Origin of the sequence: Psychrobacter sp. 4Bb (genome assembly GCF_002836735.1) — a bacterium.
GTDB lineage: Bacteria > Pseudomonadota > Gammaproteobacteria > Pseudomonadales > Moraxellaceae > Psychrobacter.
This window is the reverse complement of record NZ_PJAS01000072.1, coordinates 1-188,491: the sequence shown is the minus strand read 5'-3', so window position 1 is coordinate 188,491 and position 188,491 is coordinate 1. Positions and strand designations below refer to the sequence as shown.

Genomic DNA, 188,491 nt, shown 5'->3' with positions numbered 1-188,491 from the left:
TGATTCACAAATATAAATATGAGTAACTGTTATGGTTAATAAATATTTCATTTTTGTACACAGACGCTTCTTGGTAATGAGCATATTTTGCTTATTTCTAATGGGGTTGTTTAGTGGCTGTACGATCAACTCAGGACTTCAGTCAGGAAATCTTCCTGAATCTGGCACCTTTACCGCAGAAAACGGTCTTCAATTTCATATTCAGCCTTTAAGTCTGGCAACTTTACCGCGTACAGCGCCGCCTATTATTACGCAAGATCTCTCTCATTTGATCAAAACCTCTGGACGAGTCAATTACGGTATTGCGAAAGGGGATGTGCTGAATATCATCCTTACCAATTATCCAGATATTAATGCGTCAACTGCTAGCTTAACGGTAGATCAACAAGGGTATATACAGTTTCCATTGATAGGCAGAGTTCAAGCCAGTGGGCTGAGCGTGCCGCAGTTCACCGCTACGTTGCAAAGCAAACTACAGCGCTATCTCAAGTACTCAGATCCTCAAGTCAAAATCATCAATTACCGTGGCAGCAAGTTTTTCGTAGATGGTGCGGTGAAGCAGTCTGGTGAGTTTGCTATTGCTGATGTGCCGGTATCGGTATATGGCGCTATATCTATGGCAGGTGGTACTACTGAGACTGGCGATTCAAACAACATTGTGCTAAATCGTCAGGGCAACAGCTACCACTTAGGAGTGCAGTCACTACAAAGAATGGGGCTGTCTGCCAATCAAATCTATCTGCGGGATGGTGATTCTATTCACGTCAATAGCCAAAGCCGCAATAAAGTCTACGTGTTGGGTGAGTTTGGCAAAATTGAGCCAGTGGCGATTCCAGAACAAGGGCTGAGCTTAGCGCATGTATTGGGTGAGTCAAATGGACTAAATTCCAATACGGCTAATGCAGCCAAAGTATATATCGTGCGCGACAACCCTCAGTACCAGTACACCAATATTTATTACGTCGATATGCAGAGCATTACAAGCTTAGCATTAGCCAGTCGCTTTGACATGCAAGCCAATGACATTCTTTATGTGGATCCAACAGGCTTGGCTCGCTGGAATCGTGTGATTAGCGCGATACTACCATCAACCTCTGCCATCAACGTGATATCAGGGTTATAAATGATAGCTAGTGAAAATACTGGATGTGCTTCGAATTTCAATACTGAGATTAATTGAAATAAGAATAGGAAGTAGAGTGATAGATTTTATAAGGTGCGATGAGGCAGGGGGCAATCTAACTGCGGTCAAGGGCAGTCAAGGGCAGTCAAGGGCAGTTAGGGTCTTGGAGCTAAGCGAAAGCTATTAAGCGATTAACATTGAATAATGGGTATATGGTTATGAATAATATAGATTCAAAAGACCTATCGACACCTAAGGGTGACAACGACAATGACAACATCGACTTAACAGCGCTGGTTTTGGTTTTGTTGCGTGGCTGGAAAGTCATAGCGCTCATGGCAGCAATCGGACTCTTAATAGGATTTTTTTATACACGCTATATTAATCCGACCTTCAAGTCTGATGCGCTGATCCAAATTGAAGAAAATTCCCAAGGAGTCGATGCGCTTGGTGCAAACATCTCAGAGTTGGTCGGAGAAGAAGTGAGCAAGGCTGAGGCAGAAGCCGAGCTCATACGGTCTCGGATGATACTAGAGCCAGTCGTCGATATGCTACATCTAGACATCAAACTGACCGATCCTAATATTGGCTATCTCGATAAAATAACAAACGACCGCATTAACACTCAGTTGAACACAAATGATGGTGTGTCTTTGAGCACAAAAAACGGTTCGGTTAAAATCAATCAGTTCGATGTGTCACCAGCGTATTCAAACCAGTCTTTTACGCTATCACAGTCTGACACAGGATTTGTCTTAAGCAATGGACTAGATGATTTTAAAGGACAATTGGGTCAGCCGCATCAGTTTAATGGGGTAAACGGTGAGATTAACATTACGGTGACTGAGCTACCTGCAGACGGTTATCCTATTGGCATCACTCAGCAGACCTTAAAGACCACGACAGATGCAATGAATAGCGCATTGTCTGTGGAAGAAAAAGGCGATAAAACCAATATTATTCAGCTGTCGATGACAGGCACAAACCAACAGCAAATCACGACCACACTTGATCAAATAGTTCAGTCTTATATCGATCAAAACCAATCTCGTGGTACGGAAGAAACGACCAAAACATTGGCTTTTATGGAGACGCAGATTCCAGCGTTAAAAGAGAAATTAGACACCTCTGAAGCTCAGTTCAATGAGTTTCGTAAAAAACACGGCACCATCGATGTAGGTAAAGAAGCTGAGCTATTACTAAATGAAAAGTCTCGAATCGATGAGCAGCTTAATGATCTCAAATTAAAGAGAGCCGATCTAACGACTTACTATACCAATGAACACCCACTCGTCATCCAGATCAATGAGCAACTAAAAGTCCTCAACAGTCGAATAGGAGCGATAGGTAGCACCGTCGCAGGACTGCCTGAAATACAGCGAGAGTTCTTAAAGCTATCAGAAGATACAGCTATCAATAGAGAGATTTACCTCACGCTGCTCAAAAACTATGAGCAACTAAAAATCGTTAGAGCTGGTCAGGTTGGTTATGCCCGTATTCTAGACCGACCGACCAGTACCTTCGACGCCATTGCACCAAACAAATTCCAAATTATGCTGTTGGCGCTACTCGTAGGTACTGTACTTGGGGTAATGCTGGTTCTAATCAGAAACTTAATTAGAAATGTCGTGAAGGACCCAGAGCATCTAGAGTCTAAAACGGGAATTCCTGTCATTGCAACGATTCCACGTTCGACCTCGATATCTAAGCTAGGTAGGAACAAAAAAAATACTGGTCGGATGCTTGCTCACGTTGATCACAATGGCTTGAGTTATGAAGCAATTAAAAATTTACGGACAAACCTTTTATTTGGTAAGACGACGAAGACAGCAGATGAGAAATCCGCTCAGACCATATTAATCACCGGAGAAAGTCCAGGTGTCGGTAAGTCTTTTATTACGGCCAATTTATCTGAGGTGTTTGCACAGCTTGACAAAAAAGTGCTGATTATCGATGGAGATATGCGTTTAGGAGAGCTGCATAAAATGTTTGGTATGAATCCAGACAGTGGTCTCACAGATTATTTATTGCAAGATAAAGATAGCACTCTATCAGCCGATAAGCCTCGATTAGATAGTGATATGGCTAAGTTAAACCTTGAGAGCTTTATTCAGCCGACTGGTATGGAGCATATCGACCTTATATCGCGGGGGCGACCATCGCATAACCCGACTTCGTTATTGATAGGAGAGAGGTTCAATCATTTGATGACAGCGCTCAAAACGAAGTACGACTATATCGTTATTGATGCACCTCCTATATTGGCTGCATCAGACGCCATGGTATTGGCACAGCATGCAGACAAAGTACTGATCGTCACCAAATTTGATCATTCAGTAGAAGGTCAGCTGGTCTATGCCATTAAACAGATGAGTAAAGTAAACGTACAAGTCGATGGCATCATATTAAATGACATACAGCAAAGTATCTTGAACCGGTACAGCTATCACTACCATTATGCTTATGGACACAATTCGTAGTCAGCTACTGTTCATTGTCCATGGCAAACGAGCGTCATAACTTAAGTAGGTGGATCTTATGTTTATAAAAACAGAGTCTAACAATGCTTATCAAACGCCAAGTGACTTCAATCGATGGTCGAGGCGTATGACGCTGTTTTTATTAGCTTTACCACGCTTTGTTAAATGCTCTATCTTATTTGGTATCGATTTTTCAGTTGCTGTCCTTTGCTTGGTAGCGGCATTGGCATTGCGTCAGGGTTATGTCGATGATCAAATCGGCCTTACGGTATTAGCTTTTTATGCATTGATACCTGTTGTTAGCTTATATCTGATTGGCTTTTATAGAGGCGCCTCTAGAGGGTTTTTCGATGCGGCGATGGGTCGAGTTTTACAGCTGTTTTTATTACTTATTATCGTTTATCAGTTCATCATTTATGTGAATCCAGTATCAATGATGCCGCGCTCAGCGCCAATCATATTTTTGTTCTTATTCTTTATTTGGTTATGGAACAGTCGGCTAATGATTCGTGGGTTGCTGAATCGACTACAGAAACCAGACAATCAAGATCGCCTAGATAGTTGCTGCGATAACGTGATTATTTATGGTGCAGGATCGGCTGGTAGAGAGCTATTAGAGAGCTTAAGACATTCTCATAAATATAATGTAGTGGCATATATTGATGATGATCCGCAGCTGATAGGGGCTTATTTACATGGTAAAAAAATATATGCCGCTCATGCGCTACCTTGGTTAATAGAAAAATTAAATGTCGCGCAAGTGATTTTGGCAATGCCTTCTATGAGCCGTGGTCGTAAAAAACAGATTATGGATAGCCTGTCAGGCGTTTCTGTCAAATTAAAAGATTTACCAAGCTTACGAGAGCTTGCTGATGAGATCGTAACAGTTAGCCATATACGGCCAGTTGATATATTAGATGTGCTTGAAAGAGAGACTGTAGAGCCAGTTGCTGAGCTCCTCCAAAAAAACATTATGGGTAAAAACGTACTCGTGACAGGGGCAGGGGGTTCTATTGGAAGTGAGTTATGCAGACAAATCATGAAAAATAAACCTGCATGTTTGGTGTTATACGAGCAGTCTGAATATGCTTTGTACACAATCGATCAAGAGCTTAGAAGCCTTGTCGCTAGTAACGTCACTAGCAATGTCATTAGTAATATTGAATATCCAGATACTGAGATTGTCAGCATCATTGGAAGCGTGGCTAACGAAAAAAAATTAATCAATATATTCGAAAAATACCATATAAAAACGATTTATCATGCTGCAGCATACAAACATGTACCGATTGTCGAGTCCAATCCATTTGAAGGCACGATTAATAATACTAAAGGCACCTACCATTGTGCCTGTGCCGCGATAAAGGCTCACGTTGATACATTTGTATTGATCTCTACTGACAAAGCAGTGCGACCGACCAATGTCATGGGTGCCTCCAAACGCTTGGCTGAACTTGTCTGCCAAGGACTGAGCCAAAGCAACAGTCATACGTGTTTTAGTATGGTGCGTTTCGGCAACGTTTTGGGTTCATCAGGCTCCGTAGTGCCACTATTCACCAAACAAATTGAGCAGGGTGGTCCGATTACCATCACCCATCCAGACATCACGCGCTACTTTATGACCATACCAGAAGCGGCCAGTTTAGTTATTCAAGCAGGGGCTATGGCGTTCGGTGGTGAAGTATTTGTGCTTGATATGGGTGCGCCCGTCAAAATTGTGGATCTTGCAAAACGTATGATTCGTCTGACAGGGTGCGAGCTAAAAGATGCGAGGAACCCTAATGGTGATATCGAAATTGTGTTTACTGGATTGAGACCAGGTGAAAAGCTCTATGAAGAGTTAATCATTGGTGCCGACAACATAGAAACCACGTTTCATCCACTCATTATGCAAGCAATGGAGCATAGTTTTCCATTGGAAGACATCGAAGCTATCTTGTTTGAGTTTATCGAAAGATCAAAGCGGCACGATATTGAATGGTTGAAAGCACAGTTTAGGACCTTCGTTGAAGGCTACCGAGAAGGCGATGAAGCTGATGTCACAAAGACAGATGTAGAGCAGTTAGAGGTGGTCGGTTAAGTAGTAGTAATGATACTAAGTAAGGGTATTAAATAGCGGTGATAAGGTTGATATTGAAGAGATGATGAAATCACTTATTGGTAAGATTGTTTAGGATATGGTGATTTATATAAATGCTGTGACATACCAAATTGGATGATGAGTAATGGCCTCTGAAGTGTTTTTATCGATACAGAGCGTAATCAGTCGATTGAAAGCCAGTCACTTTGTACGAGATGTGGCCATGGTTGGCGGCGGTATTGCTGCTGGTCAGGCAATCGCTATGGTCTTTATGCCGTTTCTCACCAGATTATATAGTCCTGAAGATTTTGGTATCGCTGCCGCATTTGCCGCAGTCATCAGTATTATTACTCCGATTGCGACCATGGGTTATGCCAATGCCATTGTGATGCCTGACAGTGACGAGGATGCCGCTGCCATTATCAGATTGTCTGTATTGCTCAGTTTGTTTATAGCGGCTATAGCGTTCATCGCTGTCTATTTCGGCAATGTTTATTTGGCACGATGGACGGGTATGGAAAGTGCACCATATATGTTGTATCTCATACCGTTGACGCTATTGGCTGGCGCGTTTCTATCTGTTGCTGATCAGTCTGCTATCAGGGTAGGTTTGTTTAAAGCCAAAGCTCGTGCATATGTAGAGAGCAAGCTTGTGACAGATACCAGTAAGTTGATAGGGGGTATGTGGGCCCCCTCTGGTATGTTGCTTATTTTATTGACGATAGCAGGGCAGATCACGAATTTTATAATGCAAATGCTCCGTGTGCCTAGGATTGGTGTATTAAATGTCCGAAATTGGTTTGGCACGATTGGTATCCGTAACGCCGCTATATCTCAGCGTGACTTTGCCATATATCGCATGCCACAGAGTATGCTTAATGCTGCTTCAGTAGGGTTGCCAACTATCTTGTTAGCATCACTATTTAGTGCTTCTTCTGCTGGGCAGTATTCGTTGGCTATTCTTGTACTTGGTGCACCAGCGATGTTGTTAGGGCAAGCTGTTGGAGAGGTTTTTTATCCTAAAATTACGCGTGCGATCACAGCAAAGTCACCAGAAGCTTATCAATTTTTATTAAAAGTAACGGTAATTCTATTAGTAGTTGGTATTGTTCCCTTCGGTACAGTATTCGTTTTTGGCGATTATCTTTTTTCTTTAGTGTTTGGCGCAGAGTGGGCACTAGCAGGGAGTTATTCGCAGTGGCTTTCTATTTGGCTTTTGACCAGCTTGGTATCGGGTGCGAGTACTGCAGCATTGCCAGCATTGCGTTTGCAGCGTTTTCTTTTGATTAGAGAGATTTTTGCAGTGATATTTCGTGCTGCAGCGCTGTATATAGGGTTTTACGTTTTTGAGTCAGATATGGTAGCCATTGCCCTGTTCTCATCTGTTGGGGTATTGCTTAGCTTATCTATCGTTTATGTCGCTTTTCGGCGTCTGGTTCATATCTATAAAGTGCAGCAGTAGGTAAATATGTTGACTGCGTTGGATGGCACAAAGGATATGCATTAGAAGTCTCAACTCAAGAGGCTCACTATGATTTCAGTTATTATCACCGCATTTAATGCCGCTGCTACTATTGATCGTTGTATTGGTAGTATTGACGTTGCGAAAAAGAATCATGAGATTGAATTGATCATTATTGACGATGGTTCTGATGATGAAACTGCTAGGTTATTGCACAGGTGGGAAAGTGATAGGGCATGGGTTACGGTGAAATATCAAAAAAATGGGGGCGTGGCAGATGCTCGTAATACTGGGCTTGATATCGCAACCGGCGACTACATCGTTTTTATAGATGCGGACGACACTATCGATGATTGGTATTTTGACTTTGTCATTGCACAAATGGTTGATCGGAATATCGAAATGTTGGCGTTTGGTCATAAGCGCATCATGTTAGATGACTCTGTTATCGAGCGACGTAACATTACAGCAGAATATTCACGGCAAGACATTAAAATGCTACAGCTGAGAGTGACAGAGAATAGAAATATATATTGGTATGTAACTACCAAGGTTTATAGCAAAAGCCTGATAGCGGATTTACGGTTTAATTGTGACATAAAGCTTGGTGAAGACGGTATTTTTAATATTGAGTGCTTGGGGAAAGCGAACCATTTATCTGTCGTACCCGACTGTCCATATAACTACTATGAAAATGCCACTTCGATGACGAGTTTGCAATATAAGCCAGGGCTGCTCGAGTCTATTGAAGCAGACTATAACGCCAGAGTCAGGATACATGACTGGTCTATCAGTGCTACTGAGAGACAAATACTGCTATCAGATTTTGCCCGTAGTTATATCGAGCATATGCTGCCATATTTACTCAATAATTTGGCTCATATTCAGATGAGAAAACGCCATGCAGAGTTGATAAAAATACGCCAGTCTTTCGTTTATCAGAACTGTTTGCCACATTACCATCAATGGCACCCAGCACGCTGTATTCGTATTTTGATTTCATGTTTTTCACGACGTTGGTATGTGATGACATTGGCTTTTTTACAACTGTCTTGGTCTAAAGCGAAGGTAAAAAAACATGTTTAATATTGATTTGTTTCCTCAGGCATTAAAAAGTGACGAAAATGGACAGACTCGTTCTTGTTTGCTGAAACAAACAACCATGGGTGAAAGTGTCACTGAGCAAGAGTTGTGGTTTTTGTATCCTATCAATCTACCAATGCCAGAAGACGATGATTGCGACTCTTATTTGTTAGCCACATTGTTGCCTGCGATGCAACTACGTGCGGCTATTCGGGTTCATGGCAGTGTGTCCCACGAGCTATTAGCCAATCTGACAGAACTACAGTATGTCTGGAATAAATGGTTACCAGAGCGTTATTTTGTGATTGATATACAAGTTGATTGTATTAGAACGCGCGACGTACAAGTAGATGGTGCGATTGCTGCATTTTCTGGTGGCGTGGATGCTCAATTTACCGCTTATCGTCATGCGACAGGCAAAGCAGGATATGCCACACGAGATATTAAGGCAGGGGTTTTTGTACATGGCTTTGATATACCTTTAGATGATACAGAAGGTTTTGATAGTGCTGTAGAGGTAGCGACCGAAGTACTTTCTGATATTAACGTTGATCTACTGCCCGTTAAGACGAATGTTCGAGCATTGTGGTCTATCGATTGGGAAGAATATCACGCGGCGGCCATTGCTTCCGTTCTATGTGGATTGAAACGATATGCAGGAATTGGACTCATCGGTAGTGGCGATTCTTATGATGTATTACTTACTCCATGGGGATCACATCCCATAACAGATCCATTATTGAGCGGTGGCAATTTTAGAATTATTCATGATGGTGCAGGGTTTTGTCGATCTGAGAAGTTAATCATTCTTTCAAGTTGGTCTATAGGCATACGAAATTTACGTGTTTGCTGGGCTGGTAATAGGCATGATAGAAACTGCGGTCACTGTGAAAAATGTGTACGAACTCGACTGAATCTCTTACTTGCAGGTGTTGATAACCCTGCTTGTTTTGACACCCCGATAGAGTCGTCACTTTTCAGGTTCATGGTTCTGAAAAGTGACGCTGTACGCATAGACTGGTATCTAATTCGTCAAGAAATGATTGAAACGGGCAAGGGTCTTGAATGGCTTCCATACATTGAAAAAGTACTCAAACGTAAATCATCTCCAAAATTGAGTGGGTTATTACCTTTTGGGTCAAAGCGTCGCATGTGGGTAAAAAAGATGTTAATGAGAAATAAATAAGGGAGTGTCAAAAATGAATACTACCGCCATAAAAAAGCTCATACCAATTAAACTGAAAAAACACTTAGTTACTTATAGGGGCGCGCGAGATTTACCCTTGCCGAACAGTAATCGATGCTTTATTTTTCTGGCGGCTGACTATGGCAATATTGGTGATATCGCTATCTCTTATGCTCAAAAGCAATACTTGCAACATGTGATGACTGATTATGAAGTTGTCAGTGTTCCTATTAGTCAAACCAGATTGGTGCTTAATTCGATTAAACAACAAATACAACACAGAGATATTGTCACTATTATTGGGGGAGGCAATATGGGTAGCTCGTATCCTGATATTGAGGAGCTGCGCCAATTAGTTATCAATACATTTCCTAGAAATCGCGTTGTATGTTTTCCTCAGACCTTGGATTGGAGTGATTCTGCTAAGTCTAAACGAGCATTGCATCGTATCGTAAACGTCTACGCCAAGCACCCAGATATACACATTTTCGCTAGAGAGTCGATGACAGCGACCAAACTTATCAAGATTTTTGCCGAGTATAGCAATGTCCATGTTGGGCTTGTGCCAGATATCGTTATGAGTGCAAACGCAGCAATACTTGGGACGACAAATGACGTAGAGTCGTCAACTATTCTGCGATGCTTACGGAATGACAAAGAAGCTGCTCTATCCACTGAACAATACGGCTTTATAGACAAAGCCTTAGCAGATACTGGCTATTATATTGAAAAGACAGATACCCATGCTGGTGGTTCGCAACTCGATGAGGTACATTGCAAAAAATTATTGACTGACAAACTTAGCCAGTTTCGAGCTGCAAAGTTGGTCGTGACTGACCGTTTGCATGGCATGATTTTATGTTTGCTATCGGGTACGCCTTGCTTGGTATTACCGAACTCCAATCATAAGATAAGACAGACGCAGTTGGACTGGTTACGCAATCATCCAAGACTTGTATTTTTAGAACTAGATGAGATTTCTGAGATTTCGAAACATATCGACAAACTGCTATCTCTGTCTCACGGTACCATGACTGAGTCACCCGTTCATATCAATGAATACCATGATTTAGAAAAATCGGTGGTTATTATATGACTAGCGTAGCAGAGCCATTGGTGAGCATTATCGTGCCAGTATATAACGTCGCGTTATATGTCGACGCCTGCTTAGAATCTATCAAGCAGCAAACCTATAAGAATATTGAAATTATTGTCGTTGAAGATTGCTCTACTGATAATTCAAAACAAGCGCTTGCCTTACATCTCACAGATAAGCGTATAAGAGTCATTCAACATAATGAAAACAGTGGTCTTTCTGCTGCTCGCAATACTGGTATTAAATCTGCAGTAGGCGACTATATGATGTTCGTTGACTCTGATGACATTGTAGATACTCGCTTAGTAGCAGCTTGTGTAGATTGTGCTCTTACTACCAATGCAGAAGTAGTGACATATGGTTTTGCACCGTTCAAAGAGGGAGCGGCAGAGACTGAACTACCGTATCCAGCTGCTAACTTAGTATTCGAGGCAACTAAGATAGACGATTCGTATTTTAGCTTACCGCATTTTGCATGGCTAAAATTTATTAAATCCAGTGTCGTGCAAACGGCTTCTCTAAATTTTCCAGTGGGTTTGTATTACGAGGATTGGCCTTTCCATTGGCATCTTGGCTTATCTACTAAGGTTAGATATCAGTTGCCTATTGATTTTTACCTGTATAGACAGCGAGGCACGTCGATTACGGGTTCAACAGATAAAAAGCTATTAGACCTTTTCGTTATTCATTCAAAAGTCATGAATCTAGTAGAAGACTATCAAGCTAATGAAGTTAAAAAAATACTTGCCAATAAAATCAGACAAAGTCATTGGAGCATTCTCACCCGTATAGACAATGAGTATTTAGCAAGGGCATTGGCACAAGCTAAAAAAGCAGATAAAACACTACGACTAAAAGGTTATCAGAATAATTTGACGTTAAGAAATATAGTGATCAGCAATATAGCACGTATGCCAAGCCAAATCGCGCTGCCTATAATGCAGGTGCTTCGTCAAGCATTAAAGAAAGAAACAAGGTTAAAAGGAAGTAAATTGGAAATAGTTACGAGAAGCAAAGTTGGCTTTATGTTTCTTAAAAGGTAAATGATATGACTATCCGAAGAGTGCTGCACATAGTGGGGAAAATGGATCGTGCTGGGGCAGAGACCATGCTTATGAATTTATATCGTCATATAGATCATCGCCAGATTCAGTTTGATTTTGTCACTTTTACCGACGAGATCGGCGACTATGACGCTGAGATAATAGCGTTGGGCGGTAGGGTTATACCGATTTTAGCTGGTCATTCATTAACGCGCATGCTCAAACTTAAAAAATTCCTTAAACAGCAGCCTGATTATCGAATCGTTCATGCTCATATGCTATTAAACAATGCTTTTCATCTGTTGGCTGCTAAAGGTGCTGGCGTGCCGCATCGAATTTCGCACTCTCATAGCACCAGTAATGGTAAAACCAATATTATTAAAAAAATATATGAACAATGGGCATTAATTACCAATCGTACATTGGCTACTAAGAGAATCAGCTGCGGTGATCGTGCTGCAAATTACTTATTTGGTACTACAAAAGATGTTTGGCTACTGCCCAATGCTGTTGATATACAGAAGATGATATCAGTCGCTAACCAATCACGGCATTATATCGATCAGAAGTTTGGTGCTAAAAGACTTGGAGATGAAGGGTTAAAAATCATCCAAGTTGGTCGTCTCAATGAGGTGAAAAACCATCAGTTTTCTTTAGAAATCGCTGAGCAGCTGAAAAAACGTCAGATTGACTTTACCTTATATATCGTTGGACAAGGTCCATTGGAAGGTCAATTAAGACGACAAGTGAAAGAGCAAGCCTTAGGGGATAACATTAAGTTTTTGGGTATGCGTACTGATATTACTGAGTTAATGGCCAGTGCTGACTATATGATTATGCCATCCCTACATGAAGGTTTCCCAGTGGTCTTAGTAGAAAGCCAGACAGTCGGACTTATGGCATTGGTTTCTGATCAAGTATCACCTGAAGTAGATTTAGGACTTGGACTTGTATGTTTTTTACCTATACAGTCAGCCAATGTTTGGGCGGATAGTTTGCTGAGTTTTCAGCCTCCAATATCCAATGTAGCAGAAATAATGAATGCGCTAAATTTACATGGCTTTAGCGCCGCGACCAATTCGCAGAAGTTAACGCAAATGTATTTGAATATGCGATAAGGCTTTTACTTAATATTCAGCTACTTTATAGAGGGTTAGATGCTTCCTTATCTGTTGGTCCTTAGCCTTGTTGTTTTCTGGATAGTACTGGAGAAAAAATCTCTCAATCGTACGTCTTTTTGGCTGCCTTTAATTGCTTTAGCGCTGTTCGCAGGCGGTCGCAGTTATTGGGTCGGTACGGATACTGCAAGCTATACCAGAAATTTTAATAATAAATTGAGTCCTGAGTCCTTTAGATTTAATGAAGACGTTGAGTACGGCTACCAGCTATTTGAGTATTCATTACTGCATGTGACAAATAACTATTTTTGGCTACTGATTATCACCAGTTTGGTTATCGTCTATTGTTACTTAAAAGTCATTAAAAGATATAGTGTGAACTATTGGCTCTCTGTATTTCTGTTTATTACGCTAGGCGTCTATACCTTTTCATTCAATGGATTGCGTCAAGGAATCGCAATGGCTTTGTTTACTTTAGCCATTCCTTATCTGCTAGAGAAACGGCTTTTTCCTTATCTATTAATATGTGCCATTGCATCGTTTTTTCATATCACGGCTTTATTTATCATTCCATTTTATTTGATTGTAAATTTGAGAGTGAAGCCAGCTTATAAAATACTTGCGACGTTTTTCGGGTCTTTATTCGTTAGTAGGTTACTCGTATCTTATATTTCATCTACTAATGATCGATATGAAGACTATGCAAAAGTATCTGAAGAGTCAGGTGGGTTTTTGACACTTGGGTTTTACACAGTGCTTATGCTTCTCATCATTATCGCGAGCTATGTATATAAAATTAAAGATAAGAGCTTTCAACAGCTATTGATGTTTTATGCGTCAGGCGTGGTTTTTGTCATACCGCTAGCGCTGTTAGGTACTAGCGCTTCAGGCCCGCAAAGAATCATTTCGTATTTCACATGGACTTTGATTTTGTTACTGCCTGTGGTTTTGAAAAAGATAAATAACATTTATGTCTATATCATCAGTGTGTTTATCTTCCTGGTGTATTTCATATTGACGACATCAAAGTTCAGCAATCTGAGTCCTTATATTCTTAACCCTATGTTTGAGGTGTTCTGATGAAAAGTCGCGCTTATATCTCAATTGGCATTCCATTTTATAATACAGAAAACTATCTAGAAGATGCTATATGTTCAGTTTTAGCTCAAACGTATCAATATTGGGAATTGATTTTAATTGATGATGGTTCTTCCGATAAGTCATTGGAAATTGCTAGAGATTTTGAGAGTAGAGATACTAGGATCAGGGTGATATCTGATGGTTTAAATAAAAAATTACCCTATAGATTAAATCAAATTGTTCGTGAAGCCAAATATGATTATATTGCACGTATGGATGCTGATGACTTGATGAGTAACCATCGTCTTGAGAAGCAAATAAAAGTATTAGAAAGTAATAAGGAAGTTGATTTCGTTACTACAGGTTGTTTTACCATTGGTAAAAATAATGAGCTGACAGGTGTGCGATTAGGTGATAATTACCAAATGAATGCAAAAATGATTCTAGAGGGAGTGACTAATCTGTTACATGCTTCGCTATTAGCACGTAAAAGTTGGTATATAAGAAATAATTATGATGAAAGTAGAATTTTGGCAGAAGATTTCGATTTATGGTTACAAGCTGCAAAAAATAATGACTTAAATTATTTAGTTGTTGAACAACCTTTATATTGGTACAGAGTTGTTGAGAATGTAACTGTAAAAAAAATGATTCAAGGTTATGATATGCAAATGGAAATCATTAATAGTAATTATAAAGGTATAGTGTCTGTTAGTAGAAAAAATAAAATAATTAGGAGATTTAGGTTAAAAAAACTAGTGGTGAAATATTTAGGTTTTTTTAATCTCATGAGTGTTTTACTCAAAAGTAGGCATGATGATTGTAGAGACCAAGATATTAGTGATTATGATGAAAGTTATACAGAAATAAAAAGAATAGGATTATTCTAGATGATGATTATTATTATTGGTACGGTAGCTTCTAGTTTTTTGGGTTTCCGTGCTGACCTGATAAAGGTACTGATTCAGAAAAATCATATTGTTTATGCGTTCACGTCAGAATATACAAATTCGGAACTAGAAAAAATTAAGTTGTTAGGTGCCATACCAGTCACTTATGAGCAAAAGCGAGGTGGTTTAAACCCTTTGGTAGATGTAATATCAACATATCTCTTAACAAATAAAATTAAAGCTATAGCACCGGATTTAGTATTTTCTTATTTTTCTAAACCAGTAATATTTGGTACTTTGGCAGCTAGATGGGCTAAAGTACCTAGGGTAATAGGTATGCTTGAGGGACTAGGGTATACCTTTACTAAGCAGCCTAAAGGCTTGATAAAAAGAACGCAATTAATAAAGCAAATACAAATAGCGTTGTATAGAATTTCTTTACCAAAGTTAGATACTCTCATCTTTCTTAACCCAGATGATCCAAAAGACCTATTGGAAGAATACTCAATAAAAGTTAGAAAAGTAGAGGTTTTAGGGGGGATTGGTTTAAACCTTGATGACTATACTTATTCAAACAACTACCCTAAAAACCCAGTATTTATTTTCATAGCAAGATTATTAGCAGAAAAGGGTATTCATGATTATATAGCCGCTGCTAAAATTGTAAAAAATATATATCCACAGGCAAGGTTTGTTGTGTTAGGAGCAATAGATAAAGTAGCTCTAGGTGCATTGACAGAAGTAGAACTAAGACAAGTTATAAAGGCGAGTATTATAGAGTATCCAGGTCATGTTAATAATGTTTCAGACTGGATAACAAAATCTAGCGTATTTGTTCTTCCATCTTATTATCGTGAAGGTGTGCCGCGCAGCACTCAAGAAGCGATGGCAATTGGAAGACCTATTATCACTACTGATGTACCTGGTTGCCGTGAGACGGTTGTTGATGGAGTAAATGGGTTTTTAGTAGAAAAATGGGACCCAAAAGCTTTGGCAGAGAAAATGATTTACTTTATAGAACATCCTGAACAGATTAAAGAGATGGGTGATGAAAGCTACAAGCTAGCACAAGAGAAATTTGATGCAGATAAAGTCAATAAACGACTAATAAATATGTTGGGTTTATAAATGATAAAACGACTATTTGACATTGTAGGTGCAACGACAGCGTTCGTAGTGCTGTCTCCTGTCTATGCTGCAACTGCATACAAAGTGAGTAAAAATCTTGGCGCGCCTGTTCTATTTCGTCAGATTCGTCCAGGTCTGTATGGCAAGCCATTTGAGATGATAAAATTTCGTTCCATGAAAGATGATATAGACGCAGATGGCAATCCTTTAGAAGATGGCGCGCGATTGACATCGTTTGGTAAAGCGCTGCGTAACACCAGCCTTGATGAGTTGCCTGAGCTTTGGAATGTCATAAAAGGTGATATGAGTTTAGTGGGCCCGCGACCATTATTAATGGAATATTTGCCATTGTATAATGATGAACAAGCGCGCCGACACAACGTCCGCCCAGGTATTACAGGGTATGCCCAAATTAATGGTCGCAATGCTATTGGGTGGGCTGAGAGGTTTGCACTTGATACATGGTATGTGGACAATCAGTCGCTGTGGCTGGATATCAAGATTTTATTTAAAACGGTAAAAAAAGTCATTATCAAAGATGGCATTAGTGCTGAGGGTGAAGCAACTATGAGTAAATTCATGGGCAATAGTATTAATGAAGAAATACTTTAAAAAATACTCTGTGCTGATAGCAATACAGCTAATTGAAAAATTTAGGCATGAAGCAAATCATGATAGATAAAAAGGTTAATAACATAGTGAGCAGTTTATCGTAGAGCGTGACACAACATTAGACATAAGTACCATAGAGGAACATATGCTAAATACCCCTTTTTCACCTTGGCCAAAATTTACGCAACATGAGGCTGATGCTGTCAGTCGAGTACTACTATCTAACAAAGTCAATTATTGGACAGGCGAAGAATGTCGTCAGTTTGAGCGAGAGTTTGCTGACTGGGTAGGTAGTAAGTACGCAATAGCATTGGGTAATGGCACCTTAGCATTGGATGTCGCGTTACAAGCACTCGATATAGGTGCAGGTGATGAGGTCATCGTCACACCGCGTACCTTTATTGCTAGTATTTCATCAATCGTCAATGCAGGTGCGACCCCCATCTTTGCAGATGTCGATGAAGCAACTGGTAATATCACCGCTGAGACCATCACAGCTGTATTAAGCGACAAGACGAAAGGTATCGTGTGCGTCCATTTAGCTGGCTGGCCATGCGATATGGACAGCATTATGGCACTGGCAGATGAGCATGACCTATATGTCATTGAAGATTGCGCGCAAGCTCATGGCGCACGATATAAAGGGCGAAGCGTTGGCAGTATTGGTCATGTTGGGGCATGGAGTTTTTGCCAAGATAAGATTATGAGCACAGGAGGTGAGGGCGGTATGGTCACCACTGATAGCGAGCTGCTATGGCGAAAAATGTGGGCGTATAAGGATCATGGTAAGAGCTATGCTGCAGTCTATGAAACGGAACAATCACCTGGCTACAACTGGCTCCATGAGAGCTTTGGTACCAATTGGCGTATGACTGAGATGCAAGGCGTTCTGGGGCGTATTCAACTGGAAAAAATGAGTGAGTGGACAGCTAGACGGACTGTTAATGCGCAAGCCATACTAGAGTCCTGTAGCAAATGGGAGTCCAAAGGCTACCTTTGTGTGCCGAGACTAGAGCATTTAGCGCAGTTCTCAAATGCTAACCATGCTTACTATAAATTATATGTCTATGTGCAGTCCGATAATCTACCTACTGGTTGGACACGTGACCGTATTATTGAAGCAATTAACAATCAAGGTGTGCCTTGCTTCTCTGGATCTGCGTCAGAAGTCTATTTGGAGAAGGCCTTTGATAATACAGGGTTGCGTCCAAGTGTTAGATTGCCAATGGCAAAGCAGCTAGGTGAGAGTAGTCTGATGTTTCTAGTGCATCCTACGCTTACGGCGGCTGAAATTGAACTGACAATACAAGCGATCGATAGCGTGTTTGATTCGATGGTCGAATAAAATGGCAATGAATGATTATTTTTAGAAATTTACTTTGTGGTCGATGCTACTCTTACTAAAAGCATAAGGTACATTTGCCTATATATAAGCAATACTGTTTAATTGACTTATTATGAAAATTTATCAGTGCGCAGGCTTTATCTTACGCTAGGATTTTGTAGCGTACACAGGTACAATATTACTCTTAGTCAAAGATTGACGAACCAAAGGACAGGCATGCAAAGTATTTGCGCGCGCTGTCTTTATTTTTTTATATCGTACCCTCTATTGGAGTTACTATGTCTACTGCCCAAGAATCCGCTACCGTTTTGGACGGCAAAGCACTTGCCAAACAAATAGAACAGGATCTGCGCACGCGCGTAGATACGATTAAGGAAAAGACTGGCCGCACCCCAAGCTTAGCGACGATATTGGTTGGTGACGATCCAGCCTCTGCCACTTATGTTCGTATGAAAGGCAACGCTTGCAAGCGTGTTGGCATGGACTCTATACGCGTTGAGATGCCAAGTGCCACGACTACTGAGCAGCTCATGGCAAAGATAGATGAGTTAAATAGCAATCCAGATGTACATGGTATTTTGCTACAGCATCCGGTTCCTGAGCATATTGATGAGCGTGCTTGTTTTGAGCAGATTGATTTAGCAAAAGACGTCGATGGTGTGACTTGTCTTGGTTTTGGTCGTATGGCGATGCAGCAGTCAGCTTATGGCTCATGCACACCGCAGGGCATCATGCATTTGCTAGAGCATCATAATATCGAGCTATCAGGTAAAGAAGCCGTAGTCGTAGGGCGTAGTGCTATCTTAGGTAAGCCAATGGCAATGATGCTATTGAATGCTAACTGTACAGTGACTATCTGTCATTCAAGAACTCAAGATTTGGCGGCGCATATTAAGCGTGCAGATATCGTGGTTGGTGCGGTAGGTGTACCTGAGCTGATTAAAGCAGAGTGGATCAAAGCAGGCGCGGTTGTCATTGATGCAGGTTTCCATCCAACAGATGATGGCGGTGTTGGTGATATCGAAATGAAAGGCATGGAAAACATTGCCAGCGCTTATACGCCAGTACCAGGCGGCGTTGGACCGATGACTATCAACACGCTTATTCGCCAAACGGTCGATGCTGCTGAAAAATCAGCGGGTTTGAATAAAGGCTAAAAAAATAGTCATACGAATACTGATTGCCGATATATAAGGGGCCTGAGGTAACATAGACTCAGGCTAAATCAACCACATTTCAGTTGATAGGACCTAAACATGGCTAAAAAAAACGTAGGTGTTCATGAGCGACTACAAAGTATTGGTAGAGAGTTTGTCGATGTCTGTCATTACGTTATTTTATTTCTAATCAGTGTGGTTGTCGTTTGGACTGCAGGTAAAGAGTTTATTTATATTGTCCAAAAGGGTTCAGCGGATCTAAAAGACATATTGATGTTATTTATTTACCTTGAGCTATTGGCTATGATAGGTATCTACTTTAAAACCCACCGACTGCCAGTACAGTTTTTGATATTTATTGCCATAACGGCCTTGTCACGACATTTGGTGGTTGATGTGCAGGCTGTTTCAGACTATTTCCATTTATGGCTGCTAGCAACAATTTCCGTGGCCATCATGCTACTAAGCGGCTCTATTGTAATCTTGACTTGGACAGCAAAAACGTTTGGTCGCCCAGAAGACAATCTCGATAAACAACATGCAAACCTAACGGTTAAAGCATTGTTGCCTGATAATGCTCAAGCGCCTGATAGCCATACTAAGCATCGCCGTGAATAATTAGATAGCAATACAGAAAGATAGCAACATAAAAAAAGAGCGACCAGTGGTTGCTCTTTTTTTACGGATGGCATTTGGTATTACAACCATTTCAATCTTTTGAAGTTATAGTACAGATAGCTACATAAGGCGATAATAATGGCCATGATGACAAGGTAAGAGTATTTCCAATGAAGCTCAGGCATAAAATCAAAGTTCATGCCATAGATGCCAGCGATGGCTGTCGGCACTGCTAGAATACCTGCCCATGCAGCGAGCTTACGCACCACTTCATTCTGACCCATATTGACCATCGCCATATAGGTATTCATCACCACGCTCAGCATTTCATTGAGGCCATTAATAGCATCTAGTGAGTGCAACAGGTGATCGTTCACATCGCGAAAGTACGGCTTAGCGGCTTGAGAAAATCCAGAGACAATCTCACTTTTTTTATGATTGATAAAAAAGCTACAGATGTCTTGCACAGGTAAGATAATGGCGCGCATATGTACCAGTTGTGACTTTAGCTCGTAAAGGTTTTTTAGGGTGCCTTTATCAAACTCATAGGTGAAGACTTTGTGCTCCTGCTCACGCAAATAGCGACCCAATCGGTCAGTGATGGGCATGTAGTTATCAACGATAAAATCGAGGATAGCGTGCAATACAAATATAGGCCCCATGCGTAGCTTTTCGGGGCGACGATGGCAGTGCTCACGTACTGGCGCATAAGAGTTTGACGGGCCATTGCGAATCGTAATCAGGTAGTTTTTACCCATAAATATCGCAGTAGTACCATAACGGATGACATTGTCTTCGAGCTTGGCTGTACGTAGCACCACAAAGACCATATCATTATCGTAGTTTTCGACCTTAGCACGTTGATGATCAGCAAAGGCATCTTCAATCGCTAGCTCATGCAGGTCAAAGGCTTCTTTTACTTTGACCATGGTTTCTAAGCTTGGATCATATAGCCCAAGCCAAATAAATTGACCGTTGTTCCCTAGCGTACGACTCACATCGTTGAGCGCCACTCTATTAAGATTCTCACCTGTTTTACGTGAGTAAGCGTAGCAATTGACCACTTCGCCTGCGCTTGATGAGTCAATATCTTCATAGCGTTCAGAGTCAGGATCGTAGACCGTCATGGTCTCAATAGTATCTTCAGTAGTGGCGTCCACATCACCATAGATATAGCTATCATCATCGTCCAAATAGAGATGCTTGTCATTCATATTGGCGTAAATATGATTCATATTGGAATCAGGCGCAATATGCGCCGTTTTTTTAATCAATTGATTATTATCATTTTCCATATACTTTCCTGTCATATAATAAAAAAATTCAATAATCCAAATATGCTGTGAAAGCTGCTACGGTTTTATCGTGTGCCAATATTATCTATAGGGCATAGCTTTTTAGCGTATCGATATCTACCAATGCCAATAGGCTCTCGTGACACGCTTCTAGTTTAATTTGCGGTGCAATATCGAAGTCCAATGCTTCAACCCAACGTAGCGCGCAGATGCACCAGTAGTCACCAGGTTTGAGACCAGGAAAGTTGTATTCAGGTAGTGGGGTAATTAGGTCGTTACCGCGACTGGCAGAGAAGTTTAAAAACTCGCTGGTCATCTTGGCGCAGACGGTATGTTGACCGACATCATGGTTGCCAGTATGACAAAAACCATTGCGATAATAGCCAGTAATTGGATCGAAACAACAGCTGGCAAGTGCGGTGCCTAAGACATTGGTTTGGTTGATGGCAGGGTTTGGGTGGTAATCAGATGACATAAGGCTTCCGAGATAAAAATATGTGTTAGTGTATCATGAGTCTGTGTTGATGACGCTGCCGTAATCACGCTCATTATCTTATGGTTAACAAAAAATAAACCTCTCGGCTATTCGCCCAATATTGAGCCAAATACATCAATGATGACTGTTACATCTGCTAAGCTAATAAGCAGCAATTGAACTGTAATTAGATAGTGATTGTGGCTAATTGTCACTAGGCGAACCTTGAGTGCTATGCTAAACTAAAGCATAAAGTGCCTTGATTATTTGTCGCAATTTTTTAGCGCATAAAGATACTCGTCTTATCATTCTAAATTATACTTATTATTCACCCTTTTGCGGTTACCTGGTTTGTTTATAAATAATTGGGTCAATGATGTTGCGCGTTAAAAATAAACACACACAGCGTCAATACCCGGCAAATCACCCTTTAAGTACCGCATCAGTACCGCGTTTTTGGTAAGCGATACGCCAAACAAGGATTTATTGTGTCTGTTAGTTCTGATTCTGCAAAACCTGCCCAGCCAAATTCTACCAACGAAACAGTGTCTCAGCCTGCCGAAAACAGTGCTGCACCCAATCGCATGCCATATTTGAGTAACTTTGGCAGTGATGTTGCCAATAGTTGGCTATTGCCTGATGGGGTGGTTGATGTCCTGTTTGAAGATGCGCATAAGCAAGAAGTGCTTAGATATCAGTTAATCGAGCAGCTTATTACTCATGGTTATCAGCTGGTTTGCCCACCGATGATTGAGTTTACTGAGTCTTTGCTAAGTGATGCGTCAGAAGATCTGAAACGTCAAACCTTTAAGATTATCGATCAGTTGACTGGGCGTCTAATGGGCGTACGCGCTGATATTACCCCGCAGATTTTGCGTATAGATGCGCATCATGGCGGTACAGGTATTGCGCGTTATTGCTACGTTGGTGATGTGATCCATACCTTGCCATCAGGTCTGTTTGGCTCACGTACGCCGCTACAGTTAGGTGCTGAGATATTTGGCTGTGCGTCACTAGCGGCAGATATTGAGCTGATAGATGTGCTGTTTACGATGGTAAATAAACTCAATATGAGTGCAGCGCTCCATATCGATTTGGGTCACGTAGCGATATTCAAACGTTTGGCTGAATTGGCTGAGTTATCAGACAGTGATACTGAACAATTGATGTACCTATATGCCAATAAAAACCTACCAGAGCTTAAGCGTGTTTGCCGCGCTTTGCCAATGGGTGATGATTTTTATATGTTGGCACGCTTTGGTCATGATATCGCAAATCTATTAGCCAAATTATCAGATGCAGCGCAGCAAGACAGCCAAATCGCAACGGCAATCGATGAGCTACAGCGTCTGAAAAACTATCTACAAGACCAATGGCAGTGCCCAGTCAGTATTGATGTGACTGAGCTATCAGGTTATCACTATCATACTGGCATCGTCTTCAATGGTTATATCAATAGCGAAACGCAGCCACTCGTACGTGGTGGTCGTTTTGATGGTATGCAAAGCCAGACGCAAGCGTTACGCGCGGCCACGGGCTTTAGTATGGATGTTAGCCGATTGCTGGCTCATACACAGTTAGATGCGCCAACCGTTGTCTTGGTTGATTTTGCCGCTTTGTCTAATGCAAATACAGATGAGATGCAGACGCTACTGCAACAAGTAGAGAGTCTACGTCAGCAAGGCTATCGCGTCACTATGCCGTTAGATGCACAGGATAGTCCAGATGATGTTACGCATCGTTTAAGCATGGCTGACAATCAGTGGCAGCTACAAACTGTTTAATTGTCTAATAGTAGACTATTGAATGGCGCATGCGGCGCACGTAACCAAAATTATTCAGTACAGATTACGAAATCGCAAAATTATTCGTTAGATATCTCAGTGTTTCTATTTCATAAACCACTGAGATAAAAAGATATAGCTAAGAAAATCATTTTAATTTTCAGCTTTTATTGCACACACCTCAATACATAAAGGTAAGGATTGATCATGGGTAAGAATGTTGTAGTTTTGGGTAGCCAATGGGGCGACGAAGGTAAGGGTAAAATCGTTGATTTACTTACCGAAAAAGCCTCAGCAGTAGCCCGCTTCCAAGGCGGTCATAATGCTGGTCACACGTTGGTTGTCGATGGCAAAACCACTGTCTTGCATTTGATTCCATCAGGTATCTTGCGTGAAGGCGTCACTTGCTTTATCGGTAATGGCGTGGTGCTCGCACCTGACGCACTACTAAAAGAGATGAAAGAGCTAGAAGATAACAACGTACCAGTACGTGAGCGTCTACGTATCTCTCCTAATTGCCCACTTATCATGCCTTATCACGTGGCACTTGATCAAGCTCGCGAAGCAAAGCGCGGTTCTGGTAAAATCGGTACAACAGGTCGCGGTATCGGTCCTGCATACGAAGACAAAGTAGCACGTCGTGCGATTAAACTTGCTGATTTGTTCCGTGAAGATCTAGAAGAAAAACTACGTAACCTAATCGAATATCACAACTTCCAACTGACTGAATACTATAAAGTTGAAGCGATTGATTTTGATGAGACGCTTAAGCTTTGTAAAGAGTGGAAAGAAGAGATTAAAGGTATGGTTACTGATGTAACTGAAGACCTAAATCAATTACGTCTGGCTGGCAAAAACCTAATGTTTGAAGGTGCTCAAGGCACGCTGCTTGATATCGACCATGGTACTTATCCGTTTGTAACCAGCTCAAGCGTAACAGCTGGTGGTGTATCAACTGGTACAGGTATCGGTCCATTGTATTTAGACTATGTACTTGGTATCACCAAAGCGTACACTACGCGCGTTGGTAGTGGTCCATTCCCAACTGAATTGTTTGATGATGTTGGTGCTCACTTAGCCAAAGTCGGTCATGAATTTGGTGCGACGACTGGTCGTGCCCGTCGCTGTGGTTGGTTCGATGCGGAAGCATTACGCCGTGCAGTAGTACTTAACTCTATGTCAGGTATTTGCTTGACCAAGCTTGACGTATTAGATGGTCTTGAAGAGCTGCTAATCGGTGTAGGTTATAACCTACCTGAGACTGAGTGTGCAGGCGCACATGATGCTGAATTCTACGAGTCAGTCACGCCTAAGTACGAAACAATGCGAGGCTGGAGCGAGTCTACCGTTGGTATCACTAACTATGATGAGCTTCCAGAAAACGCCAAAAAATACATCAAGCGTATTGAAGCATTGATTGGTTGCCCAGTTGATATTATCTCAACTGGCCCTGATCGCGAAGAGACTATCGTATTGCGTGATCCGTATGATGCTTAGTTTTTACTATAAACTTGATTAAATAGTTTTTAGTATTAATAAAAAACCCCAATGCTGAGCGTTGGGTTTTTTTTGTGTGTTATTTCAAGAATTTGATTGATTACCTTGATCTTCAACAGTGTAAGAGTAGGGCTACTAGCTATAATGTCATCTAAAAATATCATAAATAATGAATGTACTGACATTATTTTGGTTTAATTAAGTGTAAGATATTATAGACGGATTTGGTTTTATCAACATACAAAAAGGAATTTGCTATGACAACGAATACGCTTAAATCCACGATTCGCAATACCTCTATAGCAATAGTTACATCCGCAGCTTTCATGTTGCCTATGTTTGCTTGGGGTGCAGAAAACTGTGACAAACCAAACAATGACTTTGATGGGCTATATTGCCTCACGAAAGTATATTTGGAAGCAGATAAGGAGCTTAATAACTCTTACAATAAATTGAGTAAACTCCTAAACAAACAGCAAAAAGCCACGCTTAAACGCGGACAATTAGCGTGGATGCGCGAGCGCAACGACCAATGTAGTTATAACGATGGCGATGGTTTCTTTGTCAATATGAGCTGTGCTACCAATAAGACAGCTAATCGAGTTAATTTTTTGAATGAACGTGTGCGTGAATGCAATGCAGGTAGTTGTCGAGACAGTCGCTTAGATGATTAAATGTTTTGATTGGTAGTATGTATTAGCAAAACTCTTAGCAAGGTGTGTTGAGGGTTTTCTAATCATTAATAATGATATAAATACTCTATAAAATCAGTCTGGTAGCTATAAGTGATAAATATGAGTAGCGATAAGGTAAGTAAGTCGATAGCTCATGCATCTGTTGTTGATGAGTACTTAACTTGGATGTAAGTAAGATACTGTTATAAATTTACTTTTATGCAAGGTATGGTCATAAATTAACCCTATCATTTATGGCCTTAATCATTATAATAGGCAGCAATCCGATGTTGGCGCTTATGGTTATACACTGATATACCATGAGTTGTGTAAAACAGTCCAAGTCAACATTGTGGCTAAAGCTAAAACAACGCATTAATTTTTCATATTTTATTGAATTTATCATTTATTAGGAGCTTCTCATGGCTAACGAACGTACTTTATCTATCATCAAACCTGACGCAGTTGCTGGCAACCACATCGGCGCTATCTATAGCCGTTTCGAACAAGCTGGTCTAAAAATCGTTGCAGCTAAAATGCTACAACTTGATGATGAAAAAGCAGGCGGTTTTTACGCTGAGCACGCTGAGCGTCCATTTTACAACGACCTAAAATCTTTCATGATGTCAGGTCCAGTATTGGTATCAGTATTAGAAGGCGAAAATGCTATCGCTCAACATCGTGAAATCATGGGTGCAACTAACCCAAAAGAAGCTGCTGAAGGCACTATCCGTGCAGACTTCGCTAGCAGCATCGACGAAAACGCAGTACATGGTTCAGATTCAGCTGAATCAGCAGCACGTGAAATCAGCTACTTCTTCAGCGATGATGAAGTTTGTGCACGTACACGCTAATATAGTAAATAAACTATAAGCTTTTACGGCGTTCGATTTGTTTGAGGTAACTGCTATAATAAGACAGCTACGATTTAGACTGATCTTACCTGTATGAGTTTTATACTGGATTGACTATAGACGAATTATTTACAACATTGATTGTTTATAATTGGTTTGCGAGACGGCTTATATCTTATGGGTATAGGCCGTTTTAGCTATAAATCGTTTTAGCTATTTGCCAACAGGCAACTTCGATTATAATAGCGCAATCTAGATTGAAATTGTCCGACGTTTCCCTCATTATTAGTTTTAACTAGCGTTATCAATCCCTTATCAGCATGTTTTTACTCAATATTGATTTATTGTGTTATTGATTTTATTAACTTACTAAAGACTGCGCTCATAACGGATTGCTCATGCATCCCTGCCATACGTATGTACGGCAACGCTCATCTCAATAATTGCAGCGCTCATTTAAGCGCATGCAAAAAGGTTACCTATTATGTCAACTGTTCAAGCACCAACCCAGCACGTACCTACCAAGCTTACTGATAGTATTAAGCTAGTAGACGAGGCGCACGCAAAAACCAATCTACTAGGTATGACACAAGCACAGCTGTCTGATTACTTCAAAAGTATCGGTGAAAAGCCATTTCGTGCGACTCAGGTCATCAAGTGGATTTATCAGCATGGGGTGACGGACTTTGAGCAAATGACCAATTTGAGTAAGTCGTTGCGAGACAAATTGTCACTTAATGCTTGTGTGGTACCGCCCAAAGTAATTCATCGTCAATATAGTGATGATGGTACGCGTAAATGGGTATTTGAAGTCACTGGTGGCTCATTGGTTGAGACGGTGCTTATCCCTGCAGATGATAGCAAGTTAAATGGCCGTAAGACATTATGCGTGTCTTCTCAAGTAGGCTGTGCACTAGACTGTAGCTTCTGTAGTACAGGTAAGCAAGGGTTTGAGCGTGACTTAAGTGCGGCTGAAATTATCGGTCAGTTATGGGTCGCTAATGCGTCATATATGACAGATGAAAATGAAAGTTTAGAAAACGTTGATCATAGCCTATGGGAAAATAACGTCACCAACGTGGTGATGATGGGCATGGGTGAGCCGCTATTGAACTATAAACCTGTAGTAGGTTCAATGGAGTTGATGCTAAGCGATCATGCTTATGGACTGTCAAAGCGTCGCGTCACGTTATCGACTTCTGGTGTCGTTCCGAAAATGTATCAGCTAGCACAAGACATCGATGTGGCATTGGCCATTTCACTGCATGCACCAAATGATGAGCTGCGTAACGAGCTGGTACCAATTAATAAAAAATATCCGTTAGAAGAGCTGATTGCAGCGGCAAAAAACTATGTCTATGATGTCAATCCACGTCATAAGAAGCACGTTACGATTGAATATGTGATGCTTGATGGGGTCAATGACAGTAATGAGCATGCCCATCAGTTAGTTGCTTTATTAGAAGGGTTACCAAGTAAGATTAACCTTATTCCGTTCAACCCATTCCCACATGCACCGTATGACAAATCAAGCAACAACCGTATTCATGCGTTTAGTAATATATTGAGCGAAGCGGGTTTCGTTTGTACGATTCGCCAAACACGTGGTGATGACATCGATGCCGCTTGTGGTCAGTTGGTTGGACAAGTTGCCGATCGTACTAGACGCTCAGCCGCGTGGCAGCAGAGCATCAAAGATCGTGAAAGCGTTTAGCACGTTCTCTAGAAGATAAACGTTATATTCGACTGGTATAGCGTTTTAGCTGTCTTTTGTCTGTCGCAATGGTAAGAAAATGTAGCAATGACTGTCAAGATTGCAGAACGTGGCAATTAATAACAACTAAATTGTACTTATAGGGGTTAAATCTATTAAACTGAGGCCTCGAAGATCGAACGCATTGAATCCCAGTTTTATGATGGCGGCTATGATGACTTCTAAAAATTCTTGTCAGTTCAAATATCAAAAATCATTTTCTAAATTTTATAAGCAGTCGAGTATCAATGCTGCCCAAACCGCTTTGCCAAAGCGTGCAGTGCTGTCGGCAGTATTTGGCGTCCTTGTATTAAGTGGCTGTCAGACCACCCCGACTAATGATTTGCTAGGTAACTCTCCTTATCAAACATCTACGCGCGCTAGCAACGATCGAAATTTAGATCAGCAGGAAATCGCCCGTGTACGTACCTCACTTGCCGCGCAATACATCCGAAAAAATGAGCTAGATACCGCGCAGCAGCAGCTCGAAAAAGCCTTTGCTGCCGATAGCCGTTATGCGCCAGCCTATGATATGATGGGCGTTTTGTTGCAGCAAGAAGGCAGCCGTATCAATCTAGCCAAAGCTGATGAGTACTTCAAAAAAGCAATCGCGCTAGATAAAGACTTTGTACAAGCACACAATAATTATGGCGTGTATCTGTCACAGACAAAGCGCTACCGTGAAGCAGCAGAACAGTTTGAGATTGCAGGGGCGACGCTAGGCTATGAAGGCCGTATTGGCGCGCTAGAAAACCTAGGTCGTACTTATCTACAGTTAGGTGATAATAGTGCTGCTTCAAAAGCATTTTTACGGGCACTTGATGGCAATCGTAACAGCATCATTGCTCATATCGAACTGGTAGATTTATTGCTGGCACAACAGCGTGTACCGCAGGCACAGAGACTGTATGATGAGACGCTGATATTGGTGCAGGGGCAGGGTGTTAGCCCGCGCTTGCTCTTACAAGGTATCAAGCTTGCAGCAGCACAAAATAATATAACAACGCGCCAGCAATTGGCACAGCAGCTTTTATCCGCTTATCCGCTAAGTGATGAAGCAAAACAACTTAAGACTTGGCTTAACAATCCAGAGGCACCATGGAAATGATCACCCCATCATCTAACACTCAATCTAACGCTCAGGGATCATTTGGTGCCGTGTTGCAGCAAGCCCGTAAAAATAAGCAAGTAACTTTAGACGCAGCCGCGGCTGAGCTGTTTATTCTAAAGCGTCATCTAGAAGCGCTAGAAAGCGAAAACTTCGCTGAGCTACCACAGGCTGCGTTTGCTCGTGGTTTTGCGATTAACTATGCCAAATATCTGGGCTTAGATTCAGCAAAAATCGCTAGTAGCTTCGATGCCGCTTATCCCAATGAGCTAAAGGCCAAATCAGCCAGCAATATCGATACGCCACTGCGCCCAATGGGGACTTTGCAGCGTGATACTCACAACCGCATCCGCTTTAACCCGCTATTGATCATAGGCGTTATCGGATTGATTATCTTGGCGGTGTTCCTATTCCGTATGGTGAGTAACGCTAGCAAAGAAAACACCCAAGAGCCTGTATCAGCTGTTGAAGACATGTCAGCGATAGAGCAAGCCCAAGGTGCCGCCATCAATAGTGACGCGAGTGGCGTTGGTGCTTCTGGCTCTGCATTGAATCTAGGTGATGCTGCAGCAACGGCTAACCTAAACCTTGTATTGACAAGCGACGCTGTGGTTAGTATCACGGATGCTTCTGGAAACAGTCTGATAAATGGTTCTCAGTCTGCAGGTAACTATGACTTGTCAGGTATGCCACCGTTTAATGTGCAAATTGATAATATCGATAATGTTAGCTTGATGCTCAATCAACAACCAGTTGCGTTAGATACGTATGCAACAGATAAGCAAGCTACTTTTGAATTGACACCATAGTCAGTTGCATAAGCACCAAATTTGAATAAAGCACTCATATGTTTGGATGAAGCAGCCATGTGTTTGAATAAAGCGAATATGTGTTTGTCGATTTAGCTGGTTTATATTATATGTACAAAGGCCTAGGGCTTTTCTATTTTTGATTCAAGGATTTATGTATGTCAATGCCATCGCCTATTAATCGTCGTCTGACCAAAAAAATCTATGTCGGTGATGTCGCGGTTGGTGGTGATGCACCAATTAGCGTACAGAGCATGACCAACACTGACACCTGTGATGTAGCAGCGACTGTTGCCCAAATCGAGCGTTGTGTCGAAGCAGGTGCTGATTTGATGCGCGTATCAACGCCAACAATGGATACTGTCAAAGCTTTTGGCGAAATTCGTAAATTGGTAAACGTGCCTTTGATCGCTGATGTGCATTTTGATCATAAAATCGCTTTGGCCGTTGCTGAAGCAGGCGCTGACTGTTTACGTATCAATCCCGGTAACATTGGTAGCGATGCCAAAGTACGTGAAGTGGTCGCTTGTGCCAAGTATCATAATATTCCGATTCGTATTGGCGTCAACGCTGGCTCTTTAGAAAAAGACATACAGCGCAAGTATACTGAGCCAACTGGCGAGGCAATGCTAGAGTCGGCAATGCGCCATATTGATATTTTAGAGCGTCTTAATTTTGACCAGTACAAAGTATCTGTCAAAGCCAGTAACGTGTTTCTAACATTAGATGCCTATCGCTTAATATCAGCGCAAATTGATAACCCATTACATTTGGGCGTGACGGAAGCGGGTGTCTATCGTACGGGCGCTGTCAAATCTGCTATTGCGCTAGGTGGATTATTGCTAGACGGTATTGGCGATACTATTCGTATCTCATTAGCCGCTGAGCCTGAAGAAGAGATTAAGATTGGTTTTGATATCTTAAAGTCGCTTAATATTCGTTCGAACGGTGTAAACTTTATCGCCTGTCCAAGCTGTTCGCGTCAAGAGTTTGACGTGATTAAAGTAATGACAGCGTTAGAGTCTCGCTTAGAAGATATTCGTGAACCGATGAATCTATCTGTGATCGGCTGTAAGGTAAACGGTCCAGGAGAAGCAAAAGAGGCCGATATCGGTATCGTTGGTGCTGCCCCTAGATCACTGGTCTATCGTATGGGTGAAAAAAGCCACCTTATCGATACAGGCAATCTGGTCGATGAAATAGAAGGTATGGTTCGCGCCCATGCAGAAGACTTGGCAAAAAAACGTGAAAATGAAATCATTCGCGTAAAATAAGCCATAGAATAGATTGATACGTTGGGCTATACCGTCACAGTATCAATTAGATAATACGCTTATTTGAATATATAGAAAACAATAATAGAATACCTGTTAAACATTTAAGGATACGACCGTACCATGATCAAAGCTATCAAAGGTTTTAATGATATTTTGCCTGACCAATCAGCAAAGTGGCTGCATTTAGAAGCGATATTGGCTGATGTACTTGGTAGGTACGGTTACGAGCATATTCGCTTGCCTATCGTTGAACAGACGGATCTATTTGCCCGTGCTATTGGCGGCGCGACTGACATCGTCGAAAAAGAAATGTACAGCTTTACTGATAAATCTGAGCCACCAACGCCATTAGCGTTGCGTCCTGAAGGCACAGCTGGAGCAGTACGTGCAGTTATCGAGCACAACTTGCTACGTGGTGATACGCCCAAGCTTTGGTATATCGGTCCAATGTTCCGCTACGAGCGCCCGCAAAAAGGCCGCTATCGTCAGTTTCATCAGTTAGGTGTCGAGAGCTTCGGTAGCGCACTACCGGATGCTGATGCTGAGCTGATTGCGATGACTCATTTGATGTGGCAAGAGCTAGGTCTCAATAATGAGATGCGTTTGCAACTAAACAGTTTGGGTGAGTTGGATGAACGTTATGCTTATCGCGAAGCATTGGTTGCCTATTTAACTGATAAAAAAGACCAGCTAGACGAAGACAGTAAGCGCCGTCTAACGACTAACCCTTTACGTATCTTGGATAGTAAAGAGGCGAGCACGCAAGCAGTATTGGCAAATGCGCCAAAGCTTGCTGACTTCTTGGGTGAAGAGAGTGTGGCGCATTTTGAGCAGGTCAAAGCCTATCTGACTGCGCTTAATATCGATTTTGAAATCAATCCGCACTTAGTACGTGGCCTTGATTATTACAATAAAACGGTATTTGAGTGGGTAACAGATAAGCTTGGAAGTCAAGCTACCGTTTGTGCGGGTGGTCGTTATGATGGGCTAGTCGGGCAATTAAAATCAATCGGTACAGATGGTAGTAAACCAGTAAAATCTGAGCCTGGTGTTGGTTTTGCGATGGGGCTTGAGCGTCTATTGTTATTGATAGAAGCGGTTGCGCCGATTTCTGATATACCTGCTTGTGATGTATTCGTTGTGGCCCATCCTGAGGTATATAGTGCTGGTATAAGCTATGCACAGAACTTGCGTCACAGTCGTCCAGATGTACGAGTAAAGATGGCCAGTGCCACGAGTCTAAAAGCGCAAATGAAGAAGGCGGACAAGTCAGGCGCGGCATTGACAGTCATCATCGCCCAGCAAGAGCTGGATGATAATACGATTAGTATTAAAGATATGCAGACAGGTGAGCAAAAGACGGTCGCACAAGATTGGTTATCAAATAAAGATAACTTTTCTCGTCGCTAGTCAGTTTTTAACTAATCAGCTTTATTTGTCGTCCCAGCAATTTAATGTAAATTTTATCAGGTAAATATATATGGCTCTGACACCTAATTCGCCAAATGCAGATAACTCCATGCAAGCGCTAAAGCAATATGGTAGTTATATCGTTACTGCGATTTTGTTAGCACTGGCCGCCTACTTTGGTTGGACATACTGGCAAAACAATCATGCGCGAGTAGATACTGTTGCCGCCGATCAATATGCTGATATTCAGCAGCTAAATGAAGAGGTCAAACTGGCCTCGCAAAACCCAGATTTAGAAGCAGAGGCTCAAGAAGCACTTACCCAAAGTCGTAGCCAGCTAGACAAAAATATTGATACTTTGGTCAGCACGCACGGTGAGTCAGTTTATGCATGGCAAGCGCTAATGATAAAAGCACGTCAACAAGTAGACAATGATGACTTTGCAGCAGCGACTGAGACATTCAAAAAAGCATTGGCCATCGATTTGGGTGATGCCGGTCTAGAAGCGATTACTCGTTTACGCTATGCAAAAACGTTATTGGCCGCAGGTGATACAGATACTGCACTGTCAGAAGCAAACAATGACATGCCAAGCTCGTTTGAAGCAAGTCAGCAGGAGCTACTGGGTGATATTTACTTAGCGCAAGACAATAAAGACTCAGCGATTAAATCTTATAGCAATGCGTGGGAGCTATTACGTAGCCGTCAAGAAACGCGTGCAGTATTGGCATTAAAGATGGAAAGCTTAGGTATCACGGCTGAGCCGATTGCTGAGCAAACCAGTCTTATTCAAGAGCCATCGCTAGTGATGGATACCTCGAATGAAGTCACTGTCGAAGCAGGGCAGTAAGTCAGTAGGCTAGATATTAAGTCAGTAGTATAGTATTGAGAGTTGGTAATCAGCCAAAGCTCTTTTTTAATATAACCTAATGATTACTAATTTGCGGTTGGCCAATTTACTAATTAATAATAATTTATCTGTAGTGAGAACATACAATGACTCAATCTATTCGCTCTAGCAAAATATTAAACACCAAGACTATCAAAAAGACAGTTATGCATGTGGCCGTACTGGCAGTAATGAGCACGGCAGTGATTGGATGTAATCGCGGTATTAAGCCTGTGGTTAATGATCCGGTAAAATTGGTACAAATCGCTCAGCCGATTAGCGTACTACAGCCTGTTTTCAGTACCGATGTTGGCAATAAAAAAGCCAGCAAAAAAGATCCGTTAGATTTGCAAGTTGGCTATGCCAATGGTCAAATCGTTACTGCATCACGCGGTGGTGAGCTGTCAGGGTTTAATAGTGCAGGCGAGCGCGTATGGTCAATCAATGTTGACGACCAAATCACCGGCGGTGTTGCAGTAGATGCATTGAGCCAGACAGCTATCGTTAGTACTCGTGGTGGCAAGGTCATGGCATTTGATAGCACGACTGGTGCAAAACGCTGGCAGCAGCAGTTATCAGGTTCGGTTTTGACGCCAGCACTGATTACCAATAATCGTGTGGTATTATCAGCAAATGATGGTTTCTTACATGGTCTGTCACTACAAACCGGACAATCAGTATGGCAGTTCGCAACTCAAGTACCTGCTATCAGCGTTCGCGGTAGCGCTGCGCCAACTTTATTAGACAATGAGACAGCGCTTTTAGCAACAGCTGATGGTCGCCTGCATGCAATTACTGTCGATAATGGTCTTCCGCTATGGTCAAGACGTGTTGGCGTAGGTGCTGGTAGTAGTGAAGTTGAGCGCATGAGCGATGTCGATGGCAAACCTATCTTAGATAAAAATCAGTTATTTGCGATCAGCTATAGTGGTCAGCTATTAGGTATTGATTTGGCCTCGCGTCAGGTAATGTTCGTCAATGAAATTGCGAGTCTCAAATCACTGGCGGTAAACACTCAGCAAGTTATCGCTACCAGTTTAGATGGCAAAGTAGTTGCTTATGATCGCAACAGTGGCGAGACACTTTGGGAAAGTGACGAATTGGCTTATCGAGATCTTACCAATCCTGTGATGATTGGCAACTATATTGCCATTGGTGATTTCGATGGTGTAGTGCATTTGTTTGACCCTGCTACGGGTAGCATCGTTAGTCGCGTAGAGACAAAAGGTGCGTTGACCAACTTGCAAGTCCAAGGTGGTCGTTTAATGACTCAAAGTACGTCAGGACAAGTTGCTATCTGGCAGTTAGTGCGCTAATAACTATATAGATAGGTGCTTATAGATAATTAACGAAGTGTAATATTTCACTATAGCCCTTAAGCCTATTCTTGATTATCATTTATAAAACACAAACGCTGCTTAGTCAGCGTTTAGTGCCTTGTGTAAATTGCTTGTTTAAACACAGGCTTTCGCGTACTCTATGCGACCGATGTGCTATCCATATATACTACTTATTTATGTATAATAGGTATAATGAAGCCATCCTATATACTATTTTTAATCGTAAAATAGCCATCTATTATTTTTGCTATTGTTCTATCATTCATTTTAATTCACGGTCAATTGCAGCATATCTATTACTATTGTTATGTCACTGGTTATAAGAATAACTGTACTGCCCGTCATTGTGCCTTTCACTGAGAGTAACCCATGAGTATCAAGCCTGTGGTCGCCTTAATTGGTCGTCCAAACGTCGGTAAATCCACCTTATTTAATCAGTTCACAAAAAGTCGGCAGGCATTGGTCGCTGACCTTTCAGGATTGACTCGTGACCGTCAGTACGGTGATGCAACTTATGAAGATAAATCTTTTATCGTTGTAGATACGGGTGGTATCGGTGAAGCTGATGACGGTAGCGGTAATATTGATGACTATATGTCTGAGCAGTCGCATACAGCAATCCATGAAGCAGATATCATCGTATTCGTCGTTGACGCTCGTGCCGGTATGATTGGCGCTGATGCTGAAATTGGCAAGTTTTTGCATACATTAGGCAAGCCTGTCTATGTTGTTGCCAATAAAGTCGACGGTGTACATGATGCAGCACCTGCTGAGTTCTATGCATTAGGATTGGGCGAGCCATATCCGATGGCAGCCAGTCATGGTCGCGGTGTGGGCAATTTGCTTGAAGTACTAACGGCTGATATGCCTGAGCAAGAAAACATAGTAGAGCCAAGAGGCTTAAAGCTTGCTATTATCGGTCGCCCAAACGTGGGTAAATCGACGCTCGTCAACCGCCTGCTTGGCGAAGACCGAGTAGTGGTATTCGATATGCCAGGCACGACGCGTGATAGTATTTATATTCCTTATCAGCGTGAAGGTCGTGATTATGTTTTGATCGACACTGCTGGTGTACGTCGCCGCGGTAAAATCGATGAAAAAGTAGAAAAATTCTCTGTCATCAAGACCTTGCAAGCGATTGAAGATTCTAACGTAACTGTGATTGTTATTGATGCTCATGAAGGTATCGTGGATCAAGATTTGCATATGATTGGTTATGCACTTGACGCTGGACGAGCGTTAGTCGTTGCGATCAATAAATGGGATGGCCTAACGCAAGACCAAAGAGACTATATCAAGCTTGAAATGGATCGCCGCTTTAGCTTTATTCCTTATGTAAAAATACATTTGATCTCAGCACTGCATGGTACAGGTGTCGGTAATTTATATCCGTCTATCTTACGTGCGTACAAATCTTCAATGTTCGAAGTATCGACCAACCGTTTGACTCAGATTCTGCAAGATGCGGTAACGGCCAATCCGCCACCAACCGTTGCTGGTCGTCGTATCAAGTTACGTTATGCGCATATTGGTGGCCACAATCCACCCGTTATTGTTATTCATGGTAACCAAACCAGTGCGCTTCCTAAGAGCTATCAGCGCTATCTAGAGAATCAATTCCGTCAAGTGTTTAAGCTAGAAGGCACACCGCTTAACGTTATCTTGAAGCAAAATGACAACCCATATGCTAATAAGAGCGACACGCCGACTAAGGCAAAAGCTCAGCAATTGCGTCAGCGTGAGCGTAATAGATCACAGAAATTTACTACCAAAGATAAAAAGCCTCGTTAATTCTCGTATTTTAGGCTTTAGCTTGATGATTAATGTCATCGCGTTCGATAGCGCGATGACATTTTTCTATTAATACGCTGTAGTTTAAGCTCATCAATAGCTACTTCAATGCTTCAAAAATACTCAAATGTTTTACTTATCACATCTTTAAAATACCTGTACTATAAATGAAAGCTGCCCGCGACTCAGTAGAGTGATATGAACAACCGTTCGTTTCAAACCATCCCCGTACTTATCTGGCGTTCTGTCATACAAGCTGTCATATTGGCAGTGCTGGCAGGTTTTCTGTTGCCTTTTATTTATGGCTTAGTACATTACTATCAAGAGAAAAACCACCATATCCAACAATTGGCATCGCTACTAACGACTAGCGCATCGACTGCAGATGGGGCAGATGTCGTGGCTGAGCAAGTGAATATCTTGTTAGAAAATGAGCCGATGATTCAAAGTATTGTTTTCTATTCAACCTCTGAGCCAATTGAGGATATAGACCAGTCGCTTGCTGATTGGAAAAATGCTTTATTTGCGCATACGGTCAGTTTCAACTATCCAGTGATTAGTAAAGACTTCGATGCCAGTATTATGGCGTCCAATAAGTCCGATTCCAATCAACAGTTAGCACTGACTTTATCAAATATTATGAGCGAATCGTCAGCGCCAGATGAGACGACTGATATAGCTACCGAAAATAGCACATTGATTGGTTATATTAATATTACGATGGACGTAGAGTTGCTACGTTTACATTGGTTCCAAAATATCCTGTGGTTATGGCTAACAACAGTGGTACTGATTGTTATGTTTGCCTTATATATTTTTAGAAAGCTTAATTGGCCAGTTAAAGATATTGAAGTGTTAACTGATGTTTGTGCCATTGTCATGAACAACGCAAATCTAGAGCAACTGCCAGTCATTCCGCAGCAATTCAATTTTCAAGAACTAACCCAAATCAAAAAAGCATTAATTGTGTTATTCAACCGTTTACAAGAAGCAAGGCAAGGTTATGAAACCCTTGCGGCTTTTGAACAGCAATTACACAATAAAGATGTATCGTTAGATGTGCAGTTGCACAATTTTCAAAGCATGATTTCTCACGAGTTAAAAACGTCATTGAATGCAATTGTAGGCGGTTTACAACTGTTAGATTATGAGACTCTCAGCAGAGAGCAAAAAGACGCAGTAGAGATTATCAGTAGTGGCAGTGATAAATTGGTATTGTCTTTAGATCATATTATACAGTTGAACCAGATCCAAAAAGGTCAGATAAGAATTCATAAAAATGAGTTTAATCCATTACAGTTAATCGCTGATCTATTAGCCAAGTTTGAAAATATGGCTACGCAAAAAGGGCTAGAGTTAATCAGTAATATTCATCATATAGACTATAGCCTATATGGTGATTCAGAAAAAATATATCAGATACTATCGATACTGCTCAATAATGCGATTAAGTTCACGCCTGTCGGGAAAGTTACGATTACGTCGCAACTGACACATTTTAATAAAAGTAATCGTTGGCAGATTAGCGTGAAAGATACGGGTATTGGTATCAATAATGAGCACCTAGACGATATATTTAATCCGTTCTTTCAGGTAGATTCGTCGCAAACTCGCCAGTACGAAGGCTCAGGGGTTGGCTTACCGATTGTTAGACAAATGGCGCAGCTTATGGGTGCTACGATTGATGTTGATAGTGTGCTTGGTGTAGGTACACAGTTTACGCTGACCATAGCGATGCCCAATCAACAGCAATCAAAACAGCAGCGCTTATTGTCTGGCCTAACGATTATTTATTATTACTATCATGAGACAGGCTCTTTATTAAATGAACTGGAATATCTAGGTGCTACGATCATTTGTCGCCAAGGTAACCAACTCGTCATAGAGGAGATGCGTAAGCAGAAAGTTGACATGGTGATGTTTGGTGAAGATGTTTTCCCGGAAAAAGCTGCGATGCTAGCCAAACGTATCCGTAAGCATGAAAGCGATGAGGGCAGTAAGAGCGAGCATCGTGCGTTATTGGTATATTGGTATCCACAGCATCGGGCGCGCTATGTAGGCAGCTTTGAGTATGGTTTAAAAGCAGCTGGTATTGACTATTGTCATATTGCTACTTATAAGGACAAAGCGTTAAGCGACTTATTAAAACAATGGTTGGTTTGGACGTAGAGCTGTTCTACCAAATCCGTGTTCCTAGTTAGGTTCATTTTATTAGGTAGCATTTTTTATATTTTCTACTTTTCAATATCGAAGCACCTTTAAAATAAAGTAGGCATAAAAACAAAAAAGACGCCCATTTTGAGGCGTCTTTTTTTAAACAGTTTTTAGCTAAAACTACTTTTTAAAAGTTTCTCTTAGAAAAGATTCTTTACCCAGCGTACGATATGTTCCCACGTACGGCTCATAAAGCCTGACTGTTCGATATCATTGGTTGCGATGATAGGAACTGAGGCTACTGCTTTACCATCGATTACAGCCATCATTTTACCAACTTCCTGACCTTTTTTGATTGGTGCTTCTAAGCTCTCAGGAATATCCACCACTGTGGTGATTTTATTTTTCTGGGTTTTGCTGGTTAGAATTTGCAAGTTGTCGCCAGTTGCCAGTTCTACCTCGTCAGCTTCTCCAAACCATACTGGAAGCTTGCTAACGAACTGTCCAGCAGGCGCCTTGGTAACCGTTGTAAAGTGACCGAAACCCCAGTTAAGTAGTTCGCGTGACTGATCGGCGCGAGCTTGTTGGCTCTTGGTACCCATAATGACAGAGATTAGACGCATGCCTTCACGGTTGCTTGATGCAACCAAGCAGTAGCCTGCCGCATCAGTGTGGCCAGTTTTTAGGCCATCAACGGTTGGGTCAGTAATCAGCAGAGCATTACGATTACCTTGGGTAATACCATTATAAGTGAACTCTTTTTCTGCGTAGATACTATAGTAGTCGCCGCTGTTTTTGATAATAGCGCGCGCAAGTTTAGACAAATCCAAAGCAGATGCTAAATGACCTTCATCAGGCATACCCGTAGCATTGACAAAGTTAGAGTTCTCCATGCCAATCTTTTGTGCTTGTTCGTTCATCAATATTGCAAATGAGGCTTCGCTACCAGCAATATGTTCAGCCATGGCTTTCGATGCATCATTACCTGATTGAATAATAATACCGCGTAGCATATCGATGACGCTGGCGGTTTTGTTCACAGGCACATACATACAAGATTGGCTGCTGCTACCACGGCACCATGCGTTTGGACTCATCAATACCTGTTCATCTTCTTTCAGGTCGCCTGATGCTAAGCGTTGCTCAATGATATAACTGGTCATCATCTTAGTCAGAGATGCTGGCGGCAGCGCCTCATTGGCGTTCTTTTGAGCCAAAATTTCGCCAGTGTTATAGTCCATCAACACATAGGCAGTATTGTCCATTTCAGGTGGTTGAATGGCTGCGTTTGCCACTACTGCACTCATCGAGATACTTACACCAACTACCAGCTGTATCAGCTGATTTTTTACACGCTTTACTGTCATATATCATTACACCGCATCATGGAACCAAATGTATCTATCGCTTATGTTTTGTACCTATTTCCATACATTATTTTAAGCAGCATGTCTTAAATGCAGTGTTTAAAATAATGTATCGATGAAAATAGTAACGCCTACACAATAGACATAAAATTAACGCCTTATCTTAGCAAAATGACTACCGATGGGGAATCGATAAATGCAAAAATAAGGCAAGTTTGAAAAGAAAAATGAAGGCCTATCATATATTTGTTGTGTCTATCATCTGACCAGTCTCTGTAATAAAAATTTAACGCTCACAAAAAAGCCTGCTGCACTGCTTGTGAATAACAAGTAAAGTGACAGCAAGCTTTGATGCTACAGATATCTAGACAATCAGTTGATAAACTTTGCTTAATTGATGTTATAAAGAGTACATAGCTTTTATTTTATTATCATTGATACCAATATTATTAACACATTAAGCAGAGGACGCTAGTTATTGAATTAAACTAGCTAGTTGTCTAATAATCCGCGTTTGCCAAATCTTCACATAGTGCTTTGTTTTCTTGCTTTGAGAATCCCATCGTCCAACTACGAATACCTTGTAGTATCTGGCGGTAGTCTTGCTGTGTAGATAGGTATTGAATAGCCGCTTTTGGATCTTCTAGAGAAGGCATTAGCTCATGCAGCTGTACAGTGTACGACTTATAGAACCGCTGTTTTTGCTTACCATTTAGCATTGGTGGGCATATCTCTGATAGTACCTGCATCACCGCAATTTCGTGCTTAGTGATATTGATGCCAGACATGTCTAGCGGAATGGTAGTGCCAGAGTTATTCGCAGCATTAGAAGCTTGAGACAGCATAGCAACAGACGTTATCAGTCCTGCAATCCCAACTTTTGAGGCAGTATTTGCTATCACAGAAGCTATAGATAATATCGATTGTTTATTCATTCAGTATTACACTCGCTCGTCTTTATTTAATGGTCATATGTTAATCGGTAAAAAAACAAAAGTCACATAAAATATTGATTTATGTGTAGATATCTTGTGAGCCAACACCATTTTTTAGCAACATATCAGTAGCATACCCTAATGAAGTTACTTCAGTATCAGTACATCGGTTTGTATTGTTGTGGGGTGTTTCGTATTGTAACGCGATGCTTAATCTATTGGTTGTTATTCGTTTGATACAGATCTTGTTACGCTATTTTCATCGTATAATTATCAGCATAAGAAGAACACGATACTTTGCTAAACACAGGGTTCGTGTCTTTATATTATTCAGTTATAATCGCCCATGCTATCAAAATGAATATTTTTCTCTAGACTGTGACGTCATGTCATTGAAGAATTAGAGTATCATGTTTTCATTTTAAATATGATCATCGTATTTTTATGCCATATCTTGAACAGACATGGCGCGATAGTAGAATTACCAAATAGAGATGTAGAAAGACAGCTAATAAAACATTAACCACATACTGAGTAGAAATGAGATTTTTAATTAGTAATGATGACGGTGTGTATGCGCCAGGATTATTGGCACTATCTCAAGTATTATCGACTATCGGTGAAGTTGTCGTCGTCGCCCCGAACGATGAACAAAGCGGTTATGCCAGTGCATTAAGTGTTTCAAGACCACTGCATACGCATCAGCTGCCTTCTGGATTTGTAGCGGTAAGTGGCTCACCAGCTGACTGTGTTTATTTGGCACTGCATGAATTGTATCGTGGTAGTGACTTTGACTGCGTGATTACAGGTATCAACTCAGGGGCTAACTTGGGACAAGATGTGATGTTCTCTGGTACGTTCGGTGCTGCATTGACCGCGCAACTATCTGGTATCCCTGCTATAGCAACGTCTTTGGTAGGCGGGGGTGTCAAAAACGGCGGGCAAGAATCAGCCAGTGATTATCAAGTGGCTGCACATGAAATCGTCAAGCTGCTTACTGAAACTTCGGTTTTAGAGATGCTCAAAAATTTGCCCTATCATGTATTAAACGTTAATATTCCTGATGTGCAGCATGCCGATGATATCAAGGGTCGAAAAATAACCTCGCTAGGCCATAAGCAGGCTGCTCAGCCAGTACGCCATATGATAGACCCACGCGGTCGAGATGCGTATTGGTTGTCTCTACGAAAAGGTAAAAATGAGCGACCATCAGAGACGTCAATCGATGCGATACAAGCAAAGCAGGATGTGATGACAGATTATCAGGCTGTAGCGGCAGGGTATGTCAGTTTATCACCAGTACGCCTACATCATACGCCAACGGCAGCGCTGGAGAGATTATCAACACTCGCGCTATAAATTCTATAAGATATAGTCCATACCGGCTTATTAAACACTGACGTGTTATGAGAATATCAGAAGACTCTTGTATGATATCAAGCGCTTTTGAATGATTAAACAATGAATGAGCAACACAAAGAATAGGAACCTTGTATGAAAAAAATCATAGCTGGATCGCACCTTGTTAAAGCCGCGTTGATTGGTACTATGGCAGTCGCTACTCTATCTGTCGTTGGCTGTGCAACGAAGCCTACCTATCAATCAGCAAACCAAGCAGGTCCTAAGATTATTACTAACGCGCAAGGCGTCCCTAACTATCACCGTGTACAACGCGGCGATACGGTCAGCCAGATTGCAGCGCGCTATCGTCTGAACTACCGCCAAATCGGAGCGATGAACAATCTAGATAGTAAATACACCATCTATAGTGGCCAATGGCTCAAACTATGGCAAGGCAATGTGGCAACCACTGCAAGTAACAATAGCTACAGTGCTCCAGTTCAAACGCAACCAACTTATACGCCACCTGTGACCCAATCTCAAACACCAGCTTATGAGGCCACTGCCAACTCGACCTCTGGTTATGATTATCCTACGCGTAACCCAGTGACTCGTAATATTGACCCTGCTACGGGCAATATGGGAATGTGGTTTGCGGGCAAAGTTGGTGATCCAGTACTTGCCAGCCAATCAGGAACTGTGCTTTACTCAGGCAACGGTCTGCCAGAGTATGGCAATCTAATTATGATTCGTCATAGTGATAACTACATCACAGCCTACGCCCACAATAGCCAATTATTGGTGCAAGAGGGCGATACAGTACAGCGTGGCCAACGTATTGCTAGTATGGGTAGCAGTGGTCAGACCAATGAGGTAGGCTTAGAGTTTCAAGTTCGCTTAAATGGTAATCCTATTGACCCACGTAGCGTACTTGGGCGTTAGACTTAAATAATAGCTACGGATAGCTTGGCCACTGTGAGCCATTTTATTTATTCATGTTTGAGATTTTTTATGAGATTAAAAAAGCAATACCTCACCCTTATGCCAGCATTAGTGATGGTCGGGTGTACAAGCCAGCAGGCAATGCAAAGTAAGCCTGTTCGTCAAGGCGGCGTTGAGATTACTCAAACCCAAACCGTTCAGGTCAAACCAACACCTGCACCAGTCGTAAAACCGCAGCCTGCGCCCAAGCCTAGCTATAGTAGCTTTTCTGATTGGAAGTCAGACTTTTCTATGCGTGCCATATCGTCAGGCTATGATGCCCAAGTTATTGGTCGATTGCTTGATTCTGCTTATCTAAACCAGCAAGTCATCTCATTAGATTCAGGTCAGCCCGAGTTTTCCAAGATGCCGTGGGAATACGTAGATTCTGCGGTATCAAGTGGACGCGTCAGTGTAGGGAAGCGTAAATTTGCCGAGCAGCGTGCTTATTTGTCTCAGCTAGAGTCTCAGTATGGGGTCAATGCAGAGATTATCGCTGCGATATGGGGCATGGAGTCATCGTATGGCGCTGTGACCGGTAATAGTGATTTGCCAAGTTCGCTTGCCAGCCTTGCCTATGATGGTCGTCGTCAAGAGTTTGCTGAAACGCAGTTGCTATCGTTAGCGACACTGCTACAACGCGGTGATGTATCATGGTCACAGTTGGACGGTTCTTGGGCAGGTGGTATGGGACAAACCCAGTTTATCCCTGAGACTTGGCTCAAACAAGGGGTCGATGGTGATGGCAATGGGCATCGCAATCCTTGGGCGACTGGTGATGCACTAGCCTCGACGGCCAACTATCTTAGCAATTCAGGTTGGGTTCGTGGCTTAGCACCGTTTTATGAGGCAACGGTGCCAGCATCGTTTGATTACTCAGTGGTTGGTAGTAAACAACCTGCTGCTAGATGGGCTGCGATGGGTGTCGATACGATAGCGGACGTTTACTTAGACGCCAATACTCAGATGGAGCTATGGTTACCCGCTGGTAAAGACGGTCCCGTATTATTGCTGAGCCCAAACTTTGATGTGATTAAAGTCTATAACAACTCATCAAGTTATGCGTTGGGCGTTAGTCTACTAGGCAAAACGATTAATGGACAAAGCGGGTTGCAAAAATCTTGGCCTCGTTATGAGCGTCCATTATCGACCACGCAAGTGACTAACTTACAACGTCGGTTGACTAGTATGGGTTACGATACCAAAGGCGCTGATGGTATTGTGGGTACCAATACTCGTATGGCATTCCAGCGCTGGCAAGCAGATAATGGCCAAACGCCAGATGGATTTATTACTCAAAACAGTGCGTCCTCACTGGCTGGATGGTGAGGTAGGCTGAGGGTATTTATACATTGTATAAAAGTGGCTCTTTTTAATCGTGCTTAGCCATTATTAATTAGCCACTAGCCAACAAACGATAATTTACTTTGTTCTACAAAAAGCACCTTGCCAAGGTGCTTTTTTTGTCTCAATCTATGTCTGATTTTGCTGACACCTTTAACACCATGGACAATGCAATAAATATCAAATATTAAGACCAGTGTAATCTGGCTTTATTCAAAACTTATCAGGACAAGGTTAATACAAGAAAGTTGATACTTTGAATGATAGACTCTAGATAATGTGTTTTTTGACGATGACTTTTACTCATAGTTTTTAGTGACAGTTTTCAATGACCATTTTTAATAACAGTTTCGATTACGAATAATTAGAACGACAGTAATTAGAACGACAGAAAGAGCGTGACCTTATGATTACCATGGAAGAATTACAAGCTGCGATACAGCAACGGATAGATAGTTATCATATTACTGACTTTCCGCTACAAAAAAGAGCCGTTAACACTCTAGAGTTACTGGGCAGCCTAAACCATATACTGACTCAAGATATTGCTTCACCCTTTGATGTGCCGCGACAAAACCTATCTGCGATGGATGGTTATGCGATTGCCAAAGGTAGTGAGTTATCAGAAAACAGTACTATCGAAATCATTGGCGAGTCGCAAGCTGGTAGTGCTTATACTGGTGAGACAGCGGCAGGGCAAGGGGTACGTATTTTTACGGGTGCAGTTGTGCCAGATTGCTGTGATACGGTCATTATGCAAGAGAATACAAATTTTGCAGATATCAAAGCGACCGTTGATAAATCTCGCCCTTATAATATCACGCTCACGCAAACCGCCAAAGTTAACAATAATATCCGCTCACAAGGCGAAGAGATTGAGTCTGGCGAAGCCGTACTAAAAATTGGTAAACGCCTTAATCCTGCAGATATTAGCTTACTTGCCAACCTAGGTATTAGCCAAGTGAACGTGTTCCAGCCGCTCGTCGTAGGTGTGCTGGCAACAGGTGATGAGCTCGTGGCTATTGGCAATGAGCTACAAAGTCTAGCTCAAATATATAACTCGAATACCCCAACGCTCAAAAGCTTGCTATCAGATCTGCCTATCACTATTCGTGATTATGGCATTATTCCTGATAACCTAGAGCAGACAACTATCGCAGTCAATGAGGCCATGCAGGACTGTGATGTACTGATATCTACTGCAGGGGTCTCGGTTGGTGACTATGATTTTTTGACCACTGTGATTGAAACGTTAGGTCAAATTAACCATTATAAAGTGGCGATGAAACCTGGTAAGCCTTTTGTATTTGGCGAATTGAATAAAAATCTCGATAAGCCAGTATTGTATTTTGGCCTACCCGGCAATCCGCTCTCTACGGTCGTGGGTGCGCTACAGTTTGTAATACCTGCATTGTGGCAAATGTCAGGTGCTAGCGTATCAGAGCAGCCAATGCCGCTAACTATCAAAGCCAAACTCATCAGTGATATCAGAAAATCTCCCGGCCGCAAAGACTTTCAGCGTGGCGTATTGTCACGAGACGATATAGGTCATTATCAAGTTGAGTGCTTTTCAAGACAGCAGTCACATAGAATCAAACAGCTGAGCCGCGCTAATTGCTTCATTGTGTTGGATAAAGATAGTGGGAACGTAGCAGCTGGTAATGACGTCGTTGTACAACCGTTTCCTTGGCTACATCGCTAATTCATCGTTTGCCAATTTATTGTAAGGTGGTCGCACAGAGCTGAAGAGCAACCCTATAACCTTACACTGGTATGCTAAACACGAATAACAAAGTAGTGCTTATAGTAAGTAGTACTGATGGCAGTAACATATGATTGATGACAACATAGATGACAAACACAAAATAGACAGCCCGCAACTGTATTCACCGAGCTTGGCACCGGCATTATCTGATGGCTACATGGGGTCTTCCTTGGTCGTGCCCACTGAGCAGATGAGTGACTATCACCAGCCGCTAACCGATGGGTTTGCACGGCGTCTGACTTATTTGCGTCTGTCTATTACTGACTTCTGTAATTTTCGCTGTGAGTATTGCCTGCCAAATGGTTATCAAGGTAAGCGCCCTGATGATGAGCTGAGTATCTCTGAAATTGCAACCTTGGTGCGCGGCTTTGCTCAAGTAGGTACCAAAAAAGTTAGAATTACAGGTGGTGAGCCATCTATCCGTCGTGATGTTGTCGAAATTATCGAAACGATTAAGCAGACTGACGGTATCGAGACGGTCGCGATGACCAGTAACGGCTATAAATTGGGTAAACATATAGCCAACTGGCAAGCTGCTGGACTTGACCAGCTCAATATCAGTATGGACAGTTTTGATGCCGCTACTTTTCATAAAATGACAGGCTTTGATACCTTGCCGCAGATATTGGCTGACATGGATACATTGTTAGAAACGACTGATATCAAACTGAAAATAAATAGTGTCTTGATGGCAGAGACTGCTTTTGAGAATTTAATCACGGCGATCGACTATGTCAAAGACAGACAAGTGACCTATCGCTTTATTGAATTTATGCAGACCAGTGATAATAGCGATTTGTTTTTTGCGCAGCATGCTCAGTCTGATATTATCACTGATTACTTGTTAGAAAACGGCTGGCAGCCGCACGAGCGCGGTAGTGCCGATGGTCCAGCAGTAGAGTACAGTCACCCTGAGTATATCGGTCGTATCGGTATGATTGCCCCATATGCGGCGCATTTCTGTGATACCTGTAATCGCCTGCGTGTAAGCAGCCAAGGCAAGGTGCATTTGTGTCTGTTTGATCAAGGCAACTATGATATCCGTCCATACTTACAGCAAGACGATATCCAAGGACTGGTAAACACTTTACATAGCTTTATGCCAATCAAGCCTGAGCATCATCATCTGCATGACTCTAACAGTGGCATCATGCACAATCTATCGATAATTGGTGGTTAAGATATTTTGAGTCTGCAATCATTTTCTAACATAGCTTTTTTGATACAACTATAAAGGATTATTTATGAGTAAGCCTGCTACACAATTTACACCACTTAATATTGCTGTATTGACCGTTTCTGATAGCCGTACGCTGGCAGAAGATACGTCAGGCCAGTACTTAGTAGACAGATTGACCGAAGCAGGGCATCATTTAGCAGATCGTCAATTAATCACCGACGATATTTACCAGATTCGCGCAGTCATCAGTGGTTGGATTGCTAGTCCAGACGTTCATGCGGTTATCACAACTGGCGGCACAGGGTTCTTCATCAGAGATAGCATGCCAGAAGCGGTGAGTGTACTGTTTGATAAATCAATCGATGGTTTTGGTGAAATGTTCCGTCTAATCTCAAAAGATGAGATCGGTATGTCTACCGTACAATCGCGAGCAGTTGCTGGCATGGCCAATGGTACGGGTATATTCTGTCTACCAGGATCGTCTGGTGCTTGCCGTACGGGTTGGGAAAATATCTTAAAGGATCAGTTTGATAGCCGTACTCGTCCGTGCAATTTTGTGCCGCATTTTTTGGCACAAAATCCTAGCCATGATTGAGTTATAAATAATTGAGCTATGAGTGATATACAATCAAGCCTGACAGGTAAATGGTAAATGAAAAACTGCTCAAATAATCTGGATGGTTTGGCAGGTGTGATTATCTTGGCAGGCGGCGCATCTAGACGTATGGGAACGGCTAAGGCGATGCTGACGCTACCGTCAGGTGAGCAGCTGCTAGACTATCATGTTCGTCATGCGAGCAAGTTACAGATTCCTATATTGGTTGCAGATAATGGTCGCGGCTTTCAAACTGGTTTAGATGTCCATTTAGAAAAAACCAATTCGCCTATTATTCATATTGCTGATTATGGTGCTGATGTTGACTCTAATGAGCATGATGCGCGGGTCAAAACTGGCGGCGCATTTGTGGCTATCGAATCAGCCTTACAAACATTGAACGGTTTGAGCAGCTTGAATGATTCAGGCGTATCAAAAAACGTACAAGCATCGTGGTTACTGGTTATTAGCTGTGATAGCTTAATACCAGCAACTGACTTGTGGCAGAAATTACAATGTGAAATAAGCCTTGCTGCTGATAAAAAAGTAATTTGCTTAAAAGATGACGGTCACTTATATCCACTATTAGGACTGTATCAGCTAAGCATCGAGCCTGATTTGAAGGCCTATATAGATAGCGGACAGCGTAGAGTAATGCGGTTTATTCAGCCATTGGTGCAAGCTGTACCATTTAGCAAAGAGTGGCAAAATCTAACCAACTTCAATACGCCTGAAGATTTTAAGCGGGCATGTGCTGATCTACCAAAATAATAAAAATATCACATAAGAAAGGTTATATAAATGAATGACAGCGTTCAGATAAATCAGCAATCTACTTTATCTCACTTGGATAGTGATGGTGATATTACCATGGTCGATGTCAGTGGTAAGACAGCAACGACGCGAGAAGCCAATGCCACTGGGCAAGTTCGTTTTCCCAGTGAGATTTATGCGCAGATTAAAGCGGCTGATGGGATGACCAAAAAAGGCAGTATCACGCAAACGGCTCACATCGCTGGTATCATGGCAGCCAAACGCACTCATGATCTTATACCGCTTTGCCATCCACTACCGTTAGACAAGATAGGTTTGAGCTTTGAGTACAATGACGCGCTCAGCAGCCTCACGGTCAGTGCGGTGGTCAAGGTTACGCATAAGACAGGGGTGGAGATGGAAGCGTTAACAGCGGTTAGTGTTGCCTGCTTAACTATCTATGATATGACTAAAGCACTATCGCATGACATCGTTATAGATGATATTCATCTGGTCAAAAAGACAGGTGGTAAATCAGACTACAGTCATGCTTAAAATAACAAAATTGCAGAGTGCGTCATCAATTAATTAATCAATAACAATGTGCTAAGTGTCAAGCAAGGAAGCTTGCGCAAGAGGGAGAGGTTTATGAGTGCTATCGATATGACAACTAATATCGAATCAACGATGAATATTAATGTCATGTATTTTGCCAGTTTGGCTGACGAGGCCAATTGCCAGCAAGAGACAGTAAGCGTACAGCAGGATATATCATTGACTGAACTATACGAACAGCTTAGTCAAAAGCATCGCTTTAGCCGTCCACAGTCAGAGCTACGCGTTGCAGTAAATGACTACTTTGCTAAATGGACTGACCAGATAAATGATGGTGATAGCGTAGTTTTCATTACGCCAGTCGCTGGTGGTTAGACAAGCGTTTATTAGTGTCCATTTTGTCAGTAGCTATTCAGTGGTTACAAAGAGAAAATAATAAATAGAGAAGAAAAATGACCGACAACGTCCACGATCATTCAATGAGCATCAAACGTAGTGTTGACGAAGCTTACCTTATCGCTGAGCGTGATGGTTTCGCGCTACTAGATATTGTGATTGACGAAGATAGGCTAAAAAGTACGTTAGATAATGACAGCTGCGGCGCGTTTGTTTGCTTTGAAGGGCGAGTGCGCAATCATAATAACGCTACGAGCGTCGATCGCCTTACCTATTATGGTTATGAAGATTTGGCCATCAATCAAGGTCGCGCCATTATAGAAGAAGCCAAAAAGCGTTTTGAAATTACGCATGCTATTGCGATACATCGTATCGGTGCGTTAGAGATTGGCGATGTTGCTGTGTGGGTTGGGGTAGTGTCAGCGCACCGTTATCCAGCATTTGATGCGTGTCGCTGGATATTAGATACCATCAAAGCAGACATTCCTGTGTGGAAGCAAGAGTACTACGAAGACGACTCGTCTAAATGGCTCAGCAATAATGGTTAAGTCATTAGCTACTGTCTGTGTATCTGCTTGTCTGCTACTGGCATTAAATGCTTGTACAGCAGATAACAGTACGAATGCAGAATCGGCGACTGCTACAACTGAGCACCAAACACTACGTATCGCTGCGGCAGCTAACTTATCTGATGTCCTGCCTAATATCATTGATAGCTATCAAACAGATAGCAATATGTCGAATCAAGGTAACTTAGATATCGAAGTCACTTACGCGTCTTCTGGCAAGCTATATGCTCAAATCAAGGCAGGAGCCCCCTATGATATATTCTTGTCTGCCAATCAAGAGTTTCCGGCAAAGCTGTCTGATGACAAGCGTGATAAATCTGTACAACCGTTTACCTATACCAGAGGTCAGCTTGCACTCTATAGTGTCACCAAACCTTTAAACGATTTTACGCCAACATCGCTAGGTGATGTGTTTACCAGCGTTGACTTTACTCAGGACAGCAAGGTAGCTATTGCGAACCCTGACCTTGCTCCTTATGGTGCCTCTGCAAAAGCCTATCTGCAATCACAAAATATGTATGATAAGTTGAATGCTCAAAAAAGCTTGATACAGTCAGAGAATATCGGTCAGGCATTTCAATATGCGTATACGGGCAGTGTGGAGTATGGTTTTGTAGCACAGTCTCAGCTTGTTGCGATTAAAGCCAAGCCTGAGCAGTTTATTACCTTATTACCAACGTCTTATCCAACTATCTTACAAGATGGCATAATTATCAATAACACCGCCCCAGCAGCAGACTTCACCGACTACCTGCGCTCAAAAGCAGGACAGCAGCACTTCTTACAAGCAGGCTATCTGGCCGTCCAGTAATACGTTAGACTAACCCCTCTCATCATAGAACGAGCAGTGACATTATATGATCGACCAGTCTCTTATGTCAGATATGCTCAGTCCATTTTGGGTGAGCATTAAGCTCGCTTGTGTGACTACCTTATGTCTATTACTATTTGCAACGCCTATCGCTTACTGGTTGGCTAAGCCGAGTCGTATAAAAGCAATAGGACGTCTTAAGGTACTGCTCATGGGCATCATTGCGATGCCCCTAGTGCTACCACCTACCGTGATTGGTTTTTATCTACTGTTACTGCTCAGTCCTAGTGTGGGTATCGGTAAATGGTTGAGCGAACATAATATTAGCCCGCTAATTTTTACCTTTGAAGGTCTGGTCATTGGTTCTATTATTTACTCATTGCCTTTTTATATACAGCCTGTCTATGCACAGTTTTTGCGTATTCCGCAAAGTGTCACGGAAGTCGCTCATCTCCTAGAACCAAGTCGTATGCGACGGTTTATGAAAGTAGCCTTACCGCAAGCGCGCGTGGGTATTATTTTGGGGAGTTTGGTGAGCTTTGCTCATACCATTGGGGAGTTTGGGGTTGTACTGATGATAGGCGGCAGCATCTCAGGCGAAACTAAAGTAGTATCGATTGCGATATATGAGCAGGTAGAAGCGCTCAACTATGAGGCGGCGCATATGATGTCTGGTATTCTGATTGTCATGGGTGTAGTGATGGTAGCGTTAATCGCTAGTGTAAGCCGAATAAGTCAACGTCCATAGCCATAGCACTGAAATATTTGCATGCGAGTTAAGTGTTAGGTAGCGCAGCAGCTATATAAACAATGTCTAAGCAAAATACGCAGACACAAAAAAACCTCAAACAATCTAATGCTTGAGGCGAAACTTGCTTAAACTTAACAGTTTAAATTCGTTTTAAATATGGCGCAGCGGACGGGACTCGAACCCGCGACCCCCGGCGTGACAGGCCGGTATTCTAACCAACTGAACTACCGCTGCTTAGGTCTCTTAGCTTGTTTAGCCACTTGCTAAGAAGTGGTGGGTGATGACGGATTCGAACCGCCGACATTCTGCGTGTAAGGCAGACGCTCTACCAACTGAGCTAATCACCCTTCGAACAATTGCTAGGCAATTTATTCAACATCAACTGAGCTCTTAAGTTTGTCACTAAGCTCCGTTGCTGTGGGTGTGTATTATATAGATTTACTGTTGGGTGTCAAATATTATTTTAATGTTTTTAGAAAATAATTATAAATCGGACTTGTAATCTATCAAAAATAGCACTCAAAGCCATGTATTATATAGCATTTCTAAAAATACACTTATTATCATTATTTGTTGTTTGGCGGTGAAAAGCTACTATACTATGGATGCTTTGCTCGTTATGGATGCTTTATTCGTTGAACACGGTTGATGGAGGTCAATATAAACACTTTTGCTATTAAAGATACTTTTACTAGCTGGACCTGGGGAGACTTAGCGGGTCTAGGTCTGGTGCTGCATATTGTACTTATGATAGTAATGACGCTGCGCGTGGTTTCTGTGCAGCGCAATATTGGCGTGTCTATTGCTTGGGTAGCTGTGCTTTACACGTTGCCAATATTTGGTTTTGTGGCGTACATCCTGCTCGGTGAGCCGATGATTGGACGACGCTATCGTGAACGCGTAGATCAAGCTAGCATCTTGATGAACGATATGGCAAGGCGTGAGCATCTGATTTTTGATAAAGGGCAGGACTTATTACCAGCCAACTACCGCGGTGTTAGCCAAATAGGAACGCGCTGGACCGGGTTTGGTGTATTTCCCAATCACCAAATGCAGCTGTTGACGGATCCTGCTTCTATTTTTCAGCGTTTGATTGAAGATATTCATGCCGCCCAGCGTATTGTCCTTATGGAGTTTTATATTGTCTATCCAAAAGGACAGGTGTTAGAAGTTATAGAGGCGCTGTCTGTAGCGGCTCAACGCGGCGTAGAGTGTCATATATTGGCTGATAGTGTGGGCAGCTTTAGCTTTATTAATAGTAGCGTGCATCGCAAATTAGAAAAAGCAGGGGTTTATGTCCATCAGTCATTGCCAGTAGGACTGTTTAAGACGCTATTTAAACGTTCTGATTTGCGCAATCATCGTAAAATGGTGGTTATCGATGAACATATTGGCTATATCGGCAGCTTCAATCTGGTTGATCCAAGGTTTTTTAAGCAAAATAAAAACGTTGGTCAATGGATTGATGTGGCGCTACGAACGACTAGCCAGCACTCAATTAGTATCAATACAGCGATGGCCAAGGTAATTGTTACCGATATCGGTGCTGAAAGTAATGACAATCTTGCTGAGCTGCATCAACGGGTTAATAATTACACTCGTAAGTTGTATGTGATGCATCCGACCATCAATGATCTAAATAGCCGCGTGAAGGTATTGGCGGATACGATTGATGATCATGAGCAGCCAGATATAGGTGCCACTTCGATTGTCGTACCAAAGATGCCTGTCGTGGACAAAGTCTTGGCGCAACTAATACCTTCAGCACCGCAGCTAACGGCTCATGTGATTTACAATACGTTAGTTACCGTGATTCATCGTGCTAATAAGCGCATTCGTATTACCACGCCTTATTTTGTCCCTGATGAATCCCTATCGGGTGCGCTGACGATAGCGGCTAAGCGCGGCGTTGATGTGACGATTATTGTTCCTGAAAAGGTGGATTCGTTTCTGGTACAGCATGCCTCTCAGGCTTATTATCAAGAGTTATTGGATGCTGGGGTAACGATTGCATTGTTTAAAGGCGGTTTGCTACACGCAAAAACAGTGGTTATCGATGATGACTACTGTTTATTTGGCACCGTTAATATTGATATGCGTAGCTTTTATTTAAATATGGAAGTCAGTTTGGCGATTTATACGCCAGAAATGGTTGCTCAAGTAGCGGACTGTCAGGAAGTCTATTTAGAAAACTGCCGAATCTTGGATAGTGATGAGTGGCAACAGCGTCACGGATCAAAACGCTTGTTTGATAATGTTGTGCGTTTGTTCAGTCCTTTATTGTAGCACTCAGATTTTTAGGGTAAGGTAATCTACCAGTATCGTTCTATTATTTTAATAGTATTAGCACCTTTATAGCCTATGCTTTCTTGGTTTATCTATCTGCAAAGAGGTCACGTCCGTTTATGTCTGCATCACCTTTAACGCCACTGGACTATATTGCAGAAGGCTACTGGCAAAATTTCTTAGCTGGGCGTCCTATTGCAGGCGGTATCGCCTACGAAACTGAGCTGCGCGCTTGTATACTAGACGAGTCGCTTGAGAGTTTACAGCGTATCGATACGCTATTGTCCCAAGTGCGCCGAGATATGACTAAGAGCGGTATATGGGATGAGATGACGCTGCTGGTCGATGAACGCTATCGTAATTTCATGGTGTTTTTGGCGTTTTATGCAGGTCGTGTCCTGGCGCAGCAGTGGGAAAACAGACCACGCTGGTATGGGCAGTTTGAGCTACGCAAACGCTATCCTGAGCTGTCATTGATTACCGATGACTTTTATCAGCATATGGCCGTTGGCTATGGTGATAATAATGCGGCTACTGATGCGCTGCCTTTATTTTTTCCTTTAGAGCCAATAGGGCTGCGCCTATTTGGCAATATTGATCGGCCGTTTGAAGCGGTACAAGGCGGGCAAGTAGAGAGTGGGTTATATCAAGCGGTTAGCCTTAGACTACCAACTACTTTAAACAACGATGTTAATCCAATGCCCGAATTAACAGCGGATAAAGTACCAACAAACAAAGCAACAACGCATAAAGCAACCACTCATCAAGTCACTGAAAGCATCGTTCTGAGCGCAGATTCAAATACACATGTCGGTACTAGCCAATCGAGTGAGCTTCTGGAAAAGCCAGAGAAAGTATCGATAGGAGCTGAGCATAATCAAGCTAATGCAGTTGTAACTGATAGTGAAAGTCTCGCAGCTCCATCTGCTATGTCTGATACGATAACTGAGTTGCAAACAAGCGTAGTGCCTCCTGAGTCTGAGAGCTTGATAAAGCCTGAGCTGACTAAAGTAACGAAGCCAACAGCCAAGCCTGCGTCACCTGTAAAAAACACATCAACGCCAGAGATGTTTACGCAACTGCTCGTAGAGTTAGATGAGATAACGGTGCCACAACCAACTGGTGATGTGCAATATCAGCAAGCACGCAAAGTATTAGATCAGTTCGAGCAGCATATTGCCAAACAGAACAAATCTCGTCGCCAAGTTATATTTTCAGATGATCATATCGCAGCAAAAAACAAAGCGCTTCTAATACTACAAGCGGCTGCTGAAGATGGTAATACAGCGGCTATGCTACGTTTGGCCATGTATGAGTTGTTAGGGGAAGGTTTGACAGCGGACAGTGACAATCAAAAAAAATCTGGCATAGATTGGGTTAATCAAGCCGCCAGCAAAAACGACAGCCGTGCTCAGCGTCTACTCAGTAAAATGTACTACCAAGGAGTAGGGCTAGCCCAAGATATAGATAGCGGTAAATACTGGTTAGAGCAAGCGGCAGATAATGGTCATGCAGAAGCGGCCAATCTGGTCAAGCAATGGCAGCAAGCAGATATGCTGCTGACCACACAGAAGCAAGAGCAGCACAGCACCAAGGGTTATCAGCTGTTAATCGGCGCAATCATCGCAGTCGCTTTATTGATAATAATCATTATCTAACAATCATTATTTAATAACTATTTACTCAGTAACTTTTTAAAAGCTTATTGTTACAGCTTAAATTCAGGTAGAATTGGCGCGCTCTACCTTTACCCTTTTATTGTTTGATTCATAACTAATTTGGGCTGTTCCATGCCATCATCTAATACCCCGTCTGACCACTCTGCAAATCCAATTGACCCTGTATCATCGCCTAATCGTGCGGTACACGAGACACCTTTATATTATCAGTCTCTTATTGGGTTGCTAAAGCCACTATATCGTCTGCAAGTATGGCGTCGATCTCATAAAAACGACAACTATCAGCAGGAAATCGATCAGCGTTTTGGTAAGCAGTATCCACCGCGTCCAGTGGTCAATGCTGATATCGATAAAGGGGTGATTTGGTGCCATGCAGTCTCATTAGGCGAGACCAATACGGTTGCGCCTTTATTAGATATGTTATTGGCTAATGGCTATCAGATATGGTTGACCAATACGACTCAGACAGGTTTTGCTCGTGGCGCTAGTCGTTTTGCAGAACAGATAGCTCAAGGTCAGATGAGTCATAGCTATGTGCCAGTCGACAGCCCTGCTGTTATCGAGACTTTCTTGACGCATGTACAGCCTATCGCTGCGTTGTTTGTAGAAACAGAGTTGTGGGCAAATATCTTGACCAAATTATCGCAGCACCGTATTCCAAGTATTCTAGTCAATGGTCGATTATCTGCTTCTTCTTTTCAGAGTTATCAAAAAATTGGTGCAGTCAGCGCCAGTATGATGAAAAATCTTTCCTTAATAATTGCGCAAGACAGCGACTCTGCTAAACGCTTTCGGCAGTTAGGGGCTAATAGCGCCCAAATTCGCGTAGCAGGCTCATTAAAGTGGGTAATCAATGCGTCCAAAACTGATGACAAAGCGGTAGAAGATAACCGTATTTATAATAAGAAAGCCGATCTGCGAGCAGAGTTTGGTATAGCAGATCGTCCTGTGTGGGTAGCTGCGAGTACTCATGATGGCGAAGAGGCAGCAGTGTTGTCATTGCAGCAGCAACTACTGTCTCAAGCTACATTAGCAGATACGCTGCTTGTTATCGTTCCTAGGCATCCTGAGCGTTTTGACGAAGTAGCAGATCTCATCCAAAAAACTGGGTTAAATATGGCTCGGCGCAGTGATGGAGATATGATTAGTGCAGATACGCAAGTCTATCTAGCAGATAGCATGGGTGAGATGATGACTTGGTATACATTGGCAAATGTAGCATTTGTGGGCGGCTCACTGGTAGATATTGGTGGGCATAATCCAGTGGAGCCTGCTAGTGTGGCCACGCCTGTACTGATGGGGCGTTATACTCAGTCGTGCCAAAGCGTGATAGACAAATTGGCTGAAGTAGGCGCTGTATATCAGCCAAATAATGACTTCTATCGTCCAATCGAGTCAAATAACTCAAGTAGTTCGAATGCGCAGATAGTCAGCGATGACCAGTTAAAGGCGAATAAAAAATCCTCTCGTAAGAAAACAGCTTATAACCGTGAAGACGCTGTTAGCATTTATATGCAGCTAGAGACTTGGCTACGCAATTTGCCATTAGCCGCGCAGGCAGGGCAAGCTGGCGAGCAAATGACGATACAGCAGCAAGCGGTACTGACCCGTCAATTTACGATGATTGAAGACGCTATCGAGATGTCTTCTAACCAAGATAACTTATGAACTGTATATTATTGCCTGCTAAAAACCTCTCATCAGACACAGCAAAAATCGATGCCTTGTCTCAAGTCAGCCATGTAACTAAAGTGCTGGGTGCAAAAGTCGGTGATAGGCTTAAAATTGGACAAATCGGTGGCAACCTTGGTACGGCTATCATTGAAAGTATTACCGCTGACAGTATTCAGCTAGGTAACGTCCAGCTCAATACTGTGCCGCCGGCCAAATTGGATTTGACTGTTATTTTGGCGTTACCGCGTCCTAAGGTGCTACGGCGATTGATCATGGATATGACAGCGCTTGGTGTACGCGATATTATTCTTATCAATAGCTACCGTACGCAAAAAAGCTATTGGCAAAGTCCCATGCTTGAGCGGATTGACGAGTTTGTATTAGAAGGCCTACAGCAAAGCATCGATACGATTGTTCCTAGTATTACGCTACAAAAACGTTTTAAGCCATTTGTTGAAGACACACTTGCAAGCCTAATAAGCAATCGAGCGATTGTCGCGCATCCTTATAGTCAGCAGTCATTTTCTGAGTTTTTACAACAGCAACCATCACGAGAGCTACCGAGTATAGTCTGCATAGGCGCTGAAGGTGGTTGGATCGACTATGAGATAGAGCTGTTGTCAGCACAAGGCTGCACGCCTGTACATATAGGCTCTCGTATCTTACGTACAGAAGCTGCGGTCAATGCAATATTAGGACAATGGTTGCTTTAGATGGACACTAAAACGCGTCGTTATACCAAATTATTGAAAGAGCTGGTGAAAAATAGTTCTTAAAAATCAATGCTAAAGACTAATCGCTGGTATATGTGCCAGTTAAACAAATGTATTGATAATTAATCTCACTTCCATTAGTATGTTGCTTTGATATATTGTGGCCTGATTACTGCTAGCGCTTAGCAAGTCATCGTTATAATTATTGTTATTTTGTCTCACCATCCGTCTTACTTTTTTAATAGCATTACTATGGGGAAAACCATGTCATTGAACGCTATCAGCGCTAATCTAACCTCTACGAAGCTTATCTTACCTGCAGCCGTATTTGGCATGATGTTGGGTTTGGCAGGTTGTAGTAATTCTTCAACCACAGAAGAGAGCGTAGAAGTAGAGTCAACAGAAACAGGTGCTGAGCAGCAAGCAGCAACTGACGAAGCTACGACTGCTGATGGTCAGACAATTACTATCTATTCATCACGTAATGAGCAGCTGATTAAACCATTGTTAGATCGCTATACTGAGCAAACAGGCGTAAAAGTTGAACTGGTTACAGACCAAACTGGGCCTTTGATGGCGCGTCTAAAAGCTGAAGGTCAGAATACTCCAGCTGATATGCTATTGACCGTTGACGCTGGTAACTTATGGCAAGCTGCAGAGCAAGGACTATTACAGCCAGTATCGTCTACTGTGTTAGAAGCTAATGTCCCTGCAAAATACCGTGATCCAAAAGGTCAGTGGACTGGTTTGTCACTACGTGCACGTACTATCTTTTATGATCCAAACAAAGTTACTGCCGACCAGTTATCTACTTATGCAGATTTGGCCGATCCAAAATGGAAAGGCAAACTATGCTTACGTACCTCTAAAAAGGTTTATAACCAATCGCTTGTCGCTAGCATGATGGAGCATTTGGGCGAAGAAAAAACCGAAGCAGTTATCAAAGGGTGGGTTGATAACCTAGCGACTGACGTGTTCAGTGATGACGTTGCGATGCTAGAAGCTATCGCTGCTGGTCAGTGTGAAGTGGGTATTGCTAATAGCTACTACTATGGTCGTTTGTTGGACGAAAAACCAAACTTCCCTGTGAAGATATTTTGGGCAAACCAAGACACGACTGGTACGCACGTAAACATTTCAGGCGCTGGTGTGGTTGCAGGTTCAGACAATCCAGATGGTACGCTTAAACTGATAGAGTGGTTGTCATCTGACGAGGCACAAGGTCTTTATGCCAGCTCTGACAAAGAATTCCCAGTAAAAGTAGGTATCGATGAGTCAGACATGCTCAGATCATGGGGCGAGTTCAAAAAAGACGATATCAATGTACAGAAATTCGGTGAACTACAAACTCAAGCTATCCAAATGATGGATAAAGCGGGTTATAAATAAGGGGTCGCCAGTAATACTGATACCAATCTTAAAATCATAACTTTTAGGCAATAGCTTTTAAACAAAAGCTTTTACAGAATGTGTTCAAAGGTTAGCTATTACAGATGAGTTATTTGGGTAATGACGATTTTAAGGTTGGTATAAGCTTACAAGGTCTCTATACGTATGACACGGTAATGATAATATGATCACAACGCCAGATGCGTCTGTTAGTCAGAACGATACTGTCAATGACAGTGTTAACGACCAGCAGACTGTCAGCCAAGACCACGCCCTTCGTAAACGTATTATCTCGAAATCAGTCTTAGGGCTGATTTCGTTGTTTATGCTAGTACCGATTTTAATCGTGCTGCTGTCGTGGACTCAGCCAGTGGCAGAGATTTGGACACACATGGCAGATTATGTACTGCCGCAAGTGCTCAAAAACACGGCGATTTTATTGCTTATGGTGACTGTCGTTTCAGGTACTATTGGTACTGCTTTGGCTTGGGTTACTAGTATGTACCGTTTCCCTGGTCAGCGTTTCTTTTCGTGGGCACTGATGTTACCACTTGCCATCCCTGCTTATGTATTGGCATTTGTCACTATCGGGATTGTTGACTTTAGTGGGCCGCTACAGACAGCTTTACGCGATTCTGGTATCAGTACTGCCATACCGTCGATAAGGAATGTATGGGGCGCAGGCTTGGTATTATCGCTAGCGTTTTACCCTTATGTATATTTGCTCGCGCGTCAGGCATTTTTGTCACAAGGCAGGCGAGCGATAGAAGCGGGGCAGATGCTAGGTTTGAGTCGTAGCCGTGTGTTCTTTCGGTTGGCATTACCGCAGGCACTGCCTTGGATTATAGGTGGCTTGTTGCTAGCCAGTATGGAAACCTTAGCGGATTTTGGTGCAGTATCGGTATTCAATGTCGATACTTTTACTACCGCCATTTATAAGGCGTGGTTTGGTTTTTTTAGTTTGACCACAGCGGCTCAGTTAGCAGCCTTGCTCATTGGTGTGATCTTTATTGTGGTATTGTTTGAGCAGTATTGGCAAGCGAAGCGTGGTAGTTCACTTACCCAAGGTAGCAGCCACCGCTTTGACGCTAGCAAACCTGCCAAACTAGCCATGACGCTGCTGTGTACGCTGATCTTTTTAGTTGCCTTTTTAATACCTTTCTTACAGCTTATCTATTGGACAGCACTTAATTTTCGCCAAGATTTTGATGCGCGTTACATTGATTTTGTCACCAATAGCCTCATGATTGCTAGTATGACCACGCTATTTATTGCTTTTTTGGCGATTATCATTGCGTGGATCAAACGGCAGTATCCTGATAAATCGACTAAGCTAATGACCACTTTAGCCAATTTAGGCTATGTCGTACCGGGGACTGTGTTGGCGGTAGGGATATTTATACCTATTGCGTGGCTTGATAATCAAATGATTGCCTTTGGTATCACCTCACAGCAAGTGCTCTCTGGCAGCGTCATTGTTATGCTACTGGCGTTATCGACGCGTTTTATGACAGTGAGTTTTCAGCCAGTTGACAGACAGTTGCAACGATTGACAGTCAATCAAGAAGCTGCTGCAAAATTACTGAGCGACAGTCCTTATCAGCGTTGGCGTCATGTAATGCTGCCTGTGCTTAGCCCTGGTGTATTGACCGCATTATTGATGGGCTTTGTCGAAGTAATGAAAGAGATGCCCATTACGCTAATGACACGGCGTCAAGGCTGGGACACGCTTGCAGTACGAGTGTTTGAAATGACGAGCGAAGGTATGTGGGGACGAGCCGCATTACCGAGTTTGCTAATCGTGTTAGTTGGCTTGCTTCCTGTTTGGGTATTACTGCGTCAAAGCGACAAACACAGCTAATAGCAACACAGCTAATAGCAATAATTTGACATAAGTTTAACAGCACACTCGTAGTGTCAGCTATATTATAATTTGCTCTGTTTTATCGATGGTTTTACTTATTAATAGCGAACTGGTACCGTCTATGTACACTGATTCAATGAACGACTCAACAAATTCTAAGTCAGAAAAGGCTCGGGCTAATCACATGCCTGTAGTAAAATCATCAATGTCACAAAATAGAATCAATCCAGTTCAGCCGAATAAAACTGCAGAACAAAGCAATACCTCACAACAAAATACTGAGAAACATATCGCGACAGATCCTTATTTTAGTGTGCAAAATCTCATCGTAGGCTATGACGATACTATCGTCGTCAATGGTCTATCCTTAATGTTGGAGCAAGGCGAGATTGGTTGCTTCTTGGGTTATAGCGGCTGCGGGAAAACAACAGCGCTACGAGCAATCGCGGGACTAGAGCAAAGTCGCGGCGGCACTATCTATCTGAACAATCAACGCTTAACTGAAAAAACAGCTCGCCAATCATTTGCAGTTGCGCCAGCCAAGCGTGGCATGGGCATGGTGTTTCAAGACTATGCTCTGTTTGGTCATTTAAGCGTGGCAAAAAACATCGCCTTTGGTCTTAATAAATGGTCAGCTGCTGACAAAAAAGCCCGTGTGGCTGAGATGCTAAGCTTAGTCGAATTGACTGAACATGCAGACAAACGTCCTAATGAGCTCTCTGGTGGTCAGCAGCAGCGTGTGGCTCTTGCAAGAGCGCTCGCACCCAAACCAAAACTACTATTACTTGATGAACCATTCTCTAATCTAGATGTGGTACTGCGTGAGTCATTGGCAATGAATGTCCGTGATATTCTCAAACGTACCAATACTACAGCGATTTTGGTCACTCATGATCAAAATGAAGCGTTCGCGCTAGCGGATAAAGTAGGGGTAATGGATAAAGGACGATTGGTGCAGTGGGCGCGACCAAGCGAGCTGTATCATGAGCCTGTTAGTCCTTTTGTCGCTGAGTTCGTGGGCGAAGGCGCGATGATAGACGGCATTATCAAAGAAGGTCATGTTGAGACGGCGCTAGGGAATATTTATCGTCGCATGGAAGTCTATGATGAATCAGGACAACCACAGTACTGCGAATATGATTATCCAAATGGTACGCCAATCAAAGTACTCGTACGCCCTGATGATATCATTCATGATGATGACAGTACGCAGACAGCCTTAGTCATTGGGCGTGTGTTTCGCGGTGCCAACTATTTGTACCGTCTGCAGTTAGACGACGGACAGACTGTCTTATCCTTGGTTGCGAGCCATCATAATCATGCAATCGGCTCGCATATTGGTATTCTGCCTTTGCTAGAGCATGTCGTAGTCTTTGATGAAAAAGATATCAATGCCACTACTTGGTCAGAATATGATAGATCATCGAGAATGGATAAAGAGGTTTAGCCGTCTTTACAATTCATGAGCTGTCGTCTCAATTTACCGTTTAGCCAAAATGTGTAAGTAACGACCAAGCCATTTATACGGCTCTAATTGTGAGTAGCGTAACTCCATTCTGATCACTGCATCTGGGTCGTTATGCCCGCCACGCTTGAGTGGTGCATAATCATGAAATACCCGCAAGCCACTGCTGCGCACCGTCTGATAGTCATGCGCCTTTAACCAAGACTGAACCTCTTCTTTAGCGACGGGATAATTGGGTGTCAGACTTTTCTTGTTGTCTGCCTTATAGTCTGTATTATCGAGTAGATTAAAATTTCCCATGATAAGGTTACGATAATCAAAGCTTGCAGGATTATAAAAGCACAAAGATAGCGCGCCATCATCTGTTAGATATTGATCAAAGAAGTCCATGACCGCTGCTGGTTCTGCCAACCATTCAAGTAGCGCGTGCGACATAATCAAATCAAACTTTTCTGCCTTCGTATGAGCCAACTTTTCTTCAAGCGCTTGATAAGGGCAAACATACCATGTGATGTTTAGTTTTTTATCAATTTTTTCTGCGCTCGCTTTTGCTTTCTCAAGCATATTTGCTGAGATGTCATTGATGACTACGCTATGACCTTGAGCAGCAAGTTCTATCGCAATTTGCGCAAGCCCTGCACCCACATCCAAGATACGTAAAGGTCGCCCAAGCGCCTCACTCATCTGCGCGCTATATTCAAAAATATCACGGCGTAGCACAGCCAATCGAATCTCGCCTTTTAAACCACCATAGACTTTCTTTTCGAAATGATCGGCAATAGCATCGAAACTACGATCTGCTCGATCGTTTTCTGCTGGTATAGAAAGGTTTGAGTCAGGCTGGCTATCTTGATGTTTAATTGTCATAGGTATTTAGATCAATAAGTAAGAGGGTCAAATTAATAAAACTATTCAGTATTAACTAGCGTTTCAGGCGTCTGTTAATTACCCATTTAAAAACGACTTTCGCTAAAACAATAACGATAAATACCACGATAACAAACACCCACATACCATTGCCTTGTAGGTTTTCTTGGTAGGCTTTTGACAAGTATGCTGATAAAGCCATAGCGACTAAAAGTGCTCCCCAACGGACATAAGGGACAGCGCGATTGTTATGGTTAGGAAAGCTAGCAACATAATCGCTCGAAAAGCTGTATAGCACCATTGCTAAAATCCAAACAATTGCAAGAATGATATCCATAATAAAAGTAGCCTGTTAGGTCGTTATTTAAGTGCTATAAAAGATGAGGTAGTGTAGCGTTTAGAAATTTTTTGTCCAGTATCACTCAAAAAATAGCTGCATCAAAGTGGTTTAAATCATAATGTGCTGATTAAAATAATATGATTTTGAAAACATTATGATGTTGAAATACAGTCTGCTTATGAAGACAGTGTGCTCATAAAAACAATTAGTTTATGTCAGAGACAGTTGTAGGTGTTGTTATATTGGCTAAATATTCTAAGCATCCTAGTTGTTTGGCTAATAGAGCTTATATGCAAACCACATATGAGTTCTATATTCAAGATTTTAGCGTTAAATTAAATATCATGTTGAACTGTAGATAGAAATATAACTATTCACTTAGTTAGTCAAAATAAATCTTGTCGATCTGTAGCTAATGAGTATAGTATTTTTCTATTTAATATCCATCAGATACGGAGAATAAACAATGAAACCAATCAGCACAGCACTACTCGCTCTAGTATTTGCCTTCACATCTATGAGCCAAGCTCAAGCTCGAAATACGCCTTGTTCAGGTAAAATGGGCGGGGTGTCTCATTGCTCAGCAGATGGTAAGTTCGTCTGTAAGAATGGCAAAATCAGCCAATCAAAAAAAACCTGTCATTAGAATTATTTTAGTGTGTGTCAATAATTCAAAATATCACTGCGAATGAACCGTCTAGCTTGATTTTAATGGTACTCAGAACCCCCTAAATCAGCAAATTTGTGCTAAAATAGCTTCTTTTATTAAACATTAAAACTATCGCTATTTTCCTATTGTTTTGCACGTGTAGCAGTGTTTTTTTATGGTATCTATTTTGGTCGTGACTGCCCATTTATGTGGCAGTATTTTTATATGATCTATGGGTGCCATAAGCGATGTGTCAACGTTAGAAAAAAATGTGAGTGAAGGAGTGTATATGAGCGAATCGGTCAGTCCTATTGGCATCGTAGATGAACTAAAGCAGTCGTATTTGGATTATGCGATGAGCGTGATCGTCTCGCGTGCGCTGCCTGATGTGCGTGATGGGTTCAAACCTGTACACCGCCGCGTGATGTATGCCATGCACGTGCTATCAAACGATTATAATAAACCGTATAAAAAATCAGCACGTGTGGTCGGTGATGTGATCGGTAAGTACCATCCACATGGCGATAGTGCCGTCTATGATGCCATCGTCCGTATGGCGCAGGATTTCAGCTTGCGCTATCCAATGGTTGATGGTCAAGGTAACTTTGGCTCGATCGATGATGATCCTCCGGCAGCGATGCGTTATACCGAAGTACGTATGACCAAACTGACCCATCAGATGCTAGCGGATTTGGACAAAGATACGGTCGATTGGGAAGACAACTACGACGGCTCTGAGCGCATGCCAAGCGTGATGCCAGCGCGTATTCCTAATCTATTGGTCAATGGCGCGACGGGTATTGCCGTTGGTATGGCGACCAATATGGCCCCGCATAACCTGACTGAAGTGATCAATGCTTGTTTGGCCTATGCTGAAAACCCACAAGTTTCAGCCGAAGAGCTGATGTCGCATATCTCAGGTCCTGATTTTCCTACGGGCGGTATTATCTATGGTCGCGCGGGCATTTTAGATGCTTATCGTACGGGTAAAGGCCGCTTGCATATTCGTGGTCGTTATCATATCGAGCCGATGAGCAATTCTGGCGTCAACCGTGATCGTGAGCGCATCGTATTTACCGAAGTACCTTATCAGGCTAACAAAGCCAAGTTGATTGAGCGTATCGCAGAGCTGGTCCGTGATAAAAAAATCGAAGGTATTAGCGAAATTCGTGATGAGTCTGATAAAGATGGTATGCGTATCGCTATTGATTTGCGTCGCGGTGAGACGGCTGAAGTTATCGTTAATAACCTATTTCTACAAACGCCGCTAGAGTCTAGCTTTAGTATCAATATGGTGGCGCTGGATAATGGTCAGCCAAAACTATTGACCTTGCGTCAGCTTATCGCTGCATTTGTCCGTCATCGTCAAGAAGTGGTGACACGTCGTACGATTTATGAATTGAACAAAGCCCGCGTTCGTGGTCATTTGCTAGAAGGTCTAACGGTTGCTCTAGCCAATATCGACGAAATTATCGCGACGATTAAAGCTTCTGCAAACCGTGGCCTAGCACGTGAAAGCTTATTAAATAACACGTGGGGTTCAGGTAGCGTCGTTGCGATGCTTACAGCTGCTGGTAGTCAATCAGTACGTCCTGAGTTTATCGAAGGCGAAGATCCTAAGGCGCCGTTTGGTCTGATCGAAGGCGAAGAGCGCTATCGCTTGTCACTTGAGCAGGTCAATGCGATTTTAGATATGCAGTTGCATCGTTTGACTGGTCTTGAGCAAGACAAGCTGACCGAAGAATACCAAGATTTACTGCGTGAAATCGCACACTTAGAGTCTATCCTTGGCGATTTTGATAAGCTGATGGCTATTATCTCTAATGAGATGATTGAGATTCGCGATAACTTTGGTGATAAGCGCCGTACCGATATCATCGATTCACGTATGGACTTTAGTCGCGAAGATCTTATCCCTGAGCAAACGGTCGTCATGACGGTATCGCGTACTGGCTACGCCAAAACTCAGCCGATTGATGACTATGTCGCACAAAAACGCGGCGGTAAAGGTAAGTCTGCCACGGCAATGAAAGAAGATGATGTAATCGATCATTTAGTCGTGACATCAACGCATTCTACGGTACTGTGTTTCACTGATAGTGGACGTGTCTTTAGCTTACGTGGTTTTGAAGTGCCGATTGCCAGTCGCGGTGCTCGTGGTCGTCCATTGGTCAATCTAATTGGCCTAAATAGCGACGAAACCGTTACAACCATACTACCAATTCCAAAAATTGTGGAAGATACATCAGTAGTAAGTGAAGTATCAGAAGTAAGCAATGATGACGATTCGGTAGAAGATAGCAACCAAGCAGAGCCGCCTTTTGTATTCTTTGCCACGGCCAACGGTACAGTGAAGCGGGTAGAGCTGAAGCAGTTTGCCAATATTCGCTCGAACGGTTTGATTGCGGTTGGACTAGAAGACGGTGATAAATTGGTCAGCGCTCGTATCACTAACGGTAGCCAAGAAGTGATGTTGTTTGCTTCAAGTGGTAAAGCCATTCGTTTTGATGAGAATGATGCGCGTGCGATGGGCCGTACGGCAAAAGGCGTCCGCGGTATGCGTCTGGCTACTGATGAATTTATCAAATCATTAGTCGTTATCGAAGATGATGTACGTGAAATCCTGATTGCTTGTGAAAACGGCTTTGGTAAACGTACCTTCATTGATGAGTTCAATACACAAAATCGTGGCGGTGGCGGTGTGATCGCTATTAAGACCAGTGAACGTAATGGCGCACTAGTACGAGCGACCAAGGTTGACTCTACCGATGATATTATTCTAATCTCTGATAAAGGTACGTTGGTTCGTACCCCAGTTGAGCATGTCGCTAGCTCTGGTCGTAATACGCAAGGCGTAACATTGATTCGTCTGTCAAAAGATGAAAAACTGGTTGCCATGGCACGTGTTGAGCATGAAGAGAGCGATGATGAACTTATCGATGCCATGAGAGAAGACGGTACGTTTGACGTAGAAGGTCAGGAGCAGATAGATATTGATGCGACAACTGACGATACTGCAACTACTGACGTCGATGATGTGATTGATATTGCAAACGATCATAAACCAAGTGACAATCTATAATAGACTAACTATGCATAAGACGATGACGAGTAATAGTCTTGGTAATTAGCTTTTGAGTCTAGTCTCTTAGCATTTTTCTAGAAAAAAGCCTCTGACGTTATCGTCGGAGGCTTTTGTTTTTTAATTCTCATTTTTTCAATACTGTAAATAAGGTTCTATTTTTTAAGGCTGTTGTTATGCTTACGACCAATCAAACTTTTCAGGGAACGGTTGCTTCGGTATCATCGAGCTTTTTATTCTCGATGATGTTTTTGTTTGGACTGTTTATGCTGCCCTTAACAGGGACGCAGGTAGCCTCATGGCGTGTGCTCATGATGTTGCTCAGTTTGGTGATATTGGTCAGTTTGACTAAGCAGTGGCAACGTGTTTTTGATTATATAAAGACGCTAAAGACAATCAAGGATTGGTTAATATTTATACTACCTGCACCAATCCTAGGTGGACAGATTTGGTTGTTTATGTGGGCGCCGGTCAATGGGTTTGGTCTCGATGTCACGTTGGGCTATTTTTTATTGCCGCTAGTGATGATTGTGCTTGGTCGATTCTTTTACCATGAATATATGAGCATCTTGCAGTGGGCTGCCGCGATATTTGCAGCACTCGGTATCGGCTACGATATTGTTCAGTATGGATCAGTATCTTGGGTGACACTGTTTGTATGCTTGGGTTATCCACCGTATTACCTGCTACGACGCACCCTTTCTGTACCGCCTATTACAGGGTTATTGTTTGATTTGACGCTGTTGACACCAGTCGTGCTCATCGTGCTTTATATGACGGGCGGTTTTGATGTTGCGGCGCAAGACATGAAGTTCTGGTATCTATTGCCGCTGCTTGGTGCTTTTAGTGCGCTTGCGATGTCGCTGACGATGATTGCTAGTAGTAAGCTGCCAGTATCACTGTTTGGGGCGCTAAGTTATATAGAGCCGATGCTGTTATTCGTATTGTCTATTACTATTTTGAGTCAAAGCCTTGAAGAAGGTGGTTCGCTCTTTATGTACGGCATGATTACGCTTGCGCTACTGGTTATGATGGCTGATAGCATAAAAGGCTATCTCGTTCGTCAGCGTAATGATCGCTTGCATGGCTATAGAGAGCTTCAGATTGGCGGCTTTCCACCGCGTCGTCATTTTATCAATCAGCGTATCGATGGCGTGCTAAAAGCCCATCGTTTTCGCAAGATTCGTCGTTACCAAAAGAAGATGGATAAGATACAACAAAAAATCCAACAACTTGATGCAAAATAAGTATTTACCTGCATTAAATTTACTGAATTTAAAAGTTTAGACACTAGATGAACAGTGGCATTGCTTATTCATTCTGACTTTGACATAATGCCGACCATGATGTAAGCCTAGTACATCAAAAGCGTTCAACTTAGATTGCGCGACGACCTTATATGCAAAAGCCTCAGACGTTCTCGTCTGAGGCTTTTGTTTTTTTTAAAAATTGCCATGGATGTGCCCCAATCTTTAAAGGCTGTTGTGATGCTGACTACTAACCAAACCTCGCAGGGTATAATCACCGCTGTCGCTGCAAATTTTTTATACTCATTGCTGTTCTTATTTGGTCTACTGCTGCAACCATTATCAGGTACGCAAGTCGCTTCGTGGCGTGTGCTGACAATGTTTTTTAGTCTAGTACTGCTGGTCAGCGTACTAAAGCAATGGCAGCACATTTTTGATTATTTAAAAACACTAAAGAACGCAAAAGAGTGGTTTTTATTTATACTACCCACACCGATTCTGGGTGCGCAAATCTGGATATTTATGTGGGCGCCAGTCAATGGCTTGGGGCTCGAGGTAACGTTGGGTTATTTCCTATATCCGATGATTATGATTGTTGTCGGTAGGTTCTTTTACAACGAAGACATGAGCTTACTTCAGTGGGCTGCTATCGTATGTGCAGGTCTTGGTATCGCTTACGATATTTTTGAGTATGGTGCTATTTCTTGGGCGACTTTGTTTGTTTGCTTGGGTTATCCTCCTTATTATCTATTACGCCGCAAATTGGCTGTGCCACCTATTACTGGTCTTATCTCAGACCTTGTATTGTTGTTACCAGTGGTATTGGTCGCGCTGTATATGAATGGCGGTTTTGAAGTAGCAATCACCAACCACAAGCTTTGGTATCTGCTGCCGTTATTAGGCATTATCAGCACCGCTGCGATGTCACTGACAATGGTAGCCAGTCAGAAGCTGCCTGTCTCACTGTTTGGGACTTTATGCTACCTTGAGCCGATATTCTTGTTTATCTTCTCAATCGCAATTTTAGATCGTAACTTACATGATGGTGGCTCCATGCTGATGTATAGCATGATTTTTATCGCACTGCTGATTATGATTGCTGATAGTGCGTTGGGCTATATGGCGCGTAAACGTGAAGACCGCTTACACGGCTACAATGAGCCACAAGTAGGCAGTTTTCCACCACGTCGCCGCCTGAAAAATCGCCGTATTAAAGGCGTGCTAATCGCGCATCGATTCCGCCAAATCAAAAAATATCAGCAAAAAATAGATAAAATGACGCGCAAGATTGAAGCATTACATTTAGATTGATGGCAAAGAGTACGAGTACACCGTCTGAGATAGTATCGATTCGGTAGGCATAGTTTTCCAGCATGTCTGCCAACTCACAGTATTAAAGAAGTACAAATTACGCTATTATCGAGAGCAGTAGGGCCGCGATTGAGTGAACATATGGCGCTATATCTGAGATATTATGGCTGATTTACTACAATATATAACTAGGACGGTTTATGTTACATCTTCATCATTTAGCAAACTCGCGCTCGTTTCGTATTATCTGGCTGTTGGAAGAGCTTGGCGCCGATTATAAACTGACTTGTTATGAGCGCAATAAAGCATACCGTGCTCCTGATAGCTTAAAGCAAGTGCATCCAATTGGTAATGCACCGATACTAGAAGCGGACGATCGCGTGTTGATTGAGTCAGGGTTTATCATTGAGTATCTGATTAAACACTACGATAAAGAAAAGCAGTTCAAACCTGATAATAATAACGAAGCAGCATGGGAAGCCTATACGTTTTGGCTACACTTTGCAGAAGCTTCACTGATGCCACTGTTGGTCATGCGCTTGGTATTCACAAAAGTGGTGTCTCAGTCGCCAATGCTAATCAAACCTATCAGCAAAAAAATCCAAGGTCAGATTGAAAAAAACATGATCAGTAGCGGTTTGGAGAAAATGCTAGATATGATGGAGCGTCATCTACATGAAAATCACTGGTTTGCCGGTAGTGAATTTAGCGCCGCTGATATTCAAATGCATCTTGCAGTCTTGGGTGCCAATGCTGGTGCAGGTTTAGATCAGAGTAAATATACCAATCTTTTGAACTGGCTCAAACGCTGCGAAGAACGAGATGCCTTTAAGCGAGCAGAAAAAAAGGGTGGCCGTCTGAATTTTTAGAGGATACTGGTATAATCCTCTCTCAACGCTTAAGTAGCCATGTAGACCAAAGGCTTTGTTTATGAATAAACAAAGCCTTTTTTAGGATAATACTATGACAGATCTAAATACTTCGAATAAAGACCATCTGAAGCAAGATAGTCTAGATAAAGATGACAATCAGTCAGCAACTCAAACATCACTCAATAAGCAAGATACCAGTATGCAAGAAAATAATAGCCAACAGATTAATAGCCAACAAGTCTCTATCAAATCGTGGTCACAGAAAATTCTAGTGGTCATTCTGTGTGCGGCGAGCTTTTATGGTGGCTGGAAATCTTACGAATCAAATATGGTAAATGAGTGTACTGCCAATGGTGGACAAATGGTTGAAGGTCAAAAAACCATGATATGCCAATTGTCATAGATAGGGTATATTCTTCGTTTATCTTATTTCTGTTATCGTTTTTATAATAAAGAGACGCCCTTGTACTTCTCAGATAGTACTCCTGATAAACGAAAGGCAACATTATGCTAAAGCTAACCTTTTTGGGCACCTCTGCAGGTGTACCTACCAAACAGCGTAATGTGACCGCATTGGCAATAGAGTGTCTGAATCCGCATAGCTCTGGCGTACAGCAAGGGAGTCGTCAACAGAACACTCAGAGTAAGAAATCGCGTCCATGGGTGCTGATTGATTGTGGTGAAGGCACACAGCAGCAGTTGCTACATACCAAGCTCTCCTTGCATCAATTGGCTGCTATCTGCATCACTCATGTACATGGTGATCATTGCTACGGTTTACCAGGGCTATTAGCAAGCGCTGCCATGTCAGGGCGCCGTGAACCATTAACTTTGATTGCCCCAAAAGCAATCGCGACACTGCTCGAAGCCATTACCTTAACCACGGAATTGTATTTACCTTTTGCTCTCGATTTTATAGCGATTGAAGAGGTGTTGGCTGAGCAAGGTGATACGAACAAGGTCAGTATTAGCTTAAGCGACCAGCATCAGCTTGATATTGATATCACGCCGCTATCACATCGGGTTGCTTCTAATGCCTTTGGTATTACTCAGACTATTAGCCGCCGCATCCTTAATACAGATAAGCTTGTGGCAGATGGTATTCCAGCCAGTGCGCTGTGGGGTAAATTGCAGCAAGGCGAAGATGTCACGACTGAGGATAATAGACAATTGCACTCAGTAGACTATGTTGATGAGGAAATACAGCGGACGCGAATAGTGGTGGCAGGAGACAATGATGCGCCAAATTTGTTAAGCAAAGCCGTTATCAATGCGGATTTATTGGTGCATGAAGCTACTTATGCGCACGAGGTGCTCAATAAGATTCGAGCCAAAAACCCAGACTATGATCCGATGCATAGTAGCGCCCAATTGCTCGGCGAATTTGCCCAAGCGGCTGGACTCAAAAATCTAATCTTGACGCACTTTAGCGCTCGCTATCAGGGTTTTGATAACCCTAATAGCAAGACACCAAACATGGCAAATATTCGTTTAGATGCTGAGAGCGTTTATAAAGGTAATCTTTGGTTAGCAGCAGATTTTGACCAATATATGGTCGATAGTGCAATTGGGTCGGCAAGCAATCAAGAGAGCGGTCAAGAGGAGAGTCGCGTGCAGTATATAGGCTCTGCACGCAGTGATTAGAGATCGTTAAGCTTAGATATGATTTAGCGTTAAATATGACCTAGCGCTTACTGTCTTCGATAGCCAATTGTGTTTCACCACTCCAAAAGCGGCTGAACTGGTAAGCAACTCGTCCTGAGCGACCACCACGTTCAGAGGCCCAACGTAGCGCATCTTTTCTGATCTTATCAGGCATAGACTGACTTGCTAAAATGTCCTTAGCATCATTATCCATATCAGCTGAGATTTTTTGCTGCTCTAAATTCAGATAATGCTGAACGATATGCAGATAAGTCTGCTGATCCATAGGATGGAAGGTGAGGGACAAACCGAATCGATCTGATAATGACACGGTTTCATCAATGGCCTCATAGGGATTGACTTCATCCGTCTGCCCATTATAGATATCGACATTGTCTTTCATCATCTGCGGTAGCAAGCGACGGCGATTACTGGTGGCGTAGACCAGTAGTTTGTCTTGCTCAGAGTCTAGCGAGCCATCGAGCACGCTCTTTAGCGCACGATAGCTTTCGTCTTGACCATTAAAAGCGAGGTCATCACAGTATACGATATAGCGGCAATGACAATCTGCTGGTAGGGCATTAATAGCAGCACGAATCTTATCCAATACTTGCAGATCATCGCGGGCAACCTCAATAATACGCAAGCCTTCACTATGATGGGCTTGTAGCAAAGCGCGAATCAATGATGATTTACCGGCACCACGTGTACCTGACATCAATACATGGTTGGCAGGGTAACCTTTAATAAACTGACGGGTGTTTTGTACCAGTTTCGACTTTTGTGTATCGATACCATGCAAGTCATCTAAGCTCAAAAACAGGTTGACCGACAAAGGTTGCAGGTGACCAGTGCGTCCACCGACCCAGCGATAAGCAAGCTGGCTTGGATCGATTTCAATAGTTGGTGTGACTCGCTCTTGTAAGTATTGACTGAGTAAGTCTAACAACGGTGCAGGTAGGGCATAAGTAGGTTGGTCAGATGGCATGGTTGGGATATTTGGTTGGGACATAGTGGCTCTAGCAATTAAGGTTGTCTTTAATACCATACCCAAAAATACAATTAACGCTGCTGAAATTTCAGTGCCTACAATCTTAGTACCTAGTAATCGTAGTACTTGTAATCATTATTCGCGCTATTATTATCTTTGGAAATGATACGAATGGGAAGGCAATAATCTCACTATATTATGAGAAACAATACCATGGAAAATAGTGCCAGTAATCCGCCTATTACGCAAGCCTTGCAAGCGCAGGCGATGCAGCTATTGCCTATTATTAACCAAGAACTGGACGCACAAGATTTTAGGGAGATAGTGCATCAACGTATTGCTCAGCAAAGCACAGAACAAACGCAAGATGCCAAAACGCAACATATCGACAATACTTACTTCCAAGGTCTAACGCGCGCCCAGCATCCACAATTTGGTAGCGTGATGATTAAATGGCAGTTGAGTGATGGCGCTTATCCTATCGCTTCTGATTTAACTCATGAAGCGGATATTTTAGCTGCTGTAAATGCTTCATCGAAAATCAAAGATAATGCTATTGCACCGCCACTATTGGCTCATCATTGTGTAAACGTTCAAATACTAGAGCAGCCTCAAAAGCTAATAATTGTTGTTATGCCTTATTACTCTAATGGTAGCTTGGCGAGTCAGCTGACCGCTTCAAAACACCTGTCACTAATAGCGTCACAAAAGCATCATTTCATCATGAAGTCTGCACACTTGATAGCCAATTTGCATCAGGCTGGCTGGCTACATAATGATATTAAACCTAGCAATATTTTGCTTGAAGGTTCTGACGATAATTGGCCAGTAGATACTATGAGTAATAGTCTGACTCCTAGATTGTTACTCACTGATTTTGCTTTATCACAACGTATGATGGTGGATAATAGCCAACCAAATCCTGCTGGCACACCAGCGTATCTCGCACCTGAGCGCTGGCAAGGACAGAGTGCAACTATACAGAGTGATATCTACGCGTTTGGCGTAATGATGGTTGAGATACTAACAGGAAAACGCCCGTTTAAAGTAAGCGCCAATAGCAATGAGAAATCGAAAGCGTGGGCGATTCAGCATTGCCAACAACCCATTCCAACGTTGTCAGCAGAATACAGTCACTATCAATATATGGTCGAAAAAGCATTGGCGAAGCGTGTAGAGAAGCGGTATCAGAAGATGGATAAGATATTGATAGATTTAAAGTTATTAGAAAATAGCTGAATTTATTATTTTATTTTAAAAAGTGATTGTTTGTAGTATTCACATATTACCTAGTCGTTGTTTTTTATGTTTGAATGGATATTCAGGCTCATTTTAAGCGAAGTCGCTATAAACTAATTTGGGTTCCCGTATTTCATTACAGTGTTTTATTACAATACAGTGAGAATATCATGGCTAAAGTACTTATCATTACCGGTGATTTTGTTGAAGACTATGAAAACATGGTTCCGTTCCAAGCGCTACTAGCGATAGGACATGAGGTTGATGCGGTCTGCCCAGATAAGGTTGCAGGTGATAGCATTGCTACCTCAATACACGATTTTGAAGGTGATCAAACTTATACCGAAAAACGCGGTCATAACTTTGTTCTTAATGCGTCTTTTGCTGATATCAATGTAGAAGATTACGATGCTTTGTATTTACCAGGTGGACGTGCGCCAGAATACTTGCGCTTGAATGCTAAGGTCATTGCAATGATTCAGCATTTCGCAAATACTGATAAACCAATTGCATCGGTTTGTCATGGGCCACAAATGCTGACGGCTGCTGGCGTATTGAAGGGTAAAAAAGTATCTGCTTATCCTGCGTGTCAGCCAGAAATAGAAATGGCTGGCGCTGAGTATGTCACGTTACCTATGGATGGCGCTATTACAGACGGCCAACTGGTAACGGCACCTGCATGGCCTGCCCACCCAGCGATGCTAAAGCAGTTTGTTGCCTTGCTATAAGCTTGAATTCGGGGCTGTTGAATATTCAATAGACTCTAGTATCGAGAGAGGATATATATGTGCCAACTTTTTATTAGTGCTGATGACAGCTTGTGGAGCTCTAAAACCAAATCACTTCGAATTCAGGGCGTTGTCACTTCAATTCGTTTAGAAGTATTTTTTTGGGATATATTAGAAGAGTTGTCATTCCGTGATCAAATGACGGTTAATCAACTGATCACTAAGCTATACCTTGAATCTCTCGATGCTGATCATGATATTGGCAATTTTACTTCTTTTTTAAGAGTTTGTTGTTCTCGTTATTTATCCTTAATAGCAGATGGCGATCTTTCTCGCGAAACAAGATTGCCTTTAGAAAAAGTCGATGCGAAAAATATCATTCAACGTGAAGCTCTTCGTAAAAATCAACGTAGTGCATTATTCAATGATAGTGAGGAAAACCTTTCTATTAATTAGTTCTGTCTATGGTAGGTGCATGAAAGCATTGATTCAGAGGGTAGAGTGTCGCTATTAGCGTATGGATGAAGTGTTAAAGGATTTATAAAGGTTAGAAAAGTAGATTAATACTTTTAATAAGATGTTTTATAGTTCTAATACCAAATTTCAGACACAAAAAAACCTGCTAAAAGCAGGTTTTGATATTTGGTCTAAGATGTACTATCCGAAAATGGTGGGGCTGGAGAGACTCGAATTCACTACTCAACCTATATTAATTTTATTTTTTTAAATAATTTATATATATCAATTACTTAATGTTTTATTCGTAGGGAAGTTGTAGCCCATGAATAGCCCATGATAATATTTCATATATAAAAATTTGTTAGTAGATAAGGCATGGTTTTGAAGGTTTTTATAATTTTAGGGGTAATATAAGAATCATGTAATAGATGTAAGGTTATTGATTTTAAAGAAAGTATTTTGTAATTTCTAAGTAAGTTTGAAGTAATTGAATACATGTATAGTATGTAATATTTATATAAGAGATATTGCTAATAGAATCAGATGTTTATGTATATACCATAAGAATTATTACTTCAGATTACTTATAAAAAGTAATCTGAAGTCTCTTATGTTTAAAGAGTTGTAGACTAGCAATTTGAAAAATTACATGGATTACATAATATACAGGGAGTTTCCTAAAAACTGTGTAACTGCTTATAATCCAATAACAGGAGAATAAGCAATGACTACTCAATCTGACATTAAAAAACTGGCCGAGCAAATGGCTGGTAGCATGAAAAGCTTTGATAACATCAAAGACTTCCAAAAGCAGCTCATGCAATCCTTTATCGACACCGCACTTGAAGCCGAGATGGAAGACCATCTCGGCTATCCCAAGCATCAAAAGGCGGATAAGCCTAACAAGCGCAACGGGCACACTAAAAAGACCGTCCGAAGTGACACAGGCGAGCTTGAGATATCCACCCCAAGAGACCGTCATGGTGACTTTGAGCCTGTACTCGTTAGTAAGCATCAAACCCGTATCTCAGGTCTTGATGATAAAATCATATTCCTTTACGCCAAGGGTCAAACCACCACTGAGATCGTAGAGAGCATTAAAGAGCTCTACGATGTCGACATCTCAAGCAGCTTGGTTTCAAGAGTCACCGATAATATCTTAGACGACATCACCGCTTGGCAGAACCGGCCACTGAGCAGTGTTTATCCTATCGTCTATTTGGACTGCATCGTCGTCAAAGTACGTCAAGACAAGCAGATCATCAACAAGGCTATCTATCTGGCGCTAGGCGTGGGGCTTGACGGTAAAAAAGAGCTGCTTGGTATGTGGTTATCAGAGAATGAAGGCGCTAAGTTCTGGCTGGGTGTTCTCACTGAACTACAAAACCGCGGGGTACAAGATATCCTCATTGCCTGTGTCGACGGCTTAAAGGGCTTCCCTGATGCCATCAATACGGTTTATCCCAAAGCCAAGGTTCAGCTGTGTATCGTACACATGGTGCGCTATTCAATGAAGTTTGTACCTTGGACAGATAAGAAGGCCATAGCGGCTGATTTAAAGGCCATCTACGGCGCTGATACGCTTGAGATAGCAGAGGCCAACCTTGAGCATTTTAATGAGGTATGGGGCAAAGAGTATCCGCATGTCATCAAGTCTTGGCGTAATAACTGGGAGGGCTTAACGGTGTTCTTCGAGTATCCTAAAGACATCAGAAAAGTGATTTATACCACCAATGCTATTGAGTCTTTAAACAGCGTGATTCGGACAGCGGTGAATAAGCGTAAGGTGTTCCCATCTGATCAGGCAGCATTCAAAGTGGTGTACTTAGCAACCCAGCAGGCATCCAAAAAGTGGTCGATGCCAATCCGTAACTGGACGTCTGCTCTGAATCGTTTTATGATTATGTTTGATGACCGTATCAGTAAGCATTTAATCTAAATGGCAGTTACACAGAATCTGGGATGGGCTCAATATACATTACATTTATCTGAATAAGATAATTTACTATTCTACATATCCATCTACTTCAAACTTTCTAGTTAGGGTTTTTACTGCGATAACATGATGCAATAATACAGATCCATCAATAAATCTTAGGCACTCATCTTTTTTTATTGAAAAATTATTTTCAATTCCTGTTTTTATCTCATACAAATAAGAGTCAAACTCTCCATTTACATGTTCTTCACAACTAACAATCTCTTTATTACTATATGAAAATAAACTTACCTTGGAATACTCTGGGAACAAAGCAACATTCATACCTTCCATACCGTTCTGCACTGAATTAAATGCAATTCCATGTATGTTTTCACTAAAGTATGTACGAAAATATTCAAATATTACTTGAGTTTCAAGATAGATAGAGTTTTTCCTTTGAGATGCAGGTTTGGAAAGTAAAAATACCAATCTTTGAATGAAGTAAGACTTATGAGATTTGTCTAAAAAATCCTTATCGAAAGGACAAACACTCATCTGACTTACTTTTTTTAACTTACTTAGATCTAAAAGTCTTAGAGTGTTGGTAGCTCTAAATTCAGCAGACATGACTATATCTCCTGTAGTGGCACGTACTTCACTAAAGCAGGTTTCTCGACTGTCTGAAGCATAAAATGCCGAAATCCCTGTAGGTGTCATGCGCTGCTCGCCAGCCAAACTAGCTGGAGCTGCACCAAGTTGACTAGCAGGATTACTATAAATTTCGGTTCTTTCTTTTACTGTATTTGCAATCCTTGCCCTAAATATAGAGATATTTGGATTTAATTCAAAAACCATAGTATCAATAATTTTTCCATTCTCATGTATTAATGAAAACAATGAGTCTAAGAAGGTTTTTGCATTATTATTAAAGAACCTATGCTTATGATGTATTGATCTGATAAAAGCATCCCATTTAGCCTCATATTCATTCCCTTCATCTAATGTGCCGTCATTGTAAACAAATAGATCATCCTCACTACCTAAGATTTTTTCAATCTCGCAGCACAAATCATTTTTGAAGTCTTCTGAACCAAGCTCTAACCAATCCATCATATTAAAAATTTCTGACGGACTTAACTTGTCATCATGAGCAAAAAAATACATTCCTTGTTCATGTTCACTGCATTCAGAAAATGGAACAACAGCTTCTACAAATCTCGATTTCAATAATGTGATTACAATATCCTTATCGATTACTTCTATTTTATTTTTATTACAATAAGAACATAACTTTTTTTCTAAAGAATAAACATCTTCTTTTCTTATAGACTCTATGTTAATACAGCTTGAACATACATAACTCATAACTACCCTTAATTCAATAAAATGAATACGCATCATCATGATGCGTGACTGGTAAACTTCTTTCTTGCTTATTTTGCTTACTCAGACATGGCTACAAAAATTTTATATTAGGCAGACTATATCTTTCTTATATTAATCTAACTATATAAGCGTTTATTGAAAAAGTACAGTTAGCTCAAGAAGACTGTGACATATCATTTAATTATAAAAAGAATATTAAAATGCACATAAGTTCACTATAATACTCACTAACATTAATACAACGTTAGAGATATCTTTATGAAAGAGTTAGGAGTTTTTTGTACTTTAGCTATACTTTTAACAGGTTGCTCTGCAACTAGTACAAACCCTACAGCAAGTATGGGGCAATTCATCTCTTCATCTATGCAAGATATAGGCAAGAGTTTATTGTCTACACCAGTCAAGCATCAAATGGATTCACAAGGATGGGTTACTGCATATGAAGTTCCAAAGAACGCACCTGAGTATCATGTTGATATTAATAAACCATCAATAAAAAAATCAGGCAGTATCGTAAGATATAACAGTAGAGTTGTTTACTTAAAACCAGAACGCCTAGGTCAAGCTGTTTTTTCAGCATTGCGTAATACAGACTATACTTTTACTCCTGGAGATTACATAGCGAGTGAGATAATTGTAAATTGTGCTACAAAAACTTATGGATCGCGCAATAGTGTTTTCTATGATCACAATGATAGAAAATTAATGAACTGCCCATGGGAAGATGTATCAGCAGTTAAAATGAAAACTGCTCAAGCGGGCAGTATTATAGAACACACAGTTAATGCCGCTTGTAAGTGATGATTTTAGTTACTTATAGAAAGAAATAAAAAATTGCTATTAAATGGAATTTAGAATGCTTACGGATCAACATTCTAAATATCTTGAATATTTACTTCCATTGTATTTAGTCTACCTTCACTTCTAGAGGCTTAATAAGCGCTAGTAATGATATTCCAAATAAAAAAGGATACAAGATGCGAGTTCTATCTTTAGTTATAACCACACTATGCTTAGGTTTGTTTAGCGTTGCTAACGCCGACATGATTGAATATGAAAATAAATATTCAGATGAAGTTCCATTTATCGATTTAGGCTCTAGTACACCTTACATACTCTCTTTTTAATACACATATTACATAATAATCTAGTGACATAATCTCAGTTAACATTTATAATAGTCCTTAAGAAAGTCATCAATCAAATATAGGCTTTGATTAACTAAGGAACTAATGTGGCTACGCTTCAACTAATTAACTACCATCCCTTCCGAGTTAACATTCAAAGCAATAAGGTTCATTGGGCTAAATCAAATCATCAAATCATTAAAGGCTTACCTCAAATTATCTGGCAAGACAACACCACTTGGTCAGAAGCTAATCTATGGGCTTTAGAACAAGCTATCTCCTTCAGAAGTAGCATCAAAACAGTTCGATCAAATATGTCTCACCTACTAGCATATGCAAAGTGGCTAGAGTCTGAATCTATGGATTGGTGGCACTTCCCTGACCGTGAAAGTGAAAGGTGTCTAAATCGATTTAGAGGTGCTTTGATACAAGCTAGGAACTCAGGTGAGTTAGCCCCTAGTACGACATCACAAAGAATGGCAGCTGTAATCAGGTTCTACAAATGGGCTAAAAACACAGGATTGATTTCAACTGAGTGGCCGATGTGGAAAGATAAGCTTGTTGGGATCAAACTCACTAATCAGTTTGGACTTGAACATACGCTCAAAGTAGCAAGTACTAATCTTGCTATCCCAAATCGAACTGTAGCTGGACCTATTCAACTAGAAGACGGCTTGCTACCCGTGGCAGTAAAAGCCATGAGAGATATCCTTAGTTTTGCTGATGAAAACGCATCCACAGAACTAGCCCTTATGCTGAGAATAGGTTTTTTTACAGGACTACGCATAGGCTCAATTACAGACCTAAAAGTCTCAACCCTTCAAAATGCCATCACTGTTCCAGAGATAGGAATTAAAACGATTTCTGTTGGCCCAAGTGCACGCCCTCCTGTTGAGACGAAGTTTGATGCCAGCGGTTCTGTCCCAATCCCTAATGAGCTACTCGAAGCATTGTTAGACTATGCCTCAAGTATAAGAAGATTGAAGCGACAAGCTCTGTCGCCTGAAGCTGATCAAGACCTATTATTTCTTACTAGATTCGGCAATAATTACAAAGGAGATAGTAGCAGCGCTATTAATGTTGAGATGTCTCGCCTAAGAAAATTAGGGCTAAAGTCTGGAGTAAAAGCTTTTCGAGGTTTTTACTTTCATAGAACGCGAGCCACATATGCAACAGAGCTTATGAGAGTAGCATTAGACGCCATGTCTGTTAGTGATGCTATAGAGTTCGTAAAAGGATCTTGTCTTCATAAGGACGAGAGCACCACGATGAAATATGTCAAGTTTATCGAGACAAGTAAAACAATGAAGGAGGCATCAGACGCCTTCACTGAGGCGTTTATGGGGTTAAGTAGGAATATCACCAATGATTAATAAAGACCTGACAATCAAAGGCTTAATGATGGGTACTCATGAAACTGCATGGGATTTAAAAGTTCTTTTGTATAAAAATGCCACGTCTGTCAGGCGAGACAAGGTTATGAAACGCATAGATAACGGTGATTTTGGCAATATACTACCAGAAAGAGCTACACTCGTTATGAAGCTTTATGACATGCTAATGGGTCTTTTAATATCAGGCAGCTCTCATAGAACTATAAAGACATATCTAGAGCAAGTTTGGAAATTCTTTGCTGCGATTGATAAAAACAACCTACCTTGTACGGAAGAAGAAATAGTATCATCTTTTAATATCTGGACAGAGTATTTGCTCACTAGAGTAAATCAAAAAAAAGACTTGAGCCACTTCACAGCTTATAAAACAGCATCAATAATTGCAAATATTATTGCTAAAGCACTAAGTCTTCCAGGCTCTAAACCTGGTCATAGTTTAATGCTTAATACAAGATTATCTAGACCTAATAAGAATAAACCTGTATTAGGCACACAAGCTGATAAACAAAATTTAGCTGACACTTTCCAGTTTGGCAGGATCTTGACAACAATTTGCCATAGTCTTGACCTAGCTACTGTACGTGGCCCTGTCCCGATCAAAATCAAAATGAGCGAAGAGCAGGTAATTACAATTGCTGGTAATTTAATGGATCCAGATTTAGATGTGTCTACGGTTGAAAACCCTGCGGTAAAAAGAAGAGCTATTCTTAAAAGACAAGCACTGCCAGAGGGTGTAAGCTTATTTGAGGTTAATAAAAGATCTAATATTCTTAACCTTCGTATCGAAGCTGAGCTTCTTATTTTCCTAGCTCAAACTGGCATGAATTTAGCCCAAGCAGTTTTGCTTAAATCTGAGGACTACAGATGGCAAACCAATGGTGAAGATTATGATGTTTTTCGGGTATACAAAGGACGTAGACAAGGAGAGTCAATCTTTAGTTGTTACAACACATACAGAGAGCATCTTCAAAACTATCTTAAATGGCTTAATGATACTGGATTCAAGAGTCTTGACGACAGGCTTTTTCCACTTCTAAGTAGAGGTATGGTGCGATCCACCGCTTCTCGAACGACACTTAGCTCTGTAAAAAAACTGTTCGAAAAAAACGAGCTTATATTTATAAACCCATCTGAGTTGCGCAACACACGAGTTAACTGGTTAATAAGACATACAGATGACATCTCGCTGACTGCGAGTCAGATGGGGCATACAGCAGATGTTTTAGTACGTGATTACCTACGGCCCCACCACCAACGTGCGACTAGTGAAATAATAAGTTTTCACGATAATTATGACCCTTCTTTAGCTGCTCCAGGACCTGGTGTTTGCGTAGGGAAATCAAGCCCTCAAAGTATTTCTCAAGCCTCTAAAGATGCCCCTGTTCCTGATTGCATCAGTCCTGAAGGATGTATTTTTTGCACGTACCACAAAGATATTATGAGCTATGATTATTGTTGGAAGCTTGCATCGCACCTGAAAATCAAGAAAATTGAGCTTGGAGAATACAAACCCTCCAATAAACACTATACACATCCAGCCTGTTTAGTTATTGATAGACTTAATCTTAAGCTTGAAGCTATAGCTAAAAGCAGTAGCATCAGGGATCAGTGGGTCATTGATGCTCGTGACTCTATCAGGGCTGGGAACTATCATCCGCAGTGGAGTGGGTTTATCAACTTACTTGAGGAGATGAAATGACTTTGCCAAACCTGCCAGGGTTATCTATCTTAGATAGCTCAGCAACCCCTGATGCGCTTAATTTTCGGCCTAATACATGGCCTCCAAAAGATGACTTTCAAGTTGTTATCGACTCGGAAGGAAAAGTTATTTCTAGATATAGCGATGTTAGATGGGACTTTTCAATATGGCATGGAAGCGTGCTAAAAATCTATTTTGGGGATGGACCAGGAAATGGGCACAAAGTAAGTAAAGAAAATGCTGATTTATTAAGACTGGTTATAGCTTGGTGGATATGGGGGCCAGGAATTTCTCTTACTACAAGAACACTAGTAACTAAATTCGCTACTATTAAACCATTTTTCGTAATTTGCTCAAAAAACAACATATGTGTCTCAGAGCTATCAAACCACCCAAAAATCATTAAAGAAATAGCTTTAACTGGTAAATTTAGTCGTACACATGTATTAACATACCTTAACGATGTAAGTTTTAATTCGAATAAGTTGGGTTTTGAAATTCTTGACGAAAATGGAATGAAGGCATTTGCTGAGCACTTAAAACTAAATGAGTCGATTCAAACCGCTTACATACCAGCCAGAATATGGAGCTATCAATTACTTCGATTAAAAGAATGTTTGAATGATTACTTAAAGAATGCAAAAGGTTTTGAAAAATTATTTAAGTACTGTCTATTAGCATATGAATGTAGCCGTTCATCAAAAAAGCAAGAAGACTTTCAGCAGTTTGGTGAGGAGTTTGATTCTATTAAAAGACTTAAACAACCCGTCAAATTCAATCTTGGGGGCATTAAAGATATTGCGATAAAATTCGGGGTTTACCATGTTTTAGAAAAATGGGTGATGTTTACTAAATGCAACTTACACACACTGTCTAATTATATGAATCTTATAAATTTATGTGGTTCTGCATACATAGTCAACTTCTCATTAATGCGTATTAGTGAATGTAGCCGTTTAAGAGCTGACTGCTTAGAGGTTGAAATAGATGAGACAGGTAGTGAGATACATCTTATTAAAGGTGTCACTACTAAAACAATCAGGGATCAACAAGCCAGATGGATTGTCCCCTCGTTAGTCAAGAATGCCGTTGACGCAATGAATAATATCAGCGAACTCAGACTTCTTGCTGCAAAGTATAGCTCAAATTTAAAACTCAAAAAAGAGTTTTTAAAAAACCCTACGCTACAGTGCCATTGTTACGAGCCATGGAGAATAAAGCATCTAGATATTAGTACTGAATATATAACACCCAGAACATACAGAGAAGTATATACAACACACCCCAAACTATTTGATAAAAATACAATGAGGATTACTAAAGAGGATCTTGAGATTGCGCATCGTTTAACTGCTAATTTAGACCCAAAGCTATATGATGAAGGTAAGATCTGGCCTATAGCATGGCATCAATTAAGGCGTACTAGTGCAGTTAATATGCTCGCTAGTGGACTAGTTTCAGAGTTTTCCTTACAGTATCAGTTGAAACACGCTAGCCTTGTTATGAGCAGGTACTATGGACAAAATTATTATAAGCTCAAAGCTCCTCTAAATAGTGAGGCTCGTAATCTATACCTACGAGAAATGTATGAATCCATTGCCAGAGATTTTGGAGAATTACAGTCTGATAACCATATTTCTCCGCATGGCGATAAAAGAAAAGCACAGATACTATCTGAAATAACTGAAAAGGATCACAAGCAGCTTATTGAATCAGCTAAAAAGGGCAAAATAAGCTATCGTGAAACTTTTTTAGGAGGTTGTGCCAATCAAGGTGCTCCGTGTCCCTATGGGGGTATTAGCAATATTAGCTCTTGTATGGGCTTTGACAGTACCTCCCCTTGTGATTCTGTGATTGTAGATAAGAATAAGCTACCTATGATTAATCAGCTTAAAGACAACTTGCAAATACAGTTAATTAATACGGATGATGGGTCGCCGTTATATCAGTCATTAAAAGCACAGCTAGAATCAGCAGAGAGGGCGATAAATGTCATCCATACAGTCCAAATCTAATAAGAAGGACAAACAGCCAGGAAGAGCTGAAATTCGGTTCTTAGAGGCCTTTGAGCGTCTTAAGGTAGGTAAGGCTGAATTATTACCTAAAGGCACACTTGTGACCCAAAATAACGTTGCTAAAGAGGCTGGAGTCAATCCTTCTGCTCTCCGACGATCTCGATACCCTGATTTGGTTGATAAGATTCAATCTTGGATTGATGAAAATAAGGATAATTCGTCTCAACAATCAACTAGACAAAAAAGTCTTGCCAAAACAGCAAAAAATAGAAGCTTAAAACAACAGCTTGACGACATAAAAATGCAAAACGATATAGCCTTATCAAAATTAATGGAAGCTGAAAGAATGATAATAGAGCTGACGCTAGAGAATCAAAGGTTAAAGTCAAGATTGCCAGCCATTGAAGCGACAAAAATGCCATAGCTGGTGAAGATACTTTGCACTCAAAAGTAGTATAGTGAAACGGATTAGCAAAACATTATGAATCTAAGTATTAACAATGAGTATAGAAGACATATGACACATTTAGAAGGCGCTGGTCTTTTTGGTCAAAGCCTCTACAGTCTCAAAGCTAAAGATATATATCAGGATAAAGGAACTAAAGTACGATTTAGTTCTGCTGACATCTCTGAAAATGACATTCGTGAACAGATGCCAGCCATACTTGATACATTATTGATTGATCGCACTACATCAACACCAAAAAAGACAAGGAATATCATCTGGGCAAACGAGAACTATATACAATATGGTAGATACTATACCGTCTCGCATCAAATCAAACCTAAATTGATAACAGGTCACATGGGGCATATCATCATACCTCGTGCTTTAAAGTCCCAATATGTGCAAAAAGAGCGAACCAAATCCAAGGCTGAGGTGTTCACCCCTACATGGGTCGTGAAGAAACAAAATGATGTGATTGATGCTAGTTATTGTGAGGATGGTCTACAAACCTATATCAACCGCAAATGGCTAGAGATTACCTGTGGTGAAGCGCCATATATGGCAACACGCTATGACATGGAGACAGGCAATATAGTGCCCCTATCAGAGCGTGTAGGCTTTGTTGACCGTAAATTATCTCGTATCAATGCTGAGGTGGATGAAAAGTCTGAATGGCAACAGTTGGTAGAGAAAGCCTATAAAGCCAGTTATGGTTTTGAATGGAACGGTGATTCACTGCTGCTAGCACGAGAAAACCTACTCTATACTTACTACGATTATCATGTAGCTAAGTGGCAAGATAAACCAACGTATGAGCACTTTGCCACTATAGCCAATATTATCAGCTATAACCTATTCCAAATGGATGGCTTAAAGTATATTATCCCTTTATCAGATAAGCCGAAAAAAGTCGTTGAAAAACAGTTAACACTCTTTAAAAACAACGATATTATTAAGCCTGAGCCAAAAAAAGCAGGCAAACGTGTAAAAATAATGAACTGGGCGACACAAAAAATGGAATTTTTTGATAAAGGATTAGATAAGTAATGAGCGACAATAAAGTAATCAAGACCACAAAAGGCGTTTACCCTCAAGTTTACGCTTACATTCTGCCGAAGACCCAAGAGAGAAAAGGTTGGGTAAAGATAGGCTATACAGAACGACAAGATGTTAATGACCGCATTAATGAACAAGTTAGAATTTTGGGCATAAGCTATGAACTTTTATGGGACAAAGATGCGAAGTTCCCTGAGACAGACACCTACTTTACAGATAGGTTATTTCATAAATATTTAGAAAAAAACAAAAAGGTTCAACGTGATAAAGGTTTAGAGTGGTTTTTTTATGATAACAATCCTGAACAGTCTCTTACTGACTATCAGGATTTTTTAGGTAATCCCCATGATCAGGTTAATGGCAATGCTAGCTACCAACTCCGAGACGAACAGGCGGCAGCTGTCGAGAAGACTCTTGATTATATAAGCACTCATTATAAAGGTGAGTTTTTATGGAACGCCAAACCTCGATTTGGTAAGACGCTGACAACATATGATTTAGTACGACAATTAGATGCAACTAAAGTTCTTATCGTAACTAACCGCCCAGCCATTGCTAACTCTTGGTTTGATGATTTTGAAAAATTTATTGCTTGGCAAACTGACTTTGCTTTTGTATCCACTAGTGATTCGCTAAAAGAGCGTCCAGTCATGACACGAGAGACTTTTTTATCTCAGACATCTGATGGTAAAAATCGTATGATTGCCTTTATTTCATTACAAGACTTAAAAGGTGCGATCTGCTTTGGCGGGAACTACGACAAACTCAGCTGGGTTGAAGACATGCAATGGGACTTGCTAGTTATCGATGAGGCTCATGAAGGTGTTGATACATTAAAAACAGATTTTGCCTTTGACTATATTGATCGAGAATTTACACTTCACTTATCTGGTACGCCTTTTAAAGCCATAAGCTCAGGCAGATTTGGTGAAAATGAAATATACAATTGGTCTTATGCCGATGAGCAACTTGCCAAGGAAACCTGGGATCACCCAGAATTGCAAAACCCTTATGAGAAGTTACCACGATTGACCATGTTTTCTTATCAGATGAGCCAAATGGTTACTGATAATGTCAATAAAGGTGTTCAAGTTGAGGGACAAAATATTGACTACGCTTTCGACTTAAACGAATTCTTCAAAACTAAAGATAGCGGTAGCTTTGAACACGAAAAAGATATTAAAAAATGGTTAGATTCGTTGACACGCAATACCAAATACCCATTTTCTACTAAAGCACTGCGTGATGAGCTTAAACATACCTTCTGGTTATTAGATCGTGTGGCTAGTGCTAAAGCATTACAAAAGTTGCTAAAAAACCACCCTGTCTTTGAGAATTATCATATTGTATTGGCAGCAGGTGATGGTCGTAACGAAGATGAGCCTGTCATGACAGAGAAATCATTAGATAGGGTCAAAAAGGCAATTAGTAAGCATGAAAAAACTATTACCTTATCAGTAGGACAATTGACTACAGGCGTGACGATACCTGAATGGACAGCGGTATTGATGCTCTCAAACCTAAAGTCCTCTAGTCAGTACATGCAAGCTGCTTTTCGCGCACAAAACCCTTGGATGTACTCAGTTGATGGACAAGCCTACCAAAAGCAAAATGCTTATGTTTTTGATTTTGCGCCTGAACGTACCTTAACCATTTACGATGAGTTTGCTAATAACCTATTTAGCAATACATCTAACGGGCACGGCACCAGTAGTAACCGAAAAGACAACATCCAGCATCTGCTCAACTTCTTCCCTGTTATTGCAGAAGATAGTGAGGGGGAGATGATTGAACTTGATGTTAATCAAGTTTTAACCTTTCCAAAAACGATTAAGGCTCAAGAGGTGGTGCGGCGTGGCTTTATGTCAAACCTACTCTTTCAAAATATCTCAGGTGTTTTTGCTTCAACTGAAGTGCAAGATATTTTAGACAATCTAAACCCTGTCGATACAGGTAAAACCAGCCCTCGTCAAACGGATGATCCAGTGGACACTCAAGACGTAGAAGTTGATGAAGAAGGTAACGTACAGATTGATTCAGAAATCGCTATTTCAGAAACTCAAGCCCGCTTTGGCGAAAAGGTTTACGGTCAAATCCAGTCAGCGCTTGAAGACACTAGTGCAGATGACAGTAAGCTATCAAAACACATCGAGCAAAGCTTTAAAGACAATACCACCCAAGCATTCAAGGAGTTAGCTAAAGAAAAAAACCTGACAGCAAAAGAAGCTGAAAGAGCTGTTGATCAATCAGCAAAAGCCATTGCAAGCGCTGTCGATATGGTACAAAAGCAGTCGGACGTTGCGCAAAGAAAAGCAGAAGTTGAATATAATAAAATCATAACTCAACCAGACTTTGATGATAGTAAAATCGCTGAAGCGACTGCTACTTATGAAATCAAGCAAAAAGAAATTGCAGATGACTTAAAAAAACAAGTTGCTGCTACTGTCGATACTAAAACTAAAGAGTTGATGCAAGAAACCACTCAAGCCATCTTAGAAAAGTCTGAAGACAAGAAAAAAAATAATGTTGAAGACGATGTACGTGCTCGCTTACGTGGGTTTTCTTGTACTATTCCATCATTTTTAATGGCTTATGGTGAATCTGACACCGTACTTACAAACTTTGATACACATATCAATAACGGCGTATTCAAAGAGGTAACAGGCATCACTTTAGAGCAGTTTAGAACGCTACGTGATAAGTACAATTTCTTTGATGAAATAGTGTTTGATCAGTCTGTGCAAGAATTTTTGATAAAACGCCATGAGCTTGCCAACTATTTTGATAACAGCCAAGATGAGGATATTTTTGACTATATTCCACTGCAGCAGACCAATCAGATATTTACTCCAAAATCAGTCGTAGAAATGATGATCGATAAGTTAGAGGAAGAAAATCCAGATATTTTTAAAGACCCAAAAAAAACCTTCGCTGATCTTTATGTTAAATCTGGCTTGTACTTGACGGAAATAGTCAAACGCCTATACATCGGATTAGAAGATAAAATTTCAGATGACGATGCTCGTCTAAAGCACATCTTAGAGCATCAGATATATGGGTTTGCCCCTAGCGAAATCATCTATAACATCGCGCGTAACTTTATTTTTGGTTTTGATAACAAAGCAATGATGATTGATAGCTCGCATATCGTTTGTTTAGACACAACCCCTTATGCCAAGGGTGATGCCGACTTTGAAGCTAAATGTGATGAGTTATTTGGAGATAAGAAATAATGAAATTTGATGTTGTTATAGGAAACCCTCCTTATCAAGAGACTTTAAAAGATACCAGTGATGGAGCGATTTATCATCACTTTTACAATTTAGCTGAAAAAGTTGGCTCAAAATACTGTTTAATTTCACCTGCTCGATTTTTATTTAATGCAGGTAATACGGATAAAAGCTGGAACGAACACATGCTTAATGATAAGCATGTAAAAGTTGTGTATTACAATCCAGACGCCCGTCAAGTTTTTCCTCACACAGGATTTAAGGGAGGAGTGGCAGTTCTATACCGTAATGAAGAAAAAGACTTTGGTGCAATTGGGATGTTCACTTCATATAGTCAACTCAATAGTATTGTTCAGAAAGTAGTTAATAAAGAAGATTTTGAAAACATTATTCCATCTATTTACCTGCAAGAAAAATTTGATTTGGAATCTCTGTATGGAGACCACGCCAACCTTAAAGCTAAGATAGGTAGTAAAGGAAAAGAAAAGCGCCTCACTACTTCCATATTCAGTACAGTAGATATTTTTAGTGATGATAAGATATCAGAAGATGATGTCAGTATTTTAGGGCTGATTACAAACCAAAGGTTTTATAAATTTATTAATCGCAATTACTTAGAAAGTCATCCTAACCTAGATAAATGGAAGGTTATCATACCATGTGCTAATGGTTCTGGAAAACTAGGTGAAATATTTAGCTCACCACTTATCGGTGAACCTTCAGTCGGCTTTACACAAAGCTTTTTGTCTATTGGAAAGTTTAATACTAGATTCGAAGCAGAAAATACTTTGAAATATATTAAATCTAAATTTGTACGAGTTATGTTAGGTATCCTAAAAATTACTCAACATAACCCTCCCCCTAAATGGGCTAAAGTACCATTGCAAGACTTTACCTCTAATTCTGATATTGATTGGTCCAAACCCATTCCTGAAATAGATCAACAGTTGTATAAGAAATATAGTCTGAGTGAGTCTGAAATAGACTTCATTGAAACTAAAGTTAAACCTATGGATTAGGCTTAAATCTATACTTTATACAAACCAATTCCTACGGAGTTTATATTAAATTAGCTAATGACATAAAGCATTAAATGTCATCACTTAACTTGATTTAGTGGTGACATTTTTTATTCTCTATACATAAGATTTTTCATAGGTTTATGTCATGTCACCACCTGCCAATGTAATGTGTAGTGTGGTTACGGTAATGTTCTCGATTATGACCAAGAAATGGAAGAGATTTATAGCGATTCACCCGAGGTCAGAAATAATTCCTGGTACACAAAACCCCATACTATTGTAAAAAATAAAGGCAAGGTTAAATATGTATTGGCTGACGTCAGAGGTGCTGGTTATAATTTCGATGAACCTTTTGAAGATCTTGTATTAGTTAATTGCAGTGATCCAAGAAACTCTTATATAGACCGAGGAGACAGGGAGCAGATTTCTTTAAAAGATTCTATGGCTATTGGTCTTAAAGAGAATATGGGACCTTGGAATGAGCAATGGACTGACCATATCCCTAAAGAAGCTGTTAGTAGTCTATTTACTTACTACTGTAAATAAGAATATTCATTTAGCTCTATTTTAGAAGTGTAGCTCAAAATAGAGTTGATATTTCTCTGATGCAGTAGCTCTACCTTTCAAACTAGTTCTTTCAAGATCCAGTATTCTGTCCTATATACAATGGATAGCTTTTTAAATTACTGGCTAAAATACAACTCTATTAGATTATGGTTTAGATATCATAATCAAGAGATTAACGTTATGAAATTCAATATTAAAAACACGTTTAGCGATGTACGACATCTAGCTTTATTAACTTCTCTAATTTCTATTAGCTTGCTTGGTACTGGATGTAAAGAAAAACCAGTGAGTGTGCAAGAAAAATATGAAAACACTGCTGAAGTTGTAGTACCAGTTGAAAAAGAGGTATTAGAAGAAGAAACAGATTCTAGTGTGGAAGCTAGTGAACCCAGTCAAAAATCAGATAAAAATGAAGACAGTTTAAGTAGCGTTGACCCTGAAAATGGCACTGCCAAATCTAGTAATGGCGGTGTCATGGAAATACTCCTTACTGATATTAATGTCATTGATGGCGACACTATTCAAGGGTTAGATGAAAGTGGTAAGAAGGTTAAAGTAAGAATGATTGGTATCGATGCGCCTGAAATTGGTCAGCCAATGAGCACAGAAAGTGCCGAGGAATTACGTAATTGTATTGGGGGTGAGAACAGAGGACTTTTATTCATTGATACGAATATTCCTAAAGATAAATATGGGAGAACTCTAGCAAGAGTTGAGTCAGCAGAAATTGATTGTAATCAACAGCAAATAGAAAAAGGTATGGCGTGGTTCTACGCTGGCTCTGGAGAAGATATAGTTGGCGAGTACAATGATACCTACAACCAAGCTCATGATTACGCTCAGGACAATCAGATGGGTGTTTGGGCTATGGACTTAGAAAAGCCTTGGGATTATCGCGAAAAGAATAAATAAGGTATCGGCAAGACTTTCTTCTTTAAGGTTATGTGCTAACTGTTCGCCATAACGAAAGTTATATATGCTATATAACGGATGCAATTTAAGTAGTGGGCCTCTCGCTTGAGAGCGCTTGTGATAGTCTACTAATAATGTGCTTAGAGTCTTCAGGAATAAATTTCCCATAGTGCTTGTGGATCATGTTTGTATTAGCATGGCCTAGCTGATTGGCTAACCATTCTGCAGTAACGACGCCAGTAGATAATACTTGACTGGCGTATGTATGCCGACCAGTATTAAGCGATCTATATTCGACCTTGCATCTAGAAAGATGAGTTTTCCAACGCTTTTCAAGCTGAGAATAAGTGTAATGGCTAGTTGTGTTAGGATTGGGCCATAAAAAAGTTAATTCTTCACTCCGATACGTACGGTTGTCACGGTCTAATACTTTGAGTCTGACCATCTTATTTTCTTTTATAATACTTATCTGATCGAGAAGTGCATCAGTCACGATGGGAAGTAGTTCAATTTGACGTTTGCGTCGGCGATTTTTGGTGACTCTGTAAGCGCCTTTGACAAAACCTCTTTTTATATAGGCGCACCCCTGCGCTAGATCTAAATCTTCTATAGCTAATGGCATAAGCTCATGAGTGGATAGTCCTGACCAAATCATTACAGTCCAGAGATTGCGTAATATAGGCTGTGTTTCCATAGCTAAAATAGTAGTAATTTCTTGCTTGGTAAAGGGGTTGATGTCATCGCTATCACGTACACCAAGCTTAATATACTGTGTTGGATCATTAGCATTTTTTTGATCACGCGCCCAGTATGTCCAAATAGTCTGAAATAGCCCTAAAATATCTTTTATAGTCTTTGGACTTAGCGACTGCATTAGAGTCTTGTAAACCCAGCGTTCGACATCCTCTGCTTTAATCTTAGCGATTACTTTACGTTGCCAATAAGGCTTGATATGATTTTCAACTTTGCTGACGTATGAACTCCACGATGATGGCGCGACTGTAGATTCTGCTGTATCTAACCAAAGTTGAATATAATATTCAAAATATGAACTTTTCTTTTTTTCCGAATCTGGAAACATCTGATCTCGATCAAAAACCCCCTTCTTTATTTGTTTATCAATAAGATCAGCTATACCTTCAGCATATTCAATGTTAGCGGGAGTAGGTGGAGTGTCTTTTAGCGTCTCACGATAGCGAGTGCCATCAATACGCCACCACACTCTTATGCTAGTCTTTAGTTTTTCGATACCTGCTGACATACTGACTCACTTATTGGTGAAATTTGGTTAGTTAATTGGTTGAGTTTTAGATTGCTCGAACACCCAACATCGGATACTTCGATTGATGTTTTTTGAATCTACAACTTTGTTAGCTGCAATAAATTTATACTCTCTAGACTGTTTTAGAGCTTGTTGCATCTCGTTCTGTGGTGGAAGGTTATATCGCTGCTCATTTGCTAGCCGATATACCTCTGGCATACTGATTGCCAATAGGTCATCTTTTTTACTGTGGTTGAGATGTAATCTGCGTAATATATGATTACCTTCCATTAATTGTGGCGGTGTATTCAGCTTATCTAGAACATCAAAAAACTGAATATTGAGTGGATGCTCGGTATCTAAAGTCCGGTCACGCTCCTTTGCCATACTGAATACTTCTTCTTTTATAGAATCTTCAATAGAGAGAAGACCAGGAAGTAGGTGAGTTTTGAAAGCGTCAAACAGAGCTAATAACTGTGCGTGACAATGTGCCACCCGAAACGTTTTAATCCCTTTATCTTTTAACCAAAGCTCATGTTCAATCTTCGTTTTAAAAAAGGTCTCAAGAATTTTCTCTTCTAGCTTAAGAATATCGACTAAAAAATGACTTACATCTTCAGTTTGTAAGCTTTCAATACGACGTGCTGCTGCTTCCGAATCGAGGGTCTGATGTTCTAATATAAAAAACATATGACAGATACGGCTTAGAACAGCTTTAGATGCCACTACTGGTAAGTTTTGACTGATAACAACCGTGCCACGGAATGGTGGCTCATATACTTCGTTACCTGCGGACTTAACGCCGCGTGTACCGATAGTTCCTCCGTCATATAAGTTCTTTAGTTCATCCCAGTTGAATTGACTATTGCGTCCAGTGCCAGCTCCATCACGGTCAGACTCGATAAATACACTGGGCATATTGGATGTTTGTGACAATGAACGCAGACGACCAGCTTTGGTTGTTTTGTTGGGATCAATGCCTTCATAGCTATCTCGACCAATAAGACGCCAAAAAAAACTGAGCAATGTCGATTTACCGGTACCAGGTTCGCCAACGATCTCTAAAAATGGATAAGACTTTTGACGATGACGGATCTGTTGAGCGAATAGACTTCCCATGAATCCGACTAGACTAATAACTCCTTGAGTACCCCAGCCAGAAATGATATCGGCAATCCAGTTAATCTGTTGTTTTGGGTGCTCTCCAATATTTATATTTGGACTGGCAGCCAATGTTTTTAGACTCTTATTATTTGGTAAGTCAAAATAATCATCGGCATTGAGCGGGTAGCTCTGACCGTGGCGAATGGCGATATCATTAAAAATGTATGTCTGGTGGTCTTTGCTATAACCAATGAAATCGATAGTCTCCACAGACTTAATGCCACTGATCATACGTCCTAACATAATGTCGAGCTGCTTTGAATTGCCCTGATAGATGACACCAGGTGCGACAGATAGTAGGCGTTTTTTAAATTCGCCAGCTGCAGATAGCTGGCTACCAGTAAAGGTGTTTTTGGAGTCGCCCTGCGGTGTACGGATGCGAAAGAAGTACCAGCTTTCATCAGTGACAAGATTCGACTGATAGTAGAGCGCCTGTGGCTGGCAGTTCATGATTTGGGTGACTGTCATACAGGAATGGATTAGGTCGTCATGCCAGAGCTGTATAGCTTCTTTTAATTCCTCTTCAGTATTGAATAGATCCTCAGTCGGTTCGCTTTCAGCGTCCATTTGCTTGGCTTTATCAAAGCTTTCACTGTCTACTTTCACCCAATAGGTGCAGCTATTAAAAAACATATAAAAGCTAGTAGTGCCGTATTGGTTATAAGTGAGCAAGGCCTTGTCTTTTGCAGTATGGGCAATCAGTAGCGCCCCATAGAAACGATAGCGTTCGAAGTCGGCATTGGTAAGTTTGCCAAGCTTATGCAAGTCGTTCCAGTCAGGACCGCCGCTATCCTCGCTTGACTGCGCGGCGCTAGCCTCCCAGCCATCTTGATGGGCACGAGCGACTAACTTATCCGTGTGTTCTTGACCTGCTTTGTCATTATCTAAACCAAAGATTAGCTTTGGATAAGGCTTACCCAGTTCGTCCAGGCGAGCTTTTATCTGGTCTAACGTAGTCTTGGGATAGTTTCCAGCGGTAATATTGCTGATAGCGTGTTTGCCGTTCTCGGTCAATGCCATCGCATCAAAAATGCCTTCATTAACCCAGAGCTCTTTTACATATGCCCAGACACCATGTTGCAAATTCAGCTTCGGCGGTAGCCAAGCAAGTCCTTTGAATTTAAAGCCTGTTTGCACGCGTGCTTTTTTGATGTTGGTAGCAGGTTCGATCAATCGTTCCCAGTAACCTGCTGTCTGACCTTCGCTAGTGATGTTGAAACGTACCGTGGGGCAAGTAAAATCCGAATAAAAGTCTTTGAACACTTCTTGGGTATAGCTGCCTTGCCATTTGACGATATCAAAGCCACGCCCTGATTGTAGGTAAGCGTCAGCAGTGGCGTTTGGGTTGCTGGGAGTTGGCGGGTTTTTCTGCGTCCAATTGGCGAATATATCTGGGTAGATGTCACGAGTGGATGCTTGGTAACTGCACTTATTGGCGCGGCCGCATAGTATCTTCCAAGGTGCATTAGAGTCAGTGAATAACTCATTTTTATTGCATGAAGGGCATTTCCCATAACGTAGATATTGCCCATCTGAGGAAAATTTGAGCGCAAAATCCCCTGTGAGACGAGTTATTAGCTCGTCCCGAACTTGTGAGTTCATAGCTTTCATTTATTTACTCGATAGAAACTGACTTGAAGTGGTTATATAAGAGATTTTCAGCAGTTATATTTATTAATAATCAATTATTAATGCGCTGAGAGTCGTCTGTGTCGTCTTTGTCGCTTATAGCTTTACGTATTACTGCCGCAATAAATTCTGTGACGCTCATATTGTGTTGAGCAGCTTTTTGTTGTAGTAGTTCTTGTTCGTGAGGTGTTGGATATAGATCGACGTTATTTAACATTTTTCACTCCTTTGATGTTTGAATCGCTACTGTTACTATGAATTTCATGACTTAGTAGTTCTTGATTACGACCAAGCAAATAACGTCTCATAGCAATAAAGCTCATGGATCTTTGTTGTATATCCGCTAGATGTTTAAGCTCATTATGGTCATCTACTTGTAGACGAATGGGAACTGAAATCCGCTTAGACTTTTGTAGTTGACCTTTGATAGTAGAAGTTAATGCAGTAGTAAGCATATTGAGATATCCTATAATTGATAGTATGTTGAAATGAAATGTTTTACTCGATTGAGTTCATAATAATACAAATGTGTTACACATACAAGTGTTTCATCAATTAAATAAGTGTCTTTTATGGTAAATGCTAGTTTAGAAGAGATAGGGAAAAGAATTGAGCTTGAAAGGGTACGTTTAAACCTTAAGAGTTTAGATGTATGCTCTAAGTTGGATATACATCCTAATACTTATCGTAACTATGAATCAGGTAAAAGAGATATACCTGCCTCTCTATTGTCTAGGCTCATATATATGGGTTTTGATGTTATGTATATATTGACAGGAGATACATTGCGTGACTGGGCTAATGATCTAGACAGCGTTGTTAGAGGTGACGAAAAACCATCTTTTGGTAGACGTTTATTGCCAAATAGAGACGAAACTCGTTATGACGAAGCTTTAGAAAGATTAATTCGTGTTGAAGACACATTCCAAAAAGCGGGGGCTACAAGTAATGAGGATTACACATTAAAGGATATTGTGCAGATGGCTCTAATTGTATCTACTTCGAAGTAGTCATAACAAAAGGATTAAAATTTACCCTGAATATTTGGCTAACGATTCTCGAAATAAATGCCCATAAATCTACAAGCCGATTAGCTCATTCGCAGTAATATCCTTTAATATTACATTTTTTGGAACTAAGTATGAACAATGTTACACCATCTACTTTGCAAATAATCTTCATTAACTATTGTAAAGTTATCTGAAATCAAAGAGATTAAGGTGCGTTGTTAGAAGAGTTGAGGATATAGCCAGTATTACAGTTGATGAACCGTTAGCTGCAACTAGTGAAAATTGGCAATATACTGTTAATAATGGCATCCGCACCACAGATGCATATGCCGTTGAAAACAATCCAAACGCCACTTTCATTGGGAATAATGTCTAAGCAAGTTTAGTCAAACAGTACGGTAAGGATTACGAGGGTGACCATTTACTGGCTATGATGAACGACGGTGAAGGTAGTACCAGTTATGCACAGCTGCGCCCTTTATTTAATGTAAATGAGCTATCTGATGAACTTGATGATGAAAGTCAGCTTTGGGAGGTGACGGTCGCCAAATATAATGGTCAGGAGTTTTAGATAATAATTCTAGTTATGTACAAAATTAATTTTCATATGTGAAGGAAAATATAACCATGTCATATCAAAATCAACTTTTTAGTAAAATAGACATCATAGAAGCTGAAGCAGAAATAAAAGACAACCAAAAGCAGTTTGATTTTGATATCAGAGAATATCCTATTGAAGTCATATCTGAGAAATTTAATCCATCACAACAAGACCCTGAAATATTTATACCTGATTATCAAAGAGAATTTGTGTGGACTGAAAAGCAAAAATCTTTGTTTATTGAATCTCTACTTATCGGGTTACCCATTCCTTATCTATTCGTTGCCGACATTGATGAAGATGAAGACCCATACACTGAAGGCAATGTAGAAGTAATTGATGGAGCACAAAGAATTCAAACTATTTATGCATATTTAAACGATAATCTAACTTTAGTTGGTATGGAACGTCTTAAAATTTTAGAAGGCAGTATATTTAGTGATCTACCTCCTGTCAGGCAAAAACGTTTCAAGCGTAGTACTGTTAGAATGATTGAACTTCAAAATGTTGATGAAGATGCAAGACGTCTAATGTTTGATAGACTAAACAGTGGCGGTACTAAGCTTACTGATATGGAGAAATGGATTGGCACAAAAGATAGTGATTTTATAGCTTTCATTAGACGGCTTGCTTCAGATGAAAAATTCCTTACTATGACGCCAATGCCAGAATCTAAAGTAAAAAGACGCGAAAGAACAGAGTATGTTTTAAGATTCTTTGCTTATAGAGATAGATATCTAGATTTTGGGAAAAGAAAAGATGGGACAAAAGATAACAGTGTCCTTGGTTTCTTAGATGACTATATTGGCGATATGGATCAGAGATTCGATAGTAATAAAAAAATTGAGTTAGAAAAAGAATTCTCAGATATGTTGGAGTTTGTTCAAAAATATTTTCCTAATGGCTTTAGAAAATCTGCTACTTCAAAATCAGTATCTAGGATTCGTTTTGAAGCTATGTCTGTTGGAACAAGCTTAGCACTTTCGGAGGACTCTAGTATTTCTCCAACTGATAATTACTGGGCGTATGAAGACCCTGATTTTTTAGCAATGATACGTTCAGATGCTAGTAACTCTAGACCAAAAATTAAGAAGCGAATAGAGTTTGTAAAAAATAAGCTGTTGGGTGATGAAGTGAATTTAGAAGATGAGGTGGAGTAGATGCAAATTAGTAATGCGAATCTTCAGTTCGCTTATGAAAATTTCCAAACAAGATTACAGGAAGTAAAAAACTATGTTGTTTTTGTAAAAAAACTAGCTGATATATCTTCTCCAGCGGTATCAGAAGAAAGATACATTGAAAAATATATAGATGATAAATTAAACTTTTCATTTAATTTGAATTCACTTTTTCCTATACAGAGAAGAGTTGTAGATCCTTTACAGCAAAGAACGGAAACAGACAATTTTAATTGGATAAATGTTCTTACCGTTGAACCTCAATCGACTAGAACACCTACAAGAAGTGATTTTGCATGTCATAAGATAGATAGGGAGTTACAAAAGACATTAAGAGCTTCAACATACCTCTTACTCTATAACTTAATGGAGTCAACAATGAGTGAGTCTATTAATGCTATACATGAGACTATACGAGATGAAAATCGTAATTTACTAGAACTTTCAGAAAAATTGCATAAGGTGATTTTACAGTCCTTTAGTAAGGGTTTAACTAATGAAAAGGTTTCAGAGTTTTCTAGAGATAATGCAGATATCCGAGATAGAATATTTGATTTAGGATACGATAAAAAGAAACTTTTTAGTGGAAATATTGACTGTGGAGTAATAGATGAATATTGTAAGAAATATGACATCAGAATTTCACCATATAAGATTGATAGTCAACCTTTACTCTGGAATCCAGATAAAATAGAGGATATCAGGAAAAAGCGTAACTCCCTAGCTCATGGCTCAGAGTCTTTCGCACAATGTGGACAGAATATGCCTATTGACTCTATTGATGATAACTTGCAAAGCGTTGAGGCTGTGCTGATGGGGGTATTCAACGGGTTAAATAACTTTCTAACCCGTCAAAAGTACTTACGCGCTTCTCAATAAACTGATACCAACGACTTCGCCTAACCTGACAGGAACAGCGTTACCAATCATCTTGCCAACTTCTTTGATATAAAACTCACCCTTACAAAATTGGTAGTCTTCTGGAAAGGTCTGGAAGATTGCCGCTTCTCGTAAGGAGATAGCACGATGCTGTGATGGATGCCCAAAACGACCATTACCAAAGCCATAGCATTGAGTAGTCATAGTTGGGGCGGGTTTATCCCACTCCATACGACCATAAACACCGCTATAAGATTTACCTGATTCTTTTCTATGGCAAGCAGCTAATAATTCTTCAGGCCAGTCTCTCCATGTCCCACCTGGTCTAGAAGCTTTAATACGTTTCATATTTAGCTCATTTAATTTTGGGCATATATGTAGAAAGTCTTTTTGGTTTCGTTGGCCAGAAGATAAAATGGGCAAGCTTTCAATTACGTCTCTCACCGTTACAGGCTTATCGTGTGTTGGTGGGATGAGTTCAATATTTTTAGATATTAAACTAGCCAATAAAACATGACGCTTACGCGTTTGTGGTATTCCATACTGTACACAATCAACTTTATTAGCAGATACGGTATATCCTAGTTCCTCAAGTTTTGATACAAAATCATGGTACACTTTATGCTTGGTAACATCAGGCACATTTTCCATTGTTACAAGCTCAGGACGAACTTCTTCGATCAGCCTCATAAAATGATAAAGCAACGGCCATTTTTTATCTAAAGTAGTATCCTTCCCTTGATTATAGGTAGAAAAAGGTTGGCATGGTGCGCAGCCAGCTAGTAGGCGAATAGCGCCCTCAGAATACCAGTCGTTAATTTCATCCGCTGTTACATCAGCGACGTCTTTGAGAATAAAGGTAGCTTTATTATTATATTCGTACCCATACTGACAAGAAGGCTCTATGTCGTAGCCAGCTTTTACCGTAACACCAGATTTAATGAGACCTGCTGTGAGACCGCCGATACCACAGAATAAGTCAACCGCTTCAATGTTCATTTCATATCTCCTCTACGTTAGAATGATACACTAACTCTTCGATAAACTCGAGTAGAGGTACAAATTTTTTTTGAATTTAAATCCCAGCCTCACACTTAATGCCAGTACTGTAACCACTACCTGATAGGTCATGTATCACTTCTACGACTGTCCATTGATGTTGATCGATATAAGGTCTAAAGCCTCGCACTGTCGCAGGGCTATCAGCAATAATATCAGGACGCGCTACTGCTAACGTCAAATCAAAGCTCGCCACTTGGCGGGCTTTTTTGTTGTCGCTCGCTTTTGCTTTGGATACCGCCTCATTTTTTGACTTGGCCGGTTTGGTCAGTAGATGAGATTTATCATTGGGTAGAGCATTCAGTGGTTTAGATTTACCGTCTTTGACACTGATATGCTTAGTCTTACCAGTTTTATCATCATGATAGCTAGATGTCGTCTCATCATAGTCACTGGTGCGATCAGCACGACTATAGCGATGGCTGTCACCAGACTGACGAGTGATACTGACTGCTCCCAATGCCGCCCCTGAAGGTGATTTGGTATTACCAATTGGCTTGATGATCAGCGGTCCTGCCTTAATCGTACACATCAAATCATGGTCATCACAAAGCCTGGTCAATAGATTGATATCACTCTCACGGTGCTGATCGACATGATCTATCATCATCGCTACTACCGTCGCATCAATTGATAATATCAGGTCATGACGTTTGGCCACACTCGAAGCTATTTCACCAAGCTTGTGCTGATGATATCTGTCACTGCGCTTTACCTTCAATGATGACTTAAAATCGGCTGAATTGGCACGGATCTGCAACTGGTCAGGTGTGTCGCTGTGCTCTGCTTGGTCAATAGTAAAGGTGCCTTTGTCTATCATGTCGCCAGTTTCAGGCATTGTGAGCCATAGCCTTATTTCGTTACTATTGATAGGCAAGGGTAGCGCGGCATCATGATCAGATAGCGTCAGTGATAGCTCATCCGCTCCAATACCACGCTTGTCTGTAATCGATAGCCTAATCAGGCGCTTCTCAACCTGCGCTGTGCGATCAATGCCTTCAATCGTAAGTTTGAATAGGTTCATGTTAGCTTTTCCATGCAATGATAAGTTCTGGTAGTTGCCATAAAATAATCAACAACGATATGAAAAAAGCGATACCTAAGAGCGTTTTAGGTAAGCCATAGTGTTCGACACAAAGATGCATAATTTCCAGTCCAAGAGTAAATAAATCTGTCATAACTTAAGTTCCTATCAAAGATTAGATAAGACTAGGTTAAATCAGCTTTAAAACGTCTCTTAGGGGGTGTTCCACCTCTATCTTCTTACATTGTTTACGTGGAACAGGGGTCTATACGTTATTTGAATGTGTGTTATACGTCTGCTCAATCCTGGTCTAAAATGGCCACTTGCTCACGCTCGCTATCATCTGCCAACTTGAGTGCTAAGCTAAAGCTAATTTTACGAGCAGTACCGTCTGACAATAAGTGTGATTGAGTCTCACTGATGTCAGTGATATAGCACATGCCGTAATAGTAAACCTTGCCATTCATGAGCGCGTAAGTCTTACCAGTCGCTGCCATGTCTCGCAACTCATCTAATGAGACAATACCATTGGTTATCTCTGGATAGAGCGTGCCAGACAGTGATATGTCATCATTATCTTGACTGATATACTGCATATGTAGTCTGGTACCGACAGCATTGCCAGATAGAAGGTCTTTGTTAATAGCTAGAAACTAGGTTTGTCAGTTTAGAAAAAGATAGAGTGAGGAAAAAGCACAAAATATAAGTAACATACATTGTTAACAATATAAATTTGTAGAACGTCAAAATAGGATAGGTAGCAAACAGAGGCACTAAAGTGCAGTGCAAAGGGTTTTTATGACAGTAGTATATGGTCATTCGTATATTGATTTTGAATTGGTCTATTCGTAGGAATAACTTCGAATATCTTACATTCATCTAAACGTTATCAGTTGCAAGTACACTTACTATCGGTATTGGAAACGACCATAACAGCAACAAGCAAGAATACAGAAACTTCATTAATCACATGCTCTATCATCACTATATCAAATATAAACAATGCTTTAGAAACATAAGTAATACAAATAATCTTAAGTTTTATACACTCTCTTTGAACATATAAAGCGTATAAATATTTTCATTTATATGCCGATGTTTGGAAGGTATAAAGCGATGTCTGCTTGCTATAAGTGTCTGTCCAAAGCCTATCTTTTATATCCCACGCATTATATATTCTATTCTCTTAGCATCAATAGCAAGCACAGACAGCGCCCCCTCTCCACTCCGTTATGAGGTTGCACTGTCGTCTTGTAAGGGGAAACCCCTTAACCCCAAAAGCAAAGAAATTAACTATTTTTAATAGAAGGAATAACTTATGAATAATATAGTGCGATTAGACGACTTAGGTACAACCACAATAATCAATCCAACAGATAATTATATGACAAAATTAACAAACAACCTTACTAAAGGACTTATCTAAAACCTGTTAAGTATTACCTTTGAACATGTTTCTGCTAATCAAGAGTTTTATGGTTTAGATGGAGTTACAACACTCGATAAAGCTGGTATTAACCGAAAAATAACATCAACTACAATGCTGGAGCTTATCAAATCTTCTTTACAGCTTATTAGTGCTCATATCGCTAATAAAGCCTCAACTAAAGAATTTCTAAATAGTCTGTCTAATGAAGAGCAATTAGAATTACTTTTATTTGCTGAGTATATTTTTTCTGGTATAGCTGGTGTTCGCCAAAACGACTTAATGCGAGAGTGGGAGAGACAAAAAGATGCAAGTGATGATATGAGAAAAGAAATACTAAAAGTAATTGCTAACATAAGAGGATCATTAACATGTATGAGTTAACCGAGAAAGAATTAAAAGATCGTTATGATTATGAAAATCAGGATTTCATGCTGCCTTGTTATAACTGTGGCCACATGGTTAGTGTCACTCAGCAGAAATATGAATGTGGTGATGTACCTACAGGATGTGCAGGTCTTGATGGTAGAGGCTGCCACAGATAGTCGAGTAACTTTAAAATGGCTAAATTGATTGGAACTAAAACATCGATAAGAGAAAAATCAATAAAAATACGTGTTACTAGTGATGAACTTTTAAAATTAAAACAGAGGGCAGACGGCAAACCGCTTGCCCCTTTTATGCGTGACTTTTGCATTAATGCAAATATACTCAAGAGTAGAAAATTGACTCCAAAAGTCGATCCGGAATTTATGCGAGCTTTTGCTGGCGCTTGCAACAACATCAATCAGCTTACAAAGCAGATTAACACCTACGGTTTTGGTGTGTCACAAGAAGTGTTGAGGCAAGAAGTAGTCTTGCTGCGTGAGGAAATTGAGAAGGTAAAAAACTATGCTAGTCAGTTTTAATCGAAGAGGAGGAACTAAGGATAACCGAAAATCTAGCGGTGGACGAGCTGTTAGAGATTATTTACTAGGCAAAGATAATAATAGAAGATACGCGCGTGTTCTGAAAGGCGAGCCTGAAGTCACAACTGAAGTTATCAACGGATTAAATTTTGCAAAGATATATACAAGTGGTGTCCTAGCATTTGACTATGGTGAAGGAGACAAACTCAATGATAAAAAAAAGCTCGAGATTATAGATAGCTTTGAGCAGACACTATTCCCAAATCTTGCCGTAAATCAGTATACAGGCTACTGGGTAGAGCATACGGATAAGGTGTTAATCGATCAAGACAATAATCCGATCCTTGATGAAGAGGGTAAGAAACAAAGACGATTGGAACTAAATTTCGTTTTTGCTAATGTTGAGCTGACGAGTGGTAAAGCACTCCCTGTTTACTTTCACAGAAACGATGTCAATTTAGTTGATTCATGGCGTGATGTAATAAATGCCACTTATAGTCTAGCCGATCCGAATCACCCTAAACGGAGAAGAGTATTAGCAACTGTTTCCGATTTGCCAAAAAGTACTGCTGAAGTTCGTGAAGATATACATGACTTTATCATCTCTGGAATCGAGAAAGGCTATATAACAAATCGTCATGGTATTTTAAAGGCTTTTGCCAGTTTAGGGTTAGTAGTTGCAAGAGAAACTAAGACTAGTATCAGTATCGAAAATCCTGATGGGAAGAATAATATTAGGTTTAAGGGCGAGATTTATGAGCGAGAATTTGAAGTCGAAAAATTTAGCAGAGCGTATAGCAAAAGCGAAAGCTCAGAGCTACGAGAAAACACTATTGACCTTAAAAGAGCAAGAGAGCGACTTCTCAGCACAGTTGCAAACCGTAGCTCAAGAATATCAAAGCGCTTTGATAACACAACAGCAATTAGTAGCCCAAGGACAGGCACCTTCAATTTTAGCTCACTTAAAATTGATCACGATATCAATAATGATCCTATCCCTGGTAGCAACCATGTCATTAATAAGCGTATTAATCTCTCTCTCATGGAGGCAGTTAGGCCTGTCGCTGTTGATAACAATGATTCTAGCAACATTGATGTTTCTACTGATAGTTTGGAGGATGAGCATCGAAAGAGACTAGATAGAGCAATATTGACTTTCATCAAAATTTTTACAGACGAGTCTATAAGTGTCAGAAGTGATTGGTTAGGTAACGGCAGTACGGGAACACTAGTTCCTAATGAGACTAAAGCTAAGTTTGATAGTCGTCAATTAGGTATCATAAAAAATATAGAAGAGCTACACTCATACTCTAGTGAGAAAAGAGTGCGTGAAGTACTTTCTAAGCCTAAAAATAACTCTATCGTTGCGCTCTTAATTGACCCAATAGTTGAACGTGAGCAATACGAGATACGACAGCTCACTAAAAAAAATAACAACATACCTGCAATAACTCAAGAAGCTGAAGCATCACCAAGTCCAAAATCTATTATAAAAAGTCCCGTTTTAGAATCACAATATCCCAAATATACTCCGTAATTTTTCTTATGAGTTTAGTGACTATAAAATCGTCAACGTGGATCATTAGCATTGAGCTTTCTGCTTAAAATATCTCATGCTAGTTTCTACAGTTTTTTCAGCGTAGCTCAATCAATCAACCATTTTTCTAACGTCCGATTGTCATAGCAATCCTCGTAACCATAGCGACTATTTAAATCTGTTAATCTATTAGCAACTGTGATATTTGCACCACCTGCACTACCACCTTTTCCTGCAGCACCCCAATTTATTTCATAACGTATAAAGACTGGCTGATCTTTTGCTCTAGTAAAATAATAAGTGGCATCTCTCTCGTTAGGGTGATTGCTATCACAAGATGATGCAATTTTAGTTACCTTACCAGAACCAAAAAGCTTATTTACTTCACTTTTAGAAGGACTCTCTCCTTCATTCTGAATCATTATTTCAATAGCTGTCATGAAAGTCCTAGCACCAGTGATAGTAACTTCAGTATAACCTATATTAGGATTTTTACTGCTGCCTACCTTGGTTGTTCCTTCCATCGTACTATCATGAGCGCCTGATTCGTAATACGGCCATTTCCATTTAACACCTTTAATTTCATCTGCGTTCTCCCAGCCACTTACATTGTTTAGAGAATTTTTAGGTATTGCCATTGCATCAATAATAGAAGAAAACTGTGCGGAATAAGCAGAAGCTGAGAATGTAAAAGCTAAAGTAGCCAAAGTTAATGATATCGCTTTGTTCATCTTAATAATCCTTTTTTGATGGTATTAGATTAAGCTCAGAGAACAAAAAATACAACTCTCAGTAGTTAGTCTCTAGACCAGCACATTATACTAAAATGGTAATAAGTAGATGCATCCTATAATGAAAAAGCCCTATAGGCTACTAACTTATAGGGCTATTTAATTATACGAAATATAGTGAAATACTCTTTGTAAGATTTACTTGGGCAAACATAGATAAGAACTGATTATAGCCCACGGAAGAATATGGGCTATATCTACAAAAAACTCTCCAAACACTTACGATTTAAGGCTTATAGAAGGATAGTACAGTTGATACTGTTCCACAGTTCAGCCCACGGAAGATATTCATACCAAATTCCACACATAAAAAAACCTGCCCGAAGGCAGGTTTAGTATAGGTTTGAGACAATTTATTCACTATCCGAAAATGGTGGGGCTGGAGAGACTCGAACTCTCACACCTTGCGGCGCCAGAACCTAAATCTGGTGCGTCTACCAATTCCGCCACAGCCCCATTTTCGTTACTCTATCATCAAAAACGATTAAACTCAAACGCTATCTAGACAGTTAACTGATTCGGTAGTGCGTCTCAGTGGTTGGCTATTATATAGAGTTTTAATTGTTTGGCAACCCCTATTTGCAATTATTTTTAATTATTTATCATTTATTTTTGATATTAATTTTAAGTAATTGATATTAATAATAATTTAATATCATGCTTTATACGTTTTTTATTCTTTAGTTGGTACTCTCGGGGCAGAGATATCCAGTTGCTGCAATTTGCGTGTCAGAGTATTGCGTCCCCAACCAAGTAAGCTCGCGGCTTCTATCTTTTTACCGCCACTATGATTGAGTGCTGCTGTTAATAAAACGCGCTCAAACTCAGGGGTTGCTGTTTGCAAAATATCAGTTTCACCCGTGCTTAACGACTGCTCAGCCCAATCAGCCAATGCTTGCTGCCAACTTTGGTTTTTAGGCAACGGGCTACTTCGCTCATTTTGATGACTGTTTAATGATCTACCATTTAACACATTGCCATTTTGTGCCAAATGCTCTTGAGCGTCTCCCTCTGTTGGGCCGTGCTCTTCATAAAGCACCGTATTAGGTGAGATGTTTTCAAGTAGCTCTGGTGGCAAGTCTGTCGCCATCACAGTGTCACCAGTAGCCATGACCGTGAGCCACAAACAGACGTTTTCTAATTGACGTACGTTACCGCGCCAGTCAAACGTCTGCATAATTTGCAATGCGGCAGGATGTAAATGCTTTGGAGTGGTATTCATTTGCTCTGCGGCAGACTGCATAAAGTAGAGGGCTAATGCAGGAATGTCTTCAGGGCGTGTACGTAGTGGCGGTAGGGGTAATCGAATGACATTGAGGCGATAAAATAAGTCTTCGCGGAATCGGCTTTGTTTTACCAGCTCTTCTAAGTTTTGGTGGGTGGCTGCGATGATACGTACATCGACCTTTATTGGCTGCTGACCACCAACACGATAAAACTCACCATTGGCCAGTACGCGTAACAGCCTTGTCTGAGTGCTAAAAGGCATGTCACCGATTTCATCTAAAAATAGAGTACCACCGTCTGCCTGCTCAAAACGGCCTTGACGCATCGTCGTTGCACCAGTAAACGCACCTTTTTCGTGACCAAATAGCTCAGACTCGATCAAGTCATGCGGTATGGCTGCCATATTAAGCGCAATAAATGGTTGTTGCTTACGCGGGGAGTGCTGATGTAGAGCACTGGCTACCAACTCTTTACCTGTTCCAGACTCGCCAGTGATTAAGACGGAAATGGGGGATTGAGCCAGTCTGCCAATAGCACGAAACACCGTTTGCATGGCTGGTGACTGTCCAATGATGCCGCTAGGGTTCCCATTACTTTTGCCTTCGACGGCACCTTTGTTCTTATTGTCTTTGGTTGTCTTACTGGCAGGTGCTGCTTTAGATTTCATCAGGTCTTCGGTGGAAGTGTCAGACGTTGTATTGGTATTGGATTCATCTAAAAGGGAAACAGTTGTTGTTTCTAAGTTGGGCTGATAATTGATGGCTTTATAAATCGTTGCAACCGCGTCATCTAAGTCAAAAGGCTTGGGCAAGTATTCAAAAGCCCCTGTCTGATAGCTATTGATAGCAGAGGTTAGGTCTGAGTGTGCCGTCATAATTACGATTGGCATTTTAGGGAAGTACTGATGGACCCAGTCGCTAAAAGACAATCCATCCATCATTGGCATACGAATATCGGTTAGTATGACGTCTGGTAATTGCTCGGCTGACTCTTGCTGTTTTAACACATCGTTAAGGCGAGTCCATGCTGCTTGTGCTTGGGTAAAACTGATAACGGTCAATCCAGCATCTTCAAACGTGTCTGCCAACACCATACGTAGGGCTGCATCGTCATCGATTAACCACAATGTTGCAGGGTGGTCGCTGGGTGCATTATTCACAGTTACTATTTGTGATTGTGTTGATTGATCATCGCTTTTAGGTTGGAGGTCGTCGCTATATTCAGTCATGTATTGGGCCTAATCAGCAATTATTGATAGTAAGTTGGGGATTGGGAGTTGGGCATTAGGAAACTTAGCAGCCTTTAATTCATAAATTCATAATTTGTTTTATGTCTCAGTGATGGGTTGAGTAAATGGTAGGTATAGCGTAAATCGGGTTTGCTTGTCCTCTTGTTCTTTTGTCGAGCTCACATCAATCATACCATGATGATGACTGATAATATCTTGGACGATGGATAATCCAAGACCTGTACCAGCTGCACGGCTAGTGACCATTGGGAAAAATATCTGACCGATCAATGCTGGATCAATACCTGAGCCATTATCGGTAATGGTAATTTGCATCACTTGCTTGTGCTGCTGCCCGACGATCGTATGCTGAAAGGCAACCCGCGTTTGAATATGCAATGTCGGTTGATAGTCAGAATTACTCTTTTGCATGGTAGCTTGTGGTGATTCTTGAGACTCTGAGATTTTATTCTGTTGTAGCGTTTGTTCGAACTCAGTCATCGACTCACAAGCATTATTAATGAGGTTTAAAAACACTTGAATCAGTTGATCCTTATCAGCGCACAACTCTGGCAATGATAAATCATAATCACGCTGTAACACTACCTGTGGATACTGATTGGTCACTAAGGTTAAGACATGCTCTAAAGGCTCATGGATATTGAGCGTTTGCCAGTTTGGCAGTTGATTGGAACCCAGAAGCTGCCCAATAAGATGAGTCAATCGATCAGTCTCTGAAATAATAATGTCCGTATAGTTGCGCAGTTTTTGATTCATTTTTTGCAAATCATGCTGCGTGTCAGCGTTGGTAGTTGTCAAAGCATTATCAGCGCTAGAGGTGTTAGTAGTAGATGCGTCGCTGAATTTAATGAATTGCCGTTGCAACAGTTGTGCTGCCCCGCGAATACCAGCAAGAGGGTTTTTTATTTCGTGTGCCACCGAGCGTAACATATGACGGGCCACTGTATACTGCTGCTGTTGACGCTGCTCCTCAGAGATACGACTTTGCCGATCTTTACCCCACATCTCGATAATAAAATAAGGCTGCTGTTCATAGATGACTGGCGTGACGCTATAGTCGACTGACAATGATAAATTACCATTTAGTGGTGTTTTTATGATGTGGTCATGATCGATAAAAGGCTGTTGGTAGTTCTGAGCTTGCACAAAACGCTCGGTCAAAGAGTAAGCTGGCTCGCTCGAAGACTCATTTTCATTTATATCATTATCGATAAATGCAGTATCTTTAGTCTTTAACTCATCAGGTGCGAGCAGAGTCAAGATGGATTGATTGATTAGTCTGCCGCTACTAATGGCAAGTAGCTGCTCGGCTTGAGCATTCAACCGTGTGATTGATAGCTCATCGTTGACCCATAAAATAGCGGTGAATAAATGCTGAGATATAAATGCGAGGTCAGGGGTTGTTTTGGCGGTTATAAAATCAGCGTTCATCGGTAGGGCCCAAAAAAGTCAGATGCTTGAGATAATATTTAACCACAAATCAAGACTATAGAGCGGCAAAACTGGTGATTTTTGCAAAAAAAACGTACAATGCGCTCAGCCAATTTATCTCTAGCAAGGTCAGCCATGTCCAAAACTTCTACCGAGTCAGTGAATACGACAGCAACAGCTCCTCTATCTGCCGTAAAAGACACTGCCACTATCTTCAATCCTGCCGCGCCTACCATAGTACAAGCGCAGAGTCAGGCAGATGCCAGTCAAACAGACACTAAACAACCTTACCATCATAAAGCCAACCATAACCAAAACCGTAGTGTAGCCCAAAGCAGCGATGTTACGACTGCCAATGCGACTGCTACGATGCCAGTTAGTGCAGCGCCAAAGATTGGTTTTGTATCACTAGGTTGTCCAAAAGCATTGGTAGATAGTGAGCGTATTATCACTGAGCTAAGCCGTGACGGCTATCAAGTAGCCAGTGATTATGATGGTGCTGACTTGGTCGTGGTAAATACTTGCGGCTTTATTGAGTCAGCGGTACAAGAGTCACTTGATGCGATCGGCGAGGCCATTAGCAAAAATGGTAAAGTGATTGTTACTGGTTGCTTAGGTAAAGAGGCGGACAAAATCCGTGAGATGCATCCAGCTGTACTAGCAGTGACGGGCGCACATGCCTATGATGAAGTGATTACGGCAGTAGCGCAGCATGTGCCTAAGCCAAATCGCAGTCAGGACGCCAACTATGATCCAAAAATAGATTTGATTAATGAAGCGGGTATCAAACTGACCCCAAGCCATTATGCTTATCTAAAAATATCAGAAGGCTGTAATCACCGTTGTACGTTCTGTATTATTCCAAGCTTGCGCGGTGATTTGGTATCGCGCCCGATTGATAATGTTATGAATGAAGCACTGGCGCTCAAAAAAGCTGGCGTGAAAGAGTTGCTTATCATCTCGCAAGATACCTCGGCATATGGCCTTGACCTAAAGTATAAAACCAGCTTTTGGAATGGTATGCCGCTCAAGTCTAAGTTTTATGACTTATGCCAAGCATTGAACGATTTGGGCATTTGGGTTCGCTTGCATTATGTCTATCCGTATCCACATGTAGACAAAGTCGTTGAGTTGATGGGTGAGAAGAAACTGCTTCCTTATCTGGATATTCCGTTCCAGCATGCCAGTCATCGCATCTTAAAAGCGATGAAACGTCCTGCGCATAGCGAAAACACCTTGGCACGTATCAAAGCGTGGCGTGATATCTGTCCTGATATCGTGATTCGCTCGACTTTTGTGGTTGGCTTCCCTGGCGAGACAGAAGAAGATTTTCAGTGCTTGCTTGATTGGCTAGTTGAAGCACGTCTTGATCGCGTGGGTGCATTCACTTATTCAGAAGTAGAAGGCGCAGTGGCCAATGACTTGCCTGACCATATCCCTGAAGACGTCAAGCAGTCTCGCTATGAGCGTTTAATGGCGCTACAGCAAGATATTTCAGCGCAAAAGCTACAAGAAAAAGTCGGCAAAACCTTAACGGTATTGGTCGATGAAATTGACAGCGATGAAAAGATTGCTATCTGCCGTAGCTATGCTGATGCACCTGAAATTGATGGTCATGTCTATGTTGATGATATCAACGCTCAAGTTAAAGTAGGGCAGTTCTTAACCGTGACTATTGATGATGCTAGCGAATACGATCTATTCGCCAGTTATCAAGGCTAGATATCCAATAAGATATGCGAGTGAAAATTGCCCAATGGCGGGCAGTTTTTGCTACAATTAGCGCAATTTAGCCTTTTTAATACGCTTAGCTGTAAGTGTGGCGTTGTGGGCAAACTCGATTTGTATTTTACCGATAATTTTCTTTATAATTTCATGATAACAAGGTGACCTCATGTCTGACAAAAACCCGCGTTACGCTCGTATCTTGCTGAAACTCTCCGGTGAAGCCTTAGCTGGTAGTAAAGACATGGGTATCGATACCGAAGTGCTTGATAAAATGAGCTTGTCTATCGCTCACTTGCGTGGACTTGGTGTCCAAGTGGGTATCGTAGTTGGCGGTGGTAACTTATATCGCGGTGCACAGTTACAAAAAGAAGGTCTCGTTGGCCGCGTTACTGGTGATCAGATGGGCATGTTAGCAACCGTTATGAACGGACTGGCAATGCGTGATGCGCTTGAGCGTCGCAACATAAAAACGCGCTTGATGTCAGCGTTACCGATTGGTGAAGTCACCGAAAGCTATAGCAGTCGTAATGCCATTCGTTATCTCAAAAACGGCGAAGTTTGTATCTTTGTTGCAGGTACGGGTAACCCATTCTTTACCACTGACACTGCTGCTTGTTTGCGCGGTATCGAGATCGAAGCCGGTTTGATTTTAAAAGCGACTAAGGTCGATGGCGTTTATGACAAAGACCCAAGCCTACATGATGATGCAGTCAAATATGACGGTCTGACTTTTGATGAAGTATTAGAGCAAAAGCTAGGCGTCATGGATTTAACGGCTATCGCGTTATGCCGTGAGCATAACGTACCGCTACAAGTGTTTGATATGACAAAACCTAATGCATTATTGAATGTCATCATGGGTGAAAATGAAGGCACACGAGTTTTTCATTAATTGATGCGATACTGGCAACTAACGTCAGTAAATAGCTAACGATTAGCAACAAATAGTTAATATCCCAATAGCAAATAAAAAATTTGTCGGTAACGATAAATAAGGATACACAATGATTAAAGAGATTAAGCAAGACGGTGAAGCACGCATGCAAAAAACGTTGGAAGCGCTTGAAAGCACTTTCAGTAAAGTTCGTACTGGTCGTGCGCATCCAGGTATGTTGTCAGGTGTGATGGTTAGCTACTATGGTTCTGATACACCATTGAACCAAGTGGCAAGCGTAAACGTTGAGGACTCGCGTACCTTACTGGTTCAACCATTTGACCGTACTATGGTACAAGCAGTAGACAAGGCCATTCGTGAAGCAGATTTGGGCCTAAACCCAATGTCTGCTGATGTGATTCGTGTGCCAATGCCCGCATTAACAGAAGATACTCGTCGCGATATGCAAAAACTTGCACGTGGTGAAGCTGAGAGCAGCCGAGTGTCTATCCGTAATATTCGCCGTGACATGATGAATGATATCAAAGACTTGGCAAAAGAAAAAGAAATCTCAGAAGATGATGAGCGCCGCGCGAGTGATGACATTCAAAAAATCACTGACAAATACATTGAAACGATCGATGCTCGCTTAAGCAAAAAAGAAAGCGATTTGATGGAAGTTTAAGACTAATATATTTGGTATTTATAGCAAGAATCAGTTCGGTAGATTATCTGTAATTTAGCAGCCAATACTTTGTAGCTATTGGCTGTTTATTATTGTGTAGACTGATATAGTTAATCCTCTATAAAAGAGTCGCAGCGTTAACCTCGATTGAAGTATCGCATATACATCTGAACTCGGTTGCTGGTCTCTCTTTTAAACTGAATCAACTATATGCAGCCATATCTAGAACATGCCAAAAACGCGATTGATTAGACTTTGTTCATCGCATTCTGAGCATTAAAAATTCACAATATAATTATGATAAGTTAGTGAATTATATAAATGGCACTTTTTATTCGCCGTTGCACACGTTATTATTATTTTACCTTAACAATAAGCAAGTTCGCCTATGTCCACTTCAGCCGTTTTGGCGCCCGCTATTCTTCCTCGTCATATCGCCATCATTATGGATGGTAATAATCGCTATGGTAAGGCCAATAATTTAGGCCAAGGTCAAGGTCATATAGCGGGTAAAAATGCACTAGATCCCCTTGTTGATTATTGTGTCAATACAGGCATTAAAGTGCTGACCGTTTTTGCGTTTTCTAGCGAAAATTGGCAGAGACCGCCTAGTGAAGTGGCACTATTGATGCAGCTACTCACATCGACGATTCATGAGCAAATGCCGCGCATGAATGAGTATCGTATTCGCTTGCGTTTCATCGGTGACCGTAGTCAGCTTAGTGAGTCATTACAAATGTTAATGGCTGACGCAGAAGAAAAGACGGTAGAGTTTGACGCAATGACGCTGGTGATTGCAATTAGCTACGGTGGACAGTGGGATATCGCAAACGCAGCACAACAGCTGGCTCAGCAAGTGCAAGATGGCGAATTAAAAGCTGAAGATGTCAGCGAAGAGCTGTTAGGTAACTACGTACAATTAGCCGACACGCCAGCAGTAGATATGCTAGTGCGTACGGGCGGCGAGTATCGTATTTCTAATTTCTTATTGTGGCAATCCGCTTATGCTGAGCTGTTTTTCACTCCCACATTGTGGCCGAATTTTACAGCAGAAGAGCTGGCTTTGATGATCGCAGAGTTTGCAAAACGTCAACGCCGCTTTGGTAAAACCAGCGAGCAGGTAGTAATAGAGCAGCAAGGGCACTGAGCAATGAGTTGATAGGTAAGTTCAGTCGGTTCAGTTCAGTTAGTATTGTATAACTGGTCAATAGGGTTGGTTTATGCAATGATAAATGGCTTGAATGAGTATTGAATGCTATCACTAGGCCATCGTTAGTTAGCTGCTATAATGCATTTTTTGACCATCTGTTCTTCATTATTATAAGGCTCGATAAGTATGTGGCAACGAATTAAGACGGCAATTGTTCTCGTTATTATCGTTGGTATTGCAATGTTTGCGAGCCAAACGCCTATTTTATTTGCACCACTGTTGGCCATTGGGGTCATTATCGCCGCTCATGAGTGGGCCAAATTGATGCCTAAGTGGCGCCAACCTGCTGTATTCGTTCTAATTATTTTAGCGCTCACTATATTCTCGCTGATGTTCAAGGTGACTTGGCTGTTTTGGTGGGTGGCGTCACTCATTATATGGCTGATGGCGCTGTCTTGGGTTCGAGTCTTTCCAACACAGACGAGATGGTACGGCAACCAGCTGGCAATGATGGGCGCGGTTATTCTGACGGCATCTATCACGGCGATGTTCTATCTCTGGCAACTGTCGGCATGGTGGCTGCTATATGTGTTCTTATTAGTATGGTGTGCAGATAGCGGTGCATATTTCGTTGGACGCAAGCTTGGTCGCCGAAAAATGGCACCCAATGTTTCGCCCAATAAGAGCATGGAAGGATTGGCTGGTGGCCTCGTTACAGGGCTGTTAGTTGTGGTAGCCATTAGCGTCTTTAAATTACAGCTGACCGGTGTACCGTTAATCGCATTTGTAGCGTTATCGGCCATCACTATTCTTGCCTCTGTACTTGGAGATTTGTTTGAGTCGATGCTCAAACGTCGTGCTGATGTAAAAGATTCAGGTACTATCTTGCCAGGTCACGGTGGTATCCTTGATCGTATTGATTCGCTACTGTCTGCCACACCAATATTTGCCCTTGGTTTTTGGGCGATACAGCAGCTTGGCTTGATAGTGGTATAAGGTTATATAGCAGCATTTTTCTATTTGAACCTGCTCTATGGTTTATTCTCATTAATACTAATATAAGTGAGCCGAACACAAGTAATACATTAGTATGACAAACACGGTTATCAGAACAGTGGTTTTATAGTTAACAGACGATATTCTATTTTTATTATTTTTAAGTATCATGGGCATTGATGGTTATGACGCAACGCATCGCCGTACTAGGCGCGACAGGCTCGATTGGCGATAGCACCTTAGCAATATTAGCGGCACAACCGCATACCTACGAAGTCTATGCTTTGTCAGGCTATCATCGCTTAGATAAGCTATTTGCACTCTGTCAGCAGTTTTTGCCGAAACGCGTCAGTGTGCCGACGTCAGCCGTAGATGATTTTGCTCACAGGCTTAAAGCCGCGGGGATTGATAGTGAGGTCGTAGGGGGTGAGGCAGGATTGGTAGATATTGCCACTGACTCACAGACTGATACGGTTGTAGCGGCGATTGTAGGGGCGGCAGGGTTGCCGTCTACATTAGCAGCAGCACGTGTAGGTAAGCGTATCTTATTGGCCAATAAAGAAGCCTTAGTGATGGCAGGTAAAGTTATGATTGATGCGGTCAAGACACACAAAGCCACTTTGCTGCCACTCGACTCCGAACACAATGCCATTTTTCAATGCTTGCCACTCGCTATTCAGCAAGACAATACGCAAATCCATCAGTCAAATCATGGTGTTCGTAAACTATGGTTGACAGCCTCTGGTGGGCCATTTTTGCAGCAGTCGTTTGAGCAGATGCAGCAGGCAAGCGTCGCAGAAGCGGTCAAACACCCGAATTGGTCAATGGGTCAAAAGATATCTGTCGATTCGGCCACGATGATGAACAAGGGGCTTGAGCTGATAGAAGCCTGTCACTTATTTGATTTGCCTGAAGATAAGATAAATGTGGTTATTCATCCACAAAGTATCATTCACTCGATGGTAGAATATAGCGATGGTAGCTTCTTGGCGCAGCTGGGCAGTCCAGACATGAAAACCCCCATTGCGCACGCGCTTAGCTACCCTGATCGGATGGATAGTGGCTCGCAGCCGTTAGACTTATTTGCACTTAGTGGTTTGGAGTTTATTGAACCTGACTTGCAAAAGTTTGCCTGTTTGCGTTTGGCCCGCCAAGCTATGCAAGCCGGAACGCAAGCCACAATTGTGCTTAATGCTGCAAACGAAATTGCAGTAGCAGCGTTCCTCGATGGTAAAATACGTTTGACGGATATTGCTGATATTAACGAACAAGCCTTAAATGACATACAGCTGCCTCCATTGAACGAAACCGCTGACATAGAAGACATATTGGCAATCGATAAGATTGCACGCCATCTGACTGATAAGTTGGTAGCAAAGCTAACATAATCGTAGCAAGCGTCTCTTAGCTGATATATGACATTGATAAACGAGATTAGCGAAGATGTTAATAAAAATGCTGAGAGACAATACTGAGAAAAAATCATGACGTTTTTACTAACACTTCTTGCCGCCATATTTGTCTTAGGTCCGCTTATTGCCTTACACGAGTGGGGACATTATATTGTGGCGCGGCTTTGCGGTGTCAAAGTGTTAACGTACTCTATCGGTTTTGGTCCTAAAGTTTTTGGTTGGACCAGCAAAAAGAGCGGTATCGACTATCGTATCTCAGCATTGCCACTTGGCGGTTATGTAAAAATGCTAGATGAGCGTGAAGGTAATGTCGCAAAAGATGAGCAGCACCTTGCGTTTAATCGACAGCATCCGCTCAAGAAAATTGCTATCGTTGCAGCTGGTCCTATCATGAATTTTGTTATCGCTATCGCGCTATTTTGGGTACTATTTATGACCCCATCTGAGCAGTTGGCGACTAAGATTGGACAGGTACTACCAGATACGCCTGCTGCAATGGCACAGCTGCCAGTCGGCGATAAGATTGTGGCGATTGATGGACATGATGTGCAGACATGGGAAGGTATTAACTATCGCCTTGCAGGACGTATGGGTGAGACGGATAATGTTAGCATTACCTTGCAGTCAGACGCCCAAACCGATCAGTCGACTAAAACCTATCAAGCACCCGTCACACAGTTTATGCAAGGTGAGGCTCAAGGCAAAGACGCACTGACCAGCTTTGGTATGTTGCCATGGCAGCCGCAGATTGCGCCGATTGTAGGCGGTTTGGCTCCCGATGGTGCCGCTAGCCGCCAAGGTCTAAAGGTTGGTGACCGCATTACTGCTATTAATAATGAGTCAATCGAAGATTGGATTACTGCGACACGTATCATCCGTGATAATCCTGAAACGCTATTGAACTTTACGGTGTTGCGTGATGACAAGTCTGTACAGTTGCAGATTATGCCTCAAGGTAAAAAAGACAACTTGGGTAATGATTACGGACAGATTGGTGCGATGGTGGATCAGACTGAGATTGTTATCCCTGATGATTACAAGACTACCGTGGTCTATGGTCCTAGTGAGTCGTTAGTTAAGTCGTTTGAAAAGACTGAGCAGCTCGCAGTAATGACCGTAAGCTCAATGGGAAAAATGCTATCCGGTATGATTGGCTTAGACAACTTATCAGGGCCAATTACCATTGCCAAAGTCGCCAAACAAAGCTTTGATATCAGTTGGCAGATGGTATTATCGACAGCGGCGCTAATTAGCCTGAGTCTTGCCGTCTTAAACCTTTTGCCGATTCCAGTATTAGATGGTGGGCATATTGTCTATCATTTTATCGAGCTGATTCGCGGTAAGCCATTGTCTGAAGGTGTGCAAATGGTCGGTCTAAATATCGGTTTACTCTTGCTGGCAGGTTTCATGGTGTTAGCAATTGGTAATGACATCAGCCGGCTATTTTGATCGGCGGATGAGCAATATGGCTGATAAAGCACGATATACTAATGGTTTTACGCCTATTATAGGCTGATTATTGTTATGATAGGCATGCTACTCTGTGTCGCAGCCTCTGTACTAATCGTAATTTTTAGTTTATTTTGTGATGCAATTTATATAAAGTGTTCTGAGTTACCCTTGCATGGGTTTATAACCTTATGCGCACGGGTTAGACAATACGTGCCTTTTAACTTAACTTAAGCAATTTTTTTATTGACGGATAGTGTTTATGCGTACGCCTTTAATTATGAGCGCGGCTGGGTTGCCGTTAGTTGTAGCGATGATGAGTATGCCAGTACAGGCTGCAGAATTTGTAGTAACTGACATCGGTTTTAATGGCTTACAACGCTTAACCCCTGATAGCCTCTATCCGGTCTTACCTGTTACGGTAGGCGATACGGTGAATGATAGTAGCTTAGCTGCCAGTATTAAGGCGCTATATGCAACTGAGAACTTTGCTGATATTCAAAGCCGTGTCGAAGGTGGCAAGCTAAGATTTGACGTCATTGAGCGTCCAACGATCGCTGAAGTAACCTTTGAAGGTAACAAGCTTATTCCTAAAGAAGGGCTTGAGCAGGGATTGAAGAATGCTGGCCTTTCTGCTGGTGACGTGCTCAAGCAGTCTACTTTGCAAGGTGTGGCCAATGAGCTACAACAGCAATATATTAGCCAAGGCTACTACAATAGTAATATCGAAGTAGATCAAACGGTACTTGATGGTAACCGCGTAAAACTTGATGTGCGCTTTGTAGAAGGCAAGCCTGCTAAAGTTGTCGATATCAATATCATTGGTAACAAGCACTTTAGTGATGAAGAGATTAAAGACGTTTTCGCGGTAAAAGAATCTTCATGGACGCGTCTATTATCTAAATCTGATCGTTACGCTCAAGAAAAACTGGCCGCCAGTTTAGAGAGTTTAAAGGCGCTATATCAGAACGATGGTTATGTGCGTTTTTCAGTTGATAATGCCGTATTGAACATTAGCGAAGACAAGAGTAGCGTGTTTATCGAAGTTAGCCTAAGTGAAGGCGAGCAATACCAGTTTGGCGAAGTGAACTTTCTAGGTAAACCTACCTTTGAGAATAGTGAGCTAAAAGAGCTAGTGAGCTTTGCATCTAATGAAAAGTACTCGCAAGCAAAACTAGACGAAACCACTGCTTCTCTCAAAAGACGCTATGGTAACGAAGGCTATTATCTAGCTCAAATCAGACCAGTACCACGTATCAATGACGATACTAAAATGGTCGATGTCGATTACTATATCGATCCTGCACGTCCTATCTACGTTCGCCGTATCAACTTTACGGGTAATATCAAAACGCAAGACGAAGTATTACGTCGTGAGATGCGTCAGTTAGAAGGTGCGCTGTCGTCCAATGACAAAATTCAGCTGTCACGCACGCGTTTAATGCGTACTGGCTTCTTTAAAAATGTCACTGTCGATGTTAAGCCAGTACCTAACCAGCCCGATCAAGTCGATGTAAACTATGTGGTTGAAGAGCAGCCTTCTGGTAGCTCAACGATTGCAGCAGGTTACTCACAAAGTGGTGGTGTGACTTTCCAATTGGATCTGACTCAAAACAACTTTATGGGTACCGGTAACCGTGTAAAGGCTGCGCTTTCTCGTTCAGAAACACGCGACTCTTATAGCCTAGGTTATACCGATCCGTACTTTACAGAAAACGGTGTCTCTCAAGGTATCAGCGGTTATTATCGCAAAACTAAATATGACGATGATAACGTTAGTAACTATGTGACCGATTCATATGGTGCGACGCTGAACTATAGTTATCCTATTGACGAAACCAAACGTCTTAGTGCTGGTCTAAATGTAGACAACACAAAGGTTCGTGGTGGTCGTTATCTGGGTATATCTAATGTCCAAGAAATTCTAGACGAGGGCGGTACGAAAACGCCGGAAGTCGAGACTGATGGTGTTGCTAGCTTCAAGAATGACTATCAGACTTACAACCTATTGTTTGGTTGGGACTACAGCACTTTAGACCGTCCAGTATTTCCTACCAAAGGGATGAGCCATGCGGTTGATGCAACCATCGGTCTTGGTGATGCCAATTACCAAAAGCTAACTTATAGCGGCAATATATATTATCCTCTTTATAAAGATGTGATCGCGCGTGGTTATACTAAGCTTGGTTATGGTAATGATTTACCGTTCTATGAGAACTTCTATGCTGGTGGTTATGGCTCAGTACGTGGCTATGAATCATCTACTCTGGGACCTAAATCACAAGTTTATCTTGATGCGGTTAATGCTGATCGAAGATTTACAGATGAAGATATTGGTGGTAATGCACTAGCAACGTTTGGTGCAGAATTAATTTTGCCAATGCCGTTTAAAGGTGATTGGGCAGATCAAGTACGCCCAGTATTGTTTGCTGAAGGTGGTCAGGTCTTTGACACCTCTGATAAAGAAGATCGCACTTTTATCAATCCTAATACTGGTGATCCTGCTCTAAATGACGACGGTAGTGAAATTAAGCTACTGACTCAAGATAATGACTTCCGCTATAGTGCTGGTGCTGGTATCACTTGGTATACGCCAATTGGTCCAATCTCACTGAGCTACGCGGTACCATTTGGTGACAAAGAGGGCGATGAGACTGAAAAAGTCCAGTTCCAGATTGGTAATACATTCTAAATTAATGACATCATTCTCATCTATTTGAGCAGTTTCGAAGATTGTCTCAAATAGACGGAAATATCATTAGAGCTTAGTAGGTCGTCAAAACGCATTGTTATTTTGGCGACCGTTTCATTTATAAACACATTTTATTAATAGTCATTATGATAACGATTGAGCAACTCATTACTCGAATTGAGCAGCGTCAGCCTATTATTAATAAGGCTGAGATTAACACTGAGCAATTGTGTCAACCATTCAGTAGCGTCGGTAGTTTGACGACGGCCAATCAGCAGCAGTTGAGCTTTTTGGCAGATCCTCACTATATCTCTAGCTTGGCTAGCAGTGACGCCGGTGCTGTGTTGGTGACGGAAGCATATCGTGACCAAGTGCCTACCTCAGCGATAGCGCTAGTCGTCTCAAATCCATATTTGGCTTATGCCAGTGCCAGTCAGCTGTTTGCACGTCATTCTTTATCTAACGGGATTCATCCTAGTGCTGTGATTGCAGACAGTGCTGTTATTGGCGAGCAAGTCAATATCGGCCCTTTTTGTGTGATTGGTGACAATGTGCAAATAGGGGCACGTAGCTCACTCGATGCTCATGTCGTGGTTGAAGCCAATACCAGTATTGGCACCGATTGTGTGATTAAGTCGCAAGTCGTTGTCGGGCCTGAGTGTGTCATTGGCAATCACGTTAGATTGCATGCAGGGGTAAGTATCGGATCTGAAGGGTTCGGGTTTGCGCCTACTAAAGATCCTAGTAACACAGGTTGGGAGCGTATTGCCCAGTTAGGCCGTGTCATTATTGGTAATCATGTAAGAGTTGGTAGCCAGACGTGTATCGATCGTGGCGCTATCGATGATACTGTTATTGGTAATCACGTGATTATTGATAATTTGGTACAAGTTGCCCATAACGTCCGTATCGGTGACGGCACTGCTATTGCTGCTCAAACGGGTATTGCGGGTAGTACTACGATAGGTAAGCGCTGTATAATAGGCGGCGCTGTCGGTATCACAGGGCATATCGAGATTACAGACGATGTTGTTTTGTCTGGCATGACCATGGTAACCAAATCCATTAAAACCGCTGGCTCATATTCATCTGGTACTGCTGCAATGCCAACTGCTAATTGGCGACGTGCTGCTGTACGTTTTCGTCAGCTAGGCAATAACTAATGCAAACACAAACAAATAATAGATATTCAAAACACAGCAAGGAAGCGTCATTATGAGCAATAACAATATAGATATCCCAACTGATGAAGAAGTTAAAAGCTTGGCTGAGCAAGGTCTTACGCTACCGTTAACGTATCATACGATTAAGCATTATTTACCGCATCGCTATCCTTTTATGCTGGTAGATCGTATTGTAGCTTGTACGCCAGGTGAGTGTATTACTGGTATCAAAAACGTGACTATTAATGAAGAGTTTTTTAACGGCCACTTTCCTGATGAGCCGATTATGCCAGGGGTATTGATGGTGGAGTCAATGGCACAGGTGTCAGGGGTTCTCGGTTTTATCAGTGCAGGACTGACAGCAGAAGACGGTTACCTCTATCTATTTGCAGGTGTGGATAAAGTCCGTTTTAAACGCCGTGTGATTCCTGGTGATCAGCTTATCATTCGTGCAAAGACCGTGATGCAAAGACACGGTATCTATAAATTTGATTGTACTGTTCATGTCGAAGATGAACTGGCTGCTAGTGCTCAAATCATGATTGCACGTCAAGAGCAGCAAAAACCTGCTAACACGAAGGGTGCTTAAGTTTTCAATAAGCCATACTGTACAAAGAGCGATATTGAAATCGCTCACTATCACTGCAATAAACAGCTATATGTAAACTCAACAACATAACTGGTATTAGCTTCGTTAGTAACACTGAAATAGCGATACTTTTTTATTATTTACTCGCATCAAATGATACAAGGGCCCATCTTATGAGTCAGATTCATCCTACAGCACTCATCTCACCGTCCGCGCAGATTGACGAGACTGCTATCATCGGGCCCTATTGTATCGTTGGTGATGAAGTATCAATTGGTGCGCATACGGTTTTGCATAGACATGTCGTTGTGACTAAACTGACTCGTATTGGCCAACACAATGAGTTTTATCAATTTGCGAGTATTGGTGAAGATCCTCAAGACTTGAAATATGCAGGTGAGCGCACTTGGCTTGAAATCGGCGATCACAATACGATTCGTGAAGCCTGTAGCTTACACCGTGGTACAGCGCAAGACGGCGAGCTGACTAAAATCGGCAGTCATAATCTACTGATGGTAAACACCCATGTCGCACATGATTGTGTCATTGGCGATCATAACGTACTGGCTAACAATGTCGGTGTAGCGGGGCATGTGACTATTGGCGACCATACCATCATCGGTGGTAACTCAGGCATACATCAGTTTTGTACAGTAGATGACTATAGCTTGATTGGTGGAGCAAGCCTCATTCTAAAAGATGTGGCTGCATTTACGATGGTATCTGGCAATCCAGCAAAGGCTCATGGACTCAATATCGAAGGTATGCGCCGTAAAGGTTGGTCAAAAGAAACCATTAATGTATTACGTCAAGCGTACCGTACGATTTTCAGATCAGGTTTGACCACTGCACAAGCGTTGGAAGTCTTACATAGTGAACTATTGGCTAAAGAGCCAAAAATTCAGCTACTTATTGATTCATTACAAAATAGCAGTCGCGGTGTTGTGCGCTAAAGAAAGCATAACTCGATTAATGATGAGTTCGATACTTTTAATCAGCTAAATTCTTGTGGGATGAAGGCGAATTACGTAGAAGCCATAACTATTTGTTATGGCTTTTTATATTTATGAGCACTTGACTTTTTTGGTCGCTTAGCAGAAACTGAGCGTTTACAATATTGTAATCAATTCTTTCTTAATGTTGCTGGGCGTTTCACATAGAAGCGTTTACTAAATAATCCAATGGTAAAGCCGACTATTTATGTTGATCAAGGAAGATTATCAGTAACGTTAATTGAAGCACGAGGACGGAAAAAATGGCTATCAATAAACAAGAACATGCCCAATGGAGCTCAAGCTTTGGCTTCGTATTGGCAGCAGTAGGCTCAGCAGTTGGTTTAGGAAACATATGGAAATTTCCATACATGGTTGGCGAAAGCGGTGGTTCAGCTTTCGTTATTGCCTATTTGTTCTGTATCGCGCTGGTCGGTTTTCCGATATTAGTTGCTGAATGGTTAATTGGTCGACGTGGTCAAAAAAACCCAGTCAATACTTTTTCAGACGTAGCAGCGACTGAAGGTAAGTCACGTAGTTGGGGCATCGTTGGTGCTACTGGTATCTTAGGTGGCTTCTTAATTCTATCGTTCTATAGTGTGATCGGTGGTTGGGCGCTTAACTATATCACTAAAGTAGCAACAGGTAGTTTTGCTGGTCAAGACAGTGATTCTGTTGCTGCAACCTTTGATGCTATGCTTGCATCAGCTGGTACATTGACGATCTGGCATACGGTATTTATGATTTTAACCGCTGTCATCGTTGGTATTGGTGTGACAAGTGGTATCGAAAAAACAGCTAAGATTTTGATGCCATTATTGGGTGTGATTCTGTTCGTTATCGTCGGTTATAACATGATGAACGGTGGGTTTGGTGAAGCAGTTGCTTACCTATTTACGCCAGATCTTAGCAAACTAACGGCTGATGTTATGCTTGCAGCATTAGGTCATGCCTTCTTCACCCTATCAATTGGTATGGGTATCATGGTCGCTTATGGCTCGTACTTGGGCCGTGAAGTGAACTTACTAAAAACAGCACGTACTGTTGTTATTTTAGATACGGTTATTGCGTTGGCTGCTGGTCTTGCTATCTTCCCAATCATCTTTAGCAATGGTCTAGATCCTGCATCAGGTCCTGGTCTTATCTTTGTAAGCTTGCCAATTGCTTTTGGTAGCATGGGTGCAGGTACTATCATTGGTGCATTGTTCTTCTTACTTATTACCTTTGCTGCTATCACCTCATCTATCTCGTTACTTGAGCCAACCGTTGAGTTGTTAGAAGAGCGTACGTCGATGAGTCGTACTGTATCGACTATCGTGGCAAGTACAGTAATCTGGTTGTTAGGTATTGCAGCATTGCTATCGTTCAACCTATGGTCTGACTTTACTATCATGGGTAATGGTATCTTTGATGCATTAGATAAGCTTACTAGTAAGTTCCTACTGCCTCTAACAGGTCTGGCTGCAATTGTATTTGTTGGTTGGAAAATGGATCAACGTAACATTCAGCAAGAGCTTGGTTTATCTAATGGTACATGGCAGCTGTGGCAAATCGTTGCGAAATTCATCGCGCCAATCGCTGTTATTGTAGTATTTGTGACGTCATTGATGGGATAGTAGTCAAAGGACACTATTCGAATCATTAAATGATAAAAGCAGCATAGAAAAAGGGCTTAAGATTATTCTTAAGCCCTTTTTTATTTCAACAGATATCGTTATACGGTCGTGAATGTTAAACAGGATTAACGCAAGTTTAACTCAGGAACTGTTTGACTGCGTTTGGCATAAAACTCGCTGACAAACTCATCAAATTTGTCTTGCTCGATAGCATCTCTGATACCTTGCATCAAATGTTGGTAATAGCGTAAATTATGAATGGTCGCTAACTGAGCACCTAGCATCTCTTTGCACTTATTAAGATGGTACAGATAAGCACGGCTAAAGTTCTGGCAAGTATAGCAGTCACATTCAGGATCTAGTGGGCCTTCATCATTGCGATATTGGCTATTACGAATACGTACCACGCCAGCATTGTCTGCATCGCCCGTCACAAAGTAATGGCCATTACGCGCGTTACGCGTTGGCATCACACAGTCGAACATATCCACGCCGCGGCGTACACCTTCAACTAAATCCTCAGGCTTACCAACACCCATAAGGTAGCGTGGCTTATCTGCTGGCATATCGTCAGGCAGGTAGTCTAGGACATCTATCATCTCTTCTTTAGGCTCGCCAACCGAAAGACCACCAATAGCATAACCATCGAAGCCAATCTCTAACAGACCTTCAAGTGATTGCTGACGCAAATCAGGATACATGCTGCCTTGTACGATACCGAATAATGCGTTGGTACTGCCCAGTCTGTTGTGCTCATCGATACAGCGCTGTCCCCAACGTAGCGATAGCTCTAACGACTTTTTCGCTTCATCATGAGTGGCTGGATAAGGCGTACACTCATCGAACTGCATGACGATGTCTGAGTTCAAGCTGTACTGAATTTGCATAGATTTTTCTGGTGAGAGAAATACCTTTGCGCCATCGATAGGAGATTTAAAATTGACGCCTTCTTCGGTGATTTTACGCATTGCGCCGAGGCTAAATACTTGGAAACCGCCTGAATCGGTCAAGATAGGCTTGTCCCAATGCATAAACTTATGTAAGCCACCGAATTTATCAATGACTTCAGTACCCGGACGTAACCAGAGATGGAAGGTATTGCCCAAAATAATATCAGCACCGATGGCTTCGATATCACGTGGAAGCATGCCTTTGACCGTACCATAAGTACCAACAGGCATAAAAGCAGGCGTTTGCACGTCGCCATGATTGAGATGAACCGTACCACGGCGTGCACGCGTTGCACCGCTGGCCGTTTTATGTAAGACAAATTGCATATGATAACCGCTATTTAAGCTATGAAAATGGCGCTAATTATAGCATTGTTAGCGGTTTTTTTGGACATGGATATTTAGTGGTATCGATACATAGTTAATATGTTCTTTAGGGATTTTATTTGACATCCCTTTTTCATAACCAAAAATACAGATAGCACGCCAAAAGACACAGACAGTGCTAGAGGTCTATTGATACAGTAGAAGTTATACAGGTGAGGTAATAATCATTGCCACACCATGCTTTTAGATGCTGGAGACATGACATGAAAAAGACAGCTTACTTATTATTGAGTGGTTTATTATTGATATCAGGAGGGGCTATGGCTACTGAAGAGCCGAAATATACGGTGTTGACCCAAGTAGATGACTTTGAGCTGCGTCGTTATGATGAGCAGCTAGTAGCGCAAACGTGGGTGAGTGGTGACCAAGACTCAGCAAGTCGTGAAGGGTTTAAGGTTTTAGCGGACTATAATTTTGGTAATAACACAGCACCATATGGAGACAGTAGTAAAATCAGTATGACGGCACCTGTCACGATGCAAGCTAATAACAAAGAAAGTGATAATGAGCCACAAAAAATTGCCATGACAGCACCAGTCAGTATGCAACAAGACGATGGTAAGTGGCGCGTGCAATTTACGATGCCTAGTAAATATACAATGCAAACGTTGCCTAAACCAAATAATTCAAACGTTGAGATTATAGAAGTACCTGCACAGACGTACGGTGTGATTAAGTTCTCTTGGCTCGCAGGAGAAGATAAAGTAGCGGAAAAAACCGAAGCGCTGCAAACATGGATGCAAGACCAGAATTTGACGCCTACAGGCGAGCCTGAATTGGCACGTTATAACCCGCCTTGGACGCTACCATTCTTACGTCGCAATGAGGTAATGATTGCGTACCAACCTGAATAATAATCAGCCCATAAAAAAAGACAGCAATCGCTGTCTTTTTTGTGCTTCATTTAAGGTATCTGAGTTAGACGTTTTGCTCACGGATGATATTAAGCATGCGACGTAATGGTTCTGCTGCACCCCACAACAATTGATCACCAACGGTAAATGCACCTAGATACTCAGGGCCCATATTAAGCTTACGTAAGCGACCTAGGGCAACAGTTAAGGTGCCAGTCACTGCTACTGGCGTTAGGCGGTTCATGGTAGCTTCTTTGTCATCTTCGACCAAGTCCAACCATTCGTTACCACTGTTTTTGAGTGCAGCTTCGATTTCTTCTAGCGGAATGTCTTTTTTTAGCTTGATCGTTAGGCCTTGCGCATGACAACGCATAGCGCCGACGCGTACACACATACCATCAATAGGAATCGTACTGGTTTCATCATTACCCAAGATCTTATTGGTCTCGACGCCGCCTTTCCATTCCTCTTTTGACTGTTTGTTTTCTAGCTGCACATCAATATAAGGAATCAAGCTACCTGCCAGTGGTACACCGAAGTATTGTGTAGGGAAGTCTGCTGAACGCTGAGTTTGAGCGATTTTTTTATCAATCTCAAGAATAGCACTAGCTGGGTCAGCCAATTCGTCTTGAACGGCATCACGTAACACACCCATACCGTTGATGAGTTCGCGCATGTTGTTTGCGCCAGAGCCACTAGCAGCTTGATACGTCATCGCGCTGACCCATTCGACCCAACCTTTATTAAACAGCTCACCGATAGCCATTAGCATCAATGATACGGTACAGTTACCACCGATAAAGTCTTTTTTGCCGTTGGCTAGGGCACTATCAATAACGTTACGGTTGACTGGATCAAGAACGATGATGCTGTCATCTTTCATACGTAAGGTACTTGCCGCATCAACCCAATAGCCGTTCCAACCACTATCACGCAATGGTTGATGGACTTTTGACGTATAGTCACCACCTTGGCAAGTAATAACGACATTACAAGCAGCAAGTGCGTCAATATCATGAGCGTCTTTTAGTTGGCCGGTTTCAATACCATCGAATTTTGGTGCATCACCACCAGCATTACTGGTAGAAAAAAACACGGGTGTGATACCGTTGAAGTCATTTTCTTCCTGCATACGTTGTATCAATACTGACCCTACCATACCGCGCCAGCCTACCAAACCTACTGTTAAATCACTCATGAAGTTCAATCCTATTTACAATTATTTGTTGCATCGTCAACCGATAACAATGCCGTGAATGGCGCGAAAAAGCAAGGCGTTTTGGCTATTATTTGGTCGTTTTCTATACACTATTAACTATGTCGACTATAACTTTAAGTTATTACTATTGAAGAGATACTTGGCTATCTGACGACCTCAAAAATATAATGTTTAATAAAGCACTCATTATATTGAATGAGCCAATATTGTAACGTTTTATGATAGTTGTCGCATAATTGAGACTCACCAGTAGGCGAGAATCTTCTGAAGTGCTAAAGTAAGTCTCAAACACAATTACTCGACGTCAGTTATTTGATGTCAGGCGGGTTACAAACACGATATTTCTTATCAAACAAAAGCTTAACCAATATACATCATCGGCTCTATCGACACTTTAATCAACGGTTAGTACCTACTTATGGATCTCTCACTATTATATTACGCCTTACAAGGTCTAGCAGGATTCATCGCCTTTGTCACAATCTGGGGCTGGTTGCCGCTAGATAACTGGTGGGTGCGTGGTGTTGAGTTTCCACGTATTCAAATAATGGTGCTTGGTATTATCGCTTGGTTTGGCATGTTAGTGTTTTTCTCAGAGTGGGAGTTATGGCAGTGGATATTGTTTGTTGTATTGAGCGGTACGTTAGCATTTCAGCTGAGAATGGTACTGCCATATACTAAGCTGTGGAAAAAAGAAGTTCAAAAGGCAAAAGATAAGCCAGAAGGGCAAGCGCATCAAATAAAAATCATGGTATCAAACGTATTGACGCCCAATGACGAAACGCAAAAGCTGGTTGATTTGGTTAAGCAAAAGCAGCCGGATATCTTAATTACATTAGAGAGTGATAAGAAATGGGAGCAAGCCTTACAGCAAGTCGAGTCTGACTATCCCTACACCGTGAAAGTGCCACTAGATAATCTATATGGTATGCACTTGTATTCTAAGCTTGAGCTAATTGATCCTGAAGTTAAGTATTTGATGATAGATGATATACCGTCTATTCATACACAGTTGCGTTTGCAAGGAGGCCGCGTCATTTGGTTATATTGCTTACATCCCATGCCGCCTAGCCCAACTGAAGCTGATAAGTCCACCACACGTGATGCTGAGCTGCTCATGGTAGGTAAACACATTAAAGAAAACGACCAAACGGCGATACTGGCAGGTGATCTCAATGATGTCGCTTGGTCAAAAACCACACGTCGTTTCCAACGTATCTCTGGCCTGCTAGATCCTCGCATTGGTCGACATTTTATTAATACCTTTCATGTTAAATATCCATTTCTGCGTTGGGCTCTAGACCATATATTTCATAGTGCCTGTTTTACGGTAGTTGATATTCAGCGTATGCCATCCGTAGGATCTGATCATTTTCCTGTGATGACTACCTTGCAATATGAGCCAGAAGAGGCAAGTAAGCAAGAAGGCAATGCGCCTACTGCACAAGCAGAAGATATCCAAGAGACTGATAATAAAATCGAAGAAGGCAAGAAAGAAGGCGAAAAAGTGTCAGAAGAGCACAGACAAGAGCAGCGCAGTTTTGGTTAATAAAAGAGGCTGTTTATTAACGGTAATACATAGAGATAATGTAAGCATATGCTTACGCAAAATAGAGTCTTTAGCTTCTATCGGCACCAAATTCATTGGCCTATAATACATCCATCAACACAAGGATACGCATGGATGTAGTGTTGAGACAGTATCAATAAAAGCACAGGTCAGCCCGCTGTCTTATATTGATACCGTTAAATGACTTAGGATGAGTCAGCACGGAAGAGAGATAATAACAATAACACGAAGTATTGAAACCCTGAACCAATCGCCCTAGGTTCGGGGTTTTTCTTTGCATATAGATTTTGGTTTATCTAGATTTAAACTATTTAACTTTGGGATTTTCTCATCAAAGCTTCCAGTTAAATATCTAACTGCGCGAAACAAAGAAGGGTATATGCAATGGCATATACCCTTCTTTGTTTAAATCGTTTCAATATTCTAGCTAACTTAATACTATTAGCTTATTACAACACATTAGCCAAGTATCTGAATATAAGCGCCAGCACGTAGCTCTTGTAACCAGTCTTCTTGAGCTTGTGGTGCCAGGCGTTGATACAATGCTTGACGTGCCATATTGCGACGATATTGCTCGCTAATATCTTGATCGCGCTTACCGTCGACTTTTAGGATATGCCAACCAAATTGCGTCTTAAATGGTGCAGAGTAGTCGCCAACAGCCGTATTCTTCATTGTGGCTTCAAATGGACCAACCATATCTTCTTCGCTAACCCAATCAAGATCACCGCCACGTCCAGCAGAACCTGGATCGTCTGAATACGTTGAGGCTAAACTAGCAAAGTCAGCGCCGCCACGAAGCTGCTCGTATAGATCATTGATTTTTTGTTCAGCAAGCGCGTCAGTCTGTAGATCATCGACTTTGACTAGGATATGGCGAGTATGCCACTGTGGTATCAGCATCGTATTGCTGGCTTTTTTATCAGCAAGTTTGATGATGTCAATCCCTTCAGGAGTCAATAATGGCTCGCTTACAGTACCAACGTCTAGCTTGGTAATTTTGCTAGACAGCTCTGTTGGTAAAGAAGCGGCCTTGTGAAAGCCCATATCTCCACCTTGCAATGGAATCGGATAGCTTCCTTGGCTAGCAGCAACGGCTTCAGCGACGTTGACATTTGGCTCAAGCAAACGCGTGCGTAATGCTTGCGCGACTTTTAATGCTTCTTCACGTTGAGCGGCCGATAGGCGACTATAGTCATCTATATAAGGCACACGTACGTGAATGGTTTGATATTCGCTTTGATTCAGACGTTTGGCTTCAGGTGAGGCCAAAAATGCATCAATATCTTGCTCGCTAATACGTACTCGGCGAGTAATTTGACGCTGCTGTAGCGCTTGGATAGAAGCCTCTTCGATCAATTTGGCACGTAGATTGGCATAACTACCAGGTTGTGCTGCATCTAGACGTTGCTGCAATGCTGCGATGCTATTAAGGCCTTCAGCTTGAGCGATTTGACCAAGACGTTGATTGATCTCTGCTTCATCAGCAGACAGTCCCGCGCGTTTGACCATAGACAGTTGTAGTTCACGCAAAATAAGCGCGTTTAGCACTTCAGACTGTAGTTGTGCTGAGTTTGCGATAGGCTCTCCAGCAGCTTTTGCACGTGCTTGAGTTTGCTCGATAGCATCAACCAGTTCGCTTTTTAAGATAGCATTTTCATTGACTAGGGCAATAATACCGTCTGTGCTATTGGCTGGCGTCAAGCGATCAACTGAGCTTTGCGCAGCAGAAGCTTGAGCTGCTGCAGGTTTGACAGTAGCAGCGTTGGCACTTAGCGTAAGCGTAAGGCCTGCCATAGATAGCAATACTGCTCTGCTAGTCTGACGTAAAGAAAAAAATCTCATGATGCTCCTCATCAATGTCATTGCATCGGATGGTAGTCGGTCAACTCTATCCAATACTCTTAATAATAAAATATTCGACAGCGTTTCCCATAATAGGGATTCAAATAGTGTCTTATAAATATTTACGTAAATAATTCTAATCTAGCAAAAAACTGGTTAGTCTTTCCATGCCGTCTGTACAGGTTCAAAGCCCAAAATCTTATCAGCAAGCAATCGTGTCAAGCGGCTACTACCGCTGCCAAGACCATTTAATCTAACTTCTGCCATAATAGCTTGTGTTGGCTCGTCTTTTACGTTTAGGTCATTGTAATAGCGGCGACCATAAACAGCAAAGCCGAAACAGCAGTCTTCATAATCAACGCCAATGAGTGAATCAAGCATTCTGTCGCTGTTCAGGTCATATTGACCTTGAGCCAATATTCGCCAGCTGTTATTGATAGGGAAAACAGCGGAAGCTGTAAACGCGGATAGTGGCAACTGCTCGGTATTGTCATCACGCTGACGTTTGACATAGCCCACATTAAATAAACTATTATTTGATGGTTGATAACGTAGTTCAGTCGTAATGTAGTTCAAATCATAATTACTGGTTAGGGCACCGCTAACATCAACCCAAAAATTATTATAAGGCTGAGTGCTGGTTTCCCATACCATACCTGAAGAAGACGAGGTAAAAACGGGCTGATCGTCATCAAGTGTTACACGTCCATCATCTAGATAGAATTGTTCTGCAATGCTACCATCAAAACGTGTCACACCCGTTGCATCGATGTAACGATAATTGACGCCAGGCGTAATAGAATGCAAATCCTGCAAACGATCATGACCTAAAAACCAACTGTCTGAAAATAGCTGCTCATAGTTAATAGAGGCAATACGCGTATTAAAGTTAGGAATGTCGTTTTGGTTTTTATACGGTGAATACGTATATTTTACGCGTGGACTAAGTAAACGATAGCCGCCCATCGTATCGTCAAACGCACCAAATGGTGAGCCCGCTTGATAGAAGTGTAGACCTGCATCGATACTGGCTTGCGGAACAAACACCGATTGACTGCCATCTTCTTCACTGAGTTGGTTCGCGATTAAGCTATCTTCATCATATGACGTATATAGATGCTGCAAGCTAAGCTTAGGTTTGATATAACCCCAAGAGGTTTCCATCGGATAAGTAGCACTCAATTTATTGTAAATACGTGCACCACTTTTTTCGTTTTCAGAGCCATCATCAATAGATTTTTTAAAGTATGCAGAATCATGAATACCAGTGATATCGAAGCGCTCAGCCCAAGGCAGGCGATAATTTAATTTGAGCTGTGGCAAGCGTGAGTACGGTTTGTCTTTGTCTTCTAATGCTTCACCACTATCAGTAAATGCATTTAGAGTCTGGAAAGTTTCTACTTTTAGTTCACCATCGACATAATCATTGTAGTAATTGACGCGGGCACGACGTGGCAAGTTTATGGTGCTGTCCGATAGTCCCAATGTATCAAAATCATTAAGGTAATCGGCATCCGATACATAGTTATATTCGGCATCAGCACTTAATCGTGGAATGCTTTTCGACGACCAAGTGTGGTCATAAAACAAGCTGGTACGATCTTCGTCGTCATACTCTTTATCATTTGGTAAGTATGAACCGTTTAAAATACCTTCCCCATAACTCTCAGTCAGATAACGGAACTCACCTGATAGCATAGGGTTACGGTCAGTATAAATATGCGTGTTAAGGGTGGCATCGTAGTTAGGTGCTAAGTTGAAATAATAAGGAATATCAACTTCAAGACCGCTTTCACTGCTGACACTGGCACTTGGTAATAAAAATCCACTACTACGGCGACTGTCTATCGGGAAATTAAAGTAGGGGAGATAAAATACGGGTATGTCAGCAACACGGAAAGTGGTGTTATACGCTTCGCCGCGCCCTGTATCGGTATTTAGATCGATACTTTTGGCTTCAAACTGCCATTTGCGATTGGTAGGTGGACAGGTACTAAACATAACCTGATCCAGCTCGTATTCACTCTCGTTAGGTTTGTTTAAGCGTTTGGCATAGCCGTGCGCTTGTAGACCGACACTGGCAAACGCCACATCATTGGCCGTTGATTGACCAGTCTCAGTATTGTAATTCAAGCTGTCTGCAACGCCAATTAGGCCGCCTTGTGCCGCTCTATCATTAAAGCTGGCTTGGCCGTTATTCGTAGCTGCATTGTTTGTAGAGACGTTGCTTGTACGCTGTCCAGTCGCATTATCTGTAAACATGACTTTGCCTTGAGCAGCTGCAACGCCATTGCTCAAGTCAATCATGACTTTTTCTGCTTCGATATGCTGAGTGCCTTGGTCAATTTTTACATTGCCTGAGAGCTCAGCGTAATTCACGTTATTGTAATAACCGTAATCAGACTCGGTAAATAAAGGGGCTTGATTGTTCGGAACGCTAGCCACATTTGGTGCTGGTTGTCCGTTTGCCGTACCAGCTTCGTTTACAGCGCGTTGATAATTGGGGTTACTCTGCGGATATACCCATTGACCTTCACAGCGCTGGGCACTGTCCACGGCATTTGGCAACAGACGCAAATCTCTACCGACCTTTGGAATCGTCTGTGCAGCAGGCATCGCATTATTATGAGTATTGTTCGCTTCAGTGCTGATAGCCTCATTGTTTAATGTTGAAGCATCGGTATCTGGCGTTAGCTCATAAAACTCTGCTAAGCGCATTAGACTGGCTTGAATACTCTCATCATTAAGATCTAGCTTGCCATTGTCAGTTGTTATCGCTTTAGGAACAAAGGCACTGCTATCTGGTGTATCAATGCTTGCTTGGTTGTTAGTTTCTGTATTTAAATTAGCAGTATTAGAAACTTCGTTGCTAAAAGCTTCAGAGTCAGCAGCCTCATTAATATCTGTGATATCTAGGTCATTGTTCTCAGAGAATCTGCTATCTAACGCAGTATCATTTAATAAAGTAGCGTTGTTCGTATTAGCAGAATTAGCATCGTCTGGATAGCTATCATTTAGAATATCTGCTTCTTGATAGCCCTCATTACTTTGAGTACGACTAATACTATTGGCGTCAGTCGCCACACTATTAGACGCATAGCTGCCTGTACTGTCCGTAGTGAGTGGTTCAGTTTTTTGCGTATTGGCATCACCAATGGCAGCACTGACAGTTAGGCTAGATAAACCTAAGGCACCAAATAAGATCAAGCGGATGCTTTGGTAAAGCGGAGAATATAACAAGGGCACACCTATGATTGCAGAGCTTATTGGATTGCATGACTGAGTTTAGTAGCGGTATCACCGAACGACATAAAGCAGTGAACGAGCGACTAAAATATGACTAATGTATTCTCAAAAATTTGGATGTTTTACATATAATGACGACTAATCATAGTCAAAAAAAACCAAATCAGCTACACTATTTACCAAAATTTATAATATAGCCATGCTGATTTTTAAGTAGCGATAGCGATTCTATCTGACATTAAGTATCGAATGATATAGCAATACGTTTGTGGCAGCTTGTATAGCACCGCCGCATATCGCTATTTTAGCAAGTATTTGTCAGACTTATCACTACTTTAATTATTTATGACTTATATTTAACCAGCGATGCCCAATATGACTGACAAAACGACTTTAGAGACTGATATGATCGATGAAAATAACAATCGCCAACAGCAATTAGAACAATGGTTACAGCAAGTATTTTTAGATCAAACATTTAGTCTAGATAGCTTACCTGGTGACGCTAGTGCCCGCCGATATCATCGTATCGAACTATCAGAGACAGACAATAGTGCCAATAAACATTATATCGTCATGGACTCCGCTGACGAGCAAGATGCGATGCTGCAGTTTATCAATGTCGCTAAGCTGATGGCACCTGCTGTCAACGTGCCGACTCTGACTGCACAAAATGTAGAAAAAGGATTTTTGGTATTACAAGATTTTGGCACAGTAGAGTTTGCCCATTTGCTTGTCGATGCCACCTCAGACCAAATCAATGACTACTATCAGCTAGCAATGCAGACATTAGTCGCGCTACAAACGGTACCAGTAGAAACGGCAAAGTCGCAACATCAGCTGCCAGATTATGACACAGCACTATTAGACCGTGAGATGGATTTATTTAGCGAATGGTTTATGCCTTATATTGGTGTCGCGCTAAATGAGCAGGTTTGGGGAAACCTAAAAACAGCATTAATGAATGAGATTTTGCGACAGCCACAAGTGGTGGTCCATCGTGATTATCACAGCCGCAACCTTATGCAAGATCAAGCAGACCAATCAAAGTTGGGCGTGATTGATTTTCAAGATGCCGTCATTGGCTCGTATGCTTATGATTTAGTGTCGTTAGTCCGCGATGCTTATGTTGAATGGCCAGAGAGCCAAATAGCTGCATGGATTGATGACTTTTGGCAGATACAAAAACAAAAATCACTAACCACTGCTGACAGCGCGGTGCAGTTTGAAAACGATGTGAATGTCATAGGCGTACAACGTCATCTAAAGGTATTAGGGATTTTTATTCGTTTGTCTGAACGCGATGGCAAGGACCGCTATTTGGCGGATATCCCTAAAGTTATGCGCGATTTGATTATTGAATTAAACTGGCTTGCCGAATATGGCAATGATGAACTAAAGCAATCAATTATATCGTTTAATCAATGGCTACAAGAGGCAGTGCTACCTGCTTATAAAGAGAAGTTTGCTTCAGCGTAGATGATGCTCAGCTAAATTAATTTAAATAATAAAGATAGGAGCGCAGATGTCTACCTCTACGATTACACAAGCCATGATTTTGGCAGCGGGCAAGGGCACACGCCTACGTCCATTAACGCTTGAGACGCCCAAGCCTTTGGTTAAAGTCGCAGGTCAACCGCTTATAGTTTGGCATATTAGAGCACTACAAGCAGCAGGCGTTACTGATATCACGGTCAATGCCTCATGGTTAGCGGACAAGCTAATGGACGCCTTAGGGGACGGTTCACAATATGGCGTAAAGCTGCATTGGTCAGTCGAAGACGATGAACCACTTGAAACTGCAGGTGGCATTTTTCAGGCATTACAATCAGGTAAACTAAAGGATGAGCCATTTATTCTGGTCAATTCTGACGTTTGGACTACTTATGATTTCTCTCGATTAACAGACTATACATTGGGAGCGGATCAGCACGCGCATTTGTTATTGATTGATAATCCAGAACACAATAATGGCGGCGATTTCGCCATCAATAACGGTCTTGCTAGTGAGCAGCCGGTGGGCGATGCAGATAAGTATACCTTTGCGGGTATTAGCGTAATGTCACCCAAATTGGTAGAAGGTCTGGTGTCAGGACAGCCTGCTGCATTAGCACCACTACTAAAGCAAGCAATGATAAAGTTTCAGATTACCGCTGAAGTGACGACAGATAATTGGATAGACGTGGGGACCCCAGAGCGTCTGACACAGGTTAATGAGTTTATCGAACAGCATGATATCGAGCATGCAGGTAAACTAAGCTGATAAATTTAAGATAAATAAAAAGCAGCGTCGATTATTCAACGCTACTTTTTTTATGCATATAGAATTATTTTTTACGACATGTCTAAAAGGTATATTGGTAAGACAAAAATGCAAGTTTAGCATCTAGCAAGCTATTTATTAGCTAACTAACTAGCACTCAATCGTATGATTAGGCGATTACGCTAAACACCCATGGCTAGTTTAATTAGCTGAGCAATGGTAAACACCACTAAAAACCCTGCTAAATATAGACCCACGAACCATGCCCATTGCGATTGTTTTTTACTGAACTTTTTCATAGAGATCTCCTGATTAGCGTATGAAGTGTGACTACCATCTATAAACGATTATAGCCATCCTTTTTAGCTGATCCGTTGCCCGCCGCGATTAGCGACTAATACATCGGATTGTGATCAGATTTACCTTTGAAGGTATAGTAAGCAAATGCCGTATAGCTCAAGATAATCGGCAACATGATACAGGCGCCAATCAGCATGAATGATAACGAAGTATCGGCAGCAGCAGCTTCATAAATCGTCATTTGATACGGTACGATATAAGGGAACAGGGCGAAACAAACCCCAATATAACCCATTAAAAATAAGGCAACCGTTAGTAAAAATGGACGATACTCACGCTCAGTTTTCAAATCTTTACGCATGATAAAGAATAAAAGCATGACAATGATAGGCATAGGAGCAAGATACAATAAATCTGGGAAACTAAACCATCCCTCTAACGCATCGATGTCTGAGAAGTACATAAACGCTGTGACCACAACCATCGCCACTAGTAATGCAGTAAGCATCCATCTAGAAACTTGGCGCGCCCATACTTGTAATGTGTGTTCTGTTTTTATGATAAGCCACGTAGAGCCAAGTAAGGCATAGCCGATAATCATGGCAAATCCGCACACAATCGAGAATGGTGTGAGCCAATCAAATGGCCCGCCCGTGTACAAGCGATTGCTTGCCTCTAATCCTTGCACCAATGCCCCAAGCATAATGCCTTGAGAGAAAGTGGCAACGACTGAGCCGACAAAGAAAAAGGTATCCCACACATGCCGACGTGAAGAGGATTTAAAGCGAAATTCAAACGCCACACCGCGCATGATAAGACCGAACAACATGGCAGTCACCGGTAAATAAAGACCTGTCATGATAATGCCATAAGCAACAGGGAATGCTGCGAATAGACCACCACCGCCTAGCACTAGCCACGTCTCGTTACCGTCCCAAAATGGGGCGATAGAGTTCATCATGCGGCTACGGTTTTTATCTGATCCTGCAAATGGGAACAAGATACCGCAGCCCAAATCAAAGCCATCAAGCAGTACATAGACAAAGACAGACAAAGCAATTAAACCGCCCCAAATAAGAGGTAAATCTAATACATCACCGAAGTTAAACATTAGCGTAATCCTCCATCATCGACATCATTTGCAGGCTCATCTAAGCCTTCTTCAGTACCTTTGGCAGGATTAATATCACCACTTAATGCGCGGCCTTGGCTCTCAGTTACTGAATGCTCGTAGAAATTATCTTCTGCAGGATCTGTATAAGGTTTCGGCCCTTGAGCAATTAAGCGCAAGATATAAAAACTGCCTGCACCAAAGACAAATATGTATAGCACGATGAAGCCAATCAATGTCGTCGCTACTTGCTGTGCTGCAAGCGGAGACATACTTTCAGCAGTACGAATAACCCCATAAACTGTCCAAGGCTGACGTCCTGTCTCGGTTACGAACCAACCTGATAATAAAGCGATAAAACCAAGCGGAGTCATCATCATCCAAGCACGGTGGAACCATACACTGTCAGTATTGAACTGCTGTTTTTTGAAGTATTTGTATAGACTGAATAGGCCAACCAGTACCATAAGCATGCCAATACCAACCATGATACGAAACGCCCAAAACACAATAATGACAGGTGGTTGATCTTCAGGCGCCCAGTTTTTGAGCCCTTTAACTTCACCATCTAACGAATGGGTTAAGATTAAACCGGTCACATAAGGAATTTTTACTTCGTACTTATTGGTCTGATTTTCTTGGTCAGGAATCGCGAATAAACGTAGTGCGGCACCGCGCTCATCTTCCCAGAGCCCTTCCATCGCAGCTACTTTAGCAGGTTGATGCTCAAGGGTATTTAGACCATGCTCATCACCAATCAATACCTGCGCAGGCGCAACGAAGATGGCCATAATCATCGCCATACCTAGCATCACACGACCATGCGCGCGGTGCTCGACGTGCTTTTTGGATTGAATATAATATGCGCCGATACCACCAATGACAAAGGCAGTGGTTAGAAAGGCTGCGGTCATCATATGAGCGTAGCGGTAAGGGAATGAAGGGTTGAAGATAATTTCAAGCCAGTCGGTAGGATAGAGCAGGCCATCTGCACCCATCATAAAACCTTGAGGAGTCTGCATAAAGCTGTTGGCGGCCAATATCCAAAAACCTGAAATCAAGGTACCAATAGCAACGATGGCGGTTGAAGCAAAATGCATGCGTTTGCTCACGCGGCCCCACCCAAATAGCATAATACCTAAGAAGGACGCTTCTAAGAAGAACGCTGTCAATACTTCGTAGGCGAGTAATGGGCCTAAAACGTTACCGGCTTTATCAGAGAACACTGCCCAGTTGGTACCGAACTGGTAGGACATCACCACGCCTGATACCACGCCTAAACCAAAGACGACAGCAAATATTTTGACCCAATGCTTGTAGACTTCAGCATAGATAGGTTCACCAGTTCTCAACCAGCGGAATTCAAGCACCGCAAGCCAGCTGGCAAGTCCGATAGAAAAGGCAGGGAAGACGATATGAAACGAGATAACAAAAGCGAATTGGATACGCGCAAGCATCAGCGCATCGAGCTGGTCAATCATAAATGTAGCGAACATAAACGGTTACTCTCATCTGTTAGCTGAATAGCGCTGACTTCCATACAACGCTCAAGTAACTGTCCGTAACTATCCATCGATCAAGGTGACAATGATTACGGGCAATGGCTCTTAGTGATACAAAATCTTAGCAACATTAGGTATAAATTGTGGCTAATTTTGCGATTCACTGTTTAGCTGAATTGAATAATTTATGTCCTTATAAATTTACATATTACTGTCATGTGCTATAGATATATTATGCGCTCACCTAGATATACACGCAAGCAACCCAATCTGTCAGTTGCAGACCTAAGAGTCATCAAAATAACATAATTCAAACATTGAAAAATAAAATTAATATTATTAAAAACAAAGTAGTACGCGTGAACATACTGCTTATTTGAAACCTAGAACTAATATTTAAAGGTTACGATTTATACGCCAAAAACCTCGTGAAATAACAAAAATCTACATCATTCTTGTAGCTGCTTGTGCAAAATTCTTCGCAACGTCAAAATGGTCTGTGGATTGGTCTGGATACTATGACCACCATTGATAATTGTCTCAGATGCGGCACCATCGAGATGGGCACTATTATAAGGAACGATACCATCTGATAAACGCTCAGTCAGTGCTTGACTGATATCATCATTGACCGTTACAGCAGCAACAAGCGGCTCAGGTGGTAGCTGTGATGTCTCAGTATTATCGCTCACATCAACGCTCGCCGTTTCATTTCCAGCATTGTCTTCTACCGCTTGCGACAAATCAATTTTGGCACCATTTGGTTGTGTTTGTGCCAACCCTTTAGTGATATCGGCATCGTTATTGGCAATGATTGAATGATAAGTGATACGCTCATTAATAGTGATGTCTTTGGTTAACTCTATAAAAGAAGACTTATCACTTAACTGGCTGGCACCATTCTGCAAATACAATGCTCCTAGTGGGTTTTGCGCCAAATCGCCTTGTGTGGCAATAGTCGCTAAGTTATCCGTGAATGTCTTGACCAGACCTACAGGTAAGTAAACGATGCGGCGTAGTGCACGGGTAAACCAACGATCTGCATAATCGGTACCACGGAAAGGTGCAGATAGAAAAACAGCAGTGTCTACTTGCGGCAACGCCTGTAGCTCAAAACGCTCCTTTAATTCATCTTCGCCAAAAGAAGTCTTGAGCGCGTTACGGATTTGCTGTTTCTCATTGCTAGAGAGGATGTCTTTGTCGTTAAGTTTATCTAAATCATCGACTAAATTTTCATCAGATAGCATCATGCGAGCGATAATGGCACCCATACTATGACTGATAATCACACTGTTTTGACTGGCACGATTTTGTCCATTGGGATCAGTCTGCTGGTAGGTGCTGTTGATTAACTGCTGAATCTGATAACGATTTTCTAAAATAGGCAGATTGGTTGGATAAAATATTTGCCAAACTTGGTAATTATCACGCAGCTTGTCATCATTAAGAATATCGTTGGTCAGATTGACCCAAGTGGCCGGACTAGAGGCTAGCCCATGCAACATAATCAATACGCGCTTATCAGGATCATAAGGCTCAAGCATGAAGAGTTTGGGCAGCTGAGCGTCTGGCTGGCGAGTAATTAAGTTTAAATAACCCACACCATCTAACTGATTTTCTGATAGCCATAAGCCATATCCCGCCGAAAAGTTGGCTGCCAGTGGGTAGTCATCATTGAGAATATCGACGGATTCGGTTTGGTACGGATTGTATAAATGAATATCAAGCTTACGACTGCCTAGCGCATCTAATACGCTATCGCCATCTGGCTTAATCAATCCAGTTAGTAAAAGATGTCCCGTCGGATAAATACGAGAGCTTGGCTCGCTATCGTCGGTGTTTTTATTCTCATTTGTTAGTCGACCAGATAAGGAGGCGACCAGTAACTGACGGATTGTGGTGGTATAGCGATCATCCAATGACGCTACCAAACTGATGCCCAAACCAGGGCGCTTACTCACGGAATTGAGACCGGAGAGTCGTAGCTCATAAGTGGATGATAAGTCTGCCAAAGCGGAAGCTTGTTTATGAGCGTTTTGCAGATAGTTGTTTTCGTTGGGCAAATAAATATCAAGGTTATAGTCATTTACGGTCACTTTCATGACTTTGACTTGGTCTGTCGCTTTGCCCTTTAGTGGAGGTCGATTGGCAATCGCTGCTTCATCCGTGTTGTCACGCTTGGTAGAGGTTATTGGCAAATACTCTACTGTCGTATCACCCATCAATTTATTGGCGTTTTCAGTCGATTGATAAATTTGAGTAATAACGTCATTGCTAGCAGCGTTATAAATATCTTGGGTTTGGATATCATTGTCATTCGGAATACGGTTTTGCGCACGATGGCTATTGCTATTTTGCTCTGCACCTTCAAAGTCATGGGTCAAACTGTCATAAAACAGATAGGTGTAGCTGTATTTGACGGCATCAAACAACCTTGCTTGATAATCGGTTAAGCACAGGTCAGTCTCTTTTTGCTGCGTTTTGGCGTCATCATCACTTAAAGGCGCATTGGCGTAATACGGATCAAGTGGCGGGCGTGCCAGTGCATTACGACAGTTTTTCGAATCAGATAGTTGACGCGCTTTTGCATAGTGCAGTTCTGCAAAAATAGCCAAAGCAGGGCGATAGTGCCTGTTAAGCATACTGTCAGAGAGCTGAGTCAAGCATAAGTCAAATTGCTGCATACAGGCTTGCTCATTCAGTCCTGCTGATAATAAAGCAGATGCTGTGTCGCTGCTTAGCGCATTGTCAGTGACGATATTGCCGCGCTGCGCTGAGATAGTCTTGGCCGAGGCTTGTTTATCGACCGTCACTGTACTACACGCTGGTAGCAATACTGTTGCCGCCAAAAGCATAAGTGAAGTAATGGGCAGGTTTTTTTTATTAGTATGCATTACTGTCTGTTTGCTAAAGCCAGCGAAAGTCATAAGTCAGTCCAATAAACGGTAGTTATGAGAATATCAATAATGAAAGTAGCAGTTGATAATGAGTGTAGCGCAACTTTTGGCGTTAGACTATTCATTTGCAGTTCTACAAAGGTGTGTTTTAAAACGAAAGGGTTTCTGCTAGTCGAAAAAAACGCTTTTGTCTTATATATAAAACAAAAGCGCTTGGTATGTGAAGCTTAGATTATTTATTAAAGATTTATCTATTGAGGGTCTTATTAAACAAATATCTTATGAATCAACCCCTCAATAGCTAATCTCAACAAGTACAGAATATCTATGCACCTGGTTTTACACTGATGTCAGGGGCAGGAATATCCCAAATGTAGAACTTACCTTCTTCAACGAGTTTGATTTGTTGAGGAATGACAGTGTTGTTAGGGTATTGCCCTTCAAGACGACGTAAGCGTTCTAACGCATTAGCACGGCGGTCACTAAGTAAATCTGACTGTGCTAAGCTTTGTTCTGCTTCGGTGTACCCTAAAGCGACAGCTCGGTCTAGATATTTTTGACCTTCTTTGAAGCCGCCACCTTCTGATAGCATCATGCCGTATAGGAAGTTAGCCTCACCACTATCAGGTTGCAGCTTGATAGCGCGATCGACATACTGACCACCACGTACCGTGTAGTCTGAACCCAAATCTAGATTGCGACCCATGCCGTTTAGCTTAGCAGCACGAAGCAACACATCATAAGAAGCATTTGGCGACTTAGCATATGGCTCGATCCAATCAGCTAATACTTTGATTTTCTCACGTGTGTAATGGCGCTGTGAGCGGTTAGGGAAGTTTGGTGGATAGTGACGCGCGTTAGGGGATACGTCAGCGATGAAGTCATCTAATAAACTGACATCAAGCTTATCAGTACCTAGCCCTTTTTGTTGTGGAATTAGTACAGTTTTGACAAAGCTCATATCTGATAATTGTACTTGCGGTGTAGGAATATTCGGAAGTTGTCCGCTACGCAAGTCGATACCGGTAGCTGTCATTGGACCAGGCTCGTAAACGCGAGTAGTGCCGTTCATGACAGGTGCAGCAGCAGGCGACATCATTTGCGGTGTTTGAGGCTGAGCAGTGCTAACAGAGGCATTGTTTTGCAGAGTGCCGCTTAGTTGCATGTTAGTTGTTTGCGCATTAGTCGGCTGGCTGTTGCTTGTAGGTGTTGCTGGCAAGCTTGTTTGTGCGGCATTGGCTTGAGCAGGACTGATAGTTGCATTAGGACGAGCAAGACGAATCACACGTTTGCTTGAGTCCATCGCACTAGGTACAGCTGTTGCAGTGGCATCAGTTTCTGCTGCATTCACAGGTGCAGATAATAGCATGGCACAGGTTGCAGCCATGACGGTCAACGTTGCAAACTTTGGTGACTTAATAGAGTGGCTACTAGAGAGAATCGCTTTCATAAAAATCGTTACCTTGTTTAATTTATTTGGTTGTTATTCATTGATTGGACGGTAATATAAATAGCGTATTGCTGCAAAATCGTACAAATTTTTAATACCGTAGCAAATTAAGCTTTACGCTATCTGTGGTAGGATTGTTAATCGCTAGAATTAAGCAAACTTACGTAAATCTGTGCAGACGTTGATGAGTAACAAAGTCAATAGCAGCAACTAACCACAGTACCTGTAACCATAAGCTATAAATGATAAGCGGTATCTTTCATGCGATTTGCCATCCATCGCATGGTCCGACGTACTGGGGGAGACAGGGCAGCGCCGCCACTTGCAAGTGCTAGCTCACGATGGTGCAGCTCCTCTTTATCCATTTGTGCCAGTATTTCTTTTGAGCGCTGATCATGTTCAGGTAATTGCTTGATATGATCCTGTAGATGCTCGCTGACCTGAGCTTCTGTCTCCGCTACAAACCCTAGACTAAACTCGTTTGAGATCGCGCCTGCGACTGCACCGAGTCCAAAAGACATACCGTACCAAAGCGGCGTAAATACGCTAGCATGGCTACCAAGTTCGCTTAGACGAGTCTCGCACCAGACCAAATGATCGACTTCTTCTTCGGCCGATTGTTGCATGGCTTGTTTGACACCACTATCTTTTGCGGCAAACGCTTGGCCATGGTATAGACCTTGCGCACATACTTCACCTGTATGATTGATACGCATAAGACCTGAGACGTGCCGCGCCTCTGTGATGGTCAGCTCAGGAATCTCATCGCTACTGACGGGCAACGGCCGCGTGCTTGGATTGGAATGTGGCACGACAGCTCGTAATGCCTTATCGACCCCAAGTAACAACTGGTCAATTTTAGATAAAGGACGCAGGGTCATAACTCACTCCTGATGGTGTTAAAAACTGTCAATAAAATAAAATGTATTACCGTTTAAACGCAACGGCATGATGCGTATTACTATAACAAACAATCCAAATTATCGGCTCGAATATTATTGTCTAGATAGCTTATAAATAACCTATAGATAGTTCGTAGGTTGCTATAGCAATAAAAGCAACGAAGTCATCAGCCCAACATTAGACTGTATCTATGGAACTGAACTTATTTACGGCGCTAACCATATTTACGGTGCTATACCATCGTTAGTTTGGATAACGGCATGCTTAATATGTTTATTGAGTTTGATGTATAAAAATGCACCAAACACGATATTCAATAGCCCTGTCACCAAAAATAGCTGCGGCAGCGTAAACCCTAAAACATTCAAGATAACAATCGCAAAAATTGCTGAAGTAACCATAAATATCGCGTTAAAAATGTTGTTTGCGCCAACAATACGTGCTCGATGACTCTTAGGTGCGTAGGCTTGCATAGAAGCATATAGCGGTACGATATACAAACCACCGCTAAATCCTAATAAGAACAAATCCGCGAACACTCGCCAGCTACCACTTATGTTAAACAAATCACCGATGCCAAGTAATGTGTCATTATTCACATTTATATCTAAACCTGAAAGTGAAAAATACAAATCAATAGCAAAGATACTTAATCCAGCAATACCGAATGGTAATAGACGCAAGCTAACTTTATTTTTGGTCAATGTTTTGCACAGTACCGAACCGATTGACACACCAACAGAAAACAATGTGAGTAAGAAAATAACAACTGACTCATCACCAAGCAAAATCACCTTACTGAACTCTGGCACTTGGGTCAAAAACGTCGCCCCATAAAACCAAAACCAGCTGTTGCCAAGAATGATAAAGAACAAAAAAGGCAAGGAGTATAAGTAACGTACAGTGGCTAAGCTGGTGGTAATGATATTCCAGTTAATCTTTAGGTCAGGCTGCATCGCTGGCATAGTAGGGATATAGCGCGCAGCTAGATATCCTAAAACAGCGACAACCAACACTGTGGCACTAATCCAATACAGGGATTGTGATAGTTGAGTCAAAATACCAGCGACAATCATCCCGACTAAAATAGCCAGCGACGTACCCATCTGAAAAAGGCCGTTGGCGCCGACCAGTTCATCTTCTTTCATCGCTTGCGGCAGATAAGCGTATTTAATCGGTCCAAAGAAAGTCGAATGTGTACCCATCAAAAATAACGCGACAAATAGCAGTGCATACCATTCAAAGACAAAGCCGACTGCGGCAACCGCCATGATGACCAGCTCAAGAAGTTTGATAAACTGCGTGAGCTTTGACTTTTCATACTTATCAGCAATCTGTCCTGCCAAAGCAGAAAACAAAAAATAGGGCAGGATGAATAACATGGCGGCCAAGTTATTAAGGATGCTGACCTCTACGCCTAATTTACTGGCGGCAGTATAAGTGAGCACCAGTATGAGCGCCTGCTTAAAAATATTGTCATTGAATGCGCCCAAAAACTGGGTGAAAAACATAGCGCTAAAACGACGGCGCTTGAATAACTGAAACTGGTTGGACATGGACATTCCTACAGATAAATCGCGACTGATAGAGAAAATAGCGGCGCTGAACGACAATTTTTTTATGATAATAATCGTCAATTTTATTAAAAACTATATCAAGATATAGCATAGGTTTTATCAATATTAAGCCGTATAATAGCAAGGCTTCGGTGAAAATACATGCAGTCAATGCTATGATTCGATATTTAACTAAGTTATGATTTATAAATTTTATGTGATTGCGTTTTAGGGTATAAATAGTAGTGAAAACAAAGGCTACTACTCATCAACACTATCTATAAACTAGTAGCCTTCTCTAAACTAGTAGGCCTACAAGGCGATAGACATACAGTGCTAAAGTCGACACTATAGATAACCAGTCACGAAATGAAAGTAGTAAACCATTAATTGCAGATAACTGCTATAAGTTTATTCACCGGTCAGACTTGACGATCGTTATCGTTGATAAGATTGTGCCGCGTGAGCTGATAGGACGTAAAGATGATAAAGCAGCCTTCAACTCGAGCATGCAAGGGTCTAATGATGCAGCGTGACACAGCCATAATCCAAAACGATAGTAATAGTTTGAGTACATATCCAGCAGCGCCGCGTAAAAATTTCAGACGTTCGGCATTGTGCACTGCGCTTGCGACCAGTTTGTTCGGTATGGCACCTGCGGCAATGGCAGATACCATTAATAATGCAAATAATACGGCTATCACCAACTCATCTGCTGCTGAGCAAATTGATAGCAGTCAAATGGCTAGTAACCAGACTAACAATAGTCAAAGTGCGAATGATCAAGCATCTATCAAGCAATCAACTACATTGTCAGATGACGATACTCAGCTAGATATGGCTCTAGATGCGCTACGTCTAAAAAAAGCAGTAGAACAAGGCATCATCGATCAGTCAGTATTGGACGACTATAGCGAACAGAGCTTGGGCATTAAGAAACCTAACTCGACAAAGTCAGGATCTAAAAACTCGTCCACGCAAAATGCCAATGCTCAAAACGCAACTTCTCAAAACAACAACACTCAAAATCTAGAAACTTTCACTGATAGTCCAAGTACTTCATATAATCCAAATAACGCTCAATCAATCGCTTCTAATGATGACTTGCTGCAACAAGCAACCGAGATACAGCAGCAGGGTTATCAAATGATGACCCCTGAGCAGATCGATCGTGAGCTAGCGGCAATGGATGCGCAGAATGCTCAAGATATTAATAGTATTAATATTAGCAATAACGACAGTGACTTTGATGCGCCAATCGCTACGTTAGATGACACAACATCGCCAATTGGTCTCGATGTAGAGCTAGATGCGACAAACTTGCCAGCGCCTAGCAATCTTGATACGTTGGGTAGAAATGAAACAACGCAAGAGCAGGCGAGTACAGCTGAAGGGATGTCACGTCCGATTGAGGTGAGTGGCGCTGTTAGCAATGAAGATGTCGTTAGTAATGAAGCTATTGTTAAGAATGAAAATGGCCTGACGACTGATGATCGTAGTGATGAGCTGATAGCTGGTACGAATGTGCCTGCCAATGTAGAAGGTACGACAACAGATATTATCAATCCGAATGACTATCTACCAGATTATCAGAATGATACTCAGGCCGTTGATCAAAGTATCGAACAAGCCAATAGACCACGGCCACGCGCGCGTAATAGAGGCAATATCGTGACGCGTCTTTACAATCGCTTTTTTAATGACGGTGGCGTGGTAGCTTTGCCAAATGTAGAAACCGCTATTTATCTAGAGCAAGTATCTGCTGAAGACTCTCCTAATGGTAAGGCTCAGCTGATTGAGGCTGATAATGATATTCAGCCAATGAAAAACATCAAAGCAGCACTAGATGATACTTCCGTTCAGTCGGTTATTGACTTTACTGCAGCATTGCCACGTTTGCGCGAAACAGCACAGAATGCTGCTAAAGCCGTTGGTTACTACGAGGTTGAGCTGCGTCTGACCCAACCTGATCGTGACACAGTTAATGTTGTGATTGAAGAGCTGGGCGAGCCGGTACTGGTAGATAGCCGTATTATTGAGATTCGCGGTGAGGGCAGTGAGCAGGAAGAGTTTGCATCGCTTGAGGCAGACTTGCCGCCGCAAGAAGGTGATATTTTTAATCACCGGGTCTATAAGAGCAGTAAAGCGGCTTTAGAGTCCTTGAGCAATACCTATGGCTACTTTGACCAGTACTGGCTGAACAAATCTGTTGATATCATCTTGCCGGACAATAAAGCAGATGTCTCGTTGGTTTACAACACGGGTGATCGTTACGAGTTTGACGATGTGGTGTTTTTTACCTACGACAAAGAAACCAATACGCTGACCCAAGACCCCGACAAGCTACCAGTAGAGCTTTCATTGTTACAACAGCTCTATGGCTTTACGCCGGGTGAGCCGTTTTATCGTCCAGCAGTCACGAAGTTCAGTAATGACCTATCGGCAACTCGTTACTTTAATACGGTCAACGTCGAGTCGATACTACCACCAACTGATAGTAGTGAAGCTGGTACCTTGGCGTTTGACAATGCTGCTACCGAGGGTAACGGCACATTAGATGACGATATTAATAATGTGGACAATGATGGCGTCGCAGATCTGAGTAGCAATGATGGTGCAGCCGCCTCAAATGTGACTGCTAGTAAAGAAGATACGGTCAATGATAATAGCGACATAGGTGCAGAGAGCGATAATGCTCTGAGTGCTAACAGTGGCGAAACGGTCAATGAAGCGGATATCGCTGCTATTGATTTTGAGGCTGATGAAGCCACCCTTGATAAGCTGCAAGCCATCAGACAAAAAGCAGAACGATTAAGCCGCTTGCCGAATGATCGCGTGCTTGATGAAAAAGATCAGGAGGCTGATAACCTATTGGGTAAAATCAGTGACTCAATCAGTAATGTTGCACAAAAGATATTCCCTGATGAAAAGAGTCTAATCGCTGATGAAAACTTTGTACCGCCAACGCTAGCAGGACGTAAAACGCCGCAAGACGTTGCAGAAAGCAAAAAAGTACCTTTATATGTGTTTGTATACGCGGATAAACCACGTGATGCTCAAGTTGGTCTGGGTTATGGAACAGATACAGGCGTTCGCGCCACTGCAAAAATAGACTATAACTTGCTCAATCGCCAAGGCTATCAAGCAGGTGCAGAAACAGAAGTATCGAGAATCAGTAAAAACGTGGCTGTGTATGCCAGTCGACCATGGAAGCATCCGCTCAATGATAAGCTAGATGCACGTCTTACTTATGAAGAGGAAGTGATTGACCAAGGTGAAGGTAACTTTGATCTATCAACCACAACGCTGAAGGCAGCTTTGGCACGTAACATCCGTAGTGATACTGGATGGAACCGTAGCTACTCTGTGCGTTACCGCTTGGATGAGCTTGAGACGGGGGTTGATGGAGCAGCACTAGATGATCTGCCTATCCGCTTTACCTCTTCAAATCCGAAACAGCGCGCGCTGCTATTTGGCTATGGTATGAATAAAACAGATACTGATAACGCTACCAATCCAACGCAAGGTATGCGCCAGTACTACTCAATCGAGGCTGGCACTGATAGCGCATTCAGTGATACCGATATGGCGATTATTCGCGCAGGCGTTAGTGGTATCTATAGCTTTGGCGAAGACAAAAAGCATCAAGTATTAGGTAGTGCCAATGCCGGTTATATTTGGGCGGATGATTTTTACGATGTGCCTTATAAATTGCGTTTCTTTGCAGGTGGCGATCAGAGTATCCGCGGTTATGACTATGAGAGCTTGTCACCATTAGATAAGGGCTATCTGACGGGTGGGCAGGTACTAGCGGTCGGTAGTGCTGAGTATAACTATGAATTTAAACCAGGTTTCCGTGGCGCATTCTTCACAGATGTCGGTAATGCCTATGACAAAGATTTTGACACTGAGACAAAGGTCGGCGTTGGTGTCGGTATCCGTTGGGCGTCGCCTGTAGGAATGGTGCGTGTCGATGTGGCTGCTGGCGTGACCGAGGAAAGTATTCCAGTACGACTGCACTTCTTTATTGGGTCACCGTTATAAACGCTTAATGCAGTAGCTCTAAATTTTTAGTAGTTCCAAATGTTCTAATTATCACTTATCGTACCGATTGCTGGTCTTCATTTTTTAACGTAGTTGAGTGTCATGCTGACAGAAAATACCCCGCCTAATAATGCTCCAGATGAAGATCCAGCACAGCGTGATGCCCGTGCCGTTAGGCGTTGGTATCCGTTGTCATTTCTGCTCAAACTGCTGGTATTGGTGCTTATCGTACTGGCGATTATGTTTGCCATATTCTTTTATGCGGCTGGTACGGACGCTGGTACGAAGTTTATATTAGAAAAAATTAGTGTTGAAACAGGTATTGATTTCAAATATGGACGCGGTAACTTGCGCGATGGTATTTGGGTCACTGATATCGATATTGAAGCGACTGAAGATCTTGAGATATTAGTAGATAAGGCCTACGTCAAAATAGGCTGGCGTGCAGTATTTGCAAAAGAAGTGCATTTAAGCGATGCAGACATTCAGACTATAGAAATTATCAATAAAAAACCACCTACTGGTGAACCGTTCGATTATAAAACCTTAAAGTTGCCAGTAAATTTGCGTTTTGACCAAGCAAAAATTAAGAAAATCACTTATAAGCAAGTAACCAAAGATCCTATCGTTATTCAAGATATTACGGCGCGTGACCTGACGTGGGTAGGTAGTACGGTGACCGTTGACCGTGGTGTCTTGCAGTACGCTGATATCGTAAAAATCAGTGCCTTACAAGGCGAGATCGACCTACAGGGCGACTATCCACTAGATTTGAGTGCGATTGCGGATGTCAGCGCTCTTGAAAAAGCCTATATCGACCCGTTAAATATATCTGCAACGGGAACGCTTAAACGTACTGTCGGTAAAGTACGTAGTCGTTATAACGATAGCGATGTGAAAGGCGACTTTGTAGTACAGGGGCTAGATGCGGGTGCGCCGTTTGATGCAAAACTACAGTGGGATGATATTCTTATCCCTTACGCTGACAGCCAAAACATTCGCCTACAAAGCGGTACAGCCACAGCTTCTGGTGTCATCTCTGAGATACGATTACGTATCAATACTGAATTGACGGCCAAAGACATTCCATCAGGTCATTATCAAGGCCGTGCCGTTATTGCCAACAGTCAGCTACGTATAGATCGCCTAGATGCTGACGTGCCAGCGGGACGTTTGGCGTTACAAGGTATTTTAGATTGGAAAGACAGTTTTGAAGCCACGGTGCGTGCGACGGGTAGCAACTTTGATATTCGCCAAGCTATTCCAGCCGAATATACTGACTTTAAAGCTTATGCCCCGCAAAATCTAAACGGTAGACTGTCACTGCGTTATCAGCAGCAGAATCCTACTGGTAACACGCAGATTGATGCAGATTTGCGTCAGCGCGATGGTGAGCATATCAATGCCAATATGGTCCGTGGTAAAACCTCTGCCAAATCTAAGCAAGTCGCGCCTTGGTATATTGATGCTAACTGGAAAAACCTAACCCGCCGTAACGTACCCAATATTGGCAATATCGACAGTCCTAGTGGTCAGGCGGACGTCATCGTTCGTGGTTCGACTCTATCAGTCGATGCCAATGCCGTTATCAATGAGCTAAATGCTGCCCCCAAAGGCAACTATGATCTACGTATACGTAAGGCTGGTGATGTCATAGATATCAATCGTCTTAATTATAATGGCATCGTAGGAGACTTATCCGGCACAGGACAGATTCAGTTGGCGAGCAAGCAGCGTCCACTGACATGGCAAATTGATGCCAGTACTAAAGGTCTACTCCCTAAGAAATATCGTAGCGATCTACCACTTGAGCGCTTAATAGGTAGTATAAGTGCGCGTGGTCGATTGCTAAACATCACTAAAAATGGTGTCAGCGGACAGCGTCATGTGATTACTTTAAACAATACCGATATGCAAGCGCAGCTCGATGCGTCGCAAGCAGATCGTGCTATCGGTATTACCGGTGCTGGTGATGCCAGTGTCGATATCGTAGGTGGTGAGCTGTCAGTATTTGATGCACGTTTTGATGGTCGGATTGATACGGCAGATGTACCACAAGGTCGTCTGTCTATTGATGCTGCGGGTACGCCAAAGCTGATCAGTATTCGTAAGCTGAACTATAAGGGTGAAGCGGGCGCAGTTGATGCGAAAGGGGTCATCGACTTACGTAAAAATATCGGCTGGAATATAGATGGTCGTTTTGACCAGTTCAACTTGGGTTATTTTCTACCCAATAATCCAGCGATAATCACAGGCGATCTAAAAACCAGTGGCGAGTGGCAAAATGCGCCAAAAAACAGCAAAAACACAGCAGGTACCTTGCAGCGTTTTGCCGTAAATTTCAACGGCATATTAGATGCCGAGCAATTGCCAGCAGGTAAGCTGAACATAGAAGCCAGTGGTGACAGTCAGTTGATCCGTATCAATCGTTTCCGTCATGTGGGTGCGGCAGGTAGTATTGATGCCAGCGGAACCGTTGATGTGCGTCAAGGCGTTGCATGGGATATCAACGCAGTGATGGATCGTTTTAACATTGGCTACTTCCTAAAAGATACCCCAAGCCTTATCACTGGTACGATTGATACAGATGGCCGCTGGAGTGACACGCAGCAGATTGTCAATATTAAACAAGTTAATCTAAATGGCATGCTAAAAGGGCAGCAACTGAGTGCCAAAGGCAGCCTATCAGCGAAAATGCGTTTGCCTAAAGATTTAACAAGTTATTTTAAACAGCTTCAGACCCAAGATGCCCAAGCACAATATAAGCAAGTGAATGCTTTGATCGATAGCCTAAATGCTAATAATCTGGTGCTGCGTTGGGGTGACAACTATGTCACGGCTAACGGCAATGCCAAACAGTTACAAACCAAAATTAATATTACCAGTCTAGATCAGCTGTCTAGCCAACTGGCTGGCAAAGTTACTGGCGGTGCCACGCTGTCTCAACCAACTGGTCAAGCACTGCCTACTATTTATATTGACTTGGTCGGTGAGCGACTCGCGCTACCTGGCTTTATATTGCGTCAAGGCCGTGTACGCGGCAAGTTGGTCAACTTAGCCAATAGCCCAAGTCAGTTAATCGTGACGGCTGAAGGCCTAGATGCTGCTGGTCAGAGTTTCGATAGTGTCAAAGTGTCCTTTAATGGTACCGAAAAATCCCATGTGGTCGATCTCAATGTGGCCAATAAGCAACTCGATGTCGGTGCTAGGCTAAAAGGTGGTTTTGATCGAGACAGGCTAAGCTGGTCAGGTGTCATTGGAAAAGGCCGAATCAAATCTAAATATGCGACTTTGAATCAATTGCAACCTGCACAGCTGATTGTGAATTTACCTTACAATCAAGGTGGTGAGAACCGTGATCTAAAAGTACAGCTTGCTGCTCATTGTTGGCAGGCCACGGATCAAACTGGCAAGCTTTGTCTACGTGAAAAACTAGTAGCATCGCCGGACCAGGGTGAAGTTAATGTAGCGTTGCAGAATTTAGATACGTCGTTATTCTCAGTGTTCTTGCCAGAAGATATTGACTGGAATGGCAAGATTAATGGTAAAGCAATCGTTGGATGGCAACGTGGTCGTCCGCCAACTATCAATACCACGCTATATTCAGATAACGGCAAGATTGGCCTTGTTCAAGATGGCGAGAGCACATCAATGACTTTGCCATACAAACGTGTCTCTCTCATTGCTCTGTCTGTGCCTGAGGGCATCAAGCTGCGCACCGATATCAATACTGGACGCGGGGCGCGTGGCTATGCTGAGGTGATCGTCGATCCTTATAAAGACCCTAAACCAATCTCCGGTGCATTGGTACTGAACGAGCTTGATCTTGCGATATTTAAGCCTTTCTTCCCTGGTATGCGCGTCCTAAGAGGTAACGTCACAATGGCGGGTGGTCTAGGTGGTACCTTAACCAAACCGCAGTTCTATGGTGACGTAAAGCTTTCTGACGGCCGTATAGCCATGCTTGATTTGCCAGTAAATCTGTCCAAAGTAAATGCGACAGCCAAAATACGCGGCACGCAAGCGACCATTGATGGTACATTCAATAGTGGTACAGGTGAAGGCGAATTGTCAGGAACAGTCAACTGGCAACAAAAACTGCAAGCCAAGCTGAGTGTCGTCGGTGAAGGCCTAGTCATTACCCAGCCGCCATTACTGGTCGCTGAGATTGATCCTGATATTGATATTATCGTGCGCCCAGGCGACCGTTATGTTGATATAAAAGGAGCGATTAGTGTGCCGTCTGCGACCATTCGTCCGCCTGAAGCCAGCGAAGATATCATCACTCAAACCGAAGATGCAGTCGTACTAGATCGTCGTTTGATTGGTAATATCGATGAAGTACTGGCTATCTCAAAACCTTGGTCAATCAATGCTGATATCGGTGTTGATTTGGGCGATGATATCAACTTCCGTGGTTTTGGCGCCGTCATTCCATTGGCAGGTGCGATTAATGTGACTCAGAATGGTACAGGTATCATGCGTGCCAGAGGTGTTGTGCAGGTCTCACGCCGTACCAATATCAATGCCTTTGGACAAAGCCTAGAGCTGAATTATGGTCAAGTTCGTTTCAATGGTGACGTGATGAAACCGAGCTTGAGTATTGAAGCGGCCAAAACGATTAATGGCAAAACAGTTGGTCTGCGTGTCCAAGGGACGACTGAAAGCCCCAATATTATCGTCTTTAACAATGCAGGACTGACCCAGCAACAAGCCATGAACGCGTTGGTGACAGGTCGCATCGATAATAAGAGCGCCACACAAATCAGTGAGCAAGGGTTTAAATCGCAAGTGACCAATAATCTGGCTGCCGCTGGACTGAGCTTCGGTCTGAGTGGCACTCGTAGCCTGACCAATCAAATCGGGCAAGCTTTCGGTTTGCAGAGCCTAACAGTCGATGCCTCAGGTAGTAGCGAGGACACCAGTGTCAACGTCACAGGTTATGTAACGCCTGATTTATACATTCGCTATGGCGTAGGTGTTTTCAATGCGCAAAACAGTCTTTCTGTTCGTTATCAATTGACACGCCGTATCTATGTAGAAGCAAGCTCAGCAGCGGAAAATGCAGTGGATGTGGTCTATAGTTGGCAGTTCTAAATCGTGTATTCAGAGGACAACTGCTTTTTGATTAAAGTTGATCGAGTTAGTTTCTAAAGTGATTTTTAAACTATATGACCTATAAAAAAACGCCTCATAATGAAGGCGTTTTTTTATAGAAGTATTGAAAAAGGTGTCACTGAAATAGACGTTACTTGGTTAGAATCAAGCGATTGTTGCGAGTTAGGCGTAGTCGATACTCTTCGCCTTCATGCTCGATACGTACCTCTTTAGTCAGTGCAAATAGATGTTGTGATTGCAAAGTAGGTAAACGGTTTTCACGACAGTTTAAATAACGAGAGATGACCATGCTCATAGTAAATTCCTTTTGAAAAAAAGTGGCTTATAAATTGGCTAACCATAGCGTAATTGTTTTTAACGATAATAATTATCATTTAGATTTGATAAATTTGCAAGGCAATTGATAAAATAAAATGCAGTTATTATGTAAACTTATCTAAGTTTACTGTTATAAACTATCTCGATTAAGCATTTTATTTAAATAAATTAATGAGTTAAGTGCTAAATCCAAATAAATCATCTAGCCTATAAAAACTATTAAATTATCAAAAATAATCAAGGTAAATACCGAAATAAAGGATATAAGTATGTTGAACGGGTCAAATCAACAATCAGAGACCAAGCCGGAAAGTAAGACAGATGGTAAGGCGAAAACTAACAAACCTAGCATTGTAAATGTTGCAGTGGCTGTCATTCATTATAAAGATCAGTATTTACTTGGGTTTCGAGATGCTACTCAGCATCAAGGAAATCGTTATGAGTTTGTCGGGGGAAAGATAGAAGCAGATGAGTCAGCAGCGCAGGCGTTGATAAGAGAAGTGGCTGAAGAGACAGGTATCTTACTTGATGATAATACTATCGTTAAGCTTGGGCGTTTGCATCATGATTATGGCGACAAGCAGGTCAGCTTACAGGTTTATAAGATTGAGCTGACAGCAGAGCAGTACGAGCAGCATAAACATCGTAAGCAGGGTTTAGAAGGGCAGGCATTAACTTGGGTAAGCAAATCACAGCTTTTGGCAGGAGCGTATCATCTGCCCGCTGCTAATAAGACAATCCTTGAATGGTTGAAACTCTCATCGAAGATAGCGATTACTTATCCTTTGGCACATTTTGGCACACACACTGATGCAGCCGCGGCATGGCTACAGTATCACCAAGAAAATCTAGCATTAGAGTCGTGGGTATATATCCGCTTGAAGGACGTAAATTCTAAGCACCTTACTGAACAACTGATAACGGCACGTCCAGATATTTTAGCGATTTTACCTAATGATAATGAGCAGCCTTTGAATGAGCAAGGCTCATTAACCGCTAATGAGACAGAGATTAGCCAGCGAATAGTTGCCAAGCATTTGACACACTCGACACTGATGCAGTGTTTCAATGATGTAGGCAGTTCTACAGCTCTCACGCAGTCGTTATCTAAAGACCATCCGCTTATCGTCAGCTGCCATGACATTGCGAGCATAACGGCAGCCAATCAACTTGCCAGCATGCGCATAGAGAATGCATTACCACCCGTGATTGGTGCTTTCGTATCACCTGTGCTCGCTACCCAAACGCATCCTGATGACACACCGCTTGGATGGGAAGCATGGTCAGAGTTAGCAGAGTTAGCTGATATGCCTGTCATTGGGTTAGGTGGTCTGAAGCCTGCTATGTTCAATCAAGCATTGCAGTATGGCGGTATCAGTGTGGCAGGTATTCGTCAGTTTATATAATCCGCATGACTCAAGAAAGCTATCTACAAGCTATAATTCCATTTGCCTGAATGTGACCCCTATTAGACTTGCGTATTAAGCTTAGTAAGTTCAAATAACTGATTTTTAACTTAGTTATCCAGTAAGTAACTGTGTGGTTATGATGTGTTCAAACAACACTCAAACCCTATAGTTACTTACAAACCGTTGCGTTTTCCTACATTGCACTACTGTTTTAATAGTCCAGTTGTCCTTAATATATATTGCATATCTACGATACGTTGATCTTATTTCTATAGACGAGTGACTGATCAAAAGTGATGTTCAAAATACAATAATAAAAAAGCTTTTGTAGAGTCAAGTTTTGCACGAATAATTTATACCAAAGCAAATGGCTTTTAGAAAACGAGACCAAATAGATGCCGTACATAAAGCGTTTTTAACAATCACTATTTAAGAATGGTACTCCTATGAAAACCAATAAGTTACCTGAGTCAGCATGGACTGATTCACAGGCAGCTGGTTCTCAACTTCAGCAGCCTAAGCAATCGCTCAATGACAATGAATATGGCGATGACACGCAACAGACAAACCAAGCTAGTAACGATGCTAGCTATAATCGTGACAGCTCGAATGGCGAATATTCGCACCATCTGGCAAAAGACACGTCTTCGCAAGACAGCTATTTTGGATACAAAAGCGCCGACAAAAGCCTTAGGGCAAAAGAGTCAGCTATGAGTAACAATGAGATAAGCAAAGATCTAAAAAATAGCAATGAGGACAATCATGACGTGGCTAGTGGCTACAAATCATCTGGCTACAAATCATCTGGCTATAAGTCAGCGCGAAATGAGCAGCCACAAGAGCTAAATGAAGATGAGCCATCAATGTCGGGACTGTTAGAGGATCAAATAGATAATCTAAACAGTAGTTCTGAACACGCCATCGACGCTGAGCAAATTGGTGATGCATCAACAAATAATTCATCCTACAAAGAAATACCGGAGCGCATATTTATGAATGGACTGATCAAACATACAGGCATTGCTTTAGCGATTATTATACCGTTAGCAGCGTTCTCAGCCTATGCGGCCACGCCGCCAGTGAACATGGGGACTAATAACTCGGCAACTAATGGAATGTCTGATGATGCGATGAGTGAGAAGACCACGACTGATGTACTATCGGTTAAGCCAAGCGATATTATTCATAAATCTGCAAGCACCCCAACTACCGTAGATAGCGTAGATCTTAGTACCTATGCAGGTACTTGGTATGAAATCGGCCGTTTGCCGATGTATTTCCAACGTAAATGTGCAGGTGATGTCACCGCCAACTATGCTCAAAAAGATGACGGCTCAGGAATCACGGTTACTAACAAGTGTGTGAGCGAGGACGGCTCAGGTATTGTCGCAGAAGGTTTGGCTAAGCCAGTCGATGAAAGCGGCAGCAAACTAAAAGTGACGTTTTTACCGAAGTGGATTCGCTGGATTCCAGTGGGCCGTGCTGATTATTGGGTGCTAGCACGTGATACAGAGTATAAGACTGTGCTAGTGGGGACACCTGATAAAAAATACTTATGGCTACTAGCACGCTCGCCAAATATCAGTCAGGAAACGTATACCAAATATCGTCAAATTGCTCAGCAGCAAGGTTATGACTTAAAAGAGTTTACATTGACGTCGCAGAGCAACCAAACGGTGAATCTAGCACCATAAGTTTTATAACTGAAATTACTGCTTTAATTAGTTCAGAATTATAGCAATTATCATTTAAATTACGTCTCGATAAGGCAGCATATATGGATGCCTTTATTTTTATTATTAGCTGTATATGAGAATGAAACCTATTATGCACGCTAGCTAATCGGTTACTACTGGCAAAATGAGGCGTTTTAGGCTAAAATCTAGGCGATTCAAATACTCTAGTGTCAATGACCAATATTGATAGTGGTTGATTATCATATTAGAGTCGCCACTTAGAGCATATATAGCCTATCTGTTTTATACTTCTTCATATTTTATTGATCATACATTACTGACCATAAGGATGTTTCTCGTGAGCAACGCTGATACCTTACGCCAATTACATCAAGACCACTTGAACAACTACAACAATCAAGAGCAACAAGCGATTGAGCTTATGGGGCTACTAAACAAGCTCTATAACAAGCAAGACGTACAAGTGACTTTGTTTGGCGAAACGCTAGACTCTACCTCAGTTGGTCAAATACTTGCTTTGCATCAAAAAGTAGCACTACGCGATCATGGTGCCAAAGCTATCGATATCGCTGATACTCTAGCGATGGTAAAAGTTATCTCAGAGAACACTGATATCCAAGCCACTCGTATCGATGTTGGTCAACTGATTGCTAATGATACTGACTTACAAACCGCTCTACAGTCTGTCAACAACGCTGGTGCTGTGAATGGCGCGACGGATGTTGTGCTGTATGGTTTTGGCCGTATCGGTCGTATCTTGACTCGTCTACTATTGTCACAAGCGTCAAGCGCGAAAGGTCTACAACTGAAAGCGATTGTTGTACGTCCAGCCGCTGCTGGTGACTTGGCTAAACGTATCTCATTGCTTGAGCGTGACTCAATCCATGGTAGATTCTTAGGTGGCATTAGCATTGATGATGATAATAACGGCATGATCGTTAATGGTCGTTTTGTACAAGTTATCTATGCCAAAGACCCAAGCGAAATCGACTATACTGCTTATGGTATCGACAATGCTCTTGTTATCGATAACACAGGTATCTGGAAAGACGAAGCAGGCCTTGGTAAGCACTTACAGTCTACTGGTGTGAAAAAAGTGTTGCTAACAGCACCTGCTGGCGGCGATATCAAAAACGTCGTTTATGGCGTGAACAATGATACCGTTGGTGATGATACGATCGTTAGTGCTGCTAGCTGTACGACCAATGCGATTACGCCAACGCTGAATGTATTGAATGATGAGTACGGTATTGTAAATGGTCATGTAGAGACTATTCACTCATTTACCAATGATCAGAACTTGGTTGATAACTATCATAAAGCAGACCGCCGTGGTCGTAGTGCGGTGATGAACATGGTTATTACTAGTACTGGTGCTGCAAAAGCAGTTGGTAAAGCATTGCCAGAACTAAACGGTAAGCTAACGGGTAACGCTATTCGTGTACCAACACCAAACGTCAGCTTAGCAATCTTGAATGTGAATCTGAAAACTGCTCCAGCAAGCGCTGATGCGTTGAATGAGTTCTTGCGTAAAATGGCTAACAGCAGTACTTGGCAGTCGCAGATTGCTTACACAGATTCTACAGAAGCGGTATCAACGGATTTCGTTGGTACGACTCATGTTGGTATTATCGATGCTCAAGCCACTATTTTGACTGACAACCAAGCTATCGTATATGTTTGGTATGACAACGAAGTAGGTTATAGTACTCAGGTATTGCGTTTAGCGACGCAAATGGCCGGAATCAGCTACGCTCAGATTCCAGCATAGATTACTAAATACAGTAGAGCAATAACGTCATACCAAGTATAGTAGCGCTATCGTGTCATAGAAATGGCGCTGTAGCAGATACTACTTTGAATAGCTTGGTAGGACTTTAACTGTCATACTTAAACACCCGATAGTCCGATTGATTATCGGGTGTTATTGTCATAATGGGCACTAAGTAAAAGTAGACTTTATACAGTGTTCATTTTGACGCAACAACATAGCAAAACCCCAAAATACAACCGTTGGTTGTAACCAGTTTATAGACTGGATTGTGAATTAAGGAACGTAAGATGCGATTTATTGATGAAGCCGTCGTAACGGTAAAAGCAGGTGACGGTGGTAACGGAATCGCCAGTTTTCGCCGAGAAAAGTATGTCCCACGTGGTGGACCTGATGGTGGTGATGGCGGCAAGGGCGGAGATGTGTACGTCATTGCAGAAGACAACACCAACACCCTAGTTGACTATCGTTATACGCGTCGTCATGACGCCATGCGTGCTGAGAACGGCCATAGTAGAAACTGCTCAGGTAAAGGGTCTGATGATCTTTATTTACCAGTACCAGTTGGTACGACGGTAGTTGATACCGAAACAGACGAAGTATTGGGCGATTTGATTGAAATTGGCCAGACCCTACTGATTGCCAAAGGTGGCGACGGTGGTCTGGGTAATACCCATTTCAAAAGCTCGACCAACCAAGCACCGCGTAAAGCGACGTCAGGTTTTGAAGGCGAGCTAAAAGTTCTTAAGTTTGAGCTAAAAGTAGTGGCTGATGTTGGTTTGATTGGTTTGCCCAATGCTGGTAAATCGACCTTTATCCGTCAAGTCTCTGCTGCTAGACCAAAAGTAGCTGATTATCCGTTTACCACCCTAGTACCAAACTTGGGTGTGGTCGATATTGGTCGTCATCGTTCATTTGTAATGGCCGATATTCCTGGCCTTATTGAAGGTGCATCAGAAGGCGCAGGACTTGGTATTCGCTTCTTAAAACATGTTGCGCGTACACGTCGTCTGCTACACTTAGTTGATGTCAAGCCTGTTGATGGCAGCGACCCAGTTGAGAATGCTCGTGTTATTTTAAATGAGCTTGAGCGTTTTTCTCCTGAATTGGCTAATTTGCCGCAGATTTTGGTATTAAACAAAATCGATCAAGTCAATGATGAAGATTTGAATGCGCTTTGTACTCATATCGTCGCAGAGCTTGGTTGGACTGGTATGGTCTTCCGTACGGCAACACTAACTGGTGAAGGCGTTGATGCGGTCAAATATCATCTAATGAATGATATCGAACTTGAGCGTGAGCGTGAAATAGAAGATCCTATCTTCGCTGAAGCACAAAAAGAGCGTTTTGAGCGTTTAGAAGCTGAAGTACGTCTTAACACTGAAGCACAGCGTGAAGCATATCGTGCGGCTCGTAAAGCAGCACGTGAAGGCTTGGATGCGTCTGATTTTGACGACGATGATGACGATGGCGTTGAGGTAATGTACGTTCCTTAAGCTAGTATGCTTGAGCAGTTATACTTGAATTGTGAATTTAATCCCTACAATCAATTGATATGAAAAAAAGGAGTTTATATGGCAGATGACATAGCAAACACGATGGAAGAAGCAAGATTTGTTAAGCAAACTCGCAACTTTGATATTCAGCGCGTTATTGTCAAAATTGGTTCATCACTATTAACCAATAACGGTCGAGGGCTGGATCGTACTGCCATATATGAGTGGGCAAAGCAGATTGCTAAGCTGCACAAAAAAGGCGTTGAGGTACTGCTGGTATCATCAGGTGCTGTTGCTGAAGGTGTGGTACGTATGAACCTTGAGGAACGTCCTAAGAAACTAGCAGCACTACAAGCCTGTGCTTCTATTGGTCAAATGGGGTTGATTGAAACATGGTGGTCAGCTTTGATTCAGCATGGCATTCAAAGCTCGCAGCTCCTACTAACTCACGATGATTTATCTAATCGTAGCCGTTATCTTAATACGACGGGGGCGCTGACACAGTTATTAGAATGGCGCGTACTACCTGTTATTAATGAAAACGATACCATCACGATTGATGAAATTAAATTCGGCGATAACGATACCTTGGGTGCGATGGCAGCCGCGATGGTTAATGCTGATCTGTACATTATCTTAACCGATCAAGAAGGTGTCTTCACTGATAACCCACGTGATAATCCTGATGCTAAGATGATTCGTCAAGAGCGTGCAATGGCGGATTATTTATTTGATATTGCAGGAGACGGCGGTAAGCTTGGACGCGGTGGTATGTTGACCAAAATCCGCGCTGGACGTCTGGCTGCAATGGGTGGCTGTCCTACTGTTATCGTTAGCGGTGCTATCGATGACGTTATTACCCGTGTAGTTTCAGGCGAAGCAGTAGGTACCTTGCTGACGACTAATGACGAAGATAAAATCATCGCACGTAAACAGTGGCTAGCTGCTCATCTACGTATGTCAGGTAGCTTGGTCGTCGATGCAGGTGCTGCAAGAGCATTGACTGAGCACAATAGAAGTTTATTGCCAGTGGGTGTTGTGGAAGTGCAAGGCGGGTTTGATGAAGGTGATGTGGTAGAAATCATCCACCAAGATACGGGCGAACGTATTGCCGTTGGGCAGGTAAACTTCTCATCGAATGATGCGCGCCGCGTCGCTCGTGAGCGTACTGAACAGTTCGATAAGATCTTTGGCAGTAGCGAAGAACGTGTCGTCATGGTACATCGCGATAATCTGGCATTAACTGTATAGCGCTTTTATATAACCTTTTTTATTTAACTTATTTTATCCAGCACAATATCCATTGATAAATATGGATATTGTGCTGTTTTGGAGATTTGTACATGAGTGCTTCAGACGGTAGTAACTCGGTTCAGCAACAATTTGCACCTTTAAAAAATGATAGATTGCTACGTGCATTACGTTTTGAGCCCATTGATACCACACCGGTATGGATGATGCGTCAAGCTGGTCGTTATTTACCAGAATATAAAGCCACTCGTGCTGAAGCGGGTGACTTTATGAGCCTGTGCAAAGATACAGCCCGCGCTACTGAAGTGACTCTACAGCCATTGCGCCGTTATGATTTAGATGCTGCTATTTTGTTTAGTGATATTTTAACTATCCCTGATGCGATGGGATTGGGCTTGTATTTCGAAACGGGTGAAGGCCCTAAGTTCAAACATCCTATCCGTGAGCAGGCTGATCTTGATAGATTGCCAGTGCTTGAGCCTAATGATTCTCTTGACTATGTCATGCGTGCTGTAACCAGTATTCGCAAAGCGCTAAATGGTCAAGTGCCATTGTTTGGATTCTCTGGTAGTCCGTGGACGTTGGCTACTTATATGATAGAAGGCGGTAGCTCGAAGGATTATCGTTATACCAAAGGCTTCTTATATAGCAACCCTGATTTTTTACATCAGTTATTAGATAAGCTTGCGACGTCAGTTATTGACTATTTAGATGCCCAAATCGTCGCTGGCGCTCAAATTGTACAGATATTTGATAGTTGGGGTGGGGCGTTAGGCCATCGTCAATTTATCGAATTTTCACACATTTATAATAAACGTATTGTCGCCGAACTAAAGGAACGTCACCCACAAGTACCTGTAGTGCTATTCACTAAAGGTGGTGGGCTGTGGCTTGATATTCAGGCTGACAGCGAAGCAGATGTGTTAGGTCTGGACTGGACGATGCCGATTGATCGTGCGCGTCAAGTATTGACTGAGAGTCAGCGTCAATTGACCAAAAAGCATAAAAAATTGCAAAGCAGCAAAGCCATCCAAGGTAATCTAGATCCAGCGACGTTATATGGCTCGCCTGCAACTATCCGTTCTGAAGTCAATGCGATGCTTGACCGTGCTTACGCTGATGGTGAAAAGACTGGTTACATAGCAAACTTAGGTCACGGTATCACCCAGTGGGTTAACCCTGACAATGCCAAAGTGTTTGTGGATGCAGTACACGATTATAAAATTTAAGAGTCAGAATATTTAGAGACTGATTCTGTCTTTGTTCTGTCTTTGTAGAATTGCACGCATTACAGGCAAACATGGAATCTATCAGTGCATATTTAGTATTTACCAAGAAAAGGGTGTTTTATGATTTCAGCAGCGATTGTCGGTGGTACAGGTTACACAGGTATTGAGCTTATTCGCTTACTATCTGCTCACCCTGAAGTGTCTATTGATTTGCTAACCTCGCGTAGCGAAGCTGGCACTCGCGCTGATGAAATATTCCCAAGCTTACGCGGTATCTCAGATATTGTTTTCAGTGACTTAGGTGATAATACGCTTGCGGCGCTGCAAAAATGTGATGTTGTGTTTTTTGCGACTCCGCATGGTGTTGCGATGAAGCAAGCAGAAGCGCTGACCCAAGCTGGCGTAAAAGTCATCGATTTGGCAGCTGATTTTCGCCTGCAATCATTGACGGAGTTTGAGCACTGGTACAAACAATCTCATGCTTGTCCTGATCTGTTGAAGACAGCAGTTTACGGTTTGCCTGAAATCAATCGTGATAAGCTTGCCAGCGCTTTATTGGTCGGTAACCCTGGCTGCTATCCGACTACTGCGATTTTGGGTCTAAAACCTGTTATCGAAGCACAAAATGAGCAAGCAGAAAGACTGGTTGAGTCTCGCATTGTCATTGACGCCAAATCTGGTGTATCAGGTGCTGGTCGTCAAGCGTCACTGGCACTTAATTATGCGGAAACTACGGATAATTTTAAAGCCTATAGCGTTGAAGGTCATCGCCATTTGCCAGAGATTGAGCAGGGTGTGGCGCAGTTACTAGACAGTCAGTTTACACATCGTATTCGATTTTTGCCGCATTTGGTACCGATGATTCGTGGCATGCTGAGCTCAATTCACATGGAGCTGACTGACGCAGGTGCGGCTATCGATTGGCAGCAAGTGTTTGAGGACAGCTATGCATCAGAAGGTTTTGTTGATGTCATGCCAAAAGGTGTTTATCCAGACACGCGCAGTGTGCGTGCTAGTAATCGTCTACGTATCGCAGTACATCAAGACAACGAGCGTGCTGAGCTAACAGTTATCGTTGTTCAAGATAATTTAGTCAAAGGTGCTGCTGGGCAGGCTGTGCAAAACATGAATGTGATGTTTGGTTTTGATGAGTCAATGGGGCTGAACTTTGCACCGATTGTTCCTTAATATCAACGACTTCATATTCCAATCATTCACATTTACGGTGCTAGGTATTGATTATAAATTCGGCTATAATGACTTGCCCTTACCCTTAAGAGATACTGTCTAAATGCGTGTTCAGCTCGTACTACGCTTTTGCTCACAGCCAGCACGTCAATCGTGCAAAGACTCGGTTACACCTAGCTTGGAGCGCAAACAGCATTCCTTTAGAAATAATAATGTCCCTATAAGTGGTATTGCTAGCTCACAACGCGGCGCTTCTACATTGGTATTAGCACTATTTGTAGTAGCCGTATTAGTGACAGCGGTGGTTGGGCTGGTATTCGGTCATAAGCTTGGCTACCAACGTGGCCTTCATTCGATGGAAACAGAAGCCAAGCAAGCAATCATCGATAGCACTGAAGCGACACAAGCGCTAGAAGATTTGCGCCTTAGCAATAAGATAGCTACTAACCAAGCAGCGACTGCCAAACAAGAACTGGCTATCAGTTTGGCTAATTTAAAAGAACTGCGTGAAAGCCAGCAAGAATTAACAGTGGAAAATAAACAAGTGTCACAGCTCAATGAGCTATATTCAGATGTCATCCGTGAGAAAGGTGGTATGCCTTTACAGGTATTAGGTGCCAAAATTTCTCCTCTACCTGAAAATGCTTTTGAGTATGGTTTTGATATTGGGATGCTCAGTAGCGATGGTCAAGCCAAACGCTTGAGGCCTGTATTGACGCTACTTAACAATGACGATCTTGTAGAAGTACCTCTTGACCCTGCATACCATATGATCGAAGGTATCGTTCGGATACGTGGTCGCTTTGTAATGCCATCAGGCTTTAGACCATTGCAAGCCAAACTGACTTTGCAAGCAGGTGGTCAGAAAGTAGAGCAGTTGTATGACTGGAAGCTCGGTGATAGTGTGGATAACATGCTACCATCGCTTTTAGATTTACCAGAAGTTGATGAAAGTCCTATCGTACCTTAATTACCTCATGTCTTATTGAAACACTCAGTGACGATGCTGTGGTTGAAATCACAGCACAATGGCCCTAATTAGTGGTTGTGCTTTATACCATACCATGCCTTATCGCCTGCCTTAATATTCTCTATCTTAAACTTACCTTATAATTATATTTTGATTATGATGAAAAAAATGATATCACAAGCCACGCCAACGGTTGCTGATTGGCACTTTCCCAATATGCCTGCTCATCGTGCACAAGACGGTGATACCGATGGTGAAACGTCACCGCAAGCAGATGTATTGGTCGCAGAGCCTGAAGTAGCCAAACCGCCTATGTATGCGGTCGTTATGTACAATGACAACTACACGCCGATGGAATTTGTTGTATACATATTGCAGTCAGAATTTCGTCATAGTATGGATTCTGCGGTCGAGATTATGCTGACTATTCATAATAGCAGCAAAGGTATTGCTGGCATTTATCCCAAAGATATCGCCGAGACTAAGGCCAAAAAAGTAAACAGTCTGGCACATCGTGAAGGTTATCCGCTATTGACCCAAATCGAACCACATCAAGGCGAGTAGAGCAATTTATTAATTTCTTATACTGATATATGGCTCTATCAAAGCTTTACCTACTGTTCTCTACTTCTAAGCAATCCATATTAAAGCTCACCTTTATAGTGAGCTTTTTCGACTTTTCAGTCACTCCTCTTATAAATGAACTTTGCCTTTTAAAATATTTTTATTATTCATATAGTATTGATTTCTATGGCAAATAACCCTATCTATTAAACAGCCTGTCCAATAGTTTTAGACTAAGTATCTCCGTTGAATTTGCTAAAACTCTGTCATTTCTAGCTTCTAAAATATCAATCTCTCTTTCTATCTAATCAGTTTTTCAACATTTAATATTCGTTATTAGAGTTGTCGCTACTAGCTTGTAGCACGCTTTGATACATTTTAGTCTGTGTTAATAGATTGACTCCGTTGAAGTATCGTGTTGATATAAAGAAAAGCGGCCATGGATAGTTATGATTACTGTTGGCTGATAGCGAGATTATAGTATTTAATCAATAGTCTACCGCTCACCTCATTTGTTCATGACTTCTAATAATACGAATATAGCCCTTGAACAATTCATCTACCGCCCTGATTTACTTATTAACTCATTCATAAAACTATCAATTATAAAGATAGATATAACCGTAGGAAGTTGTTATGTTAAGTCGTCATCTTGAAGTTTCTCTACGTTTAGCAATGACGCTTGCGCGCCAAAAATCGCATGAGTATCTCACTGTTGAACACTTGCTTTTGGCCTTATTAGAAAACACTCATGCTGCCAATACGTTGACTGCTTGTAATGCTAATGTCTCGGCGTTGCGTACTGAGCTTGAGGTTTATATTAATAAACACACGCCAACCATCGATGCTGATACGGAACAGTCACCGCAGCCGACTCAAAGCTTTGATCGTATTTTGCAGCGTGCTATTTTTCACGTGCAGTCGATTGGTGGTGGTCGTTTGGTGGAAGGGTCTGATATTTTGGTCTCTATGTTTTCAGAACATGATACCTATGCTGTCTACCTGCTTAAAAAACAGGGCATCAGTCGCCTTGAGTTAACCCAGTATTTGTCACACGGCCAAGATAAAGAAGAGCCTTCTGAATCACGCGGTTCTGCAGGTACTGAGCGTCGTAGTGCCTCTGAAAAGACCAGCAAAGATCCATTGGTTGAATTTGCGACCAATCTAAACCAGCGAGCTGCCGAAGGTAAAACCGATCCTTTGATTGGTCGTGCTTCTGAAATTGAACGTGCTGCCCAAGTACTGTGCCGCCGTCGTAAAAACAACCCATTGCTAGTAGGTGAGCCTGGTGTCGGTAAAACCTCTATTGCTGAAGGTTTGGCATGGTTAATTATTAACGACAAAGCACCAAAGCCCCTTAATGGTTGCGTGATTTATAGCCTAGATATTGGCTCACTAATTGCGGGAACTAAGTATCGCGGTGACTTTGAAAAACGCATGAAGTCGTTGCTTGATGCGCTAAAGAAAAAACCAAATGCTATTCTTTTTATTGATGAAATTCATATGATTATTGGTGCTGGTTCATCTATGAGTAGCAATATGGACGTATCGAACCTTATCAAGCCAGCGCTTGCTAACGGTGAGCTGCGTTGTATCGGTTCAACAACCTTTACTGAGTATCGCCAAGTATTCGAAAAAGACCATGCATTGTCACGTCGTTTCCAAAAAATCGATGTCAAAGAACCAAGTGTGGATGATACCATCGATATCCTGCGCGGTCTGAAACCTCGTTATGAAGAATTTCACAATGTTGAGTATACGGATGAAGCGTTGGTTACAGCGGTACAGTTATCAGCCAAGCATATTCATGAGCGTTTTTTACCTGACAAAGCTATTGACGTGATTGACGAAGCAGGTGCGTACAAGCGCTTAGGCGTGGTGCCTGATGTCGATGATATCGAAGCGGAAGAAAGTTTCATTGCTGATTTAGAGCAGGATTTTGATGCGCAGATTGATGCTGATATCGAAGGTATCGATGGTGATACAGATAATGAAATGCAGGATGAAGCAGCGACTGCGAAAGCAAGCGATAGTGCTAAATCGGCAGATGGTGTGAAATTGTCAAAAGGTCAAAAGCCACCGATGAAAATCGATGTTGCTGATATCGAGGCTATTATTGCTAAGTTAGCCCGTATTCCACCCAAATCTGTATCGAGTGATGACAAGAGTATCCTTGAGCACCTAGATCGAGACCTTAAGCACTTGGTGTTTGGTCAAGATGAGGCGATTGCTACGTTGGCTGATGCTATCAAACTATCACGTGCAGGATTAAAAGCACCTGATAAGCCAATCGGTTCATTTATGTTTGCAGGACCAACTGGTGTGGGTAAAACAGAAGTATCACGTCAGCTAGCCAATCTGTTAGGTGTAGAGTTAGTACGCTTTGATATGTCAGAGTATATGGAAGCGCACACGGCATCACGCTTGATCGGTGCGCCTCCAGGTTATGTTGGCTATGATCAAGGTGGCTTGCTTACTGAAAAAATCAATCAGCATCCACATTGTGTGTTGTTGCTTGATGAGATTGAAAAGGCGCATCCAGATGTCTTTAACTTGTTACTACAAGTCATGGATCATGGTACGTTGACCGATAACAATGGTCGTGTAGCAATCTTTAAACAGGTCATCGTTATTATGACAACGAACGTTGGTGCTGATAGTATCAGCCGCTCGTCAATGGGCTTTACTCAACAAGACCATAGCCGTGATAATACAGAGTCGCTGAAACGTGTCTTTACGCCAGAGTTCCGTAATCGCCTAGATGCCATTATTCAGTTCAACCTTCTAGATACGTCAGTTGTTGTATCAGTTGTCGATAAGTTCTTAGTTGAGCTGCAAGTACAGCTTGATGATAAGCAAGTGACATTAGAGATTGATGATGATGTACGTGATTACCTAGCAGATAAGGGCTATGACCGTCTAATGGGTGCACGTCCGATGCAACGTCTGATTCAAGATGAAATCAAAAAACCATTGGCAAGTATGATTTTGTTTGGTGATTTGGTCAATGGCGGTGTCGTACATCTGACTTTAGAGCCTAAAGTCGATGATTCTCAAGAGAATGATACGATGAAGCCTGATAAGGTGTCAGACAAAGGCTCAGCTGATAGTCGTATTATTCTGACAGTCGTTGAAACTCATGAACCGCATCCTGATTCTGAGTCTCTAGCCAGCTAAGTTTTTTGATATTGACATCATAAAAACGGCTACCGTATTACTGCGGTAGCCGTTTTTTTATTGCTATAATTCATCAACAAAGTGCACACTATTTTTTGTTAGTATGATTATTTATAGTAAGCTGGCTTTAACAAATCTATGGAACTTATAACAAGATAACAAGTATAAAAAGGACACACTATGGAACTGTTTGATGAACCGACGACCAAGACTCCAGAACAAAAACAAGCGATTTTAGACAATGTCCGTTTACCAGAAGATTGGAAAATGGCATTAGCAGATGAATTAACGTCTGAAAATATGGACAATCTACGCGCATTTTTAAAGGAAGCCTATCAGTCAGACGACAGTATCTATCCGCCTGCACCATTAATGTTCAATGCGCTGAACCTCACGCCTTTGTCACAAGTTAAAGTGGTAATCTTGGGCCAAGATCCTTATCATCGTCCAGGTCAGGCTATGGGGTTATCATTTTCTGTTCCTAAAGTCATTCCAAAGCCACCATCGTTAAATAATTTGCTCAAAGAAATGGCAGATGACATTGGCATTCGGCCTTCAGCGCATGGCGATTTGACATACTGGGCACAGCAAGGCGTTCTACTGCTTAATAGCTCACTAACTGTCCGAGAAGGCGAGCCAAACAGTCATCAGAATAAAGGTTGGGAGCAGTTTACTGATGCCGTCATCGATGCCGTCAATGAACAGACAAAGCATACCGTGTTTATTCTATGGGGTAGTAAAGCCCAGAAGAAAGGCAAGTATATCGATACGGATAAGCATTTGATTCTGACAGCGGTACATCCATCACCACTTGCAGCAAATCGTGGCGGCTTCTTTGGCACTAAACCTTTTTCTAAAACAAATGACTACTTGGTGCAGTATGGCCAAACTCCAATTGACTGGCAATTACCACAATAAATGCAAAATATACAGAATATAAGCTTAGTGCCGTATCAATCTTTAAATATTCAGGCCAGCACCTTTTGGTTAGCTGAAGATATTAAATGGATGCAACAAGCAATCCAACTTGCTAAACAAGGTGCTGAGCGAGGAGAGGTGCCGGTAGGTGCGGTATTGGTACATGAGCAGCAAGTTATTGGCCAAGGGTTTAATCAACCTATTAGTAGCCATGATGCTACTGCTCACGCAGAGATAGTTGCATTAAGAGAAGCCTGTACGCGTTTAGAAAACTATCGATTGCCGCTACAGACTACTTTATATGTCACTCTAGAGCCTTGTACGATGTGTATCGGTGCATTAATCCATGCGCGTGTAAACAAGTTGGTGTACGCAGCGAGTGAACCGCGTGCTGGAATGGTTGGTAGTCAAATGGACTTATCATTACAACCTTTCTATAATCACAGTGTTCAAGCCTATAGTGGGTTATGCAGCGAGCATAGCAGTCAAATACTCAAGACGTTTTTTCGTGAGCGTAGGCAAGCGGCAAAAAAGAATAAGGCCACTATGTAAACTCAAAATACTAATAAACAAGATATCAGTCTTGGTGCTAGTGGTCACGATGATTTTTTGCTATAATATTGCCCTATTTGATAGCACCCATGTTAATAGTCTATTAAAGACTTAACATACGAATAAATATCGTTTTATTAATAACATACGATAAGCGATATAAGTAACGCATATTATTGAGTAAGTATTATGACTAGTTCTACACCTGATAATGTTTTACTCAATACAGAGAATAGCCATACCTTATCAGTGCGCTATCCTGTTATTTGTATCGATGGTCCTAGTGGCGCTGGTAAAGGCACTGTCACATGGCGTCTGGCACAAGTACTGGGTTATCAGTTGTTAGACTCTGGTGCGCTTTATAGAATTGTTGGGCTAAAAGCCTTTGAAGCGGGTTTAATCAGCGCAGATGCCAGCCAACCAATTGACGAAGATGCTGTATTAGCATTGACTGAGAGCTTGGAGATAGCGTTTGTACCGAACAATGACTCAGGGCGTGTAGACATCATTGTTAATGGGCAAGCAGTAGGTGAGCAAGTACGCAATGAAACGGTTGGAGGCTATGCATCACAGATAGCTGTCTTTCCACAGGTCCGTCAAGCATTGCTCAAGCTACAACAAGATATGGCCACTCGTTCAGGTTTAGTAGCTGATGGTCGCGATATGGGTACGGTTGTTTTCCCAGATGCTGATGTTAAGGTGTTTTTGACGGCCAGTGCTGAAGCACGTGCAGAGCGCCGTGTGACTCAGTTGTTGAACGCTGGTCACACAGCAGATTTTGAGGCGATTTTAGCGACGATAAAAGAGCGTGATGATCGTGATGAAAATCGCAGTACAGCGCCATCGAAGCCTGCGGCAGATGCATTATTACTTGATAGCTCAGCATTGAATGCTGATGCAGTATATGAGCAGGTCAAAAAGCATTGCCAAGATAAAGGTATGTTTTTTACTAGCTAGTCATTTAATAGCTAGTAAAAACAACATATTAAGTACTAAAAAGTTTCCTATTAATCATTGTTTTAGTATAAAATAATACGGTTAAGTTAAATTTTATTAAAGCGGTAAGAAAAACCTATTTTGTTTAGGGTATTGCAGTCGATATAAGACAGTTGTTGTTAGTCAGTTTTAATTACGATGAGCTCACTATCAACAAACGTTTTTTTATATGATTGTATGGGATATAAAACCAGTATTTCGTTCTATACAATCATAAATTTGATCCGTACTGTGCTGGACAGGATACGGCTATACAAAGGTAGACATAATGGAATCATTTGCTGAACTATTTGAAGCGAGCATTGAAGAGCAGGGCCTAGATATCGAGCGTGGCTCGGTTATTACAGGTGCTGTTGTGGCCATCGATAGCGATTGGATCACAGTAGATACTGGTCTTAAATCTGAAGGTATCGTCGCTCGTGAAGAGTTTTTAAGCGAAGAAGGCGAACTTGAAGTTGAAGTTGGCGATAGCGTTGATGTCGTAGTTGAAGCGGTTGATAACGGCATGGGTCAAACCTTGCTGTCACGTGAGAAAGCTAAACGTGTTGAAACTTGGAACTTCCTTGAAAAAATCGCTGATAACGATGAAATCGTTAAAGGTATTATCTCAAGCAAAGTTAAAGGCGGTTTCACTGTAGATATCGGTTCAGTACGCGCGTTCTTACCAGGTTCATTGGTAGATGTACGTCCTATCCGTGATACAACGCATCTTGAAGGCAAAGAGCTAGAATTCAAAGTCATCAAACTTGACCAGAAACGCAACAACGTTGTTGTTAGCCGTCGTGCAGTTATGGAAGCTGAAAACTCAGCTGAGCGCGAAGAGCTATTGAACAAGCTTGAAGAAGGCATCGAGATCGAAGGTATCGTTAAGAACCTTACTGATTACGGCGCGTTCGTTGATCTAGGTGGTATCGATGGTCTATTGCACATCACTGACATGGCATGGCGCCGTATCAAGCACCCATCTGAAGTTGTTGAAGTTGGCCAAGACCTAAAAGTTAAAGTATTGAAGTTTGACCGTGAACGCAACCGCGTTAGCCTAGGTCTAAAACAACTTGGTACTGATCCTTGGGATAACGTTGGCGGCACTTACCCAGTAGGTAGTGTTGTAAAAGCTCGCGTAACCAACTTGACTGACTATGGTTGTTTCGCTGAGATTTCTGAAGGTATTGAAGGTCTAGTACACGTATCAGAAATGGATCATACCAACAAAAACATCCACCCATCTAAAGTGGTTCAAGTGGGCGATGAAGTTGAAGTAATGATTCTTGATATCGATGAAGAACGTCGTCGTATCAGCCTAGGTATCAAACAAACTCTAGCTAACCCATGGGATGAGTTTGATAAGAAACATGAGCGCGGTGATAAAATCACTGGTACTATCAAATCAATCACTGACTTCGGTATCTTTATCGGTCTAGACGGTGGTATTGATGGTCTTGTTCATCTATCTGATATCTCTTGGAACGAAACTGGCGAAGATGCTATTCGTAACTACAACAAAGGCGACACCGTTGAAGCAATGGTATTGTCTGTAGATGCAGAAGCTAACCGTATCAGCCTAGGCGTGAAGCAGTTAAGCTCTGATCCATTCAACGAATACCTAGTCAACAATGACCGTGGTGCTATCGTTAATGGTAAAGTAAAAGAAGTAGACGCTAAAGGCGCTACTATCGAACTTGCTGACGAAGTTGAAGCTTATCTACGTGCTTCTGAAATCCAACGTGACCGCGTTGAAGATGCAACTAAGCATCTGACTGTTGGTGATGACGTTGAAGCGAAAATCATCAGTGTTGATCGTAAAACACGCAACATCAACTTGTCTATCAAAGCGAAAGACGAAGCTGAAGAGCGTCAAGCGATTAAAGATCTTGGTAGCACGAACACTACTGCTGCTCCAGGTTCTGATGCACAGCCAAAAACTATTGGTGATTTGATCAAAGAGCAAATGCAGTAAGCTGCAAACTATTGATATAAAAGTAATATAAAAAAAGCGACTTCGGTCGCTTTTTTTTTATGATTAGATTTTATTAACACAGTTAGTAATAGAGGTTTTTAGCCAAATGGGCAAACTCTTATTCCCATTTACGCTAATATCCGCTATCATTTGCACCATTGAGTAACGAGATGATAGTTATAAGCTTTTTGTAGTCACAATGTGATTCTGAATCCTAGGTTTCAAAGATTCAGTCTTTATAGTTCAATTATCTAAACGCATTTACGTACTATGAAGCGTTGACTTATCATCAGCTTATCCATCAATCAACAAGGCAAGCGTAATAATGCAGCAAGCGATTAACAAATCCGAATTTATTAGTAATTTGAGTGCAAACTGTGACAACATGGCAGACACCGTGGTTGATGACGCAGTGCGTGAAATCTTAAACTTGATGACCCATACTTTAGCCAATGATGGCCGAGTCGAAGTTCGCGGATTCGGTAGTTTTTGTCTACATCATCGCCGTGCCCGTATGGGACGCAATCCTAAGACAGGTGAAAGCGTACCTGTACCGGCTAAAGCGATTCCACATTTTAAGCCAGGCAAGGCCTTACGCGAAGCAGTAAACGATACGGTAGCAAACGGTTAATTAAACCAGCACTGGCTATCTAACCGTCAAAATTTATCATTCCAAACTGAGGTAACTGTCTCATGCGCTTTTTACTATTTGTATTGCTATTCTTGAGCTTTGCCTATTCACTTGGTTTGGTATTGGCAAATAATACTGAGGTCGGAGTCAACCTACTGTTTTCGCAAGCACCTACGATGAACCTAGGGTTGCTACTTATTTTGTGTTTGATGCTAGGTATTGTTATTGGTATTTTACTGGCATTGCTTATCTTTCGTGTACTACAGAATAAGTGGGAAATCTCACGCCTGCAAAAAGCAAATGCAAACCTGCAAGAGCAATTGACTCAAGCTAATACAGTCATCGATCGTCAAGCAAGCGCGCCAACAGTAGATGAAGCTGTTTATGGTGCTTCTGCTGCCAATGTACAAAGTAGTGACGCAACTAGCCTAACTGAAGGCTCTACTCTGTCTAAGCGTAGACGAGATTAAGTTGTTAGGTGATCTGCTAGGTGATAGCTTAACGATCGCAGTACTGACCTCAAATACAATACTTTGATAACTTCAAAATATATGGTAAAACCATGAATAATGTAATTAACTCTCCAGTTGTCGTCGCTCTAGACAATATGACGGTAGAGGCGTCTCTAGCGTTAGCTGACCAGTTAGATCCATCTCAATGCCGATTAAAAGTCGGTAAAGAGCTGTTTACGCGTTGTGGCCCTGATATCATCAAGGCACTGCATCAACGTGATTTTGAAGTGTTCTTAGACTTAAAATTTCATGACATTCCGAATACCACTGCTCAAGCAGTGTTAGCGGCCGCTGAGCTTGGTGTATGGATGGTGAATGTCCATGCTAGCGCAGGGTTAGAGGCCATGTCGTTGGCAAAACAGCGTTTGCTAGATAGAGATCTTGATACCTTGCTCATCGCAGTTACCGTATTGACCTCTATGGATAGTGAAGCGTTGATGCAAACAGGCATCACTGATAGCTTAGATACCCAAGTAAGCCGATTAGCACAATTGACCAAGCAAGCTGGTCTTGATGGGGTAGTTTGCTCGGCTCAAGAAGCAAAGGCACTCAAAGCATTATGTGGTCAAGACTTCAAACTGGTAACGCCTGGTATTCGCTTAGCTGAAGACAATGCAGATGATCAAAAACGTATCTGTACACCAAGTCAGGCGCTAATAGACGGTTCTGATTATTTAGTCATTGGTCGTTCGATCACTCAAGCTTCAGATCCTGCTGCTAAACTACAGACAATACTTCAAAGTATTTAAGTTTGAATAGACGTTAAGAAAAAGAGACAGCCTAAATGGCTGTCTTTTTACTTTTTGATGGCAAAGAAAAAGCTGCTACACTACTTAAATTTATTCTTACAGTATCTCCAAAATATAATAACTATATTAAAAACGCTCATGTAGCTAAATATTAGTAGTACTGCTATGAGCGTTTATCGCTAATTAGATTTTTAATAATAACGCCACTAAATGATGTTGAATAATATGAAATTACAGATATTGAGTGACTTACATATTGATAGTTATGCACGTCAATCGCACCCCGTTGGACATATTCCTAAAACTGATGCAGATCTAGTATTGGTAGCAGGAGATACTGCTAATAGCGACAAAGGTATGCCGTGGTTGCAAGAACAAGCGGCGCGCTTAGAAGTTCCCCTGATTACTATCGCTGGTAATCATGAATACTTTGATGAAGACGTATTGAGCTTTGACCATAAACTGGCAACTTGGGATAACTATGATACTGTGTCTAAAAAAGGCGTTCGCGTCTTACAATGTCAGCATATCGATATCGGTGATATACGCCTTTTAGGTTGTACGCTTTGGACAGACTATCAGTATCATGCTAATGAAGACACCATGGCCGCTGCTCGTCATTTCATGCGTGATTACAAGCAAATCTATGCAGACAATGGATTGTTTTCACCTGAAGTATCTATTCAAATTCATGCCAAGCATCGTCAGTGGCTACAGCAAGCATTGATCGAATCTCATGAACTAGGTAAAAAAACAGTAGTCATGAGTCATCATAGCGTCAGTGCATTATCGGTGTCTGAAAAATATGCCAATCTACCGAGTAATGCGGCTTTCGTTAGTGACTTGTCAGGATGGATGCACGAAGACTGGGCACCGATGCTATGGGTACACGGACATACTCATGAAGCATTTGATTATAAAATTGGTAATACGCGAGTGATTGTCAATCCACGAGCCTATCCTAATGAGGTCAGTAGTACGGCATTAGAGTTTGCATGGGACAAAGTTATTGATATTGGCTAGGACCGTGTGTAAATAACGGGCAAACCTCCATTTATTTTAGGTATAGACTCTTTTGAATAAAGCGTTTTTCTGAAAGAGTACATAGTATTTATAAGATATATTGCAACTAGATTTGTCTGTGGTTCATTCCTGATAAGAAATCTGCTAGGCTTGCTGTCATGAGTAAATATCTAAATAACACCCTGTCCAAAATATCTGCTGACAAGCTTGCGAGTCACACCCCAAGCGCGCCTGCACCTTCGCACCTACCAGATAGTATGATTTCCTCTGTCAGCCTATTGCCTGAAAACAAGCGACTGATTTTATTTACTAGGCACTCTTTACGCGAGCGTTCTGACGGTAATGGTTTTGCTAGCTATCAGTTGCCGTTGACTCCCAAAGGTCGCATACTGGCAAAGTCTTGGGGTCGGTGGTTATCAGGTCATCTACCATATTCGCTCGACGTCGATAGTATTTCTAGCCCGATTGGGCGTTGTATCGATACCGCGCAGCTGATGCAAGAGGGGGCAGGACTACGGCGTAACATTACGCATCAATCATTGTTGGTTGAGCCTGGCAGTCTCGTCACTGAGCCTGAAATAGCCAATCCTGTGTTCAAAGAAATTGGCGTCCTGAACTTTATTAATCGTTTTTTGCAAGGCAATCTCGAAGGGACTAAAAACACCTATCAAGGCGGTTTGGATATTCTGTCGCTTTTTTACCAGAATCAGCCGCAGCATGGCCATCTGATGCTTGCTGTGAGTCATGATACGTTGCTATCTGCGTTCTTAGCAGTTATGTTCGATGTGGTAGAGATTGATTGGAATGATTGGCCAAAGATGATGGAAGGCGTGTTCTTATGGTTTGATGATAAGCCATTTGATCAAGCGAGCGCGCATTTTATTTGGCGGGGTCAGGTATATACTCGGCCGATTAGTTCATTATTAGACGGTTACCGTGCAGCTGGCTATCATCCTAGCAAGTTGCTATTGCCGCCAGAAGTACAGTGGAATTGATGCTTTGTTCTTAATCGAAAATTGAAATGAGTTGATAGGGAAGCAATTCATTTAATATATTCTAGTAGACATAAAAAAACCTTGCCACGGTATTAGAACCAGTGACAAGGTTTTAGTCATTACGCTATAAAAGCGAAATGCGGTCTAATCAATACAAATCTTAAGCTTGTAGGCCTTTGATTGTTTTGTTTAGGCGGCTCTTACGACGAGCAGCTTTATTCTTATGAATAATACCTTTGTCAGCCATACGATCAAGAACTGGTACCGCTTTTTTGTAAGCTTCGGTAGCCGCGTCATAATCTTTAGCTGCGATAGCCGCATCAACACGTTTTAAGTAAGTACGAACCATAGAGCGTTGTGACGCAGAGTTCTGACGACGTTTGGTGTTTTGACGGGCGCGTTTACGAGCTTGTGCAGTATTAGCCACGCGTATCTCCTTGATAAAGATAGATAAAAATATGAATGTTGATTGCAATAATGGGTTTAACAATCATCGGTGACGAGCAGCCGTCTCGTCAAATATGATGTCGATGTCTGATATTAAAGTATCTAATATGAATAGATCATCGTAAGCGTCAGAGCTGTTTGGAATAATTAAACAGCGTTGACGTGTAAAGCCGATTATCTTAGCAAATTATTGAACTAAGGACAATATATTTGATGATTAATGCTCAAAGAAGTTACGTAATATCATCGAATTTGGGTCATTCTAGTAACTAAATCAATAGTAAGCGCTGATAGACGTAGAGGGTTGATAAAATCTCTTACAATATATCCTATATAATAGCGTCAGTTATTGAGGAATTTAGGTATGATATTCTAACGATAGGCCTTGATATAGGTATTTTCTCATCAATATAGTTCATCTAATGTTATATAAGTGGATAGGGTATGCAGCGAAAAGCAATTGTGATTGGCGCAACGGGGTTAGTAGGGCAGCATTTGGTAAAGCAACTGAGTGAGCTTTATGACACATTGATTGTGATTGCTCGTCGTCCGCCACGCTACATTAATGCCAGCATGCGTTTTTATCAAATCAATGATTTTGATAATCTCTCTGAAGTGTTTGCAAGTGTCGGTGCCGATCGAACCACGGATGCTTTTAGTTGTTTGGGTACGACAAAAAAGCAGGCTGGTAGTGATGAGGCTTTTCGCAAGGTAGATCGAGACTATAACGTAAACTTTGCCAAGCTGTGTCGTGATAAGGGGGTAGAGAATTTCTTTTTACTCTCCTCAATGAATGCGGATATTGATAGTCGTTTTTTGTACAATCGAGTCAAGGCTGAGACAGAGCAGGCTGTTATGGCATTGGAGTTTGGTCAATTGGTCGTCTTCCGTCCGTCATTATTGCTTGGTAAGCATAAAGGTCGTCCACTTGAGAGTATTGGTCAAAAAGCATTTAAACTTATCTCGCCGCTCGTGTCAGAGTCGCTATCGTTACATCCTATTTCTGCTAAACGCGTTGCCAGTGCCATGGCGATGAGTGCTCATGATATCTACCATCGTAGTAAATATCGTACTGAACCTCAAATTAAGCATATCGACATTATCGAAAATAAGCAGATGCTAGCGATGACCCGGGTCAAAAAATAAAGTACATTTTTTCTAGTGACAGATTCAGTCTCAAAACCGGAAATCTATAGATATCGATTTTTAATTGCGTCAGAACAAGATTGCATTAGAACAAGAATACAAGAGTAAAAATATAGTAACTATTATCAAAGCATCAATAAGTATTTCAATAACAGTCAGTTGAATCACTAAAACAAGGAGCAGGAGCAATGTCAGAATCGATACAAATGGATAGAGGGAATTTTGTCACTTGTGATCTATTGGATGCCAATCCTGAGTCGCAAGTATGCTTGCCAAATATCGAAGGTAAGTCATTCCGTCAGTTTGGTGCGAAAGACAAATTCTGCGGTGAAATAGTGACGGTTAAGTGCTTTGAAGACAATAGCCGTGTTAAATCATTATTGAATAGCGATGGCAAAGATAAAGAAGGCAATGGCAAGGTGTTGGTCGTTGATGGTGGCGGCTCTATGCGCTGTGCATTACTAGGCGATATGATTGCACAATCAGCTATCGATAATGGTTGGGCTGGGGTTATTATATATGGCTGTGTCCGCGATGTTGATGACATGGCAGAGATGGATCTTGGTGTGATGGCGCTTGGTTGTATCCCGCGCAAATCAACCCGCCGTGATGAAGGTCAAACGGATATCGAAATCAGCTTTGGTGACTTAACGTTGAACTCGGGTATGTTTGTTTATGCTGATAACAATGGCATCATCGCTAGCGATAAACCACTTATCAGCTGAAGTTTTAGGCTTGGCTTGATTAGTAAAAACGAAAACCTCAGCTGATAAGTTGGGGTTTTTTGTTATGTAACGACAGTTAAAGCGCAATAATCGTTGTTAACCCTTAATCATTAATGAGTAAACTCTTAAGTGACAAACCGTTACGGCATAAGTTTTGGTAATTGCTCAAATATTCGTATAATAGCTTTCTGACTCCTTAACTTTGATTCTACTCTTTATGCCTATTACTGCTCTGACTGACGCGTTTGACCCTATTAACCAGCAGTTGTTTCCTATCCAAAATGCCGAGCGGCGTTGGCTAGCGCCTGTCCATGGGGCGGTCAGCAGTTTATGGTTGGCAAGCTTGCTGCAAACACCTATGTGGAATGTTGCCGAGCGCCTAAAAGTTGTGGTAGCACGTGACCAAAACCAACTCAATCAAATAGAGACTGAGCTGGCATTTTGCGGAGTCGATGCTTATGTGTTCCCTGACTGGGAGACACTGACTTATGATGAGCTATCTCCGCATCAAGACATCGTCAGTGAGCGTATCAATCTATTGACGGATATGCCAAAAACGGGCGTGCTGCTTATTTCGATACAAGCCCTCATGCATCGCGTCGCACCGCCAAGCTGGTTGATTGGACAGCATTTTGATTTGAGTGTCGGCGATCGATTTGATATCAATACCCAACGTGGGCTGTTGGCAAAAGCAGGTTACCGCGCGGTTGAAAATGTCTTTGAACCAGGTGAGTTTGCAGTACGTGGCAGTATTATTGATATTTTTGCCATGGGTCAGCCTTTTCCGCTACGTTTAGACTTGTTCGATGATGAAATCGAAACGATTCGCTTTTTTCATCCTCAGACGCAGCGTACATTGACCCCTGACGATCTTAAAGCGATGTTAACGGGTAACGATACCAGTATGGCAAAAGAGTCATTGTCACTACTGCATAAGATGCCAGATATCTCTAAACCTATCGACCAATTTCAAATCTTGCCCGCCAAAGAGTTTCCGCTTGATGAAGGGCGTGAGACGTTCCGCACGAACTTTGCTGCCATGTTCCCTAATACCAGTAGCCGCAAGTCTGAGCTGCACAAAGACGTGATGGCAGGGATTGCAAGTAGCGGATTAGAGTATTATCAGCCGCTATTTTTTAACTTAAAAGACTGGGAGGCAGAGAGTAGCCTATTTTCCTATTTACCAAGCGATGCATTGTTTATCACCGATGAATTAATCAATGAAAAACAAGCCGATTATTGGTCGCAAATTCAGCGCCGTTACGAAGAGCGTCGCCATGATATTGATAAGCCTATCGTAGAGCCAGCAATGCTGTATCTATTATCTAACGCGCTTAACGAACAGCTAAACCAGTACCCAAGAGTAATATTAAGTGCTCGTGATGAACTGGCTACGATGAATGATGTGGTAGTGCCAGAAAGTATAGATGCCTCACAAATGCCATTGCCATCGAGTGTGACTAAACAACAAGGACTAGTGACATTAAGTGCTCAAGAGCCGCCACAGTTAGCAGTCAATCATCAAAAGTCTGAACCATTATCCGAATTGCTCGACTTCTTGGATACGCAATCAAAGACTTCAACACCCGTATTAATCGTTGCAGAGACTGCAGGCCGTCGCGAGATTCTCATTGAACTGTTCAAAGGCAAGATTGATATCAAGGCGTACGATAGCTTTGAAGCCTTTCTAGCTGCAGATAAAACCAGCGCTATTAATAACAGTCATCTACCACATGTCGGTCTGACCGTAGCGCCAATTGAGCGCGGTGTCTATGTGCCTGAGCGCTTGGTGTTGATTAGTGAGACGCAGCTGTTTGGTCGTCAAGTTTTACAGACACGCCGTCGTCGCCAAAGCGGGGTATCAGAAGAATTCTTGGTTAAGAGCGTCACTGAAATAACAGATGGTAGTCCAGTGGTGCATATTGAGCATGGTATCGGTCGTTATAATGGCTTGATTACCTTAGATGTGGGCGATGGTGAGCAAGAGTTTATCCATTTAAAATATTCTGATGACGCTAGTATCTATGTGCCAGTTGCCAATTTGCAAATGATTAGTCGCTATAGTGGCGGTGATCCAGCGTTAGCACCGCTACATAAGATTGGTAGCGGCAAATGGGATCGAGCCAAGCAAAAAGCATTAGAGCAAATTCATGACGTCGCTGCTGAATTGCTCAATATGCAGGCAAGACGTGAAGCCAAAGTTGGCATTCATTTTAAGATAGACCCATCACAGTATGAGCTATTTGCCAGTCAGTTTGCCTTTGAAGAAACCGCCGACCAAGCCAATGCCATTCATGCCGTAATGGAAGATATGAGACAAAACCAACCGATGGATCGTCTTATTTGTGGCGACGTTGGTTTTGGTAAAACAGAAGTCGCAATGCGAGCCGCCTTTATTGCGGTTAGTGCTGGCTATCAGGTTGCCGTGCTGGTGCCTACCACATTGCTTGCCGGTCAGCATGAAGACAACTTCCGCGATCGTTTTGCAGATTGGCCAGTCCGTATAGAGAGCTTATCGCGCTTTGGTGGCAAAAAACATCAAGAAATGGTATTGGCTGATTTGGCTGCTGGCAAAGTGGACATCGTCATTGGTACCCATAAACTGCTACAACCAGATGTGAAGTTTGCCAACCTTGGATTGATGATTGTTGATGAAGAGCATCGCTTTGGAGTGCGTCATAAGGAGCGTATCAAGGCCATCCAGACTGATGTCGACAGCATGTCTATGACTGCGACTCCGATCCCTAGAACGCTTAATATGGCGCTCTCAGGTATGCGCGATATGTCGATTATCGCCACACCGCCTGCCCGTCGTCTTGCCATCAAAACTTTTGTAATGCAAAAAACAGAAGCATTGATGAAAGAAGCCATATTGCGTGAGCTTCTGCGTGGTGGGCAGGTCTATCTACTACATAATGATGTTGCTAGTATTGAGCGTATGGCAGAGACCATTCGTGACCTAGTGCCAGAAGCACGAGTAGGAGTAGCTCATGGGCAAATGCAAGAGCGTCAGCTTGAGCAAATCATGCAACAGTTCTATCATAAAAAATTCAACGTATTGGTTTGCTCTACCATTATCGAGACGGGTATTGATGTGCCCAATGCTAATACGATTATCATTGAGCGTGCAGATAAGTTTGGACTTGCGCAATTACATCAGCTGCGTGGCCGAGTAGGACGTAGTCATCATCAAGCGTATTGTTACTTACTAGTGCCTTCTTTGAAAGGTCTTAAAGGTGATGCCAAGCGCCGTTTGCATGCGATCGAGCGTGCTAATACTTTAGGTGCAGGCTTTATGCTGGCAAGTGAGGATTTAGAGATTCGCGGTGCAGGGGAGATATTAGGTAAGCAGCAAAGTGGCAATATGCAGGCGATTGGTTTTAGCTTATATATGGATATGCTTGAGCGTGCGACTAAAGCCATCAAAGCTGGCAAAGAGCCTGATTTAAATACACCATTGTCGCTGACCAGTGAAATCAATCTACATAGCTCTGCCCTCATTCCAGAGGAGTATCTACATGACGTGCATCAGCGCTTATTGTTCTACAAGCGTATTAGTAATACCGATGATAAAGAAGCATTGACGGATATTCGCACTGAAATGATAGACCGCTTTGGGGCACTGCCAGATCAAACCAAGCAATTATTCGCCATTCATGCATTACGTTTACAAGCAGAGCCGCTTAAGATCAACAAAATTGATGCCAACAGTAGTAGTATGACGTTGGAGTTTGCGCCAGATACTCCAGTTGATGCGTTAGCGATTATCAAGTTGATCCAATCAAATGGTCAGCATTATCGTATGAATGGCGCATCTGGTATCCGTTATCAAAATAGCGATAAACTGGCCACACCGCAACAGCGTGTGACGGTCATACAAGAGCTGCTGCGCTATTTTAGCGAGCACATGGTGACAGAGCCTGCTTAGTACATGGCTAGATATCAGTAGGCTAGGTAGTCATACTAAGGCAATAAATTATGATGCTATTTTATCAACCCGATAACTGATAAAATAGCCAAACTAACTTTTTAACTTTCTGTATTTTATTTGCATTAAACAACAAGAGAACCGTCATTATGTTCCAACTTCATCATAAACTTGCTGCTGATAGTTTTTTAGTGGGGGATTTTCCATTATCCACTTGTCGTTTAATCAATGACTGCCAATTTCCTTGGCTTATATTAGTGCCACGTGTCTCCGGTATCAAAGAGTTATATGAGCTGTCTGAGGCAGATCAAACACAGTTCTTACGAGAGTCCAGCTGGTTATCGAGCCAGTTAGCCAAAACCTTTCAAGCTGATAAAATGAATGTAGCCGCTCTTGGTAACCAAGTGCCACAGCTTCATTTCCATCATATTGTCCGTTATCAAAATGACATGCAGTGGCCAAACCCAGTATGGGGTGTGCCAGCTGTGCCATATACTAAAGAAGTGTTGGCGCAAATGCAGCAGACATTGATGATGGCGCTACGTGGTCATCACCAAATGCCGTTTGATTGGCAAATGTAATTATCATTCTATTTTGCCTTCAATAAGAATAGCTTGAACCTTAATTTTATATGTAAAAAGAGAGGCCAGATACTTAAATATATCTGGCCTCTCTTT

The 188,491-nt window shown here is 41.8% G+C and carries 150 protein-coding genes and 3 tRNA genes; 118 read left to right on the top strand and 35 right to left on the bottom strand.

From position 1 onward, the window contains the following. Window positions 1-76: 76 nt before the first annotated feature. From CXF60_RS11490 to CXF60_RS11415, 16 genes are all read left to right on the top strand, one after another. Entirely contained in the window at window positions 77-1,123 is a 1,047-nt protein-coding gene (locus CXF60_RS11490) for a polysaccharide biosynthesis/export family protein (protein WP_228707118.1), read from the top strand. 218 nt (window positions 1,124-1,341) lie between these two features. Beyond that, window positions 1,342-3,603 carry a polysaccharide biosynthesis tyrosine autokinase gene (locus CXF60_RS11485; protein ID WP_102092048.1) on the top strand — a complete coding sequence of 754 codons (2,262 nt, stop codon included), beginning with the start codon at window positions 1,342-1,344 and terminating at the stop codon, window positions 3,601-3,603. A gap of 58 nt (window positions 3,604-3,661) precedes the next feature. Continuing rightward, entirely contained in the window at window positions 3,662-5,683 is a 2,022-nt protein-coding gene (locus CXF60_RS11480; RefSeq protein WP_102092047.1) for a polysaccharide biosynthesis protein, read from the top strand. Between the two features lie 145 nt (window positions 5,684-5,828). After that, a complete protein-coding gene (locus CXF60_RS11475; protein ID WP_102092046.1) occupies window positions 5,829-7,145 on the top strand; it encodes an oligosaccharide flippase family protein in 1,317 nt (438 codons plus the stop codon). A gap of 69 nt (window positions 7,146-7,214) precedes the next feature. Further along, on the top strand, window positions 7,215-8,231 hold the full coding sequence (locus tag CXF60_RS11470) for a glycosyltransferase family 2 protein (protein ID WP_102092045.1): 1,017 nt from the start codon (window positions 7,215-7,217) through the stop codon (window positions 8,229-8,231). Further along, complete coding sequence (locus tag CXF60_RS11465; RefSeq protein ID WP_102092044.1) at window positions 8,224-9,414, top strand: hypothetical protein; 1,191 nt, start codon at window positions 8,224-8,226, stop codon at window positions 9,412-9,414. Before CXF60_RS11470 ends, CXF60_RS11465 begins: the two co-directional genes overlap by 8 nt. Before the next feature lie 13 nt (window positions 9,415-9,427). Beyond that, complete coding sequence (locus CXF60_RS11460; protein ID WP_102092043.1) at window positions 9,428-10,510, top strand: polysaccharide pyruvyl transferase family protein; 1,083 nt, start codon at window positions 9,428-9,430, stop codon at window positions 10,508-10,510. After that, window positions 10,507-11,553, top strand: coding sequence for a glycosyltransferase family 2 protein (locus tag CXF60_RS11455; RefSeq protein ID WP_102092042.1), 1,047 nt, complete (start codon window positions 10,507-10,509; stop codon window positions 11,551-11,553). The genes CXF60_RS11460 and CXF60_RS11455 overlap by 4 nt, the downstream gene beginning before the upstream one ends. 5 nt (window positions 11,554-11,558) lie before the next feature. After that, the gene (locus tag CXF60_RS11450; RefSeq protein WP_228707117.1) at window positions 11,559-12,671 is read left to right on the top strand and encodes a glycosyltransferase; all 1,113 of its coding nucleotides are present in this window, start codon (window positions 11,559-11,561) and stop codon (window positions 12,669-12,671) included. A 39-nt stretch (window positions 12,672-12,710) separates the two neighbouring features. After that, window positions 12,711-13,751, top strand: coding sequence for an EpsG family protein (locus CXF60_RS11445; RefSeq protein WP_102092040.1), 1,041 nt, complete (start codon window positions 12,711-12,713; stop codon window positions 13,749-13,751). Continuing rightward, on the top strand, window positions 13,751-14,641 hold the full coding sequence (locus CXF60_RS11440) for a glycosyltransferase family 2 protein (RefSeq protein ID WP_102092039.1): 891 nt from the start codon (window positions 13,751-13,753) through the stop codon (window positions 14,639-14,641). The genes CXF60_RS11445 and CXF60_RS11440 overlap by 1 nt, the downstream gene beginning before the upstream one ends. Continuing rightward, on the top strand, window positions 14,642-15,769 hold the full coding sequence (locus CXF60_RS11435) for a glycosyltransferase family 4 protein (RefSeq protein WP_102092038.1): 1,128 nt from the start codon (window positions 14,642-14,644) through the stop codon (window positions 15,767-15,769). After that, window positions 15,770-16,381, top strand: coding sequence for a sugar transferase (locus CXF60_RS11430; protein WP_102092037.1), 612 nt, complete (start codon window positions 15,770-15,772; stop codon window positions 16,379-16,381). A gap of 145 nt (window positions 16,382-16,526) precedes the next feature. Next, window positions 16,527-17,726, top strand: a complete 1,200-nt coding sequence (locus CXF60_RS11425; protein WP_102092036.1) for a DegT/DnrJ/EryC1/StrS family aminotransferase — start codon at window positions 16,527-16,529, stop codon at window positions 17,724-17,726. Between the two features lie 278 nt (window positions 17,727-18,004). Next, entirely contained in the window at window positions 18,005-18,883 is an 879-nt protein-coding gene (gene folD / locus CXF60_RS11420; protein WP_102092035.1) for a bifunctional methylenetetrahydrofolate dehydrogenase/methenyltetrahydrofolate cyclohydrolase FolD, read from the top strand. Between the two features lie 99 nt (window positions 18,884-18,982). Then, window positions 18,983-19,501: a phosphate-starvation-inducible protein PsiE gene (locus CXF60_RS11415; protein WP_057759021.1), complete on the top strand. Its 519-nt coding sequence runs from the start codon at window positions 18,983-18,985 to the stop codon at window positions 19,499-19,501. Window positions 19,502-19,581: 80 nt separating this feature from the next. On the opposite strand, the gene corA is transcribed toward CXF60_RS11415, so the two are convergent. Together corA and CXF60_RS11405 are read right to left on the bottom strand one after the other, a co-directional pair. Next, window positions 19,582-20,736, bottom strand: a complete 1,155-nt coding sequence (gene corA, locus CXF60_RS11410; protein WP_416376882.1) for a magnesium/cobalt transporter CorA — start codon at window positions 20,734-20,736, stop codon at window positions 19,582-19,584. A 145-nt stretch (window positions 20,737-20,881) separates the two neighbouring features. Next, window positions 20,882-21,271, bottom strand: a complete 390-nt coding sequence (locus CXF60_RS11405) for a DUF2237 family protein (RefSeq protein WP_057759025.1) — start codon at window positions 21,269-21,271, stop codon at window positions 20,882-20,884. Window positions 21,272-21,759: 488 nt separating this feature from the next. Between CXF60_RS11405 and CXF60_RS11400 the strand changes: the two genes are divergently transcribed. The 13 genes from CXF60_RS11400 (at window position 21,760) to CXF60_RS11340 (ending at window position 38,626) form a co-directional block, all read left to right on the top strand. Beyond that, window positions 21,760-23,055 carry an ATP phosphoribosyltransferase regulatory subunit gene (locus CXF60_RS11400; protein ID WP_102092033.1) on the top strand — a complete coding sequence of 432 codons (1,296 nt, stop codon included), beginning with the start codon at window positions 21,760-21,762 and terminating at the stop codon, window positions 23,053-23,055. Between the two features lie 207 nt (window positions 23,056-23,262). Then, on the top strand, window positions 23,263-24,552 hold the full coding sequence (locus CXF60_RS11395) for an adenylosuccinate synthase (protein WP_102092032.1): 1,290 nt from the start codon (window positions 23,263-23,265) through the stop codon (window positions 24,550-24,552). Window positions 24,553-24,809: 257 nt separating this feature from the next. Then, window positions 24,810-25,226 carry a lysozyme inhibitor LprI family protein gene (locus tag CXF60_RS11390; RefSeq protein WP_102092031.1) on the top strand — a complete coding sequence of 139 codons (417 nt, stop codon included), beginning with the start codon at window positions 24,810-24,812 and terminating at the stop codon, window positions 25,224-25,226. Between the two features lie 422 nt (window positions 25,227-25,648). Then, on the top strand, window positions 25,649-26,080 hold the full coding sequence (gene ndk, locus CXF60_RS11385) for a nucleoside-diphosphate kinase (RefSeq protein WP_057759031.1): 432 nt from the start codon (window positions 25,649-25,651) through the stop codon (window positions 26,078-26,080). Window positions 26,081-26,564: 484 nt separating this feature from the next. Continuing rightward, a complete protein-coding gene (rlmN, locus tag CXF60_RS11380; RefSeq protein WP_180958144.1) occupies window positions 26,565-27,794 on the top strand; it encodes a dual-specificity RNA methyltransferase RlmN in 1,230 nt (409 codons plus the stop codon). Window positions 27,795-28,005: 211 nt separating this feature from the next. After that, window positions 28,006-28,941, top strand: coding sequence for a type IV pilus biogenesis/stability protein PilW (pilW, locus tag CXF60_RS11375; RefSeq protein WP_228707116.1), 936 nt, complete (start codon window positions 28,006-28,008; stop codon window positions 28,939-28,941). Next, window positions 28,938-29,750 (top strand): helix-turn-helix domain-containing protein, encoded by an 813-nt coding sequence (locus tag CXF60_RS11370; protein WP_102092029.1) that lies wholly within the window; start codon window positions 28,938-28,940, stop codon window positions 29,748-29,750. The genes pilW and CXF60_RS11370 overlap by 4 nt, the downstream gene beginning before the upstream one ends. A gap of 158 nt (window positions 29,751-29,908) precedes the next feature. Next, window positions 29,909-31,024 (top strand): flavodoxin-dependent (E)-4-hydroxy-3-methylbut-2-enyl-diphosphate synthase, encoded by a 1,116-nt coding sequence (gene ispG, locus CXF60_RS11365; RefSeq protein ID WP_102092028.1) that lies wholly within the window; start codon window positions 29,909-29,911, stop codon window positions 31,022-31,024. Window positions 31,025-31,147: 123 nt separating this feature from the next. Further along, window positions 31,148-32,437 carry a histidine--tRNA ligase gene (gene hisS / locus CXF60_RS11360; RefSeq protein WP_102092027.1) on the top strand — a complete coding sequence of 430 codons (1,290 nt, stop codon included), beginning with the start codon at window positions 31,148-31,150 and terminating at the stop codon, window positions 32,435-32,437. A gap of 70 nt (window positions 32,438-32,507) precedes the next feature. Then, a complete protein-coding gene (locus CXF60_RS11355) occupies window positions 32,508-33,287 on the top strand; it encodes a YfgM family protein (protein ID WP_102092026.1) in 780 nt (259 codons plus the stop codon). A gap of 146 nt (window positions 33,288-33,433) precedes the next feature. Further along, complete coding sequence (gene bamB, locus CXF60_RS11350; RefSeq protein ID WP_102092025.1) at window positions 33,434-34,642, top strand: outer membrane protein assembly factor BamB; 1,209 nt, start codon at window positions 33,434-33,436, stop codon at window positions 34,640-34,642. A 393-nt stretch (window positions 34,643-35,035) separates the two neighbouring features. Next, complete coding sequence (gene der / locus CXF60_RS11345; protein ID WP_057759046.1) at window positions 35,036-36,457, top strand: ribosome biogenesis GTPase Der; 1,422 nt, start codon at window positions 35,036-35,038, stop codon at window positions 36,455-36,457. A 198-nt stretch (window positions 36,458-36,655) separates the two neighbouring features. Continuing rightward, a complete protein-coding gene (locus CXF60_RS11340) occupies window positions 36,656-38,626 on the top strand; it encodes a sensor histidine kinase (RefSeq protein WP_102092024.1) in 1,971 nt (656 codons plus the stop codon). A gap of 185 nt (window positions 38,627-38,811) precedes the next feature. On the opposite strand, the gene CXF60_RS11335 is transcribed toward CXF60_RS11340, so the two are convergent. Both CXF60_RS11335 and CXF60_RS11330 read right to left on the bottom strand, forming a co-directional pair. Then, window positions 38,812-39,978: a D-alanyl-D-alanine carboxypeptidase family protein gene (locus CXF60_RS11335; protein WP_101206208.1), complete on the bottom strand. Its 1,167-nt coding sequence runs from the start codon at window positions 39,976-39,978 to the stop codon at window positions 38,812-38,814. Window positions 39,979-40,478: 500 nt separating this feature from the next. Further along, window positions 40,479-40,913, bottom strand: a complete 435-nt coding sequence (locus tag CXF60_RS11330; RefSeq protein WP_057759051.1) for an MCR_0457 family protein — start codon at window positions 40,911-40,913, stop codon at window positions 40,479-40,481. Window positions 40,914-41,453: 540 nt separating this feature from the next. Here CXF60_RS11330 and surE point away from each other — a divergent pair. The 12 genes from surE (at window position 41,454) to modB (ending at window position 51,951) form a co-directional block, all read left to right on the top strand. Beyond that, window positions 41,454-42,272: a 5'/3'-nucleotidase SurE gene (surE, locus tag CXF60_RS11325; protein WP_102092023.1), complete on the top strand. Its 819-nt coding sequence runs from the start codon at window positions 41,454-41,456 to the stop codon at window positions 42,270-42,272. 135 nt (window positions 42,273-42,407) lie between these two features. Further along, window positions 42,408-43,196, top strand: a complete 789-nt coding sequence (locus tag CXF60_RS11320) for a LysM peptidoglycan-binding domain-containing M23 family metallopeptidase (protein ID WP_102092022.1) — start codon at window positions 42,408-42,410, stop codon at window positions 43,194-43,196. Window positions 43,197-43,265: 69 nt separating this feature from the next. After that, window positions 43,266-44,564: a lytic murein transglycosylase gene (locus CXF60_RS11315; RefSeq protein WP_101206205.1), complete on the top strand. Its 1,299-nt coding sequence runs from the start codon at window positions 43,266-43,268 to the stop codon at window positions 44,562-44,564. Between the two features lie 421 nt (window positions 44,565-44,985). After that, entirely contained in the window at window positions 44,986-46,281 is a 1,296-nt protein-coding gene (glp, locus tag CXF60_RS11310) for a molybdopterin molybdotransferase MoeA (protein WP_102092021.1), read from the top strand. A 220-nt stretch (window positions 46,282-46,501) separates the two neighbouring features. Next, a complete protein-coding gene (gene moaA / locus CXF60_RS11305; protein WP_228707120.1) occupies window positions 46,502-47,524 on the top strand; it encodes a GTP 3',8-cyclase MoaA in 1,023 nt (340 codons plus the stop codon). Window positions 47,525-47,588: 64 nt separating this feature from the next. Further along, complete coding sequence (moaB, locus tag CXF60_RS11300) at window positions 47,589-48,119, top strand: molybdenum cofactor biosynthesis protein B (protein ID WP_102092019.1); 531 nt, start codon at window positions 47,589-47,591, stop codon at window positions 48,117-48,119. Window positions 48,120-48,176: 57 nt separating this feature from the next. After that, window positions 48,177-48,890 carry a molybdenum cofactor guanylyltransferase gene (gene mobA / locus CXF60_RS11295; protein WP_102092018.1) on the top strand — a complete coding sequence of 238 codons (714 nt, stop codon included), beginning with the start codon at window positions 48,177-48,179 and terminating at the stop codon, window positions 48,888-48,890. Between the two features lie 30 nt (window positions 48,891-48,920). After that, window positions 48,921-49,427 carry a cyclic pyranopterin monophosphate synthase MoaC gene (gene moaC / locus CXF60_RS11290; RefSeq protein ID WP_102092017.1) on the top strand — a complete coding sequence of 169 codons (507 nt, stop codon included), beginning with the start codon at window positions 48,921-48,923 and terminating at the stop codon, window positions 49,425-49,427. 93 nt (window positions 49,428-49,520) lie between these two features. Further along, entirely contained in the window at window positions 49,521-49,802 is a 282-nt protein-coding gene (locus tag CXF60_RS11285) for a MoaD/ThiS family protein (RefSeq protein WP_102092016.1), read from the top strand. A gap of 77 nt (window positions 49,803-49,879) precedes the next feature. Next, complete coding sequence (locus tag CXF60_RS11280; RefSeq protein ID WP_102092015.1) at window positions 49,880-50,371, top strand: molybdenum cofactor biosynthesis protein MoaE; 492 nt, start codon at window positions 49,880-49,882, stop codon at window positions 50,369-50,371. Continuing rightward, complete coding sequence (gene modA, locus CXF60_RS11275; protein WP_102092014.1) at window positions 50,364-51,203, top strand: molybdate ABC transporter substrate-binding protein; 840 nt, start codon at window positions 50,364-50,366, stop codon at window positions 51,201-51,203. Before CXF60_RS11280 ends, modA begins: the two co-directional genes overlap by 8 nt. Before the next feature lie 46 nt (window positions 51,204-51,249). Beyond that, the gene (gene modB, locus CXF60_RS11270) at window positions 51,250-51,951 is read left to right on the top strand and encodes a molybdate ABC transporter permease subunit (RefSeq protein ID WP_102092013.1); all 702 of its coding nucleotides are present in this window, start codon (window positions 51,250-51,252) and stop codon (window positions 51,949-51,951) included. 160 nt (window positions 51,952-52,111) lie between these two features. Here the strand turns inward: modB and CXF60_RS11265 are convergent. Beyond that, window positions 52,112-52,188 (bottom strand) — tRNA-Asp (locus CXF60_RS11265). A 37-nt stretch (window positions 52,189-52,225) separates the two neighbouring features. After that, window positions 52,226-52,301: transfer RNA gene (locus CXF60_RS11260), tRNA-Val, on the bottom strand. 301 nt (window positions 52,302-52,602) lie between these two features. Here CXF60_RS11260 and CXF60_RS11255 point away from each other — a divergent pair. The 7 genes from CXF60_RS11255 (at window position 52,603) to CXF60_RS11225 (ending at window position 63,006) form a co-directional block, all read left to right on the top strand. Next, window positions 52,603-54,240: a cardiolipin synthase gene (locus CXF60_RS11255; RefSeq protein ID WP_102092012.1), complete on the top strand. Its 1,638-nt coding sequence runs from the start codon at window positions 52,603-52,605 to the stop codon at window positions 54,238-54,240. 119 nt (window positions 54,241-54,359) lie between these two features. Then, window positions 54,360-55,898, top strand: a complete 1,539-nt coding sequence (locus tag CXF60_RS11250; protein ID WP_102092011.1) for a tetratricopeptide repeat protein — start codon at window positions 54,360-54,362, stop codon at window positions 55,896-55,898. 132 nt (window positions 55,899-56,030) lie between these two features. Then, window positions 56,031-57,587 carry a 3-deoxy-D-manno-octulosonic acid transferase gene (locus tag CXF60_RS11245; protein WP_102092010.1) on the top strand — a complete coding sequence of 519 codons (1,557 nt, stop codon included), beginning with the start codon at window positions 56,031-56,033 and terminating at the stop codon, window positions 57,585-57,587. Next, window positions 57,584-58,306: a 16S rRNA (uracil(1498)-N(3))-methyltransferase gene (locus tag CXF60_RS11240; protein ID WP_102092009.1), complete on the top strand. Its 723-nt coding sequence runs from the start codon at window positions 57,584-57,586 to the stop codon at window positions 58,304-58,306. Before CXF60_RS11245 ends, CXF60_RS11240 begins: the two co-directional genes overlap by 4 nt. Before the next feature lie 264 nt (window positions 58,307-58,570). Then, complete coding sequence (locus CXF60_RS11235; RefSeq protein WP_057759087.1) at window positions 58,571-59,695, top strand: extracellular solute-binding protein; 1,125 nt, start codon at window positions 58,571-58,573, stop codon at window positions 59,693-59,695. 184 nt (window positions 59,696-59,879) lie between these two features. Continuing rightward, a complete protein-coding gene (locus CXF60_RS11230) occupies window positions 59,880-61,556 on the top strand; it encodes an ABC transporter permease (protein ID WP_102092008.1) in 1,677 nt (558 codons plus the stop codon). A 208-nt stretch (window positions 61,557-61,764) separates the two neighbouring features. Further along, window positions 61,765-63,006, top strand: a complete 1,242-nt coding sequence (locus CXF60_RS11225; RefSeq protein ID WP_416376881.1) for an ABC transporter ATP-binding protein — start codon at window positions 61,765-61,767, stop codon at window positions 63,004-63,006. A gap of 33 nt (window positions 63,007-63,039) precedes the next feature. Here the strand turns inward: CXF60_RS11225 and CXF60_RS11220 are convergent, their stop codons facing one another. Then, window positions 63,040-63,891 carry a methyltransferase domain-containing protein gene (locus CXF60_RS11220; protein WP_102092007.1) on the bottom strand — a complete coding sequence of 284 codons (852 nt, stop codon included), beginning with the start codon at window positions 63,889-63,891 and terminating at the stop codon, window positions 63,040-63,042. 55 nt (window positions 63,892-63,946) lie between these two features. After that, the gene (locus CXF60_RS11215) at window positions 63,947-64,228 is read right to left on the bottom strand and encodes a hypothetical protein (protein WP_102092006.1); all 282 of its coding nucleotides are present in this window, start codon (window positions 64,226-64,228) and stop codon (window positions 63,947-63,949) included. A 469-nt stretch (window positions 64,229-64,697) separates the two neighbouring features. Between CXF60_RS11215 and CXF60_RS11210 the strand changes: the two genes are divergently transcribed. The 7 genes from CXF60_RS11210 to CXF60_RS11180 all read left to right on the top strand — a co-directional run bounded on the left by CXF60_RS11210 (window position 64,698) and on the right by CXF60_RS11180 (window position 73,036). After that, complete coding sequence (locus CXF60_RS11210) at window positions 64,698-64,877, top strand: YdcA family protein (RefSeq protein WP_102092005.1); 180 nt, start codon at window positions 64,698-64,700, stop codon at window positions 64,875-64,877. Window positions 64,878-65,169: 292 nt separating this feature from the next. After that, complete coding sequence (gene gyrA, locus CXF60_RS11205; protein ID WP_102092004.1) at window positions 65,170-67,962, top strand: DNA gyrase subunit A; 2,793 nt, start codon at window positions 65,170-65,172, stop codon at window positions 67,960-67,962. A gap of 176 nt (window positions 67,963-68,138) precedes the next feature. Further along, window positions 68,139-69,209: an EamA family transporter RarD gene (gene rarD / locus CXF60_RS11200; protein ID WP_102092003.1), complete on the top strand. Its 1,071-nt coding sequence runs from the start codon at window positions 68,139-68,141 to the stop codon at window positions 69,207-69,209. Between the two features lie 240 nt (window positions 69,210-69,449). Next, window positions 69,450-70,520, top strand: coding sequence for an EamA family transporter RarD (gene rarD / locus CXF60_RS11195; protein WP_102092002.1), 1,071 nt, complete (start codon window positions 69,450-69,452; stop codon window positions 70,518-70,520). A gap of 200 nt (window positions 70,521-70,720) precedes the next feature. Further along, window positions 70,721-71,389 (top strand): glutathione S-transferase, encoded by a 669-nt coding sequence (locus CXF60_RS11190; RefSeq protein ID WP_102092001.1) that lies wholly within the window; start codon window positions 70,721-70,723, stop codon window positions 71,387-71,389. 94 nt (window positions 71,390-71,483) lie between these two features. Beyond that, the gene (locus CXF60_RS11185) at window positions 71,484-71,795 is read left to right on the top strand and encodes a hypothetical protein (protein WP_102092000.1); all 312 of its coding nucleotides are present in this window, start codon (window positions 71,484-71,486) and stop codon (window positions 71,793-71,795) included. A gap of 104 nt (window positions 71,796-71,899) precedes the next feature. Further along, the gene (locus CXF60_RS11180; RefSeq protein WP_102091999.1) at window positions 71,900-73,036 is read left to right on the top strand and encodes a ribonuclease Z; all 1,137 of its coding nucleotides are present in this window, start codon (window positions 71,900-71,902) and stop codon (window positions 73,034-73,036) included. A 40-nt stretch (window positions 73,037-73,076) separates the two neighbouring features. Here CXF60_RS11180 and CXF60_RS11175 read toward each other — a convergent pair whose 3' ends face one another. Then, window positions 73,077-74,048 carry an ATP-binding protein gene (locus CXF60_RS11175; RefSeq protein WP_416376880.1) on the bottom strand — a complete coding sequence of 324 codons (972 nt, stop codon included), beginning with the start codon at window positions 74,046-74,048 and terminating at the stop codon, window positions 73,077-73,079. 192 nt (window positions 74,049-74,240) lie between these two features. Between CXF60_RS11175 and CXF60_RS11170 the strand changes: the two genes are divergently transcribed. The 4 genes from CXF60_RS11170 (at window position 74,241) to CXF60_RS11155 (ending at window position 78,392) form a co-directional block, all read left to right on the top strand. Next, window positions 74,241-75,266 carry a serine/threonine protein kinase gene (locus CXF60_RS11170; RefSeq protein WP_102091998.1) on the top strand — a complete coding sequence of 342 codons (1,026 nt, stop codon included), beginning with the start codon at window positions 74,241-74,243 and terminating at the stop codon, window positions 75,264-75,266. A gap of 167 nt (window positions 75,267-75,433) precedes the next feature. Further along, window positions 75,434-75,994, top strand: a complete 561-nt coding sequence (locus CXF60_RS11165; protein WP_323807178.1) for a DJ-1/PfpI family protein — start codon at window positions 75,434-75,436, stop codon at window positions 75,992-75,994. Window positions 75,995-76,051: 57 nt separating this feature from the next. Continuing rightward, window positions 76,052-76,450, top strand: a complete 399-nt coding sequence (locus CXF60_RS11160; RefSeq protein ID WP_102091996.1) for a ribbon-helix-helix domain-containing protein — start codon at window positions 76,052-76,054, stop codon at window positions 76,448-76,450. 727 nt (window positions 76,451-77,177) lie between these two features. Then, window positions 77,178-78,392: an IS256 family transposase gene (locus tag CXF60_RS11155; RefSeq protein ID WP_102091995.1), complete on the top strand. Its 1,215-nt coding sequence runs from the start codon at window positions 77,178-77,180 to the stop codon at window positions 78,390-78,392. Between the two features lie 66 nt (window positions 78,393-78,458). On the opposite strand, the gene CXF60_RS11150 is transcribed toward CXF60_RS11155, so the two are convergent. Next, window positions 78,459-79,778, bottom strand: coding sequence for an RES family NAD+ phosphorylase (locus tag CXF60_RS11150; RefSeq protein WP_228707115.1), 1,320 nt, complete (start codon window positions 79,776-79,778; stop codon window positions 78,459-78,461). A 240-nt stretch (window positions 79,779-80,018) separates the two neighbouring features. Here CXF60_RS11150 and CXF60_RS11145 point away from each other — a divergent pair, with 240 nt between their 5' ends. The 10 genes from CXF60_RS11145 to CXF60_RS11105 all read left to right on the top strand — a co-directional run bounded on the left by CXF60_RS11145 (window position 80,019) and on the right by CXF60_RS11105 (window position 93,230). After that, window positions 80,019-80,561, top strand: a complete 543-nt coding sequence (locus CXF60_RS11145; protein ID WP_102091994.1) for a hypothetical protein — start codon at window positions 80,019-80,021, stop codon at window positions 80,559-80,561. 433 nt (window positions 80,562-80,994) lie between these two features. Next, the gene (locus CXF60_RS11140; RefSeq protein ID WP_102091993.1) at window positions 80,995-82,260 is read left to right on the top strand and encodes a tyrosine-type recombinase/integrase; all 1,266 of its coding nucleotides are present in this window, start codon (window positions 80,995-80,997) and stop codon (window positions 82,258-82,260) included. Beyond that, window positions 82,253-83,980, top strand: coding sequence for a site-specific integrase (locus CXF60_RS11135; RefSeq protein ID WP_102091992.1), 1,728 nt, complete (start codon window positions 82,253-82,255; stop codon window positions 83,978-83,980). Before CXF60_RS11140 ends, CXF60_RS11135 begins: the two co-directional genes overlap by 8 nt. After that, window positions 83,977-85,995, top strand: coding sequence for a hypothetical protein (locus CXF60_RS11130; RefSeq protein ID WP_102091991.1), 2,019 nt, complete (start codon window positions 83,977-83,979; stop codon window positions 85,993-85,995). Before CXF60_RS11135 ends, CXF60_RS11130 begins: the two co-directional genes overlap by 4 nt. Then, window positions 85,970-86,419, top strand: a complete 450-nt coding sequence (locus CXF60_RS11125) for a hypothetical protein (RefSeq protein WP_102091990.1) — start codon at window positions 85,970-85,972, stop codon at window positions 86,417-86,419. Before CXF60_RS11130 ends, CXF60_RS11125 begins: the two co-directional genes overlap by 26 nt. A 93-nt stretch (window positions 86,420-86,512) precedes the next feature. Next, the gene (locus CXF60_RS11120) at window positions 86,513-87,490 is read left to right on the top strand and encodes a restriction endonuclease (protein ID WP_219621839.1); all 978 of its coding nucleotides are present in this window, start codon (window positions 86,513-86,515) and stop codon (window positions 87,488-87,490) included. Then, entirely contained in the window at window positions 87,490-90,732 is a 3,243-nt protein-coding gene (locus CXF60_RS11115; protein ID WP_219621838.1) for a DEAD/DEAH box helicase family protein, read from the top strand. The genes CXF60_RS11120 and CXF60_RS11115 overlap by 1 nt, the downstream gene beginning before the upstream one ends. Beyond that, on the top strand, window positions 90,732-91,748 hold the full coding sequence (locus tag CXF60_RS14565; protein WP_219621837.1) for an Eco57I restriction-modification methylase domain-containing protein: 1,017 nt from the start codon (window positions 90,732-90,734) through the stop codon (window positions 91,746-91,748). Before CXF60_RS11115 ends, CXF60_RS14565 begins: the two co-directional genes overlap by 1 nt. Window positions 91,749-91,961: 213 nt before the next feature. Beyond that, entirely contained in the window at window positions 91,962-92,297 is a 336-nt protein-coding gene (locus CXF60_RS11110; RefSeq protein WP_102091989.1) for a hypothetical protein, read from the top strand. Window positions 92,298-92,498: 201 nt separating this feature from the next. Further along, on the top strand, window positions 92,499-93,230 hold the full coding sequence (locus tag CXF60_RS11105; RefSeq protein WP_180958142.1) for a thermonuclease family protein: 732 nt from the start codon (window positions 92,499-92,501) through the stop codon (window positions 93,228-93,230). Window positions 93,231-93,315: 85 nt separating this feature from the next. On the opposite strand, the gene CXF60_RS11100 is transcribed toward CXF60_RS11105, so the two are convergent. The 4 genes from CXF60_RS11100 to CXF60_RS11090 all read right to left on the bottom strand — a co-directional run bounded on the left by CXF60_RS11100 (window position 93,316) and on the right by CXF60_RS11090 (window position 97,739). Further along, window positions 93,316-94,491, bottom strand: coding sequence for an Arm DNA-binding domain-containing protein (locus CXF60_RS11100; RefSeq protein WP_102091987.1), 1,176 nt, complete (start codon window positions 94,489-94,491; stop codon window positions 93,316-93,318). 27 nt (window positions 94,492-94,518) lie between these two features. Next, window positions 94,519-97,266 (bottom strand): toprim domain-containing protein, encoded by a 2,748-nt coding sequence (locus tag CXF60_RS11095; RefSeq protein WP_102091986.1) that lies wholly within the window; start codon window positions 97,264-97,266, stop codon window positions 94,519-94,521. Window positions 97,267-97,336: 70 nt separating this feature from the next. Then, the gene (locus tag CXF60_RS14490) at window positions 97,337-97,501 is read right to left on the bottom strand and encodes a plasmid mobilization protein (protein ID WP_180958141.1); all 165 of its coding nucleotides are present in this window, start codon (window positions 97,499-97,501) and stop codon (window positions 97,337-97,339) included. Then, the gene (locus tag CXF60_RS11090) at window positions 97,491-97,739 is read right to left on the bottom strand and encodes a hypothetical protein (RefSeq protein WP_102091985.1); all 249 of its coding nucleotides are present in this window, start codon (window positions 97,737-97,739) and stop codon (window positions 97,491-97,493) included. Before CXF60_RS11090 ends, CXF60_RS14490 begins: the two co-directional genes overlap by 11 nt. Before the next feature lie 117 nt (window positions 97,740-97,856). Between CXF60_RS11090 and CXF60_RS11085 the strand changes: the two genes are divergently transcribed. The 4 genes from CXF60_RS11085 to CXF60_RS11075 all read left to right on the top strand — a co-directional run bounded on the left by CXF60_RS11085 (window position 97,857) and on the right by CXF60_RS11075 (window position 100,952). Beyond that, window positions 97,857-98,294, top strand: a complete 438-nt coding sequence (locus CXF60_RS11085; protein WP_102091984.1) for a helix-turn-helix domain-containing protein — start codon at window positions 97,857-97,859, stop codon at window positions 98,292-98,294. Window positions 98,295-98,724: 430 nt separating this feature from the next. Then, a complete protein-coding gene (locus CXF60_RS14485) occupies window positions 98,725-98,865 on the top strand; it encodes a hypothetical protein (RefSeq protein WP_180958140.1) in 141 nt (46 codons plus the stop codon). Window positions 98,866-98,921: 56 nt separating this feature from the next. Then, window positions 98,922-100,055: a DUF262 domain-containing protein gene (locus CXF60_RS11080; RefSeq protein ID WP_102091983.1), complete on the top strand. Its 1,134-nt coding sequence runs from the start codon at window positions 98,922-98,924 to the stop codon at window positions 100,053-100,055. Further along, window positions 100,056-100,952 (top strand): MAE_28990/MAE_18760 family HEPN-like nuclease, encoded by an 897-nt coding sequence (locus CXF60_RS11075; protein WP_102091982.1) that lies wholly within the window; start codon window positions 100,056-100,058, stop codon window positions 100,950-100,952. On the opposite strand, the gene CXF60_RS11070 is transcribed toward CXF60_RS11075, so the two are convergent. From CXF60_RS11070 to CXF60_RS11060, 4 genes are all read right to left on the bottom strand, one after another. Beyond that, window positions 100,935-101,951: a DNA cytosine methyltransferase gene (locus tag CXF60_RS11070; protein WP_102091981.1), complete on the bottom strand. Its 1,017-nt coding sequence runs from the start codon at window positions 101,949-101,951 to the stop codon at window positions 100,935-100,937. The two genes, CXF60_RS11075 and CXF60_RS11070, sit on opposite strands and share 18 nt — an antisense overlap. 76 nt (window positions 101,952-102,027) lie before the next feature. After that, on the bottom strand, window positions 102,028-103,035 hold the full coding sequence (locus tag CXF60_RS11065; RefSeq protein ID WP_102091980.1) for a contractile injection system protein, VgrG/Pvc8 family: 1,008 nt from the start codon (window positions 103,033-103,035) through the stop codon (window positions 102,028-102,030). A 1-nt stretch (window position 103,036) separates the two neighbouring features. Beyond that, a complete protein-coding gene (locus tag CXF60_RS14480) occupies window positions 103,037-103,189 on the bottom strand; it encodes a hypothetical protein (RefSeq protein ID WP_180958139.1) in 153 nt (50 codons plus the stop codon). A gap of 145 nt (window positions 103,190-103,334) precedes the next feature. Further along, window positions 103,335-103,679 carry a phage tail protein gene (locus CXF60_RS11060; protein ID WP_228707119.1) on the bottom strand — a complete coding sequence of 115 codons (345 nt, stop codon included), beginning with the start codon at window positions 103,677-103,679 and terminating at the stop codon, window positions 103,335-103,337. Window positions 103,680-104,575: 896 nt separating this feature from the next. Between CXF60_RS11060 and CXF60_RS11055 the strand changes: the two genes are divergently transcribed. From CXF60_RS11055 to CXF60_RS11045, 4 genes are read left to right on the top strand one after another with little or no spacing between them, the layout of a single operon-like run. Next, a complete protein-coding gene (locus CXF60_RS11055) occupies window positions 104,576-104,845 on the top strand; it encodes a hypothetical protein (protein WP_102091978.1) in 270 nt (89 codons plus the stop codon). Next, window positions 104,833-105,006 (top strand): hypothetical protein, encoded by a 174-nt coding sequence (locus CXF60_RS14475; protein WP_180958138.1) that lies wholly within the window; start codon window positions 104,833-104,835, stop codon window positions 105,004-105,006. Before CXF60_RS11055 ends, CXF60_RS14475 begins: the two co-directional genes overlap by 13 nt. Window positions 105,007-105,021: 15 nt before the next feature. Continuing rightward, complete coding sequence (gene mobC, locus CXF60_RS11050; RefSeq protein WP_102091977.1) at window positions 105,022-105,369, top strand: plasmid mobilization relaxosome protein MobC; 348 nt, start codon at window positions 105,022-105,024, stop codon at window positions 105,367-105,369. Next, window positions 105,353-106,906, top strand: a complete 1,554-nt coding sequence (locus CXF60_RS11045) for a relaxase family protein (RefSeq protein ID WP_102091976.1) — start codon at window positions 105,353-105,355, stop codon at window positions 106,904-106,906. Before mobC ends, CXF60_RS11045 begins: the two co-directional genes overlap by 17 nt. 107 nt (window positions 106,907-107,013) lie before the next feature. Here the strand turns inward: CXF60_RS11045 and CXF60_RS11040 are convergent, their stop codons facing one another. The 4 genes from CXF60_RS11040 to CXF60_RS11025 form a co-directional block, all read right to left on the bottom strand. After that, window positions 107,014-107,637, bottom strand: a complete 624-nt coding sequence (locus tag CXF60_RS11040; protein ID WP_102091975.1) for a hypothetical protein — start codon at window positions 107,635-107,637, stop codon at window positions 107,014-107,016. A gap of 431 nt (window positions 107,638-108,068) precedes the next feature. After that, window positions 108,069-108,153, bottom strand: a tRNA-Leu gene (locus tag CXF60_RS11035). A gap of 217 nt (window positions 108,154-108,370) precedes the next feature. Next, window positions 108,371-110,152, bottom strand: a complete 1,782-nt coding sequence (locus CXF60_RS11030) for a sigma 54-interacting transcriptional regulator (protein ID WP_102091974.1) — start codon at window positions 110,150-110,152, stop codon at window positions 108,371-108,373. A gap of 99 nt (window positions 110,153-110,251) precedes the next feature. Next, window positions 110,252-111,604 carry a two-component system sensor histidine kinase NtrB gene (locus CXF60_RS11025; protein WP_102091973.1) on the bottom strand — a complete coding sequence of 451 codons (1,353 nt, stop codon included), beginning with the start codon at window positions 111,602-111,604 and terminating at the stop codon, window positions 110,252-110,254. 135 nt (window positions 111,605-111,739) lie between these two features. On the opposite strand from CXF60_RS11025, the gene rimO reads away from it, so the two are divergent. The 12 genes from rimO to CXF60_RS10965 all read left to right on the top strand — a co-directional run bounded on the left by rimO (window position 111,740) and on the right by CXF60_RS10965 (window position 126,950). Beyond that, window positions 111,740-113,326 (top strand): 30S ribosomal protein S12 methylthiotransferase RimO, encoded by a 1,587-nt coding sequence (gene rimO, locus CXF60_RS11020; protein WP_102091972.1) that lies wholly within the window; start codon window positions 111,740-111,742, stop codon window positions 113,324-113,326. A gap of 172 nt (window positions 113,327-113,498) precedes the next feature. Beyond that, window positions 113,499-114,224 (top strand): UMP kinase, encoded by a 726-nt coding sequence (pyrH, locus tag CXF60_RS11015; RefSeq protein ID WP_057759121.1) that lies wholly within the window; start codon window positions 113,499-113,501, stop codon window positions 114,222-114,224. Between the two features lie 112 nt (window positions 114,225-114,336). Continuing rightward, window positions 114,337-114,891 carry a ribosome recycling factor gene (gene frr, locus CXF60_RS11010; RefSeq protein WP_057759123.1) on the top strand — a complete coding sequence of 185 codons (555 nt, stop codon included), beginning with the start codon at window positions 114,337-114,339 and terminating at the stop codon, window positions 114,889-114,891. A 388-nt stretch (window positions 114,892-115,279) separates the two neighbouring features. Then, window positions 115,280-116,038: a polyprenyl diphosphate synthase gene (uppS, locus tag CXF60_RS11005; RefSeq protein WP_102091971.1), complete on the top strand. Its 759-nt coding sequence runs from the start codon at window positions 115,280-115,282 to the stop codon at window positions 116,036-116,038. Window positions 116,039-116,227: 189 nt separating this feature from the next. After that, window positions 116,228-117,037, top strand: a complete 810-nt coding sequence (locus tag CXF60_RS11000) for a phosphatidate cytidylyltransferase (RefSeq protein WP_102091970.1) — start codon at window positions 116,228-116,230, stop codon at window positions 117,035-117,037. Window positions 117,038-117,216: 179 nt separating this feature from the next. Next, window positions 117,217-118,425 carry a 1-deoxy-D-xylulose-5-phosphate reductoisomerase gene (gene ispC, locus CXF60_RS10995; RefSeq protein ID WP_102091969.1) on the top strand — a complete coding sequence of 403 codons (1,209 nt, stop codon included), beginning with the start codon at window positions 117,217-117,219 and terminating at the stop codon, window positions 118,423-118,425. A gap of 96 nt (window positions 118,426-118,521) precedes the next feature. Continuing rightward, window positions 118,522-119,898: an RIP metalloprotease RseP gene (rseP, locus tag CXF60_RS10990; RefSeq protein ID WP_057759128.1), complete on the top strand. Its 1,377-nt coding sequence runs from the start codon at window positions 118,522-118,524 to the stop codon at window positions 119,896-119,898. Between the two features lie 262 nt (window positions 119,899-120,160). Beyond that, the gene (bamA, locus tag CXF60_RS10985; protein ID WP_102091968.1) at window positions 120,161-122,590 is read left to right on the top strand and encodes an outer membrane protein assembly factor BamA; all 2,430 of its coding nucleotides are present in this window, start codon (window positions 120,161-120,163) and stop codon (window positions 122,588-122,590) included. A gap of 146 nt (window positions 122,591-122,736) precedes the next feature. Further along, on the top strand, window positions 122,737-123,753 hold the full coding sequence (gene lpxD / locus CXF60_RS10980; protein WP_102091967.1) for a UDP-3-O-(3-hydroxymyristoyl)glucosamine N-acyltransferase: 1,017 nt from the start codon (window positions 122,737-122,739) through the stop codon (window positions 123,751-123,753). A gap of 52 nt (window positions 123,754-123,805) precedes the next feature. Then, the gene (gene fabZ, locus CXF60_RS10975; protein WP_102091966.1) at window positions 123,806-124,342 is read left to right on the top strand and encodes a 3-hydroxyacyl-ACP dehydratase FabZ; all 537 of its coding nucleotides are present in this window, start codon (window positions 123,806-123,808) and stop codon (window positions 124,340-124,342) included. A gap of 173 nt (window positions 124,343-124,515) precedes the next feature. Then, window positions 124,516-125,295: an acyl-ACP--UDP-N-acetylglucosamine O-acyltransferase gene (gene lpxA, locus CXF60_RS10970; protein WP_057759135.1), complete on the top strand. Its 780-nt coding sequence runs from the start codon at window positions 124,516-124,518 to the stop codon at window positions 125,293-125,295. A gap of 302 nt (window positions 125,296-125,597) precedes the next feature. Then, window positions 125,598-126,950 carry a sodium-dependent transporter gene (locus tag CXF60_RS10965; protein WP_102091965.1) on the top strand — a complete coding sequence of 451 codons (1,353 nt, stop codon included), beginning with the start codon at window positions 125,598-125,600 and terminating at the stop codon, window positions 126,948-126,950. A gap of 125 nt (window positions 126,951-127,075) precedes the next feature. Here CXF60_RS10965 and tgt read toward each other — a convergent pair whose 3' ends face one another. Then, window positions 127,076-128,227 carry a tRNA guanosine(34) transglycosylase Tgt gene (gene tgt, locus CXF60_RS10960; RefSeq protein WP_102091964.1) on the bottom strand — a complete coding sequence of 384 codons (1,152 nt, stop codon included), beginning with the start codon at window positions 128,225-128,227 and terminating at the stop codon, window positions 127,076-127,078. 320 nt (window positions 128,228-128,547) lie between these two features. Between tgt and CXF60_RS10955 the strand changes: the two genes are divergently transcribed. Beyond that, window positions 128,548-129,141: an SOUL family heme-binding protein gene (locus CXF60_RS10955; RefSeq protein ID WP_228707114.1), complete on the top strand. Its 594-nt coding sequence runs from the start codon at window positions 128,548-128,550 to the stop codon at window positions 129,139-129,141. Window positions 129,142-129,205: 64 nt separating this feature from the next. On the opposite strand, the gene asd is transcribed toward CXF60_RS10955, so the two are convergent. Beyond that, entirely contained in the window at window positions 129,206-130,339 is a 1,134-nt protein-coding gene (asd, locus tag CXF60_RS10950) for an aspartate-semialdehyde dehydrogenase (RefSeq protein WP_102091962.1), read from the bottom strand. Window positions 130,340-130,778: 439 nt separating this feature from the next. On the opposite strand from asd, the gene CXF60_RS10945 reads away from it, so the two are divergent. Further along, window positions 130,779-131,909 carry an endonuclease/exonuclease/phosphatase family protein gene (locus CXF60_RS10945; protein WP_102091961.1) on the top strand — a complete coding sequence of 377 codons (1,131 nt, stop codon included), beginning with the start codon at window positions 130,779-130,781 and terminating at the stop codon, window positions 131,907-131,909. A gap of 480 nt (window positions 131,910-132,389) precedes the next feature. Here the strand turns inward: CXF60_RS10945 and CXF60_RS10940 are convergent, their stop codons facing one another. Together CXF60_RS10940 and CXF60_RS10935 are read right to left on the bottom strand one after the other, a co-directional pair. Further along, on the bottom strand, window positions 132,390-133,775 hold the full coding sequence (locus CXF60_RS10940) for a peptidylprolyl isomerase (RefSeq protein WP_102091960.1): 1,386 nt from the start codon (window positions 133,773-133,775) through the stop codon (window positions 132,390-132,392). A gap of 156 nt (window positions 133,776-133,931) precedes the next feature. Then, window positions 133,932-137,015 (bottom strand): LPS-assembly protein LptD, encoded by a 3,084-nt coding sequence (locus CXF60_RS10935; protein WP_102091959.1) that lies wholly within the window; start codon window positions 137,013-137,015, stop codon window positions 133,932-133,934. Between the two features lie 381 nt (window positions 137,016-137,396). Between CXF60_RS10935 and CXF60_RS10930 the strand changes: the two genes are divergently transcribed. Together CXF60_RS10930 and murU are read left to right on the top strand one after the other, a co-directional pair. Further along, window positions 137,397-138,500, top strand: a complete 1,104-nt coding sequence (locus tag CXF60_RS10930) for an aminoglycoside phosphotransferase family protein (RefSeq protein ID WP_228707112.1) — start codon at window positions 137,397-137,399, stop codon at window positions 138,498-138,500. 46 nt (window positions 138,501-138,546) lie between these two features. After that, on the top strand, window positions 138,547-139,284 hold the full coding sequence (gene murU, locus CXF60_RS10925; protein ID WP_102091957.1) for an N-acetylmuramate alpha-1-phosphate uridylyltransferase MurU: 738 nt from the start codon (window positions 138,547-138,549) through the stop codon (window positions 139,282-139,284). Between the two features lie 182 nt (window positions 139,285-139,466). On the opposite strand, the gene CXF60_RS10920 is transcribed toward murU, so the two are convergent. The 7 genes from CXF60_RS10920 to CXF60_RS10890 all read right to left on the bottom strand — a co-directional run bounded on the left by CXF60_RS10920 (window position 139,467) and on the right by CXF60_RS10890 (window position 149,003). Then, window positions 139,467-139,583 carry a DUF2474 domain-containing protein gene (locus tag CXF60_RS10920; protein WP_101206161.1) on the bottom strand — a complete coding sequence of 39 codons (117 nt, stop codon included), beginning with the start codon at window positions 139,581-139,583 and terminating at the stop codon, window positions 139,467-139,469. Window positions 139,584-139,678: 95 nt separating this feature from the next. Next, on the bottom strand, window positions 139,679-140,695 hold the full coding sequence (cydB, locus tag CXF60_RS10915; protein WP_057759155.1) for a cytochrome d ubiquinol oxidase subunit II: 1,017 nt from the start codon (window positions 140,693-140,695) through the stop codon (window positions 139,679-139,681). Next, complete coding sequence (locus CXF60_RS10910) at window positions 140,695-142,191, bottom strand: cytochrome ubiquinol oxidase subunit I (RefSeq protein WP_102091956.1); 1,497 nt, start codon at window positions 142,189-142,191, stop codon at window positions 140,695-140,697. The genes cydB and CXF60_RS10910 overlap by 1 nt, the downstream gene beginning before the upstream one ends. Before the next feature lie 455 nt (window positions 142,192-142,646). Continuing rightward, window positions 142,647-145,124 carry an esterase/lipase family protein gene (locus CXF60_RS10905; protein ID WP_228707111.1) on the bottom strand — a complete coding sequence of 826 codons (2,478 nt, stop codon included), beginning with the start codon at window positions 145,122-145,124 and terminating at the stop codon, window positions 142,647-142,649. 295 nt (window positions 145,125-145,419) lie between these two features. Beyond that, entirely contained in the window at window positions 145,420-146,544 is a 1,125-nt protein-coding gene (locus CXF60_RS10900; protein WP_102091955.1) for a tetratricopeptide repeat protein, read from the bottom strand. 236 nt (window positions 146,545-146,780) lie between these two features. Then, a complete protein-coding gene (gene coq7 / locus CXF60_RS10895; RefSeq protein WP_201571247.1) occupies window positions 146,781-147,419 on the bottom strand; it encodes a 2-polyprenyl-3-methyl-6-methoxy-1,4-benzoquinone monooxygenase in 639 nt (212 codons plus the stop codon). A 252-nt stretch (window positions 147,420-147,671) separates the two neighbouring features. Next, on the bottom strand, window positions 147,672-149,003 hold the full coding sequence (locus CXF60_RS10890) for an MFS transporter (protein WP_057759165.1): 1,332 nt from the start codon (window positions 149,001-149,003) through the stop codon (window positions 147,672-147,674). Window positions 149,004-149,486: 483 nt separating this feature from the next. Here CXF60_RS10890 and CXF60_RS10885 point away from each other — a divergent pair, with 483 nt between their 5' ends. Together CXF60_RS10885 and CXF60_RS10880 are read left to right on the top strand one after the other, a co-directional pair. After that, the gene (locus tag CXF60_RS10885) at window positions 149,487-153,047 is read left to right on the top strand and encodes an autotransporter assembly complex protein TamA (protein ID WP_102091953.1); all 3,561 of its coding nucleotides are present in this window, start codon (window positions 149,487-149,489) and stop codon (window positions 153,045-153,047) included. Window positions 153,048-153,149: 102 nt separating this feature from the next. Further along, a complete protein-coding gene (locus CXF60_RS10880; protein WP_102091952.1) occupies window positions 153,150-158,144 on the top strand; it encodes a translocation/assembly module TamB domain-containing protein in 4,995 nt (1,664 codons plus the stop codon). A 151-nt stretch (window positions 158,145-158,295) separates the two neighbouring features. Here the strand turns inward: CXF60_RS10880 and hemP are convergent, their stop codons facing one another. Then, window positions 158,296-158,454, bottom strand: coding sequence for a hemin uptake protein HemP (gene hemP, locus CXF60_RS10875; RefSeq protein ID WP_227672156.1), 159 nt, complete (start codon window positions 158,452-158,454; stop codon window positions 158,296-158,298). 298 nt (window positions 158,455-158,752) lie between these two features. Between hemP and CXF60_RS10870 the strand changes: the two genes are divergently transcribed. The 19 genes from CXF60_RS10870 (at window position 158,753) to CXF60_RS10780 (ending at window position 181,568) form a co-directional block, all read left to right on the top strand. Next, complete coding sequence (locus CXF60_RS10870) at window positions 158,753-159,889, top strand: NUDIX domain-containing protein (RefSeq protein ID WP_102091951.1); 1,137 nt, start codon at window positions 158,753-158,755, stop codon at window positions 159,887-159,889. A gap of 449 nt (window positions 159,890-160,338) precedes the next feature. Then, on the top strand, window positions 160,339-161,586 hold the full coding sequence (locus CXF60_RS10865; protein WP_102091950.1) for a lipocalin family protein: 1,248 nt from the start codon (window positions 160,339-160,341) through the stop codon (window positions 161,584-161,586). Window positions 161,587-161,917: 331 nt separating this feature from the next. After that, on the top strand, window positions 161,918-163,360 hold the full coding sequence (locus tag CXF60_RS10860) for a glyceraldehyde-3-phosphate dehydrogenase (RefSeq protein WP_102091949.1): 1,443 nt from the start codon (window positions 161,918-161,920) through the stop codon (window positions 163,358-163,360). 290 nt (window positions 163,361-163,650) lie between these two features. Then, window positions 163,651-164,856 (top strand): Obg family GTPase CgtA, encoded by a 1,206-nt coding sequence (cgtA, locus tag CXF60_RS10855; protein ID WP_057759175.1) that lies wholly within the window; start codon window positions 163,651-163,653, stop codon window positions 164,854-164,856. 78 nt (window positions 164,857-164,934) lie between these two features. After that, entirely contained in the window at window positions 164,935-166,107 is a 1,173-nt protein-coding gene (proB, locus tag CXF60_RS10850) for a glutamate 5-kinase (protein ID WP_057759177.1), read from the top strand. A gap of 92 nt (window positions 166,108-166,199) precedes the next feature. Beyond that, entirely contained in the window at window positions 166,200-167,336 is a 1,137-nt protein-coding gene (hemE, locus tag CXF60_RS10845) for a uroporphyrinogen decarboxylase (protein WP_102091948.1), read from the top strand. 120 nt (window positions 167,337-167,456) lie between these two features. Continuing rightward, window positions 167,457-168,524, top strand: coding sequence for an N-acetyl-gamma-glutamyl-phosphate reductase (gene argC, locus CXF60_RS10840; RefSeq protein ID WP_058024202.1), 1,068 nt, complete (start codon window positions 167,457-167,459; stop codon window positions 168,522-168,524). 103 nt (window positions 168,525-168,627) lie between these two features. Beyond that, the gene (locus tag CXF60_RS10835) at window positions 168,628-169,494 is read left to right on the top strand and encodes a hypothetical protein (RefSeq protein ID WP_102091947.1); all 867 of its coding nucleotides are present in this window, start codon (window positions 168,628-168,630) and stop codon (window positions 169,492-169,494) included. A 168-nt stretch (window positions 169,495-169,662) separates the two neighbouring features. Beyond that, complete coding sequence (locus tag CXF60_RS10830) at window positions 169,663-170,058, top strand: ATP-dependent Clp protease adaptor ClpS (protein WP_101206289.1); 396 nt, start codon at window positions 169,663-169,665, stop codon at window positions 170,056-170,058. A 636-nt stretch (window positions 170,059-170,694) separates the two neighbouring features. Then, complete coding sequence (locus CXF60_RS10825; protein ID WP_102091946.1) at window positions 170,695-173,235, top strand: AAA family ATPase; 2,541 nt, start codon at window positions 170,695-170,697, stop codon at window positions 173,233-173,235. Between the two features lie 180 nt (window positions 173,236-173,415). Further along, window positions 173,416-174,153, top strand: coding sequence for a uracil-DNA glycosylase (locus CXF60_RS10820; RefSeq protein WP_102091945.1), 738 nt, complete (start codon window positions 173,416-173,418; stop codon window positions 174,151-174,153). Continuing rightward, a complete protein-coding gene (gene tadA, locus CXF60_RS10815) occupies window positions 174,154-174,705 on the top strand; it encodes a tRNA adenosine(34) deaminase TadA (protein WP_102091944.1) in 552 nt (183 codons plus the stop codon). A 189-nt stretch (window positions 174,706-174,894) separates the two neighbouring features. Continuing rightward, the gene (gene cmk / locus CXF60_RS10810) at window positions 174,895-175,662 is read left to right on the top strand and encodes a (d)CMP kinase (protein ID WP_102091943.1); all 768 of its coding nucleotides are present in this window, start codon (window positions 174,895-174,897) and stop codon (window positions 175,660-175,662) included. Window positions 175,663-175,969: 307 nt separating this feature from the next. After that, window positions 175,970-177,658, top strand: coding sequence for a 30S ribosomal protein S1 (rpsA, locus tag CXF60_RS10805; RefSeq protein WP_057759193.1), 1,689 nt, complete (start codon window positions 175,970-175,972; stop codon window positions 177,656-177,658). 325 nt (window positions 177,659-177,983) lie between these two features. Then, window positions 177,984-178,289 (top strand): integration host factor subunit beta, encoded by a 306-nt coding sequence (locus CXF60_RS10800; RefSeq protein ID WP_057759195.1) that lies wholly within the window; start codon window positions 177,984-177,986, stop codon window positions 178,287-178,289. A 62-nt stretch (window positions 178,290-178,351) separates the two neighbouring features. Further along, window positions 178,352-178,759, top strand: a complete 408-nt coding sequence (locus CXF60_RS10795) for a lipopolysaccharide assembly protein LapA domain-containing protein (protein ID WP_102091942.1) — start codon at window positions 178,352-178,354, stop codon at window positions 178,757-178,759. Window positions 178,760-178,851: 92 nt separating this feature from the next. Then, a complete protein-coding gene (pyrF, locus tag CXF60_RS10790) occupies window positions 178,852-179,550 on the top strand; it encodes an orotidine-5'-phosphate decarboxylase (RefSeq protein ID WP_102091941.1) in 699 nt (232 codons plus the stop codon). Between the two features lie 210 nt (window positions 179,551-179,760). Beyond that, window positions 179,761-180,573 (top strand): metallophosphoesterase, encoded by an 813-nt coding sequence (locus tag CXF60_RS10785; protein ID WP_102091940.1) that lies wholly within the window; start codon window positions 179,761-179,763, stop codon window positions 180,571-180,573. Window positions 180,574-180,731: 158 nt separating this feature from the next. After that, a complete protein-coding gene (locus tag CXF60_RS10780) occupies window positions 180,732-181,568 on the top strand; it encodes a histidine phosphatase family protein (RefSeq protein ID WP_102091939.1) in 837 nt (278 codons plus the stop codon). Window positions 181,569-181,728: 160 nt separating this feature from the next. Here CXF60_RS10780 and rpsT read toward each other — a convergent pair whose 3' ends face one another. Continuing rightward, window positions 181,729-181,995, bottom strand: a complete 267-nt coding sequence (gene rpsT, locus CXF60_RS10775; protein WP_010200097.1) for a 30S ribosomal protein S20 — start codon at window positions 181,993-181,995, stop codon at window positions 181,729-181,731. A gap of 464 nt (window positions 181,996-182,459) precedes the next feature. On the opposite strand from rpsT, the gene CXF60_RS10770 reads away from it, so the two are divergent. The 4 genes from CXF60_RS10770 (at window position 182,460) to CXF60_RS10755 (ending at window position 188,395) form a co-directional block, all read left to right on the top strand. Continuing rightward, window positions 182,460-183,161: an NAD-dependent epimerase/dehydratase family protein gene (locus tag CXF60_RS10770; RefSeq protein WP_102091938.1), complete on the top strand. Its 702-nt coding sequence runs from the start codon at window positions 182,460-182,462 to the stop codon at window positions 183,159-183,161. A gap of 188 nt (window positions 183,162-183,349) precedes the next feature. Then, complete coding sequence (gene rraA / locus CXF60_RS10765; RefSeq protein ID WP_102091937.1) at window positions 183,350-183,886, top strand: ribonuclease E activity regulator RraA; 537 nt, start codon at window positions 183,350-183,352, stop codon at window positions 183,884-183,886. A 217-nt stretch (window positions 183,887-184,103) separates the two neighbouring features. Continuing rightward, window positions 184,104-187,814 carry a transcription-repair coupling factor gene (mfd, locus tag CXF60_RS10760; RefSeq protein ID WP_102091936.1) on the top strand — a complete coding sequence of 1,237 codons (3,711 nt, stop codon included), beginning with the start codon at window positions 184,104-184,106 and terminating at the stop codon, window positions 187,812-187,814. Between the two features lie 149 nt (window positions 187,815-187,963). Beyond that, a complete protein-coding gene (locus tag CXF60_RS10755) occupies window positions 187,964-188,395 on the top strand; it encodes an HIT domain-containing protein (protein WP_057759208.1) in 432 nt (143 codons plus the stop codon). Window positions 188,396-188,491 lie beyond the last annotated feature (96 nt).

Coding starts and splice junctions, on each gene's coding strand:
- CXF60_RS11490 (WP_228707118.1), top strand. CDS start 77: ATGAGCATATTTTGCTTATTTCTAATGGGGTTGTTTAGTGGCTGTACG.
- CXF60_RS11485 (WP_102092048.1), top strand. CDS start 1,342: ATGAATAATATAGATTCAAAAGACCTATCGACACCTAAGGGTGACAAC.
- CXF60_RS11480 (WP_102092047.1), top strand. CDS start 3,662: ATGTTTATAAAAACAGAGTCTAACAATGCTTATCAAACGCCAAGTGAC.
- CXF60_RS11475 (WP_102092046.1), top strand. CDS start 5,829: ATGGCCTCTGAAGTGTTTTTATCGATACAGAGCGTAATCAGTCGATTG.
- CXF60_RS11470 (WP_102092045.1), top strand. CDS start 7,215: ATGATTTCAGTTATTATCACCGCATTTAATGCCGCTGCTACTATTGAT.
- CXF60_RS11465 (WP_102092044.1), top strand. CDS start 8,224: ATGTTTAATATTGATTTGTTTCCTCAGGCATTAAAAAGTGACGAAAAT.
- CXF60_RS11460 (WP_102092043.1), top strand. CDS start 9,428: ATGAATACTACCGCCATAAAAAAGCTCATACCAATTAAACTGAAAAAA.
- CXF60_RS11455 (WP_102092042.1), top strand. CDS start 10,507: ATGACTAGCGTAGCAGAGCCATTGGTGAGCATTATCGTGCCAGTATAT.
- CXF60_RS11450 (WP_228707117.1), top strand. CDS start 11,559: ATGACTATCCGAAGAGTGCTGCACATAGTGGGGAAAATGGATCGTGCT.
- CXF60_RS11445 (WP_102092040.1), top strand. CDS start 12,711: ATGCTTCCTTATCTGTTGGTCCTTAGCCTTGTTGTTTTCTGGATAGTA.
- CXF60_RS11440 (WP_102092039.1), top strand. CDS start 13,751: ATGAAAAGTCGCGCTTATATCTCAATTGGCATTCCATTTTATAATACA.
- CXF60_RS11435 (WP_102092038.1), top strand. CDS start 14,642: ATGATGATTATTATTATTGGTACGGTAGCTTCTAGTTTTTTGGGTTTC.
- CXF60_RS11430 (WP_102092037.1), top strand. CDS start 15,770: ATGATAAAACGACTATTTGACATTGTAGGTGCAACGACAGCGTTCGTA.
- CXF60_RS11425 (WP_102092036.1), top strand. CDS start 16,527: ATGCTAAATACCCCTTTTTCACCTTGGCCAAAATTTACGCAACATGAG.
- folD (WP_102092035.1), top strand. CDS start 18,005: ATGTCTACTGCCCAAGAATCCGCTACCGTTTTGGACGGCAAAGCACTT.
- CXF60_RS11415 (WP_057759021.1), top strand. CDS start 18,983: ATGGCTAAAAAAAACGTAGGTGTTCATGAGCGACTACAAAGTATTGGT.
- corA (WP_416376882.1), bottom strand. CDS start 20,736: ATGAATCATATTTACGCCAATATGAATGACAAGCATCTCTATTTGGAC.
- CXF60_RS11405 (WP_057759025.1), bottom strand. CDS start 21,271: ATGTCATCTGATTACCACCCAAACCCTGCCATCAACCAAACCAATGTC.
- CXF60_RS11395 (WP_102092032.1), top strand. CDS start 23,263: ATGGGTAAGAATGTTGTAGTTTTGGGTAGCCAATGGGGCGACGAAGGT.
- CXF60_RS11390 (WP_102092031.1), top strand. CDS start 24,810: ATGACAACGAATACGCTTAAATCCACGATTCGCAATACCTCTATAGCA.
- ndk (WP_057759031.1), top strand. CDS start 25,649: ATGGCTAACGAACGTACTTTATCTATCATCAAACCTGACGCAGTTGCT.
- rlmN (WP_180958144.1), top strand. CDS start 26,565: ATGTCAACTGTTCAAGCACCAACCCAGCACGTACCTACCAAGCTTACT.
- pilW (WP_228707116.1), top strand. CDS start 28,006: ATGATGACTTCTAAAAATTCTTGTCAGTTCAAATATCAAAAATCATTT.
- CXF60_RS11370 (WP_102092029.1), top strand. CDS start 28,938: ATGATCACCCCATCATCTAACACTCAATCTAACGCTCAGGGATCATTT.
- ispG (WP_102092028.1), top strand. CDS start 29,909: ATGTCAATGCCATCGCCTATTAATCGTCGTCTGACCAAAAAAATCTAT.
- hisS (WP_102092027.1), top strand. CDS start 31,148: ATGATCAAAGCTATCAAAGGTTTTAATGATATTTTGCCTGACCAATCA.
- CXF60_RS11355 (WP_102092026.1), top strand. CDS start 32,508: ATGGCTCTGACACCTAATTCGCCAAATGCAGATAACTCCATGCAAGCG.
- bamB (WP_102092025.1), top strand. CDS start 33,434: ATGACTCAATCTATTCGCTCTAGCAAAATATTAAACACCAAGACTATC.
- der (WP_057759046.1), top strand. CDS start 35,036: ATGAGTATCAAGCCTGTGGTCGCCTTAATTGGTCGTCCAAACGTCGGT.
- CXF60_RS11340 (WP_102092024.1), top strand. CDS start 36,656: ATGAACAACCGTTCGTTTCAAACCATCCCCGTACTTATCTGGCGTTCT.
- CXF60_RS11335 (WP_101206208.1), bottom strand. CDS start 39,978: ATGACAGTAAAGCGTGTAAAAAATCAGCTGATACAGCTGGTAGTTGGT.
- CXF60_RS11330 (WP_057759051.1), bottom strand. CDS start 40,913: ATGAATAAACAATCGATATTATCTATAGCTTCTGTGATAGCAAATACT.
- surE (WP_102092023.1), top strand. CDS start 41,454: ATGAGATTTTTAATTAGTAATGATGACGGTGTGTATGCGCCAGGATTA.
- CXF60_RS11320 (WP_102092022.1), top strand. CDS start 42,408: ATGAAAAAAATCATAGCTGGATCGCACCTTGTTAAAGCCGCGTTGATT.
- CXF60_RS11315 (WP_101206205.1), top strand. CDS start 43,266: ATGAGATTAAAAAAGCAATACCTCACCCTTATGCCAGCATTAGTGATG.
- glp (WP_102092021.1), top strand. CDS start 44,986: ATGATTACCATGGAAGAATTACAAGCTGCGATACAGCAACGGATAGAT.
- moaA (WP_228707120.1), top strand. CDS start 46,502: ATGGGGTCTTCCTTGGTCGTGCCCACTGAGCAGATGAGTGACTATCAC.
- moaB (WP_102092019.1), top strand. CDS start 47,589: ATGAGTAAGCCTGCTACACAATTTACACCACTTAATATTGCTGTATTG.
- mobA (WP_102092018.1), top strand. CDS start 48,177: ATGAAAAACTGCTCAAATAATCTGGATGGTTTGGCAGGTGTGATTATC.
- moaC (WP_102092017.1), top strand. CDS start 48,921: ATGAATGACAGCGTTCAGATAAATCAGCAATCTACTTTATCTCACTTG.
- CXF60_RS11285 (WP_102092016.1), top strand. CDS start 49,521: ATGAGTGCTATCGATATGACAACTAATATCGAATCAACGATGAATATT.
- CXF60_RS11280 (WP_102092015.1), top strand. CDS start 49,880: ATGACCGACAACGTCCACGATCATTCAATGAGCATCAAACGTAGTGTT.
- modA (WP_102092014.1), top strand. CDS start 50,364: ATGGTTAAGTCATTAGCTACTGTCTGTGTATCTGCTTGTCTGCTACTG.
- modB (WP_102092013.1), top strand. CDS start 51,250: ATGATCGACCAGTCTCTTATGTCAGATATGCTCAGTCCATTTTGGGTG.
- CXF60_RS11255 (WP_102092012.1), top strand. CDS start 52,603: ATGGAGGTCAATATAAACACTTTTGCTATTAAAGATACTTTTACTAGC.
- CXF60_RS11250 (WP_102092011.1), top strand. CDS start 54,360: ATGTCTGCATCACCTTTAACGCCACTGGACTATATTGCAGAAGGCTAC.
- CXF60_RS11245 (WP_102092010.1), top strand. CDS start 56,031: ATGCCATCATCTAATACCCCGTCTGACCACTCTGCAAATCCAATTGAC.
- CXF60_RS11240 (WP_102092009.1), top strand. CDS start 57,584: ATGAACTGTATATTATTGCCTGCTAAAAACCTCTCATCAGACACAGCA.
- CXF60_RS11235 (WP_057759087.1), top strand. CDS start 58,571: ATGTCATTGAACGCTATCAGCGCTAATCTAACCTCTACGAAGCTTATC.
- CXF60_RS11230 (WP_102092008.1), top strand. CDS start 59,880: ATGATCACAACGCCAGATGCGTCTGTTAGTCAGAACGATACTGTCAAT.
- CXF60_RS11225 (WP_416376881.1), top strand. CDS start 61,765: ATGTCACAAAATAGAATCAATCCAGTTCAGCCGAATAAAACTGCAGAA.
- CXF60_RS11220 (WP_102092007.1), bottom strand. CDS start 63,891: ATGACAATTAAACATCAAGATAGCCAGCCTGACTCAAACCTTTCTATA.
- CXF60_RS11215 (WP_102092006.1), bottom strand. CDS start 64,228: ATGGATATCATTCTTGCAATTGTTTGGATTTTAGCAATGGTGCTATAC.
- CXF60_RS11210 (WP_102092005.1), top strand. CDS start 64,698: ATGAAACCAATCAGCACAGCACTACTCGCTCTAGTATTTGCCTTCACA.
- gyrA (WP_102092004.1), top strand. CDS start 65,170: ATGAGCGAATCGGTCAGTCCTATTGGCATCGTAGATGAACTAAAGCAG.
- rarD (WP_102092003.1), top strand. CDS start 68,139: ATGCTTACGACCAATCAAACTTTTCAGGGAACGGTTGCTTCGGTATCA.
- rarD (WP_102092002.1), top strand. CDS start 69,450: ATGCTGACTACTAACCAAACCTCGCAGGGTATAATCACCGCTGTCGCT.
- CXF60_RS11190 (WP_102092001.1), top strand. CDS start 70,721: ATGTTACATCTTCATCATTTAGCAAACTCGCGCTCGTTTCGTATTATC.
- CXF60_RS11185 (WP_102092000.1), top strand. CDS start 71,484: ATGACAGATCTAAATACTTCGAATAAAGACCATCTGAAGCAAGATAGT.
- CXF60_RS11180 (WP_102091999.1), top strand. CDS start 71,900: ATGCTAAAGCTAACCTTTTTGGGCACCTCTGCAGGTGTACCTACCAAA.
- CXF60_RS11175 (WP_416376880.1), bottom strand. CDS start 74,048: ATGTCCCAACCAAATATCCCAACCATGCCATCTGACCAACCTACTTAT.
- CXF60_RS11170 (WP_102091998.1), top strand. CDS start 74,241: ATGGAAAATAGTGCCAGTAATCCGCCTATTACGCAAGCCTTGCAAGCG.
- CXF60_RS11160 (WP_102091996.1), top strand. CDS start 76,052: ATGTGCCAACTTTTTATTAGTGCTGATGACAGCTTGTGGAGCTCTAAA.
- CXF60_RS11155 (WP_102091995.1), top strand. CDS start 77,178: ATGACTACTCAATCTGACATTAAAAAACTGGCCGAGCAAATGGCTGGT.
- CXF60_RS11150 (WP_228707115.1), bottom strand. CDS start 79,778: ATGATGATGCGTATTCATTTTATTGAATTAAGGGTAGTTATGAGTTAT.
- CXF60_RS11145 (WP_102091994.1), top strand. CDS start 80,019: ATGAAAGAGTTAGGAGTTTTTTGTACTTTAGCTATACTTTTAACAGGT.
- CXF60_RS11135 (WP_102091992.1), top strand. CDS start 82,253: ATGATTAATAAAGACCTGACAATCAAAGGCTTAATGATGGGTACTCAT.
- CXF60_RS11130 (WP_102091991.1), top strand. CDS start 83,977: ATGACTTTGCCAAACCTGCCAGGGTTATCTATCTTAGATAGCTCAGCA.
- CXF60_RS11125 (WP_102091990.1), top strand. CDS start 85,970: ATGTCATCCATACAGTCCAAATCTAATAAGAAGGACAAACAGCCAGGA.
- CXF60_RS11120 (WP_219621839.1), top strand. CDS start 86,513: ATGACACATTTAGAAGGCGCTGGTCTTTTTGGTCAAAGCCTCTACAGT.
- CXF60_RS11115 (WP_219621838.1), top strand. CDS start 87,490: ATGAGCGACAATAAAGTAATCAAGACCACAAAAGGCGTTTACCCTCAA.
- CXF60_RS14565 (WP_219621837.1), top strand. CDS start 90,732: ATGAAATTTGATGTTGTTATAGGAAACCCTCCTTATCAAGAGACTTTA.
- CXF60_RS11110 (WP_102091989.1), top strand. CDS start 91,962: ATGGAAGAGATTTATAGCGATTCACCCGAGGTCAGAAATAATTCCTGG.
- CXF60_RS11105 (WP_180958142.1), top strand. CDS start 92,499: ATGAAATTCAATATTAAAAACACGTTTAGCGATGTACGACATCTAGCT.
- CXF60_RS11100 (WP_102091987.1), bottom strand. CDS start 94,491: ATGTCAGCAGGTATCGAAAAACTAAAGACTAGCATAAGAGTGTGGTGG.
- CXF60_RS11095 (WP_102091986.1), bottom strand. CDS start 97,266: ATGAAAGCTATGAACTCACAAGTTCGGGACGAGCTAATAACTCGTCTC.
- CXF60_RS14490 (WP_180958141.1), bottom strand. CDS start 97,501: ATGTTAAATAACGTCGATCTATATCCAACACCTCACGAACAAGAACTA.
- CXF60_RS11090 (WP_102091985.1), bottom strand. CDS start 97,739: ATGCTTACTACTGCATTAACTTCTACTATCAAAGGTCAACTACAAAAG.
- CXF60_RS11085 (WP_102091984.1), top strand. CDS start 97,857: ATGGTAAATGCTAGTTTAGAAGAGATAGGGAAAAGAATTGAGCTTGAA.
- CXF60_RS14485 (WP_180958140.1), top strand. CDS start 98,725: ATGATGAACGACGGTGAAGGTAGTACCAGTTATGCACAGCTGCGCCCT.
- CXF60_RS11080 (WP_102091983.1), top strand. CDS start 98,922: ATGTCATATCAAAATCAACTTTTTAGTAAAATAGACATCATAGAAGCT.
- CXF60_RS11075 (WP_102091982.1), top strand. CDS start 100,056: ATGCAAATTAGTAATGCGAATCTTCAGTTCGCTTATGAAAATTTCCAA.
- CXF60_RS11070 (WP_102091981.1), bottom strand. CDS start 101,951: ATGAACATTGAAGCGGTTGACTTATTCTGTGGTATCGGCGGTCTCACA.
- CXF60_RS11065 (WP_102091980.1), bottom strand. CDS start 103,035: ATGAACCTATTCAAACTTACGATTGAAGGCATTGATCGCACAGCGCAG.
- CXF60_RS14480 (WP_180958139.1), bottom strand. CDS start 103,189: ATGACAGATTTATTTACTCTTGGACTGGAAATTATGCATCTTTGTGTC.
- CXF60_RS11055 (WP_102091978.1), top strand. CDS start 104,576: ATGCTGGAGCTTATCAAATCTTCTTTACAGCTTATTAGTGCTCATATC.
- CXF60_RS14475 (WP_180958138.1), top strand. CDS start 104,833: ATGTATGAGTTAACCGAGAAAGAATTAAAAGATCGTTATGATTATGAA.
- mobC (WP_102091977.1), top strand. CDS start 105,022: ATGGCTAAATTGATTGGAACTAAAACATCGATAAGAGAAAAATCAATA.
- CXF60_RS11045 (WP_102091976.1), top strand. CDS start 105,353: ATGCTAGTCAGTTTTAATCGAAGAGGAGGAACTAAGGATAACCGAAAA.
- CXF60_RS11040 (WP_102091975.1), bottom strand. CDS start 107,637: ATGAACAAAGCGATATCATTAACTTTGGCTACTTTAGCTTTTACATTC.
- CXF60_RS11030 (WP_102091974.1), bottom strand. CDS start 110,152: ATGACTGAATATAGCGACGACCTCCAACCTAAAAGCGATGATCAATCA.
- CXF60_RS11025 (WP_102091973.1), bottom strand. CDS start 111,604: ATGAACGCTGATTTTATAACCGCCAAAACAACCCCTGACCTCGCATTT.
- rimO (WP_102091972.1), top strand. CDS start 111,740: ATGTCCAAAACTTCTACCGAGTCAGTGAATACGACAGCAACAGCTCCT.
- pyrH (WP_057759121.1), top strand. CDS start 113,499: ATGTCTGACAAAAACCCGCGTTACGCTCGTATCTTGCTGAAACTCTCC.
- frr (WP_057759123.1), top strand. CDS start 114,337: ATGATTAAAGAGATTAAGCAAGACGGTGAAGCACGCATGCAAAAAACG.
- uppS (WP_102091971.1), top strand. CDS start 115,280: ATGTCCACTTCAGCCGTTTTGGCGCCCGCTATTCTTCCTCGTCATATC.
- CXF60_RS11000 (WP_102091970.1), top strand. CDS start 116,228: ATGTGGCAACGAATTAAGACGGCAATTGTTCTCGTTATTATCGTTGGT.
- ispC (WP_102091969.1), top strand. CDS start 117,217: ATGGTTATGACGCAACGCATCGCCGTACTAGGCGCGACAGGCTCGATT.
- rseP (WP_057759128.1), top strand. CDS start 118,522: ATGACGTTTTTACTAACACTTCTTGCCGCCATATTTGTCTTAGGTCCG.
- bamA (WP_102091968.1), top strand. CDS start 120,161: ATGCGTACGCCTTTAATTATGAGCGCGGCTGGGTTGCCGTTAGTTGTA.
- lpxD (WP_102091967.1), top strand. CDS start 122,737: ATGATAACGATTGAGCAACTCATTACTCGAATTGAGCAGCGTCAGCCT.
- fabZ (WP_102091966.1), top strand. CDS start 123,806: ATGAGCAATAACAATATAGATATCCCAACTGATGAAGAAGTTAAAAGC.
- lpxA (WP_057759135.1), top strand. CDS start 124,516: ATGAGTCAGATTCATCCTACAGCACTCATCTCACCGTCCGCGCAGATT.
- CXF60_RS10965 (WP_102091965.1), top strand. CDS start 125,598: ATGGCTATCAATAAACAAGAACATGCCCAATGGAGCTCAAGCTTTGGC.
- tgt (WP_102091964.1), bottom strand. CDS start 128,227: ATGCAATTTGTCTTACATAAAACGGCCAGCGGTGCAACGCGTGCACGC.
- CXF60_RS10955 (WP_228707114.1), top strand. CDS start 128,548: ATGGCTACTGAAGAGCCGAAATATACGGTGTTGACCCAAGTAGATGAC.
- asd (WP_102091962.1), bottom strand. CDS start 130,339: ATGAGTGATTTAACAGTAGGTTTGGTAGGCTGGCGCGGTATGGTAGGG.
- CXF60_RS10945 (WP_102091961.1), top strand. CDS start 130,779: ATGGATCTCTCACTATTATATTACGCCTTACAAGGTCTAGCAGGATTC.
- CXF60_RS10940 (WP_102091960.1), bottom strand. CDS start 133,775: ATGAGATTTTTTTCTTTACGTCAGACTAGCAGAGCAGTATTGCTATCT.
- CXF60_RS10930 (WP_228707112.1), top strand. CDS start 137,397: ATGACTGACAAAACGACTTTAGAGACTGATATGATCGATGAAAATAAC.
- murU (WP_102091957.1), top strand. CDS start 138,547: ATGTCTACCTCTACGATTACACAAGCCATGATTTTGGCAGCGGGCAAG.
- CXF60_RS10920 (WP_101206161.1), bottom strand. CDS start 139,583: ATGAAAAAGTTCAGTAAAAAACAATCGCAATGGGCATGGTTCGTGGGT.
- cydB (WP_057759155.1), bottom strand. CDS start 140,695: ATGTTTAACTTCGGTGATGTATTAGATTTACCTCTTATTTGGGGCGGT.
- CXF60_RS10910 (WP_102091956.1), bottom strand. CDS start 142,191: ATGTTCGCTACATTTATGATTGACCAGCTCGATGCGCTGATGCTTGCG.
- CXF60_RS10905 (WP_228707111.1), bottom strand. CDS start 145,124: ATGACTTTCGCTGGCTTTAGCAAACAGACAGTAATGCATACTAATAAA.
- CXF60_RS10900 (WP_102091955.1), bottom strand. CDS start 146,544: ATGAAAGCGATTCTCTCTAGTAGCCACTCTATTAAGTCACCAAAGTTT.
- CXF60_RS10890 (WP_057759165.1), bottom strand. CDS start 149,003: ATGTCCAACCAGTTTCAGTTATTCAAGCGCCGTCGTTTTAGCGCTATG.
- CXF60_RS10885 (WP_102091953.1), top strand. CDS start 149,487: ATGATAAAGCAGCCTTCAACTCGAGCATGCAAGGGTCTAATGATGCAG.
- CXF60_RS10880 (WP_102091952.1), top strand. CDS start 153,150: ATGCTGACAGAAAATACCCCGCCTAATAATGCTCCAGATGAAGATCCA.
- hemP (WP_227672156.1), bottom strand. CDS start 158,454: ATGGTCATCTCTCGTTATTTAAACTGTCGTGAAAACCGTTTACCTACT.
- CXF60_RS10870 (WP_102091951.1), top strand. CDS start 158,753: ATGTTGAACGGGTCAAATCAACAATCAGAGACCAAGCCGGAAAGTAAG.
- CXF60_RS10865 (WP_102091950.1), top strand. CDS start 160,339: ATGAAAACCAATAAGTTACCTGAGTCAGCATGGACTGATTCACAGGCA.
- CXF60_RS10860 (WP_102091949.1), top strand. CDS start 161,918: ATGTTTCTCGTGAGCAACGCTGATACCTTACGCCAATTACATCAAGAC.
- cgtA (WP_057759175.1), top strand. CDS start 163,651: ATGCGATTTATTGATGAAGCCGTCGTAACGGTAAAAGCAGGTGACGGT.
- proB (WP_057759177.1), top strand. CDS start 164,935: ATGGCAGATGACATAGCAAACACGATGGAAGAAGCAAGATTTGTTAAG.
- hemE (WP_102091948.1), top strand. CDS start 166,200: ATGAGTGCTTCAGACGGTAGTAACTCGGTTCAGCAACAATTTGCACCT.
- argC (WP_058024202.1), top strand. CDS start 167,457: ATGATTTCAGCAGCGATTGTCGGTGGTACAGGTTACACAGGTATTGAG.
- CXF60_RS10835 (WP_102091947.1), top strand. CDS start 168,628: ATGCGTGTTCAGCTCGTACTACGCTTTTGCTCACAGCCAGCACGTCAA.
- CXF60_RS10830 (WP_101206289.1), top strand. CDS start 169,663: ATGATATCACAAGCCACGCCAACGGTTGCTGATTGGCACTTTCCCAAT.
- CXF60_RS10825 (WP_102091946.1), top strand. CDS start 170,695: ATGTTAAGTCGTCATCTTGAAGTTTCTCTACGTTTAGCAATGACGCTT.
- CXF60_RS10820 (WP_102091945.1), top strand. CDS start 173,416: ATGGAACTGTTTGATGAACCGACGACCAAGACTCCAGAACAAAAACAA.
- tadA (WP_102091944.1), top strand. CDS start 174,154: ATGCAAAATATACAGAATATAAGCTTAGTGCCGTATCAATCTTTAAAT.
- cmk (WP_102091943.1), top strand. CDS start 174,895: ATGACTAGTTCTACACCTGATAATGTTTTACTCAATACAGAGAATAGC.
- rpsA (WP_057759193.1), top strand. CDS start 175,970: ATGGAATCATTTGCTGAACTATTTGAAGCGAGCATTGAAGAGCAGGGC.
- CXF60_RS10800 (WP_057759195.1), top strand. CDS start 177,984: ATGCAGCAAGCGATTAACAAATCCGAATTTATTAGTAATTTGAGTGCA.
- CXF60_RS10795 (WP_102091942.1), top strand. CDS start 178,352: ATGCGCTTTTTACTATTTGTATTGCTATTCTTGAGCTTTGCCTATTCA.
- pyrF (WP_102091941.1), top strand. CDS start 178,852: ATGAATAATGTAATTAACTCTCCAGTTGTCGTCGCTCTAGACAATATG.
- CXF60_RS10785 (WP_102091940.1), top strand. CDS start 179,761: ATGATGTTGAATAATATGAAATTACAGATATTGAGTGACTTACATATT.
- CXF60_RS10780 (WP_102091939.1), top strand. CDS start 180,732: ATGAGTAAATATCTAAATAACACCCTGTCCAAAATATCTGCTGACAAG.
- CXF60_RS10770 (WP_102091938.1), top strand. CDS start 182,460: ATGCAGCGAAAAGCAATTGTGATTGGCGCAACGGGGTTAGTAGGGCAG.
- rraA (WP_102091937.1), top strand. CDS start 183,350: ATGTCAGAATCGATACAAATGGATAGAGGGAATTTTGTCACTTGTGAT.
- mfd (WP_102091936.1), top strand. CDS start 184,104: ATGCCTATTACTGCTCTGACTGACGCGTTTGACCCTATTAACCAGCAG.
- CXF60_RS10755 (WP_057759208.1), top strand. CDS start 187,964: ATGTTCCAACTTCATCATAAACTTGCTGCTGATAGTTTTTTAGTGGGG.